General features: G+C 45.3%; 212 protein-coding genes, 3 tRNA genes and 2 riboswitches (1 of these 217 cut by a window edge). Of the genes, 120 read left to right on the top strand and 95 right to left on the bottom strand.

Annotated elements, in window-relative coordinates; translation table 11 throughout:
- From PP178_RS00005 to PP178_RS00050, 10 genes are all read left to right on the top strand, one after another.
- Positions 1-795: hypothetical protein (locus PP178_RS00005; protein WP_272592258.1), on the top strand; the 795-nt coding region annotated here is incomplete at its 5' end.
- On the top strand, positions 796-1,944 hold the full coding sequence (locus tag PP178_RS00010; RefSeq protein WP_272592259.1) for a gliding motility-associated C-terminal domain-containing protein: 1,149 nt from the start codon (positions 796-798) through the stop codon (positions 1,942-1,944).
- A 168-nt stretch (positions 1,945-2,112) separates the two neighbouring features.
- Positions 2,113-5,991 (top strand): collagen-like protein, encoded by a 3,879-nt coding sequence (locus PP178_RS00015; protein ID WP_272592260.1) that lies wholly within the window; start codon positions 2,113-2,115, stop codon positions 5,989-5,991.
- Positions 5,991-7,145 (top strand): gliding motility-associated C-terminal domain-containing protein, encoded by a 1,155-nt coding sequence (locus tag PP178_RS00020; RefSeq protein WP_272592261.1) that lies wholly within the window; start codon positions 5,991-5,993, stop codon positions 7,143-7,145. Before PP178_RS00015 ends, PP178_RS00020 begins: the two co-directional genes overlap by 1 nt.
- A gap of 114 nt (positions 7,146-7,259) precedes the next feature.
- A complete protein-coding gene (locus tag PP178_RS00025) occupies positions 7,260-7,991 on the top strand; it encodes a M15 family metallopeptidase (protein ID WP_272592262.1) in 732 nt (243 codons plus the stop codon).
- Positions 7,992-8,033: 42 nt separating this feature from the next.
- The gene (locus PP178_RS00030; protein WP_272592263.1) at positions 8,034-8,816 is read left to right on the top strand and encodes a M48 family metalloprotease; all 783 of its coding nucleotides are present in this window, start codon (positions 8,034-8,036) and stop codon (positions 8,814-8,816) included.
- A gap of 149 nt (positions 8,817-8,965) precedes the next feature.
- Entirely contained in the window at positions 8,966-9,133 is a 168-nt protein-coding gene (locus tag PP178_RS00035) for a DUF6747 family protein (RefSeq protein ID WP_166636678.1), read from the top strand.
- A gap of 245 nt (positions 9,134-9,378) precedes the next feature.
- A complete protein-coding gene (gene gpmI / locus PP178_RS00040) occupies positions 9,379-10,896 on the top strand; it encodes a 2,3-bisphosphoglycerate-independent phosphoglycerate mutase (RefSeq protein ID WP_272593599.1) in 1,518 nt (505 codons plus the stop codon).
- Between the two features lie 70 nt (positions 10,897-10,966).
- Complete coding sequence (map, locus tag PP178_RS00045) at positions 10,967-11,785, top strand: type I methionyl aminopeptidase (RefSeq protein ID WP_272592264.1); 819 nt, start codon at positions 10,967-10,969, stop codon at positions 11,783-11,785.
- A gap of 14 nt (positions 11,786-11,799) precedes the next feature.
- Positions 11,800-12,567, top strand: a complete 768-nt coding sequence (locus PP178_RS00050) for a class I SAM-dependent methyltransferase (RefSeq protein WP_272592265.1) — start codon at positions 11,800-11,802, stop codon at positions 12,565-12,567.
- Here PP178_RS00050 and PP178_RS00055 read toward each other — a convergent pair.
- The 8 genes from PP178_RS00055 to PP178_RS00090 form a co-directional block, all read right to left on the bottom strand.
- On the bottom strand, positions 12,562-13,569 hold the full coding sequence (locus PP178_RS00055; RefSeq protein WP_272592266.1) for an FAD:protein FMN transferase: 1,008 nt from the start codon (positions 13,567-13,569) through the stop codon (positions 12,562-12,564). The genes PP178_RS00050 and PP178_RS00055 overlap by 6 nt on opposite strands.
- Before the next feature lies 1 nt (position 13,570).
- Complete coding sequence (locus PP178_RS00060) at positions 13,571-13,927, bottom strand: Na(+)-translocating NADH-quinone reductase subunit F (RefSeq protein WP_272592267.1); 357 nt, start codon at positions 13,925-13,927, stop codon at positions 13,571-13,573.
- A 99-nt stretch (positions 13,928-14,026) separates the two neighbouring features.
- On the bottom strand, positions 14,027-15,334 hold the full coding sequence (gene nqrF / locus PP178_RS00065; RefSeq protein ID WP_272592268.1) for an NADH:ubiquinone reductase (Na(+)-transporting) subunit F: 1,308 nt from the start codon (positions 15,332-15,334) through the stop codon (positions 14,027-14,029).
- 2 nt (positions 15,335-15,336) lie between these two features.
- Positions 15,337-16,077, bottom strand: a complete 741-nt coding sequence (nqrE, locus tag PP178_RS00070; RefSeq protein WP_272592269.1) for an NADH:ubiquinone reductase (Na(+)-transporting) subunit E — start codon at positions 16,075-16,077, stop codon at positions 15,337-15,339.
- 21 nt (positions 16,078-16,098) lie between these two features.
- Positions 16,099-16,746, bottom strand: coding sequence for an NADH:ubiquinone reductase (Na(+)-transporting) subunit D (locus tag PP178_RS00075; RefSeq protein WP_272592270.1), 648 nt, complete (start codon positions 16,744-16,746; stop codon positions 16,099-16,101).
- A 1-nt stretch (position 16,747) separates the two neighbouring features.
- Complete coding sequence (locus tag PP178_RS00080; RefSeq protein WP_272592271.1) at positions 16,748-17,500, bottom strand: Na(+)-translocating NADH-quinone reductase subunit C; 753 nt, start codon at positions 17,498-17,500, stop codon at positions 16,748-16,750.
- Between the two features lie 2 nt (positions 17,501-17,502).
- A complete protein-coding gene (locus PP178_RS00085) occupies positions 17,503-18,786 on the bottom strand; it encodes an NADH:ubiquinone reductase (Na(+)-transporting) subunit B (RefSeq protein ID WP_272592272.1) in 1,284 nt (427 codons plus the stop codon).
- A 3-nt stretch (positions 18,787-18,789) separates the two neighbouring features.
- Positions 18,790-20,142 (bottom strand): Na(+)-translocating NADH-quinone reductase subunit A, encoded by a 1,353-nt coding sequence (locus PP178_RS00090; protein WP_272592273.1) that lies wholly within the window; start codon positions 20,140-20,142, stop codon positions 18,790-18,792.
- A 152-nt stretch (positions 20,143-20,294) separates the two neighbouring features.
- Here PP178_RS00090 and PP178_RS00095 point away from each other — a divergent pair, with 152 nt between their 5' ends.
- From PP178_RS00095 to pruA, 4 genes are all read left to right on the top strand, one after another.
- Positions 20,295-21,539, top strand: coding sequence for a type IX secretion system plug protein (locus tag PP178_RS00095; RefSeq protein WP_272592274.1), 1,245 nt, complete (start codon positions 20,295-20,297; stop codon positions 21,537-21,539).
- Positions 21,540-21,589: 50 nt separating this feature from the next.
- On the top strand, positions 21,590-22,699 hold the full coding sequence (locus PP178_RS00100) for a DUF3667 domain-containing protein (RefSeq protein WP_272592275.1): 1,110 nt from the start codon (positions 21,590-21,592) through the stop codon (positions 22,697-22,699).
- 9 nt (positions 22,700-22,708) lie between these two features.
- Positions 22,709-23,095: a Co2+/Mg2+ efflux protein ApaG gene (apaG, locus tag PP178_RS00105; protein WP_272592276.1), complete on the top strand. Its 387-nt coding sequence runs from the start codon at positions 22,709-22,711 to the stop codon at positions 23,093-23,095.
- Between the two features lie 84 nt (positions 23,096-23,179).
- Positions 23,180-24,811, top strand: a complete 1,632-nt coding sequence (pruA, locus tag PP178_RS00110; protein ID WP_272592277.1) for an L-glutamate gamma-semialdehyde dehydrogenase — start codon at positions 23,180-23,182, stop codon at positions 24,809-24,811.
- A gap of 279 nt (positions 24,812-25,090) precedes the next feature.
- Here pruA and rsmG read toward each other — a convergent pair whose 3' ends face one another.
- Positions 25,091-25,726 carry a 16S rRNA (guanine(527)-N(7))-methyltransferase RsmG gene (gene rsmG / locus PP178_RS00115; protein ID WP_272592278.1) on the bottom strand — a complete coding sequence of 212 codons (636 nt, stop codon included), beginning with the start codon at positions 25,724-25,726 and terminating at the stop codon, positions 25,091-25,093.
- A gap of 108 nt (positions 25,727-25,834) precedes the next feature.
- Here rsmG and PP178_RS00120 point away from each other — a divergent pair, with 108 nt between their 5' ends.
- Positions 25,835-26,938 carry a fatty acid desaturase family protein gene (locus tag PP178_RS00120; RefSeq protein WP_272592279.1) on the top strand — a complete coding sequence of 368 codons (1,104 nt, stop codon included), beginning with the start codon at positions 25,835-25,837 and terminating at the stop codon, positions 26,936-26,938.
- Between the two features lie 12 nt (positions 26,939-26,950).
- The gene (locus PP178_RS00125) at positions 26,951-28,135 is read left to right on the top strand and encodes a pyridoxal phosphate-dependent aminotransferase (RefSeq protein ID WP_272592280.1); all 1,185 of its coding nucleotides are present in this window, start codon (positions 26,951-26,953) and stop codon (positions 28,133-28,135) included.
- 27 nt (positions 28,136-28,162) lie between these two features.
- Here PP178_RS00125 and PP178_RS00130 read toward each other — a convergent pair whose 3' ends face one another.
- Together PP178_RS00130 and trkA are read right to left on the bottom strand one after the other, a co-directional pair.
- A complete protein-coding gene (locus tag PP178_RS00130; RefSeq protein ID WP_272592281.1) occupies positions 28,163-29,653 on the bottom strand; it encodes a TrkH family potassium uptake protein in 1,491 nt (496 codons plus the stop codon).
- A 1-nt stretch (position 29,654) separates the two neighbouring features.
- On the bottom strand, positions 29,655-31,004 hold the full coding sequence (gene trkA / locus PP178_RS00135; RefSeq protein WP_272592282.1) for a Trk system potassium transporter TrkA: 1,350 nt from the start codon (positions 31,002-31,004) through the stop codon (positions 29,655-29,657).
- A 229-nt stretch (positions 31,005-31,233) separates the two neighbouring features.
- Between trkA and ubiE the strand changes: the two genes are divergently transcribed.
- Together ubiE and porT are read left to right on the top strand one after the other, a co-directional pair.
- Positions 31,234-31,962, top strand: a complete 729-nt coding sequence (gene ubiE / locus PP178_RS00140) for a bifunctional demethylmenaquinone methyltransferase/2-methoxy-6-polyprenyl-1,4-benzoquinol methylase UbiE (RefSeq protein WP_272592283.1) — start codon at positions 31,234-31,236, stop codon at positions 31,960-31,962.
- Positions 31,963-31,964: 2 nt separating this feature from the next.
- Positions 31,965-32,657, top strand: coding sequence for a type IX secretion/gliding motility protein PorT/SprT (gene porT / locus PP178_RS00145; protein WP_272592284.1), 693 nt, complete (start codon positions 31,965-31,967; stop codon positions 32,655-32,657).
- Between the two features lie 10 nt (positions 32,658-32,667).
- Here porT and PP178_RS00150 read toward each other — a convergent pair whose 3' ends face one another.
- On the bottom strand, positions 32,668-33,390 hold the full coding sequence (locus PP178_RS00150; RefSeq protein WP_272592285.1) for an RNA methyltransferase: 723 nt from the start codon (positions 33,388-33,390) through the stop codon (positions 32,668-32,670).
- 84 nt (positions 33,391-33,474) lie between these two features.
- Here PP178_RS00150 and tamL point away from each other — a divergent pair, with 84 nt between their 5' ends.
- From tamL to accD, 3 genes are read left to right on the top strand one after another with little or no spacing between them, the layout of a single operon-like run.
- Positions 33,475-36,000 carry a translocation and assembly module lipoprotein TamL gene (tamL, locus tag PP178_RS00155; protein ID WP_272592286.1) on the top strand — a complete coding sequence of 842 codons (2,526 nt, stop codon included), beginning with the start codon at positions 33,475-33,477 and terminating at the stop codon, positions 35,998-36,000.
- 60 nt (positions 36,001-36,060) lie between these two features.
- Entirely contained in the window at positions 36,061-37,128 is a 1,068-nt protein-coding gene (gene fbaA / locus PP178_RS00160; protein ID WP_272592287.1) for a class II fructose-bisphosphate aldolase, read from the top strand.
- A gap of 29 nt (positions 37,129-37,157) precedes the next feature.
- Positions 37,158-38,018: an acetyl-CoA carboxylase, carboxyltransferase subunit beta gene (gene accD / locus PP178_RS00165; protein ID WP_272592288.1), complete on the top strand. Its 861-nt coding sequence runs from the start codon at positions 37,158-37,160 to the stop codon at positions 38,016-38,018.
- A 46-nt stretch (positions 38,019-38,064) separates the two neighbouring features.
- On the opposite strand, the gene PP178_RS00170 is transcribed toward accD, so the two are convergent.
- Positions 38,065-38,922, bottom strand: a complete 858-nt coding sequence (locus PP178_RS00170; RefSeq protein ID WP_272592289.1) for a hypothetical protein — start codon at positions 38,920-38,922, stop codon at positions 38,065-38,067.
- A 168-nt stretch (positions 38,923-39,090) separates the two neighbouring features.
- Between PP178_RS00170 and rpsO the strand changes: the two genes are divergently transcribed.
- The 6 genes from rpsO to PP178_RS00200 all read left to right on the top strand — a co-directional run bounded on the left by rpsO (position 39,091) and on the right by PP178_RS00200 (position 46,194).
- On the top strand, positions 39,091-39,360 hold the full coding sequence (gene rpsO, locus PP178_RS00175; protein WP_133643583.1) for a 30S ribosomal protein S15: 270 nt from the start codon (positions 39,091-39,093) through the stop codon (positions 39,358-39,360).
- A 192-nt stretch (positions 39,361-39,552) separates the two neighbouring features.
- Entirely contained in the window at positions 39,553-41,763 is a 2,211-nt protein-coding gene (locus tag PP178_RS00180; protein ID WP_272592290.1) for a polyribonucleotide nucleotidyltransferase, read from the top strand.
- A gap of 169 nt (positions 41,764-41,932) precedes the next feature.
- Entirely contained in the window at positions 41,933-42,796 is an 864-nt protein-coding gene (locus tag PP178_RS00185) for a sigma-70 family RNA polymerase sigma factor (protein WP_094997794.1), read from the top strand.
- A gap of 244 nt (positions 42,797-43,040) precedes the next feature.
- A complete protein-coding gene (gene rpe / locus PP178_RS00190) occupies positions 43,041-43,694 on the top strand; it encodes a ribulose-phosphate 3-epimerase (RefSeq protein ID WP_272592291.1) in 654 nt (217 codons plus the stop codon).
- Positions 43,695-43,699: 5 nt separating this feature from the next.
- Positions 43,700-44,683, top strand: a complete 984-nt coding sequence (locus tag PP178_RS00195; protein ID WP_272592292.1) for a YpdA family putative bacillithiol disulfide reductase — start codon at positions 43,700-43,702, stop codon at positions 44,681-44,683.
- Between the two features lie 71 nt (positions 44,684-44,754).
- The gene (locus PP178_RS00200; protein WP_272592293.1) at positions 44,755-46,194 is read left to right on the top strand and encodes an aldehyde dehydrogenase family protein; all 1,440 of its coding nucleotides are present in this window, start codon (positions 44,755-44,757) and stop codon (positions 46,192-46,194) included.
- 707 nt (positions 46,195-46,901) lie between these two features.
- Here PP178_RS00200 and PP178_RS00205 read toward each other — a convergent pair.
- The 16 genes from PP178_RS00205 to mraZ form a co-directional block, all read right to left on the bottom strand.
- The gene (locus tag PP178_RS00205; protein ID WP_272592294.1) at positions 46,902-47,054 is read right to left on the bottom strand and encodes a hypothetical protein; all 153 of its coding nucleotides are present in this window, start codon (positions 47,052-47,054) and stop codon (positions 46,902-46,904) included.
- A 586-nt stretch (positions 47,055-47,640) separates the two neighbouring features.
- Positions 47,641-47,714, bottom strand: a tRNA-Arg gene (locus PP178_RS00210).
- Between the two features lie 122 nt (positions 47,715-47,836).
- Positions 47,837-48,286 carry a GatB/YqeY domain-containing protein gene (locus PP178_RS00215; RefSeq protein WP_272592295.1) on the bottom strand — a complete coding sequence of 150 codons (450 nt, stop codon included), beginning with the start codon at positions 48,284-48,286 and terminating at the stop codon, positions 47,837-47,839.
- A 93-nt stretch (positions 48,287-48,379) separates the two neighbouring features.
- On the bottom strand, positions 48,380-50,311 hold the full coding sequence (ftsZ, locus tag PP178_RS00220; RefSeq protein ID WP_272592296.1) for a cell division protein FtsZ: 1,932 nt from the start codon (positions 50,309-50,311) through the stop codon (positions 48,380-48,382).
- A 43-nt stretch (positions 50,312-50,354) separates the two neighbouring features.
- Positions 50,355-51,683, bottom strand: coding sequence for a cell division protein FtsA (gene ftsA / locus PP178_RS00225; RefSeq protein WP_272592297.1), 1,329 nt, complete (start codon positions 51,681-51,683; stop codon positions 50,355-50,357).
- 5 nt (positions 51,684-51,688) lie between these two features.
- A complete protein-coding gene (locus PP178_RS00230; RefSeq protein ID WP_272592298.1) occupies positions 51,689-52,408 on the bottom strand; it encodes a cell division protein FtsQ/DivIB in 720 nt (239 codons plus the stop codon).
- Positions 52,398-53,750 carry a UDP-N-acetylmuramate--L-alanine ligase gene (murC, locus tag PP178_RS00235; protein WP_272592299.1) on the bottom strand — a complete coding sequence of 451 codons (1,353 nt, stop codon included), beginning with the start codon at positions 53,748-53,750 and terminating at the stop codon, positions 52,398-52,400. The genes PP178_RS00230 and murC overlap by 11 nt, the downstream gene beginning before the upstream one ends.
- On the bottom strand, positions 53,747-54,844 hold the full coding sequence (gene murG, locus PP178_RS00240) for an undecaprenyldiphospho-muramoylpentapeptide beta-N-acetylglucosaminyltransferase (protein WP_272592300.1): 1,098 nt from the start codon (positions 54,842-54,844) through the stop codon (positions 53,747-53,749). The genes murC and murG overlap by 4 nt, the downstream gene beginning before the upstream one ends.
- Positions 54,831-56,030: an FtsW/RodA/SpoVE family cell cycle protein gene (locus PP178_RS00245; protein WP_272592301.1), complete on the bottom strand. Its 1,200-nt coding sequence runs from the start codon at positions 56,028-56,030 to the stop codon at positions 54,831-54,833. Before PP178_RS00245 ends, murG begins: the two co-directional genes overlap by 14 nt.
- A 4-nt stretch (positions 56,031-56,034) precedes the next feature.
- Positions 56,035-57,369 (bottom strand): UDP-N-acetylmuramoyl-L-alanine--D-glutamate ligase, encoded by a 1,335-nt coding sequence (murD, locus tag PP178_RS00250; RefSeq protein WP_272592302.1) that lies wholly within the window; start codon positions 57,367-57,369, stop codon positions 56,035-56,037.
- Positions 57,369-58,589, bottom strand: coding sequence for a phospho-N-acetylmuramoyl-pentapeptide-transferase (gene mraY / locus PP178_RS00255; RefSeq protein ID WP_272592303.1), 1,221 nt, complete (start codon positions 58,587-58,589; stop codon positions 57,369-57,371). The genes murD and mraY overlap by 1 nt, the downstream gene beginning before the upstream one ends.
- A gap of 49 nt (positions 58,590-58,638) precedes the next feature.
- Positions 58,639-60,102 (bottom strand): UDP-N-acetylmuramoyl-L-alanyl-D-glutamate--2,6-diaminopimelate ligase, encoded by a 1,464-nt coding sequence (locus tag PP178_RS00260; protein ID WP_272592304.1) that lies wholly within the window; start codon positions 60,100-60,102, stop codon positions 58,639-58,641.
- Positions 60,099-62,105 carry a penicillin-binding protein gene (locus PP178_RS00265; RefSeq protein WP_272592305.1) on the bottom strand — a complete coding sequence of 669 codons (2,007 nt, stop codon included), beginning with the start codon at positions 62,103-62,105 and terminating at the stop codon, positions 60,099-60,101. Before PP178_RS00265 ends, PP178_RS00260 begins: the two co-directional genes overlap by 4 nt.
- A complete protein-coding gene (locus tag PP178_RS00270) occupies positions 62,106-62,426 on the bottom strand; it encodes an FtsL-like putative cell division protein (protein WP_272592306.1) in 321 nt (106 codons plus the stop codon).
- 77 nt (positions 62,427-62,503) lie between these two features.
- Positions 62,504-63,400: a 16S rRNA (cytosine(1402)-N(4))-methyltransferase RsmH gene (gene rsmH, locus PP178_RS00275; protein ID WP_272592307.1), complete on the bottom strand. Its 897-nt coding sequence runs from the start codon at positions 63,398-63,400 to the stop codon at positions 62,504-62,506.
- Positions 63,387-63,851 carry a division/cell wall cluster transcriptional repressor MraZ gene (mraZ, locus tag PP178_RS00280; RefSeq protein WP_133643563.1) on the bottom strand — a complete coding sequence of 155 codons (465 nt, stop codon included), beginning with the start codon at positions 63,849-63,851 and terminating at the stop codon, positions 63,387-63,389. The genes rsmH and mraZ overlap by 14 nt, the downstream gene beginning before the upstream one ends.
- A 266-nt stretch (positions 63,852-64,117) precedes the next feature.
- On the opposite strand from mraZ, the gene PP178_RS00285 reads away from it, so the two are divergent.
- The 3 genes from PP178_RS00285 (at position 64,118) to PP178_RS00295 (ending at position 66,371) form a co-directional block, all read left to right on the top strand.
- Positions 64,118-64,882 (top strand): alpha/beta fold hydrolase, encoded by a 765-nt coding sequence (locus PP178_RS00285; protein ID WP_272592308.1) that lies wholly within the window; start codon positions 64,118-64,120, stop codon positions 64,880-64,882.
- Between the two features lie 9 nt (positions 64,883-64,891).
- Entirely contained in the window at positions 64,892-65,509 is a 618-nt protein-coding gene (gene yihA / locus PP178_RS00290) for a ribosome biogenesis GTP-binding protein YihA/YsxC (protein ID WP_272592309.1), read from the top strand.
- A gap of 148 nt (positions 65,510-65,657) precedes the next feature.
- A complete protein-coding gene (locus tag PP178_RS00295) occupies positions 65,658-66,371 on the top strand; it encodes a pirin family protein (protein ID WP_272592310.1) in 714 nt (237 codons plus the stop codon).
- A gap of 2 nt (positions 66,372-66,373) precedes the next feature.
- Here the strand turns inward: PP178_RS00295 and gldC are convergent, their stop codons facing one another.
- On the bottom strand, positions 66,374-66,709 hold the full coding sequence (gldC, locus tag PP178_RS00300) for a gliding motility protein GldC (RefSeq protein ID WP_272592311.1): 336 nt from the start codon (positions 66,707-66,709) through the stop codon (positions 66,374-66,376).
- 3 nt (positions 66,710-66,712) lie between these two features.
- A complete protein-coding gene (gene gldB / locus PP178_RS00305) occupies positions 66,713-67,678 on the bottom strand; it encodes a gliding motility lipoprotein GldB (RefSeq protein WP_443089650.1) in 966 nt (321 codons plus the stop codon).
- A gap of 93 nt (positions 67,679-67,771) precedes the next feature.
- On the opposite strand from gldB, the gene nadE reads away from it, so the two are divergent.
- Together nadE and PP178_RS00315 are read left to right on the top strand one after the other, a co-directional pair.
- Positions 67,772-68,560: an NAD(+) synthase gene (nadE, locus tag PP178_RS00310; RefSeq protein ID WP_272592313.1), complete on the top strand. Its 789-nt coding sequence runs from the start codon at positions 67,772-67,774 to the stop codon at positions 68,558-68,560.
- Between the two features lie 165 nt (positions 68,561-68,725).
- Complete coding sequence (locus PP178_RS00315; RefSeq protein WP_272592314.1) at positions 68,726-69,355, top strand: response regulator; 630 nt, start codon at positions 68,726-68,728, stop codon at positions 69,353-69,355.
- A gap of 63 nt (positions 69,356-69,418) precedes the next feature.
- Here the strand turns inward: PP178_RS00315 and dnaG are convergent, their stop codons facing one another.
- On the bottom strand, positions 69,419-71,392 hold the full coding sequence (gene dnaG, locus PP178_RS00320) for a DNA primase (protein ID WP_272592315.1): 1,974 nt from the start codon (positions 71,390-71,392) through the stop codon (positions 69,419-69,421).
- A 124-nt stretch (positions 71,393-71,516) separates the two neighbouring features.
- On the opposite strand from dnaG, the gene PP178_RS00325 reads away from it, so the two are divergent.
- Complete coding sequence (locus PP178_RS00325; protein WP_272592316.1) at positions 71,517-71,756, top strand: zinc-ribbon domain-containing protein; 240 nt, start codon at positions 71,517-71,519, stop codon at positions 71,754-71,756.
- An 11-nt stretch (positions 71,757-71,767) separates the two neighbouring features.
- Here PP178_RS00325 and PP178_RS00330 read toward each other — a convergent pair whose 3' ends face one another.
- From PP178_RS00330 to rsgA, 7 genes are all read right to left on the bottom strand, one after another.
- A complete protein-coding gene (locus PP178_RS00330; RefSeq protein ID WP_272592317.1) occupies positions 71,768-72,745 on the bottom strand; it encodes a polyprenyl synthetase family protein in 978 nt (325 codons plus the stop codon).
- A 64-nt stretch (positions 72,746-72,809) separates the two neighbouring features.
- Complete coding sequence (rlmN, locus tag PP178_RS00335; protein ID WP_272592318.1) at positions 72,810-73,856, bottom strand: 23S rRNA (adenine(2503)-C(2))-methyltransferase RlmN; 1,047 nt, start codon at positions 73,854-73,856, stop codon at positions 72,810-72,812.
- Between the two features lie 58 nt (positions 73,857-73,914).
- The gene (gene queA / locus PP178_RS00340) at positions 73,915-74,967 is read right to left on the bottom strand and encodes a tRNA preQ1(34) S-adenosylmethionine ribosyltransferase-isomerase QueA (RefSeq protein ID WP_272592319.1); all 1,053 of its coding nucleotides are present in this window, start codon (positions 74,965-74,967) and stop codon (positions 73,915-73,917) included.
- Between the two features lie 202 nt (positions 74,968-75,169).
- Positions 75,170-76,399 carry a 3-phosphoshikimate 1-carboxyvinyltransferase gene (locus PP178_RS00345; protein WP_272592320.1) on the bottom strand — a complete coding sequence of 410 codons (1,230 nt, stop codon included), beginning with the start codon at positions 76,397-76,399 and terminating at the stop codon, positions 75,170-75,172.
- 82 nt (positions 76,400-76,481) lie between these two features.
- Entirely contained in the window at positions 76,482-76,808 is a 327-nt protein-coding gene (locus tag PP178_RS00350) for a nucleotide pyrophosphohydrolase (protein WP_272592321.1), read from the bottom strand.
- The gene (gene dtd, locus PP178_RS00355) at positions 76,808-77,260 is read right to left on the bottom strand and encodes a D-aminoacyl-tRNA deacylase (protein ID WP_272592322.1); all 453 of its coding nucleotides are present in this window, start codon (positions 77,258-77,260) and stop codon (positions 76,808-76,810) included. Before dtd ends, PP178_RS00350 begins: the two co-directional genes overlap by 1 nt.
- Positions 77,257-78,207 (bottom strand): ribosome small subunit-dependent GTPase A, encoded by a 951-nt coding sequence (gene rsgA, locus PP178_RS00360; RefSeq protein WP_272592323.1) that lies wholly within the window; start codon positions 78,205-78,207, stop codon positions 77,257-77,259. The genes dtd and rsgA overlap by 4 nt, the downstream gene beginning before the upstream one ends.
- A 97-nt stretch (positions 78,208-78,304) precedes the next feature.
- Here rsgA and PP178_RS00365 point away from each other — a divergent pair, with 97 nt between their 5' ends.
- The gene (locus PP178_RS00365; protein WP_272592324.1) at positions 78,305-78,745 is read left to right on the top strand and encodes a hypothetical protein; all 441 of its coding nucleotides are present in this window, start codon (positions 78,305-78,307) and stop codon (positions 78,743-78,745) included.
- A gap of 79 nt (positions 78,746-78,824) precedes the next feature.
- On the opposite strand, the gene PP178_RS00370 is transcribed toward PP178_RS00365, so the two are convergent.
- The 4 genes from PP178_RS00370 to PP178_RS00385 are packed head-to-tail and all read right to left on the bottom strand — an operon-like array spanning position 78,825 to position 82,838.
- Positions 78,825-79,931 (bottom strand): bifunctional 3-deoxy-7-phosphoheptulonate synthase/chorismate mutase type II, encoded by a 1,107-nt coding sequence (locus PP178_RS00370; RefSeq protein WP_272592325.1) that lies wholly within the window; start codon positions 79,929-79,931, stop codon positions 78,825-78,827.
- Between the two features lie 60 nt (positions 79,932-79,991).
- On the bottom strand, positions 79,992-80,855 hold the full coding sequence (locus PP178_RS00375; protein WP_272592326.1) for a prephenate dehydrogenase: 864 nt from the start codon (positions 80,853-80,855) through the stop codon (positions 79,992-79,994).
- A gap of 13 nt (positions 80,856-80,868) precedes the next feature.
- Positions 80,869-82,014: a pyridoxal phosphate-dependent aminotransferase gene (locus tag PP178_RS00380; protein WP_272592327.1), complete on the bottom strand. Its 1,146-nt coding sequence runs from the start codon at positions 82,012-82,014 to the stop codon at positions 80,869-80,871.
- Positions 82,011-82,838, bottom strand: a complete 828-nt coding sequence (locus PP178_RS00385) for a prephenate dehydratase (RefSeq protein ID WP_272592328.1) — start codon at positions 82,836-82,838, stop codon at positions 82,011-82,013. Before PP178_RS00385 ends, PP178_RS00380 begins: the two co-directional genes overlap by 4 nt.
- Positions 82,839-83,236: 398 nt before the next feature.
- Here PP178_RS00385 and gldA point away from each other — a divergent pair, with 398 nt between their 5' ends.
- Complete coding sequence (gene gldA / locus PP178_RS00390) at positions 83,237-84,133, top strand: gliding motility-associated ABC transporter ATP-binding subunit GldA (RefSeq protein ID WP_272592329.1); 897 nt, start codon at positions 83,237-83,239, stop codon at positions 84,131-84,133.
- Between the two features lies 1 nt (position 84,134).
- Here the strand turns inward: gldA and PP178_RS00395 are convergent, their stop codons facing one another.
- From PP178_RS00395 to metK, 18 genes are all read right to left on the bottom strand, one after another.
- Entirely contained in the window at positions 84,135-84,797 is a 663-nt protein-coding gene (locus tag PP178_RS00395; RefSeq protein ID WP_272592330.1) for a VOC family protein, read from the bottom strand.
- Between the two features lie 11 nt (positions 84,798-84,808).
- Positions 84,809-85,240, bottom strand: coding sequence for an SRPBCC family protein (locus tag PP178_RS00400; RefSeq protein ID WP_272592331.1), 432 nt, complete (start codon positions 85,238-85,240; stop codon positions 84,809-84,811).
- Between the two features lie 39 nt (positions 85,241-85,279).
- Positions 85,280-86,281, bottom strand: coding sequence for a serine hydrolase domain-containing protein (locus tag PP178_RS00405; RefSeq protein WP_272592332.1), 1,002 nt, complete (start codon positions 86,279-86,281; stop codon positions 85,280-85,282).
- A 56-nt stretch (positions 86,282-86,337) separates the two neighbouring features.
- Positions 86,338-87,123, bottom strand: a complete 786-nt coding sequence (locus PP178_RS00410; protein ID WP_272592333.1) for a head GIN domain-containing protein — start codon at positions 87,121-87,123, stop codon at positions 86,338-86,340.
- Positions 87,120-88,217: an acyloxyacyl hydrolase gene (locus PP178_RS00415; RefSeq protein WP_272592334.1), complete on the bottom strand. Its 1,098-nt coding sequence runs from the start codon at positions 88,215-88,217 to the stop codon at positions 87,120-87,122. The genes PP178_RS00410 and PP178_RS00415 overlap by 4 nt, the downstream gene beginning before the upstream one ends.
- A gap of 62 nt (positions 88,218-88,279) precedes the next feature.
- On the bottom strand, positions 88,280-89,233 hold the full coding sequence (gene metF, locus PP178_RS00420) for a methylenetetrahydrofolate reductase [NAD(P)H] (protein ID WP_272592335.1): 954 nt from the start codon (positions 89,231-89,233) through the stop codon (positions 88,280-88,282).
- A gap of 24 nt (positions 89,234-89,257) precedes the next feature.
- A complete protein-coding gene (gene metH, locus PP178_RS00425; protein ID WP_272592336.1) occupies positions 89,258-92,011 on the bottom strand; it encodes a methionine synthase in 2,754 nt (917 codons plus the stop codon).
- Positions 92,011-93,030 (bottom strand): homocysteine S-methyltransferase family protein, encoded by a 1,020-nt coding sequence (locus tag PP178_RS00430; protein ID WP_272592337.1) that lies wholly within the window; start codon positions 93,028-93,030, stop codon positions 92,011-92,013. Before PP178_RS00430 ends, metH begins: the two co-directional genes overlap by 1 nt.
- Before the next feature lie 75 nt (positions 93,031-93,105).
- A riboswitch (SAM riboswitch) is annotated at positions 93,106-93,212 on the bottom strand.
- A 126-nt stretch (positions 93,213-93,338) separates the two neighbouring features.
- Positions 93,339-94,403, bottom strand: a complete 1,065-nt coding sequence (locus PP178_RS00435) for an NAD(P)/FAD-dependent oxidoreductase (protein ID WP_272592338.1) — start codon at positions 94,401-94,403, stop codon at positions 93,339-93,341.
- Between the two features lie 23 nt (positions 94,404-94,426).
- Positions 94,427-95,029 carry a precorrin-2 dehydrogenase/sirohydrochlorin ferrochelatase family protein gene (locus PP178_RS00440; protein ID WP_272592339.1) on the bottom strand — a complete coding sequence of 201 codons (603 nt, stop codon included), beginning with the start codon at positions 95,027-95,029 and terminating at the stop codon, positions 94,427-94,429.
- Positions 95,026-95,829: a uroporphyrinogen-III C-methyltransferase gene (cobA, locus tag PP178_RS00445; RefSeq protein WP_272592340.1), complete on the bottom strand. Its 804-nt coding sequence runs from the start codon at positions 95,827-95,829 to the stop codon at positions 95,026-95,028. Before cobA ends, PP178_RS00440 begins: the two co-directional genes overlap by 4 nt.
- A gap of 4 nt (positions 95,830-95,833) precedes the next feature.
- The gene (locus PP178_RS00450; RefSeq protein WP_272592341.1) at positions 95,834-97,924 is read right to left on the bottom strand and encodes a HEPN domain-containing protein; all 2,091 of its coding nucleotides are present in this window, start codon (positions 97,922-97,924) and stop codon (positions 95,834-95,836) included.
- Positions 97,925-98,038: 114 nt separating this feature from the next.
- Positions 98,039-98,662: a phosphoadenosine phosphosulfate reductase domain-containing protein gene (locus PP178_RS00455; protein ID WP_272592342.1), complete on the bottom strand. Its 624-nt coding sequence runs from the start codon at positions 98,660-98,662 to the stop codon at positions 98,039-98,041.
- 25 nt (positions 98,663-98,687) lie between these two features.
- Positions 98,688-98,951, bottom strand: a complete 264-nt coding sequence (locus PP178_RS00460; protein ID WP_272592343.1) for a DUF2061 domain-containing protein — start codon at positions 98,949-98,951, stop codon at positions 98,688-98,690.
- A gap of 199 nt (positions 98,952-99,150) precedes the next feature.
- Positions 99,151-99,561: an RrF2 family transcriptional regulator gene (locus PP178_RS00465; protein ID WP_272592344.1), complete on the bottom strand. Its 411-nt coding sequence runs from the start codon at positions 99,559-99,561 to the stop codon at positions 99,151-99,153.
- 67 nt (positions 99,562-99,628) lie between these two features.
- Complete coding sequence (locus tag PP178_RS00470) at positions 99,629-100,804, bottom strand: trans-sulfuration enzyme family protein (protein ID WP_272592345.1); 1,176 nt, start codon at positions 100,802-100,804, stop codon at positions 99,629-99,631.
- A gap of 25 nt (positions 100,805-100,829) precedes the next feature.
- Complete coding sequence (gene thrA / locus PP178_RS00475; RefSeq protein WP_272592346.1) at positions 100,830-104,216, bottom strand: bifunctional aspartate kinase/homoserine dehydrogenase I; 3,387 nt, start codon at positions 104,214-104,216, stop codon at positions 100,830-100,832.
- 132 nt (positions 104,217-104,348) lie between these two features.
- A riboswitch (SAM riboswitch) is annotated at positions 104,349-104,459 on the bottom strand.
- 55 nt (positions 104,460-104,514) lie between these two features.
- Positions 104,515-105,789 carry a methionine adenosyltransferase gene (metK, locus tag PP178_RS00480; RefSeq protein ID WP_272592347.1) on the bottom strand — a complete coding sequence of 425 codons (1,275 nt, stop codon included), beginning with the start codon at positions 105,787-105,789 and terminating at the stop codon, positions 104,515-104,517.
- A gap of 334 nt (positions 105,790-106,123) precedes the next feature.
- Here metK and PP178_RS00485 point away from each other — a divergent pair, with 334 nt between their 5' ends.
- Complete coding sequence (locus PP178_RS00485; protein WP_272593600.1) at positions 106,124-106,738, top strand: deoxynucleoside kinase; 615 nt, start codon at positions 106,124-106,126, stop codon at positions 106,736-106,738.
- On the opposite strand, the gene PP178_RS00490 is transcribed toward PP178_RS00485, so the two are convergent.
- From PP178_RS00490 to PP178_RS00510, 5 genes are all read right to left on the bottom strand, one after another.
- Positions 106,735-107,754 carry an App1 family protein gene (locus PP178_RS00490; RefSeq protein ID WP_272592348.1) on the bottom strand — a complete coding sequence of 340 codons (1,020 nt, stop codon included), beginning with the start codon at positions 107,752-107,754 and terminating at the stop codon, positions 106,735-106,737. The two genes, PP178_RS00485 and PP178_RS00490, sit on opposite strands and share 4 nt — an antisense overlap.
- Positions 107,755-107,756: 2 nt before the next feature.
- The gene (locus PP178_RS00495) at positions 107,757-109,028 is read right to left on the bottom strand and encodes an MgtC/SapB family protein (protein ID WP_272592349.1); all 1,272 of its coding nucleotides are present in this window, start codon (positions 109,026-109,028) and stop codon (positions 107,757-107,759) included.
- A 78-nt stretch (positions 109,029-109,106) separates the two neighbouring features.
- Positions 109,107-111,449: a sodium-translocating pyrophosphatase gene (locus tag PP178_RS00500; protein WP_272592350.1), complete on the bottom strand. Its 2,343-nt coding sequence runs from the start codon at positions 111,447-111,449 to the stop codon at positions 109,107-109,109.
- A gap of 142 nt (positions 111,450-111,591) precedes the next feature.
- A complete protein-coding gene (locus tag PP178_RS00505; RefSeq protein ID WP_272592351.1) occupies positions 111,592-114,090 on the bottom strand; it encodes a DUF5686 family protein in 2,499 nt (832 codons plus the stop codon).
- A 144-nt stretch (positions 114,091-114,234) separates the two neighbouring features.
- On the bottom strand, positions 114,235-115,212 hold the full coding sequence (locus PP178_RS00510; RefSeq protein ID WP_272592352.1) for a pyruvate dehydrogenase complex E1 component subunit beta: 978 nt from the start codon (positions 115,210-115,212) through the stop codon (positions 114,235-114,237).
- A 177-nt stretch (positions 115,213-115,389) separates the two neighbouring features.
- Here PP178_RS00510 and PP178_RS00515 point away from each other — a divergent pair, with 177 nt between their 5' ends.
- From PP178_RS00515 to egtD, 7 genes are all read left to right on the top strand, one after another.
- The gene (locus tag PP178_RS00515) at positions 115,390-116,136 is read left to right on the top strand and encodes an electron transfer flavoprotein subunit beta/FixA family protein (protein WP_272592353.1); all 747 of its coding nucleotides are present in this window, start codon (positions 115,390-115,392) and stop codon (positions 116,134-116,136) included.
- 47 nt (positions 116,137-116,183) lie between these two features.
- Positions 116,184-117,152, top strand: a complete 969-nt coding sequence (locus PP178_RS00520; protein ID WP_272592354.1) for an electron transfer flavoprotein subunit alpha/FixB family protein — start codon at positions 116,184-116,186, stop codon at positions 117,150-117,152.
- Positions 117,153-117,238: 86 nt separating this feature from the next.
- Complete coding sequence (locus tag PP178_RS00525; protein ID WP_272593601.1) at positions 117,239-117,871, top strand: bifunctional nuclease family protein; 633 nt, start codon at positions 117,239-117,241, stop codon at positions 117,869-117,871.
- 14 nt (positions 117,872-117,885) lie between these two features.
- Entirely contained in the window at positions 117,886-119,349 is a 1,464-nt protein-coding gene (locus PP178_RS00530) for a NupC/NupG family nucleoside CNT transporter (protein WP_272592355.1), read from the top strand.
- Between the two features lie 152 nt (positions 119,350-119,501).
- Positions 119,502-120,326: a thymidylate synthase gene (locus PP178_RS00535; RefSeq protein ID WP_272592356.1), complete on the top strand. Its 825-nt coding sequence runs from the start codon at positions 119,502-119,504 to the stop codon at positions 120,324-120,326.
- Positions 120,327-120,398: 72 nt separating this feature from the next.
- Positions 120,399-121,562, top strand: a complete 1,164-nt coding sequence (egtB, locus tag PP178_RS00540; protein ID WP_272592357.1) for an ergothioneine biosynthesis protein EgtB — start codon at positions 120,399-120,401, stop codon at positions 121,560-121,562.
- Positions 121,563-121,578: 16 nt separating this feature from the next.
- Positions 121,579-122,547 (top strand): L-histidine N(alpha)-methyltransferase, encoded by a 969-nt coding sequence (gene egtD, locus PP178_RS00545; protein ID WP_272592358.1) that lies wholly within the window; start codon positions 121,579-121,581, stop codon positions 122,545-122,547.
- Between the two features lie 55 nt (positions 122,548-122,602).
- Here the strand turns inward: egtD and PP178_RS00550 are convergent, their stop codons facing one another.
- Together PP178_RS00550 and PP178_RS00555 are read right to left on the bottom strand one after the other, a co-directional pair.
- Positions 122,603-122,899, bottom strand: a complete 297-nt coding sequence (locus PP178_RS00550; protein WP_133643508.1) for an isoamylase early set domain-containing protein — start codon at positions 122,897-122,899, stop codon at positions 122,603-122,605.
- Positions 122,900-123,065: 166 nt separating this feature from the next.
- Positions 123,066-124,148, bottom strand: a complete 1,083-nt coding sequence (locus tag PP178_RS00555; RefSeq protein WP_272592359.1) for an aminotransferase class V-fold PLP-dependent enzyme — start codon at positions 124,146-124,148, stop codon at positions 123,066-123,068.
- Between the two features lie 71 nt (positions 124,149-124,219).
- Between PP178_RS00555 and PP178_RS00560 the strand changes: the two genes are divergently transcribed.
- Both PP178_RS00560 and PP178_RS00565 read left to right on the top strand, forming a co-directional pair.
- Entirely contained in the window at positions 124,220-124,606 is a 387-nt protein-coding gene (locus tag PP178_RS00560; protein WP_272592360.1) for a 2TM domain-containing protein, read from the top strand.
- A 14-nt stretch (positions 124,607-124,620) separates the two neighbouring features.
- A complete protein-coding gene (locus PP178_RS00565; protein WP_430974697.1) occupies positions 124,621-125,106 on the top strand; it encodes a dihydrofolate reductase in 486 nt (161 codons plus the stop codon).
- A 3-nt stretch (positions 125,107-125,109) separates the two neighbouring features.
- Here the strand turns inward: PP178_RS00565 and murI are convergent, their stop codons facing one another.
- The 8 genes from murI to PP178_RS00605 all read right to left on the bottom strand — a co-directional run bounded on the left by murI (position 125,110) and on the right by PP178_RS00605 (position 133,175).
- Complete coding sequence (gene murI, locus PP178_RS00570) at positions 125,110-125,898, bottom strand: glutamate racemase (RefSeq protein WP_272592362.1); 789 nt, start codon at positions 125,896-125,898, stop codon at positions 125,110-125,112.
- 74 nt (positions 125,899-125,972) lie between these two features.
- Positions 125,973-126,482: an OmpH family outer membrane protein gene (locus tag PP178_RS00575; protein WP_272592363.1), complete on the bottom strand. Its 510-nt coding sequence runs from the start codon at positions 126,480-126,482 to the stop codon at positions 125,973-125,975.
- Between the two features lie 39 nt (positions 126,483-126,521).
- Positions 126,522-127,355: an OmpH family outer membrane protein gene (locus tag PP178_RS00580; protein ID WP_272592364.1), complete on the bottom strand. Its 834-nt coding sequence runs from the start codon at positions 127,353-127,355 to the stop codon at positions 126,522-126,524.
- A gap of 97 nt (positions 127,356-127,452) precedes the next feature.
- A complete protein-coding gene (locus PP178_RS00585; RefSeq protein WP_272592365.1) occupies positions 127,453-130,074 on the bottom strand; it encodes a BamA/OMP85 family outer membrane protein in 2,622 nt (873 codons plus the stop codon).
- 4 nt (positions 130,075-130,078) lie between these two features.
- On the bottom strand, positions 130,079-130,819 hold the full coding sequence (locus tag PP178_RS00590) for an isoprenyl transferase (RefSeq protein WP_272592366.1): 741 nt from the start codon (positions 130,817-130,819) through the stop codon (positions 130,079-130,081).
- A gap of 9 nt (positions 130,820-130,828) precedes the next feature.
- Complete coding sequence (gene porG, locus PP178_RS00595; protein WP_272592367.1) at positions 130,829-131,515, bottom strand: type IX secretion system protein PorG; 687 nt, start codon at positions 131,513-131,515, stop codon at positions 130,829-130,831.
- 115 nt (positions 131,516-131,630) lie between these two features.
- Positions 131,631-132,512 (bottom strand): NAD kinase, encoded by an 882-nt coding sequence (locus PP178_RS00600; RefSeq protein WP_272592368.1) that lies wholly within the window; start codon positions 132,510-132,512, stop codon positions 131,631-131,633.
- Between the two features lie 6 nt (positions 132,513-132,518).
- Positions 132,519-133,175, bottom strand: a complete 657-nt coding sequence (locus PP178_RS00605) for a CBS domain-containing protein (protein ID WP_272592369.1) — start codon at positions 133,173-133,175, stop codon at positions 132,519-132,521.
- A 93-nt stretch (positions 133,176-133,268) separates the two neighbouring features.
- Between PP178_RS00605 and PP178_RS00610 the strand changes: the two genes are divergently transcribed.
- From PP178_RS00610 to clpX, 6 genes are all read left to right on the top strand, one after another.
- Positions 133,269-133,982, top strand: a complete 714-nt coding sequence (locus tag PP178_RS00610; protein WP_272592370.1) for a pyridoxine 5'-phosphate synthase — start codon at positions 133,269-133,271, stop codon at positions 133,980-133,982.
- Positions 133,979-134,758, top strand: a complete 780-nt coding sequence (locus PP178_RS00615) for an alpha/beta fold hydrolase (protein ID WP_272592371.1) — start codon at positions 133,979-133,981, stop codon at positions 134,756-134,758. Before PP178_RS00610 ends, PP178_RS00615 begins: the two co-directional genes overlap by 4 nt.
- Positions 134,759-134,824: 66 nt before the next feature.
- A complete protein-coding gene (locus tag PP178_RS00620) occupies positions 134,825-135,166 on the top strand; it encodes a phage holin family protein (RefSeq protein WP_272592372.1) in 342 nt (113 codons plus the stop codon).
- Positions 135,167-135,368: 202 nt separating this feature from the next.
- Positions 135,369-136,691 carry a trigger factor gene (gene tig / locus PP178_RS00625; protein WP_272592373.1) on the top strand — a complete coding sequence of 441 codons (1,323 nt, stop codon included), beginning with the start codon at positions 135,369-135,371 and terminating at the stop codon, positions 136,689-136,691.
- Between the two features lie 175 nt (positions 136,692-136,866).
- Complete coding sequence (clpP, locus tag PP178_RS00630) at positions 136,867-137,547, top strand: ATP-dependent Clp endopeptidase proteolytic subunit ClpP (RefSeq protein WP_272592374.1); 681 nt, start codon at positions 136,867-136,869, stop codon at positions 137,545-137,547.
- 100 nt (positions 137,548-137,647) lie between these two features.
- Positions 137,648-138,883, top strand: coding sequence for an ATP-dependent Clp protease ATP-binding subunit ClpX (clpX, locus tag PP178_RS00635; RefSeq protein WP_272592375.1), 1,236 nt, complete (start codon positions 137,648-137,650; stop codon positions 138,881-138,883).
- On the opposite strand, the gene PP178_RS00640 is transcribed toward clpX, so the two are convergent.
- Positions 138,880-139,401, bottom strand: coding sequence for a hypothetical protein (locus PP178_RS00640; protein WP_272592376.1), 522 nt, complete (start codon positions 139,399-139,401; stop codon positions 138,880-138,882). The genes clpX and PP178_RS00640 overlap by 4 nt on opposite strands.
- A 104-nt stretch (positions 139,402-139,505) precedes the next feature.
- Positions 139,506-141,020: a GH3 auxin-responsive promoter family protein gene (locus PP178_RS00645; RefSeq protein ID WP_272592377.1), complete on the bottom strand. Its 1,515-nt coding sequence runs from the start codon at positions 141,018-141,020 to the stop codon at positions 139,506-139,508.
- Positions 141,021-141,096: 76 nt separating this feature from the next.
- Here PP178_RS00645 and PP178_RS00650 point away from each other — a divergent pair, with 76 nt between their 5' ends.
- Both PP178_RS00650 and PP178_RS00655 read left to right on the top strand, forming a co-directional pair.
- A complete protein-coding gene (locus PP178_RS00650; protein WP_272592378.1) occupies positions 141,097-141,891 on the top strand; it encodes a DUF2797 domain-containing protein in 795 nt (264 codons plus the stop codon).
- A gap of 8 nt (positions 141,892-141,899) precedes the next feature.
- Positions 141,900-142,604: a TVP38/TMEM64 family protein gene (locus tag PP178_RS00655; protein ID WP_272592379.1), complete on the top strand. Its 705-nt coding sequence runs from the start codon at positions 141,900-141,902 to the stop codon at positions 142,602-142,604.
- Here the strand turns inward: PP178_RS00655 and PP178_RS00660 are convergent.
- From PP178_RS00660 to sppA, 3 genes are read right to left on the bottom strand one after another with little or no spacing between them, the layout of a single operon-like run.
- Complete coding sequence (locus PP178_RS00660; protein WP_272592380.1) at positions 142,595-145,291, bottom strand: AsmA-like C-terminal region-containing protein; 2,697 nt, start codon at positions 145,289-145,291, stop codon at positions 142,595-142,597. The two genes, PP178_RS00655 and PP178_RS00660, sit on opposite strands and share 10 nt — an antisense overlap.
- A gap of 29 nt (positions 145,292-145,320) precedes the next feature.
- Positions 145,321-146,031 (bottom strand): queuosine precursor transporter, encoded by a 711-nt coding sequence (locus tag PP178_RS00665; protein ID WP_272592381.1) that lies wholly within the window; start codon positions 146,029-146,031, stop codon positions 145,321-145,323.
- 2 nt (positions 146,032-146,033) lie between these two features.
- Positions 146,034-147,791 carry a signal peptide peptidase SppA gene (gene sppA, locus PP178_RS00670; protein ID WP_272592382.1) on the bottom strand — a complete coding sequence of 586 codons (1,758 nt, stop codon included), beginning with the start codon at positions 147,789-147,791 and terminating at the stop codon, positions 146,034-146,036.
- 212 nt (positions 147,792-148,003) lie between these two features.
- Between sppA and folK the strand changes: the two genes are divergently transcribed.
- Complete coding sequence (folK, locus tag PP178_RS00675; protein WP_272592383.1) at positions 148,004-149,143, top strand: 2-amino-4-hydroxy-6-hydroxymethyldihydropteridine diphosphokinase; 1,140 nt, start codon at positions 148,004-148,006, stop codon at positions 149,141-149,143.
- Between the two features lie 118 nt (positions 149,144-149,261).
- Here folK and PP178_RS00680 read toward each other — a convergent pair whose 3' ends face one another.
- A complete protein-coding gene (locus PP178_RS00680; protein WP_272592384.1) occupies positions 149,262-149,786 on the bottom strand; it encodes an RNA methyltransferase in 525 nt (174 codons plus the stop codon).
- An 884-nt stretch (positions 149,787-150,670) separates the two neighbouring features.
- On the opposite strand from PP178_RS00680, the gene mutS reads away from it, so the two are divergent.
- From mutS to PP178_RS00695, 3 genes are all read left to right on the top strand, one after another.
- Complete coding sequence (gene mutS, locus PP178_RS00685) at positions 150,671-153,253, top strand: DNA mismatch repair protein MutS (RefSeq protein WP_272593602.1); 2,583 nt, start codon at positions 150,671-150,673, stop codon at positions 153,251-153,253.
- A 210-nt stretch (positions 153,254-153,463) separates the two neighbouring features.
- A tRNA-Gly gene (locus PP178_RS00690) sits at positions 153,464-153,536 on the top strand.
- A 40-nt stretch (positions 153,537-153,576) separates the two neighbouring features.
- Positions 153,577-153,661, top strand: a tRNA-Leu gene (locus PP178_RS00695).
- A gap of 492 nt (positions 153,662-154,153) precedes the next feature.
- On the opposite strand, the gene PP178_RS00700 is transcribed toward PP178_RS00695, so the two are convergent.
- Positions 154,154-155,383, bottom strand: a complete 1,230-nt coding sequence (locus PP178_RS00700) for a beta-galactosidase small subunit family protein (RefSeq protein ID WP_272592385.1) — start codon at positions 155,381-155,383, stop codon at positions 154,154-154,156.
- On the opposite strand from PP178_RS00700, the gene PP178_RS00705 reads away from it, so the two are divergent.
- A complete protein-coding gene (locus PP178_RS00705) occupies positions 155,367-155,558 on the top strand; it encodes a hypothetical protein (RefSeq protein WP_272592386.1) in 192 nt (63 codons plus the stop codon). The genes PP178_RS00700 and PP178_RS00705 overlap by 17 nt on opposite strands.
- A gap of 85 nt (positions 155,559-155,643) precedes the next feature.
- Here the strand turns inward: PP178_RS00705 and PP178_RS00710 are convergent, their stop codons facing one another.
- The gene (locus tag PP178_RS00710; protein WP_272592387.1) at positions 155,644-157,398 is read right to left on the bottom strand and encodes a hypothetical protein; all 1,755 of its coding nucleotides are present in this window, start codon (positions 157,396-157,398) and stop codon (positions 155,644-155,646) included.
- A 104-nt stretch (positions 157,399-157,502) separates the two neighbouring features.
- The gene (locus tag PP178_RS00715) at positions 157,503-157,988 is read right to left on the bottom strand and encodes a hypothetical protein (RefSeq protein ID WP_272592388.1); all 486 of its coding nucleotides are present in this window, start codon (positions 157,986-157,988) and stop codon (positions 157,503-157,505) included.
- Positions 157,989-158,636: 648 nt separating this feature from the next.
- Between PP178_RS00715 and PP178_RS00720 the strand changes: the two genes are divergently transcribed.
- The 6 genes from PP178_RS00720 to PP178_RS00745 all read left to right on the top strand — a co-directional run bounded on the left by PP178_RS00720 (position 158,637) and on the right by PP178_RS00745 (position 164,156).
- Positions 158,637-159,347, top strand: a complete 711-nt coding sequence (locus tag PP178_RS00720) for a hypothetical protein (protein WP_272592389.1) — start codon at positions 158,637-158,639, stop codon at positions 159,345-159,347.
- Positions 159,348-159,476: 129 nt separating this feature from the next.
- The gene (locus tag PP178_RS00725; RefSeq protein ID WP_272592390.1) at positions 159,477-160,055 is read left to right on the top strand and encodes a Crp/Fnr family transcriptional regulator; all 579 of its coding nucleotides are present in this window, start codon (positions 159,477-159,479) and stop codon (positions 160,053-160,055) included.
- Positions 160,056-160,152: 97 nt separating this feature from the next.
- Positions 160,153-160,620 (top strand): SRPBCC family protein, encoded by a 468-nt coding sequence (locus PP178_RS00730; protein WP_272592391.1) that lies wholly within the window; start codon positions 160,153-160,155, stop codon positions 160,618-160,620.
- Between the two features lie 146 nt (positions 160,621-160,766).
- Complete coding sequence (locus tag PP178_RS00735) at positions 160,767-161,753, top strand: hypothetical protein (RefSeq protein WP_272592392.1); 987 nt, start codon at positions 160,767-160,769, stop codon at positions 161,751-161,753.
- Positions 161,754-162,033: 280 nt separating this feature from the next.
- Positions 162,034-162,498 (top strand): YybH family protein, encoded by a 465-nt coding sequence (locus PP178_RS00740; RefSeq protein ID WP_272592393.1) that lies wholly within the window; start codon positions 162,034-162,036, stop codon positions 162,496-162,498.
- Between the two features lie 1,061 nt (positions 162,499-163,559).
- Positions 163,560-164,156, top strand: coding sequence for a hypothetical protein (locus tag PP178_RS00745; protein WP_272592394.1), 597 nt, complete (start codon positions 163,560-163,562; stop codon positions 164,154-164,156).
- A gap of 147 nt (positions 164,157-164,303) precedes the next feature.
- Here the strand turns inward: PP178_RS00745 and PP178_RS00750 are convergent, their stop codons facing one another.
- Together PP178_RS00750 and PP178_RS00755 are read right to left on the bottom strand one after the other, a co-directional pair.
- On the bottom strand, positions 164,304-164,822 hold the full coding sequence (locus tag PP178_RS00750; RefSeq protein WP_104813033.1) for a peroxiredoxin-like family protein: 519 nt from the start codon (positions 164,820-164,822) through the stop codon (positions 164,304-164,306).
- 10 nt (positions 164,823-164,832) lie between these two features.
- Positions 164,833-165,414 (bottom strand): NAD(P)H-dependent oxidoreductase, encoded by a 582-nt coding sequence (locus tag PP178_RS00755; RefSeq protein ID WP_272592395.1) that lies wholly within the window; start codon positions 165,412-165,414, stop codon positions 164,833-164,835.
- 105 nt (positions 165,415-165,519) lie between these two features.
- Here PP178_RS00755 and PP178_RS00760 point away from each other — a divergent pair, with 105 nt between their 5' ends.
- The 14 genes from PP178_RS00760 to PP178_RS00820 all read left to right on the top strand — a co-directional run bounded on the left by PP178_RS00760 (position 165,520) and on the right by PP178_RS00820 (position 181,443).
- Positions 165,520-165,906 carry a winged helix-turn-helix transcriptional regulator gene (locus PP178_RS00760; RefSeq protein WP_272592396.1) on the top strand — a complete coding sequence of 129 codons (387 nt, stop codon included), beginning with the start codon at positions 165,520-165,522 and terminating at the stop codon, positions 165,904-165,906.
- A gap of 169 nt (positions 165,907-166,075) precedes the next feature.
- Positions 166,076-166,723: a DinB family protein gene (locus tag PP178_RS00765; RefSeq protein WP_272592397.1), complete on the top strand. Its 648-nt coding sequence runs from the start codon at positions 166,076-166,078 to the stop codon at positions 166,721-166,723.
- A 917-nt stretch (positions 166,724-167,640) separates the two neighbouring features.
- Positions 167,641-169,041, top strand: coding sequence for a sodium:solute symporter family protein (locus PP178_RS00770; RefSeq protein ID WP_272592398.1), 1,401 nt, complete (start codon positions 167,641-167,643; stop codon positions 169,039-169,041).
- Between the two features lie 129 nt (positions 169,042-169,170).
- Complete coding sequence (locus PP178_RS00775; protein ID WP_272592399.1) at positions 169,171-169,911, top strand: DUF6090 family protein; 741 nt, start codon at positions 169,171-169,173, stop codon at positions 169,909-169,911.
- Between the two features lie 531 nt (positions 169,912-170,442).
- The gene (locus PP178_RS00780) at positions 170,443-171,204 is read left to right on the top strand and encodes a DUF6090 family protein (protein WP_272592400.1); all 762 of its coding nucleotides are present in this window, start codon (positions 170,443-170,445) and stop codon (positions 171,202-171,204) included.
- Positions 171,205-172,016: 812 nt separating this feature from the next.
- Entirely contained in the window at positions 172,017-174,278 is a 2,262-nt protein-coding gene (locus PP178_RS00785) for a S9 family peptidase (RefSeq protein ID WP_272592401.1), read from the top strand.
- 115 nt (positions 174,279-174,393) lie between these two features.
- Entirely contained in the window at positions 174,394-175,134 is a 741-nt protein-coding gene (locus PP178_RS00790) for a DUF6090 family protein (protein WP_272592402.1), read from the top strand.
- A gap of 167 nt (positions 175,135-175,301) precedes the next feature.
- Positions 175,302-176,033, top strand: coding sequence for a DUF6090 family protein (locus PP178_RS00795; protein ID WP_272592403.1), 732 nt, complete (start codon positions 175,302-175,304; stop codon positions 176,031-176,033).
- A gap of 58 nt (positions 176,034-176,091) precedes the next feature.
- Positions 176,092-176,229: a tetratricopeptide repeat protein gene (locus PP178_RS14770; protein WP_430974682.1), complete on the top strand. Its 138-nt coding sequence runs from the start codon at positions 176,092-176,094 to the stop codon at positions 176,227-176,229.
- A 178-nt stretch (positions 176,230-176,407) separates the two neighbouring features.
- Positions 176,408-177,136: a DUF6090 family protein gene (locus PP178_RS00800; protein WP_272592404.1), complete on the top strand. Its 729-nt coding sequence runs from the start codon at positions 176,408-176,410 to the stop codon at positions 177,134-177,136.
- Positions 177,137-177,572: 436 nt separating this feature from the next.
- On the top strand, positions 177,573-177,923 hold the full coding sequence (locus PP178_RS00805) for a cupin domain-containing protein (RefSeq protein WP_272592405.1): 351 nt from the start codon (positions 177,573-177,575) through the stop codon (positions 177,921-177,923).
- Positions 177,924-178,228: 305 nt separating this feature from the next.
- The gene (locus PP178_RS00810; protein WP_272592406.1) at positions 178,229-179,392 is read left to right on the top strand and encodes a cyanophycinase; all 1,164 of its coding nucleotides are present in this window, start codon (positions 178,229-178,231) and stop codon (positions 179,390-179,392) included.
- Positions 179,393-179,541: 149 nt separating this feature from the next.
- Positions 179,542-180,309 carry a DUF6090 family protein gene (locus PP178_RS00815; protein WP_272592407.1) on the top strand — a complete coding sequence of 256 codons (768 nt, stop codon included), beginning with the start codon at positions 179,542-179,544 and terminating at the stop codon, positions 180,307-180,309.
- 405 nt (positions 180,310-180,714) lie between these two features.
- Complete coding sequence (locus PP178_RS00820; RefSeq protein WP_272592408.1) at positions 180,715-181,443, top strand: hypothetical protein; 729 nt, start codon at positions 180,715-180,717, stop codon at positions 181,441-181,443.
- Positions 181,444-181,653: 210 nt separating this feature from the next.
- Here PP178_RS00820 and PP178_RS00825 read toward each other — a convergent pair whose 3' ends face one another.
- Both PP178_RS00825 and PP178_RS00830 read right to left on the bottom strand, forming a co-directional pair.
- On the bottom strand, positions 181,654-183,882 hold the full coding sequence (locus tag PP178_RS00825) for an amino acid permease (RefSeq protein WP_272592409.1): 2,229 nt from the start codon (positions 183,880-183,882) through the stop codon (positions 181,654-181,656).
- 171 nt (positions 183,883-184,053) lie between these two features.
- Positions 184,054-185,763: a potassium channel family protein gene (locus tag PP178_RS00830; RefSeq protein ID WP_272592410.1), complete on the bottom strand. Its 1,710-nt coding sequence runs from the start codon at positions 185,761-185,763 to the stop codon at positions 184,054-184,056.
- 637 nt (positions 185,764-186,400) lie between these two features.
- Between PP178_RS00830 and PP178_RS00835 the strand changes: the two genes are divergently transcribed.
- On the top strand, positions 186,401-189,310 hold the full coding sequence (locus PP178_RS00835) for a PA14 domain-containing protein (protein ID WP_272592411.1): 2,910 nt from the start codon (positions 186,401-186,403) through the stop codon (positions 189,308-189,310).
- Positions 189,311-189,578: 268 nt separating this feature from the next.
- Here the strand turns inward: PP178_RS00835 and PP178_RS00840 are convergent, their stop codons facing one another.
- On the bottom strand, positions 189,579-190,913 hold the full coding sequence (locus PP178_RS00840) for an APC family permease (protein ID WP_272592412.1): 1,335 nt from the start codon (positions 190,911-190,913) through the stop codon (positions 189,579-189,581).
- Between the two features lie 198 nt (positions 190,914-191,111).
- Between PP178_RS00840 and PP178_RS00845 the strand changes: the two genes are divergently transcribed.
- From PP178_RS00845 to PP178_RS00865, 6 genes are all read left to right on the top strand, one after another.
- On the top strand, positions 191,112-192,791 hold the full coding sequence (locus tag PP178_RS00845; RefSeq protein WP_272592413.1) for a serine hydrolase domain-containing protein: 1,680 nt from the start codon (positions 191,112-191,114) through the stop codon (positions 192,789-192,791).
- Positions 192,792-192,922: 131 nt separating this feature from the next.
- Positions 192,923-193,063, top strand: a complete 141-nt coding sequence (locus tag PP178_RS14715) for a hypothetical protein (protein WP_336298509.1) — start codon at positions 192,923-192,925, stop codon at positions 193,061-193,063.
- 12 nt (positions 193,064-193,075) lie between these two features.
- On the top strand, positions 193,076-193,399 hold the full coding sequence (locus PP178_RS14720) for a GNAT family N-acetyltransferase (protein ID WP_336298520.1): 324 nt from the start codon (positions 193,076-193,078) through the stop codon (positions 193,397-193,399).
- Positions 193,400-193,787: 388 nt separating this feature from the next.
- Positions 193,788-194,750: a hypothetical protein gene (locus PP178_RS00855; protein WP_272592414.1), complete on the top strand. Its 963-nt coding sequence runs from the start codon at positions 193,788-193,790 to the stop codon at positions 194,748-194,750.
- Between the two features lie 222 nt (positions 194,751-194,972).
- Positions 194,973-195,518 carry a nuclear transport factor 2 family protein gene (locus tag PP178_RS00860; protein ID WP_272592415.1) on the top strand — a complete coding sequence of 182 codons (546 nt, stop codon included), beginning with the start codon at positions 194,973-194,975 and terminating at the stop codon, positions 195,516-195,518.
- 329 nt (positions 195,519-195,847) lie between these two features.
- Positions 195,848-196,303 (top strand): hypothetical protein, encoded by a 456-nt coding sequence (locus tag PP178_RS00865; RefSeq protein ID WP_272592416.1) that lies wholly within the window; start codon positions 195,848-195,850, stop codon positions 196,301-196,303.
- Between the two features lie 58 nt (positions 196,304-196,361).
- On the opposite strand, the gene PP178_RS00870 is transcribed toward PP178_RS00865, so the two are convergent.
- The gene (locus PP178_RS00870) at positions 196,362-197,927 is read right to left on the bottom strand and encodes an NAD(P)/FAD-dependent oxidoreductase (RefSeq protein ID WP_272592417.1); all 1,566 of its coding nucleotides are present in this window, start codon (positions 197,925-197,927) and stop codon (positions 196,362-196,364) included.
- 230 nt (positions 197,928-198,157) lie between these two features.
- Here PP178_RS00870 and PP178_RS00875 point away from each other — a divergent pair, with 230 nt between their 5' ends.
- The 28 genes from PP178_RS00875 to PP178_RS01005 all read left to right on the top strand — a co-directional run bounded on the left by PP178_RS00875 (position 198,158) and on the right by PP178_RS01005 (position 221,989).
- Entirely contained in the window at positions 198,158-199,294 is a 1,137-nt protein-coding gene (locus tag PP178_RS00875; RefSeq protein ID WP_272592418.1) for a DmpA family aminopeptidase, read from the top strand.
- Positions 199,295-199,357: 63 nt separating this feature from the next.
- Positions 199,358-200,572: a cation:proton antiporter gene (locus tag PP178_RS00880; protein ID WP_272592419.1), complete on the top strand. Its 1,215-nt coding sequence runs from the start codon at positions 199,358-199,360 to the stop codon at positions 200,570-200,572.
- Between the two features lie 145 nt (positions 200,573-200,717).
- A complete protein-coding gene (locus tag PP178_RS00885) occupies positions 200,718-201,722 on the top strand; it encodes a zinc-binding dehydrogenase (RefSeq protein ID WP_272592420.1) in 1,005 nt (334 codons plus the stop codon).
- Between the two features lie 117 nt (positions 201,723-201,839).
- A complete protein-coding gene (locus tag PP178_RS14725) occupies positions 201,840-201,986 on the top strand; it encodes a VOC family protein (protein WP_336298521.1) in 147 nt (48 codons plus the stop codon).
- A 242-nt stretch (positions 201,987-202,228) separates the two neighbouring features.
- Positions 202,229-203,173, top strand: coding sequence for a hypothetical protein (locus PP178_RS00890; protein WP_272592421.1), 945 nt, complete (start codon positions 202,229-202,231; stop codon positions 203,171-203,173).
- 467 nt (positions 203,174-203,640) lie between these two features.
- Positions 203,641-204,105: a hypothetical protein gene (locus PP178_RS00895; RefSeq protein WP_272592422.1), complete on the top strand. Its 465-nt coding sequence runs from the start codon at positions 203,641-203,643 to the stop codon at positions 204,103-204,105.
- Between the two features lie 199 nt (positions 204,106-204,304).
- Complete coding sequence (locus PP178_RS00900; RefSeq protein WP_272592423.1) at positions 204,305-205,087, top strand: TlpA family protein disulfide reductase; 783 nt, start codon at positions 204,305-204,307, stop codon at positions 205,085-205,087.
- 217 nt (positions 205,088-205,304) lie between these two features.
- Positions 205,305-205,673, top strand: coding sequence for a DUF1428 domain-containing protein (locus tag PP178_RS00905; RefSeq protein WP_272592424.1), 369 nt, complete (start codon positions 205,305-205,307; stop codon positions 205,671-205,673).
- A gap of 200 nt (positions 205,674-205,873) precedes the next feature.
- A complete protein-coding gene (locus PP178_RS00910) occupies positions 205,874-206,443 on the top strand; it encodes a hypothetical protein (RefSeq protein ID WP_272592425.1) in 570 nt (189 codons plus the stop codon).
- Positions 206,444-206,734: 291 nt separating this feature from the next.
- On the top strand, positions 206,735-207,007 hold the full coding sequence (locus PP178_RS00915) for a hypothetical protein (protein WP_272592426.1): 273 nt from the start codon (positions 206,735-206,737) through the stop codon (positions 207,005-207,007).
- Between the two features lie 76 nt (positions 207,008-207,083).
- Complete coding sequence (rluF, locus tag PP178_RS00920; RefSeq protein WP_272592427.1) at positions 207,084-207,824, top strand: 23S rRNA pseudouridine(2604) synthase RluF; 741 nt, start codon at positions 207,084-207,086, stop codon at positions 207,822-207,824.
- Between the two features lie 172 nt (positions 207,825-207,996).
- Positions 207,997-208,506, top strand: a complete 510-nt coding sequence (locus tag PP178_RS00925) for a DUF3124 domain-containing protein (RefSeq protein ID WP_272592428.1) — start codon at positions 207,997-207,999, stop codon at positions 208,504-208,506.
- Between the two features lies 1 nt (position 208,507).
- The gene (locus tag PP178_RS00930) at positions 208,508-209,125 is read left to right on the top strand and encodes a MarC family protein (protein ID WP_272592429.1); all 618 of its coding nucleotides are present in this window, start codon (positions 208,508-208,510) and stop codon (positions 209,123-209,125) included.
- A 143-nt stretch (positions 209,126-209,268) separates the two neighbouring features.
- Positions 209,269-209,820, top strand: a complete 552-nt coding sequence (locus PP178_RS00935; RefSeq protein ID WP_272592430.1) for a DUF1028 domain-containing protein — start codon at positions 209,269-209,271, stop codon at positions 209,818-209,820.
- 18 nt (positions 209,821-209,838) lie between these two features.
- On the top strand, positions 209,839-209,970 hold the full coding sequence (locus PP178_RS00940) for a hypothetical protein (protein WP_272592431.1): 132 nt from the start codon (positions 209,839-209,841) through the stop codon (positions 209,968-209,970).
- A gap of 244 nt (positions 209,971-210,214) precedes the next feature.
- Positions 210,215-211,294, top strand: a complete 1,080-nt coding sequence (locus tag PP178_RS00945) for an endonuclease/exonuclease/phosphatase family protein (RefSeq protein WP_272592432.1) — start codon at positions 210,215-210,217, stop codon at positions 211,292-211,294.
- Positions 211,295-211,396: 102 nt separating this feature from the next.
- Positions 211,397-212,419: an endonuclease/exonuclease/phosphatase family protein gene (locus tag PP178_RS00950; RefSeq protein WP_272592433.1), complete on the top strand. Its 1,023-nt coding sequence runs from the start codon at positions 211,397-211,399 to the stop codon at positions 212,417-212,419.
- Between the two features lie 115 nt (positions 212,420-212,534).
- Positions 212,535-213,665 (top strand): chromate efflux transporter, encoded by a 1,131-nt coding sequence (gene chrA / locus PP178_RS00955; protein ID WP_272592434.1) that lies wholly within the window; start codon positions 212,535-212,537, stop codon positions 213,663-213,665.
- 141 nt (positions 213,666-213,806) lie between these two features.
- The gene (locus PP178_RS00960) at positions 213,807-214,136 is read left to right on the top strand and encodes an ArsR/SmtB family transcription factor (protein WP_272592435.1); all 330 of its coding nucleotides are present in this window, start codon (positions 213,807-213,809) and stop codon (positions 214,134-214,136) included.
- A 45-nt stretch (positions 214,137-214,181) separates the two neighbouring features.
- Positions 214,182-214,649, top strand: a complete 468-nt coding sequence (locus PP178_RS00965; RefSeq protein ID WP_272592436.1) for a DUF6428 family protein — start codon at positions 214,182-214,184, stop codon at positions 214,647-214,649.
- A gap of 21 nt (positions 214,650-214,670) precedes the next feature.
- The gene (locus tag PP178_RS00970) at positions 214,671-215,303 is read left to right on the top strand and encodes an arsenate-mycothiol transferase ArsC (protein ID WP_272592437.1); all 633 of its coding nucleotides are present in this window, start codon (positions 214,671-214,673) and stop codon (positions 215,301-215,303) included.
- 2 nt (positions 215,304-215,305) lie between these two features.
- Positions 215,306-216,352: an ACR3 family arsenite efflux transporter gene (gene arsB / locus PP178_RS00975; RefSeq protein ID WP_272592438.1), complete on the top strand. Its 1,047-nt coding sequence runs from the start codon at positions 215,306-215,308 to the stop codon at positions 216,350-216,352.
- A 304-nt stretch (positions 216,353-216,656) separates the two neighbouring features.
- On the top strand, positions 216,657-217,187 hold the full coding sequence (locus tag PP178_RS00980) for a sigma-70 family RNA polymerase sigma factor (protein ID WP_272592439.1): 531 nt from the start codon (positions 216,657-216,659) through the stop codon (positions 217,185-217,187).
- 127 nt (positions 217,188-217,314) lie between these two features.
- A complete protein-coding gene (locus PP178_RS00985) occupies positions 217,315-218,778 on the top strand; it encodes a serine hydrolase domain-containing protein (protein WP_272592440.1) in 1,464 nt (487 codons plus the stop codon).
- Positions 218,779-218,907: 129 nt separating this feature from the next.
- Positions 218,908-219,861, top strand: coding sequence for a phosphatase domain-containing protein (locus tag PP178_RS00990; RefSeq protein ID WP_272592441.1), 954 nt, complete (start codon positions 218,908-218,910; stop codon positions 219,859-219,861).
- Positions 219,858-220,781 carry a diacylglycerol/lipid kinase family protein gene (locus tag PP178_RS00995; protein ID WP_272592442.1) on the top strand — a complete coding sequence of 308 codons (924 nt, stop codon included), beginning with the start codon at positions 219,858-219,860 and terminating at the stop codon, positions 220,779-220,781. The genes PP178_RS00990 and PP178_RS00995 overlap by 4 nt, the downstream gene beginning before the upstream one ends.
- A gap of 144 nt (positions 220,782-220,925) precedes the next feature.
- Positions 220,926-221,255, top strand: coding sequence for a hypothetical protein (locus tag PP178_RS01000; protein WP_272592443.1), 330 nt, complete (start codon positions 220,926-220,928; stop codon positions 221,253-221,255).
- A gap of 86 nt (positions 221,256-221,341) precedes the next feature.
- Positions 221,342-221,989, top strand: a complete 648-nt coding sequence (locus PP178_RS01005) for a DNA alkylation repair protein (RefSeq protein WP_272592444.1) — start codon at positions 221,342-221,344, stop codon at positions 221,987-221,989.
- Positions 221,990-222,159: 170 nt separating this feature from the next.
- Here the strand turns inward: PP178_RS01005 and PP178_RS01010 are convergent, their stop codons facing one another.
- The gene (locus PP178_RS01010) at positions 222,160-222,327 is read right to left on the bottom strand and encodes a lmo0937 family membrane protein (RefSeq protein WP_272592445.1); all 168 of its coding nucleotides are present in this window, start codon (positions 222,325-222,327) and stop codon (positions 222,160-222,162) included.
- Positions 222,328-222,435: 108 nt separating this feature from the next.
- Here PP178_RS01010 and PP178_RS01015 point away from each other — a divergent pair, with 108 nt between their 5' ends.
- The 5 genes from PP178_RS01015 (at position 222,436) to PP178_RS01035 (ending at position 225,268) form a co-directional block, all read left to right on the top strand.
- Positions 222,436-222,870, top strand: coding sequence for a DUF1801 domain-containing protein (locus PP178_RS01015; RefSeq protein ID WP_272592446.1), 435 nt, complete (start codon positions 222,436-222,438; stop codon positions 222,868-222,870).
- A 118-nt stretch (positions 222,871-222,988) separates the two neighbouring features.
- Positions 222,989-223,630, top strand: coding sequence for a hypothetical protein (locus PP178_RS01020; protein ID WP_272592447.1), 642 nt, complete (start codon positions 222,989-222,991; stop codon positions 223,628-223,630).
- Positions 223,631-223,706: 76 nt separating this feature from the next.
- Entirely contained in the window at positions 223,707-224,186 is a 480-nt protein-coding gene (locus tag PP178_RS01025) for a hypothetical protein (protein WP_272592448.1), read from the top strand.
- 188 nt (positions 224,187-224,374) lie between these two features.
- Entirely contained in the window at positions 224,375-224,863 is a 489-nt protein-coding gene (locus tag PP178_RS01030; RefSeq protein ID WP_272592449.1) for an AAA family ATPase, read from the top strand.
- Positions 224,864-224,917: 54 nt separating this feature from the next.
- Positions 224,918-225,268 carry a ribose-5-phosphate isomerase gene (locus PP178_RS01035; RefSeq protein WP_272592450.1) on the top strand — a complete coding sequence of 117 codons (351 nt, stop codon included), beginning with the start codon at positions 224,918-224,920 and terminating at the stop codon, positions 225,266-225,268.
- A 75-nt stretch (positions 225,269-225,343) separates the two neighbouring features.
- Here PP178_RS01035 and PP178_RS01040 read toward each other — a convergent pair whose 3' ends face one another.
- Positions 225,344-225,718: a putative quinol monooxygenase gene (locus PP178_RS01040; protein WP_272592451.1), complete on the bottom strand. Its 375-nt coding sequence runs from the start codon at positions 225,716-225,718 to the stop codon at positions 225,344-225,346.
- A gap of 241 nt (positions 225,719-225,959) precedes the next feature.
- The gene (locus tag PP178_RS01045) at positions 225,960-226,541 is read right to left on the bottom strand and encodes a fasciclin domain-containing protein (protein WP_272592452.1); all 582 of its coding nucleotides are present in this window, start codon (positions 226,539-226,541) and stop codon (positions 225,960-225,962) included.
- A 198-nt stretch (positions 226,542-226,739) separates the two neighbouring features.
- Between PP178_RS01045 and PP178_RS01050 the strand changes: the two genes are divergently transcribed.
- Positions 226,740-227,375, top strand: coding sequence for a SanA/YdcF family protein (locus PP178_RS01050; RefSeq protein WP_272592453.1), 636 nt, complete (start codon positions 226,740-226,742; stop codon positions 227,373-227,375).
- 780 nt (positions 227,376-228,155) lie between these two features.
- On the top strand, positions 228,156-229,409 hold the full coding sequence (locus PP178_RS01055; protein ID WP_272592454.1) for an NRAMP family divalent metal transporter: 1,254 nt from the start codon (positions 228,156-228,158) through the stop codon (positions 229,407-229,409).
- A gap of 3 nt (positions 229,410-229,412) precedes the next feature.
- On the opposite strand, the gene acs is transcribed toward PP178_RS01055, so the two are convergent.
- On the bottom strand, positions 229,413-230,686 hold the 3' portion of the coding sequence (acs, locus tag PP178_RS01060; protein WP_272593603.1) for an acetate--CoA ligase. 649 nt of this gene lie beyond the right edge of the window; the window shows 1,274 of its 1,923 coding nt (coding positions 650-1,923); its start codon lies beyond the right edge, outside the window; its stop codon occupies positions 229,413-229,415.

Raw genomic sequence — 230,686 nt, forward strand, 5'->3', positions numbered from 1 at the left:
GGAGGTGCCTCTCAAGATGTGGATCTAGTTTCTCTTTTAGGTACTGATGATCAAAACGCCGATGAAGTACCTTACGATCCAACCATATCAGGGCTTACTGCAACAGATACGCAGGCGGCTATTGATGAGATCGTTACTAATGGGGTTTCGGGTCACACAGGTATTGAAGGCTCTATTTTTTTTGCAGACAATGTTTCGGGTAATCCAACTGAAGATAACTCCAATTTTTTCTGGGATGATAATTTAGACCGGTTGGGAATAGGCTTAAACACGCCTTCAGCATCCCTTCATGTTGGTGGTGAAACTAGATCGACAAAATATACAGCCCTGGGTGGTAGTGCAGGTTTACCTAGCTACAGTTTCTCAGATGATACCGATTCTGACACTGGAATGTTTCTACCAGTTATGAATCAAATTGGCTTTACAACAGGAGGTAGCGAGAAAGTTAGAATTAATTCAGTAGGTGATGTCGGTGTTGGGACAATAGATCCCAGTTCGACATTAGATGTCGATGGATCAGTAGCAGCTGGTGCACGAACAGCAAGTGGCACTATTAATATAGGGAAATCTGATTTCACAATTTTGATAACCGCTAATAACACTACTCTAAATCTGCCTGATCCTTTATTTGTGCCTGGAAGAATTTATATTATCAAAAACCCAGATGCTACATTTACCAATGTTACTATCGATACCTATAAAAATAATACAAATACAGATACCACAACAATCAATGCAGGTAGCACAGTCTGGCTACAAGCAATTGGAGGTGAATGGCACCAAATAAATAATTAAGTGAAATATTGTATTTTAAATGTTATTCTATTGCTGGGTTGTTTCTCGATATCAGCCCAAACCGCCCTCTACAACAGCGGTAACATCCGCATTCACGAAGGGGGCATCATCGGTTTCCATACCGACCTGATCAACGACGGCAGTTTTGACGAGAACCGAGGATTGGCGGGCTTTTACGGCACTACGCCCCTCACCCTCTCCGGGGCCTTTATGCCCTTCTTTTTCGATACGGAATGGGCTAATGATTCGGGCGTAGACCTGGAGACCCCCGTAAGCGTTATCAATAATGCGAATTTCATTACAGGCGATGTGCGCACCCCCAGGAATATGCGCGATATCTTCCTGAATTTTATGCAGGATGGCTTTTATAACGGGGAGACCGATTTTACCAAAGTAGATGGCTATGCGGCCGTCACCGGCCAGGCCAGTTTTATATTCCCGGTAGGTACCTCTCAGCAGCTGCGGCCACTGACGCTTAACTCGGACAGCCCCAACACCCTGGCCCGTTGTGCCTATTTTGCCGAAAATCCCAACAACCCCTCTACCTTCCCTCCTTTTAATACCGAGATCCGCGCCCAGACCATCAGCGGGATCAGCCAGGTGGAATTCTGGCGATTGGAAGGTACTGTGCCATCGACCATCACCCTCAGCTGGAATCCCTCCAGCGGGATCGCGGCCCTGGCCCCGGAACTGGAAATGCTCACCATCATGGGCTGGAGCAAACAGGCCAGGCGATGGGTTTCCCTGGGTCATACCGTGGTTTCTGGAGACCTGGAGAACGGTTTTATTTCCTCGGCGAGTTTTGTACCGGACGAGTACGAGATCATTACTTTTGGCAGCCTGGCCGAACCCTCAGATATTTTGGCATTACCCAATTATATCCTGACCCCGAACAATGACGGTATAAACGATTTTCTACAGATCGACGAGCTGGAACAGAGCCCGGATAACAGTCTTTCTCTCTTTGACCGGAATGGATTATTGGTTTTTAAAGCGGCGCCTTACCTGAACAATTTCAACGGCTTTTCTAACGTGGATAACCTGGTTATCAACAGGGAACAAGGATTACCGGAGGGCATCTATTATTACGTCCTGGAAATGTTTGACCTGGGCCTGCAATACCAGGGATTCCTATACCTTGAGAGGTAGGCGATTACTTACATCCGCATATCGGTAAACCGCAGCTTTTTGGGGTGATTTGAACTACTCTGTTAAATTCACCACAAGATAGACGCGCTTCACAACAATTTCTTCAGCTTCCCTTGCTGTTGGCCTATTTTCACGAGGTAAACCCGGATTTTATCCAATAGCTGACCAATGAGATTATTTTACTTACTTCTTATCCTCCTTTTCCTGGGGCTGAACTCGGCGCTTGCACAGGTGAAGATAGGGGATGATATCAGTACCATACACCCGGCTTCGCTACTTGAGCTGGAGAGCAGTACCAAAACCCTGGTGCTGTCCAGGGTCACCGATGTCCAGATGCAGCGTATCAAACCCCTGCAGGGGGCTTTGGTGTTTAACACCGATACTAAAGACATTTACTACTACAGCGGCACCCAATGGACACGTTTCAGTACTTCCGGCGGGAATGGCGGCTCCCCTAATTTTACATTTACCGACAACGGGGACGGTACTTTTACCATCCATTACACCGACGGCAAATCCTTTACTTCCCCGGACCTTACCGGACCCCAGGGGGAACAAGGGCCCATGGGACCCGAAGGTCCGCAAGGACCGCAGGGTCCACAAGGAGAAAAAGGAGACCAGGGTGATGTAGGAGCTACAGGACCGCAAGGACCGCAGGGTCCACAAGGAGATACAGGGCCGCAGGGTGATATTGGACCCGAAGGACCTCAAGGGCCAGCAGGACCTCAAGGTGATGTTGGACCAGCAGGACCCGCAGGAGTTGACGGCGCTGATGGTGCTCAAGGACCAGCTGGGCCAGAAGGGCCACAGGGAGAGCAAGGTCCGCAAGGAATACAGGGTGAAACTGGACCCGAAGGACCACAGGGACCCATGGGACCCGAAGGTCCGCAAGGACCGCAGGGTCCGCAAGGACCGCAGGGTCCGCAAGGTGATGTCGGACCAGCAGGTCCGCAGGGACCAAAAGGTGACCCGGGAGCAGACGGTGCCGATGGCGCACAAGGACCACAGGGAGAAATCGGACCACAAGGGCCACAAGGAGAAACCGGACCGACAGGTCCACAGGGACCAAAAGGCGATACCGGGGCTGTTGGACCAGAAGGACCACAGGGACCAGCAGGATCTGACGGTAACGATGGTGCTCAAGGACCAGTAGGCCCACAGGGACCAAAAGGTGATCCGGGAATAGACGGTGCTACAGGACCAGCCGGACCGCAGGGAGAGCAAGGTCCGCAAGGAATACAGGGTGAAACTGGACCCATGGGACCCGAAGGTCCGCAAGGACCGCAGGGTCTGCAAGGAGAAAAAGGTGAGCAAGGTGATGTAGGTCCGACAGGAGCTACAGGACCGCAAGGACCAAAAGGTGACCCGGGAGCAGACGGTGCCGATGGTGCACAAGGACCACAGGGTGAACAAGGTCCAGAAGGTCCACAGGGACCCATGGGACCCGAAGGTCCGCAAGGACCGCAGGGAGAAAAGGGTGATACTGGTGCTACAGGACCCGAAGGGCCACAAGGAGAAAAGGGTGATCAAGGAATTCAGGGTGAAGTCGGACCCCAGGGACCAATCGGTCTTACAGGACCCCAGGGTGAAAAAGGAGACAAAGGCGACCAAGGAGACCAAGGTATACAGGGAATCCAGGGAGAAAAAGGAGACAAAGGCGACCAGGGTGATCAAGGTATTCAGGGTGAAGTCGGGCCTCAAGGACCAATCGGTGATACAGGACCACAAGGTGAACAAGGACCACGAGGTGAAAAAGGAGATACCGGGGTCCAAGGACCGCAAGGAGAACAAGGAATCCAGGGAGAAAAAGGTGACAAAGGTGAAACAGGGCCTCAAGGACCAATCGGTCTCACAGGACCCCAGGGTGAACAAGGTATTCAAGGTGAAACCGGACCGCAAGGGCCAAAAGGAGATACCGGGGCGACTGGTGCAACAGGACCGCAAGGACCCACGGGACCCGAAGGTCCACAAGGACCGCAGGGTCCACAAGGAGACACAGGACCGCAGGGAGACACAGGACCGCAGGGACCAAAAGGTGACCCGGGAGCTGACGGTAACGATGGTGCTCAAGGACCAGCAGGACCCCAAGGTCCACAAGGAGACCAGGGCCCACAGGGTGAAACCGGGCCGCAGGGTGATATTGGACCAGAAGGACCACAGGGACCCACGGGACCCGAAGGTCCACAAGGACCGCAGGGTCTGCAGGGAGAAAAGGGTGATACCGGTGCTACAGGACCCGAAGGGCCACAAGGACCCATGGGACCTGAAGGTCCGCAAGGACCGCAGGGGTTACCAGGTGCTGACGGAGCTCAAGGACCGGCAGGACCGCAGGGACCAAAAGGTGATCCGGGAATAGACGGTGCTACAGGACCAGCCGGACCGCAAGGTCCTCAAGGAGAAAAAGGTGACCAGGGTGACGTAGGTCCAACCGGAGCTACAGGACCTGATGGACCACAGGGAGAGCAAGGTCCGCAAGGAATACAGGGTCCACAAGGAGAAAAAGGAGACCAGGGTGATGTAGGTCCGACAGGAGCTACAGGACCGCAGGGACCAAAAGGTGACCCGGGAGCAGACGGTACCGATGGCGCACAAGGACCAGCTGGACCGCAGGGGCCACAAGGTGAAGTTGGACCAGCAGGTCCGCAGGGACCAAAAGGTGACCCAGGAGCAGACGGTAACGATGGTGCTCAAGGACCAGTTGGACCAGAAGGCCCACAGGGAGAGCAAGGTCCGCAAGGAATACAGGGTCCACAAGGTGATGTTGGACCAGCAGGTCCGCAGGGACCAAAAGGTGACCCGGGAGCAGACGGTGCTGATGGTGCTCAAGGACCACAGGGTGAACAAGGACCCGAAGGACCGCAGGGATCAAAAGGTGACCCAGGAGCAGACGGTGCCGATGGCGCACAAGGACCACAGGGTGAACAAGGACCAGTTGGACCACAAGGAGAAACAGGACCACAGGGACCCATGGGACCCGAAGGTCCGCAAGGACCGCAGGGTCCGCAAGGTGATGTCGGACCAGCAGGACCCGCAGGAGCTGACGGCGCTGATGGCGCTGATGGCGCACAAGGACCAGCTGGACCGCAGGGGCCACAAGGTGAAGTTGGACCAGCAGGTCCGCAGGGACCAAAAGGTGACCCGGGAGCAGACGGTAACGATGGTGCTCAAGGACCAGTTGGACCAGAAGGCCCACAGGGAGAGCAAGGTCCGCAAGGAATACAGGGTCCACAAGGTGATGTTGGACCAGCAGGTCCGCAGGGACCAAAAGGTGACCCGGGAGCAGACGGTGCCGATGGCGCACAAGGACCACAGGGTGAACAAGGACCCGAAGGACCGCAAGGACCCACGGGACCCGAAGGTCCGCAAGGACCGCAGGGTCCGCAGGGACAAAAGGGTGATACCGGAGCTACAGGACCCGAAGGGCCACAAGGACCGCAGGGTCCAGCAGGTGCGGACGGTAACGATGGTGCTCAAGGACCAGTTGGACCAGAAGGCCCACAGGGACCCATGGGACCCGAAGGTCCGCAAGGTCCGGAAGGACCGCAGGGTCCTAAAGGTGATACCGGGGCCGTTGGACCACAGGGTCCGGCCGGGCCACAAGGCCCTGCGGGGGCAGACGGCATACAGGATAACCTGGCAACAGCCAACCTGGTACAGAATCCTGAAAACCGCACCTACAATATGAATGGCCAAAAGCTGGGAATGACCAACGGGATGATGGGGGTAGGAACGGTCAACCCTACCTCTACCCTGCATACTACAGGTTCCTTTGCCACTCCTATTCGCAGTATAAGTGGTCCGACAGCATTAACGGTGAATGACCATACCCTTATTCTGACCGGGACAACCGAATACATCATTACCCTACCTGTCGCCAGTACCTGTATGGGAAGAATCTATATCCTTAAAAATATTGGTGATAAAGATATTTTTACCAATACGCCCTATCTGGATGACAAGGGAAATATTGCGAACAAGATTGATAAAGACAAAATATTCTGGCTGCAAAGCGACGGCACCAACTGGCACCTGATTAACAAACCATAATGAAAACAGTAATTTTTTCATTACTATTTTATCTACCCCTTATCCTGTTGGGGCAGACCAAGGTGCGCAACAGCGGGAACCTGAAAGTTTTCGATGGCGGGAAGCTGGGACTGCATACAGACCTGGTCAACGATGTATCTTTTGACCAGAATAACGGGCTGGTGGGCCTATACGGCGAACAATCGCTGCAGATCACCGGGGCCACGGCTCCTGTATTCTACGACCTCGAGATCGCAAATACCCATGGCATCTTGCTAGACCTGCCTGTGGGGGTGCGGAATAACGCCAACTTCATCGAGGGGGATTTTATCGCTTCACGGAAACACACCCTGGTATACGTCAATTTCCTTCGATCCTCTTTTTACGTGGGCGAATCCGATTTTTCTAAAGTCTCCGGCTATGCCTACGCCAATAATACCAAGTCGTTTACCTTCCCGGTTGGAGATGATTATCGTTTACGGATTTTAAGCATCGATGCAGATACAGAAGCTGAGTTACTCAAATGCGCTTATTTTTTCGAAGATCCCAACGCCTCCAAAACCCTGGACCTCAGCTTTAACACCTCTAAAAAACTGAACACCCACCTGGAAATCAGCGATAAGGAATTCTGGCGCCTGGAAGCGGAAAGCCCCATGAGGGTCACCCTCAGCTGGGACACCAAAAGCAACATAGGCAGGCTTGCCGAGTACGTGACAGATCTAAAAGTGGTTGGTTGGAATAAGCAGCAACAAAAATGGGAAGACCTTGGCAACACCTATGTCAATGGCGGCTTGGAATACGGATCGGTCCGCTCCCGGCCAATTATACCTGATGATTACGAAGTACTCACTTTAGGGGGTAATTCTGAAATCCTGAATACCTATGATACTGTAGAACTGGATAACTATTACCTGACCCCTAATGCCGATGGTAAAAATGACCGCCTGAAGATTGAGGGAGTAGAAAATGCACCTAACAATCACATACAGATCTTTGACCGTTACGGGGTGATGGTGTATTCGAGGGATAATTACCGGGACGAATTTGAGGGGTTCTCTAACCGGGAACAGGTGGTACAACGCAATAAAGGTTTAGAGCCCGGTATTTATTTCTACATTATCACCCTGCACGATCTTCGAATGAAAAAACAGGGGTATATGTATCTCAACCGTTAATAAGCCGGACTGTATTAATTACTTAAGCAGTCTTATAAATACTTTGTAAATTTGATCGGTTAGTACTTTGTACTAACCTATTTAATGATCACACTTCTTACTTAACCCTGACCTATGCATCGCAGATCGTTCCTCAAGAAAAGTAGTATTACCGGCCTGGCCATCGGTTTTATACCCGCCTCCCTCTTCTCCCAACAAATAGATTTCAGCGTGGAGGAACTTATGGGTAAAGCCGATATCGAACTTTACGGGGATGGTTTCCAGGCCCAGAAGGAAACTTGTGATGCCTTTATGGCTATGAAGGCTGCCGCCTACCAGGATGGGATAGATCTGAAAGTAGTATCCGGATACCGCAGTTTTGACAGGCAGGAAGCCATCTTTGAGCGAAAATACCAGCAATACACGGATGAAGGTATGGAGCCATTAGAAGCCATAGACCGGATCATAGAATACTCGACAATTCCGGGGACAAGCAGGCATCACTGGGGCACGGACCTCGATATCATAGACGGCTACCCCAAGGCTGAAGGGGATGTGCTGGTCCCGGAGAAATTTGGTCCCGGCGGACCTTATGAATTGATGAAAAAGTGGATGGATGAGAATGCTGAAAAATTCGGTTTCTACCTGGTTTACACGGACCAGCCTAAAAGACGGGGCTTTAAATACGAACCCTGGCACTATACATATGCCCCGGTATCCATACCCATGCTGACCGCTTTCCGCAAAAAAAATATCCTGTCACTCTTGGAAAAAGAGAACTTTTTGGGCAGTGAACATTTTACTACAGGGTTCATAAAAAATTATATACAGGACAATATTCTGGACATCAATCCTAAATTGCTTTAAGCTTTTTACTTACTTTGTAATAGTGCTTAAAATGTGAAAGTTATGCGATTTGGCAAATGGCAAATCCGGATTTTTATAGGGCTGGCCATCGTGGCTTTTGCCTTCATTCAACGATGTAATAACAAGGAAGAGAATCCTTATACCGGTCGCGTTCAGAACATCAACATGACCGCAGAACAGGAGATCGCCATTGGGCTGCAGAGTGCTCCGGAAGTTGCACAAATGCATGGCGGACTCTACCCGGACGAACAACTACAGGCGCAAGTAGACCGCGTAGGCCAGTCCCTGGTCAGGAACAGTATCGCCCGGGAAACTCCTTACCAGTATGAATTTCACCTCCTGGCCGATGAACAAACCATCAATGCATTTGCGTTACCCGGGGGACAGATCTTTATCACCTATGCACTTTTTTCCAAATTAAATGAAGCCCAGCTAGCAGGTGTGCTTGGGCACGAGATCGGCCATGTCATCGGGAGGCATTCCGCAGAGCGAATCGCGGAAAGCAACTTCTGGAAGACCGTTTCTATGGGCGCCAGTGTTGGTGCCGATGCCGGCAGTATTGTCAATGAAATTGGACAAAACACCTTATTGAAGAACGGTCGTGGAGATGAGCTGGAAAGTGACGAACTGGGGGTGCTTCTTATGCTGCAAACCGGGTATGAGCCCGAAGAGATGATCCACGTTATGCAGATACTGAAAGATGCCGCCGGACCTAACCGCGCTCCTGAATTCCAGAGTACCCATCCCGATCCGGAGAACCGCATAGAGCGTATCAGGGATGCCATTGAGCGCTTCAGGGAAGAGCGTCCGGGCACTTCATCGTAAATACCTGGCAATTGGTCGTGTAGTTACAATATTCCCCCCTTAGAAAATAGGTTATGGAACATATTTGGCTATCTTTGAGTAGTCTCCAAATCTATTAATCGCCTCAAATTTAACCCTTATAGCTTTTCATTAACTCGAAAAAAGACTATATGGGAACACTATTACACTTTAAAGACCTGTATTTTCAGGCATTTGAAAATTGTAAGCCGGAAATTATAGTGGTCTTGTTAAAAGGCTATTCCCTATTCTGTGCTCTAATGCTCACCATGGCTGTGTACGCTTTCTTATACAGGGCGTTCACCGGCTTTGAATTCTGACATTTACTCTTTTACTTGAACACTATATCAGTAAGTGTTGTGATATAATAACCCTGCAGCGAATCCTGCGGGGTTCTTATGTTCATAAGCCTCCTTTTACTCCCTCATTTATTTAAAATACCGCATCTTTTACATCCTTATTTTAGTAATCTTTCAATGATATACCGCGCTATGTCAAAAAGATGGCAGCAATCATGGTATTAGCTCTTAATACCCTTATTTTTGACAGCCTTAAGCACAAAGACATGAATAATAAAGTTATACTGATGATCCTCGATGGATGGGGAATTTCACCTGATCCGAAAGTATCGGCCGTGGCTAATGCCAATACGCCCTTTATCGATTCCCTCTACCGGGATTATCCCAATTCTGAATTACTTACCGATGGAATGAATGTTGGCCTCCCTGAAGGTCAAATGGGTAACAGCGAAGTGGGGCACATGAACCTGGGGGCCGGAAGGATCGTATACCAGGACCTGGCCAAGATTAACCTGGCCGTTGCGGAGAATACCTTAAAAGATGAAAAAGTGCTTAAAGATGCTTTCCTGTATGCCAAGGAAAACAATAAGAAAGTGCATTTCCTCGGCCTGTTGAGCGACGGGGGTGTTCACAGTCATACCAAACACCTGGAAGGACTGATCAATGCAGCGGATAGTTACGGTGTCCCCCAGGCCTATGTTCACGCCTTTACGGACGGGAGAGATGTGGATCCCAAGAGCGGAAAAAAATTCCTGAGCGAGCTCGAGAATTTCTGTAAGACTAAAAATACGAGCATTGCCTCGGTGATCGGGCGATATTATGCCATGGACCGGGATGATCGTTGGGAGCGTATCAAAATGGCCTACGACCTGCTGGTAGAAGGCAAGGGCGAACCGTCGCGGAATATTGCAACGACAATGCAGCACAGCTATGACGAAGGGATTACCGATGAGTTCATCAAACCTATTGTCATGACCGATGAAAATGACCAGGCCCTGGCCACCATAGAAAATGGCGATGTGGTCATCTTCTTTAATTTCCGTACAGATCGCGGGCGTGAACTTACAAAAGTACTTTCCCAGCAGGATATGCACGAGTATAACATGCACAAGCTGGATCTCTATTACGTAACCATGACCAACTACGATGAGTCCTTCCAAGGCGTCAAAGTAGTCTATGATAAAGACAATATTGAGAAAACCCTGGGCGAAGTCATTTCTGCTGCGGGCAAACAACAGATCCGTATCGCGGAAACAGAAAAATACCCCCACGTGACATTCTTTTTTAACGGTGGGCGAGAAGAACCTTTCCCGGGAGAAAAACGCCTCCTCTGCCCTTCTCCCAAAGTGGCCACCTATGATCTGAAACCGGAGATGAGTGCGTACGAGATCAGGGATGCTATAATCCCTGAATTAGAGAAAGGGGAAGCATCATTTGTATGCCTGAATTTTGCCAACCCGGATATGGTTGGGCATACCGGGGTTATGAAGGCAGCCATTAAGGCCTGTGAAGTGGTTGATGAATGTGCACGGGATGTGATCCTGGCCGGACTTAAAAACGGGTATTCTTCACTGGTGATCGCTGATCACGGTAATTGCGACACCATGATTAACCCGGATGGCAGCCCCAATACGGCACATACGACCAACCCGGTTCCCCTGATCCTGGTAGACCCGGACCGTCAGTTTATTGAGAACGGGGTCCTCGGGGACATCGCTCCGACTATCCTGAAAATGATAGGTATTCCCAAACCAGAACTTATGGATCGCGAACCTCTGGTTTAACAAAACTGTGAGGTTCTCTTAAGACTGCTTTAAACCGGCTATTTCACCAATTATATTACCTTTGCAACTTATGGTAAAAATTAAGACAGCCGAAGAAATAGAACTGATCCGCGAGAGCGCATTGGTCGTATCCAAAACCCTGGGGATGATCGCTTCCGAGATCAAACCGGGAGTATCTCCCTTGTACCTCGACGGACTTGCGGAAACCTTTATCAGGGACCATGGCGCAGAGCCCGGGTTCCTGGGAATGTACGATTTTCCCAATACCCTGAATATGAGCCCTAACGCACAGGTGGTGCACGGCATCCCGAACGACACCCCCCTGGAGGATGGCGATATCATATCTGTGGACTGCGGTGCTTTAAAAAATGGCTACTACGGTGACCATGCCTATACTTTCGAGGTAGGTGATGTTGCACCGGAAACCAAAAAGTTATTAGCGGTTACCAAGGAATCCCTCTACGTTGGGATCAGGGAATTTAAACTCGGGAACCGCGTCGGTGATGTCGGTTTCGCCATTCAGCAGTTCTGTGAAAGCCATGGCTATGGCGTTGTCCGCGAATTGGTAGGACACGGTTTAGGCACCGAACTTCATGAAAGCCCGGAAATGCCCAACTACGGCAAAAGAGGTCGGGGAAAAAAATTCGCTGACGGAATGGTAGTGGCAATAGAACCCATGATCAATATGGGAACAAGACGTATCCGTCAACTGAAAGACGGATGGACCATTCTGACTGCAGACGGGAAACCCAGCGCCCATTTTGAGCATAATATCGCCCTGGTAGACGGCAAGCCGCAGCTGTTATCCACCTTTAAATATATTTACGATGCTCTTGGCATTGAAAGCGACGAGGAGAAAGAGTTCAGGCAGGATAAACAAACGGTTTAACCTACAGGAGACCCGTGAAGAAGATCTTCCGAATTTTCCTGAATGCCGTTCCCAGGCCCTGGCTCATTAAACTGAGTTATGTCATTAAACCGGTCCTGGCCGTTTGGCTCAGGGGATCGCGTTATATGGACCCTATAGACGGGAAACGATTTCGTTCATTTTTACCCTATGGCTATGAACAGCCCAGGGAAAATGTACTCTCCCCTTCTACCCTTTCCCTGGAAAGACACCGGCTGTTATGGCTGTTCCTGAAACAACACACCAATTTTTTCCAGGCACCGCTCAAAGTATTACACTTTGCCCCGGAACAGGCCTTTTATAAAAGATTCCGCCAACTAGAGAACCTAGAGTACACTACCACGGACCTCAATTCTCCCCTGGCAGATGTAAAAGCCGACATCTGTGAGCTGCCATTTGAGTCTGAGTCTTTTGATGTCATTTTCTGTAACCATGTACTGGAGCATATCCCTGATGATAAGAAAGCATTAGCAGAATTGTACCGGGTGATGAAAAAAGGCGGCTGGGGAGTGTTCCAGGTGCCTCAAGACCTTGAGCGGGAAAGTACTTTTGCAGATCCAACGATCACTGATAAGGCTGAACGAGCCAGGATCTTCGGTCAATACGATCACGTGCGAATTTATGGGAAGGATTATTTTGACCTCCTCAGGCAGGCGGGGTTCAGCGTCAGCGAAATAAAACTGGGGGAGAAATTAAGCCCGGAAAAAATTGACTACTACCGGCTTGCCCAGGGTGAGATCATTCCTTTTGTAGAAAAATTATAGTTCCACCACCATCTTTCGAAATCCGGGCGTAAGGTATTCCCGGGTATCCCCTTTCTCATCCAGGTAGATGATATAAGCCTCCAGGCCTTGCTGCTCTTCCAACAGCTTCTTAGACCGATCAAGTTCCATTGCCATAAGCGCCGTAGCATAGGCATCGGCCTCGGCGCAACTGTGAGCAATTACAGTTGCTGCTAGAACATTAGAATCCCGGCCATAGCCACTTAAAGGATCAATAGTATGTACATACTTCTTACCACTTACAGAATCTACCCTGAATTTGCGGTAATTCCCGGATGAGGCCAAGGCTCTGTCTGTAAGACGGACTGCCTTTTTCAGGGCTCTCTCCCCCGTGACCTGAGGATCGTCGATCCCTACTACCCATGCCTTCTTCTTTATCAGGTTCTGACCTCCTGCTACGATTTCACCCCCCACTTCGACCAGGTAATCTGAAATCCCTTTTTGCTCTAACATCAGCGCAAGCCTGTCAATGGCATACCCCTTGGCAATTGCATTAAAATCAAAATAGATCTGTGGATAGGTTTTCCGGATGGTATTACCCGATTCCAGGGATACTTTATTGAAACCGACATATTGTAATAGGCTATCTACCTCCGTACTATCCAATTCCATGGCCTGCCCGGGACCAAATCCCCATGCATTGACCAGGATTCCCACCGTGGGGTCAAAAGAGCCCCCTGTTGCCTCATACACCTCTTTAGACAACTTAAAAACATCCTTAAACATATGATCAACGACTACAGCACTGTCGCCATTGTTAATCCTGGAGATATCAGAGTCTTTCTGGTAGGTAGACATGGACCGGTTGATCACAGCGAATACAGAGTCGATCTCCTGCTGGTAATTTCTTTTTTCCTTGGCGATGTAGGTGATATTATAAGAGGTGCCTAGCGCTGCCCCGGAATTGTAATTAAGCTCCCATTCCGATTCCCCTGTGCAGGATAGCAATAGGAAACATCCTAGAAATATTAGTAGTTTATCCATATCAGATCTCTTTCAGCCCGTGGTAATCCACGATATAGGATTCGTTCAGGTAAACCGGCAATTCGCGGTTCTCGGCGTTAGATAACCCGACGCCCGCATAATAGGTCTTAGCCTCAAATTTATCGGCGTGATCCTTTACTTTATTCATCAGCTTCTCGTCATACACGTTCGGATCTAAGGGATAGGGCACGTGCCGGACGACGATAAAATGCAATATTTTATTCTTCAGGCAGACGAACTGTGGATTGCGTTTAGGTTTGCTGTTCACCCCCATAAATTCGAATCCTTCCTCTTCCAATTGCCGCCCAACGATATTCATGGCCAGGTTATGTAATTCTTGTTCTGAAAGTTCCTGCATAGTAATGGCTTATAAAAAAACCGGTATGGAAGACATACCGGTTTTTTATTTTCTAAATTGTCAATATCCGGATTGTGCAACCCGTAGTCTCCAGGTGAATTATCCCCCGAAGTCGTCAAATCGGATATGCTCATCGGGTATCCCGAAGTCTTCTCCCATTTTCTGCACAGCCTTGTTCATCAGTGGCGGTCCACAGAAGTACAACTCAATATCCTCCGGTGATTCGTGCTTGGATAGGTAGTTATCGATCACGCAATTGTGAATGAATCCTACGAATCCGTCGCCGGGGGCATCCAGGTCCTCTTTTACTTTCCAGTTATCCTCCGGAAGTGGTTCGGACAAGGCCATATAGAATTTAAAGTTAGGGAAATCATTTTCTAACTGTCGGAAGTGATCGATATAGAACAGCTCTCGTTTAGAACGACCTCCATACCAGTAAGTCACCTTCCTGTTTGTTTTTAGGGTTTTGAACAAATGGTACAGGTGTGATCGCATTGGGGCCATTCCGGCTCCACCACCTACATACAACATCTCTGATTCGGACTCATTGATGAAGAATTCACCATAAGGTCCGGAGATGGTTACCTTGTTCCCCGGTTTCTGGGCAAAGATGTAAGAAGAGGCGATACCCGGGTTAACACTCATCCAACCATTTTTAGAGCGGTCCCATGGTGGGGTGGCGATACGAACGTTAAGCATGATTTCTCGCCCTTCTGCAGGGTAAGAAGCCATGGAATAGGCTCGTTCCACAATTTCGGTATTCTTCATGGTCAACGGCCACAAATTGAACTTATCCCACTCAGCCTGGAATTTATCCGGGGTCTCATGTTCCTCCGGGTGGGCCGTGATATCTATATCCTCGTACTTGATCTCGCACGGAGGTATCTCTATCTGTATATACCCACCGGCCTTATAGTTCATGTCTTCCGGTATCTCTACCACGAATTCTTTGATGAAGGAGGCTACATTATAGTTCCGAACAACGGTGGCTTCCCACTTCTTGATCCCGAATACTTCTTCCGGTATGGTGATCTCCATATCCTGCTTCACCTTAACCTGGCAAGCGAGACGAGCACCTTGATTAAGTTCTTTTTTGGAGAAGTGAGGGGTTTCTGTAGGCAGTGCCTCTCCCCCTCCTTCAAGTACGTGGCACTCGCACTGTATGCAAGTTCCACCTCCACCACAGGCAGAAGGAAGAAATATCTTCTTATCACCCAGGGTAGATAGCAGGGAACTTCCTGATCCTACTTCAATCTTCTTTTCCCCGTTAATGGTAATGGTCACAGGACCGGATGGGGATAATTTTTCTTTGGTGAACAACAACAGGCTGACCAGGATCAACAGCAATACCATGAAAGCGATGACAGTGATCAGGATTGTTCCGAGGGTACTCGTAGCTAAAATCATTCTTATTTGTTTATAGCCTGGTTAAACGAAACGGCATTCTCTTCTAACTCTTCTTCTTTAGCCGGTTCTTTCTTTTCTTCTTCTTTGGCAACTTTTGCATCGGTGACGTTGTCTTCACTACCTCCTCCGGTCAGCATTCCTCCGAAACTCATAAACCCGATAGCCATCAGGCCTGTGATTATAAATGTGATTCCCAATCCACGAAGTGGTGGTGGCACATTGGAATACCTGATCTTTTCACGGATAGCTGCAATGGCAAGGATGGCGAGGAACCAACCGATCCCGGATGCCAGGCCGTAGTTAAAGGCTAATCCCAGTGTTGCAATTTCCCTGGACTGCATAAACAGTGATCCTCCTAAAATTGCGCAGTTTACTGCGATAAGAGGTAAGAAGATCCCTAGGGAGTTATACAGTGCAGGAGAAAATTTTTCTACCACGATCTCTACCAATTGTACCATGGTGGCAATGGTAGCGATAAACAGGATAAAGGAGAGGAAACTCAAGTTGTAGTCCGCGTATTCCGGTCCTAGCCAGGCCAATGCCCCGTCCTGTAATAAATACTGATCCAGCAGCCAGTTAAGGGGTACGGTCACCGCCAAAACGAAGATCACCGCAGCACCAAGACCTACAGCCGTGGTTACTTTTTTAGATACCGCCAGGTAGGAACACATTCCTAGGAAGGTGGCGAATACCATATTATCAATGAATATGGATTTAAAAAACAGCTCTATATGCTCTAACATAATTTTCTTTTTAAGCGCTTATTAGTTTTCCTCGATCAAAGCCCTGTTACGTGAACGCTGAACCCAGATGATAATACCAACTACGATCAGAGCCATTGGTGACAACAACATAAACCCGTTGTTCTCATAACCGATGGAGTACAATCCCGTTTTAGCAATTGGATCTCCAAGTACCGGTATTCCCAGTAACGTACCGGACCCTAACAATTCACGGAAGAATCCAACGATGATCAGGATAACTCCATAACCTGCTGCGTTACCGACTCCATCAAGGAAAGACCTATACGGACCATTACCCAGGGCAAAAGCCTCAAATCGTCCCATAATAATACAGTTGGTAATAATAAGACCCACAAAAACCGATAGGGTTTTACTGAGCTCGTAGGCAAATGCTTTTAACACTTGGTCCACGATAATTACCAGCGAAGCAACAACGATCAATTGAACAATGATCCGGATTTTGGATGGAATCACATTCCTCATAAGTGCTATCACGACGTTTCCTAGCCCCATTACGAATAAAACGGAGATAGCCATCACAATAGATGCTTTTAATTCGGCTGTGATCGCCAGTGCAGAACAAATCCCCAGTACCTGTATGGTAATCGGGTTATTGTCTGCCAGGGGATCCAGGATAAGACTGGTATCTTTTTTAGATAGTAAGGCCATGTTATTCTGTGGTTCTTATGGTTTCTAAATAGCTTTTATACATTCTCACGGTCTGGGAAATCATATTGGAAACACCGTCACCGGTAATGGTAGCACCCGCCAGGGCATCTACTTCGTTATCCTCTTTATCTTCGTTAAGAGGATCATTGTTCCCTTTTGCTACCCTGATACCTTCGTATCGTGTCCCGTTCAGGATGGTTTCACCATCAAAGTCGTCCATGAAGTAACGTTCTTTGATATTGGCTCCCAGTCCGGGTGTCTCTCCCTTATGGTCAAAATACACCCCTTGTACGATCATGTTCTCATCCAAAGAGATGAATCCCCAGATCGCATCCCAAAGACCTTTCCCGTACATAGGAATAATATAGAACGTTTTACCGTCCTTCTCCCCTACCATCAAGGGTAACTTTGGAGTGTTCCCCTTACTGGCCAGGGCCAATTGCTTCTTCAGGTCGATTAGGTATGCATTCTCATCTTCGCTAATCTTATCACCCTCTATCACCAATTGCTGCTTGATGTATTTAGAGAATTCCTCTTCCACCCGGTCTGTAGGGATAAAATTAACACCACTATCCGGTGTATTTTCATTGACACCCATGGCATACAGGATGTTCTGCTGCTTTTCAAAACGTTCGTTCTCCTGTATTCGCGGTTTAAGGGATGAGGCAAGGAAGGCAAGGATAGCTCCTACCACGATCACCATAATACCTGCAAAAATTACAGTGTAGACATTATTATCTTTATTGACTGCCATAATTAAACTGTTTCAACTTGTAGTTTAGCGCCTTCTCCTTCAGTAGTTTTAGGATGTACGGTCGCGTTCTTGAATCGCTTAAGACGCCTGTTCACATTACCCCTGACCACGTAATGATCAATGGTAGGTGCAAATACGTTCATCAATAGAATTGCAAGGAATACTCCTTCCGGGTAGGCCGGGTTAAATACCCTGATCATTACCGAGATAAACCCTATAAAGAATCCATAGAACCATTTACCACGGTTAGTCTGGGCACCGGTGACAGGATCTGTAGCCATATAGACGATACCAAATGCGAGTCCGCCGACAATGAGGTGTTTCCAGAAATCGAAGCTCATCAGCCCGTAAAATTTACTGGATTCCCCTATCCATCCTGCATCGACCACCCCGTTAAAGATAAGTCCCATGACCAGTGACCCGATCACTGCGCTTACCATGATTCTCCAGCTGGCTATCTTGGAAAAGATAAGGAACAGGCCTCCTAACAAGATCAGGAAGGCAGAGGTTTCTCCCACGGAACCGGGGATAAAACCGAAGAACATATCAGAGACAGAGTATTCAAATTCTGATGCTTTATTCTGCGCGAGGTAACCCAGTATGGTCTCTCCGGAAATAGCGTCAGGACCTCCTGCTCTTTCTACGGCTCCTTGTACCCACACCTTGTCACCACTCATCCATGTAGGATAAGCGAAAAACAGGAAGGCACGAATAGTAAGGGCGGGGTTCAGGATATTCATTCCTGTTCCTCCGAACACCTCTTTCCCGATAACTACACCAAAGGCTACGGCAACAGCCAGCATCCATAACGGAGTATCAATAGGAACGATCAAGGGGACTAACATACCCGTTACCAGGTATCCTTCTTCCACTTCGTGTCCTTTGATCACCGCGAAGATGAACTCGATCAGCAGACCAACACCATAGGAAACGATTACCAGGGGAAGCACGTGTACGATCCCGATCCAGAAATTATCCCAGGTCAGGAAGTTCTCAAAGAGGGAAAGCTCCCGGCTGATGCCGTTTGCAGCGTCAATAGCTGCGTAATGCTGGTAACCTGCATTAAACATTGAAAAGAGCAATACAGGGATCAAAGCCATGATCACCGTATTCATAGTCCGCTTCAGGTCATCCGCGGCGCGGACGTGAGATCCCGAATGGGTGGTTTCGTTAGGGGCAAACAAGAAAGTATGGAATGCATTAAAGGCGGGAGCCATTTTTTTATCCCTGTAGCGATGCTTCAGGATATGCAGCCTTTTCTTGAATGTAAGTCTTTTATCTCTCATCTTTTATCCTATTTCTTTATATAACAAATCCAATCCTTCACGGATGATCTTCTGGTGGGGTTGCTTGGAGATACAAATGAACTCGGTTAAGGAAAAATCTTCCGGAACCACTTCATATAGTCCTAACTGCTCCATTTCATCCAGGTCCTGAACCATACATGCTTTAAGCAACTGAAGCGGGTAGATATCCATTGGGAATACCTCCTCGTACAAACCTGTCACTACGAAAGCCCTGTGCTCCCCGTTGGTGTTGGTCGTTAATTCGTATTTCTTTTTGGGCTGCAACCAGGAAAAGGTCAGTGCCCGGGTTGAAGAGATTTTATCGAAAACAGGTTTGTTCCACCCGAAAAATTCGTAGTCGTCCCCTTCCGGTATCACGGATACCGTATTGTTGTAAAAACCAAGATGTCCATCCGGTCTTGACTTACGTCCGGTGAGAACATCGCCATTAATCACCCTGATATCATCTTCCTTAACTCCACTTGCATACAAGAATGTCGAGATTTCTGCCCCGATCTTAGTGGTGTAGTATTTTGGAGTCTTTACTGAAGAGCCTACCAAAGCAATCGTCCGTTCCGGGTTAAATTTCCCGCTAAGCAAAGTTTCCCCAATGATGATAAGGTCCTGGGCGGATAGTGTCCAAACTATTTCCCCCTTATTAATAGGATCGATTTTATTGATCTGGGTTCCCACCAATCCTGCAGGGTGCGGACCGGAAACTTTGTGCAGGGTTATGCCCTGTAGTCCGGCAAGAGGAGAGTCTGAAGACTTCCCTACAGAAACATGGACTTTTCCGGGAGTCAGTTTACCCAGGGCCGTGATGGCTGCCTGCATTTCTTTTTCCTTCCCTTTTAGCACGTAATCCAATTCGGCTGCAAGGGGAGCAGTTACATAACCGGATATAAAGATGGCCTTGGGCCTGGATTCCGGATCAGCGATAATATCGTAAGGTCGCTGCTTGATGAATGGCCAGCAACCAGATTTAAGTAAGAACTCGCGTATCGCTTCTTCTGAAGCTTTCTCAGGGCTCAGAGGCGTATGCTCTACCGATGCCTGGGTTTTATCTGCGAGGATCTTGAGGTTGAGAATTCGCCTTCTCGCACCTCTTTCAATTTCGATCAGTTCTCCGCTAACCGGAGAAACGAATAACATCTCTTCGTTATTCTTGCTGTAAAACAATGGCTCACCTGCCTTAACCTCAGCACCTTGCTTAACCATCATCTTGGGGGTCATCCCGTGAAAGTCAGCTAGGTTGATGTTGTAAACATTACTGGAAACGGCTTTGGTAGTGGTCTGTTCTGCAGCACCGACAAGGTTTATATTTAATCCTTTTTTAATCCGGATGTCTTTGGACATAGAGTGTAGACCTTAGGTTATCAAAAATTCGCCACAAAAATAGCATTAAAAGGAAAGTTTTCATAATTATTGTCTATAAAATTGGGCATTGAACGGATACGGAGAAGCACGGCAAGCTTTTTGTTTACCTTTGCCGGAAAATATGTCCATAAATGCGCCCGAACCTTAAACAACTATTCTTCCTATTGCTTTGTGCGCCAGTATTTGCACAGGTGCAGTACGAGGTAAACCCTCCATCCCACATTTTATCTGTACGTTTTACCGGGCCCACTGAAGACCAATTCCCGATTATCCAATTGGGCGAAGGTGTTTACCTGGAGTTTGATGATCTTACAGCTAGTGAGCAGGATTATTACTATAAGATCGTTCACTGTGATTATGACTGGACTCCCTCCACCCTGTTAAAGTCGCAGTACCTGGATGGGGTAGACAACCAAAGGATCATCGACTATGCCAATAGCTATAACACCCTTCAGCCTTACTCCAACTACCGGCTCACCATCCCCAACCAGAATGTCCGCCTTAGAGTCAGCGGTAATTATGTACTGGAGGTCTACAACACAGATAATGAATTGCAATTTTCCCGCAGGTTCCTGGTCTACCAGGACCTGGTTAAAGTGAGCGCAACCGTTAAACGGAGCAGGGATTTTGAATTTCTCAACGAGAAACAAGTAGTGCAATTTAGCATACTCGCAGGGGATTTTGACTGGATTAACCCAAAACAGGAAGTCAAGGTGGCCATTTTGCAGAATTATTTCTGGCCCACCGCTATACAGGGGATAGAACCACAGTACATCCTGGGGAATGAACTGGTCTACAAATACAATGAAGAAACCAGCTTTTACGGAGGGAACGAGTATTTATATTTTGACACCAAGGATCTCCGGGCCCCGAGTGCCCAGATCTCTAAGGTAACCGTCGGCGACCTGTACAACCACATACTCTTTACAGATCGCTATCGTTTTGACGAACCTTACACATACTTCCCGGATATTAATGGGGATTTCCTTGTCCGGACCATACAAGGTACAGAAGGCTCAAGGGAAGCCGAATACACCGAAGTGCATTTTAGTCTTCCTTATTCCCAAATGCTGGGAATGGACGAAGTATATGTCTTTGGCAAGTTCAACAATTATGCCCTGGAAGAGGAGAACAGGCTGAAATTCAACGAGGAGACGGGGAACATGGAAACGGTCATCCTGATGAAACAAGGATTCTACAACTACAAATACGTTATCCAGGATAAGAAGGGCAATATTGATCTCAACGCGATCTCCGGTAATTTCCATTTCACAGAGAACAATTACCTTATATTAGTGTATTACAGGCGGTTTGGAGATCTTTACGACAGCCTTATCGGCATTGGAAATGCCAATTCGAGGAATATCAGCAATTGAACCAAGTTCCCGGTAGTATATAATTTTGAACATGACAACCAACCATTGGCATGAAAGACCTGCCCAAACCCGATAAACGAGAGCGATACCCCTTGAAATACAGGGGGACCAAATGCCTTAATTGCGGGCACCCATTGGATATCAGCGACCGTTACTGCCCACAGTGCTCCCAGGCTAATAACAACAAGAAACGAACTTTAGTCAATTATATAGAGGAATTCTTCAACACTGTAGTTGCCTATGACTCCCGGCTGCTCAGAACGCTATCAGCCATGTTGCTGCATCCCGGGAAAATTACCAGGGAATACCTGGAGGGTAAACGCATGACGTACACCAATCCCTTCCGCTTCCTCTTAAGCCTCAGCATAATATATTTTTTACTGCTTAGCATGGGCAGCAATCTGGACACCCTGGACGCGAAAGGAAATAATGACACTCCCAATCAAAACGCCACCAATACTCCTCTAGTGGGAGACGCAGTTAAAGCGTCGTCAAAAGACTCGGTCATAACCTGGCAAAACCCACAAGGTTTTGTACTGTTTTCGGATAAAAAAGATTCGATGATCGCATCGTCTCCTGCTTTGCATTATGAACAGCTTGCCACCGATGAATTCTGGGAGCGCATTTTTAAAAAAACCGAGTTTTATCTTTCCCTTATTCGGTATCACGATTTAAAGCATTATGATGAGATAGGTCGCATAATCAATATCCCGGAGTCAGGAGAAGACAAAAGCAGCTTTGCTATTGCCAGGAGCATTAACAGGGTGAAAAATTCCCCGGGAAGTTTCCTCAACGCTATTTTAGGACGGCTGCCATTCGCTACTTTTTTCTTCCTGCCGGTCTTCGCTATATTCATTCGGATGGTATATATCAATAAAAGCTATACATACACCGATAATCTGATCTTCAGCTTCCATAATCAGTCACTTATGTTTATCTTGCTCACTATTAGTTTTTTGGCGGATAAGATTTTTAGTATTTCCACTGCCGGGTTTGCTTTGCTCATATTTACTTTGTACCTGTACAAAGCCATGAGGACTTTCTACGGTGATGGAAGACTTAAAACAATATTAAAATTTCTACTGCTAAATACGATTTTTATAATTTTGTCAGGCATTGGGGCTCTTGCCCTGCTTCTGGGAAGCGCCTTCACTTATTAGAGACACGTCATGATTACACAGGTAACCAAAGGGATTAAGATTTCCGTGACCACGAGTTTTGAGGGTACTTTCTTCAAAAACTACAAGATGCACTTTGCCTTTGGCTATACCATTACCATTGAGAACCAAAGCAAAGATTCTGTACAACTGACCTCGAGGCACTGGAAGATATACGATGCCCTGAACGATTTTGAGATCCTTGACGGGGAGGGTGTTATCGGGAAAAAACCGGTGATCAAACCCGGTGAATCCCATACCTATAGTTCGGGTTGTCTTTTGGCCTCTCCTATCGGGGCGATGAAGGGACATTACAATATGGTGAACTTCAGTTCTACCGAGAAATTCAGGGTATATGTCCCCACCTTTAAATTCAGCGCACCTTTTGCCCTGAACTAACCCCCCATTTATAACGTTATAGTTTTCTATTCCCTACATGATTTAATACCTTTGCTGGAATTTTAATCAAAAATAACAGCAATTATGGGTAAAGGATTTTTTAATGTCCCGGTAGCAGTAAATGAACCTGTTAGGACATATGAGCCCGGGAGTTCCGAAAGGGAATCCGTGCTTCAGCAATATAAGGAGTATTACAATAGCCAGGTAGAGGTTCCTCTCTACATTGGAGGCAAAGAAATAAAAACGGGGAATACCGCAGATATGGCACCCCCACATGACCATAAACACGTGGTCGGTAAATATCATAAAGCAGAAAAGAAACACGTAGAATCTGCTATTTCTGAAGCCTTGAAAGCCAGGGAATCATGGGCAGCACTTAGCTGGGAACAGCGCGCTTCAATTTTCCTGAAAGCAGCCGCATTGATTTCTGGTCCTTACCGCGACAAGCTGAATGCTTCTACCATGATCGCTCAATCAAAAAACATCTACCAGGCAGAAATAGACGCCGCCTGCGAATTGATCGATTTCTTAACTTTTAACGTGGAGTATATGGCTGAGATCTACAGCCAGCAACCGGAATCCTCTGAAGGAGTATGGAACCGCGTGGAATACCGTCCTTTAGAAGGATTCGTCTACGCCGTAACTCCATTCAACTTTACAGCCATTGCAGGTAACCTTCCAACCAGTGCAGCACTCATGGGGAACGTAGTCGTTTGGAAACCCAGTGACCACCAGATCTTTTCCGCCAAAGTAGTGATGGACGTCTTTAAGGAAGCCGGAGTTCCTGACGGGGTGATCAACGTAGTGTATGGTGAACCGGAAATGATAACCGATACCGTCCTGGCCAGCCCGGATTTTACAGGTATTCACTTTACTGGATCCACCACAGTATTTAAAGATATCTGGAGAAAGATCGGCAACAATATAGACCGTTATAAGACCTATCCAAGGATCGTTGGTGAGACCGGCGGTAAGGATTACATTATTGCGCACCCAACAGCAGATGCTCAACAGGTGGCCACTGCAATTACAAGGGGCGCTTTCGAATTCCAGGGACAGAAATGCAGCGCAGCCTCCAGGGTTTACCTGCCAAAGTCGACCGCACAAGATATCCTTGACCGGGTAAAAAAGGATGTAGAATCCTTTAAACCTGCAGGTTCACCTGAAGATATGGGTAACTTTATTACAGCGGTTATACACGAAGGAGCATTTGACAAACTTGCATCGTATATAGATCAGGCAAAGAAAGACGATAATGCAGAAGTAGTTATAGGAGGTAGTTACGATAAGTCTAAAGGTTATTTTATAGATCCAACGGTCATCGTCACCACGGATCCTAAATATACCACCATGGAAACTGAACTCTTCGGACCCGTGGTCACCGTATATGTTTACGAGGACAAGGACTGGAGCAAAACCCTGAAGCTTGTTGATGAAACATCAATCTACGGACTGACAGGTGCGGTAATTTCCGCAGATCGTTATTCGATCGCTGAGGCTACCAAAGTACTGGAGAACAGTGCCGGGAATTTCTACATCAATGACAAGCCAACAGGGGCAGTTGTCGGGCAACAACCCTTTGGAGGGGCACGTGCTTCAGGTACTAATGACAAGGCCGGTTCTGCACAGAACCTGCTGCGTTGGGTATCTCCGAGACTCATCAAAGAAACCTTTGTTACGCCTGTGGATTACCGCTACCCTTTCTTAGGCGAATAATCACACCGGGAACAGGTCTCTGAGCTGTAATATATCAAAGCCTTATTATCATTTGGATAATAAGGCTTTGTTTTTCAGCGTTATAAACTTAAAGATTTTGTAACTTTAAATGAAAGCAACCAGAATCTGAACCTTAATAGAGATCTTATGGACAGCAAAACGACCAAAAAAATCTATTCCCGGGGGTTGGTATTTCTGTACTCTCGTTATCGCCAGTGGTTAAGTAAATACGCTGCTCGTTGCAGGAGCACCTATTACCAGATGCTAGCATTGTAACATTCAGGGCTTATACTTCATTGGCAGGTAGACCACTTTCTTAGTGTCAAAAAATGGCTCATCAAAGTACTGGTCTAGGTTGTATATTTGTGCCGTTTTATACGGTTTCAATTCTTCGGATAAGTCCCCGCCTTTTAAATACAGTATCCCATTTTTCAGTTCGTGAACAGATTGTTTCGCTATACGGCCACGAACCCAGTTCACGAAAGTAGGCATAGCAGCTACTGCCCTGCTCACGATAAAATCGAACTGTGTATCCAGCTCTTCTACCCTGCAATGCCGGGTCTGCACATTCTTAAGACCTAAGCCCTGAACCACCTCGTCCACAACCTTGATCTTCTTACCTATGGCATCGACCAAGGTAAACTGTGTTTCCGGAAAGGCGATAGCCAAAGGGATACCGGGAAATCCGCCTCCGGTACCTACATCCAGTACTTTAGCTCCCGGTTTAAATGAAATAAGCTTGGCAATACCGAGGGAATGAAGCACATGCCTCAGGTAGAGCTCGTCAATATCTTTCCTGGATACTACGTTGATCTTCAGGTTCCAATCCTGGTATAGTGCTTCCAGTTCCCTGAATTGTTGTTGCTGTGTTTCGTTAAATTGTTCAAAATATTTAAAGACTATATCCGCCTGCATGCTTACCTTTGTGTTTTTGGCAAAAGTACGACAATCGATAAGAGATATTAAAAGTTTGTATTTTGCGTTTTATTATAAAGACCCCAAGATCTTTTAACAATACAGAATATGAAAACTTCACCTGTAAGGTTCTCCCGTAACGATTCCGCACAATTTTTCAGAACATTAAACAGAAGGGTTAACGCCTATTTCAAAGAAAATAAAATCAAAAAGACCGGGAACTGGCAACTGCACCTGAAGACCGCGGTCATGTTCGGGCTTTTCCTGGCCCCGTATTTCCTGATGCTTACCCTTAACCTCCCAACCTGGGCCAATCTACTACTCACAATCACCATGGGAGTAGGAATGGCAGGGGTTGGAATGAACGTCATGCACGACGGGAACCACGGGTCATATTCCAGTAAGAAATGGCTGAACAAATTAATGGGGAGCAGTATCTATATCCTGGCAGGGAACGTTTACAACTGGCAGGTACAACACAATGTGTTGCACCACACTTATACGAACATCCACGAGCATGATGAGGACCTTGAAGCCGGACGCATATTGCGATTCTCCAAACATGCCCCCTGGCATCGTTTTCATAAATTTCAGCATTACTATTCTATCTTCCTCTATGGCCTGCTGACCTTTAACTGGGCCATCACTACAGATTTTATGCAGATGTACCGTTACACCAAAAGAAAACTGGCTTACGGTAAATTCCCAAACCCATTTTTAAACTGGAGTGTTCTTGTGGTCACCAAACTGATCTATATCACCATCTGGATTGTTCTCCCGATGTTGCTGATGGAAATCGCGTGGTGGAAAGTACTGATAGGATTCTTCCTGATGCACTATGTCGCGGGTGTAATCCTCAGTGTGGTCTTTCAACTGGCACACGTAGTTGACGAAGCCGAAACACCCTTACCCGAACAAGATGGCTCTATGAAGAACACCTGGGCTATCCACCAGTTATTCACCACGGTGAACTTTGGAACCAAGAACAGGATAGTGAATTGGTTTACGGGCGGCCTGAATCACCAGGTAGAGCACCATATCTTCCCAAACATTAGCCATATTCATTACACAAAAATCGCTGAAATTGTGAAAGAAACGGCGAACGAGTTTAATTTACCCTATAACGAATACAAAACTACCAGAAAAGCCATAATTTCGCACTTCAAGCATTTAAAAGAATTGGGTAAAAGGCCTGCATTACTGCACACCTAAAGTTAACACAGCATGAAGAACGCGCTTTCCGAAAGAATTAATAACATGGCAACCTCGGCCACCCTGGCTATGGCTGCAAAAGCGAGAGAATTAAGAAACCAAGGAAAAGACATCATCGGGCTCAGCCTGGGTGAACCGGATTTCAACATTCCCGATTTTATTAAGGAAGCTGCAAAACAGGCCGTAGACGATAACTACAGCAGCTACTCCCCAGTGGATGGCTATGGAGACTTGAAACAGGCCATTTCCAACAAATTTAAGCGCGATAATAACCTGGATTATGACCTCTCGCAGATCGTAGTCTCTACCGGGGCAAAGCAATCCCTGGCCAATGTGGCCATGGTGATGTTAAACCAAGGAGACGAGGTGATTCTTCCCGCTCCTTACTGGGTGAGCTACAGCGACATTGTAAAGCTTGCAGAAGGAGTACCGGTAGAGGTTCCTACCAGTATTGAAAATGATTTTAAGATGACGCCCTACCAACTGGAAGCGGCCATCACTCCAAAGACCAAGATGATCTGGTTTAGTTCTCCTTGTAACCCCAGTGGTTCGGTTTACAGCCAGGAAGAACTACAAGGACTTGCAGAGGTACTCAGGAAACACCCTGGTATCTATGTGGTCTCTGATGAGATCTATGAACATATTAATTTCAGGGGAGGTCATGTAAGCATAGCCGGGATAGAAGGCATGTACGATCGTACTATTACCGTTAATGGTGTCTCCAAGGCATTTGCTATGACCGGCTGGAGGATCGGGTACATCGGTGCACCGGACTGGATCGCAAAGGCCTGTACCAAGTTCCAGGGTCAGATCACCAGCGGGGCAAACGCGATTGCTCAGCGCGCCACCATAGCAGCCCTCGAAGCTCCTGTGAGCAAGATCCAGTTCATGATAGACGAGTTCCACCAGCGCAGGGACCTTATACTCTCCTTACTTGGGGAGATAGAAGGGTTTGCCCTCAACGTGCCTGAAGGAGCTTTTTATGTATTCCCAAACATTTCTGCCTTCTTCGGAAAAACGTTAAAAGGCCAGAAGATTGAGAATGCATCGGATTTTGCGCTTTACCTCTTAGAGCATGCAAACGTGGCTACCGTGACAGGGGAAGCTTTCGGAAACCCGAATTGCATCCGTATTTCCTATGCCGCTTCTACCGATGAGATCAGGGAAGCTGTAGCCAGGATTAAAGCTGTCCTATAACAACCATTTAAGTTTATCGGGGTATCATTAGGTCCTCTTCCAGAAGTAAGGAGTGAAGAGGATAAGTACCGTGAAAAGTTCCAGCCTACCGGCCAGCATCAGGAACCCACACCACCATTTCCCTAAGACAGGCAGGCTGTTGAAATTACTCAGCGGGTTCAGGGTTCCAAAGGCAGGACCTACATTCCCCAGGGAGGAAACAGCACCACCGATGGCCGTTACGAAGTCTAATCCCAATAAGCCCAGGACCAGGGCTCCCAGGATAAATAACATCATATACAAGGCGAAAAAGGCCACGATGTTGTATACAATTTGTTCGGAAACCGACTTCTCGTTATACCGTACAGGGATGATAGCATTGGGATGCAGGGTCCTTTTAAATTCGAGCAAGCCATTTTTCAGGATCATAATATGACGCATTATCTTGATCCCCCCGGCGGTTGATCCGGCAGACCCTCCTGAGAACATCAGCACAAAGAACAAAATGGTTAAGAAGGGTGTCCATGCCGTAAAGTCTGCGGTTACGAAACCGGTTGTTGTCACGACGGCGACCACCTGGAATAAGGCGTGCCTGAAGGCACTTTCCATCTCGCCGAAAAGCATAGGGTGGTAATCCGTCACCGCCATATTGGCTTTATAGTGTATTACTATTGCCGTAAGCACGGTGACCAGCCCAATAAATACCATGTAGGCTTTAAATTCTTCATCCTTCAGCACCTTTTGCACTTTACCTTTAAACGCGAAATAACTCAATACAAAGTTACTCCCCGCTAAAATCATAAAAAATATAATGATGTATTGTATCAGGGGCTGGTCATTCCAGTAAGCGATACTGGCGTTCTTGGTGGAGAATCCCCCGGTAGACAAGGTAGCCAGCGAATGGTTGATGGCATCAAAAAATGTCATCCCCGCAGCCTTGAGCAGTATGGTCTCTGCTACGGTATACCCAAAATAGATCAGCCAGAGACGCTTTGCGGTGTCGGTAATCCTTGGATGTAATTTATCTCCACTGGGGCCCGGAGCTTCGGCTGCAAAGAGCTGCATCCCTCCTATCCCGAGTAAGGGCAGTATGGCTATGGCCAGTACAATGATCCCCATCCCTCCTATCCAATGGGTAAGACTACGCCAGAAGAGGATACCCTCCGGCAGGCTTTCAATATCGTCCAGTATAGAAGCCCCGGTAGTTGTATACCCCGAAATGGTTTCAAAAAATGCATTAGTTACTGAGGGGATAGCCCCGGAAAACAAATAAGGCAGTACCCCGGAAGCCGACATGATCAACCACCCAAAGGTGACAATAATATAACCCTCTTTGCGGTTCACCTCTTTTTTATGACCCCGTGTGTAAAACATCCCAACCACTCCTACAAGTACGGTCACTATGGCTGCCAGGGTAATATCTAAAGTTACTCCGTCCTCATAGATACCGCTGACCAGGGCTGCCAACAACATAAAGGAACCGTTGCAGAGCAACAGCAATCCCATGAGGTGAATAATGATCCGAAGGTTCAGGTGCATATTAGAGAAAAAGCTTTTCTATTTTAGGGATTGCCCTGGGAAGGCAACATACAACCACCCTGTCACCCGGGGTGATCCTGAAATTACCGAGGGCGATAATTCCCACCCCGTCGCGGATCACGCCGCCTATGATGGCCGACCGGGGAAAATCGAGTTCTTTGATAATATTCCCGGCTACTTCGGATTTAGGTTTCACTATAAATTCCAGTATTTCCGCATTCAGGTTATTCAATCTGGTCAGTGCAACGACCTCACCTTTACGGATATGGCGGAAAATATGATTTGCCGCCAATAATTTTTTATTGATCAGTGTATCAACACCAATGCTCTGGGAAAGCTGGAAGTAATCCATATTTTCGACCAGGGCGATAGTTTTCTTAATATTCCTGGACTTTGCCACCAGGCAAGACATAATATTGGTCTCAGAATTACCGGTAACCGCGATAAATGCATCCATGGAATCAAGGCTCTCCTCATCCAGCAATTCTACATTTCGGCAATCCCCGTTAATGACTAGGGCATTGGGAAGGGAATCGGCAATTTCAAAAGCTTTTTCCTTACTCTTTTCGATCAGCTTAACATTAAACCTGTTACCGCAAAGATCGCGGGCTGTATTCAGTCCAACTTTACTTCCCCCAAGGATCATCACGTTGCGGATCTCTTCTTTCTTTTTCCCCAAGAGTTTATAGAGTTCATCGACCCCTTTTTTATCTGTAATGAAATAGACCTGGTCCTCCTCGTTAAACACCGTATCCCCCCTGGGTATCAGTGTATATTGTGTACCTCTCCGCTGCATAGCGATAGGCATAAAGTGAAGTTCCGGGAATATCTCCGCAGCCTCTTTAACCATCTTGCCCACGAAAGGGGCTGTTTTGGGCAGGGATACCCCCAGCATAATGAGTGCTCCTTCTTCAAACTCGTAAGTATCGTTAAAGGCAGACTGATTCAGCAATAACTGTATCTCCGTAGCCGCCAGTTCTTCAGGCGAAATCAGCTCGTCGATTCCCAGCTGCTGGAATTTTATCAAATCCTTATGCTCAACGAATTCTGTATTAGAGATCCTCGCGATTGTTCTTTTACACCCCAATTGTTTGGCCAGCATACAAAGGGTGAGATTCGTTGTTTCGGATGCCGTAACCCCGATCACTAAATCCGAACGGTCTACCTGTGCTTCCTGCAATACCGATACCGATGTGGCATCGCCTTTTAGCACCCTGATGTCCAGGTGGCTGTCTGCATAGGCAAGGCTTTCTTTACGGGTGTCTATCAGGGTAATGTCCTGGGATTCATATGAGAGAAGTTTTGCCAAATGAAATCCTACTTCACCAGCACCTGCGATAATAATCTTCATTTACGAAATACATTGATTTTCATAAGCAGTATTCTTCTTCCGGAGGGAATGATATTGCGGTCGCGGAAATGCCCCACGCTGCCACTGCAGAAAGTTTGGGACAAAATTACATAAATTTCTTTTGGATGAATCCAAATTACAGGCCCAAATTCCGATTTCCAAGCTGTACGGTAAAGTTTGCCACAGAGAAGTATGCATTGTAGTATCTTTGCCAAAATCAAAGGTTTAAATGGCAAAAAAAATAACGCCTTATAAGGAATCTGAATTAGGAAAAAAGGCCCAGGTACGACAGATGTTTGACACCATCTCTGAACGCTATGACGGACTTAACCGGGTGATCTCTTTTGGGATCGATGTAAAATGGAGAAAAAAGGTCGTTAAACTTGTGACTGCAGCTAAACCGGAGACCATATTGGACATTGCCACCGGTACCGGGGACCTTGCCATACAAATGGCCGCCACGGGGGCTAAGCGCATTGTGGGGCTCGATATTTCACCCGGGATGCTTGAAGTCGGTAAAAAAAAGGTCAGCTCCAAGGACTTGGATGAAACGGTAGAAATGGTTGTAGGTGATAGTGAGGACCTGCCTTTTGAAGACCATAGCTTTGATGCCATTACCGTTGCCTTTGGCGTTAGGAATTTTGAGGACCTGGAGCAGGGTCTCTCAGAGATCTACCGGGTACTAAAACCGGGAGGTACTTTCGTGGTACTGGAAACCTCTGTTCCCACAAAGTCGCCTTATCTACAAGGGTACAGGGCCTATACCCGATACCTATTACCGGCCATGGGCAAGTTACTATCCAGGGATCGCGATGCTTATACCTACCTGTCAGAATCGGCTGCAGCATTTCCTCACGGGCAGGCCTTCAACAATATTTTAGAGAAAATAGGGTTTATAGGGGTGGAGAACAAGCCACAAACCTTTGGAGTGGCATCTATATATGTAGCTATCAAGTAGGTATGAAAAAACTTCTGTATTCCTTCATAGCATTACTGTGTTGCCATTCACTGCATTCCCAGTTTAATGAAAAGCCCATCCTAAACCTGCAGAACGAAGATAAAAAGCTTCTTAACTGGGGCTATTACCTTGGGTTCAACCAGTATGATTTCAAATTTGAGTATAAAAATGATCTTCCGAATATTCTGGTCGATAAATCCGCAGGTTTTAATGTAGGCCTTATCGGGGAACTCAGGCTGAATGAATTCACGGATGTCCGTTTTGAACCGGGATTGTTCTATACACAGCGAACCTTGGGATTCCCGGGCTTTGAAGAAGAAAGGGACGCCATCAGGATCGTAAAATCGACCTATATCAATTTCCCCTTGTTATTAAAGCTAAGCACCCGCAGGCTAGGCAACTGGAAACCATTTATTATAGGTGGTGGGTACGCTTCCCTGAACCTTGGAAGCAATGAAGACAGTCTTGATGACAACAGCAGCGGCACCTTCAGAATGAAGAAGAATGTCTATGGTTATGAAATGGGATTTGGCATTGATTTCTACACGGAATACTTTAAATTCTCCCCTTCTATCCGGGGGGTTTTTGCACTCACCGACGAACTTGTACGGGATGAAGACCCAAACAGTCCATGGACCGGGAATATCGATGCCTTAAAGACAAGAGGGATCTTTGTGAACTTCACCTTTGAATAGCACTACTAAATCAGGGTCTTTTCAGCTCATAGAGCAGGATGGCCGTAGCCGTGGCAACATTCAGACTCTCCGCGCCACTACCCGGGGCTGAAGGAATGCTGATCTTATCTGTGAGAAAACGGGCTACGTTTTCGGATATACCGTGTGCTTCATTTCCCATCACCAGAATCCCGTTAGCATTAAACTCACTCGAATAAACAGGGGTTGCCGCCATATAACTTCCATATACCGGACAGTTGGCTGCAGCCAGATATTCGGACAGGTCGGTATAACTGATGTTCACCCTGGCAATGGATCCCATGGTAGCCTGCAGCACTTTGGGATTATAACAGTCTACCGTCTCCCGGGAGCATACCAAGTTTCTGATCCCGAACCAATCACAGAGCCTGATTATGGTACCCAGGTTACCCGGGTCCTGCACATCATCCAGAACAATATTCCAACCCTCATAACCCGGCGAATCTTCCCCGTGCATGTAAAAGACTGCGAGGCCTTTATTGGGACTCCTAAGGCTGCTCATCCGCTTAAGATCTGATGCCGAGATCAATGTGATTTCTTCCTGGGTACCCGAGAAAATACCTTCTTCGGTAGCATAGACAGAGTGCACCCTGAGCCCGGAATCCAGCAAGTCCTGTACCATCTTAACACCTTCGGCTACAAAGAGCCCGTGCTGCATCCGGTTCTTTTTTAGCTGCAGGCTTTTGATAAATTTTATTTCACTTTTCGCAACCATTCAAATAATGTATTTTTGGTCCATATGAGCACCCCTCGGAGTATGAAAATGCGCTTTGCAAAAATAGGTTTATTATTGCTTTGCATGGCAATATCGGCCTGCAATACACTGAGAAGGGTAGATGAGGATGAATTACTACTTACCCGTAATACGATCTATGCGGATGACGAGAAAGTGGTGGACGCCGACATCAGGAGCCTGATCGTTCAGGAACCTAACAGCGCCCTTTTAGGCTACCCGCTTCGTCTCAACCTGTATAACCTTGCCAAAAAAAACCCGGATTCTTCCTACCAGGCCTGGCTGAGTGCCAAGCCCAGGAGGGCGGAAAGACTGGCATCTCTCCTTTCTGAAAAACAGGTTGCGCGTTTAGGAGAATCCTTCTTTGTTAAAGGTTACAGTGAATGGCTGAAGAATATCGGGGAAGCACCGGTCATCATCGACACCGCGAAATCGAGGAAGACCCTCCTTCGCCTCAGTTCTTATTACGACAGCAAAGGCTATTTTAACAATACAACCACCTTTGAGATAGACAGCACTAAAAGGAAGCAAAGAGCAGAAGTGGCCTATAGAATTGAATTGGGCCCGGGGTATTTTATTGATTCATTGGCTCATGATATAGAATCTGCAGCTATTGATTCTATCTACAACATCAATAAGAAGGAATCATTTCTCAGGGAAGGTCAGCAATTTAACCTCAGCAATTTTAACCTGGAAAGGGAGCGCTTAACCACCCTTTTCCGGAACACGGGTATCTATAATTTCCAGGAAAGTTCTATCACTTTTGACATCAGGCGAGACACTTCGCAGGTTGAGACCGATACGGATATGGAAGTCACCATGAATATTGAGAACCTGAGGCAACGCGGTGATACCTCCAATACTAATGCCGTATACAAGGTACACCGGTTAGAAAAAGTAAACATCTATGCTGATTATGGGCCTAATATGGTTGGAACAGAGCTGCAGTCCGTAGATTACGATAATTACACTATCTATTACCAGGACAAACTCAGGTATAAACCCAAGGCTCTTACAGACGCAGTATTCCTGGCCAAGGACAGCGTTTACCGGGAAATTGACCAGTTGCGGACCTACAGGCAGATTTCTAACCTGAACACCTTTAAGTATCCCAACATTGAATTGGTAGAAGACAGTACGGCGACAAAGCTGACTACCAACATCTATCTTTCTCCCCGTCCTAAATATTCCCTGGGAGTCGACTTTGATATTACGCATTCCAACATACAGCGACTTGGTGTAGGATTCAGTACCAGCCTGATTTCCAGGAATATTTTCGGAGGGGCAGAAACTCTGAGCCTGTCTGCAAGAGGGACCTTTGGACTGCTGAGCGATGAATCCCTTCCAGAAGATTACTTTTCCGAATGGGGTGGAGATATCAACCTGCTATTTCCCAGGATATGGTTTCCCATTTTCGATACCAAGAAGATCATTCCCTACTACATGCTTCCACAGACCAGGATCTCTGCCGGTAGCAGTTTCCAAAAAAATATAGGTCTGGACAAACAGACATTTAATACAATTTTCGGTTACAACTGGACGCCCTCCAATTTCAGGAAGCATGCCCTGGAACTCCTGAACATACAGTTTGTCCGGAATGTTAACCCGGATCGATTTTTTAATGTGTACACAAGTACCTATAACAGGCTGGACGATATAGCAGACGATTACCAGGACGATCCGGCCCTGAGCGAGTTCTTTGAAGAGACGGCAACACCGGGTGATCCGAGGCTAATCATCCCCAGTGGTACCAGGGGATTCATACAGGCTGTTGCATCCGGGCAGGTAGATGCAAGCAGGAACCAGCAATTAGAAGTTAACCGGATTGAAGAACGCCGAGAGCGACTGACAGAGAACAACCTCATCTTTACCAGTAACTACAGCTACACCCGGAATAACCGGGCTGGGATCACGGATAATAATTTTTACCAGCTACGGCTGAAATTTGAAAGTGCCGGGAACCTGCTGTCCGGTATCGCCAATTTTATTCCATTTGATAAAAACGACGCCGGCAACCAATTAGTTTTCGGAGTTCCATATTCACAGTACCTTAAAACCGAGGTGGATTATATTAAACATTGGGAACTGGCCGGGGAAGATGTGCTGGCCTTCAGAACCTTTGTCGGGCTGGCTGTACCCTATGGCAACTCGAACAGCATCCCATTTGTGCGCAGTTACTTTGCAGGCGGGTCTAATGACAACAGGGCCTGGAACCCATATTCTCTTGGGCCGGGAAGGACACAGACGCTTAACGAATTCAACGAAGCCAACTTTAAGATCGCGATGAACCTGGAGTACCGCTTTCCCATTGTGGGCAATATTAAAGGTGCATTTTTCGCCGATGCGGGAAACATCTGGAATCTTTGGGATAACGTAGATGACCCGGCCGCTACTTTTAATGGGCTGGAGTCCCTGGAAGATACAGCGCTGGGTACTGGATTCGGCCTGCGATATGACTTTACCTATTTCGTGTTCCGACTGGACTATGGCTTTAAGACCTATAACCCTGCCCTGGAACCGAGTAGCCGCTGGTTCAGCCAGTATAATTTTGCCAATGGGGAACTTCAAATAGGGATTAACTATCCTTTTTAAACCTAATTATTTTATTACTTTTGCCCCAATCAGGACTTATTAACTACTAGATAAACTACTATGTCTCATTCCATAAAACCAGGAGTTGCCACCGGTGACGAAGTACAGGAGATTTTCCGATATGCCAAAGAAAAGAACTTTGCATTGCCCGCAGTAAATGTGATCGGATCAGATACCATCAATGCCGTGATGGAGACTGCCGCGAGCCTCAATGCTCCGGTAATCATTCAATTCTCTAACGGGGGTGCCCAGTTTAATGCCGGTAAAGGCTTGTCTAACGACGGGCAGCAGGCAGCTATCTTAGGAGCTGTAGCAGGTGCTAAACACATCCACCAGTTAGCTGAGGCTTATGGCGCAACGGTTATCCTGCATACGGATCACTGTGCGAAGAAGTTGCTTCCCTGGATAGACGGACTGTTAGACGCCAGCGAAAAGCATTTTAAGGAAACAGGAAAATCCTTGTTCAGTTCCCATATGATCGACCTCTCCGAGGAGCCCCTAGAAGAAAACATCGCTATCTGTAAGGAGTACCTGGCCAGGATGAGTAAGATGAACATGACGTTAGAGATAGAGCTGGGTATCACAGGAGGTGAAGAAGACGGGGTAGATAATACCGATGTTGACGATTCCAAATTATACACACAGCCTGAGGAAGTAGCTTACGCCTACGAAGAGCTTTCAAAGGTCAGTCCGCGTTTTACTATCGCAGCCGCCTTTGGAAACGTTCACGGGGTATACAAACCCGGTAATGTAAAACTCACTCCTAAAATCCTCAAGAATTCCCAGGAGTATATTACAGAGAAATATAATGTAGCGCACAATCATATCGACTTCGTATTCCACGGCGGGTCCGGTTCTACTGTAGAGGAGATCAGGGAAGCTATCGGTTACGGTGTGATCAAGATGAATATAGACACCGATCTTCAGTACGCCTTCCTCGCAGGGGTAAGGGATTATGTGCAGAAGAACAGCGAATACCTGCAAAGCCAGATCGGGAACCCTGACGGAGAAGATTCACCGAACAAGAAATACTATGACCCAAGGGTTTGGCTCAGGGAAGGTGAGAAGTCTTTTAGTGACCGATTAAAAAAGGCCTTTGAAGACCTGAATAACATTAATACCTTATAAGGTTCCTAAAACCCTAAACAAAACAGCTTATGACAGCTTGGTTCAAACGCAAGGAAAAAGGAATTCAAACTGCTACGGAGCAGAAAAAAGATACCAAAAAAGGATTATGGTATAAATCGCCTACTGGAAAAATCGTTGAATCCGAAGAACTGGCAAAGAATTTCTATGTCAGCCCGGAAGATGATTACCACGTCCGAATTGGAAGTAAGGAATATTTCCAGATCATCTTTGACGATAATAAATTCAAAGAACTGGATGAAAAACTGACCTCAAAAGATCCGTTAAAATTCGTCGATACGAAATCCTATTCGGACCGCCTGGAATCCGCACAGAAGAAAACGGGACTTAATGATGCGGTTCGTACCGCGGTAGGGAAATCCCAGGGAAAAGACCTGGTGGTAGCCTGTATGGACTTCAGTTTTATCGGGGGCTCCATGGGAAGCGTGGTAGGTGAAAAGATCGCAAGGGCCATCGACCATTCCATCAAAAAGAAGATCCCGTTTCTAATGATCTCAAAATCCGGTGGAGCAAGGATGATGGAAGCGGCATTATCGCTGATGCAGTTAGCCAAGACCTCTGCAAAGCTCGCACAGCTGGCAGAAGCAAAAATACCTTATATCTCCCTTTGTACCGATCCCACTACCGGGGGTACCACGGCTTCTTACGCCATGCTTGGAGATATCAATATTTCGGAACCGGGAGCACTTATCGGCTTCGCAGGCCCAAGGGTAGTTAAGGAAGCGACCGGTAAAGAATTACCTGAAGGATTCCAGACAGCAGAATTTGTCCTGGAACACGGTTTCCTGGATTTTATCTGCCACAGGAGGGACCTGAAGAAAAAGGTAAATCTCTATATCGATCTTATCGAGAACAACCCTGTTCGCAAATAATAAGAAGGCCCTGTTAAAACAGGGCCTTCTTTTTTCCAGGAATTAATTAGCGATTAAACCTCCTCAGAAAGATCTCTTCTGTTTCCCCGTTCGGGTATGTCAGGATTCCTTTGGCATCACATTCGCCCGATCCAAAATCCAGCGACGCGGTCTGGTCATTACGTGAGATCTCCAGGACACCACTGACCAGGAAACGACAGGAAAGCTCCCTTCTCAGAGGCGTAATCACCTCTTTTTGGAAAGTATTCCCCTGTGGACCGGTAAAGGTTCGCAGCCCGGTGATCAGGAAAACATTGTCTCCCCAGAATCCACTGCCATAACCTTCTATCCATTCCCGGGTGCGCTGTCCTTCAAAGGACGCTGTCGCACCATCGGGCCAGGTAGCACTAAAACCGGCTTCGGCATCAGACTGGGGATTCCCGTTTTCGTTAGCACGCATACGCACTATGGAAGCGCTCCCGGTGATTGCGACCCCGTTAAAGGTAAAATCCTCCAAAGACAGGGCGAGTGTTTTGGTCGCCATGTCCATGTCCTTGGCATAACTGAGATAGATAATACCACTCAGGAAATTACCATTGGGCAATTCACAGCCATCTCCGAAATCAATGGTCTTGGTCTTGGTGTTAGCCGTGATCACCGTAGTGATGGTAACACATTCCGGAAGGAAACCAGAATTGAAGCTTCCTTTTGAACTGGATTCGATCTCATCGGTGGCATAAACTTCTTCACCAATGTTGAGCACTTCTTCCGAGATCATTTCAGATTCGTCAGAAATTTGTAATTCGGCCACTTCAAATTGCTCTTCCGCAATTTCGGCAGAGGCTTCTTTGCTACAGGACTGCAAGGCCACGATTGCCAGCAGGGCTATTCCTGTAATGTTCAAGGTTTTGAGACTTCTTTTCATTGTAACAATTTTTTAACATTTCAATAGTAGGACCTCGGGAAAAGAAAAAGGTTTAATTTTGCTCCTCAAAAATCGACGAGTGGCACGTCTATTCTAAAATTATTACTATCTTTGCCGTTCGATTGAAAATCAATCAGATACATAAAAATCATTTAAAACAATATTGGAATGTATTTAACTCAAGAAGTTAAGGCTGAGCTTTTTAAGAAGCACGGCGGGTCAGAGACCAACACAGGTTCTACAGAAGGGCAGATCGCTCTTTTCACGTACCGCATCAACCACCTTACTGAGCATTTAAAAAGGAACCACAAGGATTTCAACACAGAAAGATCCCTGGTACGCCTCGTAGGTAAGCGTCGTTCACTACTCGATTACCTGAAGAAAAAAGATATTGAGAAATATCGTGAACTCATCAAGGAATTGAATATCCGTAAATAACTAAGAAAGGGGAAGGCATACTTCCCCTTTTTTGTATTTTTATATTTCAAAGTCCCGGCGACGGGCAATTACAAAAAGCTTACTCCTGGTTTTTCATTGGTCAACACAACAACACAACCCTGGCCGTCCGGTAAGGCGGCAGACCATGTTTAACAAGACCCGGCATTTAGCCCCGGGTACTAATTCAATTTTATGATTCCAAAAACATTTAAAGAGGTCATAGACCTTGGTGACGGTAGAGAAATCTCTATTGAAACCGGTAAACTCGCCAAGCAGGCACACGGTTCTGTTGTAGTGCGTTCCGGTAACTGTATGCTTCTGTGTACCGTAGTTTCTAACTACAAGCAGAGCGATGTGGATTTCTTACCACTAACTGTAGATTACCGTGAAAAATTTGCCGCATCCGGGCGTTACCCCGGAGGTTTCTTCAAGCGTGAGGCACGTCCGAGCGATGGTGAAATTTTAACCATGCGCCTTGTAGACAGGGTACTTAGACCATTATTCCCTAAGGATTACCACGCAGAAACCCAGGTGATGATACAACTGATGTCTCATGATGATGACGTTATGCCTGATGCTATGGCCGGACTGGCTGCTTCTGCTGCCATCCAATTGTCTGACTTCCCATTTGAATGCGCTATCTCTGAGGTACGTGTCGGACGGGTTGACGGAGAATTCATCATCAACCCTACCCGTGCACAGCTCGAAGAGTCTGACTTGGATATGGTGATCGGAGCTTCTGAAGATTCCGTGATGATGGTTGAAGGAGAGATGAAAGAGATCTCTGAGGAAGAAATGGCCGATGCCATTAAATTTGCCCACGAAGCCATTAAAAAACAAGTTGCGGCCCAACACAGGTTGGCTGACGCTTTCGGAAGGAAAGAAGTCCGAGAGTACGAAACCGCACGCGAAGACGAGGAGCTTGAAAAGAAGATCCACGATATGGCTTATGATAAAGTGTATGCAGTGGCAAAAGCCGGATCTGCAAAACACGAAAGAAGCGCCGCGTTTTCTGAAATAAAAGAAGACATCGTAAACAGTTTTTCAGAAGAAGAACAGGAAGAGTACAACGGCCTGATCAGCAAGTATTATGCGAAAGCAGAAAAAGCTGCCATCCGTGATCTTACCCTGAATGAAGGAGTAAGGCTGGACGGTCGTAAGACCGACGAAATCAGACCGATCTGGTGCGAGGTTGATTACTTACCATCTACCCATGGTTCGTCTATTTTCACCAGGGGTGAAACCCAGGCACTTGCCACGGTAACCCTAGGAACTTCCAGGGAAGCCAACCAGATAGATATGCCATCTTTTGAAGGAGAAGAAACATTCTACCTTCACTACAACTTCCCTCCTTTCTCTACCGGGGAAGCTCGCCCGATCAGGGGAACTTCCAGGCGCGAGATAGGACACGGAAACCTGGCGCAAAGAGCACTGAAAGGAATGATCCCGGCAGATTGCCCTTACACCGTTAGGATAGTTTCCGAGATCCTTGAAAGTAACGGTTCTTCGTCTATGGCAACAGTATGTGCCGGAACAATGGCCTTAATGGATGCCGGGGTACAGATCAAGAAGCCCGTTTCAGGTATCGCTATGGGACTCATTACAGACACTGAAAGCGGGAAATATGCCGTTCTTTCGGATATCCTTGGAGACGAGGATCACTTAGGAGATATGGACTTTAAGGTTACCGGTACTGCCGATGGTATCACTGCTTGCCAGATGGATATCAAGGTTAAGGGACTTTCTTACGAGATCCTGGTCAATGCACTTAAGCAAGCCAGGGGTGGTAGGTTGCACATTCTTGACAAGTTGAACGAGACCATCGCTCAGCCTAATGATTCTGTAAAAGCCCACGCTCCGAAAATGGTAACTACTACGATCGCTAATGAATACATCGGTGCCCTTATCGGACCCGGAGGTAAGGTGATACAGGAATTACAGAAAGCTACCAAGACTACTATCGTTATCAACGAGGACCCTGTGACTGAAGAAGGAATTGTAGAAATTCTTGGAACAGACCAGGCCGGTATCGATGCCGTTCTTGCGAAGATCGACTCTATCACCTTTAAGCCACAGGTTGGAAGTGTGTACGAAGTTAAAGTGATCAAGATGCTCGACTTTGGAGCTGTCGTAGAATACAAAGAAGCCCCGGGTAACGAGGTATTGCTTCACGTATCAGAACTTGCATGGGAACGCACAGAAAATGTCAGCGATGTTGTCAACATGGGTGACGAATTTGATGTGAAGTATATGGGTACTGACCCCAGGACCCGCAAGGAGAAGGTTTCGAGGAAAGCCCTGCTTCCAAAACCGGAAGGCTATAAGGAGCGTCCACCAAGGAGTGACCGTGACCGTGGAGGAGATCGCAATAAACGACCTCATTCTAAGCAAAGAAGGGATTAATCTTATTCCCAGACACTTATAGTAAAAGCCCCTGTTCCAGGGGCTTTTTTTATGATCTAAGCGATTTATTCAAATTTTTCAATTCCATCTTGTAACATTTGGTAGTTTTCTACGTATAAGTATATGCAGCCTATGCATACTGCAATTTAATTTGAAAGGAAAAAGCTAGATGAGACAATTAAAAATCACCAAACAGGTAACCAACAGGGAAACCGCGTCATTGGACAAGTACTTACAGGAAATCGGTAAAGTGGATCTGATCACTGCCGATGAAGAAGTAGAGCTGGCACAACGGATTAAAGCCGGGGACCAGATCGCTCTTGAAAAATTGACCAAGGCTAACCTGAGGTTCGTGGTGTCCGTTGCTAAACAGTACCAGAACCAGGGACTTACCCTGCCTGATTTGATCAATGAAGGTAACCTCGGACTGATCAAAGCCGCACAGCGCTTTGATGAAACCCGTGGATTTAAATTCATCTCTTACGCAGTATGGTGGATTCGCCAGTCCATATTGCAAGCTCTTGCAGAGCAATCCCGAATTGTCCGTCTTCCACTGAACAAGATCGGATCTATCAACAAGATCAATAAGACCTTTGCATTCCTGGAGCAGGCTCATGAACGGATTCCGTCCGCGGAAGAGATCGCGAAAGAACTGGACATGACTGTAGAAGATGTAAAACAGTCTCTGAAGAACTCCGGCCGCCACGTATCCATGGATGCCCCGCTTATCGATGGTGAGGATTCTAACCTTTACGATGTTCTCCGTAGTGGAGAATCTCCTAACCCGGATAAAGAATTATTACACGAGTCGCTACGAACCGAAATTGAAAGAGCACTGGAAACACTGACGCCAAGGGAGGCCGATGTGATCCGCTTGTATTTCGGTCTTGCAGGACAACACTCCATGACCTTAGAGGAAATCGGTGAGACTTTTGATCTTACCAGGGAGCGTGTAAGACAGATCAAGGAAAAAGCAATCAGGAGGTTAAAGCACACTTCCAGGAGTAAAATCCTGAAGACCTACCTGGGCTAAGAAAATACTATTGCGATTATAAGCTATTCACCCGTTGTGATTTTGGTATAATAATTGTAATTTGTAACCACAACAACAGTATATCATGACTGTTCGTTTTTTGATTGATGAATGAACTCCGGCTGATTACCGGAGTTTTTCATTTTATATAGGTCAATTGAGGCCTATTACCCATATTAATGGTGAGTCCGGGGAAATACATCATTTCCTTACCTTTGTAACTATCTTTATCCGTAAAACGCCCATGAAGCATTTAAAAATTGCCCCTTCCCTACTCGCAGCAGATTTTGGCAACTTAGAACGCGATGTAAAACTGGTAGAAAACAGTGTGGCAGACTGGCATCATCTCGATATTATGGACGGCTTGTTCGTACCTAATATTTCTTATGGCATGCCTATCGTAAAGACTATTGCATCCCATGCCAGCAAACCCCTGGATGTACACTTGATGATCGTGGATCCCGATCGCTATATCAGTGAGTTTGCAAAACTCGGGGCTTATATGCTTACTGTTCATGAAGAGGCATGTACACACCTTCACAGAACAGTGCAGGCCATTAAAAAAGAAGGGATGAAAGCAGGGGTCGCCCTGAACCCGCATACCCCGGTAAGTTCATTGGAAGATATTATACAGGATCTTGACCTGGTCCTGATTATGAGCGTTAATCCCGGGTTTGGCGGTCAATCGTTCATAGAGAATACCTATGAAAAAATACGTAAGCTGAAAGAACTTATTTCGGCTAAGGGATGCGAAACCCTGATAGAAGTAGACGGTGGCGTAGGACTACAGAATGCTGGTAAACTGAAAGCTGCCGGGGCAGATGTGCTGGTAGCAGGAAGTGCAGTCTTCGGGAGTCCTGATCCCGCTGCCACTATCCAGGAATTAAAAGACAGTTAGTATTGATGGAAGCATATGATGTATTGATCGTTGGCGGGGGGCCCATTGGGATCGCCTGTGGACTAGAGGCAAAGAAAAATGGATTGAAGTATCTCATTGTTGAAAAGGGTCCTATTGTGAATTCCCTGTTCAACTACCCCATCAATATGCAGTTCTTTTCATCATCCGAAAAACTGGAGATTGCAGAGATCCCTTTTATCAGTAAAGAGGCGAAACCAAAACGAAATGAAGCCCTGGAATATTACCGGCGGATTGTAACTTCTAACCAGTTGAACATTCATTTATTTGAACGAATTCAAGGGGTTGAGAAGAATGATGATTACTTTATTATTACCTCTGAGAAGACACGCTACCAGGCAAAGAATGTCATCGTTGCCACCGGTTTCTATGATTTGCCCAATAAAATTAATGTACCGGGGGAAGACCTTCCTAAGGTATCTCATTATTACAAGGATCCCCATTTCTATGCCAGCCAGAAGCTAGCGGTCATTGGAGCCAGTAATTCGGCTATAGACGCCGCCCTGGAATGTTGGCGCAAAGGTGCGGAGGTTTCCTTGATCATCCGAGGCCCCGAAGTGGGACAGCGCGTTAAGTATTGGGTGAGACCGGACATCATTAACCGGATTGAAGAAGGTAGTATCCAGGCCTATTACAATTCGGTTGTCAAGGAAATAAGGCAGAACGAAATTGTCGTAGAAACCCCTGAAGGGGAAACCGTATTAGAAAATGATTTTGTATTGGCCTTAACAGGCTATAAGCCAAATTTCAATTTCCTTCAAAAGATAGGGATTAAACTGTCTGACGACGAGAAGAAGCTACCGGTTTACAACCAGGAAACCATGGAAACCAATGTGCCAGGGCTTTACCTGGCCGGGGTTATTTGCGGGGGTATGGAGACCCACAAGTGGTTTATTGAAAACTCCAGGATTCATGCTGATATGATCATCGCATCAATACTTGAGAAACAAAAAAATAAAGTGACTTCCTGAATTTGATTTCCATTCCTGACAGATCAGATCATGGGCCAGGTTTCGTATCTTAGGTTAATTACCATTCTTATATGATCCAGACAGATACAACATCTACACCAACTGCACAAACCATCCATCCCTTTGCCCTGCTTTTTCAAAAGCAGCAGGAGCAGATGCTTATCACCGGTAAGAGTACTGCTCGGGAGCGTATAGAAAAACTGAACCGACTTTTAAAAGCGGTGCGCGAAACCTATCGTCCTCAGATACAGGAAGCCCTGTTCAAAGATTTTAAGAAACCGTATACGGAAACAGATCTCACCGAGATCTACCCTGTTGTGCAGGAAATTAAGCACTGCAGGAAGCACCTTCACCAATGGATGAGGAAACAGCGCGTGGACACTCCACTTACGCTGTTCGGAACCTCTTCCTGGTTCCGCTACGAGTCTAAGGGAGTATGCCTGATCCTATCCCCCTGGAACTTCCCCCTGAATCTTACTTTCGCTCCTTTGGTTTCGGCCATAGCCGCAGGAAATACGGTAATTCTTAAACCTTCAGAAATGACCCCCCATATTGCGGGGGTGATGCAGCAGATCGTGGAAGAGCTGTTCCGGGAAGAAGAAATTGCCATGGTACAAGGCGATGCTGAATCCGCAAGGGAATTATTAAAGCTCCCATTTAACCACATTTTCTTTACCGGCTCCCCGGGAATCGGGAAGAAGGTCATGGCTGCGGCAGCAGAACATCTCAGTTCTGTTACTTTGGAATTAGGAGGGAAATCTCCTGTGATCGTGGATCAGAGTGCTAACCTGAAAGCTGCCGCCAAAAGGATAGCCTGGGGTAAATTCATCAATGCCGGGCAGATCTGTGTCAGCCCGGATTACCTGTTGATTGAAGAGACTGTAAAGACCGAATTCTTTCAGCTGCTGGAGCGAGAGGTGACCCAATTCTTCTCTGCTGACCCTAAGAATTCGGCATCATATAGCAGAATTGTGAATCAACGCCACTTTCAGCGATTAAAGAAACACCTGGATGACGCCCACCAGCATAGTGCTGTTACCCATTTGGGCGGAAAACACGATGCAGACGACCATTATATCAGTCCCACGGTCATCGAAGGATTGCCGGATAATGCAAGCCTGATGCAGGAAGAGATCTTTGGGCCGGTACTCCCGGTGAAAACCTATACAGACCTGCAAGAGGCGATCACTTATGTCAACAGCAAGGAAAGACCTTTGGCTCTCTATATCTACAGCAACAAAAAAAAGCATATTAAGAGGATTCTGGATGAGACCAGGGCAGGCAGTAGTTGCATTAATTCCAATGTGCTGCAGTACGCCAACACTAACCTGCCTTTTGGCGGGGTAAATAACAGCGGGATCGGCAAATCTAACGGCATCTACGGTTTTCGGGAATTCTCCAACCAGCGGGCGGTACTAAAGCAGTATAACCGGGGTATCATTCAGTTACTCTTCCCTCCTTATACATCCTGGAAACAGAGGATTGCCGAGATTACACTTAGGTGGTTTTGAAGTAACCGTATTCCCGACTTATAACACAGCAAAGGTCAATCTTATGTTTCTATGTGCCTTTGTAACTCTCGCCTTACGGATGGTACGCTCAGTGGTTGGCGGTTGGCAAAAAATCATTCCGGTATAGACTATTAATGCAATTAACAATCTACCTATGTCCCTATGTACCTGTGTCCCTGTGTAACCCCCGCCCGTACCGGACGGCACGTTCGGGCGGGCTGTAACCCTGTAATAAATGAAACTGCAAGCTTCCTGCAGTGAATACACCTAACTTAAGCACGGGGCGGGGTTAAGAACCCCGGGTAAATATTGCATCTACAATGCAAGCTTTATGCAGTGAAGAATCTTATCTTATCTCCGGGGCGGGATCAGTGATCCCCGGCTCACTTACTTCCTAAATTGCTCTTAGGATACCTCTGTATTTCTTCCCCCCACATGTATCATACGAAATGTTACTGCCCGGACTGCGTCCATCAAGGCGGGCGGGTAGGTAGTTCACAGAAACATTTTTCCATAATAGCCTATAACTGTAATCATCAATCTGCTCTTGTCCCTATGTCCCTGTATACCTGTGTCCCTGTGTTACCCTGTAATAAATGAAACTGCAAGCTTCCTGCAGTGAATACACCTAACTTAAGCACGGGGCGGGGTTAAGAACCCCGGTTAAATATTGCATCTACAATGCAAGCTTTATGCAGTGAAGAATCTTATCTTATCTCCGGGGCGGGATCAGTGATCCCCGGCTCACTTACTTCCAATACTACTCTTAGGATACCTCTGTATTTCTTAACCCCACATGTATCATACGAAATGTTACTGCCCGGACTGCGTCCATCAAGGCGGGCGGGTAGGTAGTTCATAGAAAAATATTTCCATAATAGCCTATAACTATAATCATCAATCTGCTCTTGTCCCTATGTCCCTATGTCCCTGTGTAACGCTGTAACCCCCTAAAAAAAGTGAATTAATTATTTAACCCGGCCCTTTCTATAGAGCTCGAGTACGGATTAACTCCGTTGATCCTCACCGCGCTCCCCTTTGCTAATCGAAAAGTCCCACGGCTATGCCGTATGCTTTTTTTATACCCGAGGCTCACTAAAACCGTTGGTTTTGTTCGCAAATGAATACATTTCTTATATGGAGGATTAACTCCGTTGATCCTCACCGCGCTCCCTTTTGCAAATCGAAAAGTCCCACGGCTATGCCGTATGCTTTTTTTATACCCAAGGCTCACTAAAACCGTTGGTTTTGTTCGCAAGTGAATACATTTCTTATATGGAGGATTAACTCCGTTGATCCTAACCGCGCTCCCCTTTGCAAATCGAAAAGTCCCACGGCTATGCCGTATGCTTTTTTTATACCCAAGGCTCACTAAAACCGTTGGTTTTGTTCGCCTAAGGGTATAAAAAAAGTCCACAACTCTCGTTGTGGACTTTTGGTTTGTAGTGACCGCGGGAGGATTCGAACCCCCAACCCTCAGAGCCGAAATCTGATATTCTATCCAGTTGAACTACGCGGCCTCCTGTATTATAAGGAAGTATTTAAGCAATGCCCCCTTTTCCTTAGGGAGCGCAATTTACATAAAAACTGCTATCCGGCATCAAAAAATTTCTTCCATTTTCCCGCCGGTTACCCATAGGTATTATTGCAATTTAGCCTTCACTATCGTGGAAATGGTTTTGCCATCCGCCTTCCCGGCCAATTCCTTGGACACCATGCCCATTACTTTACCCATATCCTTCATTCCCTCCGCATTCGTATCAGCTATCGTACGCTCTACGACGGCTTCGATCTCTGCTTCCGAAAGCTGCTCGGGTAAATAAGATTCTATGATCTTCGCTTGGGCCATCTCGGGTTCTGCCAGGTCTGCCCTGCCCTGTTCCTTGTATATCGCTGCACTGTCTTTGCGCTGCTTGACCAATCGTTGTACGATCTTGATCTCTTCTTCTTCTGTCAGCTCGTTACCGGCCGATTTTTCTGTTTTTGCCAATAAGAGAGCGGCCTTGATCGCACGTAAGGATTCCAGTCGTACCGCATCCTTAGATTTCATCGCGGTTTTCATCTCGGTCAGCAATTTTTCCTGTAAAGCCATATCCACCAATTTTAGGGCTACGAAGATAAAAAATAAACCCGGATAAGTATTACTCTCCGGGTTTATCAGCACTGGGGGAAACGTTTGGGCAAATTAGTCCACGTTGTCGTGCAGGAATGAGTTATTTGAACGGATTTGCATTTCATCATTGCTGTCTTCACCAAGTGAAGTCCTGGAGATTTTTCCTTCCTTATTATGGGCAGAAAGGTCTACTCCCTGACGTTTATACGCAGGCTCCTTCTCTATTTCATCAATATTATTTACGTTATTCTGGAACTTGTAATTGAAGTCCTTCAGCTTTTTCCTGCGCTCGGCAGCACGTTCCTTCAGTAATGCCTCTATAGGGCTGTTCATCGGGTCTGGTTCTTCAGTATCCGCTACGGTTTGCTTGGATTCCTCCTGGCGGACTGTCTTTTTCTCGAACACCAACTCACTGTCTTTCAGCTTAGGCTCAAACTTCTCGGCCTTTGATTTTGCACCGGTAAGTTTTTTCTCCAGGTCCATATAATCATCCAGACTATACCTGGTCTCTCCATCTTTGTTATATTCTAAAACGGGTACCACCTCTATATGATCCTCTACATCCATATCCCTGACCTCATCGTCCAAGCTAAAAGTGATGGTGTGTTCTTTTTCTTCTTCCTGTACCGGTTCCTCCTTCTTTAAAGGCATATCAAAACTAAAAGCGATCTGGTCTCTATCCGATCTCTTTGAAGAGACAACCTCCGGGTCCACTACTTCTATAGACTCCAGGGATTCCTTAGAATCGATTATAATAAAGTCCTCTTCCTTCACCCCCGTAGCAACCACTTCGTCATAGAAAACATTAAAATTCCTGATGTAATTGGTCGTAGGGATCAGGTCCATCTCCTCTTCCTTCTTTGCCTTAGGCTGTTGCTTCTGAGCGGGTTTCTGAACGATCTCTTCATCTTCCAGTACATGAACTACCGGCTCCTGGCTCAGGTTACGGGTTGCTTTTTGTTCATCCTCCAGCGTATGGATGATCTTTTTGGATTCGGTATTGACGATCTCATCCTGCTGGTCTATATTAAAACCCGTAGCGATGACGGTTACGGCAATAGCCTCTCCTAAGTTTTCATCTTCCCCAACACCCATGATGATATTGGCTCCATGACCTGCCTCGATCTGGATGTGATCATTGATCTCACCGATCTCATCGATAGTAATCTCCTGGGCCCCTGAAACGATCAGCAACAATACGTTCTTGGCTCCCGTGATCTTATTATCATTAAGCAATGGAGAATCCAGTGCTTTCATTATAGCCTCGTTGGCCCTGTTTGATCCTGAAGAAACTGAAGACCCCATAATTGCCGTACCGCTATTGGATAAAACGGTCTTTGCATCCCTGAGGTCAATATTCTGGGTGTAGTGGTGGGTAATTACTTCTGCAATCCCCCTGGCTGCGGTGGCAAGCACTTCATCTGCCTTAGAGAAACCTGCTTTAAAGCCCAGGTTGCCGTAAACTTCCCTTAATTTATTGTTATTGATCACGATCAGGGAATCCACATTGGCACGTAATTTTTCGATCCCTATCTGTGCTTGTTTGCATCGGCTCTTACCTTCAAACTGGAAAGGCATGGTAACGATCCCCACCGTTAAGACGTCCATCTCCATGGCGAGTTTAGCAATAACAGGTGCAGCTCCTGTACCGGTTCCTCCACCCATCCCGGCAGTGATGAAGATCATCTTGGTCGTAGTATCCAGCATCTGCTTGATCTCTTCCATACTCTCCAAGGCTGCCTGTTCGCCGACTTCCGGGTTTGCGCCCGCTCCTAATCCCTCAGTCAGGGAAACCCCCAGCTGAATTTTGTTGGGCACCGAGCTGTTCTGTAATGCCTGAGCATCGGTATTACATATTACAAAATCCACACCGTTTATCCCGGCCTGGAACATGTGGTTGATGGCGTTACTTCCGCCTCCACCTACTCCGATCACTTTAATTACGTTGCTTTGATTCTTGGGCAAATCAAAGGCGATGTTGTCAAATTCGGTGTTGCTGCTCATGATCAATAATTTTGAGGTTTTTATGTGCTTCTGTGTATTCTGATTATTCTGCGTTATCTAAAAAATCTTTCAATTTCTCAGACCAACGGTCAAAGACCGACTTCCTTTCTCTGCGAACTCCGGTCTGTGTACCTTCCTCCATGGTGGTTTCCAGTACTAATTCTGTATCAATCTCTTGTTGGGTATCTTCTGCATCATGTTTCATGCGACCCTGGTTCCTGACGGCATTCATCAATAATCCAACCGCTGTAGCGTAGAGCGGACTTGCGATCTCTTCATCAGAATCCCCCGCCAGGTGCTCGTTAGGGTATCCAATCCGTGTATCCATCCCGGTGATATACTCTACCAGTTGCTTCAGATGCTTTAACTGGCTGCCTCCCCCGGTGAGGACAATACCCGCAATTAATTTTTTCTTTTGTTCTTCGTGCCCGTAATTCTTGATCTCTACGTATACCTGCTCTATGATCTCCACTACCCTTGCGTGAATGATCTTTGAGAGGTTTTTCAGGGTGATCTCCTTGGGCTCCCTGCCCCTAAGACCGGGAATGCTCACGATCTCGTTATCCTTGTTCTCGCCCGGCCAGGCAGAACCAAACTTGATCTTCAGCAATTCGGCCTGCTTCTCAATGATAGAGCAGCCTTCCTTGATATCCTCGGTGATCACATTTCCACCAAAAGGAATTACCGCGGTATGCCTGATAATTCCATCTTTGAAGATGGCAAGGTCTGTTGTACCTCCCCCTATATCGATCAATGCTACACCTGCTTCTTTCTCTTCCTGGCTTAGAACAGCATCGGAAGATGCAAGGGGCTCCAGGGTAATATTCCCTAAATCAAGTCCTGCACTTTTAATACAACGCCCTACATTCTTGATGGAAGACACCTGGCCAACCACAACGTGGAAATTTGCTTCCAGCCTGCCTCCGTACATCCCCATGGGTTGTTTAATTTCGCCCTGTCCGTCAATACGATATTCTTGCGGCAGTACATGGATAATCTCCTCACCGGGTAACATTACCAGTTTGTAAACCTGGTTACAAAGTTTATCCAGGTCATCTTCGTTGATTACTTCTTCAGAGTTGGCCCTGGTGATGTAATCACTGTGCTGTAAGCTTCGGATGTGTTGTCCGGCTATTCCAACGACTACAGAACCTATCTTTAAACCGGAATTTGCTTCGGCCTGCTCCACAGCCTGCTGGATAGATTGTATCGTCTGGGTGATATTGTTAACCACCCCACGATGAACCCCCAGGCTTTTAGACCTGCCGATCCCAACCACTTCAATCTTGCCGTACTCATTTTCTTTTCCAATGATGGCGACGATCTTGGTGGTCCCTATATCGAGTCCGACTGAATAATTCCCTTGTTCCATATGTTCTATATTTTGGTGCACACTACTTGATTGTTAAACTCCAGGCTTACGATATCGTATTCCTTTAATGTCCGGTCTTTGGCAGCCTTCGCATAAAAGGCCTTGAAATTGTTAAACTTCTTCTGAAGGTCTTCTATCCCCCCCAGGTTTACCACGAAATTCTCTACGCGGAATTTTAGCTGGTAATTTCCTTCTTCCAGGATATGGATACCTATGACGTTCTTCCTAAGAAAGTCGTCCGTGTTAATATATTTCAGGATTACATAGGCATCCTCTAATGCTTTGCCTGTGATCTTCCCTGTTATAATTGGTACGCGGGCTGAATGGTTGCTCGATAAAGGCATACGTTTCCCCTCCTCATCTAGGTAATATTTGGGGTATCCCTCTATGCGACCTATGGGTTGCCTTTGTTCGATCTTGGTTGTGAGTTCGCCGTTTACAGTAAGAAATACCTGGGCGTCTTTCACCATTTCGTTGGTTTCAATAACCTCCTCAATAGTATTCAAAGCTATATTTTCTTTAGGGACGTTTGAGAGCCTGCCGTATTTTTGTATTAACAATTTATTAACCGTTTCCTCGGTTACGTATAAATTATCACTGCCGACAAAGGATATCCGGATTCCCTGCACATTACGGTCAGCACTCCTTTTCGAAGAAAAAGCGTAAAGCCCTATGACGCAGATCATTAATCCGGCAAGTTTGAGATAATTCAGTTTAGCCTTCATGTTCCAGTTCTTTTTGTATTTGTGCAACTTCCAGTCCAATATCCCCGGCCCCCATAGTGATCAAAACTTCGGGGCGCCTTCTTTTTATTTCTTCAATTAATCCTTCCTTTTTTACTAATTCTTTTTCATCCAAATCCAGCTGCTCTAATAACCAGGAAGAGGTGATGCCCTGTATAGGTAATTCACGTGCCGGATAAATATCCAGCAGCAGCAGGCAGTCAAATTGAGAGAGGCTGCGTGCAAAACCCTCCGCAAAGTCCCTTGTCCGTGAAAATAAGTGCGGCTGGAAGACTACCACAGTTCGCTTACCCGGATGCATTTCTGTCACCGCCTGGTAAACTGCATCGATCTCCCCGGGATGATGCGCATAATCATCGATAAAAATCAGGTCCTCCCGCCGGATCCTGTAAGAAAATCTTCTAGACACACCTTTGAAAGAAGACAGTGCTTTACCTAGCTTTTCCCCTGAGGTATTCGCCTGCGAAGCCATAGCAAAGGCTACAAGGGCATTGAGCAGGTTGTGTCTCCCGGGTAAAGCAAAAGAGAGTCCGGTAAAAACAGACTCCGGACCGTGTATGTCAAAGTGATATTTTCCACCGGATACCTTCAGGTTCTGTATGCTGTAATCAGCATCTTCTTCTATCCCGTAAGTGATCCCATCAATCGCCAGCCCTTTCCTCACAAATAGCTTACCTCCCGGTTTCAGCCTCCCGGCAAAATCATGGAAAGATTGCACTAATTGTTCGCCATCTCCATATATATCCAGGTGATCCGCTTCCATAGAAGTGATACAAGCAATGTCTGGAGTTAATCGCAAGAAGGAACGATCGTACTCATCGGCTTCTACAACGGAATATTCAGTTCCTTCCAGTATGAAATTGCTATGAAAATCTTCAGAAATCCCACCTAGGAAAGCCATTAACGGAACGCCGGACTCTTTCAGTAAATGAGCAAGGATAGTAGATGTGGTTGTCTTTCCATGAGTTCCGGCTACAGCAAAACAAAATGATTCTTTAGTGACTGCACCAAGAACCTCGGAACGTTTCTTTACCTTAAAATTCCTGGCGTTGAAATACGCCAGTTCCTTGTGGTCTTTAGGTACGGCAGGAGTGTACACCACCAATGTTGTGGCAGCATCCCTGAACCTTCCCTTTATCTCGGATACATCATCTGTATAATGGATGATCATCCCCATTTCCTCTAACTCCCTCGTCAGTGGTGAAGATGTCTTATCATAACCGCCTACCTCTTTCCCGATGAAATGGAAATACCGGGCCAGGGCAGACATTCCTATGCCCCCAATCCCGATAAAATAAACGTTATGTATTTCCTTTATATTCATGATGCGGTTGGTAGTAACTTTTCTATTTCATCTACAATCCTGCGCGTTGCATCCGGCAATGCCATCGTCCTGATATTCTCTCCCAGCCTTCTACGCCCTTCCGGAGTGTTCATCAGCTTCCTGAAAACTGTTTCAAAGCTGGCATCCAACTCATCCTCCTTCAGCATAATTGCTGCATTTTTATCCACCATGGCCCGGGCATTCTTGGTCTGGTGATCTTCAGCCACATGGGGAGAAGGAATTAAGATCACCGGTTTACCTACCAAGGCTAATTCTGATACTGCACCGGCACCTGCCCGTGAAATGATCGTATCTGCCATGGCATAAGCCAGGTCCATCCGGTTCAGGAAATCATAGACCCGAATGGTCTCCGTTTCCATTCCTTTGTAACTTTCATAGTACCCCTTTCCACATTGCCAAACCAGCTGTATTCCCATTTCCTCAATTAACGAAAGCTTATCAGCGATTAACTCATTGATCCTTCGTGATCCAAGGCTTCCACCTAATACCACCAAGGTGTTTTTTTGAACATCCAGCTTAAAATATGCAGCAGCCTCTTCCTTGGAGTCCAGTGCCTGGATCAGGGATTCACGCACCGGGTTACCCGTCTTTACCACTTTCTCTGCGGGGAAGAATTTCTCCATCCCATCATAGGCAACGCAGATCTTTGCCGCCCTTTTCGCCAATAGCTTATTGGTGATACCGGCATAAGAATTCTGTTCCTGTAACACACAGGGTATCCCCTTCTTGGAAGCCACCTGCAACACAGGTCCACTGGCAAATCCCCCTGTGCCTATAGCCACATGCGGTTTAAACTCGGATACTATCTTACTTGCCTTTAACAAACTCTGCATCAACTTAAAGGGAAACATTAAATTTTTCAGGCTGAGTTTCCTTTGCAGCCCTGTGATCCACAATCCTTTTATCTCGTACCCCGCCTGTGGTACTTTTTCCATTTCCATCCTCCCTTTTGCCCCGACAAAAAGAAAACTGGCATCAGGGTATCGCTTCTTCAGCTCATTGGCAATTGCGATAGCCGGGTAAATATGCCCTCCTGTTCCCCCTCCGGATAATATGAATCTATAATTGTCCACTCAATATCTCTAAAGGGTTGGTCTCATCGTTTTCTACGGGCTCTTCCGACTTTTTCTCCCGCTTGATACTGGCACTCAGAATTATGCCAATGGCCAGGCAGGTCATCCAGATAGAGGTACCTCCACTACTGATCAGGGGAAGGGTCTGACCGGTTACAGGGAACAGCTCTACCGCTACAGCCATGTTAATTAAAGCCTGGAACACTATAGGAATTCCTACACCCACTACTAATAATTTTCCAAAAATACTTTCATGTGCATTGGCCACTACGACGATCCTGAACAATAAAAGCATATAGAAGAACAGCAATGCCAATCCTCCCAACAGTCCGTATTCTTCGATGATGATCGCATAGATGAAATCCGAGGAACTCTGGGGCAGGAAATTTTTCATCACACTTTTCCCGGCTCCATTACCCATAATTCCCCCGGTGGCAATAGCGATCTTAGCTTTTTCTATCTGGTAATCGGATTCGGTATCCGCAGGATCCCAGAAACTCTCTATCCTGCTGACCCAGGTATCAATACGGTTGGGAATAAGGTCCGGTACTGCTTTGGCCAGGAGGATGAACATGAACAGCATGGCAATTCCTGCACCCACCATACCCAATAGGTATTTTATAGGGTAACCTCCCAGGAAACACAACACCATTACCATGAAAAATATAATGGCTGCCGTAGAGAAGTTGGCAGGCAGTATCAGCATAATCACAAGGAAAACCGGAACCCAAAGCGGTAAAAGACTTTCCTTAAATGTGACTGTCTTATCCTTCATCTTGGTGAGGTATCGCGCTACATAGATCATTAACACCACTGCTGCAAGGTTAGAGGTCTGGAAAGATATACCGACGAATGGAAGTCGGATCCAACGACTAGCATTGGCACCGTCAATGGTGGTTCCCTGGGCAAGAGTATATACTAATAGCACTAAGACTACGGGCATCGCAATGATGGACAACCCTTTAAAGAAATGTGTCGGTATTTTATGAACAGCGAAAATGATCCCAAAACCCAGGAATAAAAGCATGGCATGCTTTAGTAGGTACCCGATCGTAGTCCCTGTCCCGACAACATATACCAGGTTACTACTGGCACTGTAAACAGGCAGGAACGAAAAAAGGGCGAGCAAGGCCACCACGGCCCAAATCACCTTATCCCCTTTTATGTTCTGGAACAATCCACTCATGGTTTTACAAATTCTTTACAGCTTCCTTAAATTGGTTCCCCCTGTCCTCGTAATTATTGAACAGGTCAAAACTCGCACAAGCAGGTGACAGCAAAACGGTGTCCCCGCGTTCAGATATCTTATAGGCCACCTTTACAGCTTCCTGCATAGCAACCGTCTCTACCACTAAGTCTACAGCATTGCCGAAGGTCTCAACAATCTTAGAATTGTCTACGCCCAGGCAAATAATTGCCTTTACCTTTTCACGTACCAGGGGCATAAGGGATTTGTAGTCGTTGCCCTTATCAATTCCCCCAACAATCCAGATCGTAGGCCCGCTCATACTATCCAGGGCGTAATATGTTGCATTGACATTGGTCGCCTTGGAGTCATTGATGTACTGTACATGGTGAATTTTCAGCACCTTCTCCAGGCGATGCGGGGCTCCCTGGAAATTCTGAATACTCTGGCGAATGGTCTCCTTCCGGATACTGACCAGTTTAGCCACCGTAGCTGCCGCCATGGTATTCTTTAAGTTATGCTTGCCTTCCAGGGCCAATGCTTCGTTTTTCATATCAATAGTGTTTTCATTTGTCTTAATCCGTATGTTCTCTTTCTCCAGCCAGGCACCCTGTTGCAACTTCTTTTCAATGGAAAAGGGCAGCATTTGCGGCCGTACCGGGTGATCTTTTAACCAGGATACCGTTACTTCGTCATCGGCATCATAGATGAAAAAATCCTCTTCTCGTTGATTTTCAGCGATCCGGAATTTAGAGGCGATATAATTCTCAAACTTATATTCGTACCGGTCCAGGTGGTCTTCAGAGATATTGGTGATTATCGCTATGTGCGGCTTAAAATCCCTTATCCCGTCTAACTGGAAGCTGCTGATCTCCAGTACATAATATTCATACTGTTCTTCTGCGACCATCTTTGCAAAACTATCCCCGATATTCCCGGCCATCCCAACATTTAATCCTGCCTCTTTCAGGATATGGTAGGTCAGCATGGTCGTAGTGGTTTTCCCATTACTCCCGGTGATTCCAATGATAGTGGCGTCGGTATACTTGGCTGCGAACTCGATTTCAGATATTACCGGGGTCCCTTGTTCGAGTAATGCTTTTACCAGGGCTACCTTATCAGGAATACCCGGGCTTTTCATTACCAGGTCTGCCTGTAAGATTCTCGCTTCAGTATGTCCTTCTTCTTCCCAATCAACTCCAAGATGTATAAGAACGTCTTTATATTTTTTTGCTATCCGGCCTTTGTCCGATACAAAGACCTCGTACCCTTTCTGTTTGCCCAATATGGCGGTACCAATTCCACTCTCGCCCCCACCAAGTACGACCAGCTTTTTCATTATCGGACTTTTAGGGTCACGATGGTTACGATTGCCAGGAGGATCCCGATAATCCAGAACCTGGTCACGATCTTACTCTCGTGGTAACCCTTCTTCTGGTAGTGGTGATGCAGGGGTGACATAAGGAAAATTCTTCTCCCTTCACCGTATTTCTGCTTGGTATACTTGAAATAACTCACCTGTATCATCACCGAGAGCGACTCGGCAAAAAAGATCCCGCATAAAAGTGGGATCAGTAATTCTTTCCTTACGATCAGCGCAATTACCGCTATAACCCCACCAATGGTAAGACTACCGGTATCCCCCATAAACACCTGTGCTGGGAAGGCATTGTACCATAAGAAACCAACTAAGGCTCCTACGAAGGCCGCAATAAATACCACCAGTTCACCTGCCCTGGGGATAAAGAAGATATCCAGGTAGTCCGAGAATATGATGTTACCGGAAACCCAGGCAAAAATGCCAAGGGTAAGTACAATGATAGCAGAGGTCCCTGCTGCCAGCCCATCGATGCCGTCTGTCAGGTTGGCGCCATTAGAAACAGCGGTCACGATAAAAATGACAATGGGAATAAACAGCAACCAGGCGTAATCCTTGGCTCCTTCACCCATCCAGCCCAGCATGGCACTATAGTCCAGTTCGTTATCTTTAAAGAAAGGCACATTGGTTTTGATCGATTTGATCTCCTTTCCCTCTACCTGCTCTACGGTGAACCGCTCCGTGATCATGCTGCTGTTATTTTCCTTCATAGTCACCTCCGGGTGAAAGTAGAGCGTCGCCCCTACCATGAGACCCAGCATTACCTGCCCCATCACTTTAAATCGTCCTTTGAGTCCCTGCTTGTTCTTCTTAAAGATCTTGATGTAATCGTCGATAAAACCGATAGCCCCCATCCAAAGGGTGGTCACGATCAGCAGCAGGATGTATACATTGTCCAGTTTGGTAAAAAGTAATACGGGAACAAGGGTAGACATGATGATGATAAGTCCCCCCATGGTAGGGGTTCCTGCCTTCTGCTCCTGCCCTTCAAGTCCCAGGTCCCTGACAGTCTCACCGATCTGTTTTCGCTGCAGGAATAAAATGATCCGTTTGCCATAGACCGTAGCCAGGACCAGGGATAACAAAACAGACATAGCCGCCCGGAAAGAGAGGAACTGGAATAAGGTTGCTCCCGGGAACTGGTATTGTTTTTCTAAGTATTCGAACAGATAATACAGCATCTTGTCAGTTATCTAGTATGTCCGGACTCCTTGGAGTACCGGGCTGGTTTTATTTTTGTAATTCGGTCAGCATATCCCTGACTTTCTTAAAATCATCGAAATCTACCCGCTTACCCTTGGTTTCCTGGTAGGTTTCGTGGCCTTTCCCGGCAATCAGGATAATGTCCTGTTCACTGGCCATTTTACAAGCCGTTTTAATGGCTTGTTCCCGGCTCTCAATAGCAAGGACCTTCCTTGTATTCTGTGGCTCTACGCCCGCTTCCATGTCTTCTATGATCTTAGATGGATCTTCTGACCGGGGATTGTCAGAGGTAAAGATGACCTGCGTACTTAATTCAGTAGCGATATGACCCATAACCGGACGCTTCGACTTGTCACGATCACCACCGCACCCCACTACGGTAATGACGTTTTCATTTCCAGTCCTCAATGCATTGATAGTTATCAATACATTTTTAAGTGCATCCGGTGTATGGGCATAATCAACTATCGCTGTAATTTTCTTGTCGGATATAAAATACTGGAACCTTCCGTCTACAGTTTCCAGTTCACTGATCAATCTCAAGATCTCAAGGGTTTCCAGCCCCAGCAACTCTGCCGCTGCATAGATGGCCAATACATTATAGGCATTAAAATGACCGATTAACCTGGTCCAGAATTCGTTCTCCCCTATCTTCAATAATTGGCCACTGAATTGATTTTCCAGGATCTGCGCCCTGAAATCAGCATAGGTCTTTAAAGCGTAGGTGAATTTCCTCGCCTTCGTATTCTGCAACATGACATATCCGTTCTTATCATCTATGTTTGATAAGGCAAAGGCCGTTTTAGGTAAATTGTCAAAAAGTAATTTCTTGGTATCCCGGTAGGCCGCGAATGTCTCGTGGTAATCCAGGTGATCATGAGACAAATTGGTGAAGATGGCACCCTCAAAATAGAGCCCTTCTGTTCTCTTCTGTGCGATCCCGTGGGAACTAACCTCCATAAAACAGAATTCCACCCCTTCTTCACTCATCAGCGCCAGGTGCTTATTGATCACCATTGCATCAGGTGTAGTATGCCGGGTGGCGTATTCTTTGTCACCTACCATTATTTTTATGGTAGAAATCAGGCCGACTTTATAACCGGCCTTTCTGAAGAGTTGGTAGAGAAGACTGCTGACGGTGGTTTTACCATTGGTTCCCGTTACCCCAACTAATTTCAGGTTGCGGGAAGGGTTGCCATAGTAATTTGCCGCCATTACCGCCAGGGCAGATTGGGCATTGTCTACCTGTATATATGTCACCTCGTTGACCAGTTCCTCGGGGATTTCCTCGCAAACCACAGTATTTGCGCCCGACTTGACAGCCGAATCAATGTACTGATGTCCGTCGGTCTGTGTACCACGGGTAGCCACGAACACATCATCCATACCTACGTCCCTACTGTCAAAACAAATGGTGTTCACCATTTTAGCCGTAGAACCGGTCACTGCCGCGAGGCGTACACCATATAGTATGTCCTTTAATGACTTCATGAAAGTTCTAACACAATTTTTTTAACATTTTTCAGATCGGTCCCCTTATTGACCGATTGTCTTCTCACCTTTCCATTTCCTCTTACTTCTACTTCAAGTCCGAGGTTCTCCAAAATAGAAATAGCATCCATCCCGCTCATCCCCTTTACATCAGGAACATGACTGTACTGCTTCTGTACCTGGGCATAATATTGCTCGTATTCCTTCTCCAGTTCTTCACTATTGGGCTGCAGTGATTCTACTTCATCCACCATAGGATTATTGGCATAAATCTTCTGGGCAACGGATTTAAACACAGGCCCCGAAACATCGGCCCCGTAGTACCCCACGCTTTTATCGGGTTCATGAATGACCACTATACAGGAGTATTTCGGGTTTTCAACAGGGAAAAATCCGGCGAATGTGGAGATATATTTTAGCTTGTCCGGGTCCTTAGAAACATAATTTTTCTGAGCCGTCCCTGTTTTTCCGGCCATGGAGAACTGCGGGGAATACAAGCCATGACCCGTACCGTGTTTTTCGGATACTACGTTACTCAGCAGCTGCTTAACCTTGGCAGCCGTTTCCGGGGAACAGATCGCAGGGTTCAGTACCTCTTTTTCAAACACCTCTATAGGTTGGTCCCACTCCCGTACTTCTTTGATCAATCTTGGCCTAAGCAGCTCCCCGCCATTGGCAATAGCATTGTAGAAGGCCAGGGTCTGCAATGGAGTAAGTGAGACCTCGTAACCATGAGACATCCAGGCCAGGGAGATCCCTGACCACCCCTTATCGCCAGGCATACGAATCACCGGTTCACCCTCACCCTTTATGGGGAGTCCCAGCTTCTCGTGCAAGCCCATACTGCGCAAGCGCTTAACATAAGCTTCAGGATTATCTTTGTAGCCGTAGTGTACCATTTTGGCAAAGGCCGTATTGGAAGACACTTCAAATGCCTTCCCCATGCTGATCTTGCCATAGCCCCCATGCTTGGAATCTCTTACTGTACGATCAAAGATCCTCCACCGACCCTTCTCGGTATCAATCACGGTGCTTGTATCAACCACCCCATCTTCCAGGGCCGCTACAAGCGACATTAATTTAAAAGTTGACCCGGGTTCGTGAGATTCGCCAATAGCGTAATTCAATCGCTCGTAATAGTTACCGTCAGTGGTACGCCCAAGGTTAGAAATTGCTTTGATCTCGCCTGTTTCGGTCTCCATCACAATGACAGAACCGTGTTCTGCCTTATATTTTTCTAATTGGAACAGCAAGGCATGATGAGCGATATCCTGTATGTTAATATCGATAGTAGACACTACATCATAACCGTCTTTAGGCTCCACCAGGTTATCAAATCCGATGGGTTTCCACTGTCCTTTAGCGATCTTCTGCTTCATTCTTTTCCCCTCAACTCCCCTGAGGTATTGTCCAAAAGCACCTTCAAGTCCCACCCTGGTAGCATAACCATTCTCATCAAACCTTTCATATCCCACGCTCCGCTCGGCGATCTTCCCTAATGGGTGTTCGCGAACGGTCTTCTGCTCTACGATCACACCCCCTTTATAAGGCCCCATGTTAAATAGCGGGAATTCCCGAAGCTCCATATACTCCGAATAATCCAGGTTCCGGGCTATGAGCGCATAACGATTCTTGTTGATCTTAGCCTTTCGGAGTTGCTGCTCGTAATGCGCAGAAGGCTTACCCAGGAGACCGGACAGTGCTTTTGAAAGTGGTTTTACCTGTTCCTCAAAATCTGCATCCTTGACAGTGACCGCATCAAAACGAATGGTATAACGGGATACAGAGGTAGCCAGCAAACTACCATCATCGGAATAAAGATTACCACGGTTAGGCGCAATAGTGAACATCTTCTCCGTCCTCTGCATGGCAAGATCGCGGTATTTATCACCGTCTACCATCTGTATGGTAACCAGTTTAAATACCACGGCGAAGGCAAACAGGAAAAGACTTCCCGCCACCAGGTATAAACGATTTAATATGTTCTTCTCCGTAACGGCCATCTAGCTTTTTTTAGCTTTTACCTTGATCTTTTTAGGTGGATTCTCCGAAGGCAGTAATCCATCATCTTTAACGGTTTCGCGTATAGTCGATTCCAATTTCAGTTTCTGTACATCAGAGCGCATGTCTACGAATTGGCTCCTCAACTCTTTAACCTCCTCGTTCAGGGCGGCTACTTTATGCACCTTTCGGTCTGCACTGTGAGCACTGGCGATCATCACCGTGGCCAGGAAAGAAGTGAAAATGATAAAGGTCCAGTTCTTGGGCGCGTCACTGCTGATCAGGAATTTCCCTCTTAGAATATCTACGATCCCCTTTTTCATGCTTGGCTATTCTTTACTGTTAAATGTTATGCAGCGGGCTTCCTTATATATTAAGGTATACCCGTTGCCCAGGCTGACTATATTTTTTCAGCGATCCGGAGTTTAGCACTCCTTGCGCGACTATTCTTCTTAATCTCTTCGGCGGTGGGCACAATTAATCCTCCCACCTTTTTCATAGGAACGCTGATGTTCCCGTAAAAATCCTTTTCTGCCTCTCCTTCAAATTTCCCGGTTCGGATAAATCGTTTCACCAGCCTGTCTTCCAGGGAATGGTAACTGATCACCGACAACCTTCCACGATCTACCAGTAGCTCCGGGCATTGAAGCAAAAACTCGCGGATCACTGCAATTTCCTGGTTTACCTCTATCCGGATGGCCTGGTAAACCTGCGCCAGTATTTTATGTTCCTTATGCGCCGGCAAGAATCGTTTTAAAACTTCCTTCAAAGCTGCCGTGGTCTTAATCGGCCCATTTTCCCTTGCTGTAACAATCGCCTTTGCCATCGCCCCGGCATTACGCAATTCACCGTATTGGAAAAGCACATCCCTGAGATCACTTTCATCGTATTCATTGATCACTTCATAAGCAGACAAGGAGCTACGCTTGCTCATTCTCATATCCAGGTCTGCATCAAAACGGGTAGAAAATCCGCGTTCCGGGATATCGAACTGGTGAGACGAGACTCCAAAATCTGCCAGGATCCCATTCACCTGCCGCACTCCGTAAAATTTCAGGAACTGCCTTATGTGCCTGAAATTCTCATTGATCAGGGTAAAACGCTCATCATCTATCTTATTCTGCAGCGCATCTTCATCCTGGTCAAAGGCATAAAGCCGACCCTCAGGCCCCAACCTTTTTAATATTTCACGGGAATGCCCACCGCCTCCAAACGTGACATCCACATAGACGCCAGCAGGAACGATATCCAGGCCGTCTACAGACGCCTCTAGCAAAACCGGATTATGATAATTCATCTCCATCGTCACCCATTACTTCTTCGGCCAGGTCCGCAAAATCCTCTGCAGTCTCCTCAATGACCTTTTCATAACTATCTTTGTCCCAAATCTCGATGATATTGATCGCCGAACTCAGAACAACCTCTTTTTCTATCCCCGCAATAGACACCAGGTTCTTCGGGATCAATAATCTCCCGGTGGCATCAATTTCTACCGGTTTAACCCCGGCAGAAAACCTGCGGATGAAATCATTGTTCTTTTTCTTGAACCGGTTCTTCTTGTTCATTTTCTGCATGAGCTTCTGCCACTCTTCCATCGGGTAGAGCTCCAGACATGGATGAAAAACGGATCTTTTGATGACAAACCCCTGGTTGATCAGTGGGGCCAATTGATTTTTAAGGGTGACAGGAATCATGACACGCCCCTTAGCATCGGCTTTACACTCATATGTCCCTATAAATCCTATCACTGAAATGGTTGGTTTACTCTTTATTAACTCAAAAATATAAAAATTATTACCACAATTTACCACTTATTACCACTTTGTTGATAAATTTATCCCTCGCGCGAAGCTCCCTTCGTGAAAATCCACCTGAGAAAGTAGGTGGAGAACTCTGAAAATTTTTGTTATTTTAAGGCGAGCGCAATCCAAAAGATTGCTGATGAGAATAATCCGTGGGAATTCGCATTACGTGGAATTACCTATATTTGCCAACTGACGCCAAGCTGACCTGCATGAAAGACAATTTTATTACCGATGGAAAATACAGGTATATAGAAGTAGGGGAAGGTACCCCTATAATTATATTACACGGGCTCATGGGAGGATTGAGCAATTTTCACGGCGTCACAGACTTCTTTCCCGATAAAGGCTATAAGATCCTGATTCCCGAACTCCCCATTTACGAGATGCCGGTATTGAAGACAAACGTTAAGAACTTCGCCAAATTCCTTGAAGGATTCCTGGAGTATAAGAAGTTGAAGGATGTCATCCTACTGGGTAATTCCCTGGGCGGTCACATAGGTTTACTGCATACCAAGCTATACCCCGAGATGGTCCGCGCATTGGTCATTACCGGAAGTTCCGGCCTATATGAAAGCGCAATGGGAGACGGTTACCCAAGGCGGGGCGATTACGATTTCATCAAAAAGAAGGCAGAGATGGTCTTCTACGATCCGGAAGTAGCCACCAAAGAGATCGTAGACGAGGTTTTTGCGACGGTGAACGATAGGAATAAGATCATCAGGACCCTGGCTATTGCCAAAAGCGCCATTCGACACAACATGGCTAAGGACCTGCCCAAAATGAAAACCCCTACCTGTATTATCTGGGGAGAGAACGACTCTGTAACACCTCCCAATGTCGCGACAGAATTTCACGAACTATTACCCGATTCGGACCTGTTCTGGATAGAAAAATGCGGGCATGCCCCCATGATGGAACACCCTGAAAAATTCAACGAACTGCTATACAGCTGGTTGAAGAAACGGAATATCTAAACTCCACATATGAAGATTAAGTCGGCCGACTTTGTAATGAGCAATTCCAACGTGCTCAAATGTCCTAATGAACCCCTGCCGGAATATGCCTTTATCGGGCGTTCCAACGTGGGGAAGTCGTCCCTTATCAATATGCTTACCGAGCGAAAATCACTGGCAAAAACATCAGGAAGACCCGGGAAAACACAATTGATCAATCACTTTAAGATCAACAACAACTGGTTCCTTGTCGATTTACCCGGCTATGGTTACGCAAGGGTTTCCAAGAAATCAAAAAGTACCTTTCAGAAATATATCACGGATTATTTCAGGAAACGAAAACAACTGGTTAATGCCTTTGTACTGGTCGATATACGCCACGAACCACAACCGATAGACACAGAATTTATGACATGGCTTGGCCTTGAAGGCATTCCTTTCTCCATCATTTTTACCAAGGCCGATAAACTAAAGCCCAATGAAAAGGAAACCAAAGTAGCCGCCTACCTCGATCACCTACTAAAAGAAGCCTGGGCTGAAGCTCCGGTCTATTTCGTCACTTCCTCGTCCAGCTACGAGGGCCGGGATGAACTGCTACAGTACATAGACGACATTAACAAAGCGTTTTACGAGCAGACTTCTAAATGATACCCTGTTTTCTTATCTGCCCATAAGCAGATTTGATTATTCGCCATTCCAAACCACGCACGATTTCTGTAATTTTAGAGTACTGAACAGGGTTCTATAGCACCAAAGACAGCTTAGCGCCCTTGCAGAGATTCTAAAAACAATTTAAATGAATACCGTTCTACACAAAGCAGACAGCCGCGGGCACGCTGACCACGGCTGGCTTAATAGTCATCATACTTTTAGTTTTGCCAACTATTATAACTCGGATCGGATGAATTTCGGGGTTCTCAGGGTACTCAATGACGATGAGGTTGCCCCCGGGATGGGATTCGGCACCCACCCGCACAAAAATATGGAGATCATATCTATCCCACTGGAAGGAGACCTGGAACACCAAGACAGTATGGGAAATACAAAAGTGATCCGCTCCGGGGATATACAAGTGATGAGCGCCGGAACCGGCGTACGCCACAGCGAATACAACCGGAATAAGGATAAGGCAGTTAAGTTCTTGCAAATATGGGTGCTTCCTAAAGTTCAGGATGTGGAACCCAGGTATGACCAGATCTCACTCCCGGAAGACGAGTTAAAAAACAACTTCTACCAGGTCTTATCCCCTAATCCTGATGATGGCGGAGTGTGGATTCACCAGGACGCTTGGTTCTACCTGGGACATTTTGATAAGGGTAAACAAGCCCGGTACGAGATAAACAAACAGGGGAATGGCGTCTATATATTTGTACTGGAAGGCAGCTGCAAGCTTGGAAAGACCTCACTCTCCCGGCGCGACGGCCTGGGTATCCGGGACACGGAAAGCGTGGATATTAATTTTGAGGAAGATACCAAGCTACTCCTTATGGAAGTGCCCATGCAAGCCTAGGCTTACTTCTTCAATTCCAATTTCTCGGCAAAGTAATCACAGAAGTCCTTCATAGTCGCGGTCATTTTCTCGTCCTGGGTGGCTTTCATAAAAGTATCAGATAAGGAGACCAGGGTCTGGTGGAAGAACACCTTCATCTCGTCTACAGGCATATCCTTGGTCCAAAGATCTATTTTAAGGGACTCCTGGTTCTTGCTATCCCACACAGACAACAACATTGCTTTAGCCTCTTCATTAGTTATACCTCCATCTTCAGCAGACCAGGTTAGGGTTTCCGGAACCCTGTTCTCATCCAGCCCCACTTTTAATGTGATTTCAGAGGTGTGTAACTTTCCCATGTTTTATTTTTTTGGTTTGTATTTTGATTCTCTAAATATCTGTTCTCCGGGGAGCGCTAACATAGCCCTGAGATCCAGTTCCTGTTTTTCCATAAAGGCCCGCACGATCTGCCAGCCCACGTACCTTCCAAGGCGACCAGGGGATTCATTATCCAATTCCAGGCGGAACTTGGAGAAGGGTGCCGGATCCAGGAAACGCGGCCCTAGCTTTGGCTCCGTACTGTACAGAAGCTCCCGTTCTATAAAATACCTCCAGATCTGCTCCTCGTTTGCCCTGGCCCACGCCAATTCTTCCGTACTGTACCCGATCTTCACCTCATCGGACTCCAGGGGAAGCAATACATCCTTCAGATATAATTCTTTTCCGTAATAGATCATCCTGGACAGGAAAGACCTGTTCCGGGGCCGTGGTACCACGCGTTTGGCGAAGGCCCCCGCTACATCACTGACCAGGTATTTCTTATCGAGACCTTTGGCGATGTACTGATCAATACCGCTATAAAAACGATGCTCTGCCCCCAGGTAATTATCCAGCCCTATCAATAAAAGACTATCCGCCAGGATGACCCGGTTAGAATAATCTACGTCAGAAGTGACCGTTATTACCTCCGGCACCTCATATTCGGGGAAATAATAGTGTGCATGCTTAAAAAACAATTCGAGTTCGTCCTCCTGGGCAGAAAAGTCATGGAATTCCAGCTCCACCTCAGTAAGCAATTCGCGCTGCAGCGTATCTTTCATTTTAGCCACCCAGACCGAATCGGTGTATTGAGCGGGGAAGAGGTATGGGTAATCAGACTTTAGCTGTGGCAGTTGATCAGGACCGGCAGAAGCAAACTCCTGGTCAAAGCGATGTACTACCAATGTAAGAGGCAGCTCCTGCACTTCTTCTTTCACTTGTTTCTTTTCGCTCTTACAACTATGTATAATTATCATTAAAGCAAGAAGTGGAAATAAGGCTCTGTACATCTAAAGTATTCTATATTAAGTTTTAATATTCAGCCTCCAGGCTTTATTTTTACGAGGGTAAAGTTAATTGTTTTCACTGTAATACCTATCTGAATGCAAACCAAAAAAGTTGCTGAACACATTACGGGCTGGCTTAAATCTTATGCTGAGCAGGCCGGAATGCAAGGATTTGTCATAGGGGTTTCCGGCGGTATAGATTCTGCGGTCACCTCAACGCTTTGTGCGCGCACCGGCTTAGACCTCTTATGCGTAGAAATGCCCATCCACCAGGGAGAGAACCAGGTGACCCGGGCAGATGACCATATCAATTGGCTGCAGAGGCATTTTCCAAATGTTCGGCGACTAAAAGTAGAGCTCACCCCGGTCTTTGACAACCTGATCGATGCACTGCCAGATGTAGAGAATGAAGAAGAGCGTTTTATGTCATTGGCCAATACCCGGGCACGACTGAGAATGACCACCTTATATTATTTTGCCGCCCTGGAAAAATACCTGGTCGCCGGAACCGGTAACAAAGTGGAGGATTTTGGCATCGGGTTCTTTACCAAATATGGTGATGGAGGGGTAGACCTCAGTCCTATTGCTGACCTGCTTAAAACCGAAGTATACGCCCTTGGGGAAGAACTTGGAATTATAGAATCTATCATGACAGCGGCACCTACTGACGGACTCTGGGGAGACGACAGAACCGATGAAGACCAGATCGGGGCAAGCTACCCGGAACTGGAATGGGCCATGAGAATGAAGGGCGAAGGGAAAAATTCATCGGATTTTTCGGGCAGGGAAAAGGAAGTTTTTCTTATATTTAACAGGTTTCATTCGGCTAACAGGCATAAGATGGTTCCCATCCCTATTTGTAAGATTCCGGATGAGCTAAAATGACCGCTCACCTAAGAATCAAGTGTTTAAAACGAATAAACCACCTGAAATTGGAGGGGTTTGGGAAAAAAAATACAATTTTACTGAAGAAACTAGGGAATTTAACGCCAAATCGTGTATTTCTAAATATAAATAGACGAGAAGTTAAATTTTGCAAACACACCAAACATGATCAACGTATTAGTTGCTGACAATCATCCAATTGTACGTATGGGGATCAGGCAAATTTTAGGCGCTGCCTCCGACATCAGGGTTATCGATGACGCTGCCACAACCACCGAACTTTTTGAAAAATTAGATGAACTGTCCCCCGACGTCGTTATCCTTGAAATGGATATTCCTGAAATTAATGGTATTGCCACACTTCGTAAAATGAAACAGGATCACCCGGACGTGAAAGTCCTGATCTACAGTGGCCAGTCTGAAGATGTCTACGCTTTAAGCACCATCAGGGCAGGGGCCTATGGCTACCTCTCTAAAACAGCAGAACTGGAATATCTCACCAAAGCGGTAAGAAGGGTAAGTTCCGGGAGCATGTTCATCACGAACGAGCTGGCTCAGAGGCTTGCATTTGATGAAGGGACGCAGAAGCCAAGGAGGTTCTTCAGGAAACTATCTACCCGGGAAGTGGAAGTCCTTAAACTCCTTGCAAGCGGCAAGCGGAACAAGGAAGTCGCACAGGGACTGAACCTCAATGAAAAAACCGTGAGTACCTACAAGGCGCGCTTAATGAAGAAGCTGAATGTAGATAATATGGTAGACCTGCTGCAACAGGCAAAGGCATTAGAACTATACTAAACCAAACATACCAAAACAGGAAACCCGGTCAATGACCGGGTTTTTTATTTTCCGGGCAGGCCTTCAGGCGATCACCCGGTTCAATTTCTTGTTCAATAACTTCGTAAGTTGCAGATAATTGATGATCTCTTCCAGGATCTCGCGGTGATCCTGCTCTACAGCTTCCGTATTTTTCTGTAATGCCGCTATTCTTTTTTTGATCAGGTAACAGCGCAGGGTAAGAATGGTTTCACTCACCAATTGTGCCACTCCACTATCCTTTTCTTTGGGGTAGATATCTTTCCGTTCCCAATCGTGAAGGGTGTATTTCTCTTCTTCCATCAATATGGACGAAATCTCCGCACTGAGCTCCTGGTCTAATGAATTCAGGAAAACCTGCAGGGAAAAATCGTCGTTCTCGTTCATTTCGGCAATTATCCTGGTATAGATTTTTTTGAACTGCTCATGCGCGAGTTCTATTTCATCGTCCTGCAAGTCCAGGTAAATTTTCTCAAACACCCTGGCTTTGAATTGCTCCGGTTCTAGTACCAGTTCGCCTTCATCATTTTCTTTCAGTACAAGATCTTCAAACTCCTGCTGTTGCTTTCCGTATAACAGCAGTACTTCAATGATCTTTCGTTCCAGCTCGTATTGCACATCCACTTTGGCTGCCGGGGGATCATCCCTGACCACCTCGAAGGATTTCTGCTCTTCCTTGGTCTTTTTGGCAGCATCCATCCCCTGTTTTTTACCCATCTGGGCCAGGGTATTGAACAACACCGCCTCAGATATGTTCATCATAGCAGCGCATTCCTGTATATAGATCTCGCGCTGTATGCGGTCCGGGATCCTGGAAATACTCTGCACGATCTCCCTCACCGTGTCTGCCCTTTTAATGGGATCATTTGCTGCTTCTTTAGCCAGCAGCGAGGTCTTGAATTGTATAAAATCCTTAGCTTCAGATTTCAGGTACTGCTGCAGTTCATCTTCTGTATGCCTGCGTGCAAAACTATCCGGATCTTCCCCATCCGGGAAGGTGACCACCTTTACGTTCATCCCTTGCTCCAGGATCAGGTCTATTCCCCTCAGTGAAGCCCTCTGCCCTGCTGCATCCCCATCAAAAAGTACGGTTATATTCCTGGTAAGCCTGTTCACCAATCGTATCTGCTCCGGGGTCAGTGCAGTTCCGCTGGAGGAAACCACGTTCTCTATCCCGCTCTGGTACATCTGTATCACATCGGTATACCCTTCTACCAGGTAGCAATTATCTTCTTTGGCTATGGCCTGTTTAGCAAAATTGATCCCGTACAGCACTTTGCTCTTGTGATAGATATCGCTCTCGGGAGAATTCAGGTATTTAGCGGCTTTCTTATCATTCCCCAGGATCCGGCCCCCGAACCCGAGCACACGTCCGCTCATGGAATGAATGGGAAACATCACCCTGCCCTTAAACCGGTCATAGGTCTTCTTTTCACCCGATCCGCCATCCTTCACAATAGTAAGGCCTGTCTTTTCCAGGTACTCAAGTTTATAGCCATCACCCAATGCCTCCTTGGTAAAAGCCTCCCACTGGTCCGGGCTGTAGCCCAGTCCGAACTTCCTGATAGTATCCTCTGTAAACCCCCGTTCTTTAAAATAACTAAGCCCGATGGCCTTACCTGTTTCGGTCTTCCACAGCACTTTTTCAAAATACTGCTGGGCATAGGTGGTAACCAGGAACATACTTTCCCTCTCGTCTGCTTGTTCCTTTTGTTCGTCGGTCTGCTCGGTTTCCTCAATCTCTATCCCGTATTTATTAGCGAGGTAACGGATAGCCTCCGGGTAAGTAAAATGCTCGTGCTCCATCAGGAAAGCCACCACGTTTCCTCCCTTACCGCTACTAAAATCTTTCCAGATCTGTTTTACCGGGGAGACCATGAAACTCGGGGTACGCTCATCGGTAAAGGGGCTTAACCCCTTGTAATTGGATCCTGATTTCTTAAGGTTGACAAAATCACCAATCACCTCCTCGACCCGGGCGGTTTCATATACATTATCAATGGTGGTTTTAGAAATCAAAATTCGAATTTTAAGGCTTTGGTAAAAATATGAAAACTGCCTTTAAAGCCAGCTTTCCTGTGAACGAATAATATTCTGCCGACTAAGTATTAAATTTGTGCTGATCGCTTAATTAAGTAGGTTTATGATCTTATTCTTCGGAATGCGTCCCGGTAAAAGTGAAACCACGCACCTTCATGGCACCCCATGCCCGCATTGCGGCAACGCGGGAACCCTTGAATTATATTGTACTCCGCACTATTTTCACCTCTTCTGGATCAAGATCTTCCCGGTCTATACCAGCAGGGTGATAGAATGTACGCATTGCAAGCGGGGTTATTTTAAGGAGGATTTTACCGAAGAGATGCGAAGGGCGATCCCCTGAATGCTCTACCTTTATTTCTTCCGGTCTACCACGTAATTCACCATAAGTTCCAAAGCAGATTTATAGGGGGATGCCGGGTATTGAGCCAGCAATTCCAAGGCTTCTTCCTTAAAGCGATACATTTTCTTTTCAGCATAGGCCAGCCCACCGTTCGCTTTTACGAATGCGATCACTTCCTTGACCCTTTTCTTATCCTTATTGTGGTTTTTAACCGAATTGATCAGCCACTTCCTTTGCTGGTCATCACAAGTATTGAGTACATAGATCAGGGGCAGGGTCATTTTCTGTTCCTTGATATCTATGCCGGTTGGTTTCCCAATCTTTTCCTCCCCGTAATCAAAAAGGTCATCTTTGATCTGGAATGCCATCCCGCAGAGCTCACCGAATTTTCGAAATGTCTCTACGTGTTCCGTTCCCGGCTGAACCGAACAGGCTCCCAGGCTGCAGCAGGCTGCGATCAGGGTAGCTGTCTTCTGCCGTATGATCTCGTAATAGATCTCTTCCGTGATATCCAGCCTCCGTGCTTTTTCTATCTGCAGCAATTCGCCTTCACTGATCTCCCGGATGGCCACCGAGATAATCTTCAGAAGGTCAAAATCATCGTGATCCACAGAAAGCAACATTCCTTTAGAAAGCAGGTAATCCCCGACCAATACAGCGATCTTGTTCTTCCAGAGGGCATTGATAGAAAAGAAACCCCTGCGTTTATTAGAATCGTCCACCACATCATCATGCACCAGTGATGCCGTATGGATCAGTTCTATGACCGAGGCTCCCCTGTAGGTACGCTCATTGACATTCCCATTATTGACCAGTTTGGCGGTAAGAAAAACGAACATGGGCCGCATCTGTTTGCCCTTGCGATTCACGATGTAATAGGTGATCCGGTTTAGCAGGGCAACTTTAGAAGACATGGAATCATAGAACTTCTTTTCAAAAAGTTCCATTTCCTGGTTTACCGGCTCTTTGATTTGTGCTACGACGTTCAAAAGACTTGATTTATGAACTCAAAAGTAGGTAAAAATAAAAAGGTTCCGGCCATAGCAGAAGTGCTTAGGATTTATTGGCCAATTGGCCGCATGCTGCATCGATATCCTTTCCCCGGGAACGCCTGACGGTGACAGTAATACCATTGCGTTCCAGCGTATGCACATAACGATCTATGGCGGCATTGGATGCCTGCCTGAAATCCTCACCGTCTTCTATCGGGTTGTATTCGATCAGGTTCACCTTAGAAGGTGCAAACTTGCAGAATGCCACCAGGGCATCTGCATCTTCCTGCCGGTCGTTGATACCTTCCCAGACGACATATTCGTAAGTGATCCTGCTCTTGGTCTTAGTGTACCAGTACTCCAGCGACTCCCTCAGGTCGGCTAATGGGAAAGTCGAATTAAAGGGCATAATACTGGTACGGATACTGTCTATGGCAGAATGGAGTGAAACCGCCAGCTTAAACTTCACCTCTTCATCAGCCAGTTTCTTGATCATCTTTGGCACCCCCGAGGTAGAAACGGTAATTCGCTTGGGAGACATGCCAAGACCTTCGGGAGAAGTAATCTTATCTATGGCCTTCAGAACATTGTTGTAGTTCATCAGGGGCTCTCCCATGCCCATAAAGACGATATTGCTGAGTGGGCGATCAAAATACAACCGGCTTTCATTATCGATAGCCACTACCTGGTCATAGATCTCGTCCGGGTTCAGGTTCCGCATCCGCTTCAGCTTGGCCGTTGCACAGAACCTGCAGTCCAGGCTACAACCCACCTGGCTGGAAACACATGCGGTGGTCCTGCTGCTTGTAGGAATAAGCACTGATTCTACAACCAAGTCATCATGCAGCCGGATAGCATTTTTAATAGTCCCGTCATTGCTCCGCTGCATCTTGTCTACCTTGATGTGGTTGATGACAAAATTTGCCGACAACATCTCTCGCGTTTCCTTGGAGATATTAGTCATCGCCTCGAAAGAATGTGCAGATTTCTGCCAAAGCCACTCGTAAACCTGGTCTCCCCTGTAAGCATGGTCTCCCTGCTCCTTAAAGAAGGTCCTTAACTGATCCCTTGTCAGCGCCCGTATGTCTTTCTTTACATGTGTATCCACTTCATTGGCTTTTATAGACCAGGGAAGGCCTGTTCAGGGGGTAATCCCCCAATTGTCCTTAATCGATGATCAGCATAGCATCCCCGTAGGAATAGAATCGGTACCCTTCCAGTATCGCCTCTTTATACGCCCGTTTCATCAGGTCGTGCCCCATAAAGGCAGATACCATCATTAACAAGGTAGATTTAGGCAAATGGAAGTTAGTTACCATAGCGTTGGCAATACTGAATTCATAAGGAGGGAATATAAACTTGTTAGTCCATCCTTCGAAAGTGTTCAGCATATGTTCCGAAGAAACTGCACTTTCCAGGCCTCTCATGGCTGTTGTTCCTACTGCACAGATTCGGCGTTTCTGATTTTTGGCATTATTGACGATCTCCGTAGCTTTCTCATCGATCACCAGTTCCTCGCTATCCATTTTGTGCTTAGACAGGTCTTCTACCTCAACTGGGTTAAAGGTACCCAACCCGACATGAAGGGTCAGTTCTGCAAAATCTATCCCCTTGATCTCAAGACGTTTTAAGAGGTGCTTTGAGAAATGTAGGCCGGCAGTAGGTGCCGCTACGGCTCCTTCGTATTTAGCGTATATGGTCTGGTAACGACTCTCGTCTTCCGGTTCTACTTCTCGCTTAATGTACTTAGGCAGCGGTGTTTCACCAAGTTCCCTCAGCTTCCTCCTGAAATCGGTATACGATCCGTCATAGAGGAAACGCAGGGTTCTACCTCTTGAAGTCGTATTGTCGATCACCTCGGCCACAAGGCTTTCGTCTTCCCCGAAGTACAGTTTGTTACCAATACGGATCTTCCTTGCAGGGTCTACCAGCACATCCCATAATCTTTGCTCTTCGTTCAGTTCACGCAATAGGAATACCTCGATCCGCGCTCCTGTCTTTTCCTTATTTCCATATAACCTGGCAGGAAACACCTTGGTGTTGTTCAGCACCATTACATCACCCTCGTCAAAATAATCGATCAGGTCTTTGAACATCTTGTGCTCAATTTTCCCGCTTTTTCGATGCACTACCATCAGTTTGGATTCATCCCTGTTCTCTGATGGATATTCCGCCAGTAATTCTTTAGGCAACTCGAAGTTAAAATGTGATAATTTCATAGATGTTTTCTGAAATAGGGTTATGGAAACTATTCAAATGGCAAAATGCGCCCGACCCCGTGAACTGATTTAATCCCCGGAGTGGAGGCCGACATGCTGAAGCCTTAAAATTTCCTATACAATTTTTGATATTGATTACAGCGGCTGCAAATATACGACCCGGGAACAGGGGTTGTCAAGTAAATAGCCATTTAAATCTGAATCATAACTCCCGGAGACCGAATCCTAATGCCTGCAAATCACTCCAGTAATCCGGGTACGACTTCTCTACCACTCCCGCCTCTGCAATCCGGATCCTGGTCTTTAAGGCCAATGGAGCAAAGGCCATAGCCATACGATGGTCGTTATAGGTGGCAATACTGACGTCTTCCTGGATCCCGGTTGCAGGTTTTAGCGTCAGGCTATCCTCGGTCACTTCTACATCTGCTCCTAGTTTCCCGAGTTCATTCTGCAGGGCTAGCAGCCTGTCGGTTTCTTTGATTTTCAGTGTATGCAAGCCCGTCAGCCTGCAGCCCACTCCCAGGCCAAAACAGCTCACGGCTATAGTCTGGGCGATATCCGGGGCATTGGCCAGGTCGTATTCCAGGAAGTCGGGTGTTTTGTGCTCTGTCTTCATTAAACGGATAGAATGTCCTTCAAAGCGGGTCTCCACTCCAAAATCCTTATAGATCTCCCTCAGGACACTGTCGCCCTGCAAGCTCTTCTCCTGGTAAGAAGAAAGGACCAGTGTGCTACCGGGTGCTGCCAAGGCAGCAATGCTGTAGAAATAAGAAGCAGAGCTCCAATCGGATTCTACCACTAGTTTTTTGGGGGTGATCTTATCCAATGCGCCGATGGTGATTAAGGATCCCTCAAAGCTATTAGGGATTCCCAACTGCTTTAAGAGCGAAAGGGTCATCCGGATATAGGGAACAGAGGTGATCTTGCCTTCCAGCTCTAATTCCAGCCCATGCTCTAAGGAAGGAGCGATCAGCAAAAGTGCAGAAATATACTGGCTGCTGATATTGGCCGGTAAACTGGTTGCCTTTTCCTGCAACTTCTTTCCTTTAATGCGCAAAGGCGGATATCCTTCCTGTTCCGCGTAGCTGATCTCTGCCCCTAAGGAACGCAGTGCATCCACCAGGACTTTTATCGGTCTTTCGGTCATCCGTTGGGACCCGGTAAGTAAAACTTCCTTCCCCGGCTGCGAAGCAAAATAAGCCGTCAGGAAACGCATGGCGGTCCCGGCGTGATGGATATCTACCGTTCCGAATTCCTGGAGCAGGCCTTCCTGCATCACCTGGGTATCAGCAGAATTGGAGAGGTTTGCGATCTGCAGCCCCGGAAATAAAGCACGTAGCAGCAGCAGCCGATTAGATTCACTTTTAGAACCGGTAATATTTACCTGGGCTTTGAGGAGGGAGCTTGAGGGTCCGGTCAGGGCTATATTCAAAACGTGGTATTTAAAATTATAATGCGGTTACAACAAACTGATAAAGCCACTTCTCGGATTGGAAAGTGGCGAATCGAATTTACTATTTAAGTTTTTCGTTATTCTGGTGGCGATCGTGGTCGCGCTTGGTTTTCAGGTCCAGTTTTTTATCAAAGGCCTGCTGCAGGTCTATCCCGGTCTGGTTGGCCAGGCAAAGCACTACGAAGAGTACATCGGCCAGTTCTTCACCCAGGTCTTTCTCCTTATCAGAGGGTTTTTCACTCTGTTCGCCATAACGTCGGGCAATGATCCTGGCCACCTCCCCTACCTCTTCGGTAAGCTGGGCCATATTGGTAAGTTCGTTAAAATAACGAACGCCGTGTTCCTGAATCCATTTATCTACCGCTAGTTGAGCGCCTTGAATATTCATTATTCTTTATTTTTTGTATCTATAATTATCGTAACCGGACCATCGTTGAGTAGTTCAACTTTCATATCCGCGCCGAAGCTTCCCGTACCCACTTTTTTGCCGAGATCAACTTCTAGCTGCCGTACAAATTGCTCGTACATAGGTACAGCTTTATCCGGCTTAGCCGCTTTGATGTAAGAGGGCCGGTTGCCTTTTTTTGTCGATGCGTGTAAGGTAAACTGGCTGACGACAATAGCATCACCCCCCTCGTCCAGCAAGGAATTGTTCATTACCCCTTCCTCATCATTAAAGATCCTGAGGTTGGCAATTTTCCGCGAGAGCCAGCTGATGTCCTCGGCATTATCCTGGTCTTCTACCCCTAGCAGGATCAACAAACCTTTCCCGATAGCTGAGACCTGCTCGCCTTCTATGGTCACCCCGGCATGTGAAACGCGCTGCACTACTGCCCTCATACCCCTTGGTAATTATCCTGCCGGTGAGTGTCCTCTTCCCCGGTGACCATGGCCACGTAACTCTTGTAGCGGCTCCAGGCCAGCTCGTCATTTTCAAGAGCATCTTTTACAGCGCACTGTGGTTCATCCAGGTGAAGGCAATTATTAAACTTGCAGTGTTCCTTTAATTCGAAAAATTCCGGGAAGTAATCCCCAATTTCTTCCCGCTCCATATCCACCAGTCCAAAACCTTTGATTCCGGGTGTATCGATGATACGGATATCGTCTTCCAGGTCAAACATCTCCGCAAATGTAGTGGTGTGTTGCCCCTGCATGTGCTGGGCTGATATTTTAGCCGTTTTAAGCGACAGGTCCGGAGCGATATAATTGATCAGTGTGGATTTCCCAACCCCTGAATGCCCTGCGAACATACTGGTCTTCCCCTTCATCATCTCGCGTACCTTATCCACATTTTTGCCTGTCTTCGCCGAAATGCCGATACAGGTATAGCCGATATCCCGGTAGAGAGCCGCCAGGTATTTGATCTCACCCAATTCTTCTGCTTCGTAGACATCAACTTTATTAAAGAGGAGAACAGCGGGAACATCATAGGCTTCCGAGGTGGCCAGGAAACGATCTATAAAATTGGTATAGGTCTTGGGGTTATTCAGGGTAACGATCAGGAATACCTGGTCCAGGTTGGCCGCGATAATATGGGTCTGCTTGGACAGGTTCACGGACTTGCGGATGATGTAATTCTTACGCTCTGCAATCTCTGTGATCACCCCAAATGTTTCATCCCCGGCATCCTCAAGGATAAAGCTGACTTCGTCTCCGACGGCTACGGGATTGGTACTCTTTATCCCCTGTAGCCGGAACTTTCCTTTGATTCGGCAATCATAGGTTTCTCCCTCTTTGGTTTTGACGGAGTACCAACTGCCGGTCGACTTGTAAACGGTCCCTTTCATGTCCCTTTTATTTCTCTGCAAAGAAACAATTTTAGCATTAAACTAAGATGTATATTTGACTGTAAATAAGCCAATTCACTTATAATTAAACAAGGAAATGAAAAAATTAATGTTATTCAGTTGCCTTTTCTTGTTGGCAGGGCTGGAAGCCATGGCCCAACAGTATAAGGTCATTACCAGTGTAGAATCTATCGTACCTAACGGGCTGGGCCGGTCACGGATCATCAATGCCCAGGAAGAGAAAGACTACAAAGAGTTTACCAGCGTACAAACCGAAGAAGACAACAGCCGGAACAAATCTGACCGCGACGAGATCCGGGTGCGGAACTTTGAAGAAACCAAGTTGCTGAACTTCTTCAATATCGGTGGCATCCGTTTCCAGAACATCGCTGCCAATGATGCTATGCTGAGCTCCATGATCAACAGCATGGTTGCTGATGGATGGGAGCTGGCCTTCGTGAGCAGTGCCGTGGAAAGCGACGCGGGTAAAGATGATGGGCAGGGAATATTCATCACCCGCTACATCTTTAAAAAGTAATCCAAATGGATCCCCTTCCCCGGCATTTTACCCCGGGGAAGAATAGGGTCCGGTAACTTAAGTGCGTACAGACATTTCCTTATTTCTGTACCACCTCTGCTTTGGCAGCGTTTACGATCTTCTCCTGGTGGTTAATCGATTCCTGGTGAATCGCCTTGAACATTTTCAGCACAAATTCCTCGCTCAGTCCTTTGCTTTCCCCTTCCAGGATCATTTTACCCAAGATAGCATTCCACCGGTTGGTCTGCAGTACAGCGACATTTCGTTGTTTCTTCAGTTCCCCGATCTGGTCCGCAACCTTCATCCGTTTCCCCAGGGTTTCGATCAGCTGGTTGTCCAGGATATCGATCTGTGCACGGCAATTACTCAGGCTGTTTTTGTATTCAGTTTCTTCATCGGTCTCTTTACGGATACGCAGGTCTTTCATGATCTGTACCAGTTTCTGTGGCGTTACTTGTTGTGCAGCATCGCTCCAGGCATTGTCCGGATCGTGATGGGTCTCTATCATAAGCCCGTCAAAATTAAGATCGAGCGCCGTCTGGGAAACGTCAAAGATCATGTCCCTTTTTCCCGTAATATGAGACGGGTCGTTGATCAGGGGCAGGTCCGGGAAGCGTGTCTGCAACTCAATTGCCAGCTGCCACTCCGGGATGTTCCGGTACTTGGTCTTCTCGTAAGTAGAAAAGCCCCTGTGGATCACTCCCAGCTTTTTGATCCCCGCTTTGTGCAGTCTTTCAACGGCACCCAACCAAAGAGAGAGGTCCGGGTTAACCGGGTTCTTCACCAAGACGATCTTATCTGTGCCTTCTAAGGCATCGGCGATCTCCTGTATGATGAACGGACTAACCGTAGAACGGGCACCGATCCAAAGCAGGTCTACATCGTGCTCCAGTGCAAGGTCTACATGAGTCCTGTTGGCCACCTCGGTCGCGGTCTTTAAGCCGGTCTCTTCCTTTACCTTCTTCAGCCACTTAAGTCCAATGGCGCCTACCCCTTCAAAATTCCCGGGGCGTGTACGCGGTTTCCAGATACCTGCGCGGTAATAATTAACATCGGTATCCTTGAGTTCATGAGCAATGCGCAATACCTGCTCTTCCGTTTCCGCGCTGCATGGCCCTGCGATCACAAGGGGATGTGGCAATGCCATATCATCTAACCACGTTCTTAACTCTTTTGAATTTTCCACTACATCTGATTTTAAATTGTAATTCCGTTTTTATATACATCTCCTACAGGAGCATTCTCATTATTTGGCATTATTGACGGGGATGCCATCCAGGATCTCCCTGATCTTATTCGTGTTATCCATTTCCCGGTATATCCCTTCAAAGTCGTCTGCCAGCATCTGGGCTTTAAACCCCTCGAGGTTGGCAATATATTCGTTGAGGATCTCCAGGACATACTCCTTGTTCTGCCGGAATATCGGTGTCCACATGGCCGGGGAGCTCTTTGCGAGTCGCACTGTACTCTCAAATCCACTACCGGCCATATCAAAAATATCACGCTCATTCTTCTCTTTTTCTATGACCGTTTTTCCCAGCATAAACGAACTGATGTGCGATAAATGGGAGACATATGCGATATGCTTATCATGGGCGTCCGGGTTCATATACCTGATCCGCATCCCCAGGTCCCTGAACAGGTCCAGAGCGCGTTCCTGCAGCTTAAAAGCTGTCTTCTCTACCTCGCAGATAATATTGGTTTTCCCTTGGTAAAGACCGGAGATCGCTGCTGATGGCCCGCTGAATTCCGTTCCTGCTATGGGATGGCATGCCAGGAAATTTCTCCTGTTCGGATGATCTTCCACCGCGCTGCAGACCAGGTTTTTTGTCGACCCCGCATCCAGCACCAGGGTCTGGTCCCCGATAGCGTCGAGGATGGCCGGCAATTCCCGGACCAGGGCATCCACAGGGATACTGACCAGTACAAGGTCGGCCATTTTAAGGTCAGCATAAGTGGCCACCTCATCGATCAGTTCCATGGATAAGGCCTGCTGCAGGTGATCGGGGTCTGCGTCTATCCCAAAGATACGACAGCCGGGTCTTATCTCCCTGATATCCCTGGCATAAGAACCTCCGATTAATCCTATTCCGATGATAAATATATTCATGCTTTCTTTTTCTCTAAATTCTTTCAATTGCCTCTTTGATCTTTTCCTCCGGAACACATAAAGAAAAACGTATATACCCTTCTCCGCAGCTTCCGAATATGGTTCCCGGTGCGATAAACAAATGTTTTTCGAGCAATATCCTGTCAATATAATCCTCAGAACTTCCTGCACCCTCAGGTAAGCGCGCCCAGATGAACATTCCCACGGCATCCGGATCATAACTACAGCCCAGCTTATCGGCCAGTTGACATAACAAGCGTCTCCTTTTCTGATAGATGGCATCCAAATGTTCAAACCAACTCTTTCCGCTATCCAGGGCAGCTATAGCCCCTTTCTGGATCCCGTAGAACATCCCGGAATCCATATTGCTCTTCACCTTGAGAATCGCATTGATATGCTTCTCGTTCCCCAGGACCATTCCTACTCTCCAACCTGCCATATTAAAGGTCTTGCTCAAAGAGTTCAGTTCCAGTGATATCTCTTTTGCCCCACTGATCGATAACAGGCTCAGGGGATTTTTACCCAGTACAAAGCTGTAGGGATTATCGTTCACCAGTAAGATCCGGTTCCTTTTGGCAAACGCCACCAACTCTTCAAATTGCTCCCTGCTCGCCATTGCACCTGTGGGCATATGCGGGTAAGAGATCCACATGAGTTTCACCTTTTGCAGGTCTTGGTTTTCCAAGGCCTGTAGATCCGGGAACCATCCGCCGGATTCGGTCAGCTCATAGGTTCGGGCAACGGCTCCTACCAACCTGGTCACGGAACTATAGGTGGGGTAACCGGGATTAGGGATTAGTACCTCATCGCCTGTGTTGAGAAAGGCCAGGCTGATGTGCATAATGCCTTCTTTGGATCCCATCAGTGGCAGGATCTCGTTAGCCGGATTTACCTCCACACCAAATTTCTCTTCATAGAATCGCGCAACGGCTTCCCGTAACTCCGGCAGCCCCTGGTAGCTCTGGTACTGGTGTGCCCCCGGCTCTGTCATTGCAGTGGTGAGCGTTTGCAACACTTTTGCAGACGGTGCCAGGTCAGGACTGCCAATCCCCATATTGATGATGGGCTTCCCTTCACTGATCAATTCCCTGACCTCTCTCAGCTTCCTGGAGAAGTAGTATTCCTCTACGGTATGTAGGCGATCTGCCGTACTAATCATGGTTTTGCATTTTTATATTCTCCCAGCACCCTGAAATCCTCGGACATTATGGCTAATAAAGATTTGGCTTTGACAAAATGTTTGTACTCCTGGAAAGTCACATCCACGAAAAAGGCATACTTCCATGGCGATTCTATTACAGGAAGCGATTGTATTTTAGTCAGGTTCAGGCTGCAATCGCTCATCACGTTCAGTACGGTGGCAAGACTGCCTCTTTTGTGATCCGTTATAAACCTCAGGGAAGCCTTATTGATCTCTTCCTCCGGCCACTCCTTATTTTTTGTCTTTACGATAATAAAGCGAGTGGCATTATTCTTTATGGTCTGTATCTCGTCCTCTATAATAGAGAGTCCATACAATTCTGCAGCCATCTTGGGAGCTATAGCCGCTATTCCCTTTAACTGCCCCTGCTGAATACGCCTGGCCGTTTCTGCGGTATCCACATCTTCTACCAGTTTTAAATGCGGTTGCCCACCGAGAAAGTCCATACATTGTAATAGGGCCATAGGGTGAGAATGCACTTCCCTGATCTCATCCAAACGCTGACCGCTAAGCCCCATCAGGTGATGATGAATGTTCAGATAATGCTCCCCGATGATATGCAACTGGTGCCTGTACACCAGGTTATAATTGGGAAGTATAGAGCCGGCAATCGAATTCTCAATTGCCATTACGGCCTGGTCCGCGCTGCCATTAAGCAGGCTGCCTACCAGGGAATCAAAAGACATACATTCTACCAGCTCTATATCGCTGTCAAAATACTGCCGGGCCACCTGGTGGTGGTTAGATCCTTTTATTCCCTGTATCGCGATTCGTTTTTCCACTTGCCTTTCATGTTTACTTTAATAACTCCAAGCTGTTATCCTCCCTGCCTGGAGTTATGGTAAAAAAAAAGCCCCGATGTTTATCGGGACTTAATCATATAGTGTTTTACCATATACTAGAACAGTCCCGTACCTCTTTGGTAAAAGAAGTAAAAATAGAAACGGTTCCAGAAATACGTGCGTGTCATATTCGTTGTAATCTCAGACTAAGGTACTTATTAAATTTACATGACCATCTTTTGCTTTATTTTTTTTTGAAATTAAGTTTCAGCATTACAATTATTGCACATTCTTTTATAGAAGTACGGTGTTATTGAGAATAATGGAATAAGAATGCAATTTTAAAAAGAGACTTCCGGCATCTCGCTTTTGTCTATTTTTGCTGAAAACAGGTATATATGTCACTATCGGTACACCAACTAGAAAAATCTTATGGATCCCAGAAAGCCCTGGATGCTGTGAGTTTCGAAATTGCAAAAGGAGAGATAGTTGGCTTCCTGGGACCCAATGGTGCAGGAAAATCGACCCTGATGAAGATCCTGACTACCTACCTGCAAGCCGACAGCGGAACGGCTTCCGTCAACCAGCACGATGTTCGCGCTGACCAAAGAGCTGTGCAGCGATCTATCGGGTATTTGCCCGAAAACAACCCGTTGTACCCGGAGATGTTTGTTCGTGAATACCTGCAATTCAATGCTGAAGTATACGGAGCTTCCAAAGAAAGGATACAAGTTGTCCTGGAGCAAACCGGGCTTCTTCCCGAAGCACATAAAAAAATAAGCCAGCTCTCTAAGGGCTATAAGCAAAGGGTTGGACTGGCAGCTGCTTTACTGCACGACCCGGAGGTATTGCTGCTTGATGAACCCACGACAGGACTGGACCCCAACCAACTGCAGGAGATCCGTAAACTGATCAGGGATATCGGGAAGGAAAAGACCATATTGTTATCCACACATATCATGAAGGAGGTAGAAGCGGTTTGTGACCGTGTCCTGGTCCTGAACAAAGGGAAATTGGTAGCTGATAAAAAACTGGCCGACCTAAGGGATAAGGAAGAACAGATCATAGAAGTTGAATTTGATTACCGGGTAGAGGAAGTACTGCTGCAAAAGCTACCTCATGCCAAGGAAGTGAGGAATACGGGTGGTTTTGTATACGAGATCGTTTTCCGTACCCAGGAAGACATGCGCCCGGCGGTTTTTGACTTTGCCCATGACAATCGGCTGAAGACCCTGCAGCTAAGCAGGAAGAATAAGAACCTGGAGAGCTTATTCACCGAATTGACACAGGTTTAAATCATACCTCATCCATGGTGTTGAGAACGGTTTCCTGGCCATCGAACTCAAAACTGACCCGGCTTTTGAAAGATCGTGCGGCCACCTCGGTGGGGTACCAGTTCTTACCCGTCTCCACGATAATCAACAGGCCCGACTCTTCCCCTGCCGCACAGAAATTTTTAAATGGCCGTTGTTTGCTGAACAAGGGAATCCCGGAAGTCTTATGAATGTCTTTATATAAGCGGGCAACATCCGTGGTCACCAAGCCAATCTCGCTGAGATACAACAGGCTGTCGCCGTTAAAAGGCTTATCCGAATGGGTAGGTTGCTCAAATCTTGCAATACATTCCAGGATATTGCCATTGTTATCATAGAAGTAAAAAGAACGCGCATCCCAGCTTGTAAATTCAGCGAAGGGAGCCCCGGGCTGCACCGGGATCACTTCGGCTCTTTTACTGATCCAGCTGAAAGCTTCTTCTGCCTGGTTATGGGGGATCTCAAAAGCAAAATGGTAGACCGGGTCCTGTTTTGGTGTCATCTCAAATTGTAGAAGGGTTTTTCCTACACGGAATTTTACCGTTTCATCTTTCCTTTCCAAAACTGCCAGCCCTAAACGGTCCCGGTAAAATTCAAGGGTACCATCCAGATCGTTTGTCGTCAGCTGTACTGTTTTCAGCTTCATCTGCTCTTAGTTTATGCCGGCCGGCCTTCCACGTATTCCCTGAGTCTCCCCTGTATAAAATGTTCCCAGCCTGCTTTGCAGCTTTCCCTGGAGAATTCTGGGATCTCCTGGGGAAAGGTCTCTATCCCCCAGTTCAGGACACGGATCAGGGTGCCTTCTTCTTTTTCTTCCAATTCAAAGCTTACCAAACCTTCCCCGGGGTAATCCGGGTAATCCCATGAATATGTAATTCGCTCTCCCGGCACAACTTCGGTCACTTCCCACTGGTGCCTGAACACCCTTCCCCCGGATTCCACGTCAAAAGCTGTAGAGAAGCCTTTTTCCGGTCTAAACTCCCGGATCTGCTCAAAGTACCACTGCACCATTTCTTCCCGATCGGTTATGGCAGACCATATTTTATCTTTAGGTGCCTCCAGGGTTTGACTCACGACAATAGGTTTCATTTGCTCAAAAGGATTTGATTAAAAATACAAAAGATATGGCTAGGCCATGGGATTTAAATCCCTGAAGATTGCGTTTATCCCTTCCTCTAATTGTGCTTCCACCCCGGGGTTGGTACAATTGATCAGGATGACAAGAACTACCCCTTCTTCCGGGTATATCCTGAATAGGCTGTAAGCGCCCACGCTATTCCCGGTATGCCCGTAGAATGCCCTGCCCTCCTTGTCCCGGCTTACCTCCCAACCCAGGCCGTAATGGGTGGGTTTGCCTTTTACAGACATACTACTAAGGAATTCAGATTGAAGGGCCGTATCCGAGAGAGAACCTGAGCGATACGCTTCCCCCAGCAGGGCTATATCGGCTGCAGTGCTCAGGTAACCTCCCCCGGCCAGTTTATAGCGGTTATCCACGGGCACCGCTTTTCTGAAACCGGTAAAATTACGGGTATAAAATGTCGCTGCTGATTGCGGTAGGTGGCCCGGGATCTCGGGGATGGTGTTCTGCATTCCCAGCGGATCCAGGACCCGTGCTTTTACATAGTCACTGAAAGGCATCCCGCTTACCACCTCCATCACCCGGGAAAGCAATGCCCAATCAAAACTGTTGTACTGGTATCCTTTTCCCGGTTCAAAGATCAAAGGATCATCTTTAAAAACAGCTAAGCCCTGCTCGATATTGTTTGGCTTATTCAGGGCATATTCTTTCCCCTTATACGCTCTGATCCCGGCGGTATGGGATGCGAGCTGCCGGATAGTAAAATCATATTGTTTTTCTGGATAGTAAGGCAGGTAGTCATAGAGCGAATTATCCAACCCTATTTTACCTTCGCTGACCAATTGCATCAATGCCGTAGCTGCGATGGGTTTTGAGATACTCGCCACCCTGAAAACGGTCTGCGCGGGATCAACCGGGGTCTCGGTCGCTATATCGGCCAGGCCAAATCCTTTTTCAAGCACCTCTTTCCCGTTCACCTGGACCTTTAATGCCAGTCCGGGCACCTTAGCGTTCTTAACCAGTCCATCAAATAGGGCTGCTGTCTTCATCCGTTTCCAATTGTCGTTATACCCCGGCTTAATTCTATTTAAAAAGCTTGTGTTCACTAATCCATATAGATCAGTTTACCGGTAAAAAGCTGTTCCACATCAACGGTTCCCGGCCGGTTGTAAACCAGTACGTTCCCGGTCCCACGTAAAGTCCCGGATAAAGTATCCACCGGGAAAACCAGGATGTCGTTACTACCGCGATGGTTAATCTTCACCTCGGAGGTGATCAGTTCACTGGCTTCTACCCTGGAATCTCCTGCGGCAATGGTGACACTGAAAATATTGGCCTCCCCCTGCAGGGAAAAGAATGCAATTCCATTGGCGACGATTGCGAGATTACCCACGTCCAGTTCCAGCTCAAATGAGCCATCGGTAGTCTCCGCCTCAGGATCGTTAAAACTCTCCGATAAGAGGGTCAGGGATTCATAAGGCAGTACCCCGTAACTCTGAACAGGGAAGCCGGTACTGCTCCTGATCCTCTTAAGATCCGGGGCAGTAACCGTAAATACCGTGGTACCATAAGATCTGAAATAGTTACAATCGTTCCCGTCTCGCAGTTCCAATACTCCATCCACGACCTCGGCACTCACTTCCTGCCTCAGGTTACTCCCGGTCTGCAGTTCTACTTTATATTCCGGGCCGTGACGGACCACAAGACGGATATTTTCAAAAACCGTGATCTCCTCAAACACTCCAACAGCTATCTCTTCAGTGACCAGGTCTCCCCTGGCCTGGAAACAATCCGGGGCGTTTTCCCCATCACAACCCAGTAGGGTTAAAAAGAAGAACATGAGCGGCAAATGACCGGCTGCTTTACGTGCTATGTGGTTTAGTCTCCTCATATCTTAATTCCAAAGCCCAGTTCTACAGCTTCTGCTTTGGCGGCATGTGATTTTAAACTAAGGGTTGCATAATAACGATCTCCAAAATATCGCTTTAATCCTACCCGGTTGTACACCCTGCCTTCAAAATCGAATGGATAATAGACATAATATCCCAACTGGGTGATGATACTCATCCGGTTGATATAGAGTTCATGCCCGGCAAAGATACCTACCCTTTTGTAATCCGTATCCGGGTCTACTGCTAGTTCAGGAAAGGAAACCGACTGGAAACGAATCAGTTTTTTAAGAAAGTTAGAGAAGAACAGGTCTGTTCCCAAATGAACTGCACTGAATCGCCCCAATCTTTTTTCTGCCGATGCTGTAAAAATATAGAAGGGAAATTGCCCGGACCCGATAACATCACTTTCGTTTATCCCTGTACTAAACCCCAGGTTATACGCCATACTGCGGTCTAGCTCCCCGGGGGGAGTGACTTTGAACTCCCTTACCCCCTCGTGGTCCATGTCGTAGACCAGCCCGGCATTAAAAGCGAAGGTATTGGTAGAGGTATTAGGCGCTTTTACATTGGCATTGGAATAATGCACCAGCGACAAACCGGCCTTCACCCCCAGGGGACCGACCAGGCCTTTTTTCTGGTAATTGAGCATTAAGTATGTAGAACTCATAAAGGCAGTCCCGTATGCATTGTTCCTGAAATTATCCTCCCTATCATAGGGACTGGTGTTGTAGGCTATCCCCTGCCCTACCCGGAACTGCAGTGCTCTGTTCAGCAAATAAAAGTTATAATGCGCATACAGCCCATAATTTTCCCCCAGCACTGTATTCTGCATATCCTGGTAGATAAAAGAATACCCAATATCCGGATAATTAAACGCACTTTCCCAGGCTTCATCTCCAAAAGTTTCCCGGTTAAGGGCCAGGATCAGACCGGAAGGATGAGAGGTGATAAGGTGACTGATATCCGTGTTATGAAGTAAAATAGATCCATAGAACAGGTCTGCCCCGAGGGTATAACTAACTGGTGCCTCGTTCTGCTGCGCAGTTAACAGCAAACATTGGCAGAGTAAAGCAAGGAGGAAGCGGTTTTTCATGAGGCATAAAAGTAGGAAAAACAGGGGATTCGCTGCGCATAGGATTTAAATAGAAAAGGCGTTTAAAACACGGCTTCTGCTATCGCTTTGATATTGTCCGATTTACCCATGGAATAATAATGCAAAACGGGTACCCCGGCCTCTTTTAATTCGAGCGACTGGGCAATGGCCCATTCGATCCCCACTTGCCGGACCTGTTTGTTATTCTTACAGGCTTCTACGGCATCGACCAGGTCCTGGGGCAGGTCTATTCGGAAAACCTGGGGTAACAGTTGCAGGTGGCGTTTTACGGCAACCGGCTTTATCCCCGGGATGATAGGCACTGTGATCCCTTCCTCCCTGGCGGCCCGGACAAATTCGAAATACTTTTTATTATCAAAGAACATCTGGGTGACCACGTAATGTGCACCTTCGTCTACCTTTTGCTTTAATCGTCTCAAGTCTGTTTTAAGCGAAGGGGCCTCCATATGTTTTTCAGGGTAGCCTGCAACCCCAATGCAGAAGTCGGCGCAATGGTCTCGCTCTACCACTTCGTGCAAGTACTCCCCGCAATTGAGCTTTTGTATCTGCTGTACCAACTCGGAGGCATAGGCGTGCCCTCCCCTGGTAGGTTCAAAGTACTTTTCCTCCTTCATCGCGTCTCCCCGTAATGCCATAACGTTTTGTATGCCCAGGTAGTGGCAATCAATCAGGAGGTATTCGGTCTCTTCCTTGGTGAAGCCGCCACACAACACATGGGGAATGGTATCCACATTGTATTTGTGTTTTATGGAAGCACAGATCCCAACGGTACCCGGGCGCATCCGGGTCAGTTTTTTATCCAGCAGCCCGTCCCTGTCTATATAGACATACTCCTCCCGGGAGGTGGTCACATCTATAAAGGGTGGGTTAAATTCCATTAACGGATCTATATTATCATAAAGCTCCTGTATGTTGTGCCCCTTTACAGGGGGAATGATTTCAAAGGAGAAGAGGGTTTCTCCATTAGACTTTTCTATGTGATCCGTAACTTTCATCTTGGAATTGCTTGCTGATTGTATTTATTGATCTGTTTCTTCGGCCAGGTTGGGAGCCAGCCATTTTTTTGCCTCTTCCAGCTCCATTCCTTTCCTGCCGGCATAATCGGCTACTTGTTGTTCCGTGATCTTACCGACTCCGAAATAGCGGGATTCCGGGTGGGCGAAGTAATACCCGCTTACACTGGCAGCCGGCCACATGGCCAGGCTTTCTGTCAGCCTTACCCCGATTCGCTCTTCCACCTGCAGTAACTTCCAGATGGTTTTCTTCTCAAGGTGATCAGGGCAGGCCGGGTAGCCGGGAGCAGGTCTAATACCCCGGTATTCCTCTGCGATGAGGGCATTATTATCCAGTTGTTCAGCTGCGCTGTATCCCCAGTATTTTTTACGGACCTCCTTGTGCAGGTATTCTGCAAAAGCCTCTGCTAAGCGGTCTGCAAGGGCCTTTACCATGATGGCATTGTAATCGTCCAGCTCCTTTTCAAATTTTTCTGCCAGTTCCTGGGTGCCAAAACCCGTGCTGACACAGAAACAACCTATATGATCCTGTATCCCGCTGCTCTTTGGAGCGATAAAATCCGCCAGGGCAAAGTTGGGTACCCCGGCCCTTTTTTTCAACTGTTGTCTCAGGGTATGGAAAGTCAGGGTGTTACTTCCTACCACTTTCCTTATGTGCTCGGGCACTTCCAGCTCTATATCGTCATCATGTATGGTGTTTGCCGGGAAGATTCCCCAGACCGCCCTTGCCTTGAGCAGTTTTTCTTTTACAATCTTCTTCATTATATGCTGGGCATCCTCAAAGAGTTCACGGGCCTGTGGCCCCACGACCTCATCTTCCAGTATCTGCGGGTATTTACCATGTAGGTCCCAGCTCCTGAAAAAGGGGGTCCAGTCTATATATTCCAGTAAGGGCTCCAATTCCTGTTCTTCCAAAACATGTATACCAGGAAGCTTAGGGCTAAACAGGCTATTTTTGTTCCAGTCTATGCGAAACCTGTTTTCCCTTGCATCCCGGATATCCAGGTATTCTTTCCGTTTGCCGCGCTTCAGGAATTTTTCCCTGAAACTTTCGTAATCCAGTTTAAGTTCAGATTTATAGCTGGCCGAGTGTTCTTTCTGTAGCAGGTCGCCGACGACGGTAACCGCTCTTGAAGCATCGTTCACATGCACAACGGCAGAGCTGTACTGGGGGTCAATCTTCACCGCGGTATGCGCTTTGCTGGTGGTAGCACCACCGATCAGCAAGGGCACCGTAAAGCCCTGCCTTTCCATTTCCTTGGCCAGGAACACCATCTCGTCCAGGGAAGGTGTGATCAGGCCGCTCAGCCCAATCACGTCTACCGCTTCTTCTTTGGCCTTCCGAATGATCTTCTCCGGGGGTACCATGACCCCAAGGTCTACGATCTCGTAATTGTTACAGGCCAGCACTACGCTGACAATATTCTTTCCAATATCGTGTACGTCGCCCTTCACCGTAGCCATCAATATCTTACCATTATTTCCTTTTCCCTGTTCTGCTTCAGGTAAGGATTTCTTTTCTTCTTCTATATAGGGAAGCAGATAGGCAACAGCTTTTTTCATCACCCTGGCCGACTTTACCACCTGAGGCAAAAACATCTTTCCGCTGCCAAAGAGGTCCCCGACCACATTCATACCGGTCATCAAATGCCCTTCTATCACCTCAATGGGGCGGTCCGCATCCTGCCTGGCCTCCTCCACATCGGCCTCTATATACTGGTCTATTCCTTTTACCAGGGCCCTGGTAATACGCGACTGAAGAGGTTCTTCCCTCCAGCTGAGATCGGCTTTGTTCTCCCTTGCTTTTCCTACAACAGTTTCTGCAAAATCCAGTAGTCGCTCTGTCGCATCATCCCGTCGATTCAGGATCACGTCTTCTACCCTCTCCAAGAGATCCTTCGGTATATCGTCATAGACCTCTAACATGGTCGGGTTAACGATCCCAATATTCATCCCGGCCTGTATGGCATGGTAGAGGAAAACTGAGTGCATGGCTTCACGGACAGGGTTGTTACCCCTGAAACTGAAAGAAACATTACTGACCCCACCACTGACACTGCAATAGGGCAGGTTCTTGCGTACCCAGGCCGTCGCCTCGATAAAATCAAGGGCGTTCCTTTTGTGCTCTTCCATCCCGGTAGCCACGGGGAAAACATTCAGGTCAAAAATGATATCCTCCGGGGGAAACATCGCCTTCCCTGTCAGTAGGTCGTAGGAGCGCTTGGCTATTTCTATCCGCCTGTCATAATTATCGGCCTGCCCCACCTCGTCAAAAGCCATTACGATTACCGCAGCACCATAACGCCTTATAAGCTTGGCCTGCCGCAAAAATTCCTCTTCTCCTTCTTTCAGGCTGATCGAGTTAACAACGCATTTCCCCTGTACCACCTGCAGCCCTGCTTCAATGATTTCCCATTTAGAACTGTCTATCATAATGGGGACCCGTGCAATATCAGGCTCGGCAACCACCAGGTTCAGGAAGCGCACCATAGCTTCTTTACCATCGATCAGGCCATCATCCATATTAATATCGATGATCTGTGCTCCCCCTTCTACCTGCTCCCGGGCTATCTCCAGGGCCTCCTCAAACTTATCCTCTTTGATAAGCCGCAGGAATTTCCGGGATCCGGCCACGTTGGTTCTTTCCCCTACATTGACGAAATTGCTTTCCGGGGTGACCACCAGGGGCTCCAGCCCGGACAATTTTAAATAGCGGGTAGCTTTTGCCGTTTTAATGCTTGTCTGTATTCCGTTTTCCATTACTGCTGAATCACTTTAGCAGACACCGGGCTAAAGGGTCTTGGTTCGTATTGAGCGGTTAGTTCTGCAATTGCCCTGATGTGTTCCGGGGTTGTTCCGCAACAGCCGCCGACAATATTGACCAGGTTCTTTTCCAGGTATTCCGCAATCTGATCTGCCATCTGCCTGGCCGACTGATCGTATTCGCCAAATGCGTTGGGCAGACCTGCATTAGGGTGCGCAGAGATGGCAGCATCGGTCTTGGCAGAAAGAACCTCCAGGTGTGGAACCAGCTGGCTGGCCCCGAGGGCGCAATTAAAGCCGATAGACAGAATTGGTATATGCGACACCGAGATCAGGAAAGCCTCGGCAGTCTGGCCTGACAAGGTGCGGCCAGAGGCATCCGTAATGGTACCACTGATCATGATAGGAGCATCAGAACCTTTTTCTTCTTTTACTTCCTCTATAGCAAACAAGGCAGCTTTAGCATTCAGGGTATCAAAAACAGTCTCGACGAGGAGCAGGTCCACACCACCATCCAACAGTGCTTCTACCTGTTCGCGGTAGGCTATTTTTAGCTCGTCAAAAGAAACAGCCCTAAACCCGGGATCGTTCACATCGGGAGACATACTGGCTGTTTTGTTGGTTGGTCCTATACTGCCGGCGACAAATCGCGGCTTGTCCGGATTTTTCTCAGTGAATTCGTCCGCCACTTCCCTGGCGATACGGGCCGATTCGTAGTTGAGTTCGCGCACCAAGGATTCCATCCCGTAATCAGCCATGGCTATACTGGTGCCGGAAAAGGTATTGGTTTCCACGATATCGGCCCCGGCCTCAAAATATTTACGATGGATATCAGCTATGGCCTTGGGCTGGGTAAGGGAGAGCAGATCGTTGTTTCCCTGCAGATCGCTCGGCCAATCCTTAAAGCGCTCTCCCCGGAAGTCTTTCTCTTGAAATTTATAGCGTTGCAACATGGTACCCATGGCACCATCCAGTACCAGGATACGCTTTTTTAAAATGTCTTCAATCCTACTCATGCAGCTAATTATTAAATTTTTGCCAGCGAAGGATATATCAAGATAGGGATAGGAAGGGACGGATGTCCTTTCTTTTTGTTATCTATTCCCGTATGTACGGGATAGAATGTAGCACCTTCTTTAAAGATAAAGGGTTGCTAAGGTTTCATCGGGTCTATTCCCTCCGCCTTTCTTGATAACCTTTCAATGTGGTAATGAACTGATACAAAGAAACAGTACGGCCATTTTAAAAGCAAGGATTTGACCGTTTATTTTAAACCGGCCACAGGCAGGCTGCAGCCGTTATTATAATTCTGTTTGTTGTACAATCAGGCAAGTATACTCTGAACCACTTCTTTCTTGGCTTCTTTCACCGATCCGTCAAAACCGGTTACTCCACCAACAGTAGTATATTTCATTACATACCTTTTACCGGGGTTGATTCGCTGGTAGGCACTCTGACACATGACAGCTGCTTCGTGGAAGCCGGAGAGAATCAATTTGAGTTTACCGGGATAGGTGTTTACATCACCGATGGCATAGACCCCGGGAATATTGGTCTGGTAGTCGTATGAATTATTCACCTTAATGGCGTTCTTTTCAATTTCCAGACCCCAATCCCCAATAGGTCCCAATTTTGGTGAGAGTCCGAATAAGGGGATAAAATGATCCGTTTCTACATAGGATTCACCTTTGGTCTTATCGTTGTGCTCTACGACAACGGCCTCCAAGTGCTCATCCCCGTACAACTTCTTCACTTCGGCCTCGGTAAATAGTTTGATCTTGCCTTCTTTGGCCAGGGCGGCCGCTTTTTCCACGGAATCCAAAGCCCCTCGGAATTCGTTCCTTCGGTGTACCAGGGAGACTTCAGCTGCTATATCGGCCAGGAAGATAGACCAGTCCAGGGCCGAATCTCCGCCCCCGGCGATGACCACCTTTTTATCCCGGTAAACTTCCGGATCTTTCACCATGTACGCAACACCCCTATCTTCAAAATCATCTATGTTTTGTATCGGGGGTTTACGAGGTTCGAACGATCCCAGTCCGCCTGCAATAACCACCACCGGCGCATGGTGGGCGGTGCCCTTGTTGGTGGTCACCACGAAAGTACCATCTTCCAGGGTTTCCAGGTTCTGTGCCCTTTCACCCAGGGTAAAGCCGGGGCTGAATGGCTTTATCTGTTCCATCAGCCGGTCTACCAAATCACCTGCAAGGATCTCCGGGTAAGCCGGGATGTCATAGATGGGTTTTTTAGGATAGATCTCGGAACACTGCCCGCCCGGTTGGGGAAGGGCATCGATGAGATGCGTTTTCAGTTTAAGCAGCCCGGCTTCGAATACCGTGAATAAACCGGTGGGGCCCGCACCAATGATGATGATATCTGTCTTGATCATAACGTATTTCTATGCTTAAATATTCAATTCTCTTTATCCCGGAATACTTCTTCCCCGACCAGGCTCCGGGTTACTTTGTTCATTTCATTTACTTTATACTCAAAGTCGCCCTTCAGCTTCTTCCGGTAAGCATTGAGGTTAAGAACCATCTGGTCTATATTATCCGGGATCACCTCCTCGAAGAATTGCCTCAGTCTTTTGGCCGTGGTCGGGGAAGTGCCATTGGTAGAGATGGCCACTTTTACATTTCCCTTGGTCACGATTCCCCCCATATAGAAATCGCAGTACGGGGGATTATCCGCAACGTTCACCAGTTTATCACGCTCCCTGCATTCCCGGTATACCCTGATGTTGACCTCGGGCTGATCCGTGGTCGCGATAACCATATGCTTACCCTGCAGGTAATGCGTATGATAGACATCCTCTATTAGCTCAACATTAAAGGATTGAGCCAGGTCCCTGGTGGCCTCCCTGAAAAATGGGGCAACCATGGTAACTACGGCATCCGGACTGGATTTAGTCAGGAAATGAAGTTTTTCTTCAGCCACGTTGCCCCCACCTACAATGAGAATCTTCAGGTTCCTTGTCTTTAAGAAGACAGGATATAAATTATTTCGCTCTTTCATGTTTGTACCTCTTGATATAATCCCGACTGCAGTGCTAACAGCCCGGCCCGGTGATTCACTACTTCTCCTAAGACGATAATGGCCGGGTTGGCCAGTTGCTGTTCTGCAACCACTTGTTCAATACTATTCACTGTCCCTATGCCAACATTCTCGTTGGGCATGGTACCATTCTGAATAATGGCAACCGGAAGATCGCCCTTTCCCTCCTGCCGGAACAGCTCACATATTTCGCCCAGTTTGGACATCCCCATCAGGATGACTACGGTGGCCGATGATTTGGCTGCCAGGGCAACATCGGCGGAGATCTGGTGAGACCTGGTAGTTCCGGTAATCACCCAGAAACTCTCCGAAGCACCTCTTTTAGTAACAGGGATATGTTGTGATGCGGGTACCGCCAGGCAGGAAGAGATACCCGGCACCATGTCCACGGCCACCCCCTTTGCAGCGGCATATTCCATTTCTTCGGCTCCCCGCCCAAACACAAAAGGGTCTCCGCCTTTAAGACGAACCACGTGCCCCTGCAAAGCTGCCCGGTTTACGATCAGTTCATTGATCTGCTCCTGCTGGTAGGCATAACAGCCCTTGCGTTTTCCCACAAAAATATGCTCTGCACCCGGGGCATAGGCCAGTAATGCCGTGTCTACCAGGGCATCGTACAGGACCACTTCTGCAGACTGCAGGGCTTTTATCGCTTTTAAGGTGATCAGCTCCGCATCCCCTGGCCCTGCGCCAACTACGGTGAGCCTGGGCTCGGGCTTAGGAAATCTTATCTTATATGGAGAATCATTGTTCTTTTTCATGATTTTATACTTCAGATAGTTCGACCTGCCGGTAGGCCTTGGCCTTTTCTATAAATACAATGGCTTGCTGTAGGTAGTCGGCAGCAAATTCCCGACCCGGGCTGACTTTATTGATCTGTAACACCAACTGCTCAAATGAACCGGGCAGTTGCAATTTCCCCGTTACTATGAAATAGGTGTCAAAATCCCTGATGATAGAAGCGTGGGTATTGGTTTTGGTATTCTCCGCGGTGAGCAGCGCTTTTGCTGCATTGACCATAGCAGAATAGCTGTGAAAAATAGAGGCGGCCCACTTCTCACTTTCTAATGCCTCCGTGGCATTGCCTAGTTTTTCTTCACTTTCAAAAAGGAGGGTGGCGACCAGGTCTATGACCACTCCCGCACATTCCCCAACGCCTATGGCTTTTTCGTAACGCTGTTCATTCCCCCAGTCAATAAAATCATCGGCTACCAGGTTATCCGTATCTGCCAGAGGTTTCAGGAAATCGTAGAAATACAGCTGCCCTTTTTGGGTGTAATAATCATCGTAACTCGCCCCATTCCCATGAGCTTCGTAGTCGTCCAGGATTAGTCTTAATGCCTCCGGTCCTCTCTTACTGGGCACTTTGATCACCTTATCTGCGAACCTGCCCTGGCCGTTCCCCAGGTTACCCCCTCCCAGCAGTACCTGCAGAGCAGGTGCCACCAATTTTTCCGGGGTCCTGATAGACATGCCCTGGAAACCAATATGGGCCATATTATGCTGCCCGCAGGCATTCATGCAACCGCTGATCTTGATTACTACATCGGGATTAGCTACATACTGTGGGTATTCTGACTGTATAACTCGCTCTAACTCGGTCGCAATACCCGTGCTGCTGGCGATCCCCAGGTTACAGGTATCTGTTCCCGGGCAGGCCGTAATATCCAGGGCCTTGTTGTAACCTATTTCAGTAAATCCAAGTTTACTGAATTCGTTGTAAAAGAAGGGAAGTGCATCCTCAGCGACATAGGGCACAAGAATGTTCTGGCGGAGAGAAAGACGAATTTCTCCCCCGGCGTATTGTTCTACCAGTTCTGCCAACTGCCTGGCCTTATCCGTATAGAAGTCGCCCAGCATCACTTTGATCCCAATGGCCACATAGCCCGACTGTTTCTGGGGAACAATATTGGTTTTCTTCCATAAAAGAAAGGCCTCCCTATCGCTAACCTCAACATCAGGTATGCTGGCGCCCGAAACTTTCAGTTCAGGGTATGCGGCCGCATTTATAGGATACCGCTGGTGTGTAATTGCCAACTGTTCTTCTTCCAAAAGAGTTTTAAAGCCATCGAGGCCCAGGTCTTTTATCAGGAATTTCATGCGTGCCTTGGCCCTGCTCTTACGTTCCCCGTAGCGATCAAAGACGCGAATTACACCTTCCATCAAGGGGATTATCCTGTCTGCTGCCAAGAATTCATACAGGGTATCCGCATGCCGGGGTTGGGACCCCAGACCTCCCCCCAGCATCACCTTAAAGCCGGGTGTGCCATTCTTTTCCTTGGCGATAAAACCAAGATCGTGCATATAAGACAGCCCGGTATCCTTATCCGATGCGGAGAAGGACACTTTGAATTTCCTGCCCATTTCCTGGCCGATAGGATTTCTTAAGAAATATTCAAAAACGGCCTGGGCATAAGGGGATACATCAAAGGGTTCTTCCGGATCTATCCCGGCGGTCTCACTGGCAGTGACGTTGCGAACTGTATTCCCACAGGCCTCGCGCAACGTCACTTGGTCCCTTTCCAGTTCTGCCCAAAGTTCAGGGGTTCTTTCCAGTTCCACGTAATGGATCTGGATATCCTGGCGGGTAGTGATATGCAACCGACCGGTAGAATACTCATCGGCCACATCGGCAATACGCTTTAACTGCTGGGCGCTTACTTTTCCATAAGGAAGTTTAATTCGTACCATCTGCACCCCGGGCTGTCTTTGGCCGTATACACCACGGGCTAGCCTCAGGCTCCTGAATTTTTCTTCATCTGTATTGCCTTCCTTAAACTCGCGGATCTTACGGTCCAGTTCCAGGATATCCTTTTCAACTACGGGATTCTCTATTTCTGTTCTAAAACTTCGCATTATAGTCTATTTTACCTATAAATTTAATAGGTTATTAGGCGATAAAAGCTTCGACCCAAGGGACTGTCCTCTTATCTAATATATCAGAATTTCATTTTATAGCGATAGTGCTCTTCAGCTGTGCAGGCCACATTCCCGGTTGGCCAGGACTTTGGTCGGATCAAAATAGGTGTGTTCATTGGGCAAACCTCTTTCACTAAGATAGGCATCAAGCTGGGCATCGCTACAGTGGTAAAACGGGCTTACTTTTAATACTCCCTGTTTATCCAGGCTGAGAATATCAAGGGAATCCCGCAGTGCGGTCTGGCCCTTTCTCAGGTTGGTGAACCATACATCCGGTTGGTGCTCCGCCATAGCACGGCGGAAGGGTTCCAGCTTCACTTGTTCTGTAAAGATGGAGTGCCTGGGATCTTCGATCTGCGGTATTCCCATGACCACATCCCTGTGTGCCGTTGATTGCCTGGGCACGTACAATTTAATATTAAGATCCAAGCTGCCGATCAATTCTTCGGCATGCCTGTAGGTCTGTGGAGTATTATAGCCGGTATCACACCATATCACGGGGATGTCCTTCTGCACCTGGGTAACCGCGTAGAGTATCGCTACCTCGTAGGGACGGAAATTAGTGGTCACCACGGGAGTCTTCCCGTAAGAAATTGCCCAGGAGATGATTTCCTCCGGGGGGATTCCTTTAAACTGTGCATTCAGGCTCTTTAATTGTTGATCAGAAAATCTCATTGCTCTCTCAATTTAAATTAGGGGCTTATCTCCCCCACTTGATCCGGTTCCATATACGTTCGTGTGCAAAATAGAGGGCCATTTTGGTGACCAGTTCTACCATACCGATGGAGAACGCAACACTCAAGGTACCGGTTATCACCCAGGATATAATAATGGTGTCTATAGTGCCGACAATCCTCCAGCTGATAGATTTAACAATACTGCGTTTCGGATGTTCAGAAGTCCTGTCTCTCCGGTAGCTGCTGCTCACCTTCTGCCTGCTTTGAATCAATTGCTCTGCGATCAAAATATTATTATTTTAATTACCCTATAGATTTAATAGGATAAACAAAAATAGTATTAAATTCATATGTCGGCCCCTTTCAGTCCCTGAAATTGAGGATTACCCTACAGTTTTAGTAGATTAATAACAGAAGGCGGAATAGATTATCAATTTTGCAATAAACTATGAATGTGGAGTGGAAAAGTTAAGTGATATCATCTCCTCAGGTAAGAATATCAGCCAGGGTATTATTGCGGTATACCTCCAGGGCACTGTCACGCACCATCAGCATCAGTTTATGAACAGAACATTCATTTTCGTCTGGGCAATCATCGCATTTTTCGTAAAAGTTAAGACTGACACATGGTACCATGGCAATGGGGCCTTCCAGCACCCGGATCACTGTGGTCATCGGAATTTCTGATGGATCTTTGATCAGGTAGTATCCCCCACCCTTTCCTTTCTTGGAACCGAGGAAACCTGTTTTCCGAAGACTGAGCAAAATACTCTCTAAAAACTTTTGGGAAATGTTCTCGTGCTGTGCGATCTCGGCGATCTGAACAGGTTCTTTATTAGCTTGGGAAGCAAGGTATGTCAGGGCTTTCAGCCCGTATTTAGTCTTTTTGGAAAGCATAGTACGAAGATAGAAAAAAATCTTGCTCTAGTACTACACCTCCCATTGAGAGCTATTCTATTATAGCCTATTCTTTTCCCAGGGCCTGGGCTACATCCGCGATGATATCGTCTATGTGTTCCAAACCGACAGAAACTCGTACCAGCCCATCCGTGATGCCGGTCTCCTGCCGTTCTTCCGCGGATAATTTACTATGGGTAGTAGATGCCGGGTGGGTGACAATACTACGGGTATCCCCGAGGTTTGCCGATAGGGATAACAGCCGGATAGCATCAAAAAACTTTCTTCCGGCCTGCAGCCCTCCTTTAACTTCGAAAGCAACTACACAGCCCCCCGCTTTCATTTGTTTCTTCGCCAGTTTATATTGTGGGTGTGAGGGTAAGAATGGATATTTCACCTTTTTTATTTTCGGGTGTTTCTCCAGGAACTTTGCCAGGGCCAGGGCATTCTCGCAATGCCGATCTACCCGCACGGCAAGGGTCTCCAGGCTCCTGGAAAGAATCCACGCATTAAAAGGTGACAGGGCCGGGCCCGTGATCCTTGCAAAACGATAGATCTTATCCACCAATTGGTGGCTACCTACGGTGATCCCTGCCAATACCCGGCCTTGCCCATCCATGAGCTTGGTCCCGGAATGAATGACCAGGTCTGCCCCGAATTTAAGCGGTTGCTGCAGGTAGGGACTCGCAAAGCAGTTATCTACTACCAGTAAGATACCGTGCTTTTTAGCCAATCCCCCTAGGGCCTGAAGATCCAGGATATCTACCCCGGGATTCGTCGGTGACTCGGCGTAGATCATTTTGGTCTCCGGTCGTATCAGGGCTTCAATTTCTTCAGTAGTGGCTGTTATATTAAAATAATCATGGCTGATCTTCCACTTGGGTAAAAACTGTGTCAGCAGGCTGTGTGTTGATCCAAAAATATTCCTGGAAGACACCAGGTGGTCTCCACTTTCGAGCAGAGCAGCGAAAGTATTAAATACGGCTGCCATGCCCGAGGCAAAAGCGAATCCGTCTTCGGCACCCTCCATCTTGCAGACCCGTTCTATGAATTCCGAACTATTGGGATTGGAATACCTGGAATAGATATTCCGGTCTTTCTCCTCGGCAAAGGAAGCCCTCATGTCCTCTGCATCCTCGAAGACAAAGCTAGAGGTGAGGTACATGGGGCTGGAATGCTCCAGGAATGAAGATCGTTCCATCTGTGTTCGTATCGCATTGGTCTCAAATTCTCTGTTTTTCATAATCGGTATTTTATCCTACTGTAATTTATCCTTTCTCGGCGATCCTCAGGATGTCGCCAAATACTCCCCTGGCAGTCACCGCGGCCCCTGCCCCTGCGCCCTGAATAACCAGTGGGTGTTCTCCGTAAGACTCGGTATAGATCTCGATAATAGAATCGGATCCTTTCACCTGCCCAAGGGCACTTTCCTGGGGTACGGAAACCAACTTTACATCCAGTTTGCCTTTCTCCTGCCGAAGGTCACCATGCAGTTCCCCGACGTAGCGGAGTACATGTCCTTCTCGTTGTCCCTGTTTAATTTTGTTATAATGCTCATCCAATTCACCGTCTTTTGATAGGAACTCTTGCACATCACCTTTCCGTAATGTTTCCGGGATCAGATTCTCAATACTGATGTCCGTGAACTCGTTATGCAAGTCCAACTCGCGCGCCAGGATCAGAAGCTTGCGGCCCACATCGTTCCCCGACAGATCTTCACGGGGGTCCGGTTCTGTAAGTCCACGCTCCATGGCATCTTTTAGCACCCTTGAAAAGGAAGTACCACTTTGAGAAAAATTATTAAAAATATAGCTGAGCGAGCCGGAGAATACTCCCTTGATCCGGGTGATATTCTCTCCGGACAAGTGTAATAATTTAATGGTATCGATCAGCGGCAGCCCTGCCCCTACGTTGGTCTCGTACAGGTATTGTTTCTGGTGCTTAATCAGTTCTTCACGCAGTAACTGGTAATAATCAAAACCAAGGGTATTGGCGATCTTATTGGAAGAAACCAGGTCATAGCCGTCTTCTACCAGTTCAAAATAGTGAGCGACAAAATCCTCGCTGGCTGTATTATCCACCGCGATCAGGTTCTCCAGGTGGTGGTTACGCGCGTACTGCTTAATGGCATCCACGCTGTAGGGTATTCCCTTTTTATCTATAGTCTTGCGCCAGTCTTTTCCCAATCCCTCCTTAGCCAGTATTAATTTCCGGGAGTTGGCCAGGGCAAAAACATTCAGGCTGATCCCCTTTCGTTTTTCGATCTTCTCCCGGGAATCGAGGATCTGGTCCAGCAGGGTACCCCCAACATTACCGTGTCCGAAAATTGCCAGGTTCACTTTCTTGGCGATCCCGAAGATCTGGCCGTGCATCACGTTCAGCGCTTTGTGCAGGTCTTTTTTCTTTAGGACCAGGCTGACATTCTTTCCTGTTACCGTATTGTTGAACAACAAGGGAACTACCTGGTTCTTGATAAGGGCATTGTAGGGCTTATGAAAAGTGCTGAGATCCTGGCCGATAATAGAGATCACGGAAACATCGTCCGTAATAGTAATAGTATTGACATCGCGAGACTGGAAGGCATCTTCAAACTCGGTTTCCAGGGCTTCCTTAGCTCGCCTGGCTTCTGTTGCCGCAACAACCAGGCCTATCCCCCGTTCAGAAGATCCCTGCGAGATGATCCCTACATTAATATTACTCTGACCCAGCGCTTTAAATATCCGGGCGTCAACACCTACCTTGCCCAGCAAGCCTCGTCCTTCCAGGTTGATGAGGGCTTCATGCTCTATTACGGAAAGCGACTTGATCCCTTCCGGGCCTTCCTTGGCACTGATCAGTGTTCCCTCGCCGTCGGTATTAAAAGTGTTCAAAATCCGCAGGGGAATGTTCTTTTCCAGGAGGGGAATAATGGTCTTGGCATGAAGGACGGTAGTTCCAAAATTGGCCATTTCATTGGCCTCGCTATAGGATAGGTTCCTAATGATCCTGGCTTCAGGGACCAGGTCCGGGTTGGCAGTATAAATCCCATCTACGTGGGTGAAATTCTGCAACTCCTCCGCATCGAGGAAATTAGCCAGCAACGAAGCAGAATAATTACTCCCGTTCCTGCCCAGGGTCGTGGTTTCCCCATCTTTATTCGCAGCTATAAACCCGGTGATGACCGGTAGGGCACCGGGTTCAAGCCCGGCAAATTCGCGCAGGACCTGCTCTTTGGAGACCAATTCATTCACCTGGGCGTTACCAAAGTTAGCATCGGTGCGAATCAGTTTCCTGGAATCGAGAAATACAGCTTTCACTCCTTTCCCTATCAGTAATTTAGTGAGTAGTCGGGCCGATATAAGTTCACCGAAAGCCAGTACATGGTCCCGGGTCTTAGCGCTGTAATCCCCCAGGAGGGCGACACCCTCCAGTAATTGGTACAAGGCCCGGAATTCGCCCGACAGCTTCACATTGCTATAGGAATGCTGCTGGTAGCGCTCAAATTCCTCGAAATCTCTTCTAAAATCCTTACTGGCTGCCGCCATCTGCAACATGTGTTGCAGCTGGTCCGTGGCCTTTTCACGGGCCGAGAGGACAATCGCTAGCTTTTCCCCGGCCTTTACCTTAGTTTCAACAATCCTGAGCACGTTACCAATTCCTTCGCCATTGGCCAGGGAGACGCCACCAAATTTCAGCACCTTGTAGCGCTGAAGACTTGCAGCATCCTCAAAAATAGGTTTCAGCAACTGCTGAATCTGTTCGTATTCGATCAGGAAAGCGTCGTGCCCGTGAAGGGATTGAATCTCCCCATAGGTTACATTACTGTTAGCCTGTGCCAATTGTTTAAAGGTTTCTTTGTTTTCTTTGGCAGTAAAGAACAGGTCTGAATCAACCCCGATAATGTGAATGTTGGTATCACTATCCTGCAACCTTGTAAAAGCATCCTCCCCATCCCTGGTTATATCTATGGTCTTCAGGAGTTGGTTGGTGAGTTTATATGCAGACAACTGGAAGCGTTCCTGCAGTTTCTTACCGTGATGCATCAGCCAGCTTTCCACGTTAAACTGTTGTAAGGCTTCATTGGTACTCCGTTGAAAACGTTCCTTAAAAGATTCCGGGGTCCGGTAACACAACATAGCGTGCATACGAGCGTCGTGTACAGGTTGCTTTGAATTGACCAGGAATTGTTCCTGTATCTGGCAGTTGGCGATAAGCCAGTCTGTAGATTTCCAGTCAGAGGCCACAGGGATCAGGTGCTCTGTCAGCTCCGGGTTCAGGGCAGCCATTTCCCAGGCGATCCCGCCACCCAGAGATCCCCCGATCAGAGCAAACAACTTCCGTATACCCAGTTCTTCCAGGCCTGCCAGGAAGATCCTGGCGATATCCCCGGCCACAAAATCCTTATAGTTATCAATGATAAAACCATCGTAACCATTACCGGGAATGTTAAAGGCCAGTACGGTGTATTTCTCGGTATTGATACACTTTCCCGGCCCGATCAGCACTGACCACCAACCCTCATCCCCGGTGACGTTAGAATTACCGGTCAGGGCGTGGTTAACCAGAACGACAGGAGCGGTATGCAGTTCGCAACCAAATAACTGGTAAGACAGCGAAATATCCTGCGTACTCCCGCTATAGGTAGTAAAGGATGGTATTGTTAAGTGATGTAACATATCTTTCTCTCTTTTTAACTGAACATCAAACTACAATCGCGTGTATAGTACAAATGCCAGCTTCCCTGTTCACAAGAGCAGGTGAAATAATACGTTATAAAGAAAGATATGGAGCGGAGGTAAATCCCTTCATCGTTATCTATTCCCGTTCCCCGGGATAGAATGTAGCACCTTCTCTGCCATGGGGGCAAAGGGTTGCTAAGGTTTCAAAGGGTCTATTCCCTCCACCTTTCTTGATAACAGATCAGTAAATTATTGAACTTAGTTAATACAAATATAGGTACGAAGCCGGATAATCCTAGTGTTTTTCCAAAACTTCAAGACCAAAGGCTTCACGGATCGGTTCTACCATATCCAGTTTTTCCCAGGTAAATAATTCCACGTCCATCTCTACCCTCCCGTTGTAAGGCGACTCAAATATTTTATGAACCACCCGGGGTTCTTTCCCCATATGGCCGTAAGCAGCAGTCTCCAGGTAGATAGGGTTTCGGAGTTTTAATCGCTCTTCAATCGCAAAAGGACGCATATCAAACAATTGTGATACCTCCTTGGCGATTTCCCCATCGGTAAGGTCTATATGCGAAGTGCCATAAGTATTTACAAAGATAGAGGTAGGTTCTACCACCCCGATCGCGTAGCTCACCTGTACCAGCACCTCGTCTGCCACCCCGGCAGCGACCAGGTTTTTGGCAATATGCCTGGCGGCATAGGCTGCACTCCGGTCTACTTTACTAGGGTCTTTTCCACTAAAGGCACCCCCACCATGTGCTCCCCGACCCCCGTAGGTGTCGACGATGATCTTACGGCCGGTCAGGCCGCTATCGCCATGAGGTCCGCCGATAACGAATTTCCCCGTAGGGTTAATATGGTATTTGATCTGATCGTCAAAAAGTGCTTGTACGTCAGGGGCCAGTAAGGCTTTAACCCTGGGGATAAGAATCTCCAGGAGGTCGTTCTTGATGGTCTGCAGCATGCGTTCGCTGTCCTTGTCAAAATCATCATGTTGGGTAGAGATGACGATGGTATCTATCCGCTGTGGGATATGATCATCTGAATATTCCAGGGTTACCTGTGCTTTGGCATCAGGACGAAGGTAGTTGACCTGGTCTCCTTCTCTCCTCAGGGCTGCCAGTTCGCTCAGGATCTTATGCGAAATATCCAGGGCCAAGGGCATGTAGTTGTCGGTTTCCTTAATGGCATAGCCAAACATCATCCCCTGGTCACCGGCACCTTGTTCTTCTTTTTTCCCACGATCCACACCCTGGTTAATGTCTTGCGACTGCTCGTGGATGAGCGAGATGACTCCGCAGGAATCCCCGCTGAACTGGTATTCTCCCTTGGTATACCCGATCTGGTTGATCACCTCCCGGGTAATAGCCTGCAGATCCACATAAGTATGGCTCTTTACTTCACCGGCCAGGATCACCTGCCCCGTGGTGACCAGGGTTTCACAAGCAACCTTGCTCTCCGGGTCAAAGGCCAGGAAATTATCTAAAAGGGCGTCACTGATCTGATCTGCGATCTTATCGGGATGTCCTTCACTAACAGATTCTGAGGTAAATAGATATGCCATACGTCGATGCTATAGTTTTGTATTGAAACAGATTTGACGTAAAAGTGTAAAGAAGTTTACTCGCGTGAAGGAAACTGCTTTAGCATTTTATCCTGCCTCTTTACAACAAGCCTGGTACCAGACATTGCTTTGCGCGGGCAGGGAGGTTGCAATCAGTCAAATCCGTCCTCTCAATTCGCAGTCACAAAAGTACGTATTTGACCGTGAAATAAAAATTTTGATCCTTAGATTTTCATACGCGCATTTCCGCGACTATTTTTTCGGGAACCCCGGATACTTTGTATATTGTGTCCCTTTATCAGAACAACGCATAACCCTTAATCGTTACATGGCCATGCATATTGCAGTTGCAGGAAATATAGGCTCCGGGAAGACCACACTGACCAGGTTATTATCTAAACATTATAACTGGGACGCCCAGTTTGAAGACGTGGTGGACAACCCATACCTGGATGATTTTTATACCAGTATGGCACGGTGGAGTTTTAACTTGCAGATCTACTTCCTGAACAGCCGCTACCGGCAGATCCTGAAAATCCGGGAAAGCGGTAAAAGTGTGATTCAGGACAGGACCATTTACGAGGATGCGCACATCTTTGCTCCCAACCTGCACGCTATGGGCCTGATGACCAACAGGGACTTTAATAATTACACCAGCTTATTTGAACTGATGGAAACCTTTGTTCAGCCACCAGACCTGCTGATCTATCTAAGGAGTTCTATCCCCAACCTGGTGAACCAGATCCACAAAAGAGGCCGGGATTACGAAAACAGTATTTCTATTGATTACCTAAGCAGGCTTAACGAGCGGTACGAAGCATGGATACAGAGCTACGCCAAAGGCAAGCTGCTCATTATGGATGTGGATAACCTGAATTTCGTGGATGAACCGGAAGATCTCGGGTTCGTGATCAATAAGATCGACGCAGAGATCCACGGACTTTTCTAATGGTCGGGATCTGCGATAAACCCTTTTTCATAAGCGTGTGCAAATAATTGCTTACTGTCTTCTGCCAGTAATACGGGCACGGTCTCGTACGATTTAAACAGCCCTTTAACCCTGAGCATTCGCTTACGGTGCTTTACACTCCTGAGGTAAATAGCGAGTATCCTGTCCGGGTAGGCCTCGGCGATCTCAATATAAATATCTGCGTCATGCTCCCCGCTGTCCCCAATGAGAATAAAATTAAGTTCTGGATAAGTTTCCAGGATATTAAGGATTTCCCGTTGTTTCTGTGGCTTCTCTACGACTTTTTTGCGGTTCAGGAAACTCTTAAAACTCCTCAATAATATAGGGCCTTTGGGAAAATTGTGCTCCTTAAGGAACAATTCCAGGTAGCGGTAGAGGTTCCAGGGACTATGACTTACATAAAATATAGGGTTAGATCCCTCCCCGGTCTTACCCCTGTGTAAGAGGTGATAAAATTTTGCAGCGCCGTCTAATGGGGTACGCTTTTCCGGTCTTTTAAAAACGGTGTTGAAGATCACCTGCCACTTCAATGACGAAACCACCCCGGTGTGCAGTATGGTGTCATCAATATCACTGATCACACCGAATTCTGCTGTCGCAGGCGGTATAAGTATCTCTCCAGGGAAGCGGTTTTCCCTGATCCGGTTTGCATCTACCTGTGAAATATCATAGGAAACCTCGTAGGGCAGCCATCCTTCTTCATTGGTCAATTCTTCCAGGTCCTCTAACTGTTCATCAGCCAGGTAGTAGCCATCTGCATCTGTCTTGGCTTTTATCACCTTGCCATTCGGCAAATGAATATCTATAGGACTGTCTCCTACCTCATCCGTTTCAAATCGCTTCCATGTATTGATCAGCAGTTTCCAGAAACCTTTATTGGACAGGTCTATATTCTCATCTTCCAGGGCACGACCCTTAGCGTAGAAATGACGGTTGGTCCCATAAGTCTGGAATGCGATTATCTGTAGCGGGTCTTGCTTTTTCTTAAATATCATATTTAAAAGAAGTGCCAGGATTCGGGCCAGAGCCACATGATCAACAGACCTGCGGCGATAGATATACCAAAGGTAATAGAAATCCACTTTATGAGCTCCCTGCTCCCGAGAACGGCTGCCATTATTCCTTTGAACAATAGGTTAGAAAGCGATGCGAGGAGGATGAGGCGCCAGCCCGATTCTACTTCCAGGCTCCCTTTTTTCATCAGCTGGGACAACGACAGCGTAATGGCATCCACATCTGTAAGTCCACTGATGATCGAGACTACATACAAGGCATTATTACCAAATTCTTCTTTAACGAAGGCCACTGCCAGCAGGATAAGGGCATAGAGCAGGCCAAAAACCAATGCGCTTTTAAATTGAGCGGGGTTAGAGGGTTCTGGCATTTCATCCTGTTCTGTTTCCTTGTTGATCAGGTAAAACATCCCGATACAAAGCCCGGTCATAATAACAAATTCGGCCAGGATAGGTGTCATGAGTCCCCCTAATTTTTCCGGGACAACCACGCTCACCTCGACCAAAACCCTGACTAGGGCAATCGCAGATGCCGCTGTAATAATGAAGGCAGCTACCTTGCCCACATCCGGAGCCTCTTTGGTCTTCCTGGAATAGCTAACCGTCGTGGCCGTACTGCTGATAAGACCACCGAGTACGCCATTAGAAATGACCCCTACTTTCTTCCCTGCAAACTTATAGATGAAATAACCGACCACACTGATGCCCACGATGAGCACCACCATCAGCCAGATATTATAGGGATTTAATACATCAAAAGGACCGTAGGTCTGGTTAGGCAAAATAGGCAAGACTACCAGGGAGATCCCCGCAAAAGTCATGATTGCACTGAGCTCCTTATCCTTAAGCCGCTCTATGAGTCCGTGTAAGCGTTCTTTCACGTACAGCAGGATAGCCATCCCACCTCCCATCAGTACCCCGATGGTTTGGTCTCCCATGACCAGGTAGGCGCCTATAGCATACATAAGCAGGGCAGCCACTTCCGTAGTCTGCCCTATACTGGCTTCGGCGATCTTCTTCAGCTTGATCACATTACCCATCACGAGGAAGGCGGTAATCGCCAAACCGAAGAATGGGATCAGGTAAGGATTTTCCAGGTTCCGAGACATAAACCCTGCGATGGTACCCAAAATGGCGATCAGGGTAAAGGTCCGCACTCCGGCGATCCGGTCGTCCTCGGATTGCCGTTGCAGGCCATTGAGCATCCCAAGGCCAAAGGAGATGCCCAGTATGATGAGATCGTCATAGTTCAACATGGGAAAAAAGATACAGCTTATAAAAAAACCCGCAAGCTGTCTTGCGGGTTTTTTTGACTGAAACGATACTAAACGTATTTAGCTTTTCTTTGAAGTCTTTACAACTTCGGTATACGCTACCGCTGTTTTCACAGCTGTTTTTTCCTGTATGGCCACTTCAGCGATTTCCGTTTCCTCGGTCACCTCTGTTTCCAAGGCATCTTCATAACGGATGGCCTGCTCGTCTGCAGCATCGGCAGCATCGGCCGGCGCAATTTCATAAACAGCAGGGGCAGCCTCTACCGTAGCCACATCACCACCTGCAGCGATACTCGGCGCGATGACCAGGGCCACTACAGACATTAATTTTAAAAGGATGTTCAGGGAAGGACCAGAAGTATCCTTGAAAGGATCTCCAACGGTATCCCCAACAACAGCCGCTTTATGAGCATCTGTACCTTTACGGCCGTCTGCTTCTATCATCTTTTTAGCATTATCCCAGGCACCCCCGGCATTAGACTGGAAGATGGCCATAAGTACACCGGCAGAAGTTACACCTGCCAACAGGCCTCCCAGCATTTCAGCGCTTCCCAGGAATCCAACCGCTACAGGTACAGCGATGGCCAAGATGCCCGGCAGTACCATTTCACGGATCGATGCATTGGTGGAAATTGCCACACACTTCTGGTATTCGGCAACACCATCTGCCTCGTGGAAGATCCTTTGTTCTTCCGGGGTAGCTTTAGAGATATCTGAATCGTACTTTCGCATCAGTTCCAGTGCAGCCTTAAGCTCGGGAATATCCCTGAACTGCCGACGTACTTCGTTGATCATGGCCATTGCGGCACGACCTACAGCATTCATGGATAATGCAGAGAATACAAATGGCAGCATGGCTCCGACCAACAGCCCGGCCATAATATCAGGGCGTGATACGTCTATAGAAGTAACACCTGCCACCTTCATAAACGCTGCAAATAGCGCCAGTGCGGTTAATGCTGCAGAAGCGATCGCAAATCCTTTCCCGATAGCCGCAGTGGTGTTTCCAACAGCATCCAGCTTATCGGTACGTTCCCTTACTTCTTTTGGTAGTTCGGCCATTTCAGCAATACCCCCGGCATTGTCCGAGATAGGTCCGTAAGCATCTACAGCCAACTGTATCCCGGTATTAGCCAGCATCCCTACTGCAGCAATTGCGATACCATAAAGTCCGGCAAAGTGGTGAGACACCAGGATGGCAGCAGCGATCAGGATGATAGGCACTGCGGTAGACATCATTCCAACCCCCAGGCCGGCTATAATATTGGTCGCGGCGCCGGTCTCTGATTGTGCTACAATATTGTTGACCGGCTTTTTCCCGGTTCCTGTATAATATTCAGTAATCTTCCCTACTCCTAAGCCGGCAACCAAACCGGCGATCGTAGCCCAGAAAACTCCCATGGCACCAAAAGGCAGACCTTCTACAGTTTCGGGGATCATCGCCTGTATAATGAAATAAGAAGCGGCCACCATTAAACCAGCAGATCCGAATTCCCCTATATTCAATGCGGTTTGTGGATTTCCTCCCTCTTTAACTCTGACAAAGAAAGTACCGATAATAGACATTACGATCCCAAAAGCGGCCAGCACTAAAGGCAGATAAACTGCTCCCAGTCCGCCAAAATCCGGTGTAAAAATATAGGCTCCCAGTACCATGGTACCGATGATAGACCCCACATAAGACTCGAACAGGTCAGCCCCCATCCCGGCAACATCACCAACGTTATCTCCTACGTTATCAGCGATGGTAGCGGGGTTGAGGGGGTGATCCTCAGGGATCCCAGCTTCAACTTTACCAACTAGGTCGGCTCCAACATCGGCCGCCTTCGTATAGATACCTCCACCTACACGGGCAAAAAGTGCAATAGAAGAAGCACCCAGAGAGAAACCGGAAAGAACATTCAGTACCAGGGGTACATTCTCTGCGCCTTCCCAGATATTCTGGTAGATCATAAACAATCCACTCAGTCCAAGTACACCCAGGCCTACTACCCCGAGACCCATAACAGATCCCCCGGCGAAGGCAACTTCCAGGGCCTTCCCAAGGGAAGTCCTGGCGGCCTGTGTAGTTCTTACGTTGGCTTTGGTAGCCACTTTCATCCCGATAAACCCGGCCAGTGCAGAGCAGATCGCTCCGACGATGAAAGATACGGCAACCATACCGTGAGACCCGCTCTCCGCTTCTCCTTTAAAGTAGAGGAGTACAGCTACGGCAAGTACAAATATTGATAGTATTTTGTATTCGGCTTTTAAGAAAGACATTGCCCCGTCGGCAATGTTTTTGGCAATTCTTGACATTTTCGCATCGCCCTCGTCCTGTTTGGAGACCCACGCATTTTTAACAATAACAAATAGCAAGCCCAGGATCCCGAAGGCAGGCAAAAAATTCACAAAACTTTCCATGTTGATTAGTTATTTTTTGGTTTTAATGTGGGCTAATGTAGTAAAACCGATTAGAATATAAAACATTAAATTTCCGGCCACAAAGCTGCAAATGCCTTGCACAGTGATAGCTGCGAGTTCGACTTTTAGGCGGGAAAGCAGATCAGAAACTGAAGCCGAAGGTGCCGGTAATGGCAAAGGGACGGGCATTAGGCTGGTCGAGGTAATTGCCTCGGAAGTTGAAATCGATGCGGAAGATTCGGAAGATATTTCCCACCCCAAAGGAGTATTCCCAATACACTGCTTCATCCGGTGCCATCAGGGGGATATTGGCCGGGCTGCTGAGGGTTTTATTGGCCTCAGACAAATCGCCCCAGACCCCCCGGAGACCGACAATCTCGCGGAGGTTGGCCTTCCTCAGGAAAGGGATCCTGGAGAATAACCGCCCGTTAAAATTATGTTCCAGGTGCAGGGACGCATAGGTGTCGGTCACAAACTCGTAAAAATCCAGGTTAGGGAAGGTATTGTACAGGGTAAAAAATGTCTGGTTCCCCGGGATAATATTGAGCAAGCCCAAGGGTACTTCTCCAAAGGTTTTCCCAACTTCTACTGTAGACATCAACCTACCGATACCGCCCAGCTGCCAGGGTTGGGAATATGAAAACTGCAGCTTGCTGTAGTTAAAGTCACTTTCCAGGAAACCCTCCAGTCCCTGGGTATAATTTAAGAGCAGGGTGCTGTAGGTATCGTTGATATCCCGTCGCTCTACCCCGTACCCTATCGTTCTTTTCCCGGGGGTATAGATGAGAGTGGTAGTGATATCAAACTGCTTTATATCAGATGCAATGCCACCCGGTGCATCCGGGTCCAGGTACTCCAGGCTGAAGGCATCGGGCAGAGCAGACTCTAATGTCCTGAAAGACCCCCCAAAACGCATCCGGAAGTTGAGCAATGGCTCCAGTTCCAGGTTGAGGGTAGTGAGGTTAATACTGGTCAGCCGGTTGTTAGCGCCCACGGTAAATACCGAAGAAGAAGCCACGCTGCGGCCTAGAACATCATTAGTCGCGGTCAGACTGAGTCCCAGCTGTTCCACATCCCTTCGGTTGCCTCCTGAAATAATGAGGCGGGTTTCACGGTCGAGCAGAAATTTGGCTGAGAATCCATGTTTAACCTTGTGATCCATGAGGCCATATGCCAGGTATCCTTCCAACCTCCAGGGATCGTTCTGCCCAAAATAGGTACGTGCCCCTGCCCTGACGCGGATGCCCTCGGCATCATTATAACCGAAGGTACTGTACAAGTCCCCAATATCCACATTCCACTTGTCGATCTCCACATAACCAGATCCCAGTATACTGACAATGTCATAATAGGTTCTGAAACGGGGTACCGTTTTCAGGGTGTCGAGCAATTCGTAGATTCCCTTTTCATCCTTATTGAGCGATTCCAGCCTGTTATTAGCCCAGAATACACTGTCTCTTTCAAAGATGAGGGGGTTGTAAGGGTCGGTCTTACGGGCATAGAATTCGTTGGGCTTGGTCTCGTTAAAAACGTAGTTGTCATAAACCGTGGTCCGTTTGCCATATACGCCTCTCGACTTCTCTTTTTTACTCAGGCTGAAGTCGCTCAGCATATAATCCCTTTCCAGCAGGAAAACAGAATCATTCAATACTTCAAAATCCTGTTCTATGTAAATCTCCTTGACCCAGTTAATATTGGCACTCTTAGTCACTTCAAGGTTAATCTTCTTGATAGCAAAGGTGGTATCGTTCACCCAGAAATCGCCCTTAAAAGTAAGCTCGTTCTTCCGCCTTGGGTAGTATACAATATTGTAACACCATTTATCGCCTATATAAGCGCTGTCTGCGAGCACGTAATTATAGGTGTCTATCCCGGTTTTGGAGAGTGGGCTGGTAAAGCTCTTATCAAAGAACTTGAGATAATTGTTATAGATGTCGTAATCCGAATACAGGTCTTCTACAAAGGCGGTGATCGCCTGGTTGTTACTGAAGCCGGAATTCTTGCTCCCCAGTAAATCCTCCTTCTCCTGATTAAGTTCGTTATCCCCGTACACCCTGGAAAAGGTTTCGTTGAGGAAGAGTGGCAGGTAGGTCTTCCCGGTGATACGGGAAGTATCCAGGTCCTGGAAAACAAATTCCATCCCTTTGAACAACTTACTCTTGATCACGGAGCTGTCAATGGTATTCAGGTCAAACTCCAGTTTCTCATATTTATCATAGCGGTACTGGTCAAACATGCGGAGCCCGTTGATCCGTTTCTTGGCCCAGATCTTTTTCAGGATGTCAATGGCGGGATTGTTTTTCTTTGACTGCTTCCCTACATAAACCACCACTTCGTCTAATTGCTCCCCACCTTCTTCGAGAATGATTTCCAGGTCGTAATTTGCTCCTTTCTGCAGGGGAATCTCCCGGGTAGCATAGCCGATAAAGGATACCTGCAGCGAATCGTAATCCGAATCCGATTCTAAATAAAACCGGCCATCATCGTTGGTGATGGTCCCTTCCCGGGAACCGGAAAAGAGGACGTTGGCAAAGGCCACGGCCGCACCTCCCTCATCCTTTACGATACCCGCCACCTTGGTCTGGGCAAAGGCAGAGACCGAGCTTAGCAACAGCAGGAAACAGAATAGCGATTTTTTCATAATTATGGGGGACGGAATAGCTGGTCCTCCCGGGAAGGATCAAAAGTAAAGCATAGCTGCGGGTTGATGGCTAAAACTTTCCAAAAAAAAAGCCCCGTTCACCCTAGGTCAACGAAGCTTTAGATTCCTTACAGCGGATGGCTGTTATTTATACATTACCTTTTTAACCGCAGCGATCACATCTTTGTAGTTAGGCAACCATTCTTCCAGTAAAACCGGTGAATACGGCGCCGGTGTATCGGCTGTATTGATCTTTATGATAGGCGCATCCAGGAAGTCGAATGCCTTGGATTGCACCTGGTAAGTAATCTCGGTGGCGACGTTCCCAAAAGGCCAGGCCTCTTCAAGTATTACTAACCTGTTTGTTTTCTTCACTGAGTTCAGAATGGCATCGTGGTCCATCGGCCTAACCGTACGAAGGTCGATAATCTCGCATTTCACTCCTTCTTTTTCCAGTTCATCAGCGGCTTTATGCGCCTCCTTGATGATTTTCCCGAAAGAAACGATGGTCACATCGCTACCTTCGCGAACAACGTCAGCCACACCTATCGGAATAGTGTATTCATCCTCCGGCACTTCGCCTTTATCACCATACATCTGCTCTGATTCCATAAAAATAACGGGATCGTCATCACGGATCGCAGCTTTTAAAAGACCTTTTGCGTCTTTGGGATTAGAAGGTACCACAACTTTAAGTCCAGGGCAGTTGGCATACCAGCTTTCAAAAGCCTGTGAATGCGTTGCCGCTAATTGACCTGCTGAAGCCGTTGGACCCCTGAAGACGATAGGGCAGTTAAACTGTCCCCCGGACATCTGGCGGATCTTTGCCGCATTATTGATAATCTGGTCTATCCCTACCAGGGCAAAGTTAAAGGTCATGAATTCTATGATAGGCCTGTTCCCGATCATGGCAGACCCCACACCGATCCCGGCAAAACCGAGCTCAGAGATAGGGGTATCGATCACCCTTTCCGGTCCAAATTCATCTAACATCCCTTTAGAAGCCTTGTAAGCACCGTTATATTCGGCTACTTCCTCTCCCATAAGGTAGATGGATTCATCTTTTCTCATTTCTTCCGACATCGCCTCGGCTATGGCTTCTCTAAACTGTAATGTTTTCATCTTTCTGTGCGGACGCTTTAAAAATGTTGTTTCTTAAGAATGCGAACAAAAATAGAAAAATATCTCCCAAATACGCCGAGGAAGCCACTAAAAAAAAGAAGTTAATTTACTATGCACGCATAGTAAATTTCAAAATTATTGGCTATCTTAGCGGCCATACATAAAAAACTATCGTACATGAAAATTCTGGTTTGCATCAGCAACGTACCCGATACAACTTCCAAGATCAATTTTACGGAAGGCGACACCAAATTTGATACTTCCGGCATACAGTTCGTTATTAACCCCAACGATGAATTTGGCCTTACCCGTGCCATGTGGTTTAAAGAAAAGCAAGGCGCTACCGTGCATGTGGCCAGCGTAGGCGAAGCCAGTACAGAGCCGACCATCAGGAAAGCCCTGGCTATCGGTGCTGATGAGGCGATCCGGGTTGACGCCGCACCTACTGATGGGTTCTTTGTAGCCCGGCAGTTGGCGGATATCGTAAAAAAAGGAGAATATGACCTGGTGATCGCAGGACGTGAGTCTATTGATTACAACGGCGGAATGGTGCCCGGGATCATGGCTGCCCTGCTCGACATGAATTTCGTGAACACCTGCATTAACCTGGAAGTAGATGGCAACAACGCCACGGCTGTCCGGGAGATAGACGGGGGTAAAGAAAAGGTAAGCACCAGCCTGCCACTGATCATCGGGGGGCAAAAAGGCCTGGTTGAGGAAAGTGACCTGAGGATCCCGAACATGAGAGGTATAATGATGGCCCGGCAGAAAAAGCTGAACGTGGTTGATCCTGTAGATGCCACAGCAGCCACCGAGGAAGTCCGTTTTGAGAAACCTGCTCCCAAGGGAGAAGTAAAACTGGTAGACGCGGACAATGTCGGCGAACTGGTAGAACTGCTGCACAACGAAGCCAAAGTAATCTAAAAATATACCGGGCCTATAGGGGCCGGCTTAAAACACTACAATACATTATGTCTATACTGGTCTATACCGAATCTGAACAAGGTAAATTCAAGAAACACGCTCTCGAGGCTGCTTCCTACGCTTATGCCGTAGCACAGCAACTGGGCACTACCGTCACCGCTATTTCTTTTAATAACGAAGAGAATGATGTACTGGGGACCTACGGGGTCAGCAAGGTACTAAAGGTGAGCGATGATAATTTAAAGACGTTTAACGCCAAGGCTTACGCCCAGGCTGTATCCCAGGCTGCTTCTAAAGAAGATTCCAGGGTCATTGTCCTGAGTTCAAGCACGGATTCTAAGTACATGGCAGGTCTGTTGGCGGGAATGCTGAAAGCCAGCTATGCCCCTAACGTGGTCGCTACACCGGAAAGCACTGACCCAATCGTAGTCAAGAGAACCGCATTCAGTAACAAGGGATTTGCCCTTACCAAACTAGAGGCAGACACAAGCATTATCGGCGTTTCTAATAACGCCTTCGGACTTAAGGAGAACCCTACCGATGCTACTGTAGAGGTATTTAACCCTGAATTAAAAGATGGCGCCTTTGGTGTTAAGTCTGTAGAAGTAGATAAAGTGGTCGGGAAAGCCACTATTGCTGATGCCGAGATCGTCGTATCTGCGGGACGAGGAATGAAAGGACCGGAAAACTGGGGAATGATCGAAGAATTGGCCGATGTACTGGGGGCTGCCACGGCCTGTTCCAAGCCGGTTTCTGACCTGGGATGGAGACCACACGGTGAGCACGTTGGACAGACCGGGAAGCCGGTTGCCAGCAACCTCTATATTGCCATAGGAATTTCCGGGGCTATCCAGCACCTGGCCGGGGTCAGTGCTTCTAAAACCAAAGTAGTGATCAATAATGATCCCGAAGCTCCTTTCTTTAAGGCTGCGGACTACGGTATCGTCGGAGATGCCTTTGAAGTAGTACCTAAACTCATCGAAAAATTAAAGGAATTTAAAGCACAAAACGCTTAATTTTTGTTAATTTGTGCCCCTTAAGGGACTGCAAACTTCCGGGCTTCCCGGAAGTTTGACGCAGCCCCAATGTTGTATTGATGGATATGAGTTTAGTAAGGTTAAAAATAAAGGGGATCTCCTACAGCCAGACACAGAACGGGGCATATGCCCTAATCCTGAATGAAGTGGAGGGTGATCGAAAGCTGCCAATTGTCATTGGTGCGTTTGAAGCACAGTCTATCGCGATTGCGTTGGAGAAGGAGATCAAACCTCCCCGCCCCCTTACCCACGACCTATTTAAGAATTTTGCAGATCGTTTTGATATCGTGGTAAAGCAGGTCATCATCCATAAGCTTGTTGACGGGGTGTTTTACAGCAGCATCATCTGTGAAAGGGATAAGATCGAAGAGATCATCGATGCGCGGACCAGCGACGCCATCGCCCTGGCATTGCGATTCAACGCTCCCATTTTTACTTATAAGACCATCCTGGATAAAGCAGGTATTTTCCTGAAATTTTCTTCCAAGGATAAAGAAAAGGAAGAAGGAGACGACAGTATTGTCGTAGATGAAATCCTGCAGGAAGGGGAAACGGTCGAAATTGATTCGGCCTCCTCAGCCCCATATAAAGAAATGTCCCTGGAAGAATTACACCGGGAACTGGATAAGGCCGTAGCCGGGGAAGACTACGAAAAAGCGGCCAAACTTCGCGACGAAATTTCCAAACGCAAGCGATAATTAGCACCTACTCTATGAATCCAAGGGCCTGGCTTACACTGTTATTCTTTGTCTTTTTGTTACCCATCTGCGCCCAGGACACCTTGGTGCAGGATGCACTCCCACAAGCCACGGACAGTATTACTGTCTTGCAGGATGAAGGCACCAAGATCTCTGCCGCCGTACCCAACCAGGGCTTTACCGTGGAGTCCCTCGGTCGTGGAATGTTAGGTATGCTGGCTCTTATCGGCCTGGCGTTTATTTTCAGTGCCAACCGAAGGGCGGTCAACTGGAAGACCGTCGGGATAGGACTGGGAATACAGTTATTACTGGCTATAGGTGTATTAAAAGTCTATTACGTTCAATTACTGTTCAGCAGTATAGGGCAGTTCTTTGTCAATATACTGGATTACACCCTGGTGGGAAGTGAATTCCTGCTCGGGAACCTGCTGGATGTGGATAACCCCAGTATAGGGTACATTTTTGCCTTCCAGATCCTGCCTACCATCATCTTCTTCTCTGCGCTGACCTCGGTCTTATTTTACCTCGGTGTGGTACAGAAAATTGTTAAGGCCCTGGCATGGATGCTCACCAAATCACTGGGCATCAGCGGAGCTGAGAGCCTTTCTGTTGCCGGGAACATTTTCCTTGGACAGACAGAATCACCACTGCTGATCAAGGCTTACCTGGAAAAAATGAACAAGTCAGAGATCATGCTGGTCATGATCGGGGGAATGGCCACCGTAGCCGGGGGTGTGCTCGCGGCATATATTGGTTTCCTTGGAGGTACCGACGAAAACCTGCGGCTGGAATTTGCTCGCCACCTGTTAGCGGCATCCGTAATGGCAGCACCCGGTGCTATTATTGTTTCCAAAATCCTATACCCACAGACCGAACCCATAGATACAGACATACACGTATCCGATGAAAAAATAGGCTCCAACTTCCTGGATGCCATAGCCAACGGAACTACCGAGGGACTTAAACTGGCTGTAAACGTCGGTGCAATGCTCTTAGTTTTTGTTGCCTTTATAGCCATGATCAACGGCATACTGGGCTGGGTTGGAGATGTAACCGCACTGAATGGCTGGATTGCCAGCAACTCCTCCTTTGAACAGCTTTCCCTGGAGGCCATCCTCGGGGTGATCTTTTCACCGCTGATGTGGCTGATCGGGGTACATACCGAAGATATTATGCTGATGGGGCAACTGTTGGGAATCAAATTAGCCGCGAGCGAATTTATCGGCTACATCCAATTGGCCTCTTTAAAAGACGTGAGCTCGGGGACCCATTTTACCTACAGCAAATCGATCATTATGGCTACGTATATGCTTTGCGGCTTTGCCAATTTTGCTTCTATAGGGATACAGATCGGGGGGATAGGTTCCCTGGCCCCGGGTAAAAGGAAGTTGCTGTCCGAATTCGGAATGCGTGCCGTATTGGGCGGTACCCTGGCATCACTTCTATCCGCAACTATCGCAGGGATGATACTTGGATAAGCCACTATACTGGCTACCTCTTACTCGTTAATAATTATTGATAACTAGCCCCGGCTATTTATCCCAAAAGGCTTTGCTATTCCTTATTTTTAGCCCCGTTAGCCCGGCTTCCTATGCCGGCAAACCTGAACATCACTAATACCCGTTATCCTATGAAAGCATACCACGACCTACTGAAGCACGTACTGGAACATGGAAGTTTTAAACAAGACCGGACGGGTACGGGCACCCTCAGCGTCTTTGGATACCAGATGCGGTTTAAGCTCGATGAGGGCTTTCCCATGGTGACCACCAAGAAACTCCACCTGAAGTCGATCATCCACGAATTACTTTGGTTCCTGAAAGGAGATACCAATATCAGCTACCTGCAGGAGAACGGGGTGCGCATCTGGAACGAATGGGCCGATGAGAACGGGGACCTTGGCCCGGTATATGGCGCCCAATGGCGCAACTGGAACGGGGACGGAATAGACCAGATCAAAAACCTGGTCCATACGCTGAAGACTAACCCGGACAGCAGGCGGATGATGGTATCGGCCTGGAATCCCGGGGTGTTGCCGGATACCTCCGTATCCTTTGCAGAAAACGTGGCTGACGGTAAGGCCGCCCTCCCGCCCTGCCATGCTTTTTTCCAGGTATATGTCTCTGATGGCCGGTTATCCTGCCAGCTCTACCAGCGCAGTGCTGATATTTTCCTGGGCGTTCCTTTCAATATCGCCTCTTACGCTTTGCTTACGTTGATGCTGGCCCAGGTCTGCGACCTGGAACCGGGGGATTTTATCCATACATTCGGGGATGCCCATATTTACAGCAATCACCTGGAACAGATCAAATTACAACTGAGCAGGGATCCACGCCCATTACCTAAAATGGTGTTGAACCCGGAGGTCAAGGATATTTTCAATTTTAAATTTGAGGACTTCAGCCTGCAGGATTACGACCCACACCCGGCCATCAAAGGGAAGGTTGCCGTTTAGCGTTCAACTATGAATTTATAGAGCGCCAAGTGAACATCAGAAAATTCTTAACTTTAAGAAGATTCAGAAGTTATGCTTGCAACCGACACCTTATTAAGCTTTTTCCAAGAAACCCGGAAGCATTCCGAAGCGCTTTGTGCTCCCCTGGAGACCGAAGATTACGTGGTGCAACCCATAGAGGATGTCTCGCCTCCTAAGTGGCACCTGGGACATACCACCTGGTTTTTTGAAGAATTCATTCTTAAGAAATTCGCCCAAGGCTACACCGAATTTGACCCTGATTTTTCTTTTGTTTTCAACTCCTATTACGAGAGTATGGGGAAAAGGGTGGTCCGCGCCAACCGCGGCAATTTAAGTCGCCCTTCCGTAAAGAAGATCTATGCATACCGGGAACATGTGACCCGGGCCATCAGCGAACTCTTGGAACAGGAGACATTCCAGCCGGAACTTAACGGACTGATGGAGATCGGCATCCACCACGAAAAGCAGCACCAGGAATTACTGTTGACGGATATTAAATACATCCTGGGTAATAACCCCCTTCTGCCCGCCTATGCCACCTTCCCGATGGAAAACGAGGCTGAGACCCACCAACAGGACTGGATAGCCATAGATGAAGGAATTTACGAGATAGGGCACCAGGGAGATGACTTCTGTTATGACAACGAACTCGGCCGGCACAAGGTGTACCTTCACTCTTATGAGATCTCTAATAAATTAGTGACCAACGGGGAGTACCTGGAATTTATGGCTGCCGGCGGCTATAAAGACTTCAGTCAATGGCATGCCGAAGGATGGGACTGGGTGAATACAGAACAAGTGAATTGCCCCCAGTACTGGCACCGGGTAGACGGGCAATGGCATTCCTACACTATGGAAGGCTTAAAACGGGTTAAGCCAGATGCTCCTCTGACCCACATCTCCTATTATGAGGCCTTTGCCTTTGCACAGTGGAAAGGCTGCAGGCTGCCGACGGAGTTTGAATGGGAAGCCGGACAGCAGTATTTTCCATGGGGCAAGCGCTGGGAATGGACAGAAAGCGCCTACCTCCCTTACCCGGGTTATAAAAAGGCCGAAGGAGCACTGGGTGAGTATAACGGAAAATTCATGGTTAGCCAAAAGGTGCTTCGGGGTGCATCCGTGGCGACCCCTGAGCAACACAGCAGGCATACCTATCGGAATTTCTTCCACCCAAAATTGCGGTGGCAGTATACGGGGCTACGGCTTGCGCGATAACATTATAGAGAACAGAATGCAACAACATACCATATCTAAACTGAAGACGGCATTTGAAAAAGATGTCTATAAAGGGCTGACGGATTACCCTAAGCACATCTCCTCCAAATATTTTTACGATAAGGCAGGGGACCAATTATTCCAGGATATCATGGAAATGCCGGAATATTACCTGACCCGATGTGAATTCCGCTTGCTGGAGACCAACGCCCAGGATATCTGCCGACAATTCTCACAGCAAGGGAAACCCTTTAACCTTATAGAGCTGGGAGCGGGAGACGGGAAGAAAACAAAAATATTACTGAAAGAATTACTGCAACAGCAGGCTGATTTCCAATACCTACCCATCGATATCAGCGGCAACGTACTGGGGCAATTGCAGACCTCTGTCAGGAACGAATTACCAGCCGTGGATATACAGCCCATGGAAGGGACCTATTTTGAGGTACTGGAAAAACTGCAAGAAGTAAAGAACCGGAAGGTGATCCTTTTCCTAGGCTCCAATATCGGGAACCTGCTTCATTCCAGGGCCATCGAGTTTTTAAAAGGGATCAGGAGGCTGATAGGGCCGGAAGACCTGTTATTTATCGGCTTTGACCAGAAGAAGGATCCACAGACCATACTGGATGCCTACAACGACCCCACCGGGATCACGGAAGCTTTTAACAAGAACATCCTGGTTCGTATGAACCGGGAATTAGACGGTAATTTTAACCCAGACAATTTTAAGCATTGGGAGGCCTATGACCCGGAAACGGGAACAGCCAGGAGTTTCCTGGTCTCAAAAATTAAGCAATCCGTCTATCTGGAAAAAATAGACCTGCGTATCACTTTTGACGCCTGGGAAAGCATACATACAGAGATCTCCCAGAAATACGATCACCGTACGGTTGAATGGCTGGCCGACGAAGCGGGTTTGGCAACCGGGCAGGTGTTCGAGGATCCCGAGGGTTGCTATAAAAATTATATTTTCAGGAAGAAATAGGGCACAAAAAAACGGGGAAATTACCCCGTTTACTTTTTGTTTCTCAGTAGTTGAACTATAGTTCCAGGACCCCGTTTTCTGTACCCGCGAAATCGTTCCATTGGTAACGGTCTGCCTCTCCATCATTCACATAAGCACCGTCTACCAGGTACTTAAATTCATAGGTGTTGTCTTTAGGAAGATCAAAGGTTCCTTTAAACTTGCCGTTCTTCAATTTCTTCAATGCACTCCCCTTAGGGTTCCAGTTATTGAAATCTCCAACTACTGCCACTTTAGAAGCGTCTTCCGCGGGCAGGGTAAATGTCACTTTACAAACCGGTTTTGTCTTAAGGTATTGTTTTGTAATAGCCATGATATATATTATTTATTGATATAGGTTGTTTTCAAATTGCAGAGCAAATGAAGACATAAAACTCTTAATACACAATTGGTTAACAGAGAATTATCAATTTAATAAATTTTGATGAGCAATGAAAATGCCTTCTCAAAATTTGAGCAGGTATTTCAGGATTTGACAATTATTTATCGTAGCGATCAATAAGGTCTGCTATGTTTTCTATATCCTGTTTATTATTATAAGCATGAAAGGCCAGACGAATGCCGCCACCCCGTTGTGAACACATCACGTCATTGGCAAGCAGGAACTCGTACAGCCCAGCATCCCCGTTAATATTGAAAATAGTGCTGTGCCGGGAACGCGATAACAACTGCTGCGATAGCAGTCCGCGTGCTCCGAATACCTCTTTTGCCATCAGGGACAGTTCATTGTTGTGAGCCTCTATGGATGGCATGCCCAACTGCAGTAAAAATTGCAATGAGAAGTTAAGGCTTCCAAAACAGAGACTATCCAGGTGTCCTGGTTCAAATTGCCTTGAAAATGGGATTTCATCCTTCCTGTCCAGGTTGGCTCCGGAAGCGTTAAAACCGGTTACTTTAGGATGGATACCCTGGCTGATCTTTTCATTCAACAGTAGGAAACCATTCCCGGTGCCCCCGAGCATCCATTTATAGCCACTTGCCCCCAGTACATCGATACCGCTGCTGCTGAAATCCAAACTAAAGGCCCCACAGAATTGGGTGCCGTCGGCAATGATCAGCAGCTCCGGGTATTTTTTCTTTAAGCTGCTGATAAAATCCATATCGATCATCAGTCCGTCCAGCCATTGCACCAGGCTCAGAGCCAGGATATCGGTCTTCTCTTCAGCGAGCAATGCCTTGATCCGGTCTTCCAGGTCTGCTGCCCGTTTAACGTAAGTAATTGCAAATCCGCGTTTCTCAAAAGGCCAGTTTACGGATGGATAATCATCCTCGATGAGCAAAACCCGATTTTTATTATCTATCCCTTCGAGCAAAAAGTTGAGCCCGATAGAGAAATTAGGAAGCAGGGCCACCCAGTGCGGGTCACAATTAAAGAATTTCGCTATGGTCTGCCGGGTCTCGGAGATGATGGAAAGGCTATCGATCTTCATCCGTCCACCCCCAACCAAATAATCCAGGTCATGATCCTGCCGCCACTCCTGTAAGCCTTCAGACATCAGCCCAAAGGCCGCGGTGTTTGCATAGATATATTGTTGCAGTACGGGAAAGTGCTTTCGTATCATGTATAAGGGAAATTAGGGCGCAAGGCTGAGTTGGATTATCTTTATCTTTGCTATTAAATATAGGGATAAGCATGTTCAACAAAAATAAAAAGGAAGCAGAAATAGCGCAGGAACAGCACGAGCAGCTGGAGTACGCCCAACACCGGGTGCGACAGAAGAAACGTCTATACCGGCATTTTGTGTTATTCCTTGTGGGCAGTGTTTTCCTGGTGCTGATCAATAAAATCCTGAAGTACGGGGAAGCATATGATTGGTTTATCTGGGCCATCACCTTCTGGGCCTTCCTTTTTATCGTGCACCTGGTCAATGTCTTTGTTACGAATAAATTCATGGGCCGCGATTGGGAAAGAAAGCAGCGGGAGACCCTTGTCCGGAAACAGCGGGAGAAGCTGGCACGTATGCAGAAAGAAATAGAGACCGATTTCCCGGAATCACAAGTAAATAAAAGAATAGAATAGTGGGTGTATATACAATGATCGCCGCCGTTGCGGATAATAACGCCATAGGGAAGGATAACGAGCTGCTCTGGAGGCTACCGGACGACTTTAAACGATTTAAGGAGCTCACTACGGGCCATAAGATCATTATGGGCAGGAAAACCTTTGAGAGCTTTCCCAAGCCCCTGCCTAACCGTTTCCACATAGTGATCACCAGGGATAAGGAGTATCGAATAGACCATGCGGATTGCAAGGTGGTACACTCCCTGGAGGAAGCTCTTGAACTCACTTCCTCAGAGCCGCTGACCTATATTATCGGGGGTGGGGAAATCTACAAGATGGGTATGCCCTATGCAGACTGCCTGGAGATTACCAGGGTACACGGGGAATTTGACGGGGACGTTTATTTTCCTGAAATAGATCCCGGCGCATGGACCCTGGAGACCGAAGTTTTTCACCCGGCCGACGAAAGACATGCTTATCCTTTTACGTACAGAACCTTTACCCGGAAAAGGGACTGATGGCTAGAAGTCGCGGTATTCTATAATCATCTCTCCCCGGACTTCCTTTAATATGGAGCGCAGCACCTCTACCCCTGCGTTGATATAAAATTCCGGCTTCCCCACTTGCCCTGCAGCTGCAAGCATTTCATTTTTCTGCAGGATATTCCGGGTCTGCCGTGCAACCGCTTCCCCACAATCAATGATCTGCACATCCCGGGGCAATAATTCTTTAAGTACGGGGAGCAGGTAAGGATAGTGGGTACATCCCAATACCAGGTAATCGATACGGGCCGCAATCATGGGAGCCAGGTATTCTTGCAATAATTCACGGGTCTCCGCAGAATTTTCCTTCCCGGCCTCTATCAAGGGTACCAGGCCCCGGCCTTCCTGTTCCAGGATGGTAATACCGTTGGCGTGTATTTTAGATGTGTTGTGAAACAAGGCACTGCTCAGGGTACCTTTAGTAGCCAGGACTCCGACCGTTTTACTACTGGATTGCAATGCTGCCGGTTTAATAGCCGGCTCTATCCCTATAAAAGGCAGCTCATAAGTAGCCCGTAAATGATCAATAGCGTTGGTGGTAGCCGTATTACAAGCCACTACGATGAGTTTACAATCCAGGTTAAGCAGGTACTCGGTATTCTTGATACTGAGGGCCAGGATCTCATCCGGGCTGCGCTCCCCATAAGGAGCGTTCTTACTGTCTGCAAGGTAGATGGTATGTTCCGAAGGGAGTAATGCGTGGATCTCCTTCCAAATGGAAGTCCCTCCTATGCCGGAGTCAAATATTCCTATGGGCCTGTTATCCATATAATGCTTATGTACCCTGTAAAAATAAAAAAACCGCCATGATTGGCGGTTTTTATTTTATGGGATCAGGGTTCTTAGAAGCCCAATTCTTTCTTTACATCAGGAAGAAGGTTCTTTCCTTTGGCAACGATCACTCCAAGTCCCGGACTGGCATCGATGACATAGTCATACCCTTGTGCTGCTGCAACCCTTTCAATAGCTGCTTTGGCTTTCTTAGAGATAGGCTCAAAAAGCTCGGCCTGTTTCTTTTGTAATTCTTGCTGAGCTGCTTGCTGAGCTTCACCGATATTCTTTTCAAATCCTTGAAGTTCCTGGGCTCTCTTCTGGTTTTCCTCTTCAGATTTAGCTGCGGCTTCGTTCTGGTACTGGGTGAATTTATTCTTCAACTCCGTCATGGAAGATTCGATATCTGCCCTGTACGTTTCCTGCAGCTTCTTAAGCTCTCCTTGTGCTGCCTTCATTTCCGGCATAGCTGACAACAGTTCGTTGACGTTGATATGCGCAACCTTACTTTGGGCATTTACAAAACCTGTAGCGGCTACAAAAAACAATAGAACTGCTGCTACTTTCATTACGTGTTTCATGATTTCTAGTTTACTATTTGAGTGTTAATTTTAAGATTTTCAGTTTGGGTCTTTCGTTGTTGTACTATCAGTTTCCACCTTATTCCTTTCGGCTTCCCGTGCTTTGATCCTGGCTTCCCGTTCTTCCAGTAATTTTTTCCTTCGCTCTTCGTAGGCCTTTTTGCGTTCCTCGCGGATCCGCTGTTGTTCGGCCCTCCTGTCTTCTACGGTCTTGGCCCTGGCTTCTGCGGCCTGTTCCGCGCGGTCCTGCCTTTCCTGCAGTGCCTCGCTTACTTCTTCCTCTTCATCCTCGGCCTCGAGGTCTGCGATCCGCTTAGGATCTATTTTCTTTTCCTTAGGCTTGCTCACCTTCCTGGTTCTGGCAATTCCCCGCAGCACCAAGTCACTGATATCGTGCCTTTTTTCGGAGTACAACATTACAACATCCGCAGATTTATCAAAAATAAAATCATACTTTTTATTGGCTCCGATCTGCTGTACTTCGTTGAATACCTGGTCCTGTATCGGCTGTATCAACATCCGTTTCTGAAGCACCAGGTCTCCCTGTGGTCCAAAGCGGTCTTGTTGGTAATCCAGTAACTCCTTTTCCAGGATCTGTATCTCTTCTTCCCGTTCTGTGATCAATTCGTCCGTCAACAGCACTTTCTCTGCCATCAGGTCTTTCTTCATCTGCTCCACAACGTTGCGTTGCTCCTCGATCTCCAGTTTCCATTTCTGGACCTTCTTGGCCAGTTGTTCATTGGCTTCGCGATACTCTTCTACGTTCTCAAGGATATACTCCATGTCTACGTAGCCGATACGAACACCCCTCTGTGCCATTGCGTAGAAGGAGAGAAAAATCAGCAGGTATGTCAGAAGAACTTTTTGTTTCATTTCTGAATTCTTTTAGTACATAGAAAATATCGTGCCAAAAATAGTATTTATTTATAAATGAGCCTGTTAAGGTTTTTCGCCCCGGCGATACAAAGGATCAGAATTGCTGTCCTATGATAAAGTGCGTCTGCCAACCACTAGGACCTGATCCCGTGGACTGTGGCCTAAGGTCTTCATCAAACCCGTACCCGAAATCGATCCCCAATAATCCAAAGGCTGGCATAAATATCCTTAAGCCTACCCCGGCCGATCTTTTAATCAGGAACGGATTAAACTCCTGAAAATTGTTGAACGAATTTCCGGCCTCTGTAAATACCAGTCCGTAAATAGATGCTGACGGCTTTAATGTAAGTGGGTAACGCAGTTCCAGGGAGTACTTGTTGTACACTATCCCTCCTTCTTGTTGCCCGGTCAGGGGATCTACAGGGGTAAGGGAATTGTTTTCATATCCCCTTAGCTGAATCGTCTCACGCCCGTCCAGGGTAAAGTTACGTCCAAGACCATCTCCCCCGAGGAAGAAACGCTCAAATGGCACTTTACCAACATCACTGTTGTAGTTCCCCAGGAAACCGAATTCTACATTGGTCCGCAATACCAGTTTATCTACCAGCCTGGTGTACCAATCCCCGCTGAACTTTACCTTGTAGTATTCCAGCCAGTTAAATCGCTCCTGGTCTACGCTCTCAAGTTCGTTTCTTTCTGCTTCGGTAAGGGTTAGTCCTTGCTGCTGTCTTTCTAACTGTAATGCACTGAGTTCTTCACTGCGATCTTTGAGTGCGCCAAAATCCTTGTCACTGAAAAGGGAATATGGCGGTGTGAATTTCGCCGTGATCTCGAAATTAGATCCCGTGATCGGGTAGATACGCCCCGGCCCGGCAGAACTCCTGGAGATCCCAAAAGTATAGGCCAGTGAGTTAGACTTCCCGTTCCCGAAGTTAAACAGACCGGAACGGTAATTCTGGAAATCGTATAACTGGTAGCCCACCGAGTGGGATACTGTAAAGAAATCATCAGGCCATTGTACTCGTTTTGCAAGCCCTAAGGAGATCCCGGAAATAGAGAACTGCTGATCCTTGTTCACTTCTATACGTCCACTGTTGCTGTACGAGGCAAGGAATTGCTGCGTACGGGAAAGTGACATATTAAAGCGGACCGGTTTCTTTCCTCCCAACCATGGCTCAGAGAAATTAAGACTGTATACCCGGAAGGTACGGCTGGCCTGCAGGCGCAGGGCAAAAGTCTGCCCGTCTCCCATGGGTACCGGCTTATACGATTCCCCATTGAATAAATTCTGTATAGAAAAGTTGCTGAATGAAAGCCCGAGGGTACCGATGAATCCTCCTCCACCGTATCCTCCCTGCAGCTCGATCTGGCTGGAGCCCGATTCTACTAAGCTATAAGCCAGGTCTACGGTCCCGGAATTGGGGTCGGCGTTCTGGATATCCGGCTTGATCTGTTCTGCATCAAAGAAACCGAGTTGCCCCAATTCCCGTACAGAACGGATAATATTGTCTTTACTGTATTTCTGGCCGGGACGGGTTCTCAGTTCCCGGAAGATCACATGGTCATTGGTCTTATCGTTTCCGGTCACGGTGACGTGGTTCAGGAAAGTCTCTTTTCCTTCGATGATCCGGATCTCAAAGTCGATGGTATCATTAGCCGCAGAAACCTCAACCGGGTTGATCTGTGAGAAGAGGTACCCATTGTTCTGGTAGAGGTTGGTCAGGTCTTCCCCATCCGGCTTAGAGTCATCGGCAATACGTTTGCGAAGCAGCACCCCGTTATAGGTTGCTCCTTTTTTGATTCCAAGTACCTGGCTGAGTTGGCGGTCCGTATACACGGTATTCCCGACAAAGTCGATTTCCCCGAAATAATACTTATCACCCTCCTCTACATTGATCTTTACATCGATCAGGTTATCATTCACTTTGATGATGGTATCTGAAAGCACCCGGGCATCCCGGTAGCCGTTCTCGGCGTATTTATCGATCAGGGAAGTAAGGTCTTCCTCAAAATCGGCCCCGATGTATTTTGATTTCTTCCAGAAACGACCAAATTGTTTTTCCTTGGTATTCTTAAGCGACTTCCTTAGGCGCTTATCGGATAACTCTTCGTTTCCTTCAATTATTATGTCGCGGATCTTTACCTTCTCACCTTTGTCTACACTGATGAGCATGCGTTCCGTATTGGTATCTACCGTATCTTTAGCAGTGATGATATTTACCTTGGTGTTCAGGTAGCCCTGTTTACGGTACTTATTCTGCAGGTAATTCTTGGTATTCGCTATAAGGCTCTTGGTGATCTTCTTACCTTTCTTTAAGTCGGTATCGTCAATGATCTCATCGGTTTTACGCTGTTTGACACCATTGATGGTCACAGCGGAAAGTGTAGGGCGCTCCTCGATCTGCAGTTCCAGGAATACCTGGTCTCCCTGTACATCAGTGATGTAGAAAGCAATGTCAGAGAACAGTTCTAACCCCCATAATTTTTTGATCACTTCACTGATCTTATCCCCCGGAAGGGTTATAGGTTCCCCCACCCTCAAGCCGGTATAGGTTTTCACGGTCTGCTCGTTATAGCTCTGCAGCCCGGTCACCTCAAGGCCACCAAGGATATATTTCTTACCGTCCTCATAGGAAGTCTCCTGGGCGTATGTGAAGGTCGTAATTAAGAGGAGTAAAAGGGTAATGAAGTTTTCAAGAGATATGTACTTAGTCATACCGCTAGATGAGTTGTTCGCTTGTTTTTCCAAATCTTCGTTCTCTGTTCTGGTAATTTATAATTGCCGCTACCAAATGTTGCTCATCAAAATCGGGCCAAAATACATCAATAAAATATAACTCGGCATAGGCAATCTGCCACAGTAAAAAATTGCTGATCCGGTGCTCTCCACTGGTGCGAATAAGCAGGTCTACGTCTGGTAAATTGTGCGTGTAAAGATGAGTATTTATAATTGTTTCATCAATGTTTTCGGGCGAAATTATATTATTTTTAACTTTGGTACTAATTTGCTGAACCGCCTGTTTAATCTCTTCCCGGGCACCATAGCTCAGGGCAAGGGTGAGGGTCATGGCGCTGTTCCCGGAGGTCTTTTCAATCACCTCCTGCAGTTCCTTCCTCGCTTTACCTGGAAGGGCATCCATGTTCCCGATGGCATTCAGCTTTATGTTATTCTTATGCAGCGTTTTAAGTTCTTTCCTCAGCGAAGACACCAGTAGTTTCATCAGGGTATCCACTTCTATTTTAGGACGGTTCCAGTTCTCGGTGGAGAAGGCATAAAGCGTAAGGTAATCTATCCCGATCTGGGCACAATTCTCAACGGTTCTCCGTACGGCCTTAACCCCGTTCTCATGCCCAAAAATGCGCATCTTTCCCTGTTGTTTTGCCCATCGGCCATTGCCATCCATTATGATAGCCAAATGCCTGGGTAAACGTTCTCCGGAGATGTCTTCGATTTTATTCATGCCTATTTGCTACTCAAAACAGTCCATACAGGGTTTCCTGCCAAAGGTATAAGTTACAGTAATTCCAGAAAAGACGTACCAATCGTCACTAAATATATTACCAAACCTAAACTGCTCAAAATTAGATCCTTCGGGATTACTCCCGTCCAGGTTATCGGTAAACGTATACCTGGCCCCTATCTCTGCCCCGACGATGATAAATTGGTTCAGCCTGCTCTTGGCACCAACGGTCATGGGGATAGAAAAGGCCCCATCTTTCTGGTTGATGTCCCGGAATTGCCCGGTATCAAAATAATGGTAACCATAGCGAAAATACGTCAGCCCGGTATACAGGTATGGCGTAAATGCAGGCCCCAGTTTATGGAGATTGTACTCCACAAAATTAAACTCGAGCCCCGCCGAAGCTTCCAATACATTATTGTCAACTACGTATCCTCGCTGTTGACGGGCAAACTGGTCAGACTTGGCGTCATCCATGGTGAATGAACCATAGATAAGACTAGCCCTCCAGGCGTATCGTTTGCTCTTATTCCACTTAAAGATCCCGCCAAAGGCAGGGCCGTTAGGTAAAATAAAATTAGTTCTGCCCACTTCTCCTATGGCATTGGCCCCGCCACCAAACAGCCCAACCTCGTAGGTCTGTGCGCTTGCGGCAGTCATTACCATCATCAAAAAGAGAACAATGAGCTTCTTCATCAATCGTCAAAAGGGTGCAAATATAATATTTTCAGGCAAGGGTGCAACCCGCATTCCGGCCCTGCTTCCTGTTTGCTAAACAGCAATAAGCTCTAATTATTGTTTTGAAAAGCACCTAATTACGGCGATCCTGGCCCCAAAGCAGCTTGTTACGGAGTGTCTTCAGGAAGCTCTCAGAAGTATATTCAATCATACGCACCGTAAAATCGGCCCTTTTGATGGTAATCTCCCTGCCATTCTCAATGGTAGCGATACGGGAATCCAGGGAAAGTAGGTGCTGATCCTCCCTTCCGGAGACCTTTAGCCTGATCACGGTATGGTCTGCGATCACCAGCGGCCTGGCATTAAGGTTGTGTGGAGCAATGGGCGTTATAACCAGGGATTTTGCCCAGGGTGTGATCACCGGGCCACCGCAGCTGAGCGAATAGCCTGTAGACCCGGTAGGCGTGGCCACGATAAGTCCGTCTGCCCAGTAGGAAGTCAGGTATTCATCATTCAGGTAGGTCTCCACCGTTATCATAGAGGTGGTATCCTTCCTGCTTACAGTAATCTCGTTCAATGCAAAGTTAAAACCGTCAAATTCCGGAATCTCTTTATCGGAGATCACTTCTACCAGGCTTCGTTCCTCAATAGTAAAGGCCCCGGCCACGAATTCCTGCACCACCTTGCGCACATCTTCTTTCTTAAAGGTAGAGAGGAATCCCAGTCGCCCGGTATTGACCCCGACAATAGGTATTCCAAGGTCCCGGACATAGGTTATGGCCCGCAGGATGGTCCCGTCCCCTCCAAAACTCACGAACATATCAAAGTCGCTTTCCAGCCCTTCGGAGGCGTTATAGGTCTTTAATGGCGGCAGCTTATCTCCCTCTTTAAGGAGTTCGTAGAATTCTTCTTCTATACAGACTTCTGCATGGTGCTGTCGCAGCTCGTCCAGTATTTCCTGTACGTATAATAAGGTGTTATTTTGGTCGGACTGGCCGTATATGGCAATTTTCATGGGAAATCAGACATTTAGGTATTTATCCAGGTAGTCCGATCTTTTTTTCAGGTCTTCCAGGAACTGGTCGTCCATATTGCCAAAAAGTATATTGTAGTTGTACCGGCGGAAAGATTGCAGCACTTCGTTCATGCTCCCGGAACTGATCTTGATCGTGGTCTGCACGATGTCATTCTGGTAATCGGAAATGAAAGCGCCGATCAGTTTCGCGTTATTACTCTCTACGATCTGGGCGATCTGGCTGAAGGAATGATCCTTAGCTCCCGTAGCGACCACCAATAGCCCGCCGGGCTCATTAAAGAATGGGGTCTCTACCAGGAAATCGAGTACTTCCGACAGGTCGTAATATCCTATTACGGCGGCCTGTTCATCCAGTACCGGTAAGAGGTTGGCCTGGTTATCGGCAAAACATTTGAGGATATCTAACCAGGAGGCATCCTGGGGCACATGAAAAGTTTCCAGGCTGTTCCGGTGATCGGCCAATTGTCCTTTTTCTTCTATGGTCCGGAAATCCTCTTCGGACATGACACCGAGGAACTTACGGTCTTCCACAACCGCAACATGAGAAAAACCTGAACCTCGGAAAAACCTCAGCACATCCTGCAAGGGAGCACTGATGTCAAAAACATCGAGGTTATCGGAGATGTGTTCTTGTATCTTCATCACGTTCTGTTCTATTGCAAAATAACAATTTTAAAGGTCAAAAGGTGTGCCTTATTTGTATTTTTGTGCAACGAATCGCTTAAGTGTAAGGAAATGACGAAATTAAGTGTAAACATTAACAAAATTGCCACTTTGCGCAATGCAAGGGGTGGGAATGTACCGGATGTAATACAGGCGGCTAAGGACCTGGAGCGCTTCGGAGCACAGGGGATCACCATACACCCCCGTCCTGATGAACGCCACATCAGGTACCAGGATGCCCGTGATCTTAAACCGGTGGTCCGGACAGAACTGAATATAGAGGGGAACCCCATAGATAAATTTACCATGCTGGTCCTGGAAGTGGTGCCGGCCCAGGTGACCCTGGTCCCGGACGGCCCGGATGCCATCACCTCCAATGCCGGCTGGGATACGGTAAAGCACAGGGATTACCTGAAAGAAGTGATCGCTACTTTTAAAGCAAAAGGCATCCGCACCTCTATCTTTGTCGATCCCGTTCCGGAAATGGTTGCGGGTGCTGCGGAGACCGGGACAGACCGTATAGAACTTTACACAGAATCTTATGCCGTAGGTTATGCCAATGGTGACAAGGATGCCGTACTTCCCTTTGCGGAAGCTGCGCGGATTGCCCATGAACATGGCTTAGGCATTAATGCCGGGCACGATCTCAGCCTGGACAACCTGGCCTATTTTAAACAAAATGTTCCCCACCTGCTCGAGGTCTCCATCGGGCATGCCCTGATCAGCGAGGCCTTATACCTGGGATTAGAGAAAGTGGTGCAAATGTACTTAGACCGACTTAAATGAAACAACTTTTACACTCCCAAATACTTGGCGAAGGCACACCATTATTGATACTGCATGGCTTCCTGGGCATGTCTGACAACTGGAGAACCCTGGGTAATAAATATTCCAGGAAAGGGATGCAGGTACACCTGATCGATCAGCGGAACCACGGGAAAAGCTTCTGGTCCGATACTTTTAATTACGAGGTCATGGCAGACGACCTTGAGTATTACATGGAACATTATAACATACAGGACGCCATAGTGATGGGGCATTCTATGGGAGGTAAGACCGTTATGCAATTTGCCTGTACCCGGCCGGGGAAAGTGCGTAAACTGATCGTAGCCGACATCTCCCCTAAATTCTACCCCCCGCACCACCAGGAGATCCTGGGTGCACTGAAAAGCCTGCCCCTGGATGAGTTTGAGTCGCGCACCGATGCGGATGAATTCCTATCTCGGCGGATCAAGGACTGGGGCACCCGGCAATTCTTACTCAAAAATCTGAGTTGGGAAGAAGATGGCACCTTAGGGTTTAAATGCAACCTGAAAGTGCTGGATGAAAAGTATGAAGAGATCGGGGAAGCCATAGCCACCGGTTACAGTTATGACGGCCCTACCCTGTTCTTAAGGGGAGACCGCTCTGAATACATCTCCCCGGCGGATACGGATGAAATACAGAAACATTTTCCAAAAGCTACCGTAACTACTATAGCTAATGCGGGGCATTGGCTGCATGCAGAAAACCCCAAACAGTACTTTGATGTGAGTATGAATTTTATCGGGGAGGGTCAGTAAATCCCCGCACCAAAAGATGGATCGCAGCGGTTTTTTAGCTACTTTTAGTTATTAAAACCAACAACTATGAAACTCATTTTACGACTATTATTAAACGCCCTGGCCGTTGTAATCCTGGCCCACATTTTACCGGGTGTAGGGGTGGAATCTTTCTGGACAGCCATCTGGGTAGCCATCGTCCTGAGCCTGCTTAACCTTATTGTTAAGCCAATACTGGTGGTCCTTACTCTTCCGGTAACCATACTCACCCTGGGATTATTTTTACTGATCATTAATGCCCTGATCATCCTTTTGGCCGATTACCTGGTTCCCGGGTTCGCCGTAAACGGCATCTGGTGGGCCTTGTTATTCAGTCTTTTATTATCCCTGCTGCAATCCATACTGCACGGTCTTTTAAAGGAGGATTAAAAACAGCTGTAGTTATTTCAATCTCACGTACTTAAAACTTGCTGTGCTCTTTAAAAAATACTATTTTTGCATCCCGTTTTACAGATCACCACATGATTAATCTGGCAAAAAGGGCCCCGAAAGGGTTGAATTGACAAGAACCGGCTGCCCATCGCAGCGGGGAACCTAATGAAAGAGGATCTCAGATAAATTAAAAGAATAGATGAACATTACGAAAGAGCAGATAGACGAGTTAAATGCCATTGTGAAAGTCGCTATCACCAAAGAAGATTACCAGGATCGTGTTGAAACCATCCTGAAAGATTATCGCAAATCGGCGAATATCCCCGGCTTCCGCAAAGGACAGGTTCCTATGGGATTGATCAAGAAACAATACGGGAAGGCTGTTTTGGTAGACGAAGTCAACAAGCTTCTACAGGACAACCTGAACAAGTACCTGACCGAAGAAAAACTGGACGTACTTGGCAACCCCCTTCCTAAGCAACAGGATAATTTTAACTGGGACAGTGAAGAATTTGCTTTCGAATTTGAGCTGGGCCTTGCCCCTGAATTCGAGGTGGAATTAAAAACAAAGAAACCGGTTACCCAGTACAAGATCGTCGCAGACAAGAAGATGATCGATGAGCAAGTAGACCGTATCCGTAAGCAGTACGGGAAACTGGTCAGCAAAGAAGAAGTAGGGAAAGAAGATGAAGTTCGCGGTACTTTCAAGAATGAAGAGGCCGAGATAGACAATAACGCTACCCTTGAGTTGAAAAAGATCAGCGACAAGAAAGCGATCACGGCACTGACCGGCAAGAAAGTCGGAGATACTGTCACCCTTAACACCAAAGGTCTTTTTAAAGAAGATTACCTTCTGGCCGCTGCCTTGGGAATGCCTAATGAGCAGGTAGAGAAGCTGGATGTCAAAGTTGAATTCACTATTGAAGAGATCAACGAAAGACAGCCTGCAGAACTGAACCAGGAATTGTTTGATAAACTATTCGGCGAAGGGAAGGTCAGCAGCGAAAAAGAACTGGAAGCGCGTATCAAGGAAGATTCTGAGAAGCAATTTGAACAACAGGCAGACCAGAAACTCCTGAACGATGTAACGGAGAGGCTGATCGAAACTACGGAGTTTGATCTACCGGCCGAGTTCCTGAAAAAATGGATACAGACTACCGGGGAGAAAGAGCTTAGCATTGAGCAGGCCCAGGAAGAATACGAAAAATCTGAAAAAGGCCTTCGTTACCAACTGATCGAAGGAAAGATCCTTAAAGATCACGGGATTGAATTGCAGTTCGAAGAACTTAAAGATTTCACCAAAGGATTCATCAAGGAGCAGATGGCACAGTACGGACAGATTAACCCTGAAGAGGAAGAACTGGACCGTATCGCGGCCAGGGTACTTTCTAACCAGGATGAGGCTAAACGCCTTTCTGAGCAGTTGATGAGCGAGAAGTTACTTAACCTGTACAAGGAGAAAGCTAACCTGAAGATCAAAGAGGTCAATTACGAAGATTTCGTAAAAGAAGTATACGGTTAATCTATAGCGATACCACAGGAACTGCCGCACTTATAACAAGTTGCGGCAGTCTTGCTTATAGCTGTCTCAATTTTAGGCAGGCCGGCTAGTAATAACGCTAAATTCCCTATCTTTACAAGGCCGGAAGCACCATTTCTGGCACCTTTTTTTTTTGATTAAAGACAGACAATACACTATGGATTTCACTAAAGAATTTAAAGATTTCGCCATCAAGGACCAGGGAATCAACAGCATGTACTATGACAAAGTGATCAGCAGCATGTACCCTGTTAATATGACGCCCAACATTATAGAGGAGAGGCAGCTGAACGCCATTGCGATGGACGTTTTCTCCCGATTGATGATGGACAGGATCATTTTCCTGGGAACAGGGATCAATGACCAGGTTGCGAATATCGTACAAGCACAATTGCTGTTTTTGGCCAGTGCAGATTCTTCTAAGGACATCCAGATCTATATCAATTCCCCGGGAGGAAGTGTATACGCCGGCTTGGGTATTTACGATACCATGCAGTTCATTAAGCCCGATGTGGCTACCATCTGTACCGGGATGGCCGCCTCTATGGCAGCCGTACTTTTATGTGCAGGGGAAAAAGGAAAACGCAGTGGCTTAAAACACTCCAGGGTGATGATCCACCAGCCGATGTCCGGAGCCCAGGGGCAGGCTAGTGATATAGAAATCGCAGCTAAGGAAGTGTTAAAGATCAAAGATGAATTATATCATATCATCGCTAAGCACACCGGGCAGAAGTTTGACAAGGTTTACGAAGACAGTGACCGGGATTACTGGATGGGTGCTAAAGAAGCCCTGGACTACGGGATGATCGATGAAATCCTGGAAAGAGAAAAGAGCTAGAATAAAACACATAAGATCCTGGTTTACAGGAGTTAAATTGAAGAGGAAATGAACCAAAATGGAGAATATCCCGTTATGGTTCTGAAAGTGAGCAGAAATTATGGCTAAGGAAAATTTAGAATGTTCCTTTTGCGGTAGGAAAAAACCGGAAACAAACTTACTCATTGCAGGTCTGGATGCACACATCTGTGACCGATGCATAGAGCAGGCACACGGAATCGTGGCCGAAGAATCCAAGCAGTCCAAGACAGATGACCTGTCTTCGGAACTGGTACTGAAGAAGCCTAAGGAGATCAATGAATTCCTAGACAGCTTTGTGATCGGGCAGGAACGCACCAAGAAGGTGCTATCCGTGGCCGTATACAATCATTACAAGCGACTACTGCAGCCAAGTTCTAAGGAAGACGAGGTAGAGATTCAGAAGAGTAATATAGTCATGGTGGGGCATACCGGTACCGGGAAAACACTTATGGCGAAGACAATCGCCAAGATGCTGAATGTTCCCCTGGCCATTGTAGATGCTACCGTACTGACCGAAGCCGGGTACGTGGGAGAAGATGTTGAGAGCATACTAACCCGACTATTACAGGCCGCGGATTACAACCTGGAAAAGGCAGAAAGGGGTATTGTTTTTATCGACGAGATCGATAAGATTGCACGTAAGAGCGACAACCCATCTATTACCCGTGACGTATCCGGGGAAGGCGTGCAGCAAGGTCTTTTGAAATTACTGGAAGGCACCACGGTTAATGTGCCACCTAAAGGAGGACGGAAGCACCCGGACCAGAAATTCATCGAGGTAAATACAGAGAATATTCTCTTTATTGCCGGGGGTGCTTTTGACGGGATAGAGCGCATCATCACTAAGCGACTCAACATGCAGGCCATTGGATATAGCGCCGCTAAGAAAGGCGAAGAACTGGACGAAGGGAATGTATTGCAGTATATCACTCCAAAGGACCTGAAGGAATTTGGGCTGATCCCGGAGATCATTGGTCGACTGCCGGTCCTTACCCATATGAACCCACTGGATGAGAAAACCCTGAGGGCGATCCTGACCGAACCCAAGAATGCCATCATTAAACAGTACCAGAAATTGTTTGACATGGATGGGATCAAGTTCACCATTACGGACCAGGCCCTGGATTACATCGTAGAGAAGGCGATAGAATACAAGTTGGGAGCAAGAGGATTGCGCTCCCTGTGTGAAGCCGTCTTTACCGATGCCATGTTTGAGCTACCCAGCAGCGACGAGACCACATTCCACGTGACCAAACCGTACGCCGAGAAAAAACTGACGCACGATACGGTCAAGCAGTTAAAAGCTGTTTCTTAGAGTTTTTGGTATTGCCTGTTGAGCAATGAATCCAACAAATCCTTACAGATCTTCTGAATGATCTTTTCATCAGAGTACAACTGGTGCCCAAAACCGGGGATCACCTCTGTGGGTACCGCAAGCCTTGCGATCCATTCATCCGAAGGGCGCAGGTAGTGATCATTAGCCCCGTACACTAATTTAACCGGGCAATCCGGCATAGCCGTTTGCTCACTGAGATTCAACGGTGATACCGCGGTCAGGGATTTCATCGGTAAACCCATCCTGCCGGCTTTCCACGCAATGTTTCCACCGGCGCAGAAGGTGAGGTAATGCGAAGGCACATCCTCTTTTTTGAGCAAATGAGCAACTGCCGTATCAATACCGCCTTCATGGAAGGCCGCTTCAATATTTTCAAGGGTTTTAATAGGAACATCTATGTTGGCCAGCTGCTGGCTATCATAGTATACAATGTCATAATACTGTTGTAGATACCCGAGGTAGGAAGTGATCCACAGTCCGCTTTTCGATCCGAGCATGTCGGATAAAATTACAAGTCTTTCTGCCATAATGTTTTAAAATTTGGAACTTTGGGGGTCAAGTTAGGACCACAATTTAGGACAAATGTGTTCCTTCGGGATATTTATTGGTTCATCTGAAGCAATTCATCGACATATACCCGATCGTTAGATAAGCGGGGTATTTTATGTTGCCCACCCAATTTGCCCTTAGATTTCAGCCAATCGTAGAAGAGATTAGGCCTGGCAATGTGAATCTTAGGCCGGTTCAGGGTCATATTGTTATAGCGCTTGGCCTCGTAATCAGAGTTGAGTGATTTCAGGGCATTATCGAGTACTTCGGTGAAATATTCGATCTCCTCCGGTGGCTTGCGGAATTCGATCAGCCACTCATGGGCACCCTTCTCCTTCCCCGCCATAAAAATAGGGGCCACGGTATAATCAGCGATCTCTGCCCCGGTTTTCTGGCAGATGGTTTTCAGGGCTTCTTCGGTGTTTTCTATGATCAGTTCTTCCCCGAATACATTGATGTGGTGTTTGGTCCTCCCGGTAATTTTGATACGGTAAGGATCGGTAGAAGTGAACCTTACGGTATCCCCGATCTTGTAGCGCCACAGCCCGGCATTAGTTGTGATCAGGATAGCGTAATTCTTATCCACCTCCACTTCCCAAAGAGGAAGCGTATGTTGCTGCAGGCTGCCATAGGTATCCATCGGGATAAACTCATAGAATATCCCATAGTCTAACATCAGCAGCAGGTCGTCCGCATCGTTCCTGTCCTGTATGGCAAAGAATCCTTCGGAGGCATTGTAGATCTCGTAATAACGGAATTTCTTCCTGGGCAGGAGTTTATCATACTGGTCGCGATAAGGTCTGAAGCTGACCCCCCCATGGAAATAAACCTCCAGGTTTTCCCAGACCTCGAAAAGGTGTTTGTTGCCAGTCTCCTCTAACACCCTGTTTAAAAGCACCAGCATCCAGGAAGGAACCCCGGCCAGGCTGGTGACGTTTTCCTGTATACTTTCTTTTATGATGGCCTGCATTTTGGTCTCCCATTCACCCATCAGGGATACCTTGCTGCTGGGGGTACTGCTCAGTTCTGCCCAGAAGGGCATATTATCAATCAGGATGGCACTGAGGTCACCGAAAAAGGTGCCGTTGTCTTCGTAGAGCTCTTTACTCCCTCCTAACCTGAGGCTTTTACCGGTAAATAACTGGGAGTTCTCGTTATTATTAAGGTACAAACAGAGCAGGTCTTTGCCCGATTTGTAATGACAGTCTTCCAGGGCTTCCGTGCTTACCGGGATAAATTTGCTTTTTGCATTGGTGGTACCGCTGCTCTTGGCAAACCATTTAATTCCCGTAGGCCAGAAGATATTGTGTTCCCCTCGCCTGCTGCGCTCTATCATGGGCTCCGCCTCCTCGTAGGACAGTATGGGCAGCCGTTCTGAAAATTGGCGGTAGTTGGCAATACTGTCAAAACCGTATTTCCTACCCACCTCCGTATCCCTGGCATAATCCAGCAACTGCTGCAGCACCTCTTGCTGTACCTCTGCCGGGTACTTTAGAAAAAGTTCTATCTGGTGATAGCGCTTTTTTAAAAGCCAAGACGCAATGGAATTGAACAAAGGGATGGTCATTTTTTTCGGTATTTTTGCAGCTGTCGGTGCGGTATAAAAGTAGTATTTTCCGTCCGATTTAAACAATAAATCACCTATGCAATACGAAGGGGTCTTACGCAAGATGCAGACAGAAATCGGGAACCCGATCCAGTATTTCCTGGTTTTTGAGGATAATTTCATCCATATGAATCAATTGTTGGATAAGGAAGTTGAGATCAGTTTTATTAAATACCAATGCCTGAATTGCGGGGAAGACCGCCCCATCTACCGGCAGGGGTGCTGCCGGTACTGCTTCTTTGAGATTCCCTCTGCCGGGGACTGGATCATGAAACCGGAACTGAGCACGGCCCACCTGGACCAGGAAGACCGCGACCTGGAATACGAAAAGAAGGTGCAATTACAGCCCCACGTGGTTTACCTAGCCAACTCCAGTAATGTAAAAGTCGGTGTTACCCGGAAAAGCCAGGTCCCTACCCGCTGGATAGACCAGGGGGCCCACGAAGCCATCATTATGGTAGAGGTGCCCAACCGCTACCTGGCCGGGATCACCGAAGTGGCGCTGAAAGATTACGTCTCGGACAAGACCAACTGGAGACGGATGCTCACCAATACCCTGGAAGACCTGGACCTTACCGAATGGCGACAAAGGCTGAAGGAGTATATCCCGGAGGAAGTTGCAGAGTACTATATGAGTGATGCAGAAGAACTGGAATTGCACTTCCCGGTATTGCAGTACCCAAGCAAAGTAAAATCCCTGAATCTAAATAAGAGCCCACAATACAAGGGCGTACTAAAAGGAATCAAAGGGCAATACCTGTTGTTCGAGGATAATACCGTCTTTAATATCCGTGGAAGTGAAGGTTATTTTGTTGGCCTCAATGTTCAATAATCCTATGTATGACTGAAGAACAATCTCGCTCAAAAAAAAGTAAGATCCCGTTTTATGCATCACTCGGGATCATCATTTCCCTATTTGCTCTTTATTTCCTGGTGCCTTCTGTACAGGATTTCCTGAACCATAGCTGGGAAGTTCTTACCAGTGAAGACGAGGCCAGGATCAAAGAATGGATTTCCGGATTCGGATTCCTGGGGCCTATCGTTCTGGTCCTGGCGATGATCCTGCAAATGTTCCTCATCATTATCCCCACCATCCTGTTAATGGTTGTTTCTGTACTGGCCTATGGGCCGATATGGGGAAGCCTGATCATCTTTGTAGCTGTAGGCTGTGCATCGAGTGTAGGCTACGCCATCGGGCGTTTCCTGGGGGAAGGCAAGGTGGGAAAATTGATCGGCGGGAAGACCGAGCACAAGATCAGTCAATTCATTGAAGATTATGGATTCTGGGCCGTAGTCGTGACCCGGCTGAACCCATTCCTGTCTAATGATGCTATCAGTTTCGTCGCCGGTATACTCCGGATGGGATACTGGAGGTTTATGGGGGCTACCCTGTTAGGGATCGCCCCACTTACCATTTACCTGGCTATCATAGGCCAGAGCACTGAGACCCTTAAAACGGGTCTACTCTGGGCTTCCCTGGTCAGTCTTGTGGGCTTCGCGGCTTATGTATGGTGGGATAAGAAGCGAGATAAAGATCAGGGCTGAACCGAGTCTTTCCTTATATTCGCCGTATCCTTTTTCTTCTTGTTCAGTATGCCGCCGAGAATATCCCTGGCCGCATTTTTGACCGGGTCTTTTTTAACCCCAGTGGTATCTCTTTTTACACTGTCCTGACTTTTCTTACCTAGTACACTACCCAGCACACCTTTTACTGTTTGAGCTGTGGAATCTTTCTTCGTGGCTGTACTGTCTTTCTTCCCACCGATCATTCCACCGATCAGGTCTTTTGCTTTATCCGTACCCTTACCGATCAGTTTCTGTTTTTCGATCTCCACCAAGCGGGCGGTGAGTTGTTTTACTCCACCCGCCAGGTCCGTGGAAACCTGGGGATTTGCATAAGTTCCTTTCATGGTAGCCACCACGGGGATGGTGAGATCCTTTAACTGCTGGTCATCTATCCTGGCGATCAGGTTATTTACTTCTTTGCCCAGGTATTTAGCCGGCACTTGGATGGTGGCATTGTATTCCAGCTGCTTATCAAATGTGTGTTCCCCGGCCACCTGTATAGCGATGTCTTTGTAATTCACGGTGAATGGTTTTACCCGTACCAGCCCGTTCTCAAAACTAAGCGCGGTCTTCAGGTCGCGGAGGTTCAGGCTATCCAGGTTAAGGAAGTTGAGCTTACCATCCAGCAGGGCCAATAACTTCTCTTTTTCGGGGTCTATGCTAGTCTGCAGTAATTCGGCCAGCGCATTCCCGGTAAGAGTGGCCAGGTCCGGGGTCATTTCCTCGGTCAGCAGGCCGTTGAGATTAAGCGTTGAATTCAGTCTGCCCTGCAGTGCATTGGCCACCGGAGCCAGGGCACGCAGCAGTTCTACCTGCTTAAAGGTCTCGGCAATGCTGAAATCTGCTATTCCCAGTTGCATATCAAAGACAGGGCGAGCTTCCTTGGTAGAAACGTTCCCGCTCAGATTTAATCGTCCTCCCAGTACAGAAGAGGTCAGCCCGGAGAGGGTAGCCTTCTGGTCGCGAATGGCCAGCTCCCCGCTCAGGTTCTTCAGGTTCAGGTTATCGTAGATCACCGTATTGGCCCTGGCCTGCAGGCTGACATCCAGGAAGGATGGAATTTTCAGGGCAGCGGTCTTCGTCTTCTCCCCTTCCCCACCCGAGGTCGTGGTTTCTGCAGTCATAAAATCGCCCAGGTCAAAGGTATCGGAGTTCAGGGTGAACTGCCCCCGTATTGGCTGATCATTGAACATGAAACCGAGCAGGTTGCGGAGGGAGCCCTGGACAGCAAAGTCGGTATTCCCGGTCTTCCCTTCCATTTTTTTCAGGCTGACCACCGTGGGGGTGAAATTCATTTCCATACTACTGATGGCCACAGGGTTCTTCAGCTCGGCGGAGCTGTACTCAAAATTGCGCAGGCTGGCGGTACCACTTGTTTTGGTGTTCTGGTACTGTTTGTTCTCGATGGAAGCCATATCAAAAGCGGTACTTACATCGGCCCGCAGCAGTCCTTTCAGGTCTTTGGCCGCAGGGAGGGGATATGCCTTGCTGATGTTGGCCAGGTTCATATTGGCGTCTATATCAGCAGTTACCCTGGTATTCCCCAGCAACTCGGTGATGTTAGAGGTCATGGTGAAATAGTCCTGCCCTATCCGGAACGAGGCTTTCTTTATATCCACGAAGGTATCTTCCGATATTCCGCTCGTATTCTTCACGGCTGCATCGATCACGATATCGCTGACGCCCATGGGCAGATCGGGGTATTTAAAGGAGGCGTTATCGGAATTGATCTGGATATTAAATTGGGGAATATAAGTGTCATCTACCTTACCGGCGATGGTACCCTCTACCATGAAATCCCCGGAGGTGGTCACCTGGTCCAGGTTCTTGGCATATTCTTCGGGCATCACGCCGAGGAAATTCTTGAAATCGGAAGAAGGCGTTTTAAACTTAAGGTCTACTTGCTGGTATTCCTCAAATAGCTGTACGTAGCCTTCGAAGACCAGGGGTAGCTGGTTCAGCAAGGCCTGGTTCTCAAGGAAGGTATATTTATCATTCTCCAGGTCTATCCCTATAAGCGCTTCTAACTGCAGCTTGCTGCGGTCCAGGTAATTCACACTATCCATCTCAAAAGAGAGCAGGGCGTTGGTGTTCGTCTGCAATTCAGATTCGGTCAGGGAGAGGTCCCCGTTCCCATTATGCGAGATCTCATCGAGCAGCATTCGGATGCCCGTGGCCCGGTCCAGGTACGAAACCGTCGCATTTTCTATGGTATATCCCTGAAGCTCAAAGGTAAAATCGGCCGTAGGTTCATCACTTTCTACGGTGATGTCGTAATTGGCGTTTTCATTCTCATCTACCACGATATTAAGGAGTGCCCCGTCTACAGTCAGGCTTCGGACGGAATAGGCTTCCCCGGCACCTTTAAACAGTTCGCCCAGCCCCATTTTTAAAGAGGCTTCCGAGGCATAGAACAAGGTGTCACCTTTAAAGGGTTCGGTAGTATTTACAATGCGCATCCCTTTCATACTTAGTTCGGCATTGGGAAAACTACTGATCAGGCTCAGGTCTGCATCGTCAAAATTAAAATCGGCTTCAATACTGCTGTTTACGTTATTACGCACCAGGGTTCCTATCTTGCTTTCCAGGAAAATAGGAATGGCGACTAGTATAGCGATGATCACCAAGAGGGTGATCCCAACAATTTTCAGAATCTTTTTCTTCATAGTATTTTACAATTGGGGCGAACCCTGTATCAGAGCTCCAGGTCTATCTCCTGCTCCGGAGTAAGCTTAAATCTTTTGCGGAAAATATATACAAAAATATAAAGGAAGGGGGTATCAATAAATGCAATTAATACCTTGAAAGCAAAACCGCTAAGGACCAGTCCGTAGAACAGTTCCCAGGGCAGCACCCCGAAGACGCACAGCAGGCCAACCACCAGGAAGGTATCAATAAACTGGGAGGTAAAGGTAGAGAAGTTGTTCCGCAACCAGAGGTAACGTCCACGGGTGAGTCTCTTCCAGAAATGGTAAATGGCAATGTCTACGTACTGGGCGCAGAGGTAGGCCAGCATAGAGGCGAGTACGGCGATGGGAGACAGGGCAAACACACTCTGGAAAACCTCATCGTTGACCGGCGAGTTTTCAATGGCCGGAACCTGTTCTGCCAGCAGGATGATCCCCATGGAAAAGATAGAAGCAAAGATTCCCGCTGTGACTACCTGGTTGGCTTTCTTCCTTCCGTATATCTCGGAAATCAGGTCCGTGATCAGGAAGGTAATTGGATAAGGTAAGATCCCTACCGAAAGTTCAAATAAAGGTGCATCAAAAAAGGTCAACTCCCCGAAGGGATACCAGTAAAAGAATTTCTGGAAGATCAGGTTAGAGACCACCAGGGAGGTGATAAAAAGTGCTCCCAGGTATAAATAAATCCGGAAGGCCAGCTTTTTGTCCTTAGCATTCATGCTTACTTGATGTTAAGCGAATAGGGAAGTCTTGCCTGCACCCCTTTGGTACGGCCGGCCCTGCGAACTTCCTGCAGTATGCCGTAGAGCTCTTCCCCTATTTCTGCCTTAAGGGCAGCCTCTGTAATGCGGCTCTCAGCACCGCCCAGGTCTTCCATGAGGCGGGCAAAACCCGACTTAAATTTGGGATATTTCTTTACACTGAATTCGGTTAGCTCTGCCAATTCCGCGGCGCGGTTGATCGCCATATCCAGGCCTCCAAGGGCATCTACAAGCCCTAGGCGTTCTGCATCCACCCCACTCCAAACACGGCCCTGTGCCAGGCTGTCTACCTGGGCCATGCTCATGTTCCTGCCGGCAGCTACCCGGCTTAAGAACGTTTGATATACCTCTTCAATGCTCTCTTGTACAACCTCGCGAAAATCGTCGGTCATGGGTTCAAAAAGGGAGTACTCCACCGAATTCTTATTTGTTCCTACCTGTTCTGCATTTATTCCGATATCTTCGGCCAGTTCGCTAATATTGGGAACCGTTCCGAAGACCCCGATAGATCCAGTGATCGTTGTCGGCTCCGCGAAGATCTCATCGGCACCTGCTGCGATATAATAGCCCCCTGATGCCGCGACATTTCCCATGGAAACCACCACAGGTTTTACAGCCTTGGTGAGCTCTACCTCGCGCCAGATGATATCCGAGACCAAGGCACTACCCCCGGGCGAATTCACCCGTAGTACCACAGCTTTAATATCATCGTCTTCCCGGGCTTTGACCAAGGCTTCTGTCATGATCTCCTGCCCGATGATATCCGGGCCACCCTCACCGTAGAATATTTCGCCCTGGGCAAAAATTACGGCGACCTCATCTTCACCTTTATAGATCTTCTTTTTCTTGGCGTCTTCCATATAGTCGGCCATGGAAACGTAATTTTGATCATCGTCTATATCTGTCCCGGTCTCCCCTTTAAGCATGGCCTCGTATTCATCATAGTAGCGAGTACCATCGATCATGCCGTTGGCGATGGCATATTCTGGCATCCGTGCCCCCAGGGTGTCTGCGATGGTGTTCAGGGCAGTGACATCCAGCTGCCTGGACCGGGCGATATCATCGACCATTTCTGACCAAAGCGAGCCCAGCAGCTCCTCTAATTGCTGGCGATTAGATTCGCTCATATTATCGGACATAAAAGGTTCAACCGCGCTTTTATATTTTCCATGGCGGATCACTTCGATCTTCACCCCTGATTTTTCCTGCAGGCTTTTTAAGTAGAGTACCTCGGCAGAGAGCCCGCGAAAATCCATCATCCCCACGGGGTTCAGGAAAACGCTGTCGGCCACACTGGCCAGGTAGTAATCGGGCTGCATATAAAAATCCCCGTAGGCATAGACGAATTTACCGCTCTCCTTAAAATCTTCCAGGGCATCACGCATAGCTTTGATCTGGGAGAGCCCGGCCATCAGCATATTGCTCCGGATACTGATTCCTTTAATTTTATCATCATCAGCGGCCACCTGTATGGCATGGATGATTTCATCCAGCCCCATATTCTGTTCAAATAGCCCGGCGAAGGGATCGGCGGCATCATTGCCGGTATAGTCACTGATAGGGTATTCCAGGTTGAGTTCCAGGACCGAATCTTTTTTAACGGTTACGGCATCCTCTGCGCTCGCAAGGGAGACCAGGATCAGGAACATGACAAAAATAATTCCGAGGGCCATTAGGGTCCCTAAAATGGACGCCAGGAGATTACGTAGAAAATTCATAGCAGATGGCTAAAGGTTTGCAAACAAATATAACCAATCCGAATAGTACAGGATTCTTTTCTTATCAAATTTGCCATTTGAACTATAAGCAGGGCTGATAAGGCAAGCTCACCACCCGTTGCCACTGGCTTTGAGCACGGCTGATGAAAGGCTATCAGAAGTTATCAACGGCCATGGGATTATGCCCTGCAATTTTTTAGATTTGCATCCTTATGACTCCTAAATCTACTCTCTACCTTGCTATTGGCAGCAATGAAGGCCAAACGCTACACAACCTACAGCAGGCGGTCTTTGCATTGCGAAAGAAGCTGGGGGATATCACGGGAGTTTCCAAGGTGTACCGCAGTGCCGCCTGGGGCTTTGACGGACCCGATTTCCTGAATGCCTGTGTAAAGGTTGAGACAGAGCAGTCAGCTGCCGAAGTAATGAGGAGCATACTAAAAATTGAAAAGCAGCTGGGCCGGCAACGGAAACAGGAGGAGGGCTACGAGTCCAGGGTCATAGATATAGACCTGCTATACTACGATTACGAAGTGATAGAAGAGGAAGGACTAACGGTCCCCCACCCCAAATTACAGGAGCGCAAGTTTGTACTGAGGCCATTATCGGACATTGCCCCTCAATTTTACCATCCCATATTCAATAAAGATACCCGGAATTTATTGCAGGAGTGCAAGGATACTGTCATCCCGGAAAAAACAGAGCACAAATTGTACTGGAGCCGGGCTCAGTTATTTTCCCAGGTCGATTTTCTAGCCATAGAGGGGAACATAGGTGCGGGGAAAACCACCCTGGCCAAGAAGATCTCCGAAGATTACAACGCCAAGCTGGTCTTAGAGCGCTTTGCGGATAACCCTTTCCTTCCCAAATTCTATGAAGACCCGGCCCGCTATGCCTTCCCGCTGGAAATGTCTTTTTTAGCAGAGCGCTACCAGCAATTTGTAGACGACACCACGCAGTTTGACCTGTTTAAGAATTTTATGGTCAGTGATTACGACATCTTTAAATCGCTCATTTTTGCCAAGGTAACTTTGCAGGAAGAGGAGTTTAACCTTTACCGGAAGATGTTCAATTTTATGTACAAGGAAGTGAAGAAACCTGGGCTATATGTTTACCTGTACCAAAAGACAGACCGTTTACTGGACAACATCAAAAAAAGGGGCAGGGATTACGAGCAGCAGATACAGCCGGACTACCTGGACAAGATTCAGCGCGGATATATGGACTTTTTGAGGAGCAACCCCCAACTGAACAGTTTGATCCTGGATGTAAGTGATTTGGATTTTGTGAGCAACCGGGATGATTACGACTATTTATTAGACCAGATCCAGGCCCACCTGACTAAGATCTAGGGCTTTAATTAACAGTGGATATTTGGAATTAAGCCGCAGTTTGTTTTTCTTGCATACCTGCTAAGCAACTAACTGGCTCAAATTTATACCGACGCCCCGGCCCCACAGCCGGGGTTTTTTATTGGAGTTTGGACCAAAGGTCCCAGACCACCACCCCAGCGCTGACCGAGATATTGAGGGAGTGTTTGGTCCCGAATTGCGGGATCTCCAGCACGCCATTACAGAGGTCGACCACTTCCTGGGACACCCCTTTAACCTCGTTCCCTAATACCAGGGCGTATTTTTTGCCGGGCTGCACCCGGAAGTCGTTCAGGAAAGTGGCATTTTCTGCCTGTTCCACGGCCATGCAATGATAATCCTCTTTCAGTTCGCGGATAAGGTCTGTAGTGTTTTCCCGGTATTCCCAGGCTACGCTTTCGGTAGCCCCGAGGGCGGTTTTATGGATGTCTTTATGGGGAGGTTGGGCGGTGATCCCGCAGAGGTATACTTTTTCTATAAGGAAGGCATCGGCGGTTCTGAAGACGGAGCCAATGTTGTTGAGGCTCCGGATATTGTCCAGGATGAGCACCAGGGGTGTCTTCTCGGCCTCCCTGAATTCTTCAGGATCCAATCGTTGCAATTCGCTATTCTTTAATTTTCGCATACTAAGTATTACCGTAATTATTTAATTTTTCTGCCACCCTTCTGTTTAGCTTTTGATTCTGCTAGAGGGTCCGCAGAGCTTATTATTATCGAATTCTTATAGGAGGGGGGGGGTACTTAACCCCACCCCGTGATCAAGTTAACTGTCTTCACTGCATAAAACTTGCAGGGGTTAATTTAGTTACAAGGTTACAGAGGTACAAGGTGACAGGTTTAAAATTGGTTTATGGCCGGAAGATTTTAATATCTACATGCCGTAAACCCACCCTAGCCTGGCAGCTTATTCGGGCAGACTACCAACCCGCCCAGGCCTCTGGCCTATTCGGGCAAGCTGCAAACCCAACCTAGCTCTGCGGCACGTTCGGTAAGGGCGAGCTGCCTCCAAGCCGGGGTTCTTAACCCCGCCCCGTGATCAAGTTAAGCGTTCTCCCTGCATAAAACTTGCAGGGGTTAATTTAGTTACAAGGTTACAGAGGTACAAGGTGACAGGTTTAAAATTGGTTTATGGCCGGAAGATTTTAATATCTACATGCCGTAAACCCACCCTAGCATGGCAGCTTATTAGGGCAGGCTGCATGCTGCCTACCCTCCCGAACGTGCAGTTCGGTACCTGCCCGGACTGAGTCCATTCAGGCGGGCGGGCGGGCTGTCTCCATGCCGGGGTTCTTAACCCCGCCCCGTGATCAAGTTAAGCGTTCTCCCTGCATAAAACATGCAGTAGATAAAAAGCAGGCTGCTTTCGAAAATACTACCTCTGAAGTTATCCGAAAATATCAACAAAGGTTCGGCAACCAGAGGGAAAATAGTAATTTCGTCAAGGCACAAAAATAATCTAAACCCATCGTTTTGGCTAATTCCGGAAAAACAAAGAAGGTCACTCCCTTAATGCAGCAATACGGTACGATAAAACGCAAGTACCCCGATGCGCTGCTACTCTTCCGCGTAGGAGACTTTTACGAGACTTTCGGGGAAGATGCCGTGAAGGCCGCACGTATCCTGGGCATTGTGCTCACCCACCGGAACAACGGGGGCGACCAGACCGAACTGGCAGGCTTTCCACACCATTCGCTGAACACCTACCTCCCGAAACTGGTTAAGGCCGGGGAAAGGGTAGCCATCTGCGACCAACTGGAAGACCCGAAGCAGACCAAGACTATCGTAAAGCGGGGCGTTACCGAACTGGTGACCCCGGGGGTAGCCCTGAATGACGATATCCTTACAGCCAAAAGCAACAACTTTCTCTGCGCCGTACATTTTGGCCGTAAAACCTACGGCATTGCTTTCCTCGACATATCTACCGGGGAATACCTCTGTTCCGAAGGTAATGCAGAGCAGATCGATAAATTACTGCAGAATTTCAGTCCGACCGAGGTACTGATCTCCAAGGCCAATAAGAAAGAATTTGCACAGCAGTTCGGAAGCGAACACCACACTTTTTTCTGTGAAGACTGGATCTTCCAGGAAGATTACGCCAATGAAACCCTGACCGGGCATTTTAAGACCACTACCTTAAAAGGATTCGGCGTGGCCCAGTTGGCCCACGGGATCATCGCGGCCGGGGCGATCCTGCATTACCTGTCCGAGACCCAGCACCGGCAGTTACAACACATCAGCAGTATTAAGCGCATCGCGGAAGAAGAATACATATGGATGGATAAGTTCACCATCCGCAACCTGGAATTGTACCACAGTCCGCATGCCCAGGCCATCACCTTGTTTGACGTGATCGATAAGACCATTTCGCCTATGGGTGGGCGCTTATTAAAAAGATGGCTGGCCCTGCCCCTGAAAAACCTGGAAAAGATTAAAGCACGGCACGAGGTGGTCGCTGCCTTGAAGGAGGATATGTCCTGCCTGGACCAGACCCGGCTGCAGTTGAAGAAGATCGGGGACCTGGAGCGGCTGATCTCCAAGCTGGCCACCGGGAAGATCAGTCCCCGCGAGGTGGTCTATTTAAAAAATTCCCTGGAGGCCCTTGTGCCTATCAAAGCAAGGTTGGCACAGCACAGTCACCAGGCCCTGCAACAACTGGCCGGGCAGCTGGAAGATTGTGAACCCTTACGCAGCAAGATCAAGGAGGTCCTCTTCGAGGATGCCCCTACCCAGGTACAGAAAGGCGGGGTGATCGCCACCGGCTTCTCCGAAGAACTGGACGAATTGCGGAACCTGGCATTCCGCGGGAAGGACCTCTTAGACGAAATGCTGAAGCGGGAGACGGAACGCACCGGGATCACATCCCTGAAGATCGCATCAAACAATGTTTTTGGCTATTACATAGAAGTACGGAATACGCATAAGGACAAAGTGCCGGAAGAGTGGACGAGGAAACAGACCCTGGTCAACGCCGAGCGTTATATCACCGAGGAACTGAAGGAATACGAGGCCAAGATCCTGGGCGCTGAAGAACGTATACTGGACCTGGAGCAGCAGCTGTTTGTTCAATTGCTGGCATGGATGCAGGCCTATATAGAACCGGTACAGCAGAATGCGAGGTCCATAGCCCGGCTGGACTGCCTCTGTGGTTTTGCCCAGCTGGCAGTGGAGAACAACTACACTCAGCCGGAACTGAACGAAGGCACGGAACTGAAGATCAGCAACGGTCGCCACCCGGTGATCGAAAAACAATTACCCCCGGGAGAAGCCTATGTGCCCAACAATGTTCTCCTGGATCGGGAGCAGCAGCAGATCATCATGATCACGGGACCTAACATGAGTGGTAAGTCGGCCATACTGCGACAGACCGCCCTGATCGTACTCATGGCGCAGATGGGGAGTTTTGTGCCTGCGGAGGCAGCGGAGATCGGTTACGTGGACAAGCTGTTCACCCGGGTGGGTGCCAGCGACAATATCTCTATGGGAGAATCCACTTTCATGGTAGAGATGAACGAGACGGCCAGTATCCTGAACAACATCTCTGACCGCAGCCTGGTATTGCTGGACGAGATCGGGCGGGGTACCAGTACCTATGACGGAATCTCTATTGCCTGGGCTATCACGGAGTATCTGCACGAGCACCCAGCCAGGCCCAAAACGCTCTTTGCCACTCACTACCACGAACTGAACGAGATGAGCGCAACGTTTGAGCGCATAGCCAACTACAATGTGGCGGTAAAGGAACTGAAGGACACGGTGTTGTTTATGCGGAAACTTCAGGAAGGCGGTAGCGCCCACAGTTTTGGTATACATGTGGCCAGGATGGCGGGGATGCCACAGCAGGTGATCCACAAGGCCGGTCGCATTCTGAAGAAACTGGAGAAGGACCACAGCAGCGAGGCCTTATCTGAAGGATTGAGAGAAGCAAATGACGAATTACAGTTAAGTTTCTTTAACCTGGATGATCCCTTACTGGAGCAGATCAAGGAAGAAATCCTGAGAACAGACATCGATACGCTGACCCCGGTGGAGGCTTTGATGAAGCTGAACGAGATCAAGCGGATGCTGGTACGCAAGAAGCAGGCTAATTCCTAGTATTTTTAGGAAGTAAATACGGGGAAACCAGGGGCTTGCAGAAAATCGCAGAAAAGTTCTTTACTTTTTACAGAATTGTATTAAATTTGCGTCCGCATCCGGTAAGGATGCCGCGTTCTTACATACCATGCGAAAATAGCTTCCCGTAGGTACGGGAGTAGAGCGCCAAGAAGTTCAGTACTTCACTCGCTCGCTATTTTCCGCAAAACTGCGAAAATAGCTCAGTTGGTAGAGCGCCACCTTGCCAAGGTGGAGGTCGCGGGTTCGAATCCCGTTTTTCGCTCGATCGGAAAAACGCTGCTTGCCAGCGTTTTTTTGTTCAGGCTCGAGTGGTGGAATTGGTAGACACGTTGGACTTAAAATCCAATGACCATTGCGGTCGTGCGGGTTCAAGTCCCGCCTCGAGTACACATAGAAGAAAAAGCCGCAGCGAAAGTTGTGGCTTTTTTAGTTTCCTAAACCACGCCAAGCTCGCTTGAGCGTGGGATAGGGAATGGAAAAAGCAACCCACCGGGTTGGCTTTTCCTTCTTCAAGATGACGTTTACGGGACTCATCCCGCACTTGCGGGATAATTCCCGCCTCCTTCACAGCCGGGCAGGCCCTCTCACTCAATTTCAAACTTTACAATCAAACCTCAATCTTATTAATCGAGCAAAAAAACTTTGAGCGAGGGAACGGGAACGAAGAAAGCAGCACGCAGTGCTGGCTTTTCCTTATTCACCATTTTGCCGTCTTTTTAGGCCGGGAAGGCGGGCGGCACAAACCGACTGTACCGCAAGAGGTAATTCCCGTCTCCTACGGAGCCGGGCAGGCCCGCCACATCATCACTTCATGCTCCCTGTCTAAAAAGAAAATTAAAAGGGTAAAGCGGCAGGAGTGCCGGCTCTGGATACGAGTGGCTATCTCAATGTTGGTTCTATGGAAAATTTGTAGCCATAAGTCATCGGACGAATGGTATATTCATCATGTACCATACTACCCCATGAATTATCGCCTCCTACACCCATTTGTAGCAAGTCAATATTCCATTGAACAGTTTCCCATAACTTAATATCCGCACCATGTCTTTTAGTAACCGGAACCAATCCTGAAGCGGATACTCCAGCCTGTTCACTATTAATATCTATTTCTTTCATCCCAAATGGCCAGACACTGGAATTCAGGAATACATTCCCCTGCAATAACAAGTTCATTGTCTTTGAACTCAAATACATCCACCGAACCTCCGTCTTATTTCCTGTTTCCTGGGGGCGCATATATCTATGGAACTGATCTTCTACCTTCCCTTTGAAGATTCCAGTCTTAAGTCCGGTTTTCCTGTCCCAATAACTTTCACCAGGACCTTTTCCGTACCACGAGACCTCTTTGAAATCTCCGGGCAAAGTCATATACATTCCCAATCTCGGAATCAAAGGGAGGGGTTCATGGTTGGGTTTAAAAAGATAATTGATTTCTAACCTGCCCGTGGGGTATATTTTATAATTCACCGTCACTTCGGCCTCATTGTTCGGGAGTGTATATGCAACCCTAAATTCGATCCCTGTATTTGAAACTGAAGGCTCTGCTATTAATCTAGCCGAATAATTATAACTGGCTTCCTGCCATATTTTCGCCCAATGATGCATATTATTTCCCAAATCATTATCGGTGGGGGGTCTCCAAAAATTAGGACGGATGGGTTGGCCTGTAATTTTCTTTCCCATAAAGGTCCAGTTGATTATTTCACCACTTCTAGCATCAATTTCCAGTTTGACTGTCTTATTGGCCAAAACCAAGGTTTTCCCGGACTGCTTTAGAGCCATCTTTGAGCCTACTACGGCAGGTGGTGAACCAAGCGCACCTTTCTGAAGCACGAATTGGTCCCATGCCACTTCATACCCCGCCGGCATCAGGCTCGTCTTCAGTTTTTGAACCAGACTTAGCTCTAATATATATTCATTCCCTAAATCATAGATGGAAGGGAAATTAGCTATAGTTATTATCCTCGACTGACGTGGATCTATATTTAAGACATTTTCAGATTCCCGAAATATTTCTGCCCCATTCTTCAGAACTGTAATATTAAGCTGCTTATCTGACAAATCAGCGAAATAATTTTTATTATCTACTTCAATGATTCCACCACCCAACCTGAGGCATGTGCAGGAGCTGTTGGGGCACTCCAAACCGGAAACCACCATGATCTATACCCATGTAGCCCGGAGAGACCTGTTGAACATCCGCAGTCCATTGGACGATGCAGTGTTAAAACTGCTGAAGGACGATAAAAATCCACCCCACCTCTCATTATCCGGCGATCTGTAGCAATTATTTTCTATTTTAGTCCGCATATAACCAGTTGGGCAGCATTTTTTTGAAGATCAGAACTACAATTGATAGATCGAAAAAATTACATTAAACTATATTGAAAGCTTTCTTTTGATTTAATAATCTGACCAAATTTATTCCATTCTTGAACTGATAAATCACTAATAGAATTTTTAGCTATTTCAAAAGAAGATTTTTCATAAGCCTTACCAAAATCAATTCTCATAAGTGTGTCCTTATTTATTGACCTTTTACTATCAGAAAAAATTATTGACTTTAGAAATTTTTGGACAATTTCTGAGTTAACCAAAAAATGAGCAATTTGAGCATCTATCAAATTTGAAAATCCAATAAAATAACAAGTATCATCTAACATAACTGGCTTTGAATTATGTGGCCTTACCAAAGTAAAATGAGTCGATTTATATAATCCAGATATTCCAACTTTAAACGGTGCAAAGGAGTATTCTCCAATCCCAAAAATCGAAAACTCTGGTTTGTTTTTATAAATAGATGATTTACGTTTTGTAAAATATTTTTTGTTAGATGATAGATATCGATAAGTAAGAGGATAATTAGTCTTTATGTATGCAGTCTCCTGACCAATCTTCCTTTGGGTAATTATGGTTTGTTTCCTATATTCATTTGCTTCCTCCTGTTTAAGATCGGAACTTTTGAGTAAGCCGTATACTAAATTTTCCTCTAAATTGACTTTTTCCTTTAGCCCATTTAAATAATGCCCATTAACCTGTTTCAACTCCATTACTTTTGAACAATCGTGTTTAACACCCGATCTCCAGGTAAAAATAGACCTTCCATCAATAGAACTAGAAGCATCATAATCTTTAATAGAGTATACAAATTTATCTTTATACCAACCGAATTCAGTGATAGATTGAGAAGTATAAAAATCTTTTTCTTCACAAACTAACTCTGGTTTATGATTTAATTCGCTAATAAAAAGTGAAGCACTCACCGAGACATTAAATTCTTTTTTAGAATCAATTTTTAAACTTTCAGAATTTCCGATAAAGTATTTATTTAATCTTTGATCCTGAAGAATATTCTTTATCACAGAATTTTTAATCAAAAATGCAAATATTCCCGTATGTCTATGAAAACATCTAAGCATATGTATAGATATATACTCTCCTATATCAAAGTTCCCTTTGCCTGTAATTGCATCTAATCCTCTATATTTTTTAAAGTTTGATTTAGTAGGAAGATTTATTGAATCAATTGAACCTAATTCAGAATTCGTAACCCAAGGAGGATTTCCAATAATTAAAGTTTTTAAATCCTTTGATGACTTTGCTAATTCTTCATAATCAAATTCAAAAGCATTCGCGTGAAAAATGTCGATATCAGGTTTTACTTTACTTCCATTCCTTAAAAAGAAATCTAGAATTCCAAATTTGGTTTCCCAGACATACGGCTTATAAATTTCAACACCTACAACCTTCTTCAAATTCTCAATTTTACCAAGAGCCGCAATAATAAAGTTGCCTTTACCACAGGTCGGCTCTAATACGAATTCTATGTCACTAAATTTGGAATATGAGTAATCAACAGCTTGATCCGCTAAAGCTAAATTAGTTTGAAAATCACCAAACTCACGCCTATCTATCTGTAGAAATTTATCATCATACTCATCCAATATTCTACTCAATTGAGAAGCTTCTTCTTGGTTATTAAAGAAATTATTTATTCCACATTGATTTTTAAGTAAATCATTTACCGATAAATAATCACTTAAAGAATTGATATTTTTTCTAAAAAATTCTAATACCCGTACATTAATAGGTATATCAAAATGATTGTCATTTTCGCTCTCCATACATCCTATATATTGATTCTAACAAACCTTAATTTTAATCTCCCTTATAAATTATTAGGGCTATTCTAAATATAATACTTCTGTTCCTTAGAAGACTGTCTATTTTAAAAATCTTTTATCATATCACGAATTTTTTTCATCTTATTAAACTCCTTGTCCATATAACATTCATAAGCAATCTTCAAGCCCCGAAGAAACTCCTTTTTTGTTTGGTTTTCATTTACTTCTAATTTCTTATTCATTTGAATAACACCCCAACCTTGCGATTCAATTGTTAAGCAATTCCAGCTTATGTGTTCTACTGGAATTAATCCAGATTCTTTAATTACCACTATTTCATTATCAACTTTCTTATAATCCACAAAAATGAAAAATAATTTATGACCTTCCTTTTCAAGCCATTTAATAAGCTTTTTAGCAGAGATAATATTAGGAGAGTAGTTCTTCTTATCAACGTTATTACTTTTAACATTGACAGGTGATTTTTCATCATTTTTTAACAAGAAATCACCGATAGCTTTTCTTGTTCCATTGGAAATTGAGCCATATTTTTCGGCCATTTTCACTTCAATTTGACGGTATGCATCCATATTAAAATTCTTACAAAATTGTTAAAATCGGCATGAAAGTACTATATTGTTTTAAGAATAAAAAAGAGAGTTTTTTCCTATAGGAATTTTATATTTTTAAATATGGGAGGTGGTAAAAAACGCAGCCCAACATCGGTTCATCGCAAATAACGGGTATTGTAGAAAAAGTTTAATTTTAGAAACCAGGAAAGAAAATGGCTAAGCCGACAAGTCCGCATCCCTACTCCCGCAACTTGCGATAACCGTAACCGTTACCTACAATTGCGCTTAAAGGAGAAATCAATAAGCGTTCTTGGAAGAATAAAACACTTTCCTCTCACTATCATTAACCTTTGGAAAAATATTGGAAGATCCGTACGGGAAACTATTAATTGGGGCTTTCCTTGAGGTGGTCGGGTGATTGCCGGGTGGCTTGGGTCACGCAACATTAGGTAACAACGGCTATACTTCAGCGGCACATCCTGCTTTCCGAAAATTTCCTACATTTATTTCAAACTAAACCTGGACCTGACTATTCTGGTCGGCGTCGCGCCTTGCCAACGTTAATTTCGCCAGGAAAACCCTGGCGACCCAACGCTCGCGCAACGCCGTGAATACCGCCGAAAGCATAGCCTGGGCCGTTGTGCGTCATTTACTTGAAAAAGCTTTATGAGAAACATTGAATCGATCTCCAAATGGATAGAAGAATATTCTGCTGATATTGTTGGTAATATTTCCCGCGAAAGTATAGATGTCTACAACTTTATAAAATCTGAGTACGAAACTTCGAATGTTACAACTAATCACCTATTCCAGTTTGTTTTTCGAAGTTTCTACCGCATGGATAATGCTGGACTAACTCCAGATTTTAAAACGGAATATTTTATTCTTCTCGAAGAGAATAGGAAAGTCGATCGTTTCGACTTTGACAAAGTACTAAGAAGGTTATATACTTTCCCAAATAGAAAAGGTCAAAATACATTACAGTTTTCGTTTGCTACAAAAATGTTCAATACGATAGATCATTCGATGCCTATCTATGACAGCGAAGTTTGTAAAATGTTTTCATTATCCAGGCCTTATCAAAGAGAGTTCGATGTCAAATTGGATAAATATTTAGATCAACTTGATGTAATAAGCAAGGGGTATGAAGAAATTAGGAAATTTAACCTACTCCCTAATGCAATGGGTATGTTTGATAATTACTTTAAAGACCATGCTCTTACAGAATGGAAAAAATTGGACTTCATATTTTGGTCAGCGGGAAAACTTCAAACTGTGCTCAGTAAAACAGGAGATAATGGTTATCATACTCTAGAAGAATTAGATAAACTTGATGCCAAGAGTAAACGAACGCACAACAACGGCTATGCCCAATAGCTGCCTACAATACTCTATCGAAATATTTCTCTATATTAAAAACCTGAACCCGGAAAGCGCCAAGTACTCCCATGCCGCTACTGCGCATACCCGAAACCGTTGTATGCCATATAGACGAACGAACAACAGATGTCCGAACTAAAAAAACATATTATTCAGACCTTTGGATTTTCTGAGGATGAATTTCAACAGGTAAAGGACTTCTTTAAACCCAAAGTAATTTTAGAAGGAGACTATTTCTTGAAAGAAGGTCAATACGTGAAACTAATGGGTTTTGTGGAAAAGGGAATACTTCGAGAGTTCTTATTCGTCAATGACAAAGAAGTAACAAAGTGGTTTTCTACCAGCGGGTATTTTGCTGTTGATTTATCAGGTTTCTTATTTGAACAGAAATCAAAAGTAACCTATCAAGCAATGACGGATGCTGAACTTTTGACGATTTCGAAGGAAGATTACGACAAAATTTCCACAAGAGTAAAAAGGTGGGATAAGTTAGAAAAGATGTTTTTAGCCAAGTGTTTTATTGTATTGGAAAACAGAGTAGTTTCTCATTTGGCACTTAATGCTGAAGAGAGATACGATCAATTATTCGCCTTCAATCCAACTCTTTTTAATGAAGTGCCGCTTAACCAGATAGCTTCAATGCTTGGAATGACAGCCGAAACGTTGAGCAGAATACGAAAGAAACAAACTAAAATGACTTCTTGATTTATGTCAAACCGACTGAAAGAATTAGAACTCAACTTTGCGTTAACAAAATGCAATAAAAATTAAGCAGAGTTTAATTCTAATTTTTTTGACGGCAATGACCAATAACGTTAAAGCACAAAATCAATCGCAAATGACAATTAATCAAGAAGCACCAGTAGTACAAAAAAACGAAATCACAATTAATGCCGCACCAGAAAAAGTATGGCAAGTTTTGACCAAAATTGAAAACTGGGACGAATGGAATGAAAGAATAAAAAAGCCAAAATTACAAGGCAATTTACAAGTTGGAAGTATTTTTACTTGGAAAACCAATGGAAGTAAAATACATTCAAAAATACATTCCATAACTCCCAGTAAAAATTTTGGTTGGGAAGGAAAAACTTTTGGTGCAAGTGCAATTCATAATTGGTATTTATCACCTACTGAAAATGGCACAAAGGTCAGAGTGGAAGAAAGTATGGAGGGTTGGGTTATCAACTTGATGAAGAAGAAAATGAACCAGATATTAAGAGGTGATATGTGTTTTTGGCTAGAACAATTGAAACAAGAAAGTGAAAAATAAATACGGCATACAACAATGGGTATAAAACATAGGGCGGACAGTGCTATCCGCAAGTTTTGGGTTTTTAGCAAACTTAGTCTCGGTGGACAAATATGCAGCTCCGAAATGCCCTACGTTTCATACCCGAACCGTTGGCAATCATTTGAATGAACACGAAAACCATCATATCAACCATTTTATTTCTAACTTACTTTTCAGCCTCCGGACAATTCAGAAAACAAAACATTGAAACAGACTCCTCCGAAATTCAAATAATCAGGAATTCAGTTTATCATGTTTACGAAGAGGCTTATAAGAATAAAGACTCTGTTTGGTTTAGCGTACATTTTATTAAGGATACTACAAGACTGAATACTGAAGGATGGAAAACCAAAGAGAATAAATATCTTGGTGTATGGCGGGAGTACAATTTTGAAGGACAACTACTTTACACTCGAGACTATGACAATGCATCGTGTATTATAAATAAAGATTTGTACCCATATCACCACCTGGTTGAGAAAATGAAATCGAAGGCTGACAGCTTAATTATTTCAACATACAGCCAAGAGTTTTTTGAAAATTTTGTCCGGTTCAACTTCAACTGTTCCGCTTATGACGAGGAAGGATATGTTGGCAGTTGGACCAAACCATTAAAAAGAAGACCTACAGAATTCTTATTTAGATATAGCGTAAAAATTGGAGAAACTGATTGGTTTCCTGAAATGATAGGAATAACACTTGACTCTCTTGGCAAGTATGTCCCAAATTCAGATGACCGGTGGAATAGATATGGATTTGAAGAAGTAAAGGGAAACAAAAGAACTTTCAACATTGATAGAGATGATGCATGCAAAATTGCAACTAAGCATGGACTTGTACTCTCAGATACAACTGAAATTTCGGAATTCTTAACATGGGAAAACTTTCAAAATCAAACATTCTATAACGGACGTTTTAGGTACTACATTACAGAATTGACCGGCAAGACAGAGTACAATAAAGGGGATGTACGAAAGGGAATTATTTATCGTTTCAACGTCTACTCTTTCAATCCCTGGACAGGAGAATTCATTGAAATGAAGAAAATGAAATCAAGAAAAGAATGGGGCAAACATAGCGGACATATCACAGGACTAATTCCAGACAACTAAAAAATAAAAAACGTTTGCCAACACCGGCTATAAGCCATAGCTTTCCTCCTGCACTCAAGAATATTTACTCTATATTTAAAGCATTAATAACCTGGTGAGCATCTTGCAAGAGCCAGTTGTTTGGAGAAGATGATGGTATGGTGAAATCCGAAGATAACTCACAGTATAATCGCTAGGGCTAGACGCCTGGTAAATTCCAAACAATTGTCTTAAAATCGCAACGGATGCATAGCCGTACACGTTGTGTGTAATGGCGCAAGACAACTCAAATAATATAATTATGAAGATTAAAACTTTACTTTTATTGATTATTTTTTCCTTACTAATTAACTTTAGCATAAAGGCTCAAAATAAAGATTCAATAGCTGTTATGAAGTCCGCAACCGATTTTGTGACAGCCTTTAATAATTTTAATTGGACAACTTTTCGAGCATCATTCACTGATGACGCGACTATTTTTTATCCATTTTGGGATCAAGCGAGCAGAATAGAAGGTAGACAAGAACTTGATACTGTTTGGTTGACAATTTTTCCGGAATTTGTAGACACAAAAAACACTAGAAAATTACATATAAATCCGAAGGATTTAAAAATCCAACTCTACGGACAGACTGCAATTGTTACATTTCATCTTGGAGACGGAGTAAATAGATTATCCAGAAGGACTTTAGTAATGATAAAGGAAGAGAACCATTGGAAAATTGCTCATCTTCACGCTTCATCAATAAGTAAAAATAAAAATTAAAGAATCTGTGAAACCACTACACACAACAATGGCTATAAGTAATTGCTTGTTCTAGCCTACTTCTTCCCGCACATGCGGGACTCGCGGATTTTTAGTCTGGTGTGTACCTGCCTGCGGCAGGCAGGCTTGCAAAGTTAAGTGTTCTGCCTTTCTCTCGCTTCGCTCGTCGGAGGCACTACGCAACTACTCATAGCCAAGACCGTTATGGAATATTATAATGCCTTTATGTTTAAAAAAGTAATTTTTACATTTTTAATTACTGGTGCTGTATTCGCTGGACTCATGTCTCTTTTTGAATATCATGAAGTAGGTACTTTTTCTTTGATAAAATTCATTTTATGGTTTATCGGTTCTGGACTAGCTCTATCTTTAATTAATTATCGAAGTATTCGGAGGAATGATAAATCTGCTTAAGACAATAACATTCCATAACAGCGCCTATACCCCATTGCTCTCCTCAACCCCGTCAAGAATATTTACTCTATATTTAAAGCATTAATAACCTGGTGAGCATCTTGCGAGAGCCAGTTGTTTGGGAAAATTAATGGGATGGTGAAGTCCGAAGATAACTCACTGTATGATCGCTTGGGCTGGACGCCTGGTAGTTTCCAAACAACTGTCTTTAAAACCGCAACGGATGCATAGCCGTACACGTTGTAGCACATTATGGACAGCTCTCTCATAAATATTATTGGTCTTGCATTTGATATTGCTGGGGTAGTACTGTTGTTTTTCTACGAGCCTCCAAAAGAAACTCATTCTCTATTACTTGAACCTGCCCCCTCACAGGCCAAACGAGATAAAATGAAAAAAATCAAAAGAATTGGTTCAAGAACCGGTCTGTCTCTCATTCTAGTCGGTTTTACTCTTCAAATAATTGCGCAATTTATGCAGGAGTGATCTCACAACTTTCTAACGTGCTACAACAACGGCTCATCCGCTATAGCTCTCCTCCTGCCTTAATTGAAATTAAATTCTATATTTAGAATCTGGACTAGGTTATCGCTAGCTGCAGATCCTGCCGCTACAGCGTATAGCCGTAACCGTTGTAAACAATTTTAGTGGAACTAATAGAGTACATACTTAAGCTTTCAATCGGAGGTGTTACAATCGGTCTGATAGTAGTTTATCTAGGTAAATTAATTCTAAACAAGAGTTCCGAAATACTTTTGGAGAATCACAAAAGTAAATTAGAGCTTACACGTATAGAACATCAAATTCGATTTTCAAGTCTACATTCTGAAAGAGGTGAGATAATTAAATTGATCTATCAGGACCTCTATGAATTGGAACAAAAACTTGTGACAATGACAAGTTTGTTCCAAGGACGAGAATGGGCAGAAGACAAAACCAGAGATGAAGCGGCTATTAATAAATACCATGAGACCTTTAACAGGTTGGAACAAAATCGAATATATTTTTCTGAAGACCTTTGCAATCAAATTTCTTCCGCGCTGGATTACTACAAACAAATAATAGAGCAAATGCTTAAGGCGAAAAATAAATCTAAATATGAACGGGATGGATCAGGATTTAGGTTTCCTGAAGGTCAAGGATCTTTAGAAATGTGGATAGATGCCGAGAAAAAAGCTGAAACCGAAATAAGAAAATTGAGATTGAATTTGGCAGAGCAATTTCGAGATTTAATTGGTGTCTAAAACTGTTTACAATAACGGGTTATACGCAATAGCTAGCCCTCGCCCTCCTATCGCATTTTTCCTCTATATTTAAATCCTGAACCTGGTTAGGCGCGGTGCACCAAATCCGCTACTGCGCATACCCGTACACGTTGTACGCAAGCTGAGCTAAAGCATCTCACCTCTTGCCGGATAGCCTGACTGTACAATATAATCAACAGCTTTAATAAAAGACGGCAAATAGGGTCTTCCCCAAGGATTACTGTTTATTGCTGAATAATAAACTTTATTATTATTGTCAATTAGAAATAATCCTGGTTCACTAAATTTACTTGGTTCGCCATCTTTTACTCCTACACTCATGTACAATGCCCATTTTCTTGCAGTTTCTTCGGGCAATTCGTAGCCTAAGGTAAGATTTGGCAGTTCCCATTTTTGTCGTGAAAGCCTTGCCCGTTGTTCAGAGTCCATACTTACGGCTACAACATTTACGCCTCTTTGCTCAAATTCGGGTAGCAATTCCTGTAATTGTTGTAAATACTTTTTACACAATGGACAATGTAACCCTCGATAAAAAACAACCAAAGTAAAGTTTTCTGGATTTTGGTCTGCCAAATTCCATTGATTTCCATCAAATGATTGAAACTGTAAATCTGGCGCTGTATGTTTTGGTGTTGGCCTATTCATAATAAATACTTTAAAAGTATGCTTTCAAATGATTTTCAAAACGAATAAAATCATTCTCTATTTCTGGATTTTTCATTACATCATATGCCATAAATGTTGGTAATGATTCAAAACCAAACCACTTAAAATTAAGATGCATTGGTTTTAGCAAATCATCTTCACTCAATCCATTAAAAAAAGGTTCCTCTGGATTATTAAAAGCTTCTTTTGGTGCATTAGCCGTTACTGACATCATATACTTTCCGTTTAACTTTCCACCTAAACCGTAATTCTTCTTCGGTGCTTCTTTACTTCTGCCATCACCATCAGACATTTCGCCCATCATACCCATCGAAAATACTTCATCAATATATTTTTTAAACGACCAACTTACACCCATCCAGTTCAAAGGAGTTTGAAAAAAGACCACATCTGCCCATTTGAATTTTTCAATTTCTTCATTGACATCATAATTGTCTTCCATTGTAGTTTTCTTGATATTGTAACCGTTGCCCTTAAAGTGACTTTCCGCTTTTTCAGTTAAACTTGCGTTTAATTTTCCTTCAGAAAATGGATATTTCTGATGACCGTTGATTATAAAAATATTGTTCATTTTAAATTTTTAATTACATTTGTTTCGCAAAGAAACCAATATTAGTTTAAAAAAGAAACTATTATGTTTTCATTTGAACAAATAGTGGTAACCATAAAGTAACTAATGGCAAGAAAATTTATAGACAATCCAAATGCTTGTTCCTTGGTGCATACGATGAACATAATTGGTAATAAATGGAAACCCATAATTCTCTATCTACTATCTAATGGTTCTATGCGCTTTGGAATGTTAAATGCGCTTATTCCTACAATCTCAAAAAAGGTGCTGACTAATCAACTGAAAGAATTAGAAAACGATGGATTACTTTTAAGACAGTCCTTTGCAGAAATTCCACCAAGAGTTGAATATTCATTGACTGAAAAAGCAATTGGGCTTTTGCCTGTTTTAAGAATGTTAAGTGATTGGGCAAATGAAGCTTATCCAGAAATGGAATTTGAACAATGTAGAATAATAGAGAATGGAAAAAAGCCAGCGTACAACAATGTATAACCGCAATTACGGCGGATTCGACTACCCTTCGACTTCGCTCAGGGTAAACTGAATCCACTCGGAATTACTAAAGTCTGTGTCAAACAGAAAATTAACGCCTATTAACCCGTAACTGACGGTTATACCAGACCGTTAGACACAATTAATACAACCTAAACTAAATAATAATATGAAGAATCAATCAGAGAACAACAACAGAAGAAATTTCTTGAAAAGTTCTGCACTTTTAACTTGCGGATTAGTTTCTATTCCATTTGTTGGAATTGCAAATGAATTACCTAGACAAACTGAAGATAGTCTGTATATTATTGGGCCAATGGATGGATATGACCCACAAGTTGGCACGCTACTTTCCACTATGAACATGATGAGAGCTTGGGTTATAAACAGTGTGAAAGATTTAACAGTTGAGCAACTTGACTTTCAAATCGATGAACAATCAAATTCTATTGGAGCGATGTTATTACATTTAGCTGCAACGGAGAAGTATTATCAACTACATACTTTTGACGGTCTTGAATGGGGAACATGGAGTGAGGATATTAAGGCTGAATGGGATATTCCCTCAGGGCTTGGGAAGCCTGGAAGAAAACAAATAATTGGAAATGAAATTGGCTACTACCTTGAAAAACTTAAAGATGTAAGAGAGTATACAAAAAAGGAATTTGCTAAAAGAGGAGATAAGTGGCTTATGGAAATTGATCAGGATTGGCCATGGGGTCCCACCAATAATTACTGTAAATGGTTTCATGTTTGCGAGCATGAGTCTAATCATCGAGGGCAAATGAAGTTTATTGCAAAAAGATTGCCATCCTGAAAGCAAAAGTGTCTAACAACGTGTATAATTCATTGCTAGTACTCGCCTACTTACGAAAATCCTCACTTCGACAAGCTCAGTGACCGCGCGGATTTTCTATTTGGTCTGTATTTGCTAAATTAGTTGCTGAAACACGCAACGAAATCATACACAAACACGTTACCTACAATTGCGCTTAAAGGAGAAATCAATAAGCGTTCTTGGAAGAATGAAACACTTCCCTCTCATTAGCATTAACCTTTGAAAAAATATTGGAAGATCCGTACGGGAAACTATTACTTGGGGTTTTCCTTGTTGTGGTCGGGTGATTGCTGGTGATTAGGGTCGCGCAACATTAGGTAACAACGGCTATACTTCAGCGGCACATCCTCCTTTCCGAAAATTTCCTACATTTATTCCAAACTAAACCTGGACCTGACTATTCTGGTCGGCGTCGCGCCTTGCCATCGTTAATTTCGCCAGGAAAACCCTGGCGACCCAACGCTCGCGCAACGCCGTGAATACCGCCGAAAGCATAGCCTGGGCCGTTACCTACAATTGCGCTTAAAGGAGAAATCAATAAGCGTTCTTGGAAGAAAGAAACACTTTCCTCTTACCAGCATTAACCTTTGAAAAAATATTGGAAGATCCGTACGGGAAACTATTAATTGGGCTTTCCTTGCGGTGGTCGGGTGATTTCCGGGTGACTTGGGTCGCGCAACATTAGGTAACAACGGCTATACTTCCGCGGCACATCCTCCTTTCTGAAAATTTCCTACATTTATTCCAAACTAAACCTGGACCTGACTATTCTGGTCGGCGTCGCGCCTTGCCAACGTTAATTTCGCCAGGAAAACCCTGGCGACCCAACGCTCGCGCAACGCCGTGAATACCGCCGAAAGCATAGCCTGGGCCGTTAGCGATAATCAATAAAGCATATGAACTCAAGCCAGTGGATTATCCTTCTTTTCGGAGTATTGTATTTTGGTTTTATTCTGTTCACACGGAAAAAAGGAAATTTTGAGGAGTTCTCAGTAGCCAGTAGAAGCTTAGGATTCTTTCTGATTTTTTCGTCAATATGTGCTTCATTCATAGGCCCTGGTTGGACGATGGGTTTAGTAAGGGAGGGTTTTTCTAAAGGGATGTTTATGGCTTACCTAATTCCCTTGTGTGGTATAGGCCTGTTGATAGTTGGAGCTTTTCTGGTTCCGCGCATTCGGGATAAGTTCGAAGATATCTATTCAATAGGGGATCTGGTTGGCGGTAAAAAAAGTCACAATCATAAAATTGTTCAGTTCATTACAGGAGTTTTTTCGCTCCTATTTTTTGGTGCCTTAACTGTGGCCATGAGCTATGCTGGTGGTGAGTTGATTAGTAATGTTTTTGGTTTTTCTAAAATCTGGTCTATCGTCATTATAACGACCATCGTAATTCTATATTCTTATTTTGGGGGTATTAGAGCTACCATTCAAACTGATTCAATTCAATTTGTTCACTTCATTATCCTGATCCCGATTTTGGCTTTTTTAGTACTTTCTGATGAGAAATTTTATTGGGAAGATTACATTGAAATAGCTTCTGTTGAAACGTCAGAAGAGTTCAGTAAACAGCCCACAATTGCTATTTTCGGAATCTCATTGTTATGGCTTTTTAGCGCAACAGGTCTGGATGCTGGTGGACTTGGTAGATTTCTTGCATCGAAAAATAATAAAGTAGCTCGAAATGCCACTATTGCATCAGGGATATTTTTGGCCATTTGGATGGTGTCCATGATTTTTATTGGCAGTATTGGATATTACCTGTACCCGGAGCTGGGCAATAGCGATCAAGTGTTACTTTATATTGCTTCACAGCATTTTCCGGGAATACTTTATGGGATTTTCATTATTGCAATGATCGGTGTAGTTATGTCAAGTCAGGATACTGTGTTAAATGCAGGAAGTATTTTGTTTAGTGAAGACCTCATGGGGTCATTTCAAACGATGACAGAAAAGAGGAAGTTAATATCAGCCAAGCTTTACACTATCTTCATGGGAGTAGTTTGTATGATATTGGCAAGTTATATGTCTTCAATCCTTCAGGTTATTATGATTGTAACGGAATATTATATTCCGGTGATGGTACCAGTAATCACTTTCTCAATCCTCAAGAAGAAGTGTTACTGGCAATCGGCCGTAACTTCTATGTTAATGGGTCTTATATCATTCATAGTTTGGCAAAAGTTTTTCAGTTCCATTATACCTGAGTTATTTGCGGCACTCACCTTAAGTACTCTTTCTTATTTGATATGTGACTATATAATAATGAAGAAAATCGCTAACAATGGATATACAAAATAGGCGAAATAGTAGTAAAATCAAAGGTTTTGGCTGTGTCAAACTTTGTGCTTAATCGAAAGTTTTGGGCTTTGTAATCGCCTACTTTTCATATACTAAACGTTGTGCTTCATTATCAAAAACCGCTAACCAATGAATAAATTCTTTAGAAAAATTAGGCGAAAACTACTCTCTGAAAACAAATTCAGTAAATATCTGATTTATGCATTCGGAGAGATTATTCTTGTGGTAATTGGAATTTTGATTGCATTAAGCATTAATAACTGGAATGAAGATAGAAAAGCTAAAACCTATGAAAAACAAGTTTATACACAAATTTATAAAGATATAAAGGCAGATAGTTTAAACCTTTCTCTTTCCATTAACTTTTACAAACAAAAGGACACTTTAATAAATCGAATTCTTTACGATAGTGTGCCTTCAATAGCGTACGACACCATAAATAATATAAATCAATTCACATTCCCATACGGTATCCGTCTTATTACGAGTCATATATATATAACGACAACTAAAAAAGGGTATCAGCTTTTTAAAACATTTAATACTATGGATATAGAATCTGATTCACTCTCTTTTTCTATAGAAGACTACTATACGATAGCGATCAAAAACGAAAATTATGAAAAGGTTCAAAACGCTACCCGAAAGAACATTACAGAATTTCAACAAAAAGATTGGTTTCTAGATTTGGCAGTAAATCATAAATTAAATCTTGACTATTTAGATTATATTAATAATAGTCGAGACTTTAAAATTCGAGTTTTTGAATATCAACTTTTTGCTATAAAAAACCACAATCGAGATTTGATACAACAACAAGAACTTGCTGAGATAATTAAAGAAAGGATTAAAGATAGGCTAGAAAAATAACGAAAGCACAACACCGTGTATAATTAATTGCTTGGTTCTAGCCTACTTTGGAAATTCCGCAGGAATTTCCAACTTGGTGTGTTCTTGTAAAGTTAAATGCTAAACCACGCAACTACTCATAGCCGAGACCGTTACCTACAATTGCGCTTAAAAGGAGAAATCAATAAGCGTTCTTGAAAGAATGAAACACTTCCCTCTTACTAGCATTAACCTTTGAAAAAATATTGGAAGATCCGTACGGGAAACTATTACTTGGGGTTTTCCATGTTGTGGTCGGGTGATTTCCGGTGGGCTTGGGTCGCGCAACATTAGGTAACAACGGCTATACTTCAGCGGCACATCCTCCTTTCCGAAAATTTCCTACATTTATTCCAAACTAAACCTGGACCTGACTATTCTGGTCGGCGTCGCGCCTTGCCATCGTTAATTTCGCCAGGAAAACCCTGTCGACCCAACGCTCGCGCAACGCCGTGAATACAGCCGAAAGCATAGCCTGGGCCGTTGTGCTTCATTATGACCAACCACTAACCAATGATAAAATTCTTTAGAAAAATTAGACAAAAAAATCTGACCGAAAATAAACTCGGGAAATATCTGACTTATGCAATCGGAGAAATAGTTCTTGTCGTAATTGGAATTTTAATTGCTCTATCAATTAATAATTGGAACGAAAATAGAAAAAACTCTATTGAGGAAAAAGCCATTTTACAAAACTTAATAGAAAATTTAAATTTATCGAAAATTCAATCTGAGCAACTAATATCTGAAGAGAATCAACTAAAGCAGAACCTGATTCAAATTCTTGGAGTTAATTCCAATGATACTAGAGTAAACACTAAAATAATTAGTGACTCGATTTTCAAAAATGCCGTTTGGGATTTACAAAGCGATATGCCAACTTTTAACGCGTACAATAATTTGAAAAGCACTAATAAATTGAGTTTAATTAAGAATAAAAATATTAATGAGAAATTTACGGAATTAGAGTTTCGCCAAAACAAACTCAATGACATTCTCGAAGACAGATTGAGCGTGCATCAAATTCGTATAGATGATATACTAGAAAAGGAAATCAATTTCATCCCATTAGTAAAATCTAACATACCAACTATTAATATTGAAAATGAATCGATAAATAATTATTTGCAAGTACTTGAAATTAAAAGAATAAGAAATCTTCTAGGTATGAAATTGTCATTTACCCAAGATGTGATTGATTTTCGAAAAAACCTCGATACAGAAATTAAAGATTTAATAATTTTAATAGAAAAGGAATTAAACGAAAAGAAATAACGAAAGCACAACAACGTATAACACAAATAGCGCTACGAGTTAATTAACGAAAATAAGTTTCCTGCAAAATGCGTAAATTGTTTCCGAAAAACAATGATAAAACACGCTACTTGCGTTATACAAACTCGTTAGGTGCAATTAATTTTGACTCCCTTGAACAATCTTCAAGATAAATTATCTCAAATTAATTATGCGATTGCCACGCATCCTGGTAAGGCGAATGAACGATTAGCTAGTTAAGCAGATAAGATAGTTATACTACCCTCATCTGAGATACCCCAACAGTTCGAGCATAGGTTTCAAGAAATGGTGAACAAATTAGAGAAAACACTGAATGAATTACCAGGACTTTTAATCCCCTTGAGAGTAAAGGGTATTTATAATCCAACAGCCGTCCGATATATTATATTACTTATCGAGATCGAAGATTACCTCGCCAGCACTAATTGAATCATCATTGTAACTGCACCTAACAGCGGCTATACCCCCCGCCCGAACGTGCCGTCCGGTACCTGCCCGGACTGGTCCATTCAGGCGGGCGGGCGGGCATTGCTACCCTCCTGCCCCATTAAGAATATTTACTCTATATTTAAAGCATTAATAACCTGTTAAGCATTCTCGGCTTAGCCAGTTGTTTGGGAAAGATGAAGGTATGGTGAAGTCCGAAGATAACTCACTGTATGATCGCTAGGGCTAGACGCTTGGTAGTTTCCAAACAACTGTCTTTAAAACCGTAACTGACGGTTATACGAGACCGTTAGTCTCAATAAACCATATATACCATATCATTATATTCATGTAAAAATTTCAAAATGAAATTACCAACCTTAGTCTTAGTCTTTTTAATGTTCCTTTCAAGTATGGTATCTGCACAAGATGAAATAACTATAGATGATTACAATCGAGCAGTTGGATTCATTTATAATAATTACAACAAAAAAGTATTCAACTTAAATATCGAACCAAATTGGTTTCCAGATAGTACTGGAGTGTGGTTCGTTAACCAATCACTTGATAACAAAAAGTATCTCAAAATAACATTTCCAAATCATGTTCAGTCCGTCCTATTTGATCATCTAAAACTTTCACAAGTATTGTCAGATTCGCTTGGTGTGGATGTTAAAGAAAATGATCTTCCGATAAGTAAAGTGGAGTATAAGAGCCCTTCAGAATTAGTAATTACGGCTAAGAACAAAACTTATGTTTTAAATACTGAGACATATTCCCTTAGCCCCAAAAAAGAAGATATCAAAACAAAAGAGAATGAGAAACCCTCTCCAAACAATAAATGGATTGCTTACTCAAAAGATTATAACCTCTATATTAAATCGACCGAAACGGAAGAAATCAAACAACTAAGTACCAAAGGGAAAAAGGAATATGAATATGCTACGTGGTACGGCTGGGACGATATTATTGAAGGAGAAAATGGTGATCGACCTGATCATTTTGATGTTGACTGGTCTGAAAATGGTGAATGGATTTCAGCCAATATTTGTGATTTGAGATCTGCACAAAAGATGTATCTATTAGACCATAGTGTGGACACACTGTACAGACCCAAATTATTGTCATACTACCGTGGATCACCAGGAGATACTTCGATGGTATATGTTGAACCAGTATTTTTTAACATTAATTCTGGAAAGGAAATTAAGGTGGGCTTGCCTAGAAGTACGCACATTAATAGTGTTGGTGTAACATGGTCAAAAACACCTGGAAAAGTTTTTCTCGAAAGAATGTCTCGTGGATATCAAAATATCCAACTTTATACATTTGACCTTAATACTGAGAGTATTGAAACCTTATACTCCGAAACTAGTAAAACCAATATTGACAACTTTACTAGCGAGCTTGCCGAAAAAAGCAATCTCATGTTTTTTTTATCAGAGAAAAGTGGTTGGCGACAACTGTATAGTTTGGATTTAAAGACCAAAAAAGAAAAATCAATAACCAATGGTGCATTTTATATAAATAGCATTGAGAGGATTGATGAAGAAAACCAAAAGATTTTCTTTATGGCTTCAGGTAAAGAGGAGGCCCGTAATCCATATTATGAGCATCTATATAGCATATCATTTAACGGAAAAAATTTAAAGCTCCTAACGACTGAAGACCGGCATCACAAAATCAGTTTTTCTCCAAATGGCGATTACTTTATTGATAATTTTTCAACAGTCAATATCCCAACAACGACTGTACTGAGAAAGGCTACTACGGGTGAAATACTAATGAACCTGGGGCATGCTGATGTTACCCTTTTGAAGGACTGGGGTCCCCCAGAAATATTCACTGCGATAGCACATGACGGTAAAACCACCATTTATGGTGCAATTTGGAAACCAACTAATTTTGATTCAAGTAAGAGCTATCCTGTAATTGAATATAGTTATACTGGTCCACATACTCAATTATTCCCGAAAGAGTTTTCACAAGCACTTTGGTTACAATCATATGCTGAATTGGGGTTTGCAGCGATAGTTGTAGATGGGCTTGGCTCCTCTGGCAGATCAAAACAATTTCATAATTACTCATACAAAAACCTGGGAGGTAATTTAGAAGACCATGTCATTGCCATAAAACAGTTGGGTAAACAATATAGTTGGATTGATACTACTCGTGTTGGAATTTTTGGCCATTCTGCTGGTGGCTATGATGCTGGGCATGCTGTTTTGAAGTACCCAAATTTTTATAAGGTTGCAGTTGCTAGTTCGGCTGATCATGACCATAGAATGGAAAAAGCCTGGTGGCCAGAAATGTATATGGGTTGGCCTGTTGACTCTGCATATCATCTGCAATCAAACATTACCATGGCTGGCAATTTGAAGGGTAAATTACTAATCACTCATGGAGGAATTGATGAAAATGTGAATCCCTCTGCTACTTTCAAACTTGCCGAAGCACTCATAAAGGCTGACAAACGATTTGATATGCTCATTATACCTAGTCAACGGCATATCTATCAAGGAGACCACTCCAAATATTTCAGAAAAATAAAATGGAACTATTTTGTGGAACATCTTCGAGGAGTTGAGCCTATTTGGGATTTTAAGTGGGATGAAATTGAAGATTGACTGAGACTAACACTGTATAAAATGCATTAAAACGCATCTTATACCACCCGTTGTACTTCATTATTTTAACGAGCCAATCAGTTAAAAATCATGTATTTAAAGAAACCAATCTCTTATGATAAATTTCTTTAGGAAGATTCGTCAACAGTTACTTGATGAGAATAGATTTAAAAAATATTTAATCTATGCCATTGGAGAAATTGTACTTGTTGTAATGGGAATATTGATTGCACTTCAAATAAACAATTGGAATCAAAATAGACTTAATGCAATACATGAAACAAAAATTTTAAAACATCTTAAAAAGGAGTTAGCGAGAAATAATGAACTAAATGAAGCTTTAGTCATTAATAGGTTAGACAAGAAAATAGAAAGCCTAAAGTTAGCAAAGAAATTTTGTGAAAATGAAATGATAATACAGGATACACTAGCGTTTTTAAATACCGTTTCCTACGGTGGTGTATTTTCAGGAGGCCATACTTTTGGGGAGAGGAATTCCTACGATGAACTTATAAATACTGGAAACATACAGCTAATCAACAATGATTCAATTAAAAATTCTATTGCAAATTATTATGGTTATTTAAATGCAGTCAAGGAACGGGCAAAGGTGCATTCAAGTCGTTTTTCAAACTATACCTCAGAATTACGACCATTTGACACAGAAAATCCGAATTATATATCCAAATTTGACCAAATTGAAATGTTACAATCATTTAATTCTCTAGAATTTAGAAAATTGGTCGATCTTGAACTTTCATATACCTATAAAGTAAGAGATTATATTAAGAATGTTAGAACTCAAGGTATTCAGACAATAAATCTTATAGATAAAAAACTGAATAAAGAACTGTAAAATAACGAAAGCACAACAACGTGTATAGCTCATTGCCGCTTAATTCCTAATCGCAATATATTGCAATTGGCTATCTTTCGTTTACGGTAGAAACAAAACTCATTTTCCGCAACCTGCGATACATCAAAATGTAATGCTTCATTCCCCATAGCTATCAGGATTAACCAATGATAAAATTTTTTAGAAAAATTAGACAGCAGCTACTCTCTGAAAATAAATTCAGTAAGTATCTGATTTATGCTATTGGAGAAATTGTGCTTGTAGTAATAGGTATACTGATTGCATTAGGAATAAATAATTGGAAAGAAAATCAAGAAGAAATTAAGCAACAGAATTTAATCTTTGAAAACTTAAGTTTAGAATTAAATAACAATCTAAAGAATCTTAATTCAGCAATTAAATTCTCTGAAACCTATATTTACTCATCTGATTCTCTCTTACGATCGATGAATAATCTAGCATCTAACAAATTTAAGGGCGAAAAGTTAGATAGCTTATTGTCAAAATTTGGGTTTTCTCAATGGAAAAGAACTAATCTAAATATTAAATCTCTCGAAAATTCCGGTAGATTAAATACGGTTCAAAATAGTGAACTAAAGAGGTTAATTTATGATTGGCTAAGCTTGATTGAAGACCTGGAATCACTTGAAAAAAGAAGTAATCATGCCTTTCAATATTACGTTGACTTCATAAAAAAAAACGGTTCTTGGAGAGAAATAGATAAATATATGATAGACAGAGTTCAAGGGTCGCAACTTCTTCAGTCTAATGACCATTTATTATTAAGTTCTGAATTTGAGAATTGCGTGAATGACCTGAACATATTCGAGACTCATAAGTACAATAGGTATTTACAGATCAGGGTAACATTAAACAAATTGATAGAATATACCGAATAAGTAGACAATTGCACTGCCTAAACTTAATTCCCTCATATTCCCTGATGAAGGTAATTTAGTGGATACATTGGGTCAGGAATACTTCTTGCTGAACGACCAGGAAAATGCCATTAAAAGTTTTGAAAAAGCGTTGGAACTTAAACCCTCAACGAATTGTCACTGGTGTGATAATTCATATAATCATCTAAAGAATTAATTAGAAAGCTATTGCTAACACCGGGCAGTATCCAATAGCCAGCCCCCCCTATCGCTTTTTCCCCTATATTTAATTCCTGAACCTGTTTAGACGCAGTGCACCTGAATCGCAACTTCGCCTGCCGGCAGGCGAGCATACCCGCACACGTTTTGCTTCATTAAGACCAAACATTAACCAAATGATAAAATTCTTTAGAAAAATTAGACAAAGCCTACTCTCTGAAAATAAATTCAGCAAGTATTTGGGTTATGCCGTTGGAGAGATTTTATTGGTCGTAATCGGAATTCTACTTGCACTACAAATCAACAATTGGAACGAAAACAAAAAAATTGAAAAACTGGAGCTGAACCTTTTAAAAGAAATGCAAGAAAATTTGAGGTCGGACATACAGGACATAAAAACCAATATTGGTTATCACGAAAGAGGTATTCAATCTGCAAACATTATTTTACAGTCTTTTGAAAAAAACTTACCATATAATGATAGTTTGAACAAACATTATGGAAAAGTTCCTATGATACCGAGATTCTTGATAACCAAAAACGCATACAACAGTATGAATAATGCAGGTATGAGAATTATTCAAAATGACTCTTTACGGAATGCTATAACCTATCACTATGAAAGTGCCTTTTCTTTCTTAATGGATTGGAACAACGCAGAATGGAATACACAAATGCAAGACCATAGAGAACTATACAGAAAACACTTTAAAACATTTAATTTTTGGGGAGATTTAGTTCCTGCAGATTATGATAAACTTCGTAAAGATCAAGAATACATTAACTATTTAAACAATAGAATTGGTTGGTTAACACCGATTATTGGAATGTACAAAAGGAATGGAATTAAACGAACAGAAAAATTAATTGAAGTGATTGATAAAGAATTAGAAAATAGGGAATAATAAATAACGAAAGCACAATAATGGCCATAAGTAATTGCTCGTTCTCGTCTACTTCTTACCGTACATGCGGGACTAGCGGATTTTTAATCTGGTGTGTACCTGCCTGCGGCAGGCAGGCTTGCAAAGTTAAGTGTTCTGCCTTCCTCCCGCTTCGCTCGTCGGAGGCACTACGCAACTACTCATAGCCGAGACCGTTGGCAACAGGTAGAAAACCAATGTATTGTAAATAGTAACCTTATGAAAAGAAGAAAATTTATATGGGCAACCGCTTTGGCTACACCAGTCCTTACTTTAAATGCCAGAAATTTAAATTGTAACCTTAAAAAAAAACCAAGAACCTTTTATTGTTAAGGCAGGAGAAGGACGCAAAGAAGGCTTCGAATTATCCACTGGTCTTTTGAAAATTTCTGGACAAGACACACTTGGACAATTCTGTATGTTTGAATCAAAAAATAATGAAGGGCCAATGCCTGGCCCACCGCTTTATGTGCACAAATATCAGGATGAAGTATTCCAAATTATTGAGGGTGAATTTATCTTTCAAGTGGGTGAGGAAAGAATAATTGCTAATGCTGGTGATATTGTCTTTGGACCTCGGAATGTTCCTCATACATTTTATCAAAGAAGTAAAATAGGCCATATGATATTTTCATGTAACCCTGCTGGGAAAATGGAAATTATAGTCAAGGCTATAAATGAATTAATGCCTGACCAGCCGGACAAGTTTGCAGAGGTCTGTGCACTAAATGACGTTCCTTTTGTTGGGCCTCCAATGTCAGGCGAATAAATTAACCTATAGCCAACAAAGTATATAAGCCATACCCTTCGAGGTACGGCACATATACAAGACGTTAGCCCTATCAAGAATATTTTCTCTATATTTAAAGTATTGATAACCTGTTGTTTGGCAAAGATGATGGTATGGTGAAGTCCGAAGATAACTCACTGTATGATCGCTAGGGTTAGACGCCTGGATTGGATTCAAAAAATTGTCTAAAAACCCTGTCTTCGGCAGGCTGCCTTGCCTACCGTAGGTAGGCGGTCGGGATGCATTACCATACCCGTTATGCAGTATTAACCAACCCAAAGAATATGAGAAAATCACAAAAATTATTAATCTGCATTGTTATTACATTAATAATGTTCCCAGCTAACAACTTATTAGGGCAGAATTCTTACAAATTGAGAGATAATGAAACAATTGGTCCAGAAAAAGGCTCACTTATTATTACTGGCGACGGTATCTATGGAATTTTTAAAGATAAATTCATGGAACTAATTGGTGGAGCAGACGCACCAGTTATTGTAATTCCTACAGCCGGTTCTTCTGATGTTCTTTCTGATGAATTTTTAGAAAATTATAAACAAAGATTCATTAAATCCGGTTTAACTAATGTTACGGTTTTACATACCAGAGACCCAGAGGAAGCCAATACAGATGAATTTATTGAACCTATTAAAAATGCTGTAGGTGTAATATTCAGCGGCGGAAGACAATGGCGACATGCGGACTCTTACTTAAACACAAAGACGCATGATGAATTAATTAAGCTCTTAAGTCGAGGTGGAGTTATCGCAGGAGGATCTGCTGGTGCTACTATTCAAGGTTCTTATTTAGCTAGAGGAGATTCAAAAGGAAATACAAAAATGATGGGAGACCATGAAGTTGGATTGAGTTTTATAAAGAATGTAGCCATTGATCAGCACCTTTTAAAAAGAAACAGACAGTTTGATATGTTTGAAATTCTAGATAACAGACCTGAATTACTAGGGATAGGAATAGATGAAGGTACTGGAATAATTGTTCAAGGTGATACATTTAAAGTTATAGGAAAAAGTTATGTTGTCATGTATGATGGCACTCGATGGTCAGAAGAAAGAGATACCATCTATAAATTACCAAAAGGCAGTAGGGAGTTTTACACCTTAAAATCTGGCGACGAATATAATTTAAAAACAAGGTCTGTAATTACATATAGAAATAGAGAGTATGTAAATCTTACAGAGAAAGACTTAAAAATTTACTGTGGCGTATATAAATTAATTGGAACCGATGTAAAATCTGAATTATTTGTTAATGATGATACTTTATTCAGTAAAGCGAATGGTCAAACTTTCCCTCTCCTTCCAGAATCAGAAACTCGATTTTACATATCGCAAACTGATGTTTATTTAGATTTTATATTTGATTCAAATGACAAGGTATTAAAAGTAAAAGTTCCAATTCAAAATCAAACTTGGGAGAAATTGAATTAAAATATGCGTAACAAGTTATATAAAAAATAGACGAAACAGCAATGAAATCAAGGCTTTTGGCTCCCATCAAACTATGTGCTTTATTGAAAGTTTAGTACTTCGAAATCGCCTGCTTTTCATATACTACCCGTTGTGCTTCATTAAAACCAATGATTAAGTTTTTTAGAAAAATTAGACAAAATTTACTCTCTGAAAATAAATTCAGTAAGTATCTGATTTATGCTATTGGAGAAATCATACTTGTGGTAATTGGAATATTGATTGCGATTCAGATTAATAACTGGAATGAACAATCAAAAACACAAAAGTCAGCCGACATACAACTTAAGCAACTAAGCCAAAACATCTCAGATGATCTTATTCAGCTAGATACACTGAACGAAGTCATCAAAACTAATGTTATAAAAAGTCAGATGTTATCTGATCAGTTTCAACAAATAATACCTTTTGATTCATTAACAACAGGTTATATCACTGCAAATTTATTTGAACAAAACTTTTATGCTAATAGCACCGCGTATGACAAACTAAATAAGACAGGAGAGTTTTCTATTTTACCAAAAGATTTACAAATGGACATCACTGCGTATTATAACTTATTGCATAGAATCAAAGAACGTGAAGAAATCACCAACACATTCATAAAAAAAGAAATAGAACCTTATTATTTCAATTACTACAGTAAATACCACAGAAAAGGAAGTAATAAACATCCTTTATTAGAAGAATATTACCAAAACGACAAAAGAGAAGCTATACCTTTGGATATCAGAGCCATAATGAATGATGATAAATTGGCAACAATAAATTTTGCCAGATTATATCAAATAAAAATTCAACAAGAATTTTATAAGGAAGCATTACAACATGGCACAAAATTAAAGGTATCTATTGATAAACATTTAAATAGAAGATAAAATAACGAAAGCACAATTGTGCCAATACCCCCGCCCAAACGTGCCCCGGCAGAATATTCTGCCGGGCCTGCCTACCGAAGTTAGGCCTGCCTTCCGCAGGCAGGCTTGTCTACCGAAGGTTGGCGGGCGGGCATTGCTCTCCTCCTACCCTATCAAGAATATTTTCTCTATATTTAATGTCTAAACCTGCTTCGGTACGGCGCAACAGATCCCCCTATGCGCCTGTGTAGCTTGGCTCCGGCAGCTACGCCTACAAGCAGATTTCCCCGAAACCGTTATCAAAATTTATAATTTTTAAAATTCAATTCAGTATCACATCAGCTCCTCCGATTGAATTTTTATTTGGGGAAGAAACAGAACGATATATGCTGAACATCTGAAGGAGTCATTTAAATAACCAGAGTGATGGATAAGTATAAAAATTTACATTTATGGATGATAATTCCCATGCTTATTATGCAATTGGGGATATTTATGAATTATTGGGGTGATTTTTCGAACAAAGCATGGTCCGTACATGTCCATTACTGGACGGGATCTTTATGGTATATATACTTAATTATTCAACCTTATTTAGCCACTCACGGTTATTTGGTAAAACATAGAACTAATGGAATAATTGGAATGTTATTGGCCGGAGGGGTAGTGTTTACTGCCCTGAGCATGAACCATAGGAATATTGTACTTGCCGAAACCGTTGCTCAATTTCCGGAACGATTTGGACCATTTAAGCCTTGGTTCTTCTATGGTGTTATAGCAATTGAAACTGTAATGATGACAGCTTTCCTCTTTGCAGTAATACAAAGTATATTACATAGGAAAAGACTTGAAGATCACGCCTGGTGGATGATTTCCACAGTTTTCATAATTATATGGCCCGCACTAAGCAGGGGTGTATTAATTGCTTGGTACGGACCTGGTGGATTTATAGATGAACCTACCGCCATGCCTCCTTTTCATGCTACCAGTGTTTTCATAATTATTTTTATAATTCTTGCCTCCTGGAAGTATAAAAAAATTAGGCATCCGGCGACCATTCTTGCATTGGGCGTAAACGTGTTTAACTTTCTTTTAGAGCCCATAGGTAGATCAGAAACCTTCAGGTCAATAATTGACCTTGTGATAAAAGGGTGATAGACTGAATTTCACCTATGCCTACAAAAGGTATCAGCAATTAATTGGCTTCCTGATGATGGACATTCCCGGTATTGAATATGGCAATCCTAGCAACAGCAATGAACCATAGCTACTCCCGCCAACTTAGGCTAACAAAGACCGTTATATCTAATTGATATATAATTCAATTGTTTCTTCAAATCTTGAATAATTTCCTGAAAAATTCCCCTATTCACCAACTTTTAAAAGAATTGGTATCGAATGAGACATTCCATTATTCTGTACGAACACTGTAGTCCTTAAGCCATGGCACAGCATATCCAGATGCTTTGCAACCTTGTATTCATCACCTTCATAGCCCTTCGGCAACCCCAAGAAAACCATATCTGATTCCCCGCTTTTTTCATAAAGCACATCTCTAAAATTGCCATCATGTACAATTACGTGAACCGAAGCTTCAATCCTTGCTAATGGGAGTAATTTCTTTATGCCTTTGCTCAATTTGGTTTTATGTTCTTTAGTTCTTACCACTGATAAAATCCGAATCCCGGCGTCTTCCCACTGCGGGTTTAATTTTATCAGGTAGGCGCACATCAACATAAGATCGCCATTATTCTGCTGTCCCCGCCACCATATATCTATTACCTTTCCTCGTTCTGTAATCCCCGACCTGGAATTTAAAAGAATGATATTCTTATCTTTTTTTCGTAGTGCTTCGATGGCCCTGAGTTCCTTGATCTGGCCTTCGGTGTCATGAGACCAGTCAAATAATATGGTATTTGTCCGTAACCCTCCCAATCCGTGTCCCTTAGCTATTTCAACAAAACCTTCATGGAAATCGGTTACAGAGTGAACTTCAATAAATGCCTGGAATCCCTGGTGCGCAATTTTCTTTCTGATTTCAGTTTCGATAGTCCTTCTTTTGTCATCCGGCACGAATTCTTCCGTACATATTAAATGCGCCAAAGTAAGTATCCCATGGTGCTGTCCCAGTAACTCAGCTAGTTTAATTAGGCTAAGATGCTTGTCTACATTTTTAACGAAAACTAACATTAATGGTCTCCAGTTGCGGCTATAAACACTTCTGTTCTTAAGCTGTAGTAATGCATACCTGGCAACCTTTATCCAGAATCCAACAGACACATCCCCCCACTGCTGTTCCAGGGATCTGGAGCGTAGCCAGATATAAAGCCCTGCCACAATGAGCAAAGCCAACAAACAGGCCCAGGGATTGATCAAAAACATGACTCCAATAGCACCGGCAGCACCCAGGATAGATATGTACCATGGAACTCTGATTTTTGGCCTGTACGAGGGCTCTGCAACAATCACCTCCAATGCCGCACTAAAATTAATGATCACGTATAGGGTTAAGAACAATATAGACACCAATTGGGCAAGGGTGTTAAGCGACCCCAGGGATACTGCCAGTAAAGCGATTGCTCCACTAATCCAGGTTGCCCTGGTGGGCTGCCCGGTATTGGATAGCTTTGAAAGAAATTTAGGTGCAAGACCATCCATGGAAAGTGCCTGCAGTACACGCGGGCCACCCAGGATGCTTCCGAAAGTTGAAGATAAGATGGCACCCCACACGGCCGGGATCACTATTATTCCTCCAAACAATGCCACCGATGTCCAGGTCTTCAGTCCAAATTCTTCATCCGTAAGCTGCTCTATAGTCAGAAGACCGGTTATGGCAAACAGTACGGGTATTAACAGATAAATCAAAGCACCGGTCAATACAGCACCCAAGGTACCCCTGGGAATGGATTTCCTGGGTTTTTTCAGATCTCCGCTCATGCCAATGCCTGCCGTAAAACCGGTAACTGCCGGAAAGAAAACTGCAAAAACATACCAAAAACCTCCATCGCCTGTTGTGGCATAAGTTGCATTCATTAATGGGGCATGGGTTTCATGCGATAAAACTCCGACTGCCAGGGCCACTATGGATAGACCTACTAATATCATAATGGGAAGTTGGGCTTTAAGGGTGATAGCTGCACTTTTACCGGAAAGTAAGGCCACTGAAATGATAAATACGGCGGTAAGGCCCTGCAAGCCAAAGGAAGGGATGCCTCCCCAATCCGCAGGCCAGAAGATCAGAATGGCCTCGGCTAATCCATAGGAATAAAAGGTTACACTCAATATCCTGCAAAAATAAAGTGGAATGCCAATGGCGCCACCGGTTTCCATCCCCAGGCTTCGGGATACCAAAAAATACTCTCCCCCGACCCCTACCTGGCTATTCGTGGCTATTGCAGAAGCACTGAGTCCGGTTATAAAGGTGATAGAGCTGGCTAAAATTACAATTACCATGGTCCAGCCCAGGCCTACATTGCCTACCACCCATCCAAACCGGAGGTACATGATAAGACCAAGAATGGTTAATACACTCGGAGTATATACCCCCAAAAAGGTTCCAAATTTTCGGGGAGTATGTACGGTGTTTTCAGACATAATGAAATGTACAAAAAAAGCAAATAACTAATAGTCAGTCTGTTAAGCTCGATAATAGTGGCGAAGCAATATCATACCGATTAATAAAGAAGAGGTTATAAGCCAGGTTTTCTGTGCATGATTGCTCATCCCTAAGGTAAACCATGGAGAATAATCAGCGATCAGGGACCATTAGGCAGTGAAGTAAATCTCGTCGAATTTATGCTTCATTTCTGTATTTCCAAGCATTACCAGTTCGGAGTCCGCTGGAAGAACGGTATCTGCAGATAACAGGGTGAGGACCTGTGATTTCTCTTTTATGGCGATGACCGAAAGTCCCGTCTTGGCACCAATTGCAGATGCTGCCAGCGACTTACCTCCTAATAAAGAGGGTGTAGGAACAATAAATAGCGAGATACCTTCGCCAAGTACCGTAAGTTCATGTCCTTTTAAGATCGATAAAACTGCTTCAGAACCCAATGTTGCATAACTCAACACAAAATTTGCACCCGCCCTGTGTATGATATCTAAGTTTCGAGCTTCGGAGATACGGCTCACTATTTTTACCTCCTTATTCAATTGACGACAATAGGAAGTTAAATAGATATTCATGGTGTCGTCGTTGGTAGAAAGTAATATTGAAGGAGCTTCCAGGATTCCCGCTTTATTTAGGAGATCGTAATCCGATGCCCTCCCGGTAAATACTTCATTGCAGATACGATTCACCTTGGAATTCGATATCTCGGGATCCTTTTCTATCAAATTAACCAAAATACCATTCTTATATAAAGATTCGGCCGCAGCTAATCCTACCTTTCCCCCTCCTATCAACAGGACCGGGTTTGGGTTTACATCGTATTCAATAAAGATCTCGTCAATGCTACGGAGCTGATCCTCATTACCTATGATGACCAAAACACTATCGTTGGTGAGTTTTTCTACACCGCTTATGGGTTTCATCCTTCCCCTATCCCAAATAGCCACAATACTGACTCCGAATTTCTGCCTCAAGCCGGTTTCCCGGATAGTTTTAGACACCAGGGGTGTATTGTGAACAGGTAGTTCTGCAATTAACAGATCTTCATACTGACCTATGGGTTGCGATTTAGCATACTGTGCATTCACCCTGTTAGCCAATTGTTCACCCAGCCAGCGTTTTACCGGCAGTACATGATTGGCCCCACTTAATTCCTGGACATCCACAGATTCGTCATCATTCGCAATCGCAACTATAATAATGGTTGGGGCGATCTGCCGAATGGCAAGAATGATCTTGGTATTTACAATATCATCCCTGTTCACCAGAACAAGTTTTGCTTCCCTGATATTGGCCCGTTCAAATGTTTCCTGGTCATCCAATCGACCATGTATCACCGGGATGCCATCATCGTGAAATTTAAGTGCCTTTACCAATTCATTTTCTATCAAATAAAAAGTTGTCTTATCCTGTTTTAAACGCTCCATAAGATCGATGGCAATGGCTTCGTAAGAACAAATAATTATATGATTCTTGGTTGCTGTGGGAACTTCTCTTGGCACCCTGTTTTTATCTTGTGATTCCAGCAAGGGAACATAAAAATGCCTTAAGAAGGCAAATGGTAATACGATCAGTAACGAAAAAATTCCTGTAAGCAATACGATGATACTGAAGAGCCTGCCAATATCCGAAGCAAAGGTGATGTCGCCGAACCCAAGGGTGCTCATTACAGTAAGTGTCCAGTAGAAACCGGTAACCCAGGAATGTTCCTGGCCTTCAATATTAAGCATTATGATATGGAAGAGGATGGAATAGATTATGATGATAATCCCCAGAAACAGCAAATACCTGAGCAGGATCTTAGAGTTCCTTCTTAAATTCCTGTCCTTCAAAAAAAATGCTAATTGACTTCCGACAAATTTCATAATCCATATGTATTAAATGGGGTCTCCAATTTGCCTGATCAGGAGCTTTTGATCCATACAATATCCGCTACCAATAAAAGCTGCCTCTCCCGGGGCTTGACATCAATAGTCAACATTTAATATACAACTAAATATATAATAAGCTGGCCAGCAACAAGTTGATCGTAAATTCTATCGCATTCAAATGAGTTATTATTTTTTTGCAGGATTTGCGCCTCATGCAGCTTTTATAAAAGGAATATTAGAAATAATTGACAATAAATCTGCAGAACCTGGAAATACCCTCCGCCCGAACTGATTCGTGAAAGCAGGCTTCCCTCCTATCCCTTCAGGAATTATTACGTTATATTCAAAGAACAAATTAAGCGTCGAGCACTTGGCGAAAGCCCGTTGTTTTCAAATATCCTGGCATTTCGTTTTTTGAACAAGAATCCCTTGCTGACGCCTCCTTGTCAGCTTTTCGGTGGAAGGATCATGTAAATCACCACCCTTGGGAAGCAACAAGGAAGTATGATTATAAAAATAGCTCCCCTGCTAAATTCTATCGATCATTATTCTTACTGCCAAAACATCTACAATTTATGCCGGATTTTCCGATGTTTGTAATTCATATACTTCTAACCATTTTACACCAACCATGACCTTAAAATCGAAGATCACAGCTATATTATATGCTACCTCACTGCTTGTACTGGCCATAGGCTGTAAGCAGGAAGATCAGCCGGAGAGACCCAGGGAACATTGGGTTTTTCGCTCAGTACTGGACACTCAACCCCGTATCCTTACGGCAGCATTGCACGAGGACCTTTGGGTGGCTTATAGTACACAGGATGGTTTGCTGCATAAAGCCTGGGATGGCGATGTCAACTTCTCCGGCGCCGTGTACGATGAAATGCACGGGCCACAGCCTACTACCACCGGGATACAGTTCTACGAGAATACCCGGGACCGATGGATCCTTAGAAACGAGCAGGAAGCCGTGCAACCAGTCATCCGGTATAAGGGACATCAGTTCAAAAATGGACGGCTGTACCTAAGTACCCTGCTCATCACTCCAGCCCAGGATAGCATACAGGTAATGGAAAGTCCGGAATTTGTAAAAAAGGACGGAAAGGCTGCCCTGGAACGTCGTTTTGAGGTTAGTAATGATACAGATTATCAACTATTTCTTGCCAGCGATGCCTTTGAGCATGATGCCATACATCTTGAAGACAGCGAATTGACGGACACTCCTTCAGCGATGATGGAAGCTCCTGAAAAACAAATAGCGATCCGGGAGAACACCACCCTGACCTTCACCATGGATCACGCAAAAGCCACGCCGATTGCAAACGACGGCAACAGCGATGTTAAAAGCTCCGCCAATGCGGCTAAGAGCCTGGTTGAGGCCAGTGATTGCAGGGCCTGCCACAATGAACTGGTAAAAACAGTCGGACCCTCCTACATGGCCATAGCCAAAAGGTATCACGATAACGAGGAGAACAAGAAACTCCTGGCAGATAAGATCATCCATGGGGGTAAAGGATCCTGGGGAGAGGCAATGATGACCCCACACGAGCAATTTTCAGAAGAACAGGCCTACCAGATTGCAGAATATATTTTAAATATTGACGATACTCTTGAAACGGCTGTCTCCAAGTACACTTTGGGTCATGAGTCCGTGAAATTTTTAAGGCCGTCCACGGGCAATACCGGAAAAGGTTTTTTGGCCAAAATATATTCCAACCCGGATGAGCAGGACATTCTGACGTTCAGGGATGCGGAACAAGCCGACCTCAGCCGGATCGCCCCTGCTATTCACACCAATGAAAAAGCAGATTTTGAAGTTGCTTCTGATCACTTCGCTATTGTTTACGACGGATTGCTGAATATTGAAAAGGCCGGCAGTTATGCATTCCGACTTATCAGCGACGATGGCTCTTACCTGTTTATAGACGGGAAGCAGGTCATCGACAATAGCGGCAGCCATGGCAGCCGGATCAAGGACGGGGAAGTACATCTGAATGAAGGTAAGCACCCCATACAGGTCGTGTACGGCCAGGGTGAGGGAGGTGCCATGATTTCTCTACAAGTATTCGATACCGAAAAAGAAGCCTATTCGCTGCTGGATGAAACTATGATCTCCCATGAAAATAATGCTGTTCCAACCAATGAAAAATCCCCGGAGCGACTGGCATCCATGGAATCGGCACCGTCTCCAAGCCTGAAAGGGGTGCATCCGTCCTTTGATCTGCACCAGGCCCGACCAGATGATTTTAAGCCCAAAGTAGGTGGTATCGATTTCCTGGAAGACGGCACCATGGTGGTCTGCACCTGGGATCCGGATGGGGCGGTGTACGCCATTAGAAATTGGCAAAGCCAGGACCCTTCTTCCATCAAAGTGAAGAAGATCGCCTATGGCCTTGCAGAACCTTTAGGTCTGAAAGTGGTAGACGGGGACATCTACGTATTGCAGAAGCAGGAATTGACCCAACTTCTGGACCATGACCAGGACGGCATTATCGATGAATACAGAACGGTAAGTAACCAATGGAAGGTTTCGGGAAATTTCCATGAATTCGCTTTTGGACTCGTGTATAAAGACAAGGCGTTTTACGCCACGCTTGCCACCGCCATACAACCCGGTGGTGCCAGTGCCAGCCCCCAGATCCCCGACCGCGGGAAAGCGATCCGCATAGACCCCAAAACCGGGGATGTGCAATTTGTAGCCAGCGGGCTGCGCACCCCCAACGGCATTGGCCTGGGCTTAGAGGAACAGATCTTCATTTCAGATAACCAGGGTGACTGGTTGCCGGCCAGTAAGGTGGTACACCTGCAACAAGATGCCTTCTATGGCTCCCGCTCCGTAGATCCGGAAGCCAGCCTGGAAAAAACGGAACAATTACCGGTGGTCTGGATGCCCCAGGACGAGATCGGCAATTCTCCCAGTACCCCTATCGGAATAGACCTTGGACCCTACAAGGATCAGTTACTGGTAGGAGAAGTGACGAACGGGGGTATTAAGAGGATTTACGTAGAAGAGGTGAATGGCCAGTTACAGGGTGCATTATTCCGTTTCACCCAGGGGATGGAAGCCGGGGTGAACCGTCTCCAATGGGCACCGGATGGCTCTCTTATGGCAGGAGGAGTTGGTTCCTCGGGGAACTGGAACCATTACGGTACTTACTGGTATGGATTGCAGCGGCTGGTATATAATGAAAAAAGCACTTTCGAGATCCTCTCTGTCAGTGCCCGGGCCGGAGGTTTCCGTATTGAACTGACCGAGCCTTTGGCAAAGGGAACTGAGATAACAACAGGAGACCTGCATATGGAACAATGGAGGTATGAACCCACCGCGGACTACGGTGGTCCCAAGCTGGACCATGAAACCCTTAAAGCCGCCAATGTGGTCCTGGGAGATGATCACAAAACCCTGGAAGTTAGCTTACCGGAGATGAAGGCAGGACATGTGGTCTATTTCAAATTATCGGACCGATTTAAGAACGGGGAGGGCCAGCCACTCTGGAACCGCGAAAGCTGGTACACGCTTAACCATATTCCCAGGTAGAAATCGTGGACGTTGGCGATAAACTCGAAAAATGACGAGCATATATATCACAATAATTGTTTTAATATCCTGGACCATAATTTACCTGCTTGAAAAAAGGAATATTTTTAAAGCATGGGTAGAACCGACAAGAAAGCGATTAAAAGAATTCGTTAAAGGTTCTTCCTTGATGGTTTTCTTATGCGTTATTACACAGTGAATAGCAGGCTATAACACTATACACAAACTGTCAGCGGCATCCTTTAATTCCTGCTAAGGGCGTTATACCTTATTTTTTCATCAGAAGATCAACCTTTGCCCTGTTTGTTTTCTTCCACCACGCGTACCCATAATAGTATAAGGTGGCTACTATAAAGAAAATACCAATGGCCACATACTCAGTGAAGGGTACATAAGAAAGAATCCATACCAGTACAATCAAAGAAAGAATAGGAACTAATAGTCCACCGGGCACTATGAACATTGGCGGATTTGCCAAATTGGGCTTCAGCCTACGCTTAAACATGGCCAATACTACGCCAAGATATATGATAAGAACGGCAGAACTGGCCAGGATGGCCAGGGTTTTGAAGCCACCACTTATAGACATTATAAACAATAAACTACAGAATAAAATTATGGATATATAGGGCGACTTATATTTTGGGTGGACCCTGCTCAGCATCTTTGGCAGTAATCCATTTTCCGAGGCTACAAAGGGTAACCTGGAGGTAACCAGGATATCCCCGCCTACTACTGCGTACATTGAAATTACCCCAGCTGCAATTAAAATGATCCCTCCCACAGGACCCACGAGGCGTATAGCAACCTCGGCAAGCGGGGCTTCCTGGAACAGGGCCAGTTCTGTCCCTAAGACTCCTGTAGCCACAAATTGTATTAACAGGTAAATGACCAGTATCCCTGCAATGCCAATGAAAATACCCCTGGGAATTGTTTTCCCGGGATTTTTCATTTCTCCACTGATATTCAAGGCCGATTCTGATCCTTGAAATGCAAAAAAGAGTAATAAGCAAGCAGCTCCAAAAGTTGTGAGATCCGGGAGGGCGGTGATCATCAGGTTTTCAGCCTGCAGGCTGAATATACCAATTACCACAAGCAGGACCAGGGGAGTAAGTTTAAGGATAGTCAATATGATTACCATCCTGATACCCGACTTCAACCCAAGTATATTTACCAGGGCAAATACTGCGATAACTGCAAAAATAAATAAGGATCGAAACCAAAACTCGTAAAATGACGGGAACCATAGACCGAGCATATTGGACATTACATTGATCACAGCCGCATCGGAAAGAATTCCATAACCTAGCCATAACAAAGTATTGGATAAGAATCCGGCCAAAGGACCAAAAGCGTCCTTGATCATGGTGTAAGCTCCCCCACTGCTCGTTTTGGTGCTACCCATTTCTGCAAAACACAACATGATCAATCCTATTAAAAGGGAACAAAATAGATAGGCAAGAAAACCCATGGCCCCCAAATAACCTGCTACATAAGCAGGCAGGATAAAGATCCCTGTCCCGATGGTCAAATTCATGGCGTTGATGGCGAGTGATCCGGCTCCCAATTGTCGTTTTAATCCAGAATTTTCTTTTGCAGCCATCTGTAAGATTAGCTATAATATTTGGATATCAGGCTATTACACTTTAAATACTGTTGCAGGAAAAACTAAAATGTAGCCACATAAAAAGGATTTCGCTTATATTGTCCACAACAATCGCTACTCCTTGTAGGTCTTTTTTGAAGAAAATTCCCATTCGGTAAAAAATAGATACATTTACTTCTCCATTTAAATCTCCAAATGAAATTAGCAGTACTGGCCCTGATTTGGGCATTCCTGATTATTCCGTCAAGTACATTTTCTCAACAATCTAACCAGGCATTTTTCGATCAAGTTCGGGTAGAAAAACAAATCGACTCACTGTATGAAAAATATGAAAACGAACCTGGAGTTTCTATCGGAATTGTACACGGAGATTCATTGGTTTTTCAAAAACAATATGGCCTGGCTAACCTGGAGCACAACATCCCGATTACCCATAACACCTCTTTCCATGTAGCTTCGGTATCAAAACAGTTTACCGCCTTTGCTATATTATTACTGGAGCATGAGGGTAAATTATCATTGGATGATAATGTACAGAAATATCTCCCTGAAATGAAGATTGAGAATCCCGGATTAACCCTTCGTACTCTCCTGCTTCACACAAGCGGTCTAAGAGACCAGTGGAATCTATTGAGGCTTGCCGGGTGGCGTTTAGACGATAATATTACCAATGAGCAAGTGCTACAGTTAATATACAATCAACGGGCTTTAAACTTTAGCCCAGGTGCGGAATTCATGTACAGCAATTCCGGTTATACCTTATTGGCAGAAATTGTAGCAAGGGTTTCAGGAATGTCTTTTGCAAAATTCACGGAAAAAAGAATTTTTTCGCCACTACAGATGCATAATAGCGCTTTCATTGATGCATATGGCTTAGTTATACCGAACAGCGCCAATTCTTACTATCAAAAAGAGGGCACCTATTACGAAGATCTGTTTAACAATATCAGTGTAGGGGCTACAAACCTGTCTACCACGGTCGAAGATCTAAGTAAATGGGTAATTAACTTTAGTAAGCCAACAGTTGGACACTCAACCATTTTTCAAAAAATGAATACCATGGGTAAACTAAAAAATGGTGAAAACACCGGGTATGGCTTGGGACAGTTTATCGATACTTATAAAGGAATTAAGAGAATATCACATAGTGGTGTAGATGCGAGTTACCAGGCCTTTGTAGGCAGGTTTCCGAATGAGAACAGCAGTATCCTAATTCTTTCCAATAACTCGGCCATTAATGGTGGGCGGATGGTACAGCAGCTTACCGAAATCACCTTAAAGGATCATTTCCAAATAAAGGAGACAGCTGCAACTAATCATGTTCAGCGTAAAACCCCTTTAGCGCTAAGTACCTCCAGACTTGAGAAATTTGAAGGATATTACTGGAATCAAAAAGACAGGTATTCCAGGCATATCAAAGTGGTGAATGACTCGCTCTACTATCTCAGGAAAGATGGTAGTAAAACAGCTTTACAAGCCGTTGGCGAAAATGAATTTGAAATGCTTATCGACGAATACATTTCTATCACTTTCAATGCACATGAAATGATTTTAATGTTTGATGATGGCTATAGTATAGCGTTTCAAAAATATGAGCCGGCTGACTATAATGCCACCAGCTTATCCGGGTTTACCGGAAGATATTATTCAGAAGAATTGGATACCTATTATTCCTTTTTCACGGATGAGGATCAACTGGTAGCTAAACATCCACGACTGGGAAATTTTAGATTAAAGGCCATTATGCAGGATTATTTTATAGGGAACAAAGGCTCTTTCAGAGCTATCAATTTTGAGCGTAATGAGACCGGAGCTATTACTGGATTTAAAGTGTCCAGTAGTAGAGCGAAAAACATATCCTTTAAAAGGATGTAAGCCATAGAAGCTAGAGCGGCTATACCCTTATGCAACGGGCTGGTATCCCCAGCTGCCAGAAGCCTGTCTGACTATTGAACAATAAAAAAATGGATAATCCTTTTCCAACATTACGAACTGACCGGTTCCTAATGCGTGAAATAATAGCTTCAGATATTGAAAACATTTTTACAGGGCTTTCAAACCCCGAGGTTACCAGGTATTATGGAATCAGTTTTGATAATATAGAAGCCACGAAAGAACAAATGATCTGGTTTGCGGATAAGAAATAACTCTGGTGGGCGATTTGCTCTCCTGACCAGCAAACGTTTTACGGCGCAGGAGGCCTGAATGACATTGACCTAATAGCAAAGAAAGCGGAAATCGGGCTTTGGCTGCTCCCGGAATTCTGGGGAAAGGGAATTATGAAAGAGGCATTTCCATTGATCTCTGATTACGGGTTTAAGCAACTGAAACTAAACCGCATTGAAGGATTTGTAGAAACTGAAAATACTAACTGTAAGAAAGCATTGTCTAAACTCGATTTTCAACTTGAAAAAACATTAAAAAACTGCGAGATGAAAAATGGAGAACTGATCAGTGTTGATGTTTATGTTATAATGGTTTAAGTGTAAATTCCGAGACATTTATAATCAGCTATACCCCCACTATGTACCACTAGAGAAGACTTGGTCTGGCTTTTCTGCGGCAGGCCGTCTGCCAATCGGTACGGATCACAACCGCTAACTCGCTCTGTTAGAGAATAATTACTATATTTATTAAAGTTTAATCGCAGTACGGCCTAACTTTACCTCCCCCCTTTATTATGCCTGGTTAGCCGAACCATATGGGCTCACATGGCAGCAAATTTGCAGCTGTTTCGCAAAAGATCTATGACATTAATCACCCAATGGAAACACTTAATATTAATGCTAAACCTGCAAGAGGATAAGGATTAGATATTCATCTATAAGTCTTGTTTAAGTCAGCATATAGAACCAATCAAACTCTAAAATTATGCAAACGATTGTCAGTTTTAAAAGATCCTTCCTGTTAGTATCTCTTTTTCTAATTCCTCTGTTAAGCTGTAAAGATGATAAGAAGGCTGGGCAGGATCAGGAAAAGACTACTACTCAAATCAATAATGTTGAAAACTCCATTGAAGTGGTAACCAATGAAATGGATTTTCAAATACCGGCTCGACTAAAATCTGGGTGGACAACTTTCAAGTACAATAATAAATCTTCCGAAACTCATTTCTTCATTTTCGAAAAAATGCCGGATGGGATAACTATCGACAATTACAACAATGAATTGGTCCCTCCTATTAAAGCAGCATTTACCCATTTATTAAATGCTGAGATTGAAAAGGCTATGAGAGAATTTGAAAAGGTTCCAGCCTGGTGGAATGAAGTAGACATGGGTGGCGGTGTAGGTTTAATCTCTCCAAAAAGTATAGCAGAAACTACAATTTACATGCATCCGGGCACCTATGTCATGGAATGCTATGTCAGGATGCCAAATGGTATGCCTCATGCATTTTACGGAATGTTAAAAGAAGTTGTGGTGAGTGAAGAAAAAAATAGTAATAAGGAGCCCGATTATGATTACAGAGTAAATATTTCCGGTGTGAAAGGAATTATATTCCAGGACTCTGTTAAAGCAGGTGATTATCGCTTAGCTGTTCATTTTAAGGATCAAACGCGATACGAATCACTTCTAGGCCATGATGTGAATCTAGTGAAACTTGACGCTATGTCTAAATTGGATACCCTGGCGAACTGGTTGAACACAACTAATATCAAGGCTTTTAGAACTCCAATTCCGGAAGGCTTGACATTTTTAGGTGGTGTGGAAGATCTGGAAGCGGGTGAAACAGGGTATTTTAAAACTCAGCTTACAAAAGGCACCTATGTTTTAATCTCGGAAATTCCCAATGCTCTTGAACGAAAAATGTATAAGACTTTTAAGGTTTATTAAGCAATAGTTACCACATGGACAATCTCCCAAGCCCAGACGTACCATTCCTAGTATGCCCGTATTGAATATTACCAATGTAAAGCCTTGCTCCTCATCTGGGATATTTTGTTAGCCAAAACTCCCCCATATACATAAAAAGACTGCTCTTCAGGGTAAAAGCCCTGTTCGATGCACTTCATTTGACCAAAATAGTGCTGATTATTAAATATAAAAAGTATAAACATGGCGAAGAACTTAATTTTAAAATCGACTATTAGTGGAATGGTTATCGCAGCCATTTTGATGATTTCCTGTAATAAGCAGAAACATTCCGATGCACCTATCGTTACAGACACTCGTAAAAGCGAGAATAGGGCACCTGTTTACACTCCTTCCAATCAAGCACTATTTGATACCATCACTAAACTTGACAGCATTTTCTGGCTGGCATGGAATGAAGGAGATTTAAAAATAATTGAAGAGCTGACCAGTGATGATCATGAATTTTATCACGACAGTGGCGGGGCCTTCATCATGTCCAAAGAAGAGCATATGAAAGATTGGGAAAGTTTTTTTAAAAACCGAAGACCTCAGCGTGGGTCTACCTATAAAGGATATACAGAGGTATATGAAATACCTGATTTTGGGGCGTTACAAGTAGGATACCAGCAATTTTTTGATAAAAAGTATCCGGAGGGTTCCCCACCGAGCAGGCTTGTTACATTATGGGAAGCAACTAAGGAAGGATGGAAACAAAAGTATGTTATCAGCACCCATGCAGATGAATAAAATATTCAATCGTTGCCCGGGATTCGTGATATGTGAAACAAGTTGATAGCAGGAAGATCAATGTTTTTTTGCCAATGGATTCGGGTTAACAGGAGTAAAATAGATAAAATGCTGACCGATTCAGCGGATTGGTACCATTCGAACAAAGTAGTATATAAATGGAAGAATCGAAGAGAATATTAATGAATATAAGCTGTCCCTAATCGGGAATTCATTAACTTTAGTTGAGTTAATTATTTATTTTCCAGTTAATTATATACAGAATTCATTAATGATTATAATTGGCGAGAACACCGAAAACAGCCTGGCATAACCAACACTGACCGATCATGAAATCAACTGACAAAATTCTGCTTGTAGCACTCTGTATAATCACCCTGTTCAGCGTTCCGCTTTCCTCCCAAACCATTGATGACCAAAAACTTTTGTATAAGACAGGGAACCCTGCAGATTGGCCTGCAGAGCAGGACGCCGTAGTCTCTGCCCCCAATAATCATAAAATCTTACTGGAAAATGACAAGGTAAGGGTACTGGAGGTGACGCTTGCACCAAACGAGCTGGAAGCCGTACATCATCACCGCTGGCCAAGCGTGCTCTATATCATGGAGGCCGGAGATTTTATAGACCGTGATGCCGAGGGTAATGTGATCATGGATTCCCGGGAGATACCGGAACCCCTGGTCTTCCCGATGACCATGTACAAAGAGCCCGAAGCACCACATTCCGTGGAAAATTTAAGTGATACAAAACCAATACGACTGATCCGGGTAGAAATGAAGGAGTAGCTCGCTATAACTTATCCCGACTTGCATTATAGACAGGTTACCGGGGGATGGTCCTCACCTAGGATTCTTTCTCACTGTATTTTTTCAAAATGGCGTCCACACAATTTATGCCGTCGATGGCCGCAGACATAATGCCGCCCGCATAGCCGGCGCCTTCTCCGCAGGGGTACAGCCCCTGAACCTCCGGGTGGGACAAGCTAGTGGTATCACGGGGAATAAGGACAGTAGAAGACGTCCTTGATTCAGGAGCATGGATTACTGCTTCGTTGGTGCAATACCCCTTCATCTTCTTTCCAAAGGCGATAAAGGCCTTCTTAAGTCTTTTTGTGAGCATTGGAGGCAGGACCGTATTCAGGTCCACACTCACGATCCCCGGATGATAAGAGGTTTTGGGAAAGTCTGCAGATACCCGCTCTTCAATAAAATCTATCATCCGCTGTGCCGGCACGCGTTGCGATCGACCTGCAGCCTCCCAACAGGCCTTTTCCACGGCCTTCTGGAAATTAAGGCAAACAAAAGGATCATCTGCAGTGTAATTCGGAAGATCTCTGGGCTCCACGCTGACCACGATCCCGGAATTGGAATAGGGGTTATTCCGCTTGCTGGGACTCCAGCCGTTGGTCACCACCTCCCCTTCTGCCGTGGCACAGGGTGCAATTACTCCGCCGGGGCACATACAAAAAGAATAGACTCCCATCCCGTCAACCTGTTCTACTAAACTGTAAGAAGCAGGTGGCAGGTAGGGGTTTTGGTCATCACCATGGTACTGGATCTTATCGATCAGTTGCTGCTGGTGTTCTATGCGCACTCCTATCGCGAAGGCTTTAGCCTGGATCTCTATGTTCTTTGCGTGCAAAAGATAGTAGATATCCCTGGCAGAATGGCCGGTGGCCAAAACCACATCATCAAAGGCTAACCAGGAATCATCATTGATCCGGATGGCCTTTATCTGCCCATTTTCTACCCTGATATCGGTGAGCTTAGAGTCAAAATGCACCTCTCCCCCGGCATCCAGGATAGCCTCCCGCATGGCACCGATGATCTTTGGAAGTTTGTTGGTGCCAATATGCGGATGGGTATCGACCAGGATATTGGCATCTGCGCCAAAATGCACCAGCCACTCCATAGCCTTGGCCACGTTGCCTCTTTTTTTAGAGCGGGTATACAATTTCCCGTCAGAATATGTGCCTGCCCCACCCTCGCCAAAGCAATAATTGGATTCGGGGTTAACGGTCTGCTCCTTGCTGATCATCGCCAGATCCCTTCTCCGCGAACGAACATCTTTCCCTCTTTCAAAAATGATGGGTTTAATACCTCCTTCCAGGGCGCGTAAGGCCGCATACATTCCGGCCGGGCCCATCCCAATGATCGCTATTTGCCGGGCATCAGCAACTGCCTTGGGTATAAAGGAAGCGATTTCTCTCCGCTCCTCATCACCCTGCCAGATCTCGACCTGCAGGTTGATAAGTACGGGTGCCCTCCTGGCATCTATGGATCTTTTCCGGATTCTCCATTCGCGGACCCTGCTATCCGGAATTTTTAATTTCCTGAGCGCTATCTCAAGCAGTTTGGCTTCATCTTCTTGTTCTTCCGGTAATACAGAAATTTGCACTAGTGTACTCATCGGTGTAAAAGTAAACAAGAAGCGGGGATCGCGCACATCCCATCATAAAATTAAACAGTTTGATCAGCCGAGCTATACCCGGGAGGGGTACAAAAAATAACGAACCAAACATCGGTGAGACCCAATAGCGGGTATTATTGAAAAAGTGTAATTTAGAAAAAAGGTTAAGCGGACAAATCTTCGCCCTTTCTCCCACTTAACCATAACTGTTATGATCAGTAAATAAAAAGATGATAAGGATAACACTCAGGCTAGTATTAGTATTTTTTATGTCAATTTCGATAGATTCCTACGCTCAACAAAAAAGGGCAAGAGATTATGGTATTGAAATTGGTGTTCTTAAAACCGGTCAGAATAATGCCATTACAGATATTGAAGGTGTACGAGTTGGACATACTACACTAATAATTGGCGATAGTATCAGAACAGGTGTTACCGCTATATTACCGCATCCGGGAAATATATTTGATTTTAAAGTTCCTGCGGCAGTTTATATCGGTAATGGTTATGGAAAATTAGCAGGATATAGTCAAGTTAAAGAATTAGGGAATATTGAAACTCCAGTCATCCTTACCAATACATTGAGTGTACCCGTAGCCTCTGATGCCTTAATAACATATACCTTAAACCAGAATGAAAATGTATACTCTGTAAATCCTATTGTTGGAGAAACAAATGACGGTTGGTTAAATGAAATCAGGGGAAGGCACGTTACACAGGAAGATGTGCTGAAGGCTATACAGAATGCCAAAGAAGGCCCGGTTGAGGAAGGTAACGTTGGTGCAGGGACAGGAACAATTTGTTTTGGATATAAAGGTGGGATTGGAACAGCTTCGCGAGTCCTTCCAAAAGCGGACGGGGGATATACCATTGGCATTCTTGTTCAGACTAATTTTGGAGGAGTCTTCGAAATTAATGGTGTTCCTATCGATAAAGAATTAAACCCCTCTAAGCATAAAGGACTATATGATGTAGATGGTTCTTGCATGATGGTTGTTATTACAGATGCTCCACTCAATTCAAGGAATCTAGAAAGACTGGCCAAAAGAGCAATGATGGGATTAGCAAAAACAGGAGGTATTGCATCTAATGGAAGCGGAGATTATGTAATTGCTTTGTCAGCCGCTAAAGAAAATTTGATTCCGAATTCGGGCGATTCAATGTTTAACACGAAAAAGGAGTTGAGAAATGATGCTATGTCTCCTTTATTTTTAGCAACGATAGAAGCAACAGAAGAGGCTATTTTGAATTCATTGTTTGCCGCGGAAACCATGGTAGGAAGAGATGGCCATGAAATAAAATCACTACCCATTGATGAAATTATTCGAACAATGAAGAAATACAATAAAATTGTTACCGATCATTAAATAATTTCATTGAACATGGAGTTTAAGCAGGAAGTTAACGCCAATTCATAATTCGGAAAATATATGGAAACTTATATATGGATGTACATTATTGTTGGTCTGTTTGGCCTTTTCCTGCCATGGCTTAAGCGATTTGAACAGATACAGATCCTGAATGTGCCCATAGTTGCTATCCTTCTCGGGATGCTTATTTTTTCACTTCCTATCAACCTGCCGGATCCCGATCCTATAAAATACGAGAAAGAGATATTGAAGCTCACAGAAATCGCTGTGATCATCAGTTTAATGGGTGCAGGCTTAAAGATCAATCGCGATTTTTCCTTCAGCGCTTACCGGGTTCCTTTGCTCTTGGTCCTGGTCACCATGATAGGGTGTATTGCTGCAACGGCCATGCTGGGGTGGTGGTTTGGGTTAGTGCCTGCTTCGGCACTGTTACTTGGAGCCGTATTCGCCCCTACAGACCCTGTGCTGGCCAGCGATGTGCAGGTAGAAGTAGAAGAAGACGCAGATGAGGAACACCCCGTGCAATTTAATCTCACCAGTGAAGCCGGTCTTAATGACGGTATGGCGTTCCCCTTTACCTGGTGTGCCATCTGGGTGGCCATGTACGGTTTTAATTATGACGATTGGTTGAGTACATGGCTGTTAAAAGATTTGGTCTACCGCATCCTGGGCGGACTCCTATTCGGTTATGGATTCGGGAGGATGATTGCCTGGCTTCTGTTTATCTTACCCGATAAACTCAACATTGCCCCCAAACGCCTGGGGTTTGTGGCTGTATCGGCTACCTTTTTAATATATGGGGTTTCCGAAGCTGCAGAGGTCTATGGGTTTATATCCGTGTTTGTCGCAGCGCTTACCATCCGCCATCACGAGAAACAAAATACTTTTAATAACGAAATGCACGATGTGGTGGAGCAGGTCGAACAATTTATGATCACCATAATCTTGTTATTACTTGGTGGTTACATTGCTCATCATTGGTTCCAGGCCCTGACCTTTCCAATAATTGGCCTATGCCTGGTCTTTATCTTTATCATCCGCCCTTTCTTTGGAATTTTTCCGACGCTATCAACCGATATGCCCTGGAAACATAGATGGGCCGTAGCCTTTCTCGGGATTAAGGGAATAGGATCATTCTTTTACCTGGCCTTTGCCCTTCATGAAACTACCTTCCCCCAGGAAGACCTGCTCTGGAACACCGTGGCTTTCCTGGTACTGATATCCGCTGTTGTACACCGGATTGTAGGCTTCTATGTAAAGCGGAAAATTTTGTGATCCCCACATTTAATTATGCTCAGAAACCATGATCAGGGAATAATTGGCTTGGTGAATAATTCCTATATTTAATAGAACTATGATTCAGACTGACCGGTACTGTCCGGCCAGACTACCCGCATGAACAGATAGATGCCATCACCTTATGAAAGCTCTTGTTCTTAATCAGGAAACCTATAGTCTTAGCGTAAAGGATGTGGATCTTCCCCTACTCTCGCCTACACAAGTACGGATTAAGATAAAAGCTGCATCTATTAATCACCATGAGCTGTGGACCCTGCAGGAAAAAAACCTGAAGAGTAATTCGGATATCATCCTGGGATCTGACGGGTCAGGAGTTATCGAAAAGGTGGGTTCATCTGTAAAAAACCTCAAAACCGGTGACGAAGTTGTGATTAATCCTTCGATCAACTGGGGTGCTGATAATAAGGTGCATGGACAGAATTACGAGATACTGGGTTTCCCCAGCCAGGGGACTTTTGCTGAATATATCTGTATTGACCATACGTATGTAGGACTTAAACCCGGGCACCTTTCTTTTGAAGAATCAGCTGCCTTACCCCTGGCAGGATTAACGGGATACCGGGCACTGTTCAGCAGGGGACAATTTGAAAGTAATAACAAGGTCCTAATTACGGGTATTGGCGGCGGAGTTGCCCTATTTGCTTTAAAATTTGCCGTCGCCTCCGGTGCTGATGTCTATATTACCTCCGGGGATGCCACTAAAATATCTAAAGCGATCCATCTGGGAGCCAAAGGTGGAGTAATCTACAGGGATAAAAACTGGAGTTCGGAATTGAGAGAAATGGCCGGAGGTTTCGATGTCATTGTGGATGGGGCTGCCGGGAGAGATTTTGCCCGCTTAACGGAATTAGCTAATCCAGGTGGACGAATTGCATTATTCGGCAGAACAGCAGGACAGATAACCGATCTAAACCCAAAGACAATTTTCTGGAAACAACTTTCGATTCACGGTACTACAATGGGAAATAAGGACGAATTTGAGAGCATGCTTAAATTGGTCACAACAGAGAAAATAAAGCCGGTAATAGACTCGGTTTATCCAGCCAAAGACATCAATTTGGCATTTAAAAAAATGGAATCAGCAGATCAATTCGGTAAAATCATTATGAATATGAAGCAATTCTGAAGTTTTACTAAATTTATATCATAGGGACAGCTGGCGAAGCTATTGAAATAGTTGCCGGCCTAGTGCCCGAAGTTCTCCACCCGTGCGACCCAGAGCCCGTATATCATTGTTGAAAATATCGATGAGCATTATAACAGGGCTGTTGCAGCAGGGGCAAGCATAGTATTGGATATTAAAGACGAAGACTACGGCGGTCGCGGATACAGTTGCCAGGATCCGGAAGGATACCTGTGGAATTTTGGTTCCTACAATCCATGGACGTAATAAAAAACAGCATTCATTAACCCAAGCATACAACCGCATTTTTCTAAAGTAAAAACATGATTACCGGCACTAAACAGCAACCCCATTTATATACCATTTCGAAAATTTGTATTCAGCTTCTCTTTATAATGATGTTGACGGTTTCCTGTAAAGATCAGAAAATGGATTATGTCTGTCCTCCTTGCGAGATGCAGTGTGACAGCCTATCCTTCTCAGAAGCCGGGACCTGTCCCCATTGCAACATGGCGCTTGTATTAAAAAGCAGTCTGACCGCAGATGTGGAATTAACACTGAATGAAATAAACATCCGGATCGGTTCTGGGGTATTCCTGATAGAAGGTGGAGTTGGGAACAAGGATAAAGGCATAAAGATATTTTACCATAAGCCTAAAAATTTTAATAAGGATTCTAAATTCCTGCTCGTCATCCCGGGAGCCGGGAGAAATGCAGACAGTTACAGGGACGCCTGGATAGAGGAATCAGAGAAATACAGTGTGCTTATTCTATCCCCCATGTACCCAGAGAAGGCTTATGGTTTTGAAGACTATCATCTTGCCGGTCTACTTATAAATGCAGACATTCAGAAGAGCATTGAATACGTGGAAGATACCAATATTGCACAACTGGACGAAGAGCAATTCAGTTTTGATGTCAATACCAACTCCGGTGAATGGATCTTTAATGACTTTGACAGGATATTTGAACTGGTTTCAAAGGAATTAGGTTCGGAACAAACCTCTTACGACATATGGGGTCATTCTGCAGGAGGTCATATCCTGCACAGGTTTGGATTATTTCATTCGAAATCAAAGGCTAATATCATTATACCTGCCAATGCCAGTTTTTACACCTTGCCCAGTTTTGAAACCCCTCTCCCCTTCGGAATAAAAGATACACCTCTCAGCAGTGATTCTTTAAAAATGGCGTTTAAAAAGAAGGTAGTAATCTTCCTGGGAGAAATGGATAACGAGAATGAGACCGGGGGTACTTTTCTGCGTTCGGAAACAGCTGACCAACAAGGATTGCACCGGCTGTCCAGGGGAAAATACTTTTTTAAGACTGCTGAGGAAAAAGCAAAGGAACTGGGTTATGAATTTAACTGGAAACTCGTTATTGTTCCCGATGTAGGTCATGACCATGAAATGATGGGCAATGCAGCAGGAGCATACTTGTATTCAAAGAATTAAAGTTGCAGAACAAGGAGTATGGCCCGTACCACTATTAAACTCAAATAAATTTTCTATCTCTTTCTTTAAGCAGGCCAGGATTCGACTTTGCCTACCAGGATTGAAAAATTAAATACACTCTAACAAGCTTACAGATATCCACCCCAAATTACCCATGCGGGATAAATGTATAACCAGGGATTCTAATATACGGCGATTAGGATTTAACCGATCGGGGAGACGGACTATGACGGTTACCTGATGTTGGAAAGGAGCAGATAGAGATCCATTTCTTCGAATTTAAGAATCTGAATCCAAAGGAGAATTACGGGGTGCTGAACAAAATAGAACACTGAATAACTTCCAATACCCTCTTGCCGGTTGCTTTCATAAGTCATTCCGTTTAGCTGTGGCACTGATAAAATAATCACGGATCCTTAAAATAATTCCAGGCATAAAACGATTCTTATTTAATAAAAAGATCACTTATGTCCAGGATATTCGTATTTCTTATTCTCACCATAGTATTCAGTTGCAAACCCCTGTCAACGACCCCCGGAGCCGATGGTACTTATGTCCGCTATTTCCCTAATGGTAAGAAAAGCGGCGAACTTCTGCTTTACAAAGATTCCGATTCCACCGCCCTGGTTTATATGAGCCTGCAGCGGGGAGCACCCAGTTACAATTCCGGTGGCCTCTTTGAAAGAATTTTATGGGATAGCGAGGGAGGTTGGCTGGAGATCCGGGACGATTACATGGATTGCCGGTTGCAATTCCGACTTAAGGGAAACACCATCGATGTCAGCGTTGCGAACCATGAATGTGGCTTCGGTTACGGAGTAAGTGCCGAAGGTACGTTTGTCCGTGTAAGCTCTGAAAGACCTGAATATTTTGAAAACAGGGAAGGTAGCAGGATCTATTTCTCCGAATACGGCTCAGGAATGAATGACTAATATTAAATCCATTCAAATACAATTGGCACCTCACCTATTGTTAATGCCTGGTTAAAGCTTTAAAACCATTATTCTTCCTTATGAAAATTTACTCTATATTTAATTCCATATTTTGAACACCCCTATTGGCTGACTGATGGCATTGGGGGAGTTAATCTTATCATACCGGCCAAGGAAAGCCGGTTAATAATAACTGTGGATGAAAATTAGAATAATGTTTTCGGCAATCATGTTGTGTGCTGCTGCTTCGCTAATGGCCCAAGGCAACATCGAGAAACTAAAAGAAGTAATTGTCATTAATGATCAACTGGTGACCATGGCAGAAGTTGAAGCCCTGGCAAAAGATGGTCAGTTAAAAGGCATGCATAAAGGAGTCACCCAGGAGCAAAGGGATGCGTTATACCAGCTGCACGGAGATAAGATCGGGGATAAAGAATTCATTACCGTAATTGAGCTGAGAAATGAGGTAGAGATGGCAGAGCAGCAGCGGATATCTCGGAAAAGTCACAAGATCAAAAAAGATACTGAAGGAGAATTCTTCTTAGTCCGGGGAGATAAAGCAATAAATTTTAAAGCTAAGATGATCGATGGTACGGAGTTCAAACTTACAGATCATAGAGGGAAAGTGGTCTTATTGAATTTCTGGGCGACATGGTGTGGGCCCTGCCTGAAAGAATTTATTGCAATGCCGGATAAGATACTCGGCCCTAATGCCGGTGAGGATTTTGTATTTATCCCTATCGCTATAGGCCAGAAAGAAAAGACAGTTGCCGATAAAATGGCAAGCATGAAAAAATACGGGGTTGATTTCAATGTCGGTTTTGATACCCATTCTGAGATATGGAATCAATATGCTGCCGGCTCTATCCCCAAGAACTTCCTGATCGACAAAAACGGGGTAATCCGTTACATATCCGGAGGATTTTCGGAAGAATCACTGGATAAAATTGCTGTAGCAATACAGGAATTACTGGCAGAATAATACGCTAAGAGTGCTCAGTAGAACTGATACTCCCCATGCATCTGCCCTGAACAAAGAGTAAATCCACGAAATATCATAGATAGGAAACGCCGGACAACTACACTTATCTGACTGGAAATACGTAACTTAAAGTGAATTTCAGCATCAAACAGCAAAGGTGGTTATGAAGAATTTCCCGTTTGCACAAGCAGCTTATTTTAAGTTCTAAATTCTAACTATGAAGCATTATATAGACGGATTTGTCCTGCCCATACCCAGGGAACACCTTGAGGAATACCAGGGTGTGGCTGAAAAAGTCGCAACAATCTGGAAAGAACACGGTGCCCTGGCCTACTTTGAATATGTGGGGGAAGACCTGGATATTGAAGGATTGCCCACCTTCCCGGAGCTGTTAAAAGCAAAAGCAGATGAGGCTGTAATATTCGGATGGACCGTATTCCAATCTCGTGAAGATCGCGACAAGATCAATAAACTCGTAGTGGAAGACCCTAGGATGACCGAGCTGGTAGCCCCACTTACACAGGGTGAAAGAAAGATCTTTGATGCCGGGCGAATGGTCTTCGGAGGATTCCAGCCCTTGGTATAATTTCCAGCAGTCACATAAGGCTGTTGCATTCTTCAATCCTCCCCTGCTGAAAGTTTTCATAATTTCCAGTGCACTGATATCTGCCTAAAGGGCTACATCTATATTATGGTATATTTTCTCTATATTTATTCCCAATGCTGATTCTGTGATGATATAGTCACAGCGTTGTATACCGATCACCTATAATTAAAAAGTCACCCATGAGAAGCTTATGTATGCTAATTTCCCTCATAGGACTTGTGTCTTGCTCCAGTAAATCTAATGTGATCCGACCTGCTCATCTACCGGAAATACCGACTGCCCAGCTAAATCAGCGTGGAATTGCGGCGATCAATCCTGAATACAAAAGAAATTATTTCACTCTCCTGCCCTATCTGTTCTATAACAGGGATGGATCTTTCAATGAATTACAGGGTGATTTTTACAATCTCAAATACGGCGCATCCTCTAATGTAAATATCATGCCCGGGTATTGGAAGGATTATGGTTCATATAAGAACGTGTTAGTTGTGCTGATCGCTTTAAGCAATTCTTCAACTCAACCAATTAATAATGTCCCTATCAAAGTAGTTTCCAGTAAAAACGGGGCTTTTAAAAAAGGAAAATTAGGATACAGTGCCCATAACAAGTCGCAGCAAAGGATACTTTTTATCAGAGAACTTAATTTAATGAACCAGTATGATATTCTGGAAAAGGTAAATGATGACGTCATAACTGTAAGTATCGGAGAAGTGGATTACGAGTTTCTGAACCCTGAGCTACAGTTGTGATAATTATTCTGCCTTTATCCACATTTCCCTTAAAAAGACCTATTTCCTAGCTATCCCATCCGGCCAATAAAAAACCTTATATTTATCTATATACGGAACTTAGCTGCTGATTTACAACAAATTACTTCTCGGCAAGAGAAGGCATTCACAATATTAAAGACAACATATATGGTTTTGCTCGTCAGGTTATTCGGAATTGTCATGCTCCTTGCCGGTTTATCATTGCTCATCGATCCGGATTTTATTATTGACTGGATATCCAATCAAAAGGAAAACACATGGCTTTATAGTATGGCGATAGTAATTCGGGTAGTCTTCGGTATCCTTTTTTTAATCGTGGCGAAACAGTCCAGGTCCCCGCTCATATTTAAAATTTTTGGTTTCATTTTCATCCTGGCAGCCATCTTCCTGCTTTTCGCAGGCCAGGACAATTTTCAACATTTTATTTCCTCACTGATCCCCGAGATTCAACCCTATGGCCGGGTCAGCGGCTTACTCGCTATGATCTTTGGAGGATTCCTGCTCTATGCATTTCCGGGCAACAAAGCGTTTAAAAAGTTTTAGATTTGCACTTGGGAAATACGGTGAGCGCTATACCGTAGCACTTACTGCCTGGATTAAGAAACAGCATAGTACACCTATGAATGATCAGAATTTAGTACGCATCAATAAATATTTCAGTGAAGTTGGTTATTGTTCCCGGCGAGAGGCGGATAAGCTGATCGCAAAGGGACAGGTGACCATCAATGGGCTACCTGCTGAAATGGGGAGTAAGGTAGCCCCCGGGGACGAGATCCGCTTAAACGGGAAGCTTATTACCGGCAAAGAGACCAAGCAGGTCTACCTCGCTTTTAATAAACCCCGTGGCATTGTGTGTACCACGGATACCCGCAGGGAGAAAAATAATATCATTGATTATATTAATTACCCTGAACGTATTTTCCCTATCGGGAGGCTGGATAAAGACAGCCAGGGATTGATCCTTTTAACCAGCGACGGGGATATTGTAAATAAGATTCTCCGGGCCAGGAATAACCACGAAAAGGAGTACCTGGTCACAGTAAAGCACCCTATCACCAAATCCTTTATTCATAAAATGGGAAACGGGGTACCGATCCTGGGAACCGTTACCAAGAAGTGCGTTGTGGAACAACTGGATCGCTTTCGCTTCCGGATCATCCTGACCCAGGGGCTGAACCGGCAGATCCGGCGTATGTGCGAACATTTGGGTAATAAAGTGGTTGAATTAGAGCGTTACCGTATCATGAATATCAACCTGGATGTGCCCATGGGAAAATGGCGGCATTTAAGCAAGGGGGAACTCAGGGAGATTCAGGGACTTTTGGCCGATTCCTCCAAAACCTACGATGATTCTCAATAGTAAACTTGCTTACTAAACTGAATTTAATAGGGACCCATGTCCTGCAATCCCCACCAAATTCTGTAAATTCACTTGGTAATTAAGAATCCTAACCTGCAGTAACAGCTGCTTTTTTGGAATTGGTGATGCTGATCACACCGGCTCCTTTGTCTTTTGAATAATAGGTGACACCATGAAGCACACGTCTATAATTTTAATTCTCACTCTCCTGGCACTTTCCTGTAACGAGGAAGTAAAAGTGACCTCCAACGACCCGGTCAATTTGGAAAAGCGGACCGCACATTCCATACCCGGCGATTCCCTGAAAAACGGTTCCAGTTATCTTTCTGTCTATTCGCAGATCTACAGCCAGACCGAACACCGTACCCATGACCTTACCGCCACCGTGAGTATGAGGAACATCAACAAAACCGATACCATATACGTAGAAAAGGCCGAGTACTTTGATACCCATGGCAACCTCATCCGCACCTATTTTGACAAAACCATTTTTATTCTACCCCTGGAAACAGTAGAAATTGTCATAGAAGAAAGAGACCAGGAAGGGGGCACCGGTGCCAACTTCCTATTTGACTGGACAGTACCAGCCGGGGTACACGAGCCCTATTTTGAAGGGGTGATGATCTCTACCTCCGGCTCACAGGGACTGTCATTTACTACTAAAGGAATTAGTATAGAATAATATGGTAACAGAGGTCCTGACCAAAATCTTCTTCCTTATCGCTGTGATCGACCCGCTGGGATCCGTCCCGGTATTCCTGGAGGCCACCAAGCAGCTGGACATGAAGCACAAACGAAAGGTCGCGATTCGGGCTTCTTTGGTCGCTTTCCTCATCCTCTTATTTTTTATCGTCGTAGGCCAGATCATCATGGAAGGTATGGACGTCACCCTGGATGCCTTCCAGATCTCCGGGGGGGTCATCCTCTTCCTTTTTGCACTCACCATGATCTTTGGCGAAGGGAAACCCGAATCAGAAAAACACCTCATCCACGATTATAAGCACATTACCATTTTCCCAGTGGCCATACCCTCTATCGCATCTCCCGGTGCTATTATGGCCGTAGTACTATTGACAGACAATAAACTGTATTCCATTGAACAGCAGGCTATAACTACCGGCCTGGTCCTGGTCGTGGTGGCCCTGACCATGTCTATACTGCTTGCCGCAAGCGTGGTGCAAAAACGGATCGGTGAGTACGGGATCACCGTGATCAGTAAAGTCATGGGACTTATCCTCGCCGCATATGCCGTACAGAGTATATTAAGCGGCCTTAAAGACTTTTTCGTGGTATTGAATTAGTGTAACTATTACTTCATGCTACAGGATTTTAAGATTCTATCAGCGGTCTTAAAATTATATTTCTGCTCATGACCAACCCCGGCCAGGTGTAACCATCCCATATCAATACAGTCTTTTTAGTATAACCAATGAAACCAACTGTTTTGAAAAAAGCCCTGTTCTTCGTTCTGATTACTTTCCTGGCCTCTACCTACAGCTATGCCACCAGGTCTATCATTGCCGTGGACCGTAATACCGGTGAAATAGGAATCGCCGGCGCTTCCTGTACTTTTGATGTTTCCGGCATAGCCTCCATCGTTCCGGGGAAAGGTGCCATAGTAGTACAGGCAGCCAGTAACTATTTTGCCAGGATGAAAGGAGCGGAACTCATGAATGTCGGAACTACCCAACAAGAGATCTTGAATGCCATGATGGACGAGAAATTTCACCCGGAGAATCAGCAATATGGTATTATCCAATTAAGCTCTGAGCTGCGGCCGATAGTCTATTCCGGTTCAGGGATTAGGGGTTGGCATGGAGAAAAGGTGGATATGGATTTCGCCGTAATGGGCAATATTCTACCCGGGAAAAAGGTAGTTGAAAAAGCCTTCGAAGCTTTTTATACTCATGGGGACAAGTCCCTGGCAGAACGACTCATGCTCGCTTTAAGCGCCGGGGAGCAAGCCGGCGGTGATAAGAGATGTGGTACACAGTAGGCCCGCTCCGCTTTCCTGATGATCTACGGACCGGGGGACGGGGCTATCCATAAACTGGCCGTGCAGGGGATTGCCAAGGGAGGTAAACCTGCCGTCAGCTTATTGGCAGAACAATTTGATGCCTGCTACCGGCAGCAGGATGATAATTAATGCATTCTAGGCCGTAACAATTTATCTACTTCTATCAACTGTTTTTAGAAGGGAGCCATTCAGAATCCAAGCAAAATAATCTCGGTTCACGAATAATGGGTTACGACAGCGGTATTTGTCCGTATAGATATATTTTTTGCTCAAAAGGCCTCAACTCAACTTATTAGTAATTATATGATTAACTTCAGAATAGTTGAAGAAATCATGGAGAAGGCCTCCCCAAAATTAAATCTGTGGCACAGGAATGGAAGTAATTTTTATCGGTAGTACACTCCTCATTTTATTGGTTACCGTATTACCCTTATCGCGACACCCGCATTGGATTATCAGGAGTATGGATTTTCCGCGGCTGCAGATCACATGTCTTGCCGTGGTCTTGTTGTTCTTCCTGTTCTTTTTCGCGGAGTTACACAAAACAACCTTCTGGATTTTGATAGCGGTAACCGCAATCTGCCTCATCTGGCAATTATGGTGGATTTTACCATACACGCCCTTATGGCCAAAGGAAGTGTTAGATGATGAGGTCGGAGTACCCGAAACCAATATCAGTTTTATTACCTCCAATGTACTTACCACAAACAAAAATTCAGGTGCACTTATAAAACTGGTTGAAAAATACAAGCCGGATATATTGGTGACACTCGAATCAGACCAATGGTGGGAGGAGCAACTTGAGGTACTCGAGGAAGCCATGCCGCACAGTGTTAAATGTCCCCTGGACAATCTCTATGGAATGCATGTCTACTCCAGGCTACCCTTGCATGACGCAAAAATCTCATTTTTGGTAGAAGATGATATCCCGTCGGTGCATGCCTGTGCCGAACTACGTAATGGCCAAAAAGTACAATTACACCTTCTGCATCCCGCGCCTCCGAGCCCTACGGAAAATGAAGAATCTGCCGAACGTGATGCCGAATTGATTATGGTGGCTAAAATGGTGTCAACCTGTGATCAACCGGTGATCGTAACCGGTGATCTGAATGATGTCGCCTGGTCTTCTACCACGCGACTGTTCAGGAAGATCAGCGGGTTGCTGGATCCCCGGGTCGGACGCGGACTGTTCAATACCTTTCATGCCCATTACCGATTATTGCGATGGCCCCTAGATCATATTTTTCACAGTAATCATTTTACACTCAGACAGATTGAGCGCCTGCCATCTATAGATTCTGACCATTTTCCACTTTATACGGCTCTGAGTTTCAGTCCTGCACAAGGGGAACAGCAGCAAGGTCTTGAAGATGACACCGAGGACCATGAAAGAGCAGAAGAATTAATGGAAGAGCAAGGTGTATCTGAAGAGGATGTGCCACAGTCCAAATAATAGTAACTTATGATACTATTAGCGGCTTAAGTAGAAGGTATAATTTTGGAAAAATTGACATCCCGCTTTAGTAGCGGAATTGTCACATTTAAAACTAAATATATGAATGCTGATAAAATCAGGAAAATATCGAATTACGTTATAATTGTTTTAAGTATCCTCTTAATTCTGACCAGCCTGGCGTCCCTGGTACACGACATCCCCAGGTGGTATTTAAAGATCCTGGACTTTCCAAGGTTACACCAGTTTCTGCTGGGCATTTTTCTGCTATTGGCTTTCGCATTAATCAATAAAAAATGGAAGCTGCCGTCCCTCATCTTAACGGCCGGTTTGCTTTCCGCCATCTTTATCCATTTCAGTTTTATCTCGCCATACCTGCTGGGCGACAAAGTAGTTCCGGATGCGAATGGGTCTGAAATAAATTCTGAGTCGACCGTAGGAATCCTGATCGCAAATGTGCTGATTACCAATAAGAAATCGGGAAAATTCAAAGAGGTCATACGAAATAATAACCCTGATATGGTGCTCGCCATGGAGGTTGACAAGTGGTGGGTAGAAGAACTAAAATATCTAAAACAGGATTATCCTTATACCATGGAACACCCTTTCGATAATGCTTATGGGATGTCTCTATATTCCAAATTTCCGATATCGGATAGTGAAACCAGGTTTTTGAATCATTCTAAAGTCCCTTCTTTCCACCTCAAGGTCACCCTACCCTCAGGCAATAAATTCAACTTCCATGGTGTTCATCCGGTGGCGCCATTTCCCAGTGACAAGTATCCCGAGAATATAGGAGAGCAAGGAGAAGAACAGGAAAAAGAGGTAGAACTGTTAAGAGTTGGAGAAATGGTTTCTGAAAATGAGCTTCCCAGTATAGTAGCAGGGGACTTTAACGATGTGGCATGGTCCAATACCTCCAGGATGTTCGGGCAAAATGGAAATCTCAAAGACGTGAGGATAGGCCGTGGCCTATTAAACACTTTCAGTGCTGAATCCTGGTTCATGCGCTGGCCGCTGGATCATTTTTTCGTTACAGGCCCTGTAGAAGTGCTCAGCTTTAAACGCCTGCCGGGAATACATTCGGATCATTTCCCGTTATATGCAGAGTTTCACATAGAATGAAACCGGCCAGCTCCAATCATGTTTCAGGCGCGCATCACGAGCTTTCCATGAAAAATACATCCAAGTTTGGCTTGTCCTTAGTAGTTTTGGACCCTGATCAGGTTTTACTTGTACAATGACTCAAAAAGGAAAGCTAAAAGAAGTCGCAGCGGTATTCTTCAAATTGGGTTGCATCGCGTTCGGTGGGCCGGCCGCCCATGTGGCCATGATGGAAGAAGAGATTGTGAACAAACGCAAATGGATGGGTCGTCAGCATTTCCTGGACCTGATGGGGGCCACTAACCTCATCCCCGGGCCGAACTCGACCGAAATGACCATGCATTGCGGGCACGAACGTGCAGGGGTACCCGGGCTGTTCGTAGCCGGAGCCTGTTTTATCTTCCCCGCCGTTGTGATCACCGGGGTCTTTGCCTATTTATATGCAGAGTTCGGGCAATTACCCGCAGTGGAACCTTTTATTTTCGGGATAAAGCCCGCAGTACTGGCCATTATCGCCGCGGCCATCCTGAAGCTGGGCAAGAAGGCACTAAAGGGATGGGAATTAGGGATCCTGGGACTAATGGTTTTAGCAGCCAGTCTCTTAGGGATGAACGAGATCTTAGCTTTATTGGGTGCCGGAGTGATAGGCGCATTCTATTTCTATATAAGAAAGCAACCTTTAGCTAAGCTGAAATCTCTTTTTCCCTTCCTCCTCCTGCAAACCCCTGCCGCTGTAATGGCAAACATAACTTCCTTAAAAGTATTCTGGACCTTTTTAAAAGTAGGAGCGGTCTTGTACGGAAGCGGCTATGTGTTATTCGCCTACCTGGATGCGGAAATGGTGACCAAAGGGTGGCTTAGCAGGCAGCAGCTTATAGATGCGGTTGCGGTAGGACAGTTTACCCCCGGTCCTGTTTTGTCTACGGCGACATTCGTCGGCTACCAGCTAACCGGGTTCTGGGGTGCTGTAGCCGCTACCTTAGGAATCTTCCTCCCTTCCTTTTTATTCGTACTTATCTTGAATCCGCTCGTCCCCAAAATGCGGCAATCCAAGTTATTAGGATATTTCCTGGACAGCGTGAACATCGCTGCGGTGGCCGTGATGCTGGCCGTGCTTTTTGTGATGGGCAGGGATACGCTGACCGACTGGAGGGCAATCGTCATTGCGGTGATTAGCTTTATACTCACCTTCGGTTTAAAAAAAGTGAATGCCATGTGGACGGTGATCGGCGGTGCTGTCCTCGGCTACCTGCTTTATCTCCTCTAGGTTTAAAAACAGGGGTGTCGGGGAGCTCCATACCTCTTGATATACACGAATATAGAATCTGCTTTTCGAAAATTTTAAAAGAAAACTTTTGCGCACCAACGTAATTCATCGTAATATTGCAATGAAGCAATAGAAGGAATCATGGGACTGGCCAAAACTGAAATATTTACCGAGCAGCAGAACGAGATCGCGCTGATCGCCAAAGTCTTCGGGCACCCGGCAAGGGTAGCCATACTGCAGCACCTGTTTAAAATAAACTCATGCGTCTGTGGTGACCTCGTTAATGTCATTGGCCTGGCACAACCTACCATTTCCCAGCACCTGAAAGAATTGAAATTATTGGGGCTGATAAAAGGTAACGTGGAAGGCACCAGTGTCTGTTATTGTATCGATACTGAAGCGTGGACAGACATGAAAGGCATCATGATCAAGTTCCTGGACCAGGATCTCCCGGACACCGAATGTTGTTAAAAAATTTGATTCAATATATCGCATAATCGGAATAAACAAATAGACATGAGACTTTCTGAAATAAAAGACAAACTGACCCAATTGGAGCAGATCGCTTTCCAATTACCCAACGGGGAATTAGTACCCAGCCACTTTCATGTGACCGAAGTAGGAAAGGTCACTAAACACTTTATCGACTGTGGCGGGACAGTTCGAAATGAAGAAGTGGTCAATTTCCAACTCTGGAACGCTGACGACTACGACCACCGTTTGCACCCTGAAAAATTATTGCACATTATAGAGCTCTCTGAAAAGACTTTGGGTATCGGGGACCTGGATATTGAAGTTGAATACCAGGGAGATACTATCGGGAAGTTCGGGCTCGACTTTGACGGGACCAATTTCCTGCTGACCAGCAAGCAGACAGACTGCCTGGCCAAGGATCAATGTGGTATCCCTGAAAAAAAATTAGAATTCGTCCCCGTAAATAAGAATGAAGAACCCTGCTGCTCCCCTGACGGGAACTGTTGTTAAATAGAGTCGTAATTATTCACTATGCTCACTACTAAACCTAATATCTACCCGGGAATTTCAGCAGAGATTTCCGGGTTGAATCCCAAAAGTATTCCGGCGGAAAGGAAAGAGAGCCTGCAGCCCCTTATTGATTTTATCCAGGCTAAAGCAAAAGCCAGGCAGGAGATCCGGCTCAATTTTATCTGCACCCATAATTCGCGAAGGAGTCACCTATCCCAGGTATGGGCCCAGGCCATGGCTTACCATTTCGGCATAGCGAATGTACAATGTTACTCGGCCGGCACAGAAAGTACGGCCCTGTTCCCTATGGCGGCAGAGACTCTAAAGGATTCGGGCTTTGAAATCCAGGTCCTGGCAGAAACCAACAACCCGGTATACAGCATAAAATATGCTGACCCGGAGCACCCGGTGATCGGGTTTTCTAAAACCCTTGATCACGATTTTAACCCAAAGTCGGGCTTTGCCGCTATCATGACCTGTTCCCAGGCCGATGCAGGCTGCCCTTTTATCGCAGGTGCTGAAGTTCGAATCCCGATCACCTACGAGGATCCCAAAGCTTTTGACAACACCCCCCAACAGGCGGAAAAATACAGGGAGCGAAGCCTGCAGATCGCCACCGAAATGTTTTACGTATTCTCCCAGATCAAAGCTTGAGCATGGCATCAAAAAAACTGAGTTTTTTAGACCGGAATCTCACCTTGTGGATCTTCGTGGGAATGGCTGTGGGTGTAGGAATTGGGTATTTTTTCCCTTCCTTCCCGGAAGTCATAAACGCTTTCAACAGAGGCACCACCAATATTCCCATCGCAATAGGGTTAATTCTGATGATGTACCCTCCCCTGGCCAAAGTCAATTATTCTCTCCTGCCCAAGGTATTTAAGAACGTAAAGATTTTATCTATTTCCCTGGTGTTGAACTGGATCATTGGGCCCGTGCTCATGTTTATTTTAGCCATCACCTTCCTGCGTGATTACCCCGAGTATATGGTAGGTTTAATATTAATAGGACTTGCACGTTGTATTGCCATGGTGCTGGTCTGGAATGACCTGGCCGAGGGCAGTAGCGAATACGGAGCCGGGCTGGTGGCTTTAAACAGCATCTTCCAGGTCTTTGCCTATAGTTTTTATGCCTGGATCTTTATCACGGTGCTTCCCCCCTATTTTGGTTTTGATGGGGCCATTGTGGATATTTCCATAGCCACCATTGCGGAGAGTGTTGCCATCTACCTGGGGATTCCCTTCCTGATGGGGATCTTAAGCAGGCTGGTGTTGGTAAAACTCAAAGGCGAAGCCTGGTACACGGAAAAATTCATCCCGGCAATCTCCCCGCTTACCCTGGTGGCCTTATTGTTTACCATCGTGGTAATGTTCTCCTTAAAAGGAGAATTGATCGTAGAGATCCCTATGGATGTTCTGGTAATAGCAGTTCCCTTACTGATCTATTTTACCCTCATGTTCATCATAGGTTTTTTCTTTACCCGGGCCATGGGTGCAGAATATGACAAGACTGCTTCTGTAGCCTTTACCGCGGCTGGAAACAATTTTGAACTGGCAATCGCCGTGGCCATAGCCGTATTCGGACTAAATTCTGGTCAAGCGTTTGCAGGGGTGATCGGACCGCTGGTCGAAGTACCTGCACTCATCCTCTTAGTCCGGGTATCCTTCTGGCTCAGGGAGAAGTATTATACTCCCGCAAGGAATTGACAGCAGAGAACTTAATGTACCGGGTTATGTCATCCACAAAGTTTTACATCATTAAAATTCGAGCAGCTAGGAGAAAGTTTTAAAATAAATTGGAGAAACCTGTATCCTTTTCAGGTTTTCCCGGTCTACCTATTGAATCTAAAACTTATCAGCTATGAATACCTGCGTATGTACCCAATGTAATTGCTCAAAGTGTAATTGTAAGAATTGTGCAACAGCTAATTGTCCATGCACCAATTGTGACTGTACAAAATGTGCTTGCTGTAATTAATTCTATTATGCTCTCTTTTGTTAACTTAGGGATATGAGCACGGAAGAAATGGCACTAGAATACCGGGACAGGATATACTTTTTCCTGCTGAAGCAGCTGGGTGACCCTGATATGGCCAAGGATATCCTACAGGAAACTTTTTTAAAAGCGCAGCAGAAGATCGGGCAATTAAGGGAAGTTGAAAAGCTGGAATCCTGGTTATTCCAGGTGGCCCGGAACACCATGAAGGACCATCTTGCTCATGAAGCACGGCTGATCCCAGGGCCTGTACACGATACCCAGGACACCTCGGGCAGAGAGCCCGAAGCTTGTTGCTTTGACCGTTTCATCGAGGAACTTCCACCGGATTACAGGCAGAGTATCGAACTTGTTTATATAGAGGGTAAAAAACAGCAGGAAGCTTCCCAAGCCCTGGGAATCAGCCTGCCCAATATGAAGGCAAGGATCCGACGGGCGAAAGTGATGCTGAAAGATAAGTTCGCTGAATGTTGCGGGTACGACCTCAATGAGAATGGCAAGCTCGTCGGGGAAGTGAACTGCCCAAAATGTAATACCGCTGACTGAAATTTCTTCATGCGAATATTGGAGCCCTGGGACTGTCATATTTTGTCTTTACCGAAAGAAATGAGTGTTATGAAAAGTCAGCTGTAACAATTTCCATTTTTACTCATCTTTAGGCTATAACCTGCTAATGATGAGACCACTGTTTATAGTTGCATTGTTGATGCTTAATTCCTGCGCTGAAAGTCCCGCTAATGCCAGGCAGCAAAGTTCATCCACTGACATCCACTTAGAAAAAATAGAAATGAACCTGCCTCCCGTGCACTACCTGGAAGGTCAAGCGCAAATGCAGACCATTCCACAGGCTATGGGCAGATACCAGGTAGCCGGAGTAAGTATGGCTTTCGTCAACAAGGGTAAACTGCAGTGGACTAAATCCTATGGCTATGCCAGCCTGGAAGATTCCACTTTGATCAGCCCGGCAACCGTATTTGCCGGTGGATCCCTGAGCAAACCCATCACTGCAATAGCGGCGTTGTCCATGGTTGAAGGAGGTTTAATGCCTCTTGATGAGAATGTCAACACCATATTAAAGGATTACCAATTGCCTGAGAATAGCTATACCGTAAAGGAGAAAATAACTTTAAGACGCTTAATAACGCATAAGGCGGGAATAAAGAACGAATTGTGGGCCTCCTACTTTCCAAATGAAGCTGTCCCCTCCTTAACGGCCATGTTATCCGGTACTCCCCCATCAATGAACCAACCGGTAGAAGTGATTGCTGTTCCGGGATCTCGAGAGCAGTATTCCAATCCCGGGTATTCTGTCATTCAGAAAATCCTAGAAGACGTGTCCGGCCAATCTTTTGATGATATTATCCAAGAAAGGATCTTTTCAGCAGCGGGAATGTCCAGCAGCACAATGCAGCAGCCCATCCCGGAATCATTGGCACAAAAGAGGGCTACCGGGTATGACAAGGATGGATTGCCCTACCCTTATAAATTATTTCCCTTCAAAGCGGCCGGTGGTATCTGGACCACTCCTGAGGATATGGCAAAATTCATGATCGCGATCATGGATGATTATCATAAGGATTCTCGCAAGTTGCTATCCCGAAAAATGGCCAAAACCGTCTTTGACAGCTCCACCGGGAGACTTGGTTTCACCAAAGAAATTAAGGATGATCAAATCTTATTTGATCACTGGGGCAGCAATGCCGGCTTTAGTTGCTACATGGTAGGTCACCTGGATAAAGAACAAGGGGTAGTGATCATGACCAACAGCGATCGAGGTTTTGATTTGTTAGCAGCTATTGCACGGTCTGTAGCGATGGAATACCAATGGGGTTTCCTGGAGCCTGAAATCTATAATCCCATTGAAATTCAGGCCGGAGTATTGAAGGATTACACAGGGACTTTTAGCGACAAGAAGCCGGGTGGAATGCATATGGAATTCCAGATGAGGAATTCAGCACTATATATTTCAACAGCTTCACAGGACCACAAGTTGATTCCCGTAACTAATTCCAAATTTATTTCGGCAGAGGATAATCATGCTTACGAATTCATCAGGGATGAAAACAATGTTATTAAATGGGTGCGAATTACAGAGGAGAACGGTTATAATTTTGACCTGCTTAAAGAAACGGACTGACTTAAGTCGTCTAGTGACCCACTTGCCATCACCAAGTGTCTATACTCAAATTAAATGGAACACGAATTCTATAAATCCGAACAATCCGACTAGAAAATACTTGCTACCTTAAATCCTATATAATAATATATGGGAAAAAGGAGCTCGGTCTATATCTGGCAATTCACGGCCTTGCAATTCAGTAAGAAGATCTGGATTGAAGGCTCCCTTATCTATGGAAACCAGGGAGAGCGGAAAGTCCACACTACCTGGATGGGTCATTTTATCGAAGTATTACTTTCTTATTTCCGTAAACCTGCCGCCCGGGAAGAGCTTAAGATCAGGACGGGCACGGAAGAGACCACTTTGCAGACCGATAGGAAGGGAGGTTTTTCCTGCCTTCTAAATCACTTTGAAATGGATGAGCTTCAAATCTCCCACCATGGAGAACACCTGGAACTTCCGGGAGGCTATCCCGCTTATTTTCCTCAAAACGGTGCTGCCCTGGAAGTGGTTTCAGACCTGGATGATACCGTCTTGCATTCGTACACCACCTCCGTCCTGAAAAGGATGTATAGTATATTATTTGTACTTCCACGGAAAAGGAAAGCTGTGGCCTACACCTACCAGCTGATGGAGTGGTTTAAACGGCAGGATATACGGGTGACCTATTTGTCCAAAAGTGAATCTAACCTATATGAATTGATCTATGCTTTTATCAACACCCAGGAGCTTCCCCAGGGAGCCTTGTTACTAAGTCCCTATCTAAAACTACATCAGCTACCAAAACCTAAAAAAGGAAAGGATTATAAGTACAACCACTTACACACCCTGCTCACCGAGCAGCCGACCAAAAAGTTTATCCTGGTCGGGGACGATACACAGCGCGATATGGAAGTGTATACCGCAATCATCAGAGAACATCCTGATCGGATCATAAAAGTATTTATCAGGCAAAGCAGCATGGGAAGGAATAAAAAACAGGAGCAGCTTTGGGAAGAGTTACAGGACACCGGTGTAGCGGCCACCTATTTTGCTGATGGTGATGAAACCCGGGCAGCTATAGATTCATTAACCTCTTTATTTATGCGATCAACAGTATGAAAATCCTACTTGTACTCAACCCCGTTTCGGGCAATTCGGAGAAACAGGAATTGCTGGGGGCCATAAAAAAGGAAGCCCTACTGAGCAACGTATTGCTCGATATTTACAGGACGGCCGGGCAGAATGATGATGAAAAGATTGAAGGTCTTATTTCTGATAATTCCTATGATCTCCTCCTTGCATTTGGAGGTGACGGTACCGTGAATCGAGTGGCCCTGCATGCGAGAAAGCATGGTTTAACTTTCGGGATTATTCCCGGAGGTACTTCCAATGGACTGGCTAAGGACCTGGGAATTCCTTCAGATCCCCTTCAGGCTTTTCAACAGGCCATTGAGCAGAAACATAAAGTCTGGCTGGATATGATCCTCGTCAACGAAGAGCATGAACTACTGCATCTTGGGGATATCGGGGCCAATGCCAATTTAGTGGCTCGGATGGAGCACTCCAAAAAAGACAAGTTGCATAACGCAGCAAATTTTGTTCAGGAATTCATGAAAGGTCGTAGTTTTAAGTATACCTTGGAAACCGACAGGGGAAGTTTAACAGGAAGCGCAGAAATGGTTTCATTCTGCAATGCCCGGAAATACGGCACCGGGATTCCCCTGACCAAGGATGCAGCACCCAATGATGGAAAATTTGAAGTGGTTATCTTTGATAAGATTGACATCTCCACCTTGTTCAAATCAGCCCTTGCAGCCATTGAGGATTCTTTTTTTAATGATGAGGACCGGCAGATTATCAGTACCACCCGTGCTGTCATCAATTTGACCGAACCTCAGCAATGGCAAATGGATGGGGAATTAATGCCACCCACCCAACAAATCCGCTTAAAGATACTCCCGCAACAGCTACGCATCATTTGTGGGGTTGAATGTCCGTACAGAGATATTGACCGGGAAAAGGACAAGGAAGAAGTATAGGGAATAGTGTAATGTGAACTCCCCTATATACCCTGTGATTTCTCTAGCTTAGTTCTTGTTTCCAGTGTGCTCTAAAAAATTTATGACAGAATATTCCTATCTTTAAGGAAGCCGGCTCGTTTGCCGGCGACCAACCGGATGATTATGAGCAAGTGGGAAGACCGACTGGAAATCTATGACAACTTAGTCGATAAATGTCCCAGGTTTGAGCGCAAGGGTAAGACTATGCCATATACTTCAGCCAATGGACACATGTTCTCCCAGCTGAACAAAGCTGGGGATCTAGGGATTCGATTCTCCAAAGACGTCCAGGAAAAATATATCAAAGAATTTAATTCTGCCCTCTTCCGATCCTATAATTCGATCATGCACGGCTATGTACTGATACCAGAAGATATGCTTACCGACGATAAAAGGATAGTGGAACTTTTAAGCGAAAGTTATGACTACGTAATGAGCCTTGACCCTAAATGACTTATAAGGATAGAAATTCAATAGAAATCGATTCCGCAACAATTATAGAACTGTTAAAAATAGAGGGTAGTAATATTTAGTAGACTATGATCACGGAATTATCATCAAAAGCCAAGAAAATTTGTGTCGAGGTTAGTCAGGGGGACACCCGACTGGGAGATCTTCGGAAGATTGCTAAAGAGATCAAGAAAGACCATGAACTTGCGATGGAACTCTGGAGTACCGGTGATTTTATGCCCCGCCAACTGGCAATACTTATCCTGGATAAAAAATTGCTTACACAAGAACTTATCGATAGACTGACTGCCGATATGGAAGAACACAGCGAGAAGGAACGCACCCACCTGGCCGATTGGCTGATGGCTAACCAACTGAGTAAAGGCAAGAAGACCATTGCCCTGATGGAATCCTGGGAAAAAAGCCCATCCGTATTACAGCGAAGGCTATATTGGTATTACCAGGCCCGCCAACGGTGGACAGGGCAGACTCCACCTCCCAACACCGCCTACCTCCTGACAACTATAGAGGAGAAACTGCAGAACGAAGCTCCCGAAGTACAATGGGCTATGAATTTCACGGCTGCCTGGATCGGTATCTTTGATCATTCGTACCGGGAACGTTGTATCGCTCTAGGGGAGAAATTGGGACTTTATCGCGAAGAGAAAGCGCCAAAGGGATGCACGCCAAACTACCTGCCCGAATTTATACGGATAGAGGTTGATAAACGAAAATGACACCAGAAGAGGACAGGTGCTAGAGATGATGCCAGGAAGAAATTGTGCATATGCCGGGGTGCTAGGTAAGAATATCCAATCCCCCGGTGCAAAATGATAGGCTTTTTTTTCTTTTAAGAAAGACAACACCTGCGAACAGGTGTTGTTCCTCAATAGCATAAATCAATAAATCATAATGGTTTTCTTCCACTGATGATATTATATAGGATGGCAATCACAGCGATCACGAGCAACAGGTGTATCAGGCTGTTAGTTCCCAATCCCGGAACGATTCCCAAAAAGCCCAATAACCAGAAGACAATGGCTATCACGGCCACCAACCATAAAATATTTCTCATAATTGTATCTTTAACAAGTTGTTACATAAAGGTACGCAATAAACAGAATCAAATCTTTGAAGTTTTGACTGTATAAAACACCTGGCAGATAGATTAAGTTATTTTTCTATGAACCCCCTTCACGTACATACAGATCCTGCCGTAAATGCGGTATTCAGCAATTATCCCGATAAGATCCGGGTGCAACTCCTGGCACTTCGCGATTTGGTTATTGAGACTGCAAAGGAGACTGAAGGAATAGAAGAATTAATCGAAACTTTAAAATGGGGAGAGCCCAGTTATATCGCCAAAGGAGGCAGTACCCTACGCATGGACTGGAAACCCAAAAAACCGGATCAGTACGCCCTTTATTTTAAGTGCACCAGCAGGCTTGTAGAAACGTTCAGGAAGGTCTTCGGAAACCGGCTGACCTATGAAAAGAACAGGGTCATAGTGCTGCATCTGGATGAAGATTTACCCGTGAAGGAATTAAAACAATGTATCAGGGCCACTTTGATCTACCACGGGGTTAAGCAACTTCCCGATCTCGGGATAGATTATTAATACCCTGGTTTGAGAACATTCCTAATCCGCACCATTTAAATACAGAAAATTTACTATATTTAGAAGAGTTGATACATTTCTGCAGTCTAATCTTGGCTGCTTTCATAAAACATCACACTTGATCAAATTCATGTTTTGCATTTTCACATTGCTTGCTATTAACAGTGTCAACGGCCAGGTTTCTCTTGATCTGACTAATGATCAAGAACTTTCCACTACCTTTTCTGATTCTGAGTTAAAGGGTATTGCCTCCATAATACAGTATGTAGATCAAAAGGTACTTTCAGATACCGGTGAAATGGATATTGAAAAGGCTTATCATTCATACTTTGAAAAGATTGCAACAAGTAAGGAGTATATAGTTCCCTTTAAGGAAGAAAACAAATACCAATTTTTGGAAAGCCTGGATCCTGCCGTTTTTAATAGTTTTTGGAATTTCACCTATGAGCATGCCGGGATTAGTTATAAAGACTCCATGTATAGGGATGTTAAGAACTTTAAGATGCTCGACTTAAAACCGGAGAGTAGATACATAAAATATCTTCAAAAGTTAGGTAAGACGGACCCATATTTCAAATCGCTGCATTATGAACTATATATGGCTGGCGACCTTTCTCATGATTATTCTGAATGGTTTCCCAGGAGCCATGAGCACTTTGATTTTAATCTTCCTAAAAATCGCTTATGGGCTACAGTCTACCTGCTAAGACGGGAAGAAAATATTTTAAAGAAGTTTGAACAGTATCTGAGAAATCAATAACAAGAAAATACTTGCACTGAATTGTATAAGTATTATGAATCTTCTAAGCTAATCCCCTCTCATTTTCAGAATACAGATGAAGTATTATATCTTTCTTTTCTCAGTCTTATTTACCGGTATTTTAGCTTGGGGTCAAAACACTACAATTTCCGAATTTGACCTTTACGGTTGCTGGGTCTTGGAAAATGATGATAATGGTAAAATTCCCGAGAGGCATATCTATAAACACTGCAATGGTGTTGAACAGGACAATACCGTTCATCTTTCAGATTTTTCGCTGCTTGCTTTCAAAATGTCTGAATTTAAAGTAATGAGTGACGACCCCATGAACTGTTTTGGATTGATGTATGATTTAATAGAGGGTAGTTGGTCTTTTGACAATAAATCCGGAATAATTAAAATATATTATCCCGAAGATTACCAGGCAGCATTTTTTGAAAGGTTTAAAGAAGCTCACCCTGAAGTAGAAATTCCTGTGCCAATGCTATTTAAGAAATTTAGAATAATTCAACTGGACCAGAATCGACTAGAGCTGCAATTATTAAAACGGGGGTAAGAAAATATTATTCCTTTATCTTAAAACGCCCCATTTGACGGTCCTTATCTAAATGGCAGCACTCATAAAACTTGAAGCATTTTTCATTTTAAATTACCTTTACAACTTCAAAAGGATCCTTGGAAAAATACCCAGTTACAACCCCAGGCTATTAGATTTTGTAAACTCTCAGCAACTAATATTATACTATGATTCACCTTATTCTAGGGAATACAGGTTCCGGTAAAACCACTTATTCCAATCAATTAAGGTCAGAAACCAAAGGGATCATTTTTTCGATCGACCAGTGGAATAAAACTCTTTTCCTCCCGGACAAGAAAGCTACAGATGGACTGGAATGGTTCCTCGAATGTATTGACAGGTCCGAGAAAATCATCATGCAGCTTGTAGAACAACTGCAGGAATCTGGGACAGATGCCATTCTTGACCTTGGTTTATCGAAATTTGAGCACAGGGAAAAGTTCAGGAAGTTTGCTTGGGAGAGAAGTTTCGAAATTAAATTACATTTCCTAGATGTTCCTAAAGCAACCCGCCTGGAACGAGTATTGCAGCGCAACCGCGAAAAAGGTAGTTCGTTCGAATTTGAAGTGAGCAGGAAAGACTTTGAATTTATGGAGAGCTGGTTTGAAAAACCTACAGAAGAGGAACTGCAAAACGCCATCGTAATCCGGGAATAGGACAATCTGAGTAACTGATGAGAACAAAATTTTTCAGATATAAATCGTAGAAGAATGCCAAGAACAGAATACCGCATATATGTCGTTGAACTCTCCAAGCGTGTATTTACCGAGAACGCAAAATTCCGAGCGGCCAACCCACAGTTTAACGGGGTGTTGGAATGCCTGTATGTGGGCATGAGCAGTAAGACTCCAAAAGAGCGTTTTGAGCAGCACAAAAGCGGCCACCGGAATAAAAAAGGGCATAAAATATCCGCTAACATCGTCGAGAAATACGGCTTATACCTCAGGGGCAGTCTTTACAACCACATTGCCCCTATGAGCAGTCGGGATGAGGCACTAAAAATGGAAGAAACCCTGGCACTGGAACTGCGGCGAAAGCGGTATGCGGTGTGGTATAATTAAACATAGAGCACATCAAAAAAGCCCCGGGTATTGACCGGGGCTTCCTGGAACCGATAATTAACTGCCGAAATACTTTTAGGACACAGCCACATTTCTGAAGCCGTATTCCAGCGTCCAATATACCGGATGAAACGGTGCTAACGGTTCTTCTAATTTCTTTAATTCATTTTCAGGACCATGGATCTCCAACCTGGTGAGGTCTGCTATTTTCAATGCTTCCTCCAGGATGGGGCCAACGTTCTGTAAATGCGCTAGTACTCCTTCTGCATTATCGTAGGCTTCCCTGCAGTACACTTCATCATCGTGGAAAGTAAAGCTGTAGTAAAGGCAATGGTCTTCCTTTTTTGTTTGGTCTACAAAACGCTCACAAAGCTTTTTAAAGGAGTTCAGTTTCCCGGGATGAACTTTAAAATAGGGCTGGATGCTGCAACAATCATCTACTGTATTCATGATTATATAAATTATAGGATTAATATCCGTTAACCAGGGCATTGGGGAATGCTTATTTAAGCAAATAGTCACGGTAAAGAAATTTAATTAGGACGAATGTGTGGAAAAATTGTCCGAACCTTTGCATTAACTTACCCGCTGCAAAAATTGGACTTCCTGATAGACCAGAAGTAATGGAGCTTGGCAACAAAAAAACCGGGCAAAATGCCCGGTCTGTTGAATTATGGTAAAGCAGTATTCGTTACGGCATCAGCACAGTGTCTACGCTGTGGATATAGCCATTAGAAGCCTCGATATCTGTCGCGATCAGGTTCACGGCATTTCCTTTATTATCATAGAGCACTACCTTATCGCCTTCCATTTTAAAGGTGATCCTGCTTCCCTGTAGGGTTTCGGCCGTAAAAGTTCCGTCATTGTTTTTTAAAGCTTGTACTACATCGGATGCAGTATATAATCCCGGAACTACGTGGTAGGTAAGTACAGAGGTCAGCGTTTCTTTATTTTCCGGCTTTAACAGGTCGGCCAGGGCACCATCCGGTAACTGGTCAAAAGCAGCATTGGTTGGAGCAAATACTGTGAATTCTCCTTCGCCATTTAAGGCATCCACCAGGTCTGCGGTCTGCAGGGCGGTTACCAAGGTAGAGAAGTCTGCGTTGTCTACAGCGACCCCGACTATAGTCGGAGTTTCTTCTTCCATTTCTTCACCGTAAGACTCCACCGTTTCCATTTTTTCGGCTTCCATGTTGTCTTTTTTTTCTTTCTTTTCGCCGCATGCTACAAAAAGTAGGGCTATGAGGCTCCATAAACTGATATTCTTAATCATGGCACTTTGTTTTTAATTAATTGATTTTGGTAAACTTACAAGCTTAATTCCTAGTATCTTCCCAATTAATGTTTAAAGTTTTTTATATAATGTTAAACATTATTAAAATATCGAGATAATTGACCTAAAAGGATTCTATCGCTAATTGAACTAAAATTTAGCTAGCTTTATACCCTCCCCAAGACTAATTCAGTATTGATGAAGAAACGTATCCGGCAAATCCTGCTGCTGACCATTCTTGGTACAACCCTGTTGTTGTTGCTGTGTACGTCGGTGATTGAAATTGCTACGATTGGGAAAACTTATACGGCGACCGCTTCTATACCCCATAACCGGGTAGGCCTTTTACTGGGTACTACGCGGTACCAGGCTCCTAACAAGGTGAATCCATTTTACGCCAATAGGATCCAGGCCGCCATTGCCCTGTACCAAGCCGGGAAGATCGACTTCTTATTGGTTAGCGGGGATAATGCTACGCTTTATTACAACGAGCCGAACACCATCAAAAAAGACCTGATCTCAGGGGGCATACCCGCCGAGAAGATTTTTTTAGATTTCGCCGGTTTCAGAACACTGGATTCTATGGTACGGGCCAAGTATGTCTTCGGATTAGACGAAGTCACTGTTATCTCCCAGGAATTCCATAATGAGAGGGCCATATTCCTGGCTAAGGTGAAAGGCCTGGATGCCATAGGCTATAATGCAGAAGGTATTTCAGGTATGGGTGGGTTACAGGTATATGCCCGCGAATATCTCGCCAGGGTCAAGGTCTTTATCGACCTGGCACTGAATACCCAACCGAGATTCTACGGCAAGCGCATTGTGATTGAATAAGTATGCGGAATACCTTCCATGGATCAGTTGATGAACCGGTATTACTCAATCCGAAGGTCTTCTAGCAGAGTGAATCAAAAAAAGGGGGCATGCCCCCCACCCCATCTTCAAGATAAAGGCTTTCACTGCAAGGAAAAAGCAGGCAAACTAAAGTTTAAAAATTCGCCTGCAATGCAAGCTTATTGCACAGCACCATATTAACTTAATACCGGGGAGGGGCTGAGCACCCCGATACACAATCCAAACCTACTATGTCCCTATGTCCCTATGTAACTCAGTAACGCTGTAACCTTGTAACCTTGTAACCCTGTAACCTTGTAACTAAATTAACCCCTGCATGTTTCCTGCAGTGAATTCATATAATTTGAAACCGGGGCGGGGTTAAGAACCCCGGTGATCTATCCAGACCTACTATGTCCCTATGTCCCTATGTAACTCAGTAACGCTGTAACCCTGTAACCCTGTAACCTTGTAACCTTGTAACCTTGTAACCCTGTAACCTTGTAACTAAATTAACTCCTGCATGTTTCCTGCAGTGAATTCATATAATTTGAAACCGGGGCGGGGTTAAGAACCCCGGAGCTCAACCTAGATCTACACTGTACCTGTATCACTAAGAACCATTGTAACCATCTAACTCCTTAACACTGTCCCTATGTACCTATGTCCCTATGTCCCTATGTCCCTATGTCCCTATGTCCCTATGTCCCTATGTAACAAACACCAACCCTAAAATTATCTCCAAAAAATACCATACATTTAATCCCCTAACCGACCACTATGCCTAACCTTAAAACGCTGATCAAGAACCTGGGGCCGGGTCTTTTGTTCGCCAGTATGGCCATCGGCACCTCGCACCTGGTGCTGTCTACCAAAGCCGGAGCCCAATACGGCTGGATCATGGTGATCCCTATTATCCTGGCTAATATCCTGAAATACCCCTTCTTCGAATTCGGTATCCGGTACACCATCGCCGCCGATAAAACGCTCATTGAAGGTTATCTCGGCAGAGGGAAGGCATACCTCTATATCTACGCGTTTATCCACTTGGTGACCACATTTACCATCCTGGCCGCCCTCTATGTTGTCACAGCCGGACTCTTTATCAATCTTTTTGATACGCCCGGAATATCTGTAAGCATGGTAGCCCTGGGGCTATTTGTCTTTATCAGTATTTTACTGATCATAGGCCGCTATAAGTTCCTGGAACTGTCCCTGAAATTCGTAGTCTCTATCTTATTTATCGCCCTACTCGTCACTACGGTACTCGTGATCTTTAAAGGGCAGGTAGACCCCGTGGAAGGATTTAAAAGACCAGAACTTTTTAACGAAGTGGGAATTCTCTTTTTGATCGGCCTGGTAGGATGGATGCCCACAGCCGTGGAAGCCAGTAGCTGGATCAGCCTCTGGACCGTAGAGAAATACAAGATCACCAATCGAAAGCTCAGCCTGTCAGAAGCCTTACAGGAATTTAATTCGGGCTACCTGATGACCGCCTTACTGGCCGTCTTCTTCCTGCTAATCGGGTGGATGACCCTCTATGGCACAAATACCGAGCTCAGCGGGAACGCGGTTACCTTTGCAGACCAGGTAGTACAGCTTTTCACAACCCATATCGGCCAATGGGCGTATATCTTCATCGCAGTATCTGCCTTTGCTACCATGTTCAGTACCTGCATGACAGCCCACGATGCTATTGCCCGGGTAAGCCTGGATATTCTAGGGTTCCTGCGCCCTAAAAAAAAACCTCTTGTAGCACGAAGGCACTTTGGCTGGGCCGTGATCATCCTGGCCGGGGTAAATTACCTGGTACTGACGGCATTCAGCGCCAACATGGGGAACCTGGTGGCCCTGGCGACCTTTATATCGTTCGTGATGGCACCGGTAGTCGGGTATATGAACCTGAAAAATGTCCTGAGCAATGATGTACCGGCAGAGATGAGACCTTCCCGGCCCTTGCAATGGCTTACCTGGACAGGGATGATCTTCCTTGCCTTCTTTTCGTTATACTACTGCTGGATGATCTTCTTCTGATCCCTACAGGGCTTCATCAATAATCTCCTGCACTACCTCGGGATTTAATAGGGTGCTGATGTCTCCCAGGTTAGCGGTATCATTCCCGGCGATCTTTCTCAGGATTCGCCTCATAATCTTCCCGCTCCTGGTTTTAGGCAAGCCCGGCACAAACTGTATCTTATCCAGCTTAGCAATAGGTCCGATCTGTTCTGTGATCTGTTGATTGATCTCGTTCCGGAGGTTATCCCGGTCCCTCCCGGTGCCGGTTTCTTTGAGGATCACAAATCCGTAGAGTGCATTCCCCTTAATATCATGAGGGAAGCCTACTATAGCCGATTCGGCTACTGCCGGGTGTTCGTTGATCGAATCCTCTATGGGTGCCGTACCCAGGTTGTGCCCGGAGACAATGATGACATCATCTACCCGCCCGGTGATACGGTAATAGCCAACCGCGTCCCTGAGGGCTCCGTCTCCCGTAAAATAATATCCCTTATAGGCAGAAAAATAGGTGTCCCGGTAGCGGTCATGATCGCCCCAGATAGTGCGAGCCATCCCCGGCCACGGAAATTTAATGCAAAGGCGCCCATCGACGAGGTTGCCATTTACTTCATTTCCCTCCTCATCCATCAGTGCGGGTTGTACCCCGATAAAGGGCAAGGTGGCGTAGGTTGGCGTAGTGGGAGTCACATAAGGAATAGGTGAGATCATAATTCCGCCTGTCTCGGTCTGCCACCAGGTATCCACGATAGGGCTCTTGCCCTTACCGATATTATTGTTATACCAGTGCCAGGCTTCTTCGTTGATGGGTTCACCTACTGTCCCCAGTACTTTCAACGAAGATAGGTCGTACTTTTCCACGTACTCCAGGCTTTCCTTGGCCAGGGCCCGGATCGCGGTAGGTGCCGTATAGAATTGGGTTACCTTATGCTTCTCTACTACCTCCCAGAACCTGCCGTGATCAGGATAGGTTGGCACTCCTTCAAACATAACGGTGGTTGCCCCATTCACCAAGGGTCCGTAGACGATATACGAATGGCCGGTGATCCACCCGATATCTGCGGTACACCAATACACATCAGCTTCCCGGTACTGGAATATATTTTTGAAGGTATAAGCAGTGAAAACCATATAGCCTGCCGTAGTGTGGACCATCCCTTTAGGTCTCCCTGTAGAACCGGATGTATACAAAATGAAAAGTGGGTCTTCGGCATCCATCACCTCGGCCGTGATATCGGCATAAGCCTTATCCATAAGGGGAGCCAGCCAGTGGTCCCTTCCGTCTTTCATGTCAACTT

The organism is Zeaxanthinibacter sp. PT1 (assembly GCF_028464225.1).
In the GTDB taxonomy this organism is placed as follows: domain Bacteria; phylum Bacteroidota; class Bacteroidia; order Flavobacteriales; family Flavobacteriaceae; genus Zeaxanthinibacter.

Bases quoted from the DNA above. Each gene is read 5' to 3' on its own strand.
- PP178_RS00015 (WP_272592260.1), top strand. From the start codon at position 2,113: ATGAGATTATTTTACTTACTTCTTATCCTCCTTTTCCTGGGGCTGAAC.
- PP178_RS00020 (WP_272592261.1), top strand. From the start codon at position 5,991: ATGAAAACAGTAATTTTTTCATTACTATTTTATCTACCCCTTATCCTG.
- PP178_RS00025 (WP_272592262.1), top strand. From the start codon at position 7,260: ATGCATCGCAGATCGTTCCTCAAGAAAAGTAGTATTACCGGCCTGGCC.
- PP178_RS00030 (WP_272592263.1), top strand. From the start codon at position 8,034: ATGCGATTTGGCAAATGGCAAATCCGGATTTTTATAGGGCTGGCCATC.
- PP178_RS00035 (WP_166636678.1), top strand. From the start codon at position 8,966: ATGGGAACACTATTACACTTTAAAGACCTGTATTTTCAGGCATTTGAA.
- gpmI (WP_272593599.1), top strand. From the start codon at position 9,379: ATGAATAATAAAGTTATACTGATGATCCTCGATGGATGGGGAATTTCA.
- map (WP_272592264.1), top strand. From the start codon at position 10,967: ATGGTAAAAATTAAGACAGCCGAAGAAATAGAACTGATCCGCGAGAGC.
- PP178_RS00055 (WP_272592266.1), bottom strand. From the start codon at position 13,569: ATGGATAAACTACTAATATTTCTAGGATGTTTCCTATTGCTATCCTGC.
- PP178_RS00060 (WP_272592267.1), bottom strand. From the start codon at position 13,927: ATGCAGGAACTTTCAGAACAAGAATTACATAACCTGGCCATGAATATC.
- nqrF (WP_272592268.1), bottom strand. From the start codon at position 15,334: ATGATTTTAGCTACGAGTACCCTCGGAACAATCCTGATCACTGTCATC.
- nqrE (WP_272592269.1), bottom strand. From the start codon at position 16,077: ATGTTAGAGCATATAGAGCTGTTTTTTAAATCCATATTCATTGATAAT.
- PP178_RS00075 (WP_272592270.1), bottom strand. From the start codon at position 16,746: ATGGCCTTACTATCTAAAAAAGATACCAGTCTTATCCTGGATCCCCTG.
- PP178_RS00080 (WP_272592271.1), bottom strand. From the start codon at position 17,500: ATGGCAGTCAATAAAGATAATAATGTCTACACTGTAATTTTTGCAGGT.
- PP178_RS00085 (WP_272592272.1), bottom strand. From the start codon at position 18,786: ATGAGAGATAAAAGACTTACATTCAAGAAAAGGCTGCATATCCTGAAG.
- PP178_RS00090 (WP_272592273.1), bottom strand. From the start codon at position 20,142: ATGTCCAAAGACATCCGGATTAAAAAAGGATTAAATATAAACCTTGTC.
- PP178_RS00095 (WP_272592274.1), top strand. From the start codon at position 20,295: ATGCGCCCGAACCTTAAACAACTATTCTTCCTATTGCTTTGTGCGCCA.
- PP178_RS00100 (WP_272592275.1), top strand. From the start codon at position 21,590: ATGAAAGACCTGCCCAAACCCGATAAACGAGAGCGATACCCCTTGAAA.
- apaG (WP_272592276.1), top strand. From the start codon at position 22,709: ATGATTACACAGGTAACCAAAGGGATTAAGATTTCCGTGACCACGAGT.
- pruA (WP_272592277.1), top strand. From the start codon at position 23,180: ATGGGTAAAGGATTTTTTAATGTCCCGGTAGCAGTAAATGAACCTGTT.
- rsmG (WP_272592278.1), bottom strand. From the start codon at position 25,726: ATGCAGGCGGATATAGTCTTTAAATATTTTGAACAATTTAACGAAACA.
- PP178_RS00120 (WP_272592279.1), top strand. From the start codon at position 25,835: ATGAAAACTTCACCTGTAAGGTTCTCCCGTAACGATTCCGCACAATTT.
- PP178_RS00125 (WP_272592280.1), top strand. From the start codon at position 26,951: ATGAAGAACGCGCTTTCCGAAAGAATTAATAACATGGCAACCTCGGCC.
- PP178_RS00130 (WP_272592281.1), bottom strand. From the start codon at position 29,653: ATGCACCTGAACCTTCGGATCATTATTCACCTCATGGGATTGCTGTTG.
- trkA (WP_272592282.1), bottom strand. From the start codon at position 31,004: ATGAAGATTATTATCGCAGGTGCTGGTGAAGTAGGATTTCATTTGGCA.
- ubiE (WP_272592283.1), top strand. From the start codon at position 31,234: ATGGCAAAAAAAATAACGCCTTATAAGGAATCTGAATTAGGAAAAAAG.
- porT (WP_272592284.1), top strand. From the start codon at position 31,965: ATGAAAAAACTTCTGTATTCCTTCATAGCATTACTGTGTTGCCATTCA.
- PP178_RS00150 (WP_272592285.1), bottom strand. From the start codon at position 33,390: ATGGTTGCGAAAAGTGAAATAAAATTTATCAAAAGCCTGCAGCTAAAA.
- tamL (WP_272592286.1), top strand. From the start codon at position 33,475: ATGGCAATATCGGCCTGCAATACACTGAGAAGGGTAGATGAGGATGAA.
- fbaA (WP_272592287.1), top strand. From the start codon at position 36,061: ATGTCTCATTCCATAAAACCAGGAGTTGCCACCGGTGACGAAGTACAG.
- accD (WP_272592288.1), top strand. From the start codon at position 37,158: ATGACAGCTTGGTTCAAACGCAAGGAAAAAGGAATTCAAACTGCTACG.
- PP178_RS00170 (WP_272592289.1), bottom strand. From the start codon at position 38,922: ATGAAAAGAAGTCTCAAAACCTTGAACATTACAGGAATAGCCCTGCTG.
- rpsO (WP_133643583.1), top strand. From the start codon at position 39,091: ATGTATTTAACTCAAGAAGTTAAGGCTGAGCTTTTTAAGAAGCACGGC.
- PP178_RS00180 (WP_272592290.1), top strand. From the start codon at position 39,553: ATGATTCCAAAAACATTTAAAGAGGTCATAGACCTTGGTGACGGTAGA.
- PP178_RS00185 (WP_094997794.1), top strand. From the start codon at position 41,933: ATGAGACAATTAAAAATCACCAAACAGGTAACCAACAGGGAAACCGCG.
- rpe (WP_272592291.1), top strand. From the start codon at position 43,041: ATGAAGCATTTAAAAATTGCCCCTTCCCTACTCGCAGCAGATTTTGGC.
- PP178_RS00195 (WP_272592292.1), top strand. From the start codon at position 43,700: ATGGAAGCATATGATGTATTGATCGTTGGCGGGGGGCCCATTGGGATC.
- PP178_RS00200 (WP_272592293.1), top strand. From the start codon at position 44,755: ATGATCCAGACAGATACAACATCTACACCAACTGCACAAACCATCCAT.
- PP178_RS00205 (WP_272592294.1), bottom strand. From the start codon at position 47,054: ATGAACTACCTACCCGCCCGCCTTGATGGACGCAGTCCGGGCAGTAAC.
- PP178_RS00215 (WP_272592295.1), bottom strand. From the start codon at position 48,286: ATGGCTTTACAGGAAAAATTGCTGACCGAGATGAAAACCGCGATGAAA.
- ftsZ (WP_272592296.1), bottom strand. From the start codon at position 50,311: ATGAGCAGCAACACCGAATTTGACAACATCGCCTTTGATTTGCCCAAG.
- ftsA (WP_272592297.1), bottom strand. From the start codon at position 51,683: ATGGAACAAGGGAATTATTCAGTCGGACTCGATATAGGGACCACCAAG.
- PP178_RS00230 (WP_272592298.1), bottom strand. From the start codon at position 52,408: ATGAAGGCTAAACTGAATTATCTCAAACTTGCCGGATTAATGATCTGC.
- murC (WP_272592299.1), bottom strand. From the start codon at position 53,750: ATGAATATAAAGGAAATACATAACGTTTATTTTATCGGGATTGGGGGC.
- PP178_RS00245 (WP_272592301.1), bottom strand. From the start codon at position 56,030: ATGAGTGGATTGTTCCAGAACATAAAAGGGGATAAGGTGATTTGGGCC.
- murD (WP_272592302.1), bottom strand. From the start codon at position 57,369: ATGAAAAAGCTGGTCGTACTTGGTGGGGGCGAGAGTGGAATTGGTACC.
- mraY (WP_272592303.1), bottom strand. From the start codon at position 58,589: ATGCTGTATTATCTGTTCGAATACTTAGAAAAACAATACCAGTTCCCG.
- PP178_RS00260 (WP_272592304.1), bottom strand. From the start codon at position 60,102: ATGAAGTCATTAAAGGACATACTATATGGTGTACGCCTCGCGGCAGTG.
- PP178_RS00265 (WP_272592305.1), bottom strand. From the start codon at position 62,105: ATGGCCGTTACGGAGAAGAACATATTAAATCGTTTATACCTGGTGGCG.
- PP178_RS00270 (WP_272592306.1), bottom strand. From the start codon at position 62,426: ATGAAAAAGGGGATCGTAGATATTCTAAGAGGGAAATTCCTGATCAGC.
- rsmH (WP_272592307.1), bottom strand. From the start codon at position 63,400: ATGAATTATCATAATCCGGTTTTGCTAGAGGCGTCTGTAGACGGCCTG.
- PP178_RS00285 (WP_272592308.1), top strand. From the start codon at position 64,118: ATGAAAGACAATTTTATTACCGATGGAAAATACAGGTATATAGAAGTA.
- yihA (WP_272592309.1), top strand. From the start codon at position 64,892: ATGAAGATTAAGTCGGCCGACTTTGTAATGAGCAATTCCAACGTGCTC.
- PP178_RS00295 (WP_272592310.1), top strand. From the start codon at position 65,658: ATGAATACCGTTCTACACAAAGCAGACAGCCGCGGGCACGCTGACCAC.
- gldC (WP_272592311.1), bottom strand. From the start codon at position 66,709: ATGGGAAAGTTACACACCTCTGAAATCACATTAAAAGTGGGGCTGGAT.
- gldB (WP_443089650.1), bottom strand. From the start codon at position 67,678: ATGTACAGAGCCTTATTTCCACTTCTTGCTTTAATGATAATTATACAT.
- nadE (WP_272592313.1), top strand. From the start codon at position 67,772: ATGCAAACCAAAAAAGTTGCTGAACACATTACGGGCTGGCTTAAATCT.
- PP178_RS00315 (WP_272592314.1), top strand. From the start codon at position 68,726: ATGATCAACGTATTAGTTGCTGACAATCATCCAATTGTACGTATGGGG.
- PP178_RS00325 (WP_272592316.1), top strand. From the start codon at position 71,517: ATGATCTTATTCTTCGGAATGCGTCCCGGTAAAAGTGAAACCACGCAC.
- queA (WP_272592319.1), bottom strand. From the start codon at position 74,967: ATGAAATTATCACATTTTAACTTCGAGTTGCCTAAAGAATTACTGGCG.
- PP178_RS00350 (WP_272592321.1), bottom strand. From the start codon at position 76,808: ATGAATATTCAAGGCGCTCAACTAGCGGTAGATAAATGGATTCAGGAA.
- dtd (WP_272592322.1), bottom strand. From the start codon at position 77,260: ATGAGGGCAGTAGTGCAGCGCGTTTCACATGCCGGGGTGACCATAGAA.
- rsgA (WP_272592323.1), bottom strand. From the start codon at position 78,207: ATGAAAGGGACCGTTTACAAGTCGACCGGCAGTTGGTACTCCGTCAAA.
- PP178_RS00365 (WP_272592324.1), top strand. From the start codon at position 78,305: ATGAAAAAATTAATGTTATTCAGTTGCCTTTTCTTGTTGGCAGGGCTG.
- PP178_RS00375 (WP_272592326.1), bottom strand. From the start codon at position 80,855: ATGAATATATTTATCATCGGAATAGGATTAATCGGAGGTTCTTATGCC.
- PP178_RS00380 (WP_272592327.1), bottom strand. From the start codon at position 82,014: ATGATTAGTACGGCAGATCGCCTACATACCGTAGAGGAATACTACTTC.
- gldA (WP_272592329.1), top strand. From the start codon at position 83,237: ATGTCACTATCGGTACACCAACTAGAAAAATCTTATGGATCCCAGAAA.
- PP178_RS00395 (WP_272592330.1), bottom strand. From the start codon at position 84,797: ATGAAGCTGAAAACAGTACAGCTGACGACAAACGATCTGGATGGTACC.
- PP178_RS00400 (WP_272592331.1), bottom strand. From the start codon at position 85,240: ATGAAACCTATTGTCGTGAGTCAAACCCTGGAGGCACCTAAAGATAAA.
- PP178_RS00405 (WP_272592332.1), bottom strand. From the start codon at position 86,281: ATGAAGACAGCAGCCCTATTTGATGGACTGGTTAAGAACGCTAAGGTG.
- PP178_RS00410 (WP_272592333.1), bottom strand. From the start codon at position 87,123: ATGAGGAGACTAAACCACATAGCACGTAAAGCAGCCGGTCATTTGCCG.
- PP178_RS00415 (WP_272592334.1), bottom strand. From the start codon at position 88,217: ATGAAAAACCGCTTCCTCCTTGCTTTACTCTGCCAATGTTTGCTGTTA.
- metF (WP_272592335.1), bottom strand. From the start codon at position 89,233: ATGAAAGTTACGGATCACATAGAAAAGTCTAATGGAGAAACCCTCTTC.
- metH (WP_272592336.1), bottom strand. From the start codon at position 92,011: ATGGAAAACGGAATACAGACAAGCATTAAAACGGCAAAAGCTACCCGC.
- PP178_RS00430 (WP_272592337.1), bottom strand. From the start codon at position 93,030: ATGAGTAGGATTGAAGACATTTTAAAAAAGCGTATCCTGGTACTGGAT.
- PP178_RS00435 (WP_272592338.1), bottom strand. From the start codon at position 94,403: ATGATCAAGACAGATATCATCATCATTGGTGCGGGCCCCACCGGTTTA.
- PP178_RS00440 (WP_272592339.1), bottom strand. From the start codon at position 95,029: ATGAAAGAGCGAAATAATTTATATCCTGTCTTCTTAAAGACAAGGAAC.
- cobA (WP_272592340.1), bottom strand. From the start codon at position 95,829: ATGAAAAAGAACAATGATTCTCCATATAAGATAAGATTTCCTAAGCCC.
- PP178_RS00450 (WP_272592341.1), bottom strand. From the start codon at position 97,924: ATGCGAAGTTTTAGAACAGAAATAGAGAATCCCGTAGTTGAAAAGGAT.
- PP178_RS00455 (WP_272592342.1), bottom strand. From the start codon at position 98,662: ATGAGATTTTCTGATCAACAATTAAAGAGCCTGAATGCACAGTTTAAA.
- PP178_RS00465 (WP_272592344.1), bottom strand. From the start codon at position 99,561: ATGCTTTCCAAAAAGACTAAATACGGGCTGAAAGCCCTGACATACCTT.
- PP178_RS00470 (WP_272592345.1), bottom strand. From the start codon at position 100,804: ATGAAAAACAGAGAATTTGAGACCAATGCGATACGAACACAGATGGAA.
- thrA (WP_272592346.1), bottom strand. From the start codon at position 104,216: ATGTTACATCACTTAACAATACCATCCTTTACTACCTATAGCGGGAGT.
- metK (WP_272592347.1), bottom strand. From the start codon at position 105,789: ATGGCATATCTATTTACCTCAGAATCTGTTAGTGAAGGACATCCCGAT.
- PP178_RS00485 (WP_272593600.1), top strand. From the start codon at position 106,124: ATGCATATTGCAGTTGCAGGAAATATAGGCTCCGGGAAGACCACACTG.
- PP178_RS00490 (WP_272592348.1), bottom strand. From the start codon at position 107,754: ATGATATTTAAGAAAAAGCAAGACCCGCTACAGATAATCGCATTCCAG.
- PP178_RS00495 (WP_272592349.1), bottom strand. From the start codon at position 109,028: ATGTTGAACTATGACGATCTCATCATACTGGGCATCTCCTTTGGCCTT.
- PP178_RS00500 (WP_272592350.1), bottom strand. From the start codon at position 111,449: ATGGAAAGTTTTGTGAATTTTTTGCCTGCCTTCGGGATCCTGGGCTTG.
- PP178_RS00505 (WP_272592351.1), bottom strand. From the start codon at position 114,090: ATGAAAAAATCGCTATTCTGTTTCCTGCTGTTGCTAAGCTCGGTCTCT.
- PP178_RS00510 (WP_272592352.1), bottom strand. From the start codon at position 115,212: ATGAAAACATTACAGTTTAGAGAAGCCATAGCCGAGGCGATGTCGGAA.
- PP178_RS00515 (WP_272592353.1), top strand. From the start codon at position 115,390: ATGAAAATTCTGGTTTGCATCAGCAACGTACCCGATACAACTTCCAAG.
- PP178_RS00520 (WP_272592354.1), top strand. From the start codon at position 116,184: ATGTCTATACTGGTCTATACCGAATCTGAACAAGGTAAATTCAAGAAA.
- PP178_RS00525 (WP_272593601.1), top strand. From the start codon at position 117,239: ATGAGTTTAGTAAGGTTAAAAATAAAGGGGATCTCCTACAGCCAGACA.
- PP178_RS00530 (WP_272592355.1), top strand. From the start codon at position 117,886: ATGAATCCAAGGGCCTGGCTTACACTGTTATTCTTTGTCTTTTTGTTA.
- PP178_RS00535 (WP_272592356.1), top strand. From the start codon at position 119,502: ATGAAAGCATACCACGACCTACTGAAGCACGTACTGGAACATGGAAGT.
- egtB (WP_272592357.1), top strand. From the start codon at position 120,399: ATGCTTGCAACCGACACCTTATTAAGCTTTTTCCAAGAAACCCGGAAG.
- egtD (WP_272592358.1), top strand. From the start codon at position 121,579: ATGCAACAACATACCATATCTAAACTGAAGACGGCATTTGAAAAAGAT.
- PP178_RS00550 (WP_133643508.1), bottom strand. From the start codon at position 122,899: ATGGCTATTACAAAACAATACCTTAAGACAAAACCGGTTTGTAAAGTG.
- PP178_RS00555 (WP_272592359.1), bottom strand. From the start codon at position 124,148: ATGATACGAAAGCACTTTCCCGTACTGCAACAATATATCTATGCAAAC.
- PP178_RS00560 (WP_272592360.1), top strand. From the start codon at position 124,220: ATGTTCAACAAAAATAAAAAGGAAGCAGAAATAGCGCAGGAACAGCAC.
- PP178_RS00565 (WP_430974697.1), top strand. From the start codon at position 124,621: ATGATCGCCGCCGTTGCGGATAATAACGCCATAGGGAAGGATAACGAG.
- murI (WP_272592362.1), bottom strand. From the start codon at position 125,898: ATGGATAACAGGCCCATAGGAATATTTGACTCCGGCATAGGAGGGACT.
- PP178_RS00575 (WP_272592363.1), bottom strand. From the start codon at position 126,482: ATGAAACACGTAATGAAAGTAGCAGCAGTTCTATTGTTTTTTGTAGCC.
- PP178_RS00580 (WP_272592364.1), bottom strand. From the start codon at position 127,355: ATGAAACAAAAAGTTCTTCTGACATACCTGCTGATTTTTCTCTCCTTC.
- PP178_RS00585 (WP_272592365.1), bottom strand. From the start codon at position 130,074: ATGACTAAGTACATATCTCTTGAAAACTTCATTACCCTTTTACTCCTC.
- PP178_RS00590 (WP_272592366.1), bottom strand. From the start codon at position 130,819: ATGAATAAAATCGAAGACATCTCCGGAGAACGTTTACCCAGGCATTTG.
- porG (WP_272592367.1), bottom strand. From the start codon at position 131,515: ATGAAGAAGCTCATTGTTCTCTTTTTGATGATGGTAATGACTGCCGCA.
- PP178_RS00600 (WP_272592368.1), bottom strand. From the start codon at position 132,512: ATGAAAATTGCCATATACGGCCAGTCCGACCAAAATAACACCTTATTA.
- PP178_RS00605 (WP_272592369.1), bottom strand. From the start codon at position 133,175: ATGAAGATACAAGAACACATCTCCGATAACCTCGATGTTTTTGACATC.
- PP178_RS00610 (WP_272592370.1), top strand. From the start codon at position 133,269: ATGACGAAATTAAGTGTAAACATTAACAAAATTGCCACTTTGCGCAAT.
- PP178_RS00615 (WP_272592371.1), top strand. From the start codon at position 133,979: ATGAAACAACTTTTACACTCCCAAATACTTGGCGAAGGCACACCATTA.
- PP178_RS00620 (WP_272592372.1), top strand. From the start codon at position 134,825: ATGAAACTCATTTTACGACTATTATTAAACGCCCTGGCCGTTGTAATC.
- tig (WP_272592373.1), top strand. From the start codon at position 135,369: ATGAACATTACGAAAGAGCAGATAGACGAGTTAAATGCCATTGTGAAA.
- clpP (WP_272592374.1), top strand. From the start codon at position 136,867: ATGGATTTCACTAAAGAATTTAAAGATTTCGCCATCAAGGACCAGGGA.
- clpX (WP_272592375.1), top strand. From the start codon at position 137,648: ATGGCTAAGGAAAATTTAGAATGTTCCTTTTGCGGTAGGAAAAAACCG.
- PP178_RS00640 (WP_272592376.1), bottom strand. From the start codon at position 139,401: ATGCTCGGATCGAAAAGCGGACTGTGGATCACTTCCTACCTCGGGTAT.
- PP178_RS00645 (WP_272592377.1), bottom strand. From the start codon at position 141,020: ATGACCATCCCTTTGTTCAATTCCATTGCGTCTTGGCTTTTAAAAAAG.
- PP178_RS00650 (WP_272592378.1), top strand. From the start codon at position 141,097: ATGCAATACGAAGGGGTCTTACGCAAGATGCAGACAGAAATCGGGAAC.
- PP178_RS00655 (WP_272592379.1), top strand. From the start codon at position 141,900: ATGACTGAAGAACAATCTCGCTCAAAAAAAAGTAAGATCCCGTTTTAT.
- PP178_RS00660 (WP_272592380.1), bottom strand. From the start codon at position 145,291: ATGAAGAAAAAGATTCTGAAAATTGTTGGGATCACCCTCTTGGTGATC.
- PP178_RS00665 (WP_272592381.1), bottom strand. From the start codon at position 146,031: ATGAATGCTAAGGACAAAAAGCTGGCCTTCCGGATTTATTTATACCTG.
- sppA (WP_272592382.1), bottom strand. From the start codon at position 147,791: ATGAATTTTCTACGTAATCTCCTGGCGTCCATTTTAGGGACCCTAATG.
- folK (WP_272592383.1), top strand. From the start codon at position 148,004: ATGACTCCTAAATCTACTCTCTACCTTGCTATTGGCAGCAATGAAGGC.
- PP178_RS00680 (WP_272592384.1), bottom strand. From the start codon at position 149,786: ATGCGAAAATTAAAGAATAGCGAATTGCAACGATTGGATCCTGAAGAA.
- mutS (WP_272593602.1), top strand. From the start codon at position 150,671: ATGCAGCAATACGGTACGATAAAACGCAAGTACCCCGATGCGCTGCTA.
- PP178_RS00705 (WP_272592386.1), top strand. From the start codon at position 155,367: ATGATTCCACCACCCAACCTGAGGCATGTGCAGGAGCTGTTGGGGCAC.
- PP178_RS00710 (WP_272592387.1), bottom strand. From the start codon at position 157,398: ATGGAGAGCGAAAATGACAATCATTTTGATATACCTATTAATGTACGG.
- PP178_RS00715 (WP_272592388.1), bottom strand. From the start codon at position 157,988: ATGGATGCATACCGTCAAATTGAAGTGAAAATGGCCGAAAAATATGGC.
- PP178_RS00720 (WP_272592389.1), top strand. From the start codon at position 158,637: ATGAGAAACATTGAATCGATCTCCAAATGGATAGAAGAATATTCTGCT.
- PP178_RS00725 (WP_272592390.1), top strand. From the start codon at position 159,477: ATGTCCGAACTAAAAAAACATATTATTCAGACCTTTGGATTTTCTGAG.
- PP178_RS00730 (WP_272592391.1), top strand. From the start codon at position 160,153: ATGACCAATAACGTTAAAGCACAAAATCAATCGCAAATGACAATTAAT.
- PP178_RS00735 (WP_272592392.1), top strand. From the start codon at position 160,767: ATGAACACGAAAACCATCATATCAACCATTTTATTTCTAACTTACTTT.
- PP178_RS00740 (WP_272592393.1), top strand. From the start codon at position 162,034: ATGAAGATTAAAACTTTACTTTTATTGATTATTTTTTCCTTACTAATT.
- PP178_RS00750 (WP_104813033.1), bottom strand. From the start codon at position 164,822: ATGAATAGGCCAACACCAAAACATACAGCGCCAGATTTACAGTTTCAA.
- PP178_RS00755 (WP_272592395.1), bottom strand. From the start codon at position 165,414: ATGAACAATATTTTTATAATCAACGGTCATCAGAAATATCCATTTTCT.
- PP178_RS00760 (WP_272592396.1), top strand. From the start codon at position 165,520: ATGGCAAGAAAATTTATAGACAATCCAAATGCTTGTTCCTTGGTGCAT.
- PP178_RS00765 (WP_272592397.1), top strand. From the start codon at position 166,076: ATGAAGAATCAATCAGAGAACAACAACAGAAGAAATTTCTTGAAAAGT.
- PP178_RS00770 (WP_272592398.1), top strand. From the start codon at position 167,641: ATGAACTCAAGCCAGTGGATTATCCTTCTTTTCGGAGTATTGTATTTT.
- PP178_RS00775 (WP_272592399.1), top strand. From the start codon at position 169,171: ATGAATAAATTCTTTAGAAAAATTAGGCGAAAACTACTCTCTGAAAAC.
- PP178_RS00780 (WP_272592400.1), top strand. From the start codon at position 170,443: ATGATAAAATTCTTTAGAAAAATTAGACAAAAAAATCTGACCGAAAAT.
- PP178_RS00785 (WP_272592401.1), top strand. From the start codon at position 172,017: ATGAAATTACCAACCTTAGTCTTAGTCTTTTTAATGTTCCTTTCAAGT.
- PP178_RS00790 (WP_272592402.1), top strand. From the start codon at position 174,394: ATGATAAATTTCTTTAGGAAGATTCGTCAACAGTTACTTGATGAGAAT.
- PP178_RS00795 (WP_272592403.1), top strand. From the start codon at position 175,302: ATGATAAAATTTTTTAGAAAAATTAGACAGCAGCTACTCTCTGAAAAT.
- PP178_RS00800 (WP_272592404.1), top strand. From the start codon at position 176,408: ATGATAAAATTCTTTAGAAAAATTAGACAAAGCCTACTCTCTGAAAAT.
- PP178_RS00805 (WP_272592405.1), top strand. From the start codon at position 177,573: ATGTTTGAATCAAAAAATAATGAAGGGCCAATGCCTGGCCCACCGCTT.
- PP178_RS00810 (WP_272592406.1), top strand. From the start codon at position 178,229: ATGAGAAAATCACAAAAATTATTAATCTGCATTGTTATTACATTAATA.
- PP178_RS00815 (WP_272592407.1), top strand. From the start codon at position 179,542: ATGATTAAGTTTTTTAGAAAAATTAGACAAAATTTACTCTCTGAAAAT.
- PP178_RS00820 (WP_272592408.1), top strand. From the start codon at position 180,715: ATGGATAAGTATAAAAATTTACATTTATGGATGATAATTCCCATGCTT.
- PP178_RS00825 (WP_272592409.1), bottom strand. From the start codon at position 183,882: ATGTCTGAAAACACCGTACATACTCCCCGAAAATTTGGAACCTTTTTG.
- PP178_RS00830 (WP_272592410.1), bottom strand. From the start codon at position 185,763: ATGAAATTTGTCGGAAGTCAATTAGCATTTTTTTTGAAGGACAGGAAT.
- PP178_RS00835 (WP_272592411.1), top strand. From the start codon at position 186,401: ATGACCTTAAAATCGAAGATCACAGCTATATTATATGCTACCTCACTG.
- PP178_RS00840 (WP_272592412.1), bottom strand. From the start codon at position 190,913: ATGGCTGCAAAAGAAAATTCTGGATTAAAACGACAATTGGGAGCCGGA.
- PP178_RS00845 (WP_272592413.1), top strand. From the start codon at position 191,112: ATGAAATTAGCAGTACTGGCCCTGATTTGGGCATTCCTGATTATTCCG.
- PP178_RS14715 (WP_336298509.1), top strand. From the start codon at position 192,923: ATGCGTGAAATAATAGCTTCAGATATTGAAAACATTTTTACAGGGCTT.
- PP178_RS00855 (WP_272592414.1), top strand. From the start codon at position 193,788: ATGCAAACGATTGTCAGTTTTAAAAGATCCTTCCTGTTAGTATCTCTT.
- PP178_RS00860 (WP_272592415.1), top strand. From the start codon at position 194,973: ATGGCGAAGAACTTAATTTTAAAATCGACTATTAGTGGAATGGTTATC.
- PP178_RS00865 (WP_272592416.1), top strand. From the start codon at position 195,848: ATGAAATCAACTGACAAAATTCTGCTTGTAGCACTCTGTATAATCACC.
- PP178_RS00870 (WP_272592417.1), bottom strand. From the start codon at position 197,927: ATGAGTACACTAGTGCAAATTTCTGTATTACCGGAAGAACAAGAAGAT.
- PP178_RS00875 (WP_272592418.1), top strand. From the start codon at position 198,158: ATGATAAGGATAACACTCAGGCTAGTATTAGTATTTTTTATGTCAATT.
- PP178_RS00880 (WP_272592419.1), top strand. From the start codon at position 199,358: ATGGAAACTTATATATGGATGTACATTATTGTTGGTCTGTTTGGCCTT.
- PP178_RS00885 (WP_272592420.1), top strand. From the start codon at position 200,718: ATGAAAGCTCTTGTTCTTAATCAGGAAACCTATAGTCTTAGCGTAAAG.
- PP178_RS00890 (WP_272592421.1), top strand. From the start codon at position 202,229: ATGGCGCTTGTATTAAAAAGCAGTCTGACCGCAGATGTGGAATTAACA.
- PP178_RS00895 (WP_272592422.1), top strand. From the start codon at position 203,641: ATGTCCAGGATATTCGTATTTCTTATTCTCACCATAGTATTCAGTTGC.
- PP178_RS00900 (WP_272592423.1), top strand. From the start codon at position 204,305: ATGAAAATTAGAATAATGTTTTCGGCAATCATGTTGTGTGCTGCTGCT.
- PP178_RS00905 (WP_272592424.1), top strand. From the start codon at position 205,305: ATGAAGCATTATATAGACGGATTTGTCCTGCCCATACCCAGGGAACAC.
- PP178_RS00910 (WP_272592425.1), top strand. From the start codon at position 205,874: ATGAGAAGCTTATGTATGCTAATTTCCCTCATAGGACTTGTGTCTTGC.
- PP178_RS00915 (WP_272592426.1), top strand. From the start codon at position 206,735: ATGGCGATAGTAATTCGGGTAGTCTTCGGTATCCTTTTTTTAATCGTG.
- rluF (WP_272592427.1), top strand. From the start codon at position 207,084: ATGAATGATCAGAATTTAGTACGCATCAATAAATATTTCAGTGAAGTT.
- PP178_RS00925 (WP_272592428.1), top strand. From the start codon at position 207,997: ATGAAGCACACGTCTATAATTTTAATTCTCACTCTCCTGGCACTTTCC.
- PP178_RS00930 (WP_272592429.1), top strand. From the start codon at position 208,508: ATGGTAACAGAGGTCCTGACCAAAATCTTCTTCCTTATCGCTGTGATC.
- PP178_RS00940 (WP_272592431.1), top strand. From the start codon at position 209,839: ATGATCTACGGACCGGGGGACGGGGCTATCCATAAACTGGCCGTGCAG.
- PP178_RS00945 (WP_272592432.1), top strand. From the start codon at position 210,215: ATGGAAGTAATTTTTATCGGTAGTACACTCCTCATTTTATTGGTTACC.
- PP178_RS00950 (WP_272592433.1), top strand. From the start codon at position 211,397: ATGAATGCTGATAAAATCAGGAAAATATCGAATTACGTTATAATTGTT.
- chrA (WP_272592434.1), top strand. From the start codon at position 212,535: ATGACTCAAAAAGGAAAGCTAAAAGAAGTCGCAGCGGTATTCTTCAAA.
- PP178_RS00960 (WP_272592435.1), top strand. From the start codon at position 213,807: ATGGGACTGGCCAAAACTGAAATATTTACCGAGCAGCAGAACGAGATC.
- PP178_RS00965 (WP_272592436.1), top strand. From the start codon at position 214,182: ATGAGACTTTCTGAAATAAAAGACAAACTGACCCAATTGGAGCAGATC.
- PP178_RS00970 (WP_272592437.1), top strand. From the start codon at position 214,671: ATGCTCACTACTAAACCTAATATCTACCCGGGAATTTCAGCAGAGATT.
- arsB (WP_272592438.1), top strand. From the start codon at position 215,306: ATGGCATCAAAAAAACTGAGTTTTTTAGACCGGAATCTCACCTTGTGG.
- PP178_RS00980 (WP_272592439.1), top strand. From the start codon at position 216,657: ATGAGCACGGAAGAAATGGCACTAGAATACCGGGACAGGATATACTTT.
- PP178_RS00985 (WP_272592440.1), top strand. From the start codon at position 217,315: ATGATGAGACCACTGTTTATAGTTGCATTGTTGATGCTTAATTCCTGC.
- PP178_RS00990 (WP_272592441.1), top strand. From the start codon at position 218,908: ATGGGAAAAAGGAGCTCGGTCTATATCTGGCAATTCACGGCCTTGCAA.
- PP178_RS00995 (WP_272592442.1), top strand. From the start codon at position 219,858: ATGAAAATCCTACTTGTACTCAACCCCGTTTCGGGCAATTCGGAGAAA.
- PP178_RS01000 (WP_272592443.1), top strand. From the start codon at position 220,926: ATGAGCAAGTGGGAAGACCGACTGGAAATCTATGACAACTTAGTCGAT.
- PP178_RS01005 (WP_272592444.1), top strand. From the start codon at position 221,342: ATGATCACGGAATTATCATCAAAAGCCAAGAAAATTTGTGTCGAGGTT.
- PP178_RS01010 (WP_272592445.1), bottom strand. From the start codon at position 222,327: ATGAGAAATATTTTATGGTTGGTGGCCGTGATAGCCATTGTCTTCTGG.
- PP178_RS01015 (WP_272592446.1), top strand. From the start codon at position 222,436: ATGAACCCCCTTCACGTACATACAGATCCTGCCGTAAATGCGGTATTC.
- PP178_RS01025 (WP_272592448.1), top strand. From the start codon at position 223,707: ATGAAGTATTATATCTTTCTTTTCTCAGTCTTATTTACCGGTATTTTA.
- PP178_RS01030 (WP_272592449.1), top strand. From the start codon at position 224,375: ATGATTCACCTTATTCTAGGGAATACAGGTTCCGGTAAAACCACTTAT.
- PP178_RS01035 (WP_272592450.1), top strand. From the start codon at position 224,918: ATGCCAAGAACAGAATACCGCATATATGTCGTTGAACTCTCCAAGCGT.
- PP178_RS01040 (WP_272592451.1), bottom strand. From the start codon at position 225,718: ATGAATACAGTAGATGATTGTTGCAGCATCCAGCCCTATTTTAAAGTT.
- PP178_RS01045 (WP_272592452.1), bottom strand. From the start codon at position 226,541: ATGATTAAGAATATCAGTTTATGGAGCCTCATAGCCCTACTTTTTGTA.
- PP178_RS01050 (WP_272592453.1), top strand. From the start codon at position 226,740: ATGAAGAAACGTATCCGGCAAATCCTGCTGCTGACCATTCTTGGTACA.
- PP178_RS01055 (WP_272592454.1), top strand. From the start codon at position 228,156: ATGCCTAACCTTAAAACGCTGATCAAGAACCTGGGGCCGGGTCTTTTG.